The following is a 164,988-nucleotide window of genomic DNA, read 5'->3' on the forward strand; positions in this document are numbered from 1 at the left end:
AGCCGCCGAGGCTGATGTTGGCGAACAGCAACTTGGAGGAGGTCGCGCCTCCATCATTCCACTCCCAGCGGAAGATAGTGTTGGTCTTCAGCGGACCGTATTCGGTGTCGGTCGCCGTATCGACATTGAGCTCCACCCGCTCGTGCCAGAGGGTGCCAACCCTGCTGCGCGGATTATAGGCGTCATACCACTCGCCTTCGGTGCGAACCTTGCCACCGATCTTCAGGCATGTTTCGGTACCGGGAATATAGAAATAGCCTGTGCCGTATCCATCGCAGATGCGGACATATTCAAGCGGTTCGGGTTGTGCGGCGACAATGGCGTCTGCGGCATGGCCAGCGCCTGCTGCGGCGACAGCAGCGGCGGAGCCAAGAAGAAGGCTCTTGATGTTCATGATATCTCCATTCGACTATTCGTCAGAGATGGAGTCTCCCGGCAGACAACAACGTGCCCCTCCATAGCCTGACTGTTCCCTCAAAACAGGGCGAAGCATCAGCTTCGCCATCAAACTGGACCTGTGATCTCCACTCATCAAGTTAATAAGGCTGCCGAACTAATTTTCACAACGCAGAAGCGTGGACCTGTGACAATAATGTCACTCAGCCGTCGCAACAACGAAACGTCCGGCTTGCGTACATCCAGTACGCGCACCAACCCTATCGCTACAGTTTTCGGCTGTTGTTTGGTACTGATGTCTTGGTCGCAATCAGCGCCGCAGGCAGCCTCATCGCACTTGGTCAAGGAGGCGTTTGCATTCCAAAAGATCGTAAAGCGTCTCCTGAAGCAAAGCGCGATCTTCCTTGCCGACGCTCGATTTGCCAATGGAGACGTCAGGCACGCCATCGTCACCGCTGACGAAATTGAAGAAACGGCGGCTGATCGGCGCCTTGGCGCGGCCGACGATCTGGTCTTCCTCAGAATTGGCAGAGGCGACACGGGGCTCGACCGCGGCGGGCTCCTGCGCAGCAGCAAGCGCTTCCACGCTGGCGAGATCGCCATGCCCGACGGCGATGACGAATTTGTTGCCATTGGTCTTCAGGAGCTTCTGGACGCCCTTGATCGTATAGCCATGATCATAGAGCAGATGCCTGATGCCATTCAGCAGGTCGACATCTTCGGGGCGATAATAGCGCCTGCCGCCGCCCCGCTTCATCGGCTTTATCTGCGGAAAGCGGGTCTCCCAGAACCGGAGGACATGCTGCGGCAGATCAAGGTCTTCCGCGACTTCGCTGATCGTGCGGAATGCATCCGGGCTCTTGTCCATCACCATACTCCCACACTGCACATGCGGTGCCATTTGGCCGGATCACACATAAGCGGATTCGGCATTCGTATCGCTCGATGATACGACTCACCATATTTCAACGGTTTGGCGGAGGAAATTCAAGTCAGATATTCAGCCGTTACACAAGCTTGCGACAAATCCGCAAGCAGACCGTCTGAAAACGACCGCATGACAAAGCACGCGGGCGGCCGAAATCGAAATCGCGACGATGGATCAGGAGGCGGGATTTGCCGGCTTGGTCTTGGCCTTGCGGCTGGTATGGGCCTTCAGGATACGGGTCTTTAGGACGTTCGACGCCTTGAAGGTCATGACACGCCGCGGAGAGATCGGCACTTCCTCGCCAGTCTTCGGATTGCGGCCAATGCGCTCATTCTTGTCACGCACCTGGAATGTCGCAAACGAGGATAGCTTTACCGTTTCTCCGCGCACGATCGCGTTGCAAATTTCATCGATCACAGTCTCGACGAGTTCCGCCGACTCCGTTCTGGAGAGACCGACTTTCCGGAATACCGACTCCGCCAGGTCTGCGCGCGTCACTGTCTTGCCCGTCATAGCTCCCCGCCCATTTTGCTGCGTAATCTTCTTCAAGTTTTGCGAGACTATTGCCGTTGCGCCGAGCGGTCAAGCTCTTGTTCGGAACGGCTTTTAGAGATGCGACGCTACCAGCGCAGCAGGACAGCGCCCCAGGTGAAGCCACCTCCCATGGCCTCTAGCATCACCAGATCGCCTTTCTTGATCCTCCCGTCACCGGCGGCGACGGCAAGCGCAAGCGGGATGGATGCGGCCGACGTGTTGCCGTGAAGGTCCACGGTGACCACAACCTTTTCGGGAGCAATTCCGAGCTTCTTGGCGGAGCCATCGATGATGCGGCGGTTGGCCTGATGCGGCACGAGCCAGTCGAGATCCTCGGGCGTGGTGCCCGTTGCATCGAATGCGGCCTGGATGACGTCGGTGATCATGCCGACGGCGTGCTTGAAGACCTCACGACCCGCCATATGCAGGACACCGACCGTTCCCGTTGTTGACGGGCCGCCATCGACATAGAGCTTGTCCTTGTGCGAACCGTCGGAGCGCAGGCTTGCCGTCAGCACGCCGCGGTCGCTATTGGCGCCACTCCCCTCACCGGCCTCCAGGATCAGCGCGCCGGCACCATCGCCAAAGAGCACGCAGGTCGTGCGGTCGGTCCAATTGAGAATGCGTGAAAATGTCTCGGCGCCGATGACGAGGACGCGCTTGGCAAGGCCGCCGCGAATATAGGCGTCGGCCGTGGTCACGGCATAGACGAAGCCGGTGCAGACGGCCTGGACATCGAAGGCGAAGCCGTGATTCATGCCAAGCCGGTTCTGGATATTCACCGCCGTTGCAGGAAAAGTGTTATCCGGCGTCGAGGTGGCAACGATGATCAGATCGAGATCATCCGGCGTCATGCCAGCATTGGCGAGAGCAGCACGCGCCGCCTGCTCGCCCAGCGAAGCCGTGGTTTCGCCTTCGCCGGCGATATAGCGCTGACGAATGCCGGAGCGCTGGACGATCCAGTCATCGCTGGTATCGACGACCTGCTCCATTTCGGCATTGGTCATGACGCGTTTTGGGAGCGCCGCCCCAAAACCGCGAACAATTGAACGGATCATTCTGCTCGTACCCCGTCTCTCATGCCGCTTCCGGCCCGATCGGGGGCAGCCGTTTGGCATGGTATCTCTTCAAATCGTTTTCGATTTTCTGTGTGAGCCCATTCTTCGCCATATCATAGCCGACATCAATGGCGGCTGCGAAGGCTTCGACATTCGCACCACCATGGCTCTTGATGACGATGCCGTTGAGGCCGAGAAAGACGCCGCCATTGACCTTACTGGGATCGAGCTTCTCGCGCAGCAGGTCGAAGGCACCCTTGGCTAATACATAGCCGATGCGCGCAAGCAGCGTGCGCGACATGGCGGCGCGCAGATAGGCGCCGATCTGTTTTGCCGTGCCTTCGGCCGCCTTCAATGCGATATTGCCGGAAAAGCCTTCCGTGACCACGACATCGACGGTACCCTTGCCGATATCGTCGCCCTCGACGAAGCCGTAATATTCAAGCGATTCGAGATTGGCTTCGCGGATCAGGCGCCCAGCGTCCTTGACCTCTTCCTGACCCTTGATTTCCTCGACGCCGACATTCAGCAGGCCGACCGTCGGCCGCTCGATCTCGAAGAGCGCGCGCGCCATGGCGCCGCCCATCAGGGCGAAATCGAGCAATTGCTGGGCATCGGCGCCGATCGTGGCGCCGACATCGAGCACAATGCTTTCGCCGCGCAGCGTCGGCCAGATCGCCGCGATTGCCGGGCGTTCGATATTGGCCATGGTGCGGAGGCAGAATTTCGCCATCGCCATCAGCGCGCCGGTGTTGCCGGCGGACACGACGACATCGGCGTCTCCCGCCTTTACCGCCTCGATCGAGCGCCACATGCTGGAGACGTAGCGGCCGCGGCGAAGCGCCTGGCTCGGCTTTTCATCCATGCTGATGGCAACGTCGCATTCGTGAAAGACCGATTTTTCGCGAAGCTTGGGATATTTGGCGAGGACCGCGTCGCAGCGCTCCTTCTGTCCGTACATGATGAATGTAATATCGGGATGCCTATCCAGCGCCTTGGCCGCGCCGGGAACAACAACCTCAGGGCCGAAGTCGCCACCCATTAGGTCAAGAGAAATTCTGATCACGCGTCCCTAGTCCTTTTTCTCCGCCGCGACGGGCGAATTTGGCGTCAAAATACCGTTTTCTCCCCCGGTTACAACTGAATTGTGCTCGAATGGCACCGGGGCCTATTCCTTTTTCCAGTCTTTCAGAACGGCAAAGGGCGAAGGCTTTCTGTCGTCTTCACCGGTATCTTCAATATGCGCTTCGAACTCGACGCCGGGCTTACGCGGATAGGGATCGATGGCAAGGGCGGCAAACTCCGCAACGACCGCACCGGCGTCGATCGTATCGCCGGTGAAGGTCTCCGGAAGATCCGGACCATCGGGATCAAGTATCATTTCTCCAGCATCAACAGACGGCGCACGCGCCAGTTTGGAATCCTCGGGCACGAATATGTGCTCGAAGTCCTCATCGATATCAGATTCGACCGGCTCAAGTGTGACAACGCAAGCCTGAACGATCTTTGCCTTCACATTGCCCTTGATGCGCACGCCGTCGCGCTTCCAGCGCGAAATCTTGAGATCGGCTTCGAGCTTGCCGACCGAGAGAACGTTCCAGAGGGCGGCGAGCCCAACGAGTTCGCGATCATCAGCCTCGATGTGCACATCCACCGGATTGGCCGAGATATGCCCTACCTTCACCGGATAGGAAAACGGCGTTTCATCGGAGTCATGTCTTTTCATTTTTATCTCCTAACCGGCCTGTTGACCGACTTTGCCTGGCGCCGGCAGCGTCGCCGAGCCCGTGGCGATCTCATCTTCCGTCACGGTCGCCAGATGCGCCTCCGCGATCATCATCCAATCGGCCAATGCACTCATGGAAGCCGCGGCCTCATTCGCCTTGGGATAGATGTTGCGCTGTAGCGCCGCGGCGAGCGCGGCGCGATCATCGGCATTCATGGCACTCGCATAGCTTTCGAGGCGTCCATAGAACATGCCGGCCAGTTTCTTCATGCGCTTTGGCACGCTATTGTCGCCTATCCCAAGCTCGCGGATCGAATAATCGATATCCTCGAAGAAAGCATCCACAATTTCCTGCGCCAGCTCCTGGCCGCTTGTCGCCGAAGACCGTGTACGGCGGAAAAACAGGATCATCATGACAGACAGCAATTCGAAACGACCCATCACCGTATCGGGCACGCCGTAATCGGTATAGAAAACCGGCTGCCGCGCCATGGATGTCAGAACCTCGTACTGCCTGACCACGATGATCTGATTGTGATTTCTTTTGCGGAAGAGCCCAAAAATCATGAAAATTCCCGGAATTGGCTCCCTCGGAGCGCGCCGATTTTGCTTGGCCTTGTTGCATCCACGCAAAAGCTGGTTTACCGAAGCAGGCGCGAATTGCAATGCCGTTTGTGCCCGCTTCGAGGCTCCAGCCCCTACCGTCGTCACGTTGTGCATGATCGGTGACGAAGAGTGCCGAACAACATGATTGTGCCTTTAGCCATCGCGGAAAGGCCACAATGATGTGCACAGCAAGGTCATACCGGCCGTCCGGCCATCGGATTGATTCATTAGGGGAGATGAGATGTCGTTGACCAGACGGTATTTCAAGTCTGACATTACTTTCAGCAGCACTGCCGCCATCGCCCTGGTGATTGCGACCATGGGCCTTTCCGGTTGCAAGACCAGCGAGGTCATGAACAACGGCTACATCTTCGATCCGCAGTCGCTGGCGCTCGCGCCAGTCGGATCGAGCCGCGAGCAGGTTCTGCTCTCGCTCGGCACGCCGTCAACCACAGCGACCTTCGATGGAGAGGTTTTCTACTACATCTCTCAGAAGCGCACCCGCGCTGCTGCCTTCATGAAGCCGAAGCTCGTCGACCAGAACATTCTGGCGATCTATTTCGACAAGGACGGCATCGTGAAGCAGGAAGCCAATTATACGCTGAAGGACGGCAGGGTCTTCGACATGATCAGCCGCACAACGCCGACCGGCGGCCGCGACATCACCTTCCTGCAACAGATCCTCCAGGGCAGCGGCAACGGCGTCAACGGCGCAAGGAACTTCCTTAACAACCTCAACCCAGGCCAATAAGCCGGGCTACTATCTCAACGAAAAACCCGCGAGGCGCAGTGCCCCGCGGGTTTTCTTTTGCACTCGGTTTGCTTAGCCGGCGAGAATGGCAAGCAGAAGCAGGGCCACGATGTTCGTGATCTTGATCGCCGGATTGACTGCCGGGCCTGCCGTATCCTTGTAGGGATCGCCGACGGTGTCACCCGTGACCGAAGCTTTGTGAGCTTCCGATCCCTTCATGTGACGCGTGCCGTCCTTGTCGACGAAACCGTCCTCGAAGCTCTTCTTGGCATTGTCCCATGCTCCACCGCCCGACGTCATCGAAATGGCGACGAAGAGGCCGTTGATGATCACGCCGAGCAGCGAGGCGCCGAGAGCGGCAAAGGCGGATGCCTTGGAGCCGGAGAGCAGCAGGACGCCGAAATAGACGACGACGGGCGCCAGAACCGGCAGTAGCGACGGGATGATCATTTCTCGAATGGCAGCCTTGGTCAGCAGATCGACAGCGCGGCCATAGTCAGGGCGTTCCGTGCCCTGCATGATGCCCGGCTTCTCGCGAAACTGCTTGCGAACCTCCTCCACGATCGCCCCTGCGGCACGGCCGACAGCAGTCATGGCGATACCGCCGAAGAGATAGGGTATAAGCCCGCCGAACAGCAGACCGGCAACGACATAGGGATTAGAAAGCTCGAACGAGATCGTGCCGATATTGGCGAAGTACGGGTATTTATCCCCGTGGGCGGCAAAATACTGCAGGTCGTTCGCATAGGCGGCAAACAAGACCAGTGCACCGAGGCCGGCCGAGCCGATGGCATAACCCTTGGTGACCGCCTTGGTGGTATTGCCGACGGCATCCAGTGCGTCAGTGGATTTGCGCACTTCCGGCGGAAGATGCGACATTTCCGCGATGCCGCCGGCATTGTCGGTGACGGGGCCGAAGGCGTCGAGGGCGACGATCATGCCGGCAAGACCGAGCATGGCGGTAACCGCAATACCCGTGCCGAACAGGCCGCCGAGCTGGTAGGTGGCGATGATGCCGCCGACGATGACGATCGCCGGCAGCGCCGTCGATTCGAGCGATACGGCAAGGCCCTGGATGACATTGGTGCCGTGACCGGTGACCGATGCCTGGGCGATGGAATTGACCGGCCGCTTGTTCGTACCGGTATAGTATTCGGTAATCACGACGATTAGTGCCGTGACGATAAGGCCGACTATGCCGCAGATGAAGAGTTTCGTGCCGGTGATGTCGAAGCCAGCGACGGTGCCGACTGACCCCCAGCCGATGGTCAGCGAAGTGGCTGCACCAAGGCCGATGATCGACAGAACACCGGTCGCGATAAGGCCCTTGTAGAGAGCCCCCATGATCGAACCATTGACACCGAGCTTGACGAAGAAGGTGCCGATGATCGAGGTAATGATGCATGCGCCGCAGATTGCCAGCGGATAGATCATGGCCGAGACGAGCAGCGGCGAGCCGGCGAAGAAGATCGCGGCGAGAACCATCGTGGCGACCACGGACACGGCATAGGTTTCGAACAGGTCGGCTGCCATGCCGGCGCAATCGCCGACATTGTCGCCGACGTTGTCGGCGATGGTAGCGGGATTGCGCGGATCGTCCTCCGGAATGCCGGCCTCGACCTTACCGACAAGATCGCCGCCGACATCCGCACCCTTGGTGAAAATGCCGCCGCCGAGACGGGCGAAGATCGAAATCAGCGAAGCTCCGAAACCAAGGGCGACGAGCGCGTCGATGACATCGCGCGAGCCAGCTTCGTGACCGAGAATACCGGTCAGGACGTAGAAGTAGATAGAGACGCCGAGCAAGGCGAGGCCCGCGACCAGCATGCCGGTAATGGCGCCTGACTTGAAAGCGATGTCGAGGCCTGCGGAAAGGCTCTGCGACGAGGCTTGCGCCGTGCGGACATTGGCGCGCACGGAGACATGCATGCCGATAAAACCTGCGGCGCCTGAGAGGATTGCGCCGATCAGGAAGCCGAAAGCGGCTTCGGACGACAAGAGAAACCAAGCCGCGATGAAAACGATGATCCCGACGATGGCGATGGTTCTATATTGGCGAGCCAGATAGGCTTGCGCTCCTTCACGAATATACCCGGCAATCTCCTGCATGCGGGCATTGCCCTGATCGGCAGCGAGCACCGACCGGGTTGCCCATACGGCATAGATAACCGAGAGCAGTCCGCATGCGATCACTCCTAAAAGAATCGACATTTCGCTTTTTCCCTCCAAAAAAGCCGGCGGTTCACTCCTCCCCCGGCCGCCTGCGACATCTGTCGATCCCCTCCTCCAGGAAGATCGACAGATGTGCAGTTGCGAGATTGATGGCGGGACAACGTCGCGTCAAGACCGTCCGCGGGTAAAACACCCGCAGAAGGTTCAAAAGAATATTCGAAGATGAATTCAGGCGCGAACGAAGGAAACGAAAATGCGTAGCGCTACGATCCGAGTGTTCGACGAAGCTTATTTCTTGGCTTCGCCGCGAACCTGCTTGGCGATTCGATCGAGGACGGCGTTGACGAGTTTCGGTTCATCCTCCTCGAAGAAGGCATGGGCGATCTCAACATATTCAGTGACGATGACAGGAACCGGCACGTCTTTGCGGTCGATTAGCTCGAAAGTGCCGGCGCGCAGGATGGCGCGCACGGTGCTATCGAGACGCGACAATGCCCAGTCATCCTGAAGCGCAGAGCCGATCAGCGGATCGAGCCGGGTCTGCTCACGCACGACACCCGATACGATCGAGCGGAACCAGGAGGCATCGGCCTTCAGATAGGTCTCGCCATCCAGCTCCTGACCCAGGCGGTGCGCCTCGTATTCAGCCACCACCTCCAGAACGCCGGTTCCGCCGATATCCATCTGATAGAGCGCCTGCACCGCCGCAAGACGCGCGGCACCCCGCTGGTTCGCGGGCTTTGCCGGTCGCTCGTTATCCTGATTGCTCATCTATTATGCACCCAACTTCTCTTTCAGCGCGATCATGGTCAGCGCCGCACGGGCGGCAAAACCGCCCTTGTCCTTATCCGAACGGCGCACACGCGCCCATGCCTGCTCATCGTTTTCAACGGTGAGGATACCATTGCCGATCGCGAGGGATTCGCTGACGGCCAGATCCATCAGCGCCCGCGAGGATTCATTGGCAACGATATCGAAATGATAGGTCTCGCCACGGATGACCATGCCGAGAGCGACGTAGCCGTCATAAACCACGTTGCCATTGTCGCCGCCATCGAGCGCCATGGCAATCGCTGCTGGGATCTCCAGTGCGCCGGGCACGGTCACGATATCGTAAGTCGCGCCAGCCTCGTCGAGAGCGGCCTTGGCGCCATCGAGCAGGGCATCGGCCATATCGTCATAGAAGCGAGCTTCGACGATAAGGATATGTGCATTGGAAGAGCTGGTCATACATCACCTGCAATTTGAGAGGGCGCGGCACCTTGTTAGGCCGGGTCAAACCACGGCGGGCCTCGCTTGGCAAGTGTTTTTCAATGGCCCGGGCCGATTCCGGGCCTATTTGGAAATGATCGGCGCTCCTTAGAAATTGTGGCTTCCGCACACGCAACCGCTTCGATAATAATTTGCATCCTGCGAAGGGGAGGCTCATGACCAAGAAATCCGCACCTGCCGTCAATGTCGGCGAGCTTGAACTGGAACATTGGCAGCAAGGCAGCTTCTTTGCCGGCAGCGACACGTCCTTCGGGGCGAAGCTCGGGCTGAAACAGCTCGGCATCAGCTACAATGAGGTGCCGCCGGGCAAATCCGGCTGCCCGTTTCACAATCATCACGTCGAGGAGGAGATGTTCGTCATTCTCGACGGCGAAGGCGAATACCGCTTCGGCGACCAGCGTATCATGGTCAGCAAGGGCGATGTTCTGGGAGCCCCGGCCGGCGGTCCGGAAACGGCGCACCAGCTGATCAATATCGGCCCCGGTGTGCTTACCTATCTCGCCATTTCTACAAAAGCTCGAACCGAGATCGTCGAATATCCCGACTCCGGCAAGTTCCTGGCGAAAACCTATAGCGACGGCAAGACGGCGTTTCGTGCCATCGGCCGAGCCGCCACCACAAATCTCGACTATTGGGACGGTGAACCCGGCGCCTCGAACGACTGATCAGCACCAAAACCCTTTTCGGCAAAGACCTGTTCGATGACCCCTATACCGACACTGACAACGGACCGGCTCCTGTTGCGCGGTCACACACTTGATGATTTCGATGAGTTCCTTGAGCTCTGGAAAAACAAAGATATCGTCCGCTTCATAGGCGGGGAAATGCCGACGCGCGAACAGGTCTGGGCCCGTCTCCTGCGCTATGCCGGCCTCTGGCATCATCTCGGCTTCGGCTTCTTTGCCGTCGAGGAACGCCAAAGCGGCCGATTGATCGGCGAGGTGGGATTCCTCGATCTGCATCGCGACATGACGCCAATGACGGAAGGCACACTGGAGGCCGGTTGGGGCATTACGCCGTCGATGCAAGGCAAGGGCTATGCGACGGAAGCCATGAACGCGGCGATCGCCTGGGCGGACAAGCAATTTGCAGGGCGGCGCATGACCTGCATCGTGGACCTCGAGAACGTGCCGTCATTGCGGGTTGCCGAAAAAATCGGCTTCCGCCGCATCGATGAGCTCATGCTCAGGGACAGATCCAACGCCATCTTCGAACGTTGGGCGCTGCAGGGGGAACCATGATGGCAACTTCGCAGAACGGGTTTTCGATCAAACGCTACGAACCAAGCGACGCCCCAGCCACGATCGAGATTTTCCTGCGGGCCATTCGTGAAGTCGCATCGAAAGACTACAGTCCCGAGCAGGTCGCCGCCTGGGCAAGGGTCGATGATGCCGAAGTCTGGTCACAATATCGAGCTAGCCGGCCGACCTGGCTTGCGATTGATGATTCAAAGCCCATCGGCTTCAGCGATCTGAAATCGGACGGCTGCCTGGATATGATGTTCGTTTCGCCCGATTATCAGGGAAAGGGCGTCGCCAGCCTGTTGCTTGAGACGGTCGAGAAAGCCGCCCGAGAACAGGGCCTCTCGCGAATTTTCACCGAGGCTAGTATGACCGCCCGCCCCTTCTTCGAGCGTAGGGGCTTTTGGGTCGTGACCACGCAGCAGGTGCAAAAGCGTGGCCAGATCTTCATCAATTTTCTAATGGAGAAGTCGCTTCGGTAGGAGAACCGAAGCGAGCCAGGGAGCAAATTCCTGGCAATTGAAGATCCTGCGACTCAAGCCTCTTCGCGCGCGACGGGGAATTCCGCCAGCCGTGCGGCGTAGCGCGCCATGGTGTCGACTTCGAAGTTGACGAAGTCGCCGGCCTTGCGTTCGCCCCAGGTCGTGACTTCAAGCGAATGCCGGATGAGCAGCACGTCGAATTCCGTACCCTCGACGGCATTGACCGTCAGCGAGGTACCGTCGAGCGCGACCGAACCCTTCGGCGCGACGAACCTGGCAAGATGTTCTGGCGCGCGCAGGCGGAAGCGCGTAGCCTCGCCCTCTGATGTCACCAACAGGATTTCCGCCTTGCCGTCGATATGGCCGGACACGATGTGGCCGCCAAGCTCGTCGCCGATCTTCAGCGAGCGTTCAAGATTGATCTTGGCGCCTGCTTCCCAGGTGCCGATAGTCGTCAGGCGGAGTGCTTCCTCCCATGCCTCGACCTCAAACCAGCGGCCGTTGCTACCCTCTTCCGGCAGCCCGGTGACTGTCAGGCAGACGCCGGCATGAGAAATCGACGCGCCCATATCGATCGTCGCAGGATCATAGTTGGTGGCAACCCGCAGCTTAATGCCTTCCTTCAAGGGAGAAATGGATTCGACCGTGCCGACGTCGGTGACAATTCCGGTAAACATCAAAAACCTCTTTCGTATTCGTCGCAGAGATCGTCGCCGAAGCGGCTCTGGCCAACATGCATAAATTCAGCTGGGATATTGGATTTCAGAACCGGCGATTCAATACCGCCCTCACCGATCTCGGCAGGACCTTGAAACAGCAGAATACGGTCGACCATTCCAGCATCGAGGAAGCGCCGCGCCGTCTTGGCTCCGCCCTCCAACAACAGCGACGAGATACCACGCGTAGCTAATGCTTCCAGTAGCTCGCCCGGTTCGCTCGAATTGGATTGCAATACCTCCACGCCGGCGTCGTTCAGCGCTGCGCGGCGCGCCAGAAGCGCTTGGTCATTCGTATCGTCGAAAGACGGCGGATAGGCGGCAACGGCGATGACCGGGTATTGGCGTGCCGTCTGCACCAGTTTGCTGCCAAGCGGAAGCTGCAGCTGCTCATCGATGATGATGCGCAGCGGCGTGCGATCCTCCAGGCCGGGAAGCCGGCAGGTTAGTTCAGGATCGTCTGATATCGCCGTGCCGATGCCGACGAGAATGGCGTCGCTTTCGGCCCGCAGCATTTGCACCTCAGCGCGTGCGGTGTCGCCGGTGATGCGAACCTGCCCCGCGCCCGTCTTGCCGATCATGCCATCGGCGGAAATCGCAAGCTTGAGAGTCACATAGGGGCGGTTTCTCGTCTGGCGCATGAGATAACCAGCAAGAGATCGCCTGCCTTCCGTCTCCAACACACCGGTATCGACCTCGATGCCGGCCTCGCGGAGCATGGCGATGCCGCGCCCGGAGACGCGCTGATCGGGATCGGTGACGCTGATGACGACGCGTGCCACGCCGTAAGCGATGAGGGCCTCGGCGCAGGGCGGCGTCTTGCCATAATGCGAGCAGGGCTCAAGCGTCACGTAGGCGGTGGCGCCTCTAGCCCCCTCACCTGCCTCAGCCAGTGCCTGCGGCTCGGCATGCGGCCGGCCGCCAAGCGCGGTCACACCGCTGCCGATAATCACGCCATCCTTGACGATAAGGCAGCCCACGGATGGATTGGTGGACGTCAGCCCCAGATGCTGGCGCGACAGACGGATGGCCGCGGCCATGAAATGCTCGTCCTCGGGCCGCAGCACCATGGTCAAGGATCCAACGGATCGCGGGCGATCTTGGCGTTGATCTCGTCGATCACGTGTTCGAAATCCTCCGCATGCGAGAAATCGCGGTAGACGGAGGCGTAGCGCACAAAGGCGACGTCATCGAGGCTCTTCAGCGCTTCCAGAACCTGCAAGCCGATCTGCTCGGAGCTGATTTCGGTCTCGCCCGAGCTTTCGAGGCGGCGAACGATGCCGGATACGGCCCGCTCGATCCGGTCTCGATCGACCGGGCGCTTGCGCAGCGCGATCTCGAAGGAACGCACCAGCTTGTCGCGATCGAACGGCACCTTGCGGCCCGTCTTCTTCATGACCATGAGTTCGCGCAGCTGTACGCGCTCGAAGGTGGTGAAGCGGCCGCCGCAATCCGGACAAATGCGCCGACGGCGGATGGACGTATTGTCCTCCGCCGGGCGCGAGTCCTTGACCTGGGTGTCTTCTGAGCCGCAGTAAGGGCAGCGCATGCGCTCTCCTTAGCCCATGTAGCCGTACATCGGGAAGCGGTCGGTGAGCTTGACCACTTTCTCGCGCACGGCAGCCTCGACGGCAGCATTACCTTCGTCGGAATTGGCGACCTTCAGGCCATCGAGCACTTCGATGATCAGATTGCCGATTTCACGGAACTCGGCTTCCTTGAAACCGCGCGTCGTGCCGGCCGGCGTGCCAAGGCGAACACCAGAGGTGACGAAGGGCTTTTCAGGGTCGAACGGAATGCCGTTCTTGTTGCAGGTGACGTAGGCACGGCCGAGCGCGGCTTCCGCACGCTTGCCGGTCGCATTCTTCTTGCGCAGGTCGACCAGCATCAGGTGGTTGTCCGTGCCGCCGGAGACGACGTCGACGCCGCCGGAGATCAGCGTTTCGGCAAGAGCCTTGGCGTTCTTGACGATCTGGGCCGCATAGTCCTTGAATTCCGGCTGCAGCGCCTCGCCGAGGGCGACGGCCTTTGCGGCGATGACGTGCATCAGCGGGCCACCCTGGAGGCCGGGGAAGACGGCCGAGTTGAACTTCTTCGCCAGATCCTCATCGTTGGTTAGGATCATGCCGCCGCGCGGGCCGCGCAGCGACTTGTGCGTGGTCGTCGTGGCAACGTGGCAATGCGGGAACGGCGACGGATGCTGGCCGCCGGCAACCAGACCGGCGATGTGGGCCATGTCGACCATCAGATAGGCGCCGACGCTGTCGGCGATCTCGCGGAAGCGCTTCCAGTCCCAGATGCGGGAATAGGCCGTGCCGCCGGCGATGATGAGCTTCGGCTTGGTTTCCTCGGCCTTGCGCTGCACTTCGTCCATGTCGAGCAGGTTGTCGCCTTCGCGCACGCCGTAAGACACGACATTGAACCACTTGCCGGACATGTTGACCGGCGAACCATGCGTCAGGTGACCGCCCGAATTCAGGTCGAGACCCATGAAGGTGTCGCCGGGCTGCAAGAGCGCCAGGAACACAGCCTGGTTCATCTGTGAACCGGAGTTCGGCTGGACGTTGGCGAAGTTGACGCCGAACAGCTTCTTGGCGCGCTCGATGGCGAGTTCCTCGGCGATATCGACATACTGGCAGCCGCCATAATAGCGCTTGCCCGGATATCCCTCGGCATATTTGTTGGTCATGATCGAGCCTTGCGCTTCCAGAACGGCGCGCGAGACGATATTTTCCGAGGCGATCAGTTCGATTTCGTGCCGTTGGCGACCAAGTTCCTTGCCGATCGCACCAAAGATTTCCGGATCGGTATCGGCAAGCGAGCGATTGAAGAAGGGTTCGGTGGACGCATTGGTCATCGTGAAAGCTCCTGAACGGGCCGGAACGGCAATGCTGACGGTATTAGCGCCCGGGTCGCCGGAGAGCAATACGACCAGCGACATTTGCTGGGCAAACTACGCTAGGTGACGCCAGCAAACGAAAAAGCCGCATCCAGAGACGCGGCTTCCATGGGGATCGGGCGCGAAAACGCCGATTATTGAACAGGCTGCTCCATCCCCTGGGTCGTATTGAGCGCCAACTGAGAATTGCCGTCGAGATTGTAGATGTCGTCGCGGAACTGGACGATGCCGTCGCGGGCGCTCCAAGCCGAGATATAGACGAAATAGACAGGCACTTCGGTCGCCAGCTTGATCGGCGTGTTGACGCGGGTGGAGATGACCTGCTCGATGTGCTGACGCGGCCAGCCCGGCGTTTCGGCCAGCAGCCAGGTCGCAAGGTCGCGCACGTTCTGGACGCGCACGCAGCCCGAGCTGTCGAAACGCATCAGCTTGTTGAACAGGCCCTGCTCGGGCGTGTCGTGCATATATTCGTTGTTCGGATTATAAAAATTGATCTTCGTGGACGCCATGGCGTTCGTCTTGCCCGGGTCCTGACGGAACATCAGGTCCGGCGCCTTGTCCGAATTCCAGTCGATCGTTTCGGGAGCGACCTCCTGGCCCTTGCCGTCGAGGAGACGGATGTTGTTTTTCGTCAGATAGGTCGGGTCCTTGCGCATCAACGGCACGATGTCCTTGACGACGATTGAGCGCGGTGCCGTCCAGTACGGGTTGAGGATGACCTCGTAGATCTTCGAATTGATGATATGCGTCGGCCGCGATTCACGGCCGACAATCGCCTGGTGGCGCAGTGCAACCTGACCATCCTCTACGGCCTCGACACGCGTCGCCGGGATGTTGACCATGACGTGACGACGGCCGAGATCGGACGGGAACGTCTGGAGACGAACAAGATTGGTGTTCAGCTGCTGCAGGCGGACATTGGCGGGAATGTTCATCGCTTTCAGCGTGAAATCACCCATGACACCATCTGCCGGCAGGCCGTGGCGGGCCTGGAAGCGCTTGACAGCGCCGTCGACATAGGAGTCGAAGGCAGAGGACATACCAGCCTCACGCGGAAGGTCGCCGGTAATCATCAAATGCTGACGCAGCGACTGTACGGCAGGATCGGTTGCACCGAGCTGCAGCGGCTGCTGGCTTGTCGGATTTACCTGCGGCCATCCGCCGTTGGCGGCAATATTCTGATATTGCGCGATCGCCTGCTGAATATTCGGTACGGAATCTGGCCCGAGGATTGGTGTGTTCGACTGGACAGCGGCGGCGGTGCGCGCCGCGGCCTTGGCGTCGAACTGGTCGTCCCAATTGCCACGGGAGCGATCGTTGATCAGCGCCTCAAGCGGAGTTGCGTTTTGCGCAAGGGCCGGAGCGGCCAGTGCGGCAGCGCCAAGAGTTGCAGCCGACCGCAGGAAAGAGCGGCGCGAAAAGGGTTCAATTCCGTTTTTCTTCGACATATCCTAACCGTTCAACGCTGCGGTCCAATCACGCGCAGCCTAGAGAGGAAGCAGTAAATAGCGCAAGCTCGCGCCAAGTAACGTGGCTCAGTATCAACCCGTTCCCTTAATGCACCACCAAAAACTTGGCCACGAACTATCACAATATCGCGAAGCCAAGACCTTCAGGTCGGAAGATCGTATTTCGAGAACGCTGCCTGCAGTCGATTTCCGCTGTCATAGCAATATGGCCAATTCGTGTCTCCCGGCATGGAACTTGCCTTGCCGCGCGAGTGCGAAAGAAAAGCCAAACTGCATTTGCTAAAATACCACAGCTGCGCGTGGTTCATAACGTGTCTTGAACCGGCGTCAATGGCTTAGCCGCCCGGGGCGTTACATGGGGCGGAAGGTGAAGCGCTGACGTGGCAAAAAGCGCACAGCGGTCAGGGCAGTAACACGTTCAAGCTGGACACGAGGGAACGTGTCCAGCTTGCTTTGACTGGAGGACCGGAGATCGATCCTGAGCCGTAGCTTACATGCGGTAAGCGATGCTGTCGTTCCAGAAGCGGTCGAGGCGCTGCAGTAACTTGTTCATCTGGGTAAATTCGTCGGTGCCGATGCCGCCGACCTTGTCGATCGAGCCGATGTGGCGCTCATAGAGCTTGGCAACGGTTTCGGCGATATCCTGGCCGGTTTCCGTCAGGCTGATGCGGACCGAGCGGCGGTCGATGCGCGAGCGCTGATGGTTGATGAAGCCGAGGTCGACCAGCTTCTTGACGTTGTAGGAAACGTTGGAGCCGAGGTAGAAACCGCGCGAGCGCAGTTCGCCGGCCGTCAGCTCGGAGTTGCCGATATTGAAAAGGAGCAGCGCCTGGACGGCGTTGACGTCGTCGCGACCCTGACGGTCGAACTCGTCCTTGATAACATCAAGCAGGCGGCGGTGCAGACGCTCGACCAGGTGAAGGGATTCCATGTAGAGAGCCCGGATGTCATCAACCTGCTGATCCCGAGCGTTTGCAACTGCCTGCGGCTTGATTTTCGTGTTCATCATGACTTGGCCTCACTCTGTTTGTTTGGCGGTGTCGTTTTCTTCCCGCCTTGAGTGAGACCCTATCGAATACACATAAAATTCTACTTAAACTGCAGGCTTAACAGCACCTTACCAGGACGTGTTGCTGTCTCAGGGTAAATCAACCATTACCTGCTGCTGACGGCGCCTGCGCTTTTCCTGCCATAGCAGGATGCGGAAAAGGCAATAAATCACGGCGACGCAGGCATGCAAGATCATGATCAGCGGATTGGATCCGAATATCTCCGGCCACACCCCATACATCAGTGCCTGCCCACCTGCCGCTACCACCCACATGACCGGCCCCCACGAGACTGTAAGCCACAATCCGAGTGCCGCGACGGGGAAGACAACGGCCAAGCCCGCGCCGGCCACCTTCCACGGCAGCGCCAGCAGATCGAAGCGGGCATGACCTTCCAGCGAGTAGCCGACCAGCATGGCCCAATATTGCAGGCCGAGCCAGAAGCAGGCGATCGCGATCAGCCGCAGGAACAGCACGAACAGGATGTCCGTCAGCGTATTCTTGGGTACGGTCGAAGAATCAGGTTCCATGCGCGAACAATACGTAGGAGGCACGTGCCTCGCCAGAATATAATGGCTGCGGCCTTTCGCCTTGTTTTGAATCCTGGGGACGGCGTGATAGGTACGCGCCCCATATAGAATGCGATAAATAGACGAAGAAGGATGGCGGCATCATGGAGAACAAGACGCATCTCGTTGACGAGATCACAGGTCATCGGCGCATGCGGCGCAACCGCAAGGCCGATTGGACGCGCCGTCTCGTACAGGAAAACCGGTTGACGGTCGACGATCTGATCTGGCCGATCTTCGTGATCCCTGGCACCGGCATCGTCGAGCCGATCCCGGCCATGCCCGGCGTCAACCGCATGACGGTGGACAAGGCCGTGGAAGCGGCCAAGGAAGCGGCCGATCTCGGCATTCCCGCGCTCGCCACATTCCCGAACATCGAAATGGAGTTGCGCGACGAGACCGGCTCCAAAAGCCTTGAGAAGAACAATCTCATCAATCTCGCCACTGCCGCAATCAAGAAGGCTGTTCCGAATATCGGCGTCATCACCGACGTCGCTCTCGACCCTTTCACCAGCCATGGCCATGACGGCATCCTACGCGGCAATGAAATCGTCAATGATGAAACGGTCGAACAGGTGGCGCGGGCGGCGGTCTACCAAGCGGATGCCGGATCAGACATCATCGCGCCTTCGGAAATGATGGACGGTCGCATCGGCGCGATCCGCCAGGCGCTCGATGCCGCGGGACACCAGAGCGTCGGCATCATGAGCTACGCGACGAAATTCAGCTCGGCCTTCTACGGCCCCTACCGCGAGGCGATTTCGACCGGCGGCCTGCTGAAGGGCGACAAGAAGACCTATTATATCGACCCGGCCAACGGCACCGAGGCCGTGCGCGACGCCACGCTCGACGTCGAGGAAGGTGCTGACATGCTGATGGTCAAGCCTGGCCTGCCGTACCTCGACATCTGCTGGCGGCTGAAAGAGGCGTTCGGCCTTCCGACCTTCGCCTATCAGGTCTCCGGCGAATACGCGATGATCAAGGCGGCCGCCGCCAACGGCTGGATCGACGGTGATCGCGTGATGCTCGAAACCCTGCTCGCCTTCAAGCGCGCCGGATGCGACGGCATTCTCACTTATTTCGCTGTTGATGTGGCGCGACATTTGGCGAAGAAATAGCTTCGGGCTGCCGGCTTATTGTATTTGCCGCACCTGATACCATATGTTCGGCAAATGTTTCCCAAGGAGGAAAGCAATGAGCCTGAACCACAGCCCGCTCTATGCAGCACCGGATGACTGGCGCGCCTATAGCGGCGTGCTGAGCCGGCGCATCTTTGCGTTCATCGTCGATTACATCATCGTCGCGCTTCTCTGCATTCCCGCGGCCGTGCTGTTGTTTTTCGTTTCGATCCTGACGTTGGGGCTCGGCTTCTTCCTCTATCCGGTGCTGTTCGTTCTCGTTGCGGGCCTCTATTTCGGCTGGACGCTCGGCGGTCCCTACCAGGCTTCGCTCGGGATGCGCGCCATGGGCCTCACCATGGTTCGTGTCGACGGCCGACGCATGGATTTCCTGACGGCGATCGTCCATCTCGCGCTGTTCTGGATCCTGAACTCCGTCCTGACGCCGCTCATCCTGCTGGTGGGACTCTTTACCGACCGCAGCCGGCTTGTGCATGACCTGCTGCTCGGCACCGTCATCGCTCGAACGGCCTAAAACCACGCATAATCTTGGGGCACCGCACGGATCTCCCGCAGAGCCACTGGCGCGCGGGAGATATTTTTGTGCATGGTCAATTAGGAAACTTCGATCTTTAGCGAAGGACGTAGTTGACGTTTTCTAAACTTGGGCCATGCTTGTAGAAAACGGATGCCGAGAGAAAGGTCAATCAACGGCAGATGAACACGCAGTCGACGCCATCTCCGCAGTTTTATCTGACGGCACCGGCTTCCTGCCCGTACTTGCCGCATGAGATGGAACGCAAGGTCTTCACGCACCTTGTGGGGCCTCGTGCGGCCGAGATGAACGATATTCTGACCCAGGGTGGCTTCAGGCGCTCGCAGAACATCGCATATCGCCCTGCCTGCGAATCGTGCAGGGCCTGCATATCGGTCCGCATTCTCGCGCAGGAATTTGAACCCAGCCGATCGATGCGGCGCGTGCTTGCCGCCAACAGCGACATCATCGCCACCGAATTCCCCGCACAGCCGTCCAGCGAGCAATATTCGCTCTTCCGCCGTTATCTCGACTATCGCCACCAGCAGGGCGGCATGTCCGACATGACCGTGCTCGACTATGCGATCATGGTAGAAGACACGCATGTGAACACGCGTATCATCGAGTATCGTCGACGCGAGGAAGGATCGGGCCTGGAGCAGCGTCCGAAGGGCGAACTGCTGGCCGCAGCCTTGACCGACGTCATGAGCGACGGGCTCTCGATGGTCTATTCCTATTTTAATCCCGATCTCGACGAGCGATCGCTCGGCACCTTCATGATTCTGGATCATATCAAGCGGACAAAGGCGCTGGGGTTGCCGCACGTCTATCTCGGCTATTGGGTCAAGGGCTCGCGCAAGATGGACTACAAGACCCGCTTTCAGCCGCAGGAACATCTGACGCCGCGCGGATGGGAACGGTTCGATCCAACAGCCGACGGCGACAAAGATACCTTCCGCTGAATGTTTTCCCATTTCTCGGACCATAAGAAGGGCCTGCTGCTGACGACGCTCGGCGGTCTGGCGCTGTCGATGGATATACCCTTGATCCGGCTTTCCAGCGGCGAGGTCTGGTCGGTGCTGTCAACCCGCAGCCTTGCTACCATCGTTGTGGCGCTGGCAACCCTCTTCGTTATCCGCCGGATCACGGGCTCGCTGCAAACTGTACTGCCGGGCTGGCTCGGAATTCCCGTGGGCTTCTTCTATGGGCTGACGACCATCGCTTTCCTGCTTGCTGTCTATTATACGAAAGCGGCGAATGTGGTCTTCATCATCGCGCTCAACCCGATGTTCACCGCGCTGCTGTCCTGGATTTTCCTGAAAGAGCGCCCTGCCCTGTCCACCTTCATTACCATGGCAGGGATGATCCTCGGTGTTGGCCTTATCGTCGGCGACGGAATGGAGGCCGGGCACCTGCTTGGCGATGCGCTTTCGGTAATCGCATCGCTTTCCATCGCCTGTGCAATCACGATCAGCCGCGCCTCGGGGCGGGATATGGGTTTTGCTGCCTTGCTGGCGGCCGTCATTCCGGCCGCCGTCGGCCTCTACCACGTTGCGCCAACGGGTTTCTCCATCGACCATCCCGGCTGGATTCTTTTCGACGGCGCCGTGCTGATGCCGCTTTCCTTTTGGTGCCTTGCGACGGGCACGCGCTTTCTCTCGGCGCCGGAAGTGGCGATGTTCTACCTTCTGGAAACGATTCTCGCGCCGATCTGGGTCTGGATGATCTTCTCCGAGGCGCCGACCAACATGACGCTGGCCGGCGGCGCCATTCTGATCTTGGCACTGGCCGCCCACTCGCTCTGGCAGGCGCGGGTCAAAGCGAGAGCAGCAATCACCGCGCAGAGCCTTGCGCATTGAAATGATCGTCAGCCAATGTTATAACCATGTTATTACATTGGAGCTAAATATGAACGTTACCATCCGCAAGATCGGCAATTCCGAAGGCGTGATTATTCCGAAGGAAGTTCTCGACCAGTTGGGACTCGGCGCTGGTGATACATTGGAGCTCAGCTTGAAGGATGGTGGATTGTTGATGCAACCGACCGACGCGGACTTTGCGCGCCAGATGGAACACGCGCAGCGTTTCATGGATCAATATAAAGTGGCACTCAAGAAGTTAGCAGAGTGATGCCCTTTATCTTCCTGACTAGGCCGCTCATCGAACAATTGCACAAAATGCAGATCAAAAGGTTCGGTGGCTCCTATGGTCTACGCGACGAAGGCTCCCTCGAATCCGCTTTGGCGCGGCCGATTAATAAAGCCCAATATGGCAGCAATGATATCATCGAACTGGCGGCCGCTTATCTATTTGGGTTGGCGAAAAACCACGCGTTCATAGATGGCAACAAACGCATCGCCATCGTAGCGGCCGCAGTCTTTCTTATGGACAACGGCTACCGTATTCAAACGACGGACGCCAATCTTTACAGTTTCGTCGTAGCAGTAGCAGCTGGTGAAATCGACGAAGAAGGAGCAATGCGCTTCCTGCGGGACGTCTGTGTTCCAGAAGCAGGTTAGAAACTAACCGCCTCCTATTCACTTCAACGTTGGGTTTCCGATGTTTGTCAGCAATCGACCCGGCGGCCGGTTGCCGTCTGTTGAGGGCAAGCAGGACCAGCCGGCCCTTCGCTAGAGCTCAAGGCATTCGTGGCGGTAATGACCCGCTAGATCGATTGCTCAAGCTTTGTCCGACCGCTCCTCACCCAGAAAACCGGCCACTTCTAGGAAAGCCCTTCGGGACGGCACGGCCGGCGCCGGCGCGGTCGCCCAGCCATTCCACCAATTCGTCCTTGTTTTTGGTGAAGGTGCGGCCGGCACTGTCTTCCCAGGTCAGGCCATCGGCGATCGCGAAGCACTTGATATCGGCAATGCCGCCATCCTTGTAACGCTGCAGGCGCACGCCCTTGCCGCGTGACATTTCCGGCACCTGCGCGAGCGGGAAGATGACCATCTTGCGGTTCTCGCCGACCACGGCAACATGGTCTCCCGAAACCGGAACCAGAAGCTTCGTTTCATCGGGATAGGAGACATTCATGATCTGCTTGCCCTTGCGGGTATTGGCGACCAGTTCCGCCTCGGCAACGATGAAGCCGTTGCCCGCCGTCGACGCGATTATCTGCTTGCGCTGCGGATCATGGACGAAGGCGGTCAGCACATCCTGATCGTTTTCCATGTCGATCATGATGCGCAGCGGCTCTCCATGGCCGCGGCCGCCCGGCAGCTTGTCGCCGCCAAGCGTATAGGCCTTGCCGCCCGTCGTGATGATGAGGATCTTGTCCGTCGTCTGCGCCGGGAATGCAACCTTGAGGCCATCGCCTTCCTTGAAGGTCAGCGAAGAGGTATCGGAGATGTGGCCCTTGAGAGCGCGAATCCACCCTTTTTCCGAAACGACGACCGTGATCGGTTCCTTCTCGATCATTGCCTGCTGGATGGCGGCATCATCCGCCTCCGGCGCTTCGGCAAATTGGGTGCGGCGGCGGCCGAGTTCGGTCGCCTTGGCGAATTTCTTCTTCACCTCGCCGATTTCCCAGGAGACCGTCTGCCACTGCTTTTCTTCCGAAGCCAGCAACGCCTCGATATCGGCCTTCTCCTTTGTCAGGCCGTCGAATTCCTTGCGGATCTCGAACTCTTCCAGCTTGCGCAAGGAGCGCAGCCGCATGTTCAGGATCGCCTCGACCTGATTGTCCGTGAGGCCGAACCGCTCCATCATGACGGGCTTCGGCTCATCCGCCTCACGGATGATGGCGATGACCTCATCGATGTTGAGATAGGCGACCAACAAGCCGCCGAGAATTTCGAGCCGCTTTTCGATGGCGGCCAGACGGAAGCGGGAGCGGCGCAGCAGGACTTCACGGCGATGATCCAGCCATTCCCTCAGCACCTCGTTCAGGGCCATGACCCTTGGGATGCGGCCCATGGACAGGACGTTCATGTTGAGGGGAAAGCGACTTTCCAGCTCCGTCAGCTTGAACATCGATTCCATCAGGATCGTCGCGTCGACCGTACGGCTCTTCGGCACGAGAACGACACGGATATCCTCGGCGGACTCGTCGCGAACATCCTCGAGCAGCGGCAACTTGCGCGCCAGCAGCAGTTCGGCGATCTTTTCGATCAGCCGCGACTTCTGCACCTGGAACGGAATTTCCGTGACAACGATCTGATAGCCGCCACGGCCAAGATCCTCGATTTCCCACTTCGATCGGACACGAAATCCGCCACGGCCGGTCTTGTAACTTTCGATAATGCTCTGACGGTCATCGATGATGATGCCGCCAGTTGGAAAGTCGGGACCTGGAATATACAGTTCCACCAGCTTCTCGACGGTCGCATCGCGATCCTTGATCAGATGCAGCGCCGCGTCGCAGATCTCGTGGACGTTATGCGGCGGAATCGAGGTCGCCATGCCGACGGCAATGCCCGAGGAACCGTTGGCGAGCAGGTTCGGGAAAGCGCCGGGCAGGACGACCGGCTCGGAATTCGACTCATCATAGGTATCGCGAAAATCGACCGCATCCTGATCGATGCCTTCGAGCAGCAGTTCGGAGACCGCCGTCATCTTGGATTCGGTGTAACGCATCGCGGCCGGGCTATCGCCGTCGATATTGCCGAAATTGCCCTGGCCGTTCACCAACGTATAGCGCTGCGAGAAATCCTGGGCGAGACGCGCCAGCGCGTCGTAGATCGACTGGTCGCCATGCGGGTGATAGTTACCCATCACCTCGCCGACGATCTTTGCACATTTGCGGAAGGCTGAGTTCGGGCGGAGCCCCATCTCGCTCATCGCATAGACGATGCGGCGATGTACGGGCTTCAACCCGTCGCGAACGTCAGGGAGCGCGCGTTGCGTAATCGTCGACAAGGCATAGGCCAGGTAGCGCTCTTCGAGCGCGGCCTTCAGATCGACCGGAAGGATATTGTCGTCGCCGTCACCGGGCGGCGGAGTCAGATTTTTTCCCATGGCTCCTGACTATAAGAGATGGCGATTCCGGGCAAGAAATCGGTGGAAAGCACCTGTGGATGAAGGCGTTTCGGCCCTCTTGCGAGATGACAACCGAGACATTTTTGCTGCACCTGCCTTCAACACTCATTGTCATTGGATTTTCAGAGAAAGATCAATATAAGTCAGCGCAGCACACGCTCAATCTGTATGCCCCCGCCTATACCACCGGCTTAAAGAGGAAACGCCATAATGACTTTCTACAGGACCACGCGGCTGATGCTTTGCAGCGCCGCCATTCTGTCTTTCGCCAGCTCCGCTTTCGCGCTCGACGGCAATGATCTGCTGAAGAAGATCAACGACGTCTACGGCCAGCAGGGCGGTTCGATTGCCGCCGCGGGCATTGATGTCGATGGCAGCACGGTGACGTTGAAGGGTGCAAGCTTCAAGACGGCCGACATGGGCGAGGCCATCCCGCTCGGTGACATCACCATGGATGGCGTCGAAGAGAGCAATGGCGGCTACACGATCGAGGAAATCGATTTTGCCGATGTCGATTTTAACAAGGATGGCGCCTCTGTTTCCGCCACCGACCTCAAGCTGACCGGCGTCGAGATCCCGGCCGACACGAGCAAGGGCGACCTAAGCTCGCTGCTCTATTACAAGAGCGCCCATGCCGGCGCCGTCTCCGTGACCAAGGACGATACCGAGGTGTTCTCGATCGAGGGCGCCGACGCCAACATGAAGAAGCGCGACGACAAGTCGGGCCTCGATTTCGACGCCAAGATCAACGGCATCAAGGCCGATCTCAGCAAGGTCGACGATGCGAAGACCAAGGAAGCCATCGAGGCGCTGAAGCTGCAGCAGATCGACGGTACCGTTTCCATGAAGGGCAGCTGGGACATGGGACCCGGCACCATCAACATCACAGAATATTCGTTCGATTTCCGAGACATCGGCAAGCTGAACCTCGCCTTCAGCATTTCGGGCTATACGCCCGCCTTCGCCAAGTCGCTGCAGGATGCGCTGAAGACGGTTCGCTCCAACCCAAATAAGCAGGAAGCGCAGCAGTCGGCCGGCCTCGCCATGCTTGGCCTGCTGCAGCAGCTCACCTTCAATAGCGCCCAGATCCGCTTCGACGACGCATCGATTACGGCACGTGCGCTCGACTTCGCTGGCAAGCAGCAGGGCGTCACGGGCAAGCAGCTCGCCGACACACTGAAGGCAATGACGCCGATCATGATGGCGCAGCTCAACGTTCCGGAGCTGCAGAATGCCGTCTCCGCAGCGGTCAGCACCTATCTCGACAATCCGAAGAGCCTGACGGTCACCGCTGCTCCCGGCAAGCCGGTGCCGGTGCCCATGATCATCGGCGCCGCCATGGGCGCGCCGACGACGATCCCGCAAGTCATCGGCCTCAAGGTTTCCTCGAACGACTAAGCAGCCGCTCGTTGCACCATCCCAAACCCGGCGATCTCGGTCGCCGGGTTTTTCTATGTCTTAACGCTCGGAAGCTGGTGGAAGTTGATATCCCCGGAGCTCATTAAGTGCATGGGAGATCAGGGCAAGCAATTCCTCCGTCGTCGCCCCATCGCGGGCTTGAACGGACATGCCCTGGACGATCGCGCCCAGAAAACGCGCGAGCGACCTGGGGTTTGCGTCAGGCCGGATGTCGCCTTCCGCAATTCCGCGCTCGATGCGGGCGGTGAAGATATCCAGCGTCTGCAGGCGCATCGATGCGACATGATGGGCGATCGGCTCGTTCTCCTCCGCACAGTTCAGGACCGCCGTCGATATCATGCAGCCCTTTGGATGCTCCGGCGCCGTGAAAATCTTGGCGGAATTCGTCAGAAAGCGCTCGAAGGCGGTCACCGTATCCACCTTGTCCTGGAAGGGATTGCCGGGTTCCGGACGGGGCATGCGCCGATATTGATCCAGCGTCTCGCGATAGAGCTCGGCCTTCGAACCAAAGGCGGCGTAGAGGCTTTGCGGCGTGATGCCCATCGCCGCCGTCAGATCAGCAATGGAGGAACCGTCGTAGCCGTGCTGCCAGAACGTATCCCGCGCGGCGGCAAGAACCGTTTCCCGATCGAAAGCCGGCGGCCGCCCACGCTTGCGTGGCGAAGAATTTTCCTTCTCTTCAACATTTTTCACAATGGTCACTCTAGAATTATTTCCCGATTTGGTTTATTCAGGAATGGTCATTGTGATTATATAAGGTTTTTCCCCATGAGTCTTCCACTGGAAAATTCCGTTCCTCTCAACGACGGCAGCCTTGCTGAAGGCGTTGATGCTGCAATCGATTCCGCACTGGCGGACAAAAGGCTGGTCGGGACCGTCGTTCTAATCGCTCAGGACGGAGAATTGATCTATACTCGCGCCGCCGGCCTGGCGGACCGCGAAAACAAAGTCGCAATGCGGGAAGATGCCATTTTCCGCCTTGCCTCCGTCACCAAGCCGATCGTCACGATTGCCGCCATGCGGCTCGTCGAACAGGGCCGCATCGGTCTCGACGATCCGATCACCAAGTGGCTGCCGGATTTCCGGCCGCGTCTGCCCGATGGCGGCGAAGCCGTGATCCGCATCCGGCACCTCCTTACGCACACCTCAGGATTGGGCTACACATTCGCCGAGGCGCAAGACGGCCCCTATCACAAAGCTGGCGTATCCGACGGGCTTGACACTCCAGGCCGATCATTGGTTGACAACCTCCAGCGCCTCGCGAGCGCACCCCTTCTCTTTGCCCCTGGTGAAAGCTGGCAGTATTCCCTGGCGATCGATGTCCTTGGCGGCATCATCGAGAAGGAGACCGGCGGCCCACTCGGCGATGCGATTGCCGATCTTGTCATGAAGCCGCTCGGCCTTTCCGACACGGGCTTCTCCGTACGCGACCACAGCCGCCTGGCAACCGCCTATGTGAATGGCTCACCAGAGCCACAGCGGATGGGCGATGAGGCGCTCGTTCCGATTTTCGACGGCACGATCCGCTTTGCACCCGACAGGATATTCGATCCCGCTTCCTACCACTCCGGCGGCGCCGGCATGGCCGGAACGGCAAGCGACATCCTTGCCATTCTGGACACGATCAGAAAGGGTGGAGCACCACTGTTGTCGGCCGATACTGTGAAGACCATGATGTCAGAACAGGCGGGCGGCCATATGCACGCGCAACAAGCCGGCTTCGGTTTCGGCTACGGCTGGTCCGTCGTCCTCGATCCCGTGGTCGCTCAGGTCCCCTTCTCGGCAGGCACGATCAAATGGGGAGGCGTCTACGGGCACAGCTGGTTCGTCGATGTCCAAAAGGGCCTGACGGTGGTCGCGCTGACCAACACGACCCTTGAGGGCATGTGGGGTCAATTCACCATCGATCTGGCGAAAGCGGTCTATGCCGCGATCTAATGGGCATCTGCACGCCAAACAAAAACCCGGCGATTTCGGTCGCCGGGTTTTGTATTTTGTCAAACCTTGTAGAACTTAGTCCTTCTTAACCGGCGGCACCGGGCGGATCGCCAGTTCACGCAGCTGCGTCGGCGTTGCGGCCGAGGGGGCACCCATCAGCAGATCCTGCGCCTGCTGGTTCATCGGGAACAGCGAGATCTCGCGCAGGTTCTTAGCGCCGACCAGCAGCATGACGATGCGGTCGATACCGAAGGCAGCGCCACCGTGCGGAGGCGCGCCATACTGGAAAGCGCGGTAGAGGCCGCCGAAGCGCTCTTCGACGTCGGTCTGGCTGAGGCCGACCTTTTCGAAGGCGGCGACCATGGTCTCCGGCGACTGGTTACGGATCGAGCCCGAAGCGATTTCGAAGCCGTTGCAGACCGCGTCGTACTGGAACGCCTTGATCGTGAGAGGATCCTGGTTCTGCAGCGCTTCAAGGCCGCCCTGCGGCATCGAGAACGGATTGTGGGCGAAGTCGATCTTCTTTTCTTCCTCGCTCCATTCGAAGAACGGGAAGTCGACGATCCAGCAGAGCTCGAAGCGGTCGCGATCGATCAGGTTCAGTTCGTCGGCAGCACGGTTACGGGCTTCGCCGGCAAACTTGTAGAACTTGGCGGGATCGCCGGCGACGAAGAAGCAGGCATCGCCGTCATCGAGACCGAGCTGGGTACGGATCGCATCCGTACGCTCTTCGCCGATGTTCTTGGCGAGCGGGCCGGCACCTTCGAGCTTTTCGCCTTCCTTGCGCCAGAAGATATAGCCGAGGCCCGGCTGACCCTGGCTCTGTGCCCAGGCGTTCATGCGGTCGCAGAATGCGCGCGAACCGCCGGTCTTGGCCGGGATGGCCCAGACTTCGACCTTCGGGTTGGAGGCGATCATGTTGGCGAAGACCTTGAACCCGGAGCCGGCAAAATGCTCGGTAACGGCTTCCATGACGATCGGGTTGCGCAGGTCCGGCTTGTCGGAGCCGTACTTGCGGATGGCGACGTCATAGGGGATGCGCGGCCACTCCTTGGTGACCGGCTTGCCTTCGGCAAACTCTTCGAACACCTGGGTCATCAGCGGACCCATGGTGTTCCAGACGTCTTCCTGGGTGACGAAGCTCATCTCGAGGTCAAGCTGGTAGAATTCGCCCGGCAGACGATCGGCGCGCGGGTCTTCGTCACGGAAGCAGGGCGCGATCTGGAAATAGCGGTCGAAGCCGGCGACCATCAGCAGCTGCTTGTACTGCTGCGGCGCCTGCGGCAACGCGTAAAAGGTGCCGGGATGGATACGGCTCGGCACGAGGAAGTCGCGCGCACCTTCCGGCGACGAGGCCGTCAGGATCGGTGTCGTGTATTCGGTGAAACCGACCTCGCCCATGTGGCGACGCATGGAGGAAATGATCTGCGTGCGCTTGACGATGTTCTTGTGCAGCGTTTCGCGGCGAAGATCGAGGAAGCGATACTTCAGGCGAACGTCTTCCGGATAGTCCGGCTCGCCGAAGACAGGCAGCGGCAGCTCCTTGGCGGCGGAGAGCACTTCAATCTCCTGGGCATAAAGCTCGATCTCGCCGGTCGGCATGTTCTTGTTGACGGTGTCTTCCGTACGGGCCTTGACCAGGCCGTCGATGCGGATGACCCACTCGCCGCGAACGGTTTCGGCGAGCTTGAAGGCCGGGGAATCAGGGTCGGCAACGACCTGGGTGATGCCGTAGTGATCGCGCAGGTCGATGAACAGCACGCCGCCATGATCTCGGACGCGATGAACCCAGCCGGCAATACGGACGGTCGAACCGACGTCGGACTTGCGCAGGGCGGCGCATGTGTGGCTGCGATAGCGATGCATAATATATATCCTGGACTTGGCGGGCGGCGGCGAAAGGACACGCAGACCCCTCGCCCGCCGACGAGAAAATCGGGCGGAAAAGCGCATGGTGCGCCCGATTTGTCAAGGCTCGAACGCCGGAAGTCAGCTTAAAGCTGTTTTCAGTCGCTACCCGAAACAGCATCCGCAAGTCGCCGCTGCGGCAGTTTGGCTATCTCGACGCCATTGCTGAATGCCCCAGTCAACTTTAAACAGACATCCATATATCTTCGCCCCCGGAGCATGACATGCCGATCCTTACTCGCCGCAATCTTCTGAAAGCTTCAGCCGTTGCCGGAGCTTATGGCGTCGGCCTCGGAATCGCCGGGAAGTTTGCGGGCAAAGCGGCGGCCGCCGAGCCACTCACGCTGAAGACGGCCAAGATCGAGGCCAACCTTACCGACGGCGGCAAAACCAAGAACGTGCTCACCTATGGGGACGCCGGCATGCCACCGGTCGTGCGGATGAAGAAAGGCGAGCCGTTCGGCGCGCGGCTCATCAACGGCATAGACGATCCGACGACTATCCACTGGCACGGCATTCGTCTGCCCAACAATATGGACGGCGTGCCCTTCCTCACCCAGCCCTATGTCTACACCGGCGACCATTTCGATTACGCCTTTACGCCGCCGGATGCCGGCACCTTCTGGTATCATCCGCATTGCAATACGCTTGAGCAGATGGGCCACGGTATGACCGGCGTCATCGTGGTCGAGAACCCTAAGGATCCAGCATTCGATTCGGAAGTGGTGCTCAATCTACGCGATTGGCGGCTCGGCAGCGACGGTCAGTTCATCGCGCAATTCCGGCCGCGCGATGCGGCGAAATCCGGCACATACGGCACGGTGCGGACTGCCAACTGGCAACAGGAGCCGCAATATGATGCGCCCTCCGGCGGGCTGGTGCGGCTACGCATTGCCATTACCGATGTCACGCGCATCTATTCCTTCCGCATGGACGGCGCCGAGGCGGTGGTGATCGCGATCGACGGCAATCCCATACCGCAGCGCTTTCCGCTCGATCTGTTGCAGCTCGGGCCCGGGCAACGGCTGGAGCTTGCGGTGCGTATGCCCGACAGCGAAGGCGCAGTCGTCAAGCTCGAGGATATCAAGGGCACCAATCCGAAGGTACTGGCGACTCTGCGCGCCGTGGGCGCATCATTGAAGCGCGATGTGCGCGATCTGGCGCCGCTCGAAGACAATCCCGTGCAGAAGGCAGACCTCGGTTCCGCCACCCATATTCCGCTGATCCTAAGCTCGACGGCGGAAAACACCGCGGACAACAGCATTTGCGGCTCGCTCGGCTACAGCTTCTGGGCGATCAACAAGGTGCCATGGCCGGGTGACACCCCCGATCCCACTGCGCCGCTTGCCGAACTCAAGCTCGGCGAGAGCTATGTCATCGACATGGAAAATGTCACCCCGCACAGCCACCCGATCCATCTGCACGGGATGAGCTTTACGGTCCTCTCCTCTTCGACGCGGCAGGTGCAGCCCTTCGTCTCCGATACCTATCTAATCCAGCCGGATGAGAAGGTGCAGCTCGCCTTCGTTGCCGACAATCCCGGCGACTGGCTGCTGCATTGCCACATCATCGAACATCAAAAGACGGGCATGACGAGTTACGTGCGGGTGGCATAGCCGGTTGCGAGCCTCTTCAATTTCCAGTGGCCTTGGTCAAAGCCATCTCAGTTTCCGGCAATTTCAGCGAAAAGCGAAATGCGGCAAGAGCTTTGTCCGCGAAAGTATTGACATATCCGGCTGAAAGGAGAAGGAAGTTAAGAAAGTATTTTACCATTGAATGTGTTGATATGATCGAAACTACCGCCCAATTGGAGGCGGCCTGCCAAGAGCTGGCCAAGTCGGAATTCATTACCATCGATACGGAATTCCTGCGAGAAACGACCTTCTGGCCGGAGCTGTGTTTGATACAGATGGCAAGCCCCACCACCGAAGTGCTGGTGGACCCGCTGGCCAAGGGGCTGGATCTGGCACCCTTCTTCGAACTGATGGCCAACCCATCGGTTTTGAAGGTGTTTCATGCTGCCCGCCAGGACATCGAAATCATCTTCCATCGCGGCAACCTCATTCCGCATCCGATCTTCGATACGCAGGTCGCGGCGATGGTCTGCGGCTTCGGCGATTCGGTTTCCTACGATCAGCTCGTCAGCCGTATCAAGAATGTCCATATCGACAAGTCCTCGCGCTTTACCGACTGGAGTCGGCGTCCGCTCTCGGAAAAACAGCTGGACTACGCGCTCGCCGACGTAACTCATCTGCGCGACGTCTATCTCTCACTCAAGGAGCAATTGCAGCGCGAAGGGCGCGCCTCCTGGCTGCAGGAGGAGATGGCGATCCTCGAAGCGCGCGAGACCTACGACCTGCATCCGGACGATGCCTGGCAGCGGCTGAAGATGCGGCTGCGCAAGCCGCAGGAACTGGCCGTCCTTAAATTCGTGGCCGCCTGGCGCGAACGCGAGGCGCGAGCACGCAACGTCCCGCGCGCCCGCGTGCTGAAGGATGACGCGATCTATGAGATTGCGCAGCAGCAGCCGAAGGATACCGAAGCGCTGGCGCGTCTGCGCACCATTCCGAAGGGTTGGGAGCGCTCGGCTGCAGGAACCGCGGTGCTTGAAGCGATCAACGCGGCGCTAGCGCTGCCGAAGGCAGAAATGCCGCATCCGCCGCGCCATCAGCAGGCTCCCGAGGGTACTGCCGCCGCTTCCGAATTGCTGAAGGTGTTGCTGAAGCTGATTGCGGAAAAGCATGGCGTTGCTCCGAAGGTGATCGCCAATAGCGAGGATCTCGATAAGATCGCCGCCGAAGGAGAGAAGGCCGATGTCGCGGCTCTGACCGGTTGGCGTCGAGATCTTTTCGGCGAGACGGCCCTGCAGCTGATCCAGGGTCAGGTGGCCCTGCGCTTCGTCGGCAAGCGGATCGAGACCGTCGCCCTCTAGCAGCGACATTCTCCTTTCCTGACGCCTTACGATTGCGTATGATTCGCACATCGAGATGCTGGCTGCCATCACGATTGCGCCGCAAATCTCGTGAAATGAACGTCTTGTGTAATCGTTCTATTCGATGACGTTCCGGTTTGCCGGCGCAATCCCGCGTCGATAACAGGCGTCGCTTCTCGGCGGAAAAGTGAATGGGCATTTTCCATTCGATGCGCAACTGGATCCTGACATCGCTATTCGTCGCTTCGACGGGCGTTATCTACGGCAAACTATTCTTCCCACAGGCGCCGATGTACATCGGTGCCGTCTTCGCGCTGTTCTGCGGCATGCCGCTGCTGGTCTTCGAACGCCGCATGATCCTGCCGCGGCTGAACGACTGGATGCATCGGCTGCCGACACCGGCCTTCATCCTTTCTGCCCTGATCGTCGATTTCCTGCTGATGAGCGCCGGCTACGCCATGGCGGGAAGTATCATGAAACTGCTGGGGCTGGTCGATGGCGCCTGGAAAGATCTCACGCTGCTGACGATAGACGTTTATCTCTATGCCGTCGTCGTAACCGCCATAGTCATTTTCATCGGCCGAGTGCGGGAATTGCTCGGGCGCGATGTCTTCTCCAGCCTGTTGACCGGCCGCTACCGCAATCCGGTGCAGGAGGAGCGCGTCTTCCTTTTCATCGATCTCGTCGGCTCGACGGCTTTTGCCGAGGAGCATGGTGACTTGAAAACACAGGCATTCCTCGGCGCGGTTTTCGGTGCCATGGCCGAGCCGGTACGGCGGCACAAGGGCGCGATCGACGACTATATCGGCGATGCCGCTATCATCACTTGGCCGCTCCAACGGGGCGTCAAAAATGCCAATTGCGTGCGCTGCGTCTTCAACATCCTCGACGATATCGAAAAGAACGCCGAGACCTGGCTGAAATCCTACGGCAGGGTACCGCGTTTGCGAGGCGCTCTGCACGGCGGCAGCGTCGTAACGGCCGAAATCGGCGTCGACCACCACAAGATCGCCTATTTCGGCGATACGGTGAATACGACCGCAAGGCTGGAGTCTCTCTGCAAAACGCTGGAGCGCCAGGTGTTGATTTCCAGCGACCTTGCCGGACGGATGGAGCTTCCGGAAGGAATCATCAAGGAAGAGCTGGGCGAACATGCCGTTCGCGGCCGCGACCAGCACCTTGGCGTCATCGCCCTTCACACGCAGGACCGGCAAGCGTTGAAGAGCGTTCGCGGTAGATCGTAAACAATACGAATTATTGGCTGTATTTCGATATTGATGCACGCCTGAGCTTCACAGCCTATGGGTTGTCCACAGTCACCAAATCTTCACCTAAGCGTTAATTCGCAGACATGGGTCGCCTGTTAAGCGGAGTTGTTTTTGCCACTCTCCACCACAAGGTGACATGATGACCCGATTCCTTTCCGCTTCCACGGCACTTCTTATCCTGCTTGCCGCCTCGGCGCAGGCAGACGAGCAGCAATTCAAGGCAAAGCTCGTCGGCCAAGCGATCCTGCCGGCCAACACCATCACTGCCGCACCCGCCGATGCGGCCGATTTCCTGAAAACGTCAGGCAAATTCACCACGCCGGATCGCAAGCGCACCGACGCTCTCGGCACCGTGCCGGGCAAGGACGGTGCCCGTGTCACCGACCTCAAGTTGCCCTTCGCCGGTCAGCCGATCCAGGGCTTTTCCGGCATCAAGACCATGCCTGACGGCACGTTCTGGACGCTCTCCGACAACGGCTTCGGCTCCAAGCAGAACTCGTCGGATGCGATGCTTTTCCTACATCAGGTGAAGTTCGACTGGGACAGCGGCAAGGTCGAGGTCGTCAAGAACCTGTTCCTGTCCGACCCGAACAAGAAGGCCCCCTTCCCGATCGTTATGGAAGGCGCCGACAAGCGTTACCTGACGGGCGCCGACTTCGACATCGAATCGATCCAGCCGGTTGCCGATGGCTTCTGGATCGGCGACGAGTTCGGTCCCTACCTGCTGAAATTCGATACGAACGGCCAGCTGACCGACGTCTTCGCAACGACGCTCGACGGCAAGCCGGTTCTGTCTCCTGACAATCCGCTGATCCAGCTGCCCGGCAACCCCACCCAGAAGATGCCGGCCTTCAACCTGAAGCGCTCCGGCGGCTTCGAGGGCCTCGCCATGTCGAAGGACGGCTCCAAGCTCTACGGTCTGTTGGAAGGTCCGATCTACAAGGATGACGGCCAGATGGAGAGCGTCGACGGCAAGACGGCCATCCGTGTCATCGAATTCGACGTTGCCTCGAAGAGCTGGACTGGCCGCAGCTGGCTCTATCCCTTTGCTGACAAGGGCGTTTCGATCGGCGATTTCAACATGCTTGATGAAACGACGGCCCTGGTCATCGAACGTGACAATGGCGCCGGCACGAAGGACAAGGCCTGCGCCGATCCCAAGCAGCCGAAACCGGATTGCTTCGAAGCTCCGGCCGAACTGAAGCGCGTCTATAAGATCGAGTTCAGCGACGCCAATGTCGGCAAGTCCGTTCGCAAGATCGGCTATATCGACCTGCTGCACATCGAAGATCCCGATCACAAGCGCCGCCAGGGCGGCGGCGAAGGCTTTTACGACATGCCCTTCGTCACCATCGAGAATGTCGATCGCGTCGATGCCACGCATATCGTCATAGGCAATGATAACAACCTGCCCTTCTCGGCAGGGCGCGCCGTCGACAAGGCTGACGACAACGAGTTCAGCCTTCTTGAGGTGGGTGATTTCCTGAACGCGAAATAAGTCGCGGCGAAACGGCCTCTCCCCAATTGATGGGGAGAGGCTTCAAAACTTTATTCGAAGCGGAAGGCCAGCCGGCGGTTGGTGAGCTTGCCGAGCTGCTGCAGCCGCCCATCCAGTCGCTCGCCGGCAAAATCGTGATATTCGGCGGGAACGACGAATTCGAGATCCACATCCGGGTTTGTCGAACGGCGGAACGACAGGTTGCGCACGATACCGGGCATCGACGCCGAGAAGAGATAAACGACACGCAACAGGCCGCCTAGCAGCTTGGCGCGTTCGATGTAGAGAGGTGTTGCGATCGTTGCCAGCGGTTCGGTCGCTCCGTCGTCGTTCAAACCCTCGAAACGATAGTAATTGGCAAGTGCGATGAAGGCGCGGCCTGCATGGGTAATGCCGACAAAGGAGGTATGGGCGATGATGTTTAGCGCCTGCAAGCCGCGATAATCAGGATGGGCTCGCCAGCTGATATCGGCAAGCAGGCAGGCTGCCTGGCGATAGCGGCTCTCTTCTTCGGTCTCGGTGATGCCGAAAAAGGGCATCATCCGCCCGGTCCAATCGGCCAGTTCACGGGCATGTTCCGGGGAACGCGCACGCAGAATGGCAAGCTCGCCGGCTGCAGTGAGCAGCGGATCGCTGTTACGCTCCGCTTCCGTTAGCAGCGAATAGAGATAGCCTTCGCGAACGCCCTGAGCGGAAAATGAGATGATGGACGGCTTCATGGCGGTCAGCACTTCCCGCATCGCGACTGCGCCGAAAGGGAGCAACGAGCGGCGATGCTTGGACACCGCCTGAAATGCTGGATCCTTCGAATCCTTCGATTCGACGATCTGATCGAGGAAGCGCAGCATCTCGTCGAGCTGCACCTCATAGCCCTGCATCATGTGCAGAGGATATTTGCGGATTTCCATATGCAGCTTGGCTACGCTTCGCCATGTGCCGCCGACCGCATAGAAAGTGCGGCCCTCGCCCTTGCTCAAGAGCTTCGCGGTCTTGACGTGCTTGCGCGCGAAGCTGCGCGCCTTATCGATTGAGCCGCCGGCATATTCCGACAGGCGCAGACCACCGAGCGGCAGCGTGATGCCCTTGCCGATTTCCCGATCCTTGATGTCGATCAGCTCCAGCGAGCCGCCACCAAGATCTCCGGCAATGCCATCGGGGTGGTAAAAACCGCTGATAATGCCAAGCGCGGAAAAGCGTGCCTCTTCTTCGCCCGAAAGCACCCGCACTTTGCGCTGGAGGATGGCTTCTGCCTGATGGATGAACTGCGGACTATTGCTGGCCTCGCGTGCTGCGGCTGTCGCTAACACGTAGATGGTGGATGCGCGCGCCTGATCGGAGAGCGCCTTGAAGCGATGCAGCGCGGCCAATGCCCGCGCTACGCTTTCCTCATCCATCTTTCCCGTCAGTGCTATGCCCTTGCCCAGGCCGCATAGCACTTTTTCGTTGAAGAGGATGGTCGGCGATCTCGAATGGCCTTCATAAACGACAAGACGGACCGAATTCGACCCGATATCGACAACGGAGACAGGGGCGATGCCCGGAAGACGCCCCTGGGCTTCTGATTCAACCATGCAGGTCCAATTTATTTGTTGCGGCCCGACAGCAGCCCAGCGATGAGTTTCGGTGCGCTGGATTTCAAGGCTTCACCACGGCCGGACAGGCTGGGATTGGTCATGAAATACTGCTGTGCATTGAATGGCTCTTTTCCCTGACGCACTTCCATGCGCCGTGAAGTCCCGTCCGGCAATATCTCGTAGCTTTGCTGATTGTCAATGATATTGCCCAGCATGATCTGTGAAAGCACCTGTTCATGCACGGTCTTGTTGGTGAGCGGCACGAGGGTTTCGACGCGGCGATCGAGGTTGCGCGGCATCATGTCGGCGGAGCCGATATAGACCAGCGCCTTGTCGGACGGCAGGCCATGGCCATCGCCGAAGCAGAAGATACGGCTGTGCTCTAGGAAGCGGCCTACGATAGACTTGACGCGGATCCTTTCAGAAAGCCCGGGAATCTGCGGACGCAGGCAGCAAATGCCTCGCACCACAAGCTCGATATCGACGCCAGCGTTGCTGGCGCGATACAGAGCGTCGATGATATCGGGATCGACGAGAGAATTCATCTTCATCCAGATCGCACCCGGACGGCCGTTCTTGGCATGTTCGATCTCGCCTTCGATATGCTGAAGGATGCGAGGACGCAGCGTATAAGGCGAAACGGCGATCTTCATGCCCTGTTCCGGCTCACCGTAACCGGTGATGAAGTTGAAGATGTTCGCCATGTCATGGGCGATCGTCGGATCGCAGGTGAAATAGGAAAGGTCGGTGTAAATCTTGGCAGTGACCGGATGGTAGTTGCCGGTACCGAGATGGCAATAGGTGCGGAGCTTGCCGTCTTCGCGGCGCACGACCATGGACATTTTCGAATGGGTCTTGAGTTCGATGAAGCCGAAGACGACCTGCACGCCGGCGCGCTCCAGATCGCGCGCCCAGCGGATATTGGCTTCCTCGTCGAAGCGGGCCTTCAGTTCCACCAGCGCCGTAACCGATTTGCCGAGATCGGCTGCATCGATCAGCGCGCGCACGATCGGGCTATCGTTCGAGGTACGGTAAAGCGTCTGTTTTATCGCCAGAACATCAGGATCCCTAGCAGCCTGGAGAAGAAACTGGACCACCACGTCGAAGGATTCATAGGGGTGGTGGACGACCATGTCCTTTTCGCGGATTGCGGCGAAGCAATCACCGGCATGTTCGCGGACGCGCTCAGGAAATCGGGCGTTGTAGGGCTCGAAACGCAGATCGTCGCGCGGCGCCTTGCAGATTTCGGAGAGCGTATTGAGCGCCAGCAGGCCGGGCAGAACCGCGATGCGGTTTCCCGGAACGTTCAGCGATTCCACCACGAACTGGCGAAGCTCGAGGGGCATTTCGGAGTCCGTCTCGATGCGGATCACCGAGCCGCGGCGGCGCCGCTTCAGCGCGGTTTCGAAGAAGCGCACCAAATCCTCGGCCTCTTCCTCGACTTCGATATCGCTGTCTCGAATGATGCGGAAGGTACCCGAGCCCTGCACCTCGTAGCCGGGATAGAGCCGGTGGATGAAGATGTTCACCACATCCTCAAGCGTGATATAGCGGATGACGTTGCTCGCATCCGGCAGGCGCACGAAGCGGTCGAGCGCCGGCGGCAGGCGCAACAGCGCCGTCATCGGCTCGCGGCCGTTCATGCTCTTCAGCTGCAGCGCGATCGAGAAGCCGAGATTCGGAATGAACGGGAACGGATGGGCTGGGTCGATGGAAAGCGGCGTCAGGACCGGGAAGATCGCCTGTTCGAACTCGGTGTGGAGCCACTGGCGGTCGGCATCGGAAAGCGCAGCCGGACGGACGATCAGAATATCTTCCTTGGCGAGGTACTGCTGCAGGACAGCAAGCGAAGCCTGCTGCTCCATCTGAAGATTGTCGATCTCGCGCAGGATATCGTCGAGCTGCTCGGCGGGCGTCTTGCCGTCCGGAGTGCGCACCAGGATCTTCTGGCGCACCTGGCCTTCAAGGCCGGCAACACGCACCATGAAAAATTCATCGAGGTTGGCGGCGGAGATAGAGAGGAAGCGAACGCGCTCTAGCAGCGGATGCGCGGTGTTCAGCGTTTCTTCAAGGACGCGGCGGTTGAACTGCAGCCAGGAGAATTCGCGGTTGATGAAGCGCTCGGGGCTGGTCAGCAATTCGCTGACCGCAGGTGCGGCCTCTGGATTTTCCTGGTTGGCGTCCTGATGTTCCGTGAGTGCCGAGTCCATGTTCCACCTACCCTCTTTCCAATCCTGTGCCACGTATATCAGTTTGACGACGGAACTGTGACAGCCGATATCAAGTCAATCCGGCTGACCAGAGCCACCCAGTTCGTTCAAGACCTCGGCGGCCAAGAGGCGCGTGATCCTTGTCCCTCGCGCCAATGCCAGCCGGTCCAGCCTGTCGACGATCAGCTGTGCTGCATTCAGGGAACGCTCCATCCGATTGACGATATAGAGGACGAGTTTGTCATCGATATAAAGCTGGCGGTCGGCGAAGAGCTTGACGATCACCTGCGACAGCAATTCCTCGTCCGGCTCGCCGATCTCGACCACCGTCGCTGCCTTCAAGCGCGAGCGCAGGTCAGGCAGCGTCACCGGCCAGGACATCGGCCAAAGCCTACTCGTCATCAAAAGACTAGTGCCGTTTTCACGCACGCTGTTGATGACATGGAAGAGCTCGGTGTCGTCAAAACCAAGGCGATCCACGTCTTCGAAGATGACGGGGCCGTTCGCCGCTGCGACTGCGGCATCGGAGCCGCCCACCGGGTGAATGTGGACTGCCCCGCATCGCTCTGCCCAGATGCTGGCAAGATGCGATTTGCCGGAGCCGACGGGACCGGCCAGGATGACGACCGGCGACGGCCAGTGCGGCCAGGAATCGACGATCTTCACCGCCGCGCTCAAGGGATCGGCGACGAGCAGATCGTCGCGCCCGTTTGCGGGATCATGCGTAAAGGCCAAGGGCAGCTGCTCGGCGGCCTTGCGCCTTAGATCAGCGTTCTTTGCGTCGGTCATGTCTAGCTATTCTCGGTCTTGCCGGCCTTGGCTCTGCGCGCCTTGCCCGCTTCCGAGCGTCCATAATAGAGATCGCTCTGAAGGTAGCGCGAAAGGGCAAAGCGGACAAGAACGCCGCAGGCGGCGGCGGCAGGAACGGCTATCAGCAGCCCAACGAAGCCGAAAAGCGCGCCGAAGGCAAAAAGGGCGAACATCAACCAGACCGGATGCAGGCCCACGCTTTCGCCGACGAGCTTCGGCTGGAGCACATTACCTTCCAGAAATTGGCCTGTGAAGAAGACGACGAGCGTCAGGCCGACCCAGAGATAGTCCGGCCAGAACTGAACCAGTGCGACGCCGACGGCCAGAACGAGGCCGACCATCGAACCGACATATGGAATGAAACTGATCATGCCAGCAAAGAGGCCGATCAGCAGGCCAAAGTTTAGACCGACCAGCGAGAGACCGACGCCATAGTAGACGCCGAGAATAATGCAGAGCGAACCCTGCCCTCGAATAAAGCCGGCGATCGCCTGATCGATCTCGCGAGCAATCTGGCGAACGGTGGCAACGTGATCGCGCGGGATCCAGTCGTCTACCTTGGCGACCATCCGATCCCAGTCGAGCAGCATATAGAAGGCAACAACCGGGGTCACGACCATCAGCGAGATGATGTTGACCAGCGCCTTGCCGGAACTCCAGAGCTGCGCGAACAGACCGCCGACGAAGCTCAGACCTTCGGACATGATGCTGGAGAAGTTGTCCTTGATCGCGCCGAGCTGGTTGCGGATCCAGTCGGGCAGCACCATGGTCTGCGCCTTGGCGATGAGCTGTTGTATCTGCTGTACATAGGTCGGAATATGCTGGAGGAAATCGTTGAACTGATTGACGATGATCGGGATGAAGATCGTCAGCGCCAGCGCGAAGATCAGTATGAAGGAAACGAGGATTACCACTGTCGCCATCAGGCGGCTGAGGCCGATCCGCTCCAGCCGATCGGCGACCGGATCGAGGAAATAGGCTACCGCCATGCCAGCGATGAATGGCAGCAGGATCGTGCTGAAGATATAGATAAAGGCGATGAAGACGACGAGCACGATCACCCAGAAGGTGACTTGACGCTTGAGGCTCGCCCCGCTGACCTTTTGCTCCATCGTCTTCCCCGTTGTTTCGCGCCCGTTTGCCGTGTGCTTAGGACATAGGATGATGCCGCAATTATGGTCAAGTCTGCGGCCGGAAATCTGCCTTGAGCAATGGGAAGCGGGGAAAATCGGAGGGTTTGCGGCGCTTGCGCCTTGCATAACGGCCCCTATCATGCAATGGCGAGCCGATCAAAGCCCTGTCATAATGGACGGGCGGCCATCGGAGGCGGAAGCATGAGCCAGTCTGGGAAAAACGGTCTGACCTATAGCGACGCGGGCGTCGATATCGATGCCGGCAACCTGCTGGTCGAAAAGATCAAGCCTGCCGTCCGTTCGACACGCCGGCCGGGCGCGGATGGCGAGATCGGCGGCTTCGGCGGCCTCTTCGACCTCAAGGCCGCCGGCTTCACTGATCCGGTGCTTGTCGCCGCCAATGACGGCGTCGGCACCAAGCTGAAGATCGCGATCGACGCCAACTATCACGACACTGTCGGCATCGACCTCGTCGCCATGTGCGTGAACGATCTGGTCGTCCAGGGCGCCGAGCCGCTCTTTTTCCTGGATTACTTTGCCACCGGCAAGCTCGACCCAGACCAGGGCGCCGCAATCGTCGGCGGCATCGCGGCCGGCTGCCGTGATGCAGGCTGTGCGCTGATCGGCGGCGAGACGGCGGAAATGCCAGGCATGTATTCCCACGGCGATTACGATCTGGCGGGCTTTGCCGTCGGAGCGGCCGAGCGCGGCCAGCTCCTGCCCTCGGGTGACATTGCCGAGGGCGACATCATTCTCGGCCTCGCCTCGTCGGGCGTTCATTCCAACGGCTTCTCGCTGGTACGCAAGATTGTCGAGCTTTCCGGCCTTGGCTGGGATGCGCCCGCGCCATTCGCAGAAGGCAAGGCGCTGGGCGAAGCGCTGCTGACGCCGACGCGCATCTATGTGAAGCCGCTGCTGAAAGCTATCCGCGAAACCCACGCCCTCAAGGCGCTTGCCCACATCACCGGCGGCGGCTTTCCGGAGAACATTCCGCGCGTGCTGCCGAAGCACCTGGCCGCCGAAATCGATCTGGCCGCGGTCAAGGTGCCGCCGGTCTTCTCCTGGCTTGCCAAGACAGGCGGCGTCGAAGCGAAGGAAATGCTGCGCACATTCAACTGCGGCATCGGCATGATCGTGGTCGTCGCTCAAGAGAATGTCGATGCCGTGAAGGCCGTGCTTGAGGCTGAAGGCGAAGCCGTCGTTACGCTCGGCCGCATGGTCGCCCGCGAAGAAGGCGCTCCCGGCACCGTCTATAAGGGCACGCTCGCTCTATGACCACGCAGCGCAAACGCGTCGTCGTCTTCATCTCGGGCGGCGGCTCCAACATGCTGGCTCTTCTGAAGGCCACAAAGGCAGCGGACTACCCGGCCGAGATCGTTGGCGTCATCTCCGACAAGGCCGATGCGGGTGGTCTCGCCAAAGCTGCGGCGGAAGGCATTGCGACCTTCGCCTTCATGCGCAAGGAATTTGCCAGCAAGGAAGCCCATGAAGAGGCGATCCTTGCGCAGCTTGAAGCCCTCTCGCCCGATATCATCTGCCTTGCCGGCTATATGCGGCTGCTCTCCGGCCGCTTCATCCAGGCCTACAAAGGCCGGATCATCAACATTCATCCCTCTCTGCTGCCGCTTTTCCCCGGCCTGCACACGCATCAGCGCGCCATCGACGCCGGCATGCGCATTGCCGGCTGCACCGTGCATTTCGTCACCGAAGGCATGGACGAAGGTCCTGTCGTCGGCCAAGCGGCCGTGCCTGTGCTGACCAACGACACCGCTGACAGCCTTGCCGCCCGCGTGCTCACGGTCGAGCATCAACTCTATCCGCAATCGCTGCGGCTGCTGGCGGAAGGCAAGGTCAGGATGGAAGACGGCAAGGCCGTGAGCCTTGCGGGGACGTCTGCCGCCCGCGATCGGCAGATCTTGTCACTGCTCGGTGACGCAAGCTAACTTTCAAGCAGCAATTGCCATCAGCGGATGCAGCGTGCCGTCGCTATAGACGATGCGGCCGCCGCGGAAGGTGGCACGGATGCGGTGAACCGAACCGGGCTCGACAGCCACCAGATCGGCAAGCTGGCCGACGGCGATTTCGCCGCGATCCGTCAGACCGGCGGAACGGGCGGCGTTGGAGGTTGCCGTCGCAACGGCCGCCGGCAGACCACCGGAAACCACGTCCGCAATCTTGAAGATCGCCGGCACGAAGGCGGCCGGGTGATAATCGGCCGCGATGATGCCGAGCAGACCGGAGCGCGCGGCATCCACAGCGCTGAGATTGCCGGACATGGACTGGCCGCGCAGTGCGTTCGGCGCCCCCATCAGAGTCCAGAGACCGCGACGGCAGGCTTCTTCCGCAGCCGGTCCCGTCACCGGAAACTCGCTGATCGTCACGCCGAGATCGTGCATCGCCGCCACCTTCTCGGGGCTATCGTCATCATGCGAGGCGAGCGACAGCTTGTGCTTCAGCGCAAGTTCGACCACGTCATGGAGCTTGCGTTCGATCTCAGGGTCTTCGCGTTGCGCGATGCGCTTTGCCACGACTTCCTCGGCCGCCTCGCGCGACATGGACCGGCGCTCGGACATGCTGCGTATGTAGCTTTCGATGTCGTTATACTGCCCCTGCCCCGGTGTATGGTCGGTGAGCGAAACCATATCGACGGAGCCTTCTTCCAGGAGCCGCTCCAGGGTCGAAGCCGCGCCAAGATTGGTGATTTCGTAGCGTGCATGAACGCGATGATCGATCAGAAGTTCGTCGCGCAGGCTGCCGATCCCTCGAATGACCGCCGACGTGGTTTCGAGCGAGCGGACGTGGCCATAGACGCTTTCGGTCGCAAAGGAGAGCGCCGCAAAGGCGGTGGTGACGCCGGCTGCCGCCAGCTTCTTGTCCAGTTCATGAATGCCGAAATCGATCGGCATCATCGCATTCGGCCGTGGCGCGATCTCGCGCTCCACCATGTCGCAGTGCAGATCGACGAAGCCCGGCATCAGCAAGCGGCCACCGCCGTCGAACGTCGGCTGCGCCACCGGCTCCGAGCGGATTTCAGCAATCACGCCGCCCTCGATGCGCACCGCGCCCTTCTCGACGACTTCATGAGGAAGAACGAGCGTGAAATTGCTGAGCCACATCGGCTTTCTCCTGAAACAGCGTCCATAAGCGAAGGAGGGGCGGAAACATTCGCGTGTCTTCGGCCGCACGCCCCGGTAAGCTCGATTCGTGACAATGTGATGAATGGGAGAGCAAGCTCCCATCCATGCAGCCTCCTATTTCAGGCTGGCAACATTCAAGGCCGCCCATTGCAGCAGCATGATCGTCTTAGCGTCGCAGATATCACCCTTCTGGATCATCGCCATCGCGTCGGACAGGCGAACTTCCAGCACCTCTATATCCTCATGCTCTTCTTCAAGACCGCCGCCATCTGCGATGCGGTCGGTCGTGTCGATCACGGCAGCGAAGAAATGAATAACCTCCGTCGAGGAGCCGGGCGAGGTCATCGCCTTGAACAGGAAGCGGACGTCGCGCACGCGAAAGCCGGTCTCCTCCATTGCCTCGCGGCGGATGGCCGCTTCCGGATGGTCGCCGTCGAGCAATCCGGCGGGCACTTCGATCATCCAGGCCGGCTCGCCGACCAGCTGGACCGGCAATCGGTATTGCCGAACGAGCACCACGGTTTCTTGCTTGGGATCATAGAGGAGGATGCAGGCTGCCGGGGTGCGATGATAGACCTCGCGCTTCAGGCGATGCTTTTCGCCGCGCGAATCCGTGTAGTCGACCTCAAATGTGCTCAGCCGCGTCCATTGGTCCGCCAGCGTCTTTTCACTGGCGATCTCGGACTTCGCCTTTTCAAATTTACTCATCCCACGTCCTTGCGAAGCCATACCTTGTTATCGTGGACAGCCGCGCCGCCGTAAGGAGCAACCGGATCCGCGCCGGTGAGCACATTGATGCCCTCGCCGTCGACATGAGCCTTGTTCGGCCACAGTCCCTCCGCGATCAGCACACCGGGCTTCACTTCTGGGGTCACACGCGCATGCAGGCGGATATCGCCGCGCGAATTGCCGATGCGGACCAGCTCGCCATGGGCAATATCAAGCCGCTCGGCATCGGCCGGATTGACCATCACCTCGGGACGCCCTTCCTTCTGGCGCGACGTCTTCGTTTCCGCGAAACTCGAATTCAGGAAGTTGCGCGATGGCGAGGTCGCGAGCCGGAACGGATGCTCGGGATCGGCCACCTCGATAACGTCGACCTGATCCGGAAACTCGGGCAGCTCGACATGCGGCCCGAGCAATCCGACCGATGCTGGCGGACGGTTCGGCGCCGGCTGGTTGGTCCAATCAGGGCGGAAGCGGAACTTGCCGTCGGGATGGGCAAAACCCTTGATGAAATGTGCCTCCTCGAAATCCGGCTGGCGGTCGAACCATTTGTGCTCGAGAAAATAATCGTAGTCCGGCAGGCCGCTTCTGGACAGAACCCGGTCGATCATCTCACGGGCGGAGAAGCCAAAACCGGGGCGATCCGCAATGCCGAGGCGCTTGGCAAGCTCCTCGATCACGAAGAGATTGCTGCGAACGGTCGGCGGCGGCTCGACAAGCTTGGGACCGAGAAGAATGTGGTTCTGGCCACCGGCCCGGTAGATATCGTCATGCTCGACGAACATGGTGGCGGGGATGACGATATCGGCCATGTCGGCCGTATCGGTCATGAACTGCTCGTGCACAGCGACGAAGAGGTCGGAGCGGGCGAAACCGCGCTTCACCAGCCGCTGTTCCGGCGCGATATTCACCGGATTGGTGTTCTGGATCAGCATAGCCGTGACCGGACCGCGATGACGTAGCGCCACGGCATCACCGGTCAAGGCCCGGCCGATCTGCGACTGGTCGATCATGCGGACATCCATGTCCTTCATGGCGCGGCCGGTTAGTTCGCTCGCATCCATGCGGAAGATATCGCTGTTCGAATGAAAGGCGCCGCCGCCCTCATATTGCCAGGAGCCGAGCACCGTCGCGATCGAGGCTGCCGCGTGCATGGCGATCGCGCCGTTGCGCTGGCGGGTAAAGCCGTAGCCGAGGCGGAAATAGGTCTTCTTCGTCGTCCCCACGAGCTTGGCGAAAGCTTCGATCTCGTCGACCGAAAGGCCGGTGATTTCTGCGGCCCATGCCGGGGTCTTCGATTTCAAATGCTCTTCCAGGCCGGCGGGATCGTCGGCATATCTGGCCATGTAGTCGCGGTCGGCGTAGCCGTCGCGGAAGGCGATGTGCATGACGGCGCAGGCAAGGGCCGCATCCGTGCCCGGCTTCACGATCAAGGCCATGTCGGCCTGCTTCATCGTCGGATTGTCGTATATATCGACGACGACGATCTTGGCGCCGCGTTCCTTACGGGACTTGACCGCATGGGTCATGACGTTGACCTGGGTGGCAACCGCATTCGTACCCCAGATGACGACGCAATCGGTGCGGCCCATCTCGCGCGGATCGGGACCACGCAGCACTCCCGTCGCCATGGTGAAGCCCGTCCAGGCCGGATTGGTGCAGATCGATGAGAAGAAGCCGGAATAACGCTTGGCATGGCGCAGCCGCTCGATGGAATCACGCTGCACCCAGCCCATCGTTCCCGCATAGAAATAGGGCCAGATCGCCTCGCTGCCGTCCTTCGCTTCGGCCTTGATGAAGGCTTCGGCGATTTCGTCCAGCGCATCGTCCCAGGAGAGCTCCTGCCAGCGCCCCTCACCTTTGGCGCCGGCACGGCGCAGCGGTTTCATCAGACGATTGGGGTGATAAAGCCGCTCGGCATAGCGGGCGACCTTGGCGCAGATGACGCCGGCGGTATAGGAATGATCGTTGGCACCGCGAACCCGGCCGATCTTGCCGTCCTCAGTCAGATCGACCTCCAGCGCACAGGTGGAGGGACAGTCATGCGGACAGGCTGTGTGGCCGATGCGCGATTTGGCTTGGATAGGGGTCGCAATGTTCATGAGGTTTGTATATTTCAAGCGGAGACCGGCCACTAGAGACAATCCGGCCCATCTCAACAATTCATGCGGACTTCACCGACAATGAACTATCGGCACATCTACCACGCGGGCAATTTTGCCGATGTCTTGAAACATGCTGTTCTCGCGCGCCTCGTCCGCTACATGCAGAACAAGGACAAGGCCTTTCGCGTTCTCGATACCCATGCCGGCATCGGGCTTTACGATCTGTCGTCCGAGGAAGCTCAGAAGACCGGCGAGTGGCGTGACGGCATCGGCAGGGTGTTGGAGGCGGAACTCGTGCCGCAGGTCGCCGATCTGCTGGAGCCCTATCTCGCCGCCATAAGAGAATTGAACCCTGAAGGCGGCGTCAGGCTCTATCCCGGCTCGCCGAAACTCGCCCGCATGCTGTTTCGCCCGCAGGACCGGCTTTCGGCGATGGAACTGCATCCCGACGATTTCCAGCGACTGCACCGGCTGTTCGAGGGGGATCATCATGCCCGCGTTACGGAACTCGACGGCTGGTTGGCGCTCGGCGCGCATCTGCCGCCGAAGGAGAAACGCGGCATCGTGCTCGTCGATCCACCTTTCGAAGAGGAAGGTGAATATGAGCGGCTGATCGATGGGCTCGCAAAGGCCTGGCGCCGCTTTCCGGGCGGCACCTATTGCCTCTGGTATCCGATCAAGAAGGATGCGCCAATCAAGCAATTTCATGAAGCGCTACAGGCACTGGAAATTCCGAAATTGCTATGCGCCGAGCTGATCGTCAAAAGCGATCGCGGCTTCACTGGGCTTACCGGCTCCGGCCTTATCATCGTCAACCCGCCCTTCACGCTGAAGGACGAGTTGCATGCGCTGCTGCCGGCCTTGAAGGATATTCTGGCGCAGGATCGCTTCGCCTCGCAGCGCGCCTTCTGGCTGCGTGGCGAACATTGAGACTTTTCACATCCATATCACGCGGGTGATTTCATGAGACTTCTTTGCTCGTCCACTTCCCCCTTCTCCAGCAAGGTGCGCATGGCGGCCCGCCATCTCGGTATCGAGCTTGAGGAGATCCATGTCGACACGAATGCCGGTCCGACACTGCTGATCGACAACAATCCGCTCGGCAAGATCCCGACATTGCTGACTGCGGATGGCGAGGCCATTTTCGACAGCCGCGCCATCATGCATTATTTCGATCGTCGCGAGGGCGGGCTCTACCCATCGAAGAAGGGCAAACGCACCGAAATCGAGGTTCTGGAAGCGTTGATCGACGGCACCAACGAATGCCTGCTGTCGATCGTTTACGAGCGCCGCCTTCGCGAGCCTGAGAAGCAGCACCAGCCCTGGATCGACCGGCAGTGGACTAAGGTCAGCCGCGCCCTCACCCATCTTGACGCCGAGCTGCCGAAGATCGGCAAGAAGCTGCATGCAGGTCATTTCGCGCTTGCCTCCCTTGTCGGCTATCTGCAACTCCGCTTCGAAGGGCAGTGGGAAGCTGACTATGCGGGATTGACGGACTGGGCGCGCAAGTTCGAGAAGCGTTTCCCGGATTTTCCGAAGATGAAACCGCAAGTCTGAAGCGGTTCTGTGACGTCACGCGTCAGCAAGTGATATTGGGCAAACAAAAAAGCCGAGGTTTTCACCCCGGCTTTTCCTTCATTCCATGCGATCAAGTGATTAGAACTTGACGCCGATACCGACCTTGACGCTCTGCTCGTCGTAACCGCGAGAGAAGCGACCGGAGTCGAGGTCGAAGTTCTTCTTGCCGTAATCCGTGTAGCGGTACTCGAGGCGGGCGGTGATGTTGTTGGTGATGAAGGTTTCAGCACCTGCGCCGACCGTGTAGCCAACAGCCGTCTTGCTGTCGGACGAGGTAGCGTCTTCGAGCTTGTTCTGAGCGAGTGCCAGACCCGCCGTGCCGTACAGCATGAACGGGTTGAAGTCGTAGCCGATACGGCCGCGAACCGAGCCGTTGACACCGTTCTTGGCAGTCAGGCCGTTGCGGGTGCTGTCAATGCCAGCGTAGCCGAGGTCTGCTTCAACGCCGTATACGATCTGGCCCTGCTGCCAGTTGTAGCCGGTGAAGGCCTGGCCGCCGAAGCCATAGCCATTGCCGTTGTGGCTGAAATGACCTTTGCTCCAGTCGCCTGCACCACCGATGTAGAAGCCGGACCAGTTGTTGACGGCCGGAGCTGCTTCCTGAGCGACGGGCGGCTGCGGAATCTGCTCGACAGCGTCAGCGGCGTGAGCTGCGGTGTAGCCACCGAGGGCAAGGGTGGAGACCATGAGGGTCTTGATAAGAGTACGCATACTTTTCTCCTTTCAGGCCCGTGTGCCTCGCTTACTGTCCTTGACTGTGAAGCGCCACGAGCAATTAAACATATCCCTCCCGGATCGATGCTGAAATTGGATGGCAAATGAGGAATTGGAAGAGCCAAAATATGATATCATTGTGGCACAGACGTGGCTGAATTTCGATGTTGCTTCATCGCAACAGAGGAATTGTTAACCATAATCATTGGTTAAACCATGTATACTTATTTTAGACTAAATAAAACTCAAGTTTTACATAAGAAACCCAAGGGACATCATTTGCCCGCACATCTTTTCATATGGTGTATCGACGCCCTATATGAACGTCGATCGGGTAACGACGAGCAGAAGGCGATCTCTTGAGCCAGGAAAAACTACGCACGGCGCTGATAACCGGCGCGTCCAAAAGAATAGGTCTGGCAATTGCCGAGGATTTATCGGCTCATGGCTTCGCGGTGGCGTTGCACGCCAACCAATCCATCGGCGAAGCGGAGGAAATTGCGGCGAAACTGCGGCAAACGGGCCGTAGAGCCATGGCGATCAAGGCGGATCTGCAGAATTTGGAGGAGACATCAACCCTTGTCGAAAGGGTCGCGGATGAGCTCGGCCCGCTCAATCTTCTGGTCAACAACGCCTCGGCTTTTCTTGGCGATTCCGCCGATCATTTCGACGCTGAAGCCTTTGAGGCACATTTCGCCGTCCATGTGCGAGCGCCCTCGATTCTAGCCGCAGATTTCGTGCGGCAGCTTCCCGAGCCCTATCCGGGCTTGATCGTCAACATGGTCGATCAGCGGGTCTGGGCGCTCAATCCACGTTTCTATTCCTATACGCTGTCGAAAGCCGCTCTCTGGACCGCGACCCAGACGATGGCGCAGAGCTTTGCGCCGCGCATCCGCGTCAATGCGATTGGCCCAGGTCCGACGGTGCGCAGCGTGCGGCAGAGCGAGGAGGACTTTCAAGCGCAGATCGAGGGCCTCATATTGAAGGCGGCGCCGGGGCTCGAAGAATTCGGCCGGACCATCCGCTTTCTTTTTGACACGCCCTCGATCACGGGCCAAATGATAGCGCTCGATGGCGGCCAGCACCTTGCCTGGGAAACGCCAGACGTCTCGGAGAGTGCGGAATGAACGGAAGAAAGCTGCCCGACGGCGGCGTTCTCTATGACGAATCAGAGGATATCGAAGACGACATCGAGGTGGAGGGCGATGCCGTCGCCTCCCCTGTCGTGCCTGTTGACTGGAACGAAGGCGGAAAGAACGAAACCGGGCTTCGTGGCGCCGAACTGATCGCCGAATTCGTCAAGCGGCTGCCGAACAATCCCGGCGTCTATCGCATGTTCAACGAAGCTGGCGACGTGCTCTATGTCGGCAAGGCGCGAAACCTGAAAAAGCGCGTTTCCAATTATGCGCTAGGCAAGGTGCACTCCAACCGCATCGCCCGCATGGTACGCGAAACCGCCAATATGGAATTCGTCACCACGCGCACGGAAACAGAAGCGCTGCTGCTGGAAGCGAATCTCATCAAGCGTTTGCGCCCGCGCTTTAACGTGCTGCTGCGCGACGACAAATCCTTCCCTTATATTCTGATCACGGGCGACCATCGCGCGCCGGCGATCTTCAAGCATCGCGGCGCCCGCGCGCGAAAGGGCGATTATTTCGGGCCCTTCGCTTCGGCTGGAGCGGTCGGGCGTACCATCAATTCGCTGCAGCGGGCCTTTCTGATCCGCACCTGCACAGACAGCGTTTTCGAGACGCGCACGCGGCCCTGTCTGCTCTATCAGATCAAGCGCTGTTCCGGCCCCTGCACGCATGAGATCAGCGATGCAGGCTATGCTGAACTGGTACAGGAGGCGAAGGACTTCCTTTCCGGCAAGAGCCAGAACGTCAAGGCGCATATGGCCGAAGCGATGAACGCCGCCGCCGAAGATCTGGATTTCGAGCGCGCCGCGATCTTTCGCGATCGGCTTGCTGCGCTCTCGCATGTGCAGAGCCATCAGGGTATCAATCCGGCCGGCGTCGAGGAAGCGGACGTCTTCGCCATCCATCACGAAGGCGGCATTTCCTGCATCCAGGTCTTTTTCTTCCGCACCGGGCAGAACTGGGGCAACCGCGCCTATTTCCCTAAGGCCGATCCGTCGCTTTCCGGCGCCGAAGTACTGAATGCCTTCCTCGCGCAATTCTATGACGACAAGCCCGTGCCTCGGCAGATCCTGCTGTCGGAGACCATCGAGGAAATGGAACTGCTGGCGGCAGCGCTCAGCGAGAAAGCCGGGCACAAGGTCGCGATCCTCGTGCCGCAACGCGGCGAAAAGCGCGATCTCGTCGAGCATGTTATCGCCAATGCACGCGAGGCGCATGGCCGCAAGCTGGCGGAAACCGCCTCTCAATCGCGGTTGCTCGAAGGCTTCAAGGAAACATTCAAGCTTCCCTACACGCCGCAGCGCATCGAGATCTACGACAACTCCCATATCATGGGCACGAATGCGGTAGGCGGGATGGTTGTGGCAGGGCCGGAAGGCTTCGTCAAAAACCAGTACCGCAAGTTCAACATCAAATCGACCGACATCACGCCGGGCGACGACTTCGGCATGATGCGCGAGGTGATGACCCGCCGCTTCTCGCGACTGCTAAAGGAAGAGGGAAAGCCCGATCGGACGGCTGCCGTGGAAGCATCCGGCTCCGATGCGGCCGACCAACCCTTCCCCGCCTGGCCCGATGTCATCCTTATCGACGGCGGCCAGGGGCAGATGACAGCCGTGCGCGCCATCCTCGATGAGCTCGGGATCACCGACAGTGTCATTGCCATCGGTGTCGCCAAGGGCGTCGACCGCGAAGCCGGGCGTGAGCGCTTCTTCCCGCCATCACACGAGAGTTTCACCCTGCCGCCGCGCGATCCCGTGCTCTATTTCATACAGCGCCTACGCGATGAAGCACACCGCTTCGCCATCGGCTCGCACCGCGCTCGGCGCAAGAAGGAGATGGTCAAAAACCCGCTCGACGAGATCGGCGGCATCGGGCCTTCGCGCAAGCGCGCGCTGCTGCAGCATTTCGGCACCGCCAAAGCCGTATCGCGCGCTGCCCTATCGGATCTGATGGCGGTGGAGGGCATATCGGAAACCGTGGCGCGGCAGGTTTACAACCATTTCCACGAGGACGCCGCGAAATAAGCAATGCTGGTCGCAAATTCCACGCAATGACCGTGAAAAAACAGAAACAATATTGACGATAAGGTCGCCAAACCATCATCTAGGATTTGATCCCAAAAAGTGCGAAGCGGTTTTTGGAGAAGATCAAGAAAATCAAATGCCCGGAGCACGATGAAACCCGAAATCGAGGCTCATCGCGATCCGCCAAAACAACCGAAACGAAACGATTTCCATGGCTTCGCGCGCTTACAGCATCCCCAATCTGCTCACCTACGGCCGCATCCTCTGCGTACCCCTGATCGTTCTTTGCTTCTTCGTCGAAGGTAAGCTGGAGGGGTCCGATTTCGCACGCTGGGTCGCGCTCTGGATCTTCGTCATCGCTTCGATCACCGATTTCCTCGATGGCTATCTTGCGCGCATCTGGAACCAGACCTCGAATATCGGCCGCATGCTCGATCCGATTGCCGACAAGCTGCTGGTCTCCGCGATCCTGCTCCTGGTCGCCGCCGACGGTACCATCGCCGGCTGGTCTCTCTGGGCCGCCATCATCATCCTTTGCCGCGAAATCCTGGTTTCGGGCCTGCGTGAATATCTGGCGGCGCTGAAGGTCAGCGTTCCCGTAACCCGCATCGCAAAATGGAAGACGACCGCCCAACTCGTCGCCATCGCCTTTCTTCTGGCTGGGCCGGCGGGCGACAAGGTGATACCCTATACGACGGAGATGGGCATCGTCCTGCTCTGGGTCGCTGCGCTTTTGACCATCTATACCGGCTACGATTATTTCCGAGCCGGACTGAAGCATGTCGTGGATGAGGAATGATGACGAAACTCGTCTATTTCGCCTGGGTGCGCGAGCGGATCGGCAAAGCGGAAGAGGAGATCTCTCTTCCCGCCGATGTCGTCACCGTTGGGGATCTCCTGAGTCATTTGAAGGGTTTGGGCGAGGAATACGAGGCAGCACTTCAATTCCCTCAGGCGATCCGTGTTGCCATCAACATGGAGCATGCGGAGCACGATGAGCCTATCGCCGGAGCGCGGGAGATCGGGCTCTTCCCGCCGATGACCGGGGGGTGAACTGATGGCCGTCGAACCGCTAGTCCGCGTCCAGCGCGAGGATTTCGATCTCCAGGCGGAGATCGACCAACTAACCTCCAGGCGGCACGATATCGGTGCAGTCGTCAGCTTCTCGGGCCTCTGCCGCGACGAAGGCGGCTCTTTGGGTGCGCTGGAACTCGAACATTATCCGGGTATGGCGGAAGCAGAGATCACCCGCATCGCCAAGCTTGCTACCGAACGTTTCGAGCTTCTTGGTCTCACCGCCATCCATCGCTATGGCAAGATCGCGCCCGGCGAGAACATCGTTCTCGTCATTGCCGCCGCACCGCATCGGCAGGCGGCTTTCGACGGCGCCAATTTCGTCATGGATTTTCTGAAGACCTCCGCGCCCTTCTGGAAGAAGGAGCATGGCAAGGATGGTACCGAAGGCGGCTGGGTTTCCGCCAGGGATGCCGACGATGCGGCTCGCGCCAAGTGGAGTGGCAATCAATAGGTTTATGGCACGACGCGCTCGCGACGGCTCAGGACCAGCAGCAGCACGAGCAGCGAGAAGATGACGAAATCGCGCCACAGGAAAGGGCCATAGGCGCCCCACATGGTCTCGGTAAGACCGAGGAGTGCGGCACCACCGGCCGATTTCAGCGGATCGGAATAGCCGCCGACCGCCGCAACCATCAACACCTTCAGCCCGAACATCAGTCCCGCCCCGAAATCCATCGTTCCGTAATAGGACGTGGCGAGCAGACCGCAGATGGTCGCGACCAGGGCGGAGGCGACATAGGCCAGCAAGAAGACGCGGTTGGCGCTGGCGCCGCACAGTTCGGCGGCAAGGGAATCGTCCGTCACCGCCCGCCAGATGCGCCCCCAGCCGGTGCATTTCAGAACATAGGCGCCCGCGAGGATGACAAGGATCATCAGAGCCGTGTTGAGCAGCTGGATTTCCGTCAGCGTCACTCGGAAATCGCCGCTATCCCAGAAGACGATGGCATCGTTCAGGAAAGGTGGCAGCCAGATGCCGCGCGTATTTGAGGCCAGCCGTGCCGTTTCCATCAGGATGATCATCATGCCGAGTGCTGCGACGATGACCGTATTCGGCGATTTGCGCGATAGCGGCAGCATGATCGCGCGGCCGACGAGGAAGCTGGTACCAATCGTATAGCCAAGAGCGATGACGGCGCCGAAAGCAAAGGCAGCCGGCAGGATGAGATACATCTTGGTGTAGCCGACGTCGGTGAAGAGCAGGAGCATCTGGCCGGCAAAGGCGAAGAGCGCGCCATAGGTGATATCCGCCCGCTTCATGACCCCGAAGGCAATGGAATAGCCGAATGCCAGCGTCGCATAGAGCGCAGCGAGCGGAACGGCATTCGCCAGTTGCTGCAAAAGATAAGCCATTCCACCTCTCCGAAGAACCAGCAAATAGTAACTGGCAAAATTCATTTTACCAGTTATAATTTTCGCCATGAGTTTTTCCTGGACCCCACATCGCTTCTCCGGCGGCGCGCTCGCGCTCGATGTCGCCAACAGCGTGATCCTGCGCCATGACGATGAACGCCGGCTCGACCGCTTCGAGGCAGTGGGACAGATGGATAGCTTCCCGAAGGCCGCTGCCAATTTCTGCGCGGAACGGGCGCTCTTCGGCGATATTCTGCCGGTGAAGCGGGAGAATCGTGTCGATTTCATCGCCCTCCGTGAGTTGATCGACCGCTATTTCCGGGCACGCGTTCTTGGAGAGGCTGCAGATCTGCTGCTTGCGGACCTGCTTACGGCATTGGGAAGGGTCCTGAAGCGTGCCTCATCCGATGGGCTCGATGCCGCGACGGTACATTCGACGCTGCGTCTCATCGCCATGCCAGATCCGGAACGAATGAAAATATGCCGCAACTGCGGCTGGCTTTTTATCGACCGCAGCAAGAACAAAAGCCGCGCCTGGTGCGACATGGCGGTTTGCGGCAACCGAGCCAAAGCCAGCCGGCACTACCGGCGCAAGAAGGAGGAGACTGCACCATGACGATCAGAAGGATTATGCTGACAACGATAAGTGCCGGGATCGTCACCGGCCTGGCGCTGGCCGGCTGCCAACGGAAAGACGATGAGGGCCCGACGCAGCTCACCGGTCGCTTGTTCATCTTCAACTACCGGGTGGCGAGCGCGAGCTACATGATCACGTTGAAGAAGATCGCTCCAATCCCCGAGGGAACAAAGGCTATCGCGGAATTTGAAAACCCCGCCGGCGGCGATCCGCTAGTCGTCAACCAGAAGATCTATACATTCTGGGACAAGATCACGCTGGAAAGCCCGGACCTGCACTGCGTGCGCAAGGACCGCCCCTACTCCGTCTCGATCAAGCTGGTGGATGCCAGCGACAAGACGATCCAGACGATCAAGACCGAGGTCAAATCCGATCTGGACCAGACCGTGCTGCCGACAAAACCGTTGGTCGTCGGCCCGGTCTATACCGCCAATCCAGATGTCTTCAAAGGTGACGGCAGTGCTGATTACGGGCGTGATGCCGCCTGTCCGGCATGAAAAAAGCCGGGATGCGAGATCCCGGCTTTCATGAGTCAATTCAAATCGCTCAGCGCAGAAGCTCAAAGGCTGATTCAGCCGACGATTTCGGTTTCGGAGAACCAGTAGGCGATTTCGACGGCAGCCGTTTCCGGAGCGTCCGAGCCGTGAACGGAGTTTTCGCCGATCGAAAGGGCGAAGGTCTTGCGGATCGTGCCTTCGGCGGCGTTTGCCGGGTTGGTCGCGCCCATGATTTCGCGGTTCTTCAGAATGGCGTTTTCGCCTTCCAGGACCTGGACGATGGTCGGGCCGGAGGTCATGCCTTCAACGAGTTCGCCGAAGAACGGACGTTCCTTGTGAACGGCGTAGAAGCCTTCAGCTTCGCGCTTGCTCATCCAGACGCGCTTGGAGGCGATGACGCGCAGGCCATTGTCTTCAAAAACCTTGGTGATGGCGCCGGTCAGGTTGCGCTTCGTCGCATCCGGCTTGATCATCGAGAAAGTACGTTCAATCGCCATGGGTCCATTCCTTGTAATCAGAGAAAAGTGGGCGGTCTTTACCTGCCCCAAGGCCCGAAAACAAGGGGGATCGCCCAATTTCACGCCGCTGTCACAGTCCGGGCATCCGATTCGCAATCGGTCGATGGCATTGCGACGGTCTATTGCAAACTCGGCGGCAACATCGCCGCCTCATTGAGGAGAGGTCACATGCTCAAACATTTCAGGATGCTTGCCGACTATAATCGTTGGGCCAATGTTCAGCTCTACAATGCCGCAGCCGAACTCAGCGCTGCCGAATTCCATGAGGATCGCGGCGCTTTCTTCGGCTCGCTCCACGGAACGCTGAACCATCTGCTTGTCACGGATAGGCTGTGGATGCACCGTTTCAACGGCATCGGCGGGGTACCGGCGTCACTCGAGACCGTCCTGCATGACACGCTTGAAGGACTCCACAGCCTACGTGAGGCGGAAGACCGAAATATCATCACCTGGCTGGAAACGCTCGATGCCGACGCGCTTGCCGTCGACATTACCTACACCTCGATCCTGCGACCGGGCGCGATTACCGTTCCCCTCCATGCGGCGGTATCCCATATGTTCAACCATCACACCCATCACCGCGGCCAGTGCCATACCATCGTCACATCCATGGGCAAGCCGTCGCTGGTGCTGGACCTGCTGAACTTCCTGCGCGGTGAGGGAACACGCTGGATGTGAGCGAGAAGCGAATTGCTGTTTTTCGCTTTCGCCAAAGCGTTGAGCACCTGCCTCATTTTGTTGCGACGCAACGTGAATAAGGCATTTTGTTCATGTTCCCTTAACCTGCCGACCTGCAGATTGATAAGATATATCAGCTCACGGTCCAAGGCAGGCATGAAGAACTCGCAGACAAGCGTTTCGGCATATTCCATCGATGACGATGAAACGGAAACCGAGCTCGAGGTTATCGGCCGCTTCATGACGCGGCTGAAGGTGAGAAACCTGCCGCGCAACTATCAGCTCTTTTATGAAGCACTCTATGGTCAGGACCGCCGTCTTGCCGAAGAAATCGAGGCACTTGGCCCCCTTCCCCCGCAAAGCGGGCTCGACGAGATCGGCCTGAAGCATCGCCTTGTCAGCCATTGCGGGCTGGTGGCGCGTAAATCCGAGAGCGACGCTGCCGAGATGCTGCGCGAAGTGGCCGATCAGCTCGCCAAGGGGCTGGTGAAAAAGCAGCATTTTGCCCGCGAGATCGACACGACTCCGCATGCCAATGCTGCACTCGACAGCCTCAATGCCTCGCTGAGCAATCTCATGCTCTATGAAACGGAGCTGACCGAGCGTCTGCGTAACTGCGCCAATCTCTCGAAATCCTCGCAAAAGGCCGGCGCCTAAGCGCCTTCCCGCTCTTGCCTTCAGCGTTGAGTTCGGCCAAAACCGCGCCATGATTTCGATTTCAGACCTTTCCGCCCGCATTGCCGGCCGCCTTCTCATCGACCATGCCAGCGTGACGCTTCCGACGGGCACGAAGGCAGGCCTCGTCGGCAAGAACGGTGCTGGCAAATCCACCCTGTTCAGGATCATCACCGGCGATCTCGCCGCCGAAAGCGGCTCGGTCTCGATCCCCCGCAATGCCCGCATCGGCCAGGTGGCGCAGGAGGCCCCCGGCACCGAGGAGCCTTTGATCGAAATCGTCCTGGCAGCGGACAAGGAGCGCTCCGCACTGCTCGCGGAAGCCGAGACCGCGACCGATCCGCACCGCATCGCCGATATCCAGACGCGGCTTGCCGATATCGATGCGCATTCGGCTGAAGCGCGCGCCGCCAGTATCCTTGCCGGCCTCGGCTTCGACCACGAGGCGCAGAAGCGCCCCGCCTCTTCCTTCTCCGGTGGCTGGCGCATGCGCGTGGCTCTCGCGGCCGTCTTGTTTTCCGAGCCGGATCTCCTGCTGCTCGACGAACCGACGAACTATCTCGACCTTGAAGGCACGCTCTGGCTGGAGGACTACATCCGCCGCTATCCGCACACGGTCATCATCATCTCGCACGACCGCGATCTGCTGAACACGGCGGTCAATTCCATCGTGCATCTCGACCAGAAGAAGCTCACCTTCTATCGCGGCTCCTACGACCAATTCGAGCGGCAGAAGGCTGAGGCCGACGAGTTGCAGATGAAGGCGAAGGCGAAGAACGACGCGGCGCGCAAGCACCTGCAAAGCTTCATCGACCGCTTCAAGGCCAAGGCCTCGAAGGCGCGGCAGGCGCAATCGCGCATCAAGGCACTGGAGCGCATGGGCACCGTCGCCGCCGTTATCGAAGACCATGTGATGGGCTTCAGCTTTCCGGAGCCGGAGAAACAACCTGCCTCTCCGATCATCGCGATCAGCGGCGGTGCCGTCGGCTACGAGCCCGGCAAGCCGATCCTGAAACGGCTGAACCTGCGCATCGATGCCGATGACCGCATAGCCCTGCTCGGCTCCAACGGCAACGGAAAATCGACCTTCGCGAAGTTCATTTCCGGACGGCTCAGCGCGGAGAGCGGCGAAGTCAGGTTGGCGCCGAACCTGAAGATCGGCTTCTTCGCCCAGCATCAGCTCGACGATCTCATCCCGAACCAGACGGCCGTCGAGCATGTTCGCCGCCGCATGCCCGAAACGCCGGAGGCAAAGGTGCGTGCCCGCGTTGCGCAGATGGGGCTTGCGACGGAGAAGATGGACACACAGGTCAAGGATCTCTCCGGCGGTGAGAAGGCACGCCTTCTCATGGGCCTTGCCGCCTTCGACGCGCCGAACCTCCTGATCCTCGACGAACCGACGAACCATCTCGATATCGACAGCCGCAACGCGCTGATCCAGGCGCTAAACGATTATTCCGGCGCCGTCATCCTAATCTCGCACGACCGCCATCTGATCGAAGCCACCGTCGACCGGCTATGGCTGGTGCGCGACGGCACTGTCTCGACCTTCGACGGCGATCTCGAAGAATATCGCAGCCTCGTTGTTGCCAGCCCGAAAGCCAAGGACGACAAGGCCAAGGCAAATACCAGTGACGATTCCGTTTCCAAAGCGGATCAGCGCAAGCTCAATGCCGATCGGCGCGCCTCGCTGGCGCCGCTCAAGAAGAAGATCAACGAAATCGAATCCTTGACCGGCAAGCTTGAGAAACTGATTCAGGCCCTTGACGCAGAACTTGCGGACCCCGCCCTCTATGAGAAGGCACCGGCCAAGGCTGCGGAAAAGGCAAAACAGCGTGCCGATGCGGCAGAAAAGCTTGCGGCAGCCGAAGAGCAATGGCTGGAACTTTCATCGGAATATGAGAGCGGCATGGCCGGCTGAAGCTGACCGCTTGTTAAGGAATTCGCGGGAGCTCCTAACCGATCATTAACCATAACTGCAGAATATGCGCTCAACTTTCATAGACATAGTGTTGAGCGATTCTGATGAACTACCGTGTGTTGCTGGCTGGTCTCGCCGTGTCTCTGGCTCTCGGAGGATGCGCCACGAAGCCAGGTAATGAAGCGTCGCTCAAGAGCAGCTATGCCGCCGAGGAGCCGCGTCACAAGCCGCTGAAGGCCAACGATCCCATCGAGATGGAGCCGAAGAAATGGCTCGTCGCCGATCTCGAAACCCGCGCGGCAGTGGACGCCGGCGGACCGCATAGTCTCGCCGGCCGTACGCTGGAAGTCTCCTCGCTCAAGGATATCAGGCTTGCCGACAAGGAAGTCATCCTGACCTTCGATGATGGCCCGGCTCCCGGCAAGACGGAACGCATTCTCGCCACCCTCGACAGGTTCGGCGTCAAGGCCGCCTTCATGATGGTCGGGGAAATGGCGCAGGCGCATCCGGCGACGGCGCGCGAGGTTCTCGCCCATGGTGACGCGATCGGCAGCCACACCTTCCGCCATCCCGATCTCGACAAGATGACTTTCGACGCGGCGATGACCGAGATCGCCCGCGGCAAGGATGCCGTCACCAAGGCGATCGGCACAGACGTTCCCTTCTTCCGCTTTCCCTATCTTGCCGACTCCAAACGCCTGCGCACGGCGATTGCCGCCCGCGACATGATCGTCATGGATGTCGATATCGACAGCAAAGATTACTTCACTTCGACGCCCGCCTCGGTGGTCGATCGCACCATGAAGCAGCTCCACCAGCGCGGCCGCGGCATCGTTCTGATGCACGACATCCACCAGCGCACGGTTAGGATGCTCCCCGTTCTCCTCAGCCGACTGGAGAATGAAGGCTACAAGGTCGTCACACTGAAATACAAGCCCGGACCGGTTCCGGCCACTAATCTGGTTGCGCAGGCCGAGACCAAGATGGTTCGCTGAAGCGCCGCTGCAAGAAGTACGGTCCAATGCCTAATCAATGGTTGCACCAGCTTCCGATACGCTTGAAACGCGCCCAGGGGCGTGATTAGCTGCAGCCGTGATCACGAAGAGCGGGCGAACCCGCCCGCTCGTATCCGGGGGGAGTAATAGATGGATCGTCGTTCTTTTCTGAGGAAAGCCGGCGTCGCTGGCGCCGGGTCGGTGGCAGCGGCTGCAACGCTTGCAGCACCGGCCATTGCGCAGAGCAATCCGAAAATCAACTGGCGCCTTACATCGTCGTTTCCGAAGTCACTCGACACGATCTATGGCGGCGGCGAAGTGCTGTCGAAATATGTGTCTGAAGCCACAGACGGCAATTTCACCATCCAGGTGTTTGCGGCCGGCGAAATCGTGCCGGGCCTGCAGGCTGCAGATGCAACTTCAGCCGGAACCGTCGAGGCCTGCCACTCGGTCGCCTATTATTATTGGGGCAAGGACCCGGTCTGGGCCTTGGGAGCTGCCGTTCCTTTCGCGCTCAACGCCCGCGGCATGAACGCCTGGCAGTATCACGGCGGCGGCATCGATCTCTTCAACGAATTCCTGGCGACGCAGGGGTTGATCGGCTTCCCCGCCGGCAATACCGGCGTGCAGATGGGTGGCTGGTTCCGCAAGGAAATCAACACGGTTGCCGATCTCAAGGGTCTGAAGATGCGCATCGGCGGCTTTGCCGGCAAGGTGGTCGAACGCCTCGGCGTCGTGCCGCAGCAGCTCGCCGGCGGCGATATCTATCCGGCGCTCGAGAAAGGCACGATCGATGCGGCCGAATGGGTCGGCCCTTATGACGACGAGAAGCTCGGCTTCTACAAGGTCGCGCCCTACTACTACTATCCCGGCTGGTGGGAAGGCGGCCCAACCGTGCATGTCATGTTCAACAAGGCCGCCTATGAAGGCTTGCCAAAGGCCTATCAATCGCTGCTGCGCACGGCCGCCCAGGCAACGGATGCGAACATGCTGCAGAAGTATGACTATCTGAACCCGGCCGCGATCAAGCGCGTCGTTGCCGAAGGCGCAAAGCTCAGGCCGTTCAGCACCGAGATCATGAATGCCTGCTTCGACAAGGCCAATGAGGTTTATGCCGAGATGGAAGCCAACAACCCGACCTTCAAGAAGATCTGGGAATCGATCAAGGGCTTCCGCGGCCAGCACTACCTCTATACCCAGGTCGCCGAATACAGCTACGATGTCTACATGATGACGCTACAGCGTTCCGGGAAGATTTGAGCGACCGGTAGATCCAAAAAAGAGAAAACCCCGGGGCGATGCCCCGGGGTTTTCGTTGCGTAAAATCGACGAGCATGCCGATACGGACCGTATGCCTCAATTAAACGACGGAGGCTGGCTGAGATCGTTAGCTGGCGGCTTCGGCTGATCGCCGCCGCCCTGATCCGCCGGCTTGCCGTCAAGCGGATTACCGTCTGGAACCTGCAGGCCCGGCAAGCCGAGGCCGCCGCCATTGTCCTGACCGGGCGCGCTGAAGCCGGGGACTTCGATCCTGATCGTGTTGGGATCGACACCCGTACCCGCTCCCTTATAGTGCATGACCATCTGCGGGAACATGATCGTCAATGCCACCATCAGGATCTGGATACCGACGAAAGGCACCGATCCCCAGTAGATCTGCCCAGTCGTGACGGGAGCTATTTGCTTGCCCGTTACCCTGTCGAGATAGGGCACGCGCGCGGCGACCGAGCGTAGATAGAACAGCGCGAAACCGAAGGGCGGGTGCATGAAGCTCGTCTGCATGTTGACGCCGAGCAGCACGCCGAACCAGATGAGATCGATGCCGAGCTTGTCTGCCGCAGGTGCCAGCAACGGCACGATGATGAAGGCAAGCTCGAAGAAATCGAGAAAGAAGGCGAGCACGAAAACGAGAATGTTGACGGCGATCAGGAAGCCGACCTCGCCGCCGGGCAGCGATACCAGCAGGTGCTCGACCCAGAGATGGCCGTTGACGCCGTAGAAGGTCAGCGAAAAGACGCGCGAGCCGATCAGGATGAACAGCACGAAAGCCGAAAGCCTCGTTGTCGAGGTCAGTGCCGAGCGGATGACCTCCACGTTCAGCCGGCCTTTGGCAGCTGCCATTATAAGCGCCCCCACCGCGCCCATGGCGCCGCCTTCCGTCGGCGTCGCGATGCCGAGGAAGATGGTGCCTAACACGAGGAAGATCAGCGCCAAGGGCGGAATGAGGACGATGATGACCTGCTGGGCCAGCCGCGACATTACGTTGAGCTTCATCCCCTTATCGAGCATGGCGATCGCATAGATGAAGGCGACACCAACTGTTGCGCCGAGAATATCGGCGTTTTCGCCATAGGCGGGGGTCAGGTAAACATGTGCGGCATAGGCCACGCCGGCGCATATGAGCAACGCGATCAGCAAGGACGTGACGCCGGAGCCAAGCGAGCGAGCCTCCTTCGGCAATGCCGGCATGGAGTCCGGCTTCACGATCGACATGATCAATACATAGAGCATGTAGAGACCGGTCAGCACCAGGCCAGGAATCAAGGCGCCGGCATACATGTCACCGACCGAACGGCCGAGCTGGTCGGCAAGAACGATCAGGACGAGCGATGGCGGAATGATCTGCGCCAGCGTGCCGGAAGCGGCGATGACGCCGGAGGCGACACGCCGGTCATAACCATAGCGCAGCATGATCGGCAGCGAGATCAGACCCATGGCGATTACCGAAGCCGCGACGACGCCGGTGGTGGCCGCCAGCAGCGCTCCGACGAAAATCACCGCATAGGCAAGACCACCGCGGATTGGTCCGAAAAGCTGGCCGATCGTGTCGAGCAGATCTTCGGCCATGCCCGATCGCTCCAACACGATGCCCATGAAGGTAAAGAACGGGATGGCCAGCAGCGTGTCGTTCGACATCACGCCCCAGAAGCGATCCGGAAGGGCATTGAGGAGCGGCCATGATAGATTGATGGTGCCGCCCGAATAGGGTGCGAGCTCGACGCCGATCCAGAAGAACAGCAACCCGTTGGCAGCAAGCGCGAAGGCGACGGGATAGCCCAGAAGCAGGAAAATGATCAGCGAGGCGAACATGATCGGCGCCATGTTCACGGCGATGAATTCGAGCATCAGCGCGCCTCCCCGGCCGGGGTTTCGATATCGAGCGGCGCATGCGTCGGCACATAGGGGGTCGGATCATCCATATCGCCGCGCATGACGGCGATCTTCTTGATGATCTCGGAAAGCCCCTGCAACGCCAGCAGAAAGAAGCCCGCCAGCAGCAATGCCTTGCCCGGCCAGATGATCAGACCGCCGGCGCTGGAAGACACCTCCCCCGACAGAAAGGATGTGCGGACATAGGGCACTAGATCATAGACCATCAGGAGCATGAAAGGCATGAGGAACAGGCAATGGCCGAGCAGATCGATCCAGTGCTGCACTCGGCGCGACAATGAGCCATAAACGATGTCGATACGGATATGTTCGTTCTGACGCAACGTGTATGCGGCGGCGAGCATGAAGGCTGCGCCGAACAGATACCATTGCGCTTCCAGCCAGGCATTGGACGAGGTGTTGAAGACCTTACGGACGATCGCATTTCCGGCGCTGACCAAGACAGCGACCAGAATAAGCCATGAGACTGATTTTCCAATGATTTCAGTGACATAGTCGACGATTCGGCTGAAGCCGATCAATGTTTTCATGATTTCCCCCCGCAGCGATTCTTCCCGGATCTTTTGTCTGCACAGAGGAAGAGTGCCGATTTCAGGCTGTGAATCAAGAGCCGGCACCCGTTTTCCAAGCATCACGATTTGGACCTGACTCCTGCATTTGCGATTTGCTGCCCTTGCCCACATGCGGCATTCTGATAAAGATCGCATCAATAATCATACTAATCGAGAGACATCCATGTCCCCCATCAACCTCGCCATCGTCGGTGTCGGCAAGATCGTCCGCGACCAGCATCTTCCGTCCATCGCGAACAATGCGGATTTCAAACTGATCGCCACGGCAAGCCGTCACGGCACTGTCGAGGGCATTCCCGCCTTCACAACGATCGAAGCCATGCTCGATGCCGCGCCGGAGATCGACGCCGTTTCTCTCTGCATGCCGCCGCAATACCGCTATGAAGCCGCCTACAAGGCACTTTCGGCCGGCAAGCATGTTTTCATGGAAAAGCCGCCGGGCGCGACGCTGAGCGAAGTGGCCGATCTCGAGAACCTTGCAAAAGCCAAGGGCGTATCTCTCTTCGCTAGCTGGCACTCGCGTTATGCTCCGGCAGTGGAGGCTGCAAAGAGCTTCCTCGCCAGCACCAATATCCGTAGCGCTCACGTAATCTGGAAGGAAGACGTGCGCCACTGGCATCCGAACCAGGAATGGATCTGGCAGGCCGGCGGGCTCGGCGTCTTCGATCCGGGCATCAATGCGCTGTCGATCGTCACCCACATCCTGCCGCCGCTTTTCCTGACCGGCGCGACACTCGAATTCCCGGAAAATCGAGATTCGCCGATCGCGGCCGACCTGCATTTCAAGAGCGGAACCGGCCTTCCGGTCCACGCCGAATTCGACTGGCGCCAGACCGGCAAGCAGAGCTGGGATATCGTCGCCGAGACGGATGCGGGCCAGATGGTTCTGGCCGAAGGCGGCTCCAAGCTTTCCGTCAATGGCGAGCTCACATTCTCGGCGCCCGAGGCCGAATATCCCTCGCTCTATCGCCGTTTTGCGGAGATCGTCAAAGCCGGCACCTCCGACGTCGATCTTTCGCCGCTGCGCCACGTCGCCGATGCCTTCATGCTCGGCAAGCGCAAGTTCGTCGAAGCATTTTACGATTGATGAGGCTTTCCCGGTGAAGACAATGCCGCCCGCGGCGTGCTAGCGTGGCGCATCGTCTTCACTGGAGAGATGCCTATGGCATCGGAGCATGAACAATCTTTTGGCCTCGGCGTTGGCAACAAGTCCGTCAAACTCGCCGACCCGAACCAGAGCTGGCACGAAGCCTATTTGCTGGAGGAGGCTGCTATTCGCAAGGCTCTCGGCGACCTTGCAGTCGATGTCCAGCATTTCGGCAGCACCTCGATCCCAACGATAAAAGCCAAGCCGATCATCGATATTGCCGTCGGTGTGCGGCGCTTCGAGGATGGACTGGCCTGTATCGAGCCGATGGCCTCCATCGGCTACGTTTATGCCGGCAGTCATATCGTACCGGATGACCATATTTTCGGTCGCGACATAGAAGGGGATACGCGCACTCATCTCGTGCATGTGGTCGAGTATAACGGCCCGACTTGGTGCAACTTTCTCATCTTTCGCGACCGATTGCGCAGGGAGCCGGATCTGGCGCATGCCTACGAAGCGCTGAAGATCGAACTCGCGGCAAAATATGCCAATGATCGCGCGTCCTATACGGCGGCGAAGAAGGAATTCATCCAGAAGATCTTGGCGGAAGGCGCGTAAAGCAGCTCTTCGCGATGGAGAAAGGTCAAGCCTTCTTCTCCCAGCGGCCATCCTGCGTCTGCTGCCAATAGGTGAGGTTATGCCCTTCGCCCTTCAGGCGTTTCCATTGGGCGCGCGCGCTTTCCAGCTGTTCCTGATCGTAGCCGTCGAACATTAGCACGACGCGCTGATAGGCTCCGACATCCGTAACCTCGGCGCCGTCGATGAAGAAACGCACGGTGGCATCATTTATATTGCCGGGCGAAATCGTCAGCAGCACGGGCTGGCGGCTTGCCATTTCGTCTTCATCAGTGCCGTGCGGCAAAAAGCTATCCTCGCGATAGGTCCAGAGATGGCTATCGAGAAAATCGCGACGGGCCGGCTCGCGCATCTGCACGGCTACCTGCCAGCCGCGTTCGACACTCTTGTCGATCAACGGCGGCAGGGCGTCTTCGAGCTTCGATTCCGTCAGGTGATAGAAGAGAACGTCGGTCATGGCGCTTCTTCTAAAGCAATTCCAGGAAAAGTGCGAAGCGGTTTTCCGTTCGGAATTGCGTCGGAAAAGGATAGAGCGTTTTCGCGATTCGAAGAAAAGCGGAAAGGCTCTATCTTACAAAATCCGGCTGGTCACGATTCGTAGTTGGCGCGGACCAGTTCATCGAGCAGGCGCACGCCGAAGCCGGAACCCCAGGACTGATTGATCTCGTCCTGTACCGAGCCCATCGCCGTACCGGCGATATCAAGATGCGCCCACGGCGTGTCGCCGACAAAACGCTTCAGGAACTGGGCAGCGGTGATCGAACCTGCGTGGCGTCCGCCGGTATTTTTCATATCGGCGAACTTGCTGTCGATCATCTTGTCGTAATCCTTGCCGAGCGGCATGCGCCACAGACGCTCGTCGGTCACAAGGCCTGCCGCCGTCAGCTCACCCGCCAGCTTGTCGTCGTTGCAGAACAGGCCGGCCTGCAGGTTACCGAGCGCGACAAGGATCGCACCGGTCAGCGTCGCCAGGTTGATCATGAATTGCGGCTTGAAACGGTCATTCGTGTACCAGAGTGCATCGCAGAGAACGAGCCGCCCCTCGGCATCCGTGTTGATGATCTCGATAGTCTGGCCGGACATGGAGGTGACGATATCGCCCGGGCGCTGTGCATTGCCGTCGGGCATGTTTTCCACAAGACCGATGACGCCGATGGCGTTGACCTTGGCTCCGCGCGCGGCAAGCGTATGCATGAGCCCGGTCACGGCCGCCGCCCCACCCATGTCCCCCTTCATCTCCTCCATGCCGGCAGCCGGCTTGATGGAGATACCGCCGGTGTCGAAGACGACGCCCTTGCCGATAAAGGCGACCGGTTTGTCCTTCGCCTTGCCGCCTTTCCATTGCATGACCACCAGCCGCGGCGGCCGGGCCGAACCTTGCGCGACGCCCAGCAGGGCCGCCATGCCGAGCCGGCGCATTTCTCGCTCCGTCAGGATCTCGATCTCGACGCCGAGCTTTTCCAATTCCTTAGCCTTGGCAGCAAATTCGACGGGACCAAGAACATTCGGCGGCTCGTTGACGAGGTCGCGCGCGAGAAGGACGCCACCGGCCACGGCTTCGGAGGTCGCATAGAGCTTCTTGGCCGCGGCCGCCTCCTGGGTGACGATGGTCACCTTGACCGCTTTGCGGGAGGCACCCTTCTCGTCGTCATCGCCCTTCTTGGTTTTGTAGGTATCGAAGCTGTAGGCGCGCAGAAGCATACCCAGGGCAAAATCGGCGGCTTCCTTGGGACCGACCTGGACGTTGGGCGCATCCAGGAAGATCGTGACCTTCTCCGTATTGCGGATTTTCGCTGCTGCAGTGCCGCCCAGTTTCAGCCAATCATGCGCGGTCAGGTTCTTGGCCTTGCCGGCCCCGATGACAATGATTCGGTCGACGGGCGAAGCCTCAGGCGCAATGATATCCAGACTGCCCAGCGCTTTGCCCTTGAAGCCGGATACGGGCGCCGCTTTGGCGAAAACATTCGCCGGATCGGCGCTCTCCGCCCCCGCCGGCAGCTCGCTGTCCGTGTCTTTCAGGAGAATGGCCAGACCGCCGCTGAGACGAGCCGACTTGGCGAAGGAAATCTCGAATTTCACAGACATTTCTGCTCCGATAAATATGCGTCGTAGTGAGAGACTTTACACAACCATCATTCAAGGTCTCCCCAAGGAATACAAGCTTTCGGCACGGTATTCTCTCCATAAGGGATGTCCGGCCGCTTCAAATCCCTGTCATTCAGCCGGATTAGGCTAAGGGCGATGGTGATTTAACGCCTCGGCTGTTCAATTCTCGCGGGAAGCCGCCTTGATCATAGATTTCAACAGCATCAACCGCGAAGATCGGTTTCCAGAGGTTCTGCGTCCACGCACGGCAGGCGATGCCTTCATTGTCCTGTTCTGTCTCTGGTGGGCTTTGCTGGGCCTGTTTTCGCTTTTTCCACAAATCGATCTCGGCGTCGCGAACACGTTCTTCCAACGGCAGCCTTGCATTGGAAGCACCAGGCCTGACCAGATCTGACCAGATCTGTGGCATTTTTCCTTATAGCAGCGATCAGCACATGCGCCTGCTGAGAGAGATCTTCTTTCAATTGCCCTATGTTGTCGCCTTCGCGCTGCTCTGGATGCTGCTCCGATGCTGGCAGGATCATGGCGCGACCTTCAATGCGCGCAGAGCACGCAATCTCAAGGTGGCGCTCGGCTCCCTGCTCATCGGTCCTGTGCTGATCGTCAATCTGTGGCTGAAGGCATTTTCGGGACGCCCGCGGCCACGGCAGACCGATCTTTTCGGCGGCACGCTCGATTTCGTGCATGCCGGGTCCTTCGCCGGCAAATGTGTTAGCAACTGCTCGTTCATTTCAGGCGAGGCCGCGGCGGCCGGGTGGCTATTTTGCCTGATCCTCATCATACCGCAGCCGTTCCGATCGGCCGCGGCTCTGCCGATCGCGGCGGTTTCGCTGCTGATTCCCGCGCTCAGGATAGCTTTTGGCGCGCATTATCTCTCCGATGCCGTCCTCGGCTGGCTTTCTTCGCCTGTCATATTCGCCGCCCTGCTGGCATTATCTCAAACGACACACGACAGAAAAAACTCGGAAAATTAACGAATTTTTTTCGAGTTGGTTGTCGCCAAAAAAACGCAAACAGCGTAGAGGAGGGTGAATCTCTGTCGGCTCGCCCGGCAGCTGTTGCGTTTAAGGGCCGGCATGAAGTTATTCGAGACATATATCGTACGGCGTGTCGGTATGATGTTCCTGGTAGCACTGCTGCCGGTGCTCGCCATTATATGGACTACCCAGGTTCTGCAGCGCATCAACCTTGTGACCGACAGCGGTCAGTCCATGGGCTCCTTCGCAAAGCTTGCGACGCTCATCCTGCCGACAATCATTCCCATCGTTCTGCCCTTTGCCCTTGTCATCGGCATCACCCAGACCTTGACGGCGATGAACAGCGACTCCGAACTCACCGTCATGGAGGCCGCCGGCGCAAAACGCAGCATCATCATCCGACCGATCATGATTCTTGCGATTGTGATCAGCGTGTTTTCGTTCTTCGTGGATAACGTTGTTGAGCCCAGGGCCCGCGTTGCCGCCCGTCAGATGGTGGCCGAAGCCTATGCGGACCTTCTATCCACAGTGATCGAGGAGAAGAACTTCCGGCGCATCGAGGATGGGCTTTACGTCCAGATTTCGCAGCGTCTGTCGGGACGTATCCTCAAGGGATTGTTCGTGGTCGATTCGCGCGATCCCGCCTTCGATCTCATCTACTATGCGAAGGAAGGGGCGGTCGACCCAAGCGGTACGTCGCTCCTCATGAAGGACGGCGAAGTTCACCGTAAAACACCCGACGGCAGCGTCTCGGTCATCAACTTCGATTCCTATTCCTTCGACCTGTCGGACATGACACAAAGCCGTGGCCAGCCAAATGCGCGAGCCAGCGATCGCAGCCTCGGCTTCCTCTTCAATCCGGACACGAACGATCCGGACTACAAGCAAAGACCTGGCGATTACCGGGCCGAATTGCATCGCCGGCTCAACGATTGGGCGCTGCCGGCAATCTTCGCGCTGATATCTCTGGTGATTGCGGGTGATGCGCGGTCACATCGCGAGGCGCGGCTGCATCCGATGGTATCGGCGCTGGGCATATCCTTCGCGCTGCGCTGGGCCGATTTTTACGCCGCCAATCAGATCGACCATTCAACCAAATTCATCGGCGTTCTCTACGCCATCAATATCATCGCAGCGCTCATTGCGATTGTCCTCTTGCTGCGAAGCAGGAAGATGAAGGTGCCCGTCTCTATCCGCAACCGCTTCAACAGCTGGCGGCAAAAAGTTCAGGACCGCATGCCGACCGCGCCGGGTAGCTCGAACGGGGGCGGCGCATGATTTTCGGCACGCTCGGACGCTATTTTTTCATGCGTTACATCGTAACGACGTTCTGGTTCTTCCTCGGCGTCATCTCGATCGTCTATCTCGTGGACTTCAGCGAGAACGCCGGGCGTCTTGCCGGACTGCCCGGATACACCGTCTCCATCGGTTTGCTGATGACGGCGGTCAGACTGCCGTTCATCCTGCAGCAGACGGTTCCATTTATCGCGCTCTTTGTCGGCATGACGGTGCTGATCGCCCTCAACCGCCGCCGTGAACTGGTTATCGCGCGCGCGGCCGGCATCTCCGTGTGGCAATTCATGACCCCCTTTGTGATGGGCGCTTTCTGCGTCGGTCTCATGACCATGCTCGCGCTTAATCCGGTTGCGGCATGGGGTCAGCGACATGCTGAAACAATCGAAGCCGACCTGCGCGGAGACCCCTCTTATCGCAATACGCTCTCCGTTCCATGGTTGCGCCAGTCCAGCGGAAAAGACGACACCATCATCGGCGCCAAGGCCATTCTGAACAACGGAACGACGCTGACGGGCGTGGTGTTTATCCACTTTGATTCACAGGGAAATATCGTCCTGCGGCAGGACGCCGACTCGGCTAAGTTGCAAGATGGTTACTGGCTTCTTAACAACGTCGTCGAGCGGCGGCCTGGTGAAATTCCTGACCATAAGAGTTCGGTACAGGTTCGTACGAATCTGAAACAGGATTTCGTTTCTCAACGCTTGGCTCAACCGGAAACCATTGCTTTTTATGATCTTTCTAATCGAATAAAGGTCGCACGCTCCTTCGGCATATCGACCAACGCACTTGAGACACAGTTTTACTCGCTTCTGTCACAGCCATTCCTTCTGGTGGCAATGACGCTGATCGCGGCAACCGTGTCCCTAAAATTCAGTAGATTCAATCAATCGCGCTCTGTGATTCTGGGTGGAATCCTCTCCGGCTTCGTGCTTTATGTTGTCACCGTGCTTGTAAAGGCATTCGGGAGCAGCGGAGTGGTTCCTCCCTATGTGGCGACATGGATACCCGTGATCGTCGCATTGGCATTCGGGGCAACGATCCTGCTTCATCAGGAGGACGGCTAAGTGGCGGCAGGCAACCGCAAGAGTATCAGAAAGTTTGTGGCTGCCCTGGTTACGGGCACGGCCGCATGTGCATATATTTTGAGCCCGGTCGTCGCTTACGCCCAGGTCAACAATAATAATGCCAGCAATAACAATGGCGGTGCCGGCACTGCGGCCTCCCCTATTAAGGTGAAGGTGCCGGAAGGCGCAAAGCTAGTCCTTTCGTCCAACGAACTGGTCTATAATAAGGATACGCAGATCGTCACGGCGACGGGTGCGGTCCAGATCAACTATGGCGGCTATAGAATGGTCGCCCAGAAGGTCGAATATAATCAGAAATCCGGGCGGATGACGGCGCTCGGCAATGTCGAGTTGATCACTCCGGACGGCAATCGCATGTACGGTGACAAGATGGACGTCACCGACAGCTTTTCCGACGGGTTCGTGAATGCCCTGCGTATCGAAATGCCTGACAACACCCGCATGGTCGCCGAAAAAGGCGAGCGTGTTGGCGGCAATCAGTTAATTCTTACCAAGGGCGTTTACACCGCCTGCATGGCCTGTTCGGAACAGGGGCGTGCGCCGCTGTGGCAGGTTAAGGCCCAGCGCGTCGTCCAGAACGGCGTGACGCACACGATCCGTCTGGAACATGCCCGCTTCGAGCTGTTCGGCCTGCCGATCGCCTATGTTCCTTGGGTCACGGTCCCCGACAATACGGTCAAGCGCAAGTCCGGCTTCCTGTTCCCGTCGGTGAGCGTTTCGCAGCGTCTCGGCGTTGGCGTAAGAGTTCCTTACTATTACGTCATTTCGCCGAGTATGGATGCGACAGTCACTGCCACAGGCTTCAGCAACCAGGGGCTGTTGCTCGAGGGTGAGTTCCGCCAGCGTTTCGAGAACGGCACGCATGTCTTGCGGGTTGCCGGCATCAATCAGATGAAGCCGGACGCCTTTACGGCCGGGACGACTGATGCCGAGAACAAGACTCGCGGCATGATCAATTCCAAGGCCGATTTCAGGATCAATCCTCGCTGGACTTTCGGCTGGGACGTCATGGTGCAGAGCGATAATAATTTCTCGCGCACCTATGGACTGGACGGGCTGAACCAGAGCACACATACGAACCAAGCCTATCTGACCGGCATCGGAAAGCGCAATTTCTTCGATATGCGCGCCTTCTACTATAACGTGCAGGATACAGACAATAATGCCACGGCACAAAAGCAGCAGGCATATGTCTATCCGAGCATCGATTATCACTATGTAGACCCGAAGTCGGTTTACGGCGGCGAGCTGTCGGCAACGATGAACTTCACGCACCTGTCGCGCGAGAAGACATCCGCGCTCGACAATGTCGTCAATCTTGGCGACGCCAACTTGAACGACCGCTTCCTCGGCCTCTCCGGCGACTATACACGCCTGAGCACCGAGGTGCAGTGGCAGCGTACCTTTACGACCGATGAAGGCCTTGTGCTAACGCCATTGGCGGCGGCGCGCGGCGACGTCTATGGTCTGGATATGAACTCGCCCAACTCTTTCGGCGCATCGTTCAGCTATCCCGGCAATTACGATACCAGCGACTATGCCACCCGCGGCATGGTCACGGCGGGGCTCGAAGCCAAGTACCCATTCCTGATCACGACAAGCAACAGCACGCACGTCTTCGAACCGATTGCGCAGATTTATGTGCGGCCGGACGAGCAGCTTGCCGGCCGGTTGCCCAACGAAGATGCACAGAGCTTCGTTTTCGACGCCACCAATCTCTTCGATCGTGACAAGTTCTCGGGCTTCGATCGCATCGAGGGTGGCACGCGCGCGAATGTCGGGTGGCGTTATACGGCCAGCTTCGACAGCGGTTACAAGCTTCAGCATATCTTCGGACAGTCCTATCAGCTTGCGGGACGCAACTCGTTTGCGACAAACGATCTGGCCGGCGTCGGCTCGGATTCGGGGCTTGAAACGACCCGTTCCGACTACGTCACCATGTTCGGCCTGACGACACCGCAGGGTATCTCGCTCGCGACATCCTATCGCTTCGACCAGAAGGATTTCGCCTTCAAGCGTGGCGATACATCCGTCGGCTTCTCGAACGATGTGTTCCAGACATCCTTGATCTACACGCACATTGCGGCCCAGCCGCAATATGGTTTCACCAGCAATCAGGATGAAATCCAATCGCGCGCGCAGATCAAGTTCAAGGAATATTGGTCCGTCTTCGGCACGATCAGCTATGATCTCAATAACAATGAGATTACTCGCCAGGGCGTTGGTCTTTCCTACGAGGACGAATGCACGATCTTCACCGTGTCATTCCTCGACAAGAAGGATTCGACCGCCAGCTCAGCCAGCAATTGGTCGATCGGCGCTCGCCTGACCTTCCGTACGCTTGGGGATGTCAACCTTGGCAGCGTCCAGGACGCAACATTCTAATATGAACCGAAACTACAACGAGCCGGCCTCACCGCCGGCTCTTTTGTATGGATGCGGTTTGCCGTTTCCGGCGTCATTGTTTCGCCGCAAGGATTTTGCAATTCATCGCGCTTGATGTAGACATGTGGCGCAAAGTTGCCGTATTGCGCGATGGGCGTACCAAAACGGCGCAATGCTGGCGGGAAATGCCTTTGGGAAGGGGTAATTGATGTTTTCTGGAAAGACACCGATGCGCGCTCTGGTGTTTGGAGCAGCGGCCTTGATTATGGCGAGCTTCGCCGTGCCGAGCAGCGATGTAGCTTTCGCAGCGAGCGAAGTGAAGGTCCTCGTCAATAGCCAGGTGATCACATCCGGCGATATTGCCAAACGCGTCGCCTTCCTCAAGTTGCAGCGCCAGAAGGGCGACCTGAACAAGCTCGCCAAGGAGCAGCTTGTCGACGAAACGTTGAAGCGCGCGGAGATCTCCCGCCTGCGCATGTCCGTTTCAACGACGGACGTCGATGCCGCTTTCGGACGCTTCGCTTCCAGCAATAAGATGACACCGGCGCAGCTTGGCCAAATTCTCGAAAAAGCGGGCGTCGGCGTCGAACATTTTAAATCCTATATCGCCGTTTCCATGAGTTGGCCGCGCGTTGTCAATGCACGCTTCGGCGCAAGAAGCCGCATGTCGAACGACGATCTCGTGACGCGCATGACGGAAAACAAGACGAAGCCGGTCACGACGGAGTATTTTCTGAAGCAGATCGTCTTCGTCGTCCCGGCGGCAAAGCGGAATGCCATCCTAAATGCGCGCAAGGCAGAAGCCGAAGCATCGCGATCGAAGTTCCCGGGCTGCGACCAGGCGAAAGTTTTTGCCGCGACCATGCGCGATGTCTCCGTCCAGGATCTCGGCCGCGTGCTTGCACCGGAGGTTCCGGAAATGTGGAAGCCGCTGCTTGAAAAGGCATCCGGCAACACCACCGCGCCTATCGTGACCGATCGTGGCGTAGAATATGTTGCCATCTGCTCGCAGCGCCAGGTGAATGATGACGTTGCCGCGGCTGCCGTCTTCCGCGCTGAGGATATCGGCAAAGATAAGGCCGCAGGCGTCAGCGCCAACGACAAGAAGTACATGGACGAACTGCGCTCCAAGGCGCAGATCGTCTATCGCTGATTTGACGATGCCATCGCGCTCCTCCCTCCCCCTTGCCCTCACGCAGGGGGATCCGGCCGGCATAGGTCCCGATATTACACTCGCCGCCTGGCTTCGCCGCAGTGAGCTGAATCTGCCGCCTTTCCTGTTTCTCGGCGATGCCGCCGTGCTTGCAGCGCGGGCTTCACTGCTCGGACTGACTGTGCCGTTTTCAGTCGCCGATCCGGCGAATGCCTGCGATATCTTCCATAATGCATTACCGGTGCTGCCGATCGAAGCTGGAATGGATGTTGTCGCCGGTAAACCGCATGTAGCAACCGCCAAGGGCACGATTGCCGCCATCGAAACCGCCGTCTCTCTCAGCATGAGCGGCCAGACATCAGCAGTCGTCACCAACCCGATCGCCAAATCGGTGCTCTATGACGCTGGCTTCGGCTTTCCCGGCCATACGGAATTCCTGGCGGATCTCGCAACGCGTGCGACCGGAAAGCCGGTCATGCCGGTCATGCTTCTTGCCGGTCCGAAGCTTCGCGCCATTCCAGTTACCATTCATATCCCGCTGAAAGAGGTCCCTGAAGCGCTGACCACCGACTTGATCGCCGAGACATGCCGGATCACCGATCACGATCTGCGCAGCCGCTTCGGCATCTCCAAGCCGCGCCTTGCCGTTGCCGGCCTCAATCCACATGCCGGAGAGAATGGCGCGCTCGGCAAGGAGGACGACGAGATCGTCCGGCCTGCAATCGACATGCTTCGCAACGAGGGCATCGACGCATTTGGCCCCCTGCCCGCCGACACCATGTTCCATGACGATGCCCGTCGACGTTACGACGTCGCCATTTGCATGTATCACGATCAAGCCTTGATTCCGGCCAAGGCACTCGGCTTTGACGATTCCGTCAATGTCACGCTCGGCCTGCCTTTTGTCCGTACCTCCCCCGATCACGGCACGGCCTTCGCGATCGCCGGCAAGGGCATTGCCAAGGAAGACAGCTTTGTCGCCGCTCTGAAGCTGGCGAGCGAGATCAGCAGCAAGACCGGAAACAATAACTGATGGCCGCTCTCGATGGCTTACCGCCCCTCCGCGATGTCATTCAGCGCCATGGTCTCGACGCGCGCAAGGCGCTTGGGCAGAACTTCCTCCTCGACCTCAATCTAACCCAGAAGGTCGCGCGCACAGCCGGATCACTTGAGGGCGTCACCGTTTTCGAGGTCGGGCCTGGACCGGGCGGTCTGACGCGCGCCATCCTGGCGCTCGGCGCGGCCAAGGTCATCGCCGTCGAACGCGATGCACGCTGTCTACCGGCACTAGCCGAAATCGCCGATCACTATCCGGGCCGGCTCGAGGTAATCGAAGGCGATGCGCTGAAGACGGATTTTGCCGCCCTTTCACAACAAGGGCCGGTGAAGATCATCGCCAACCTACCCTATAATGTCGGAACGCAGCTTTTGGTGAACTGGCTACTGCCGGCGCAATGGCCGCCTTTCTGGCAGTCCCTGACGCTGATGTTCCAGAAGGAAGTCGGCCAGCGGATCGTGGCGCAGGAGGATGACGACCATTACGGCCGGCTGGGCGTACTCTGCGGCTGGCGAACATCGGCGCACATGGCGTTCGACATATCTCCGCAGGCCTTCACGCCGCCGCCGAAGGTGACCTCGACGGTTGTACACCTGACACCAAGGGAAAACCCGATTCCTTGCTCAGTCGACAAGCTGGAGAAGGTGACACAGGCCGCGTTCGGCCAGCGCCGCAAGATGCTACGCCAGAGCCTGAAGCCGCTCGGCGGGGAAGCCCTGCTGCTAAAGGCCGATATCGACCCGCAACGCCGCGCCGAAACGCTTTCGGTGGAAGAATTCTGCCGGCTGGCAAACTGCCTGTAATCGACTTTACAGCTTCGGCGTTTCTTCCAGCAGATCCCGAACGAAATCGAACATGCCATGCCGGCGGTCGCGGCGCAGGCGCTCGGCCTTGACGATCGACTGAACGGCATCGAAAGCAATGTTCAGATCGTCATTGACGATGACATAGTCGTATTCGCGCCAGTGAGCGATCTCGGCCCGGGAATTGGCAAGGCGCATGGCGATGACCTCTTCGGAATCCTCGGCGCGGCGATGCAGGCGCGACTGTAGCTCCGTCATGGTCGGCGGCAGCACGAAAATGGAGACGACATCGGCCGGCATCTTCTCCTGCAACTGCTGGGCGCCTTGCCAGTCGATGTCGAAGAGCATGTCGCGGCCTTCTGCCATGGCCGTCTCCACGGGCTCGCGCGGGGTGCCATAGAAATTGCCGTGCACCTCGGCCCACTCCAGTAGGGAGTCGGAATCGCGAAGGCGCTCGAACTCGCGCTGCGAGACGAAATGGTAGTGCACGCCTTCGATTTCGCTCGGCCTGCGCTGCCGCGTCGTGACGCTGACGGAGAGGCTCACCTGCTTGTCCTTATCGAGCAATGTGCGCGCGATCGTCGACTTGCCGGCACCTGACGGCGAGGAGATGGCTAGCATCAGCCCCCGGCGCGCTATCGGAATGGATGTGGATGTCGCCGGCTTCATGGCCTACTCCAAGTTCTGGACCTGTTCGCGGAACTGGTCGATTACCACCTTCAGCTCGATTCCGGCGGCTGTCACGGCCGCCGCGTTCGACTTCGAACAGATAGTATTCGATTCCCGGTTAAATTCCTGTGCAAGAAAATCGAGCTTGCGTCCGACAGGGCCGCCCTTTGACATGAGATCGCGCGCGGCCGCGACATGCGCCTTCAGACGATCGATCTCTTCGCGCAAATCCGCCTTGGTGGCAAGCAGGGCAGCTTCGACATGCAGCCGGTCACGATCGAGGCCCGATGAAGCATCGAGAAGCATTGAAACCTGCGTTGCCAGCCTCGCGGCAATTTCCTGCGGCGAGCGGGAGGGATCGCGCTCGACCGCTGATGTCAGTGCCTCGATCGTTGCCACATGGCCGAGCAGGATCCTGCCAAGCGCGCCGCCTTCCTGCCGGCGCATATCGCCGAGATCACCAAGCGCGGCCTCAAGACCAGCCATAATGTCGGCATCGCGCGCGGCAACCGCCTCTTCGTCTTCCTCAGCTTCCTTGAACTCGACCAGCCCGCGCACGGTCATCAAGCTTTCCAGTCGCAGCGGTGAGGGATCAACGATACCGACCAGCTGATCGCGCAGTGCCAGGACCGCCGCCAACGCATCCTGATTTACGACGACCTCGACGCGGCTCTCTTCAATCGAAAGGGACAGGCTGACCTGCAGGTTGCCGCGTGTAAGCCGGTCTGCAATCGCCATGCGAACATCGGCCTCAAGGCGCTCCAGGCCTGGCGGCAAGCGCAGGCGGATATCCAACCCCTTGCCGTTTACCGAGCGCAGCTCCCATGCCCAACGGCCGCGACCGCTCGTTCCCTCACGCCGGGCAAAGCCGGTCATGGACTGCAATGCCATGCAAGCCTCCAATAGTTCTATCCCCATCCAACGAAAATCTTCGCAATAGGGATCAATGTAAAGTGAATCCACGCCGCGCTTCCTATGCAAGCCGCGGCGCAGTAAGGATCAGTTGGTTTTCTTCTTCTGCTGCGTGCCCGAACCGGGGGCTACGGCACCATCATCTGGCTGACCGTCAACGGCAATGGCGCTCGGGTCTTCACCCTTCTCGGCAACCAGCTTACGCCAGCGCCGGACGTTGGCATTATGCTCGTCCAGCGTTGCGGCAAAGACATGCCCGCCCGAGCCGTCTGCGACGAAATAAAGGTCCTGCGTCTTCCACGGATTGGCAACAGCCTCCAGCGCGTCCTTCCCAGGATTTGCGATCGGCGTCGGCGGCAAGCCCTTGATGAGATAGGTATTATAAGGCGTGTCCTTCTTCAGGTCGGACTGATAGATCGGACGATCGGACGGCTTCCCCTCGCCGCCGAACAGGCCATAAATGACCGTGGGGTCGGACTGCAAACGCATAGCCTTGCCGAGGCGGTTCAAGAAGACGGATGCGACGTGCGCGCGCTCATCGGCAAGACCGGTTTCCTTTTCCACGATCGAGGCCAGCGTGATGAAATCCTGCTTGTTCGCCAGCTGCACGCTGGAGTCGCGCTTTTCCCAGATCTGTTCGACCAGTTTTGTCTGCGCCGCCTCCATCTGCTGAATGATTTCCGTGCGTTTGGTGCCGCGCGTGAACTTATAGGTATCGGGCCTCAGACTTCCTTCCGGCGGCAGCGCCGACGGCAGATCACCTTCCAGCACGGTATCGGCCTGCAGCTTGTTGAACATCTGCCGAACCGTCAACCCTTCCGGCAGAGTAACCGAATACAGGATCGATTTGCCTGACTTCAGCAGTTCCATGATATCCTTCATGGAGGCGCCGGCCTTGATCTCATATTCGCCGGCCCGAAGAGTTTCGCCGTCACGGAGGTAGGTGGCCGTCAGCCAACGGAAAATGCGCTGATCGGTGATGATATTATTGGATTCGAGGCGATTGGCGATTTCGCCGAGACCGGCACCATTGCGAACGATGAAATTCGTATTGGTCGTCAGCGGACCGGGGCCTTGATAGATCGAAAACGCGTAATAAGCGCCACCGATCGCAGCAACAGCAACAAAAACCGCCAGCGTCATCAAGAAATTCAGGAAGATGACCATCTGGCTGCGGGCTTTGCGTGAACGCTTCGGCGGGTCCGGAACACGCTCCGGGCGCAGAGCTTCATTGGCCGACTTCGGGATGATCGGCCCTTTCTGCCCGTTCGGAGTTCCGTTGCTCTGGTTCGTATCGCTCACCGGCAATCCCTTCCCTTTTATGATTGCCTGCTCTTTGGCCAAGCAATGCGGCAAAAAACAGGTTCAGAAGATAAGGCGGAACCGGAGGCCCCGACTTCGACCGATCAGGCGTTCCCGCACCGCATTCGCGAAAAGACGGAGGCGCAGCAACAATCAAGGATGCGGGCGAGGTTGCCGAACGGCATCCTCGCTCTTACAGTTACGCGTTGTTATTAAGCCTCATAGCGACGCAGAACAAGCGACGCGTTCGTGCCGCCGAAACCGAAAGAGTTCGACAGCGCGACGTTGATTTCGCGCTTGCGGGCCTTATGCGGAACAAGATCGATAGCGGTCTCGCGTTCCGGATTGTCCAGATTGAGTGTCGGCGGGGCGATATTGTCTCGAATGGCGAGCGCTGAGAAGATCGCCTCGATGGCGCCGGCAGCTCCGAGGAGGTGGCCAGTTGCCGACTTGGTCGAGGACATGGAAATCTTCGACGCGGCATTGCCGACCAGCCGTTCGACGGCCCCGAGCTCGATCGTATCGGCCATGGTCGAGGTGCCGTGGGCATTGATGTAATCGATATCGGCCGGCGTCAGGCCTGCGCGCTTTAGAGCCGATGTCATGCAGCGTAATGCGCCTTCGCCGTCCTCGGATGGAGCAGTGATATGGTGCGCATCGCCCGAGAGGCCGTATCCTACAACTTCGGCATAGATCTTGGCGCCGCGTGCCTTGGCATGTTCCAGCTCTTCGAGCACGACGATACCCGCGCCCTCGCCCATGACGAAGCCGTCGCGGTCGCGATCATAGGGGCGCGAAGCCCTCTGCGGCGTATCGTTGAAGTCCGTCGACAGCGCCTTGCAGGCAGCAAAGCCGGCGAGCGAGATGCGGCAGACAGGGGCCTCGGCGCCGCCGGCAACCATCACATCGGCATCGCCGAACATGATAAGACGGGCGGCATCGCCGATCGCATGCGCACCGGTCGAACATGCCGTGACCACGGCATGGTTCGGTCCACGCAGCTTGTGGCGGATCGAGACCTGGCCCGAAACGAGATTGATGAGACGCCCGGGAATGAAGAAGGGCGAGATGCGGCGCGGGCCCTTGTCGCGAAGCGTATAGCCGGCTTCGACGATACCTTCGAGGCCGCCGATGCCCGAGCCGATCATGACGCCGGTTGCAATCTGATCCTCGTCCGTTTCCGGGTGCCAGCCGGCGTCGGCGAGTGCCATGTCGGCAGCGGCCATGCCATAGATGATGAAGGGATCGACCTTGCGCTGCTCCTTCGGCTCCATCCAATCGTCGGCGTTGAAGGTGCCGTCGGTGCCGTCGCCGACAGGAATGCGGCAGGCAATCTTTGCCGCGAGGTCCTCGACCTCGAATTCGGTCACGAGGCGGGCGCCGTTGTGTCCAGCGAGCAAACGCGTCCAGGACACCTCAGTGCCACAGCCCAAAGGTGATACCATGCCGGTACCCGTGATAACGACACGTCTCATCGCCCGCAGACCCCCGTCTTTTTATGATGATATGCGTATAAATGGGTTTCGGCCGGCCTCGCCGGACGAAATAGGGCGGACTCTTCAGCCCGCCCCGTCAAAAAGCACGAAAGATTAGGCCTGGGCCTTCTCAATGAACTTTACCGCGTCGCCAACTGTCAGGATCGAGTCGGCAGCGTCGTCCGGAATTTCGACGCCGAATTCTTCTTCGAAGGCCATGACCAGTTCGACGGTGTCGAGCGAGTCCGCACCCAGATCGTCGATGAAGCTTGCGCTTTCAACAACCTTGTCGGCGTCAACGCCAAGATGATCAACAACAATTTTCTTTACGCGTTCTGCGATATCGCTCATGTCGGTTTCCTCGACCTTATATCCTGATGAGAATGCCTTGTGACATCCCTACCCTAATTCAAACCTGCAGCATCTGTTCCGACGCCGCTGGCAAACCCGTTCAACCCGGCATTGAGATCCGGCCCAGCGCCTTGAATATGGCCCAGTCCGCCTGAATTTTCCGGACGACTGTTCACAGTCATGGCCCGCTTAACACGGTTTAAGTCTGTCGCAAAGCCAGAAAATAGCCGGCTCCGGGTTGCTCAACATGCTATTGGCGGGAAAGCACCCTCCAACAGCAATTCCTTTAGATCATCGCCATGCCGCCATTGACGTGGATCGTCTGACCCGTGACGTAGCTTGCTTCCGAAGATGCAAGATAGGCGACGGCGGAAGCGACTTCCGCGCCAGTGCCCATGCGCTTCATGGGGATGGCACCCATGATGGCTTCCTTCTGCTTGTCGTTCAGCTTGCCCGTCATCGCGCTTTCGATAAAGCCGGGGGCAACGCAGTTGACCGTGACGTTACGCGTTGCGATTTCCTGCGCCAGCGACTTGGTAAAGCCGATCATGCCGGCCTTGGAGGCGCAATAGTTCGCCTGGCCCGGATTACCTGTCACGCCGACGACCGAAGTGATGTTGATGATGCGGCCATAACGACGGCGCATCATCGGATGCGTGAGCTCCCGCGTTAGGCGGAAGACGGCGGTCAGATTGACTTCCAGCACGGCATCCCAGTCCTCGTCGCTCATGCGGACGAACAGGCCGTCCTTGGTAATGCCGGCATTGTTGACAAGAATATCGACGCCGCCGAGTTCCTCTTCCGCCTTGGCTCCGAGCGCCTTGACTTCGTCGCGATCCGACAGGTTGGCCGGGAAGATCTTGACGCGATCGCCGAGTTCAGAGGCCAGTGTCTCGAGCTTTTCGACGCGCGTGCCGTGCAGGCCGACGATGGCGCCCTGCTTGTGCAGGAGCCGGGCAATTTCTTCGCCGATGCCACCGGATGCACCGGTTACCAGGGCCTTGCGGCCGGTCAAATCAAGCATGTGTGTCCCTCGTTCCTTGAATGTATCAGGCAAGCAATGCGGCAAGCGCCGTGTCTATATCGGCAGCATTGTTGACGGCGATGCCGTTGACCGATTTGTCGATGCGGCGGGCGAGACCCGTCAGCACCTTGCCGGCGCCGATTTCATACAATGTCGTCACATTGTTGGCGGCAAACCATTCCACCGTCTCGCGCCAGCGCACCTGGCCGGTAACCTGCTCGACCAGCAACTGCGCAATCTCATCGGCGTCGGTAACCGGAGCCGTCTTCACATTAGCGATAACAGGCACGACCGGGTTGGTCTTGGCAACGCCGGCGAGCGCCTCGCGCATGGCATCGGCAGCCGGCGCCATCAGCGCAGAATGGAACGGCGCGGAGACGGGCAAGAGGATAGCGCGCTTGGCGCCCTTGCCGGTCGCAAGTTCCGCTGCCTTTTCGACCGGGGCTTTCTCGCCGGAGATAACGATCTGGCCGCCACCATTGTCATTGGCGATCTGGCAGGCACCGAGCGCGGAGGCTTCTTCGCAAACCGCAACGACATCGGCATGCTCAAGGCCAATGATCGCCGCCATGGCGCCAACGCCGACGGGCACTGCCGCCTGCATGGCATTGCCGCGGATCCGCAGCAGCCGCGCCGTATCGGCAAGCGAGAAGGTACCGGCGGCACAGAGCGCGGAATATTCGCCGAGCGAGTGGCCTGCGACATAGGCGACCTTGCTCTTCAGATCCAGACCGCGCGCTTGCAGTACACCGATAACCGCCATAGACACCGCCATCAGCGCAGGCTGCGCATTAGCCGTCAACGTCAGCTTGTCTTCAGGACCGTTAAAGATGACGTCGGAGAGCTTTTCACCGAGCGCTTCATCGACTTCCTCGAACACGGCACGCGCCTCGGCGAAATTGTCGGCAAGATCCTTGCCCATGCCGACGGCTTGGCTGCCTTGGCCGGGAAATGTGAAAGCAACAGTCATTATAAAGCGTCCTTTTGGGGGTCGTTTTGCTTCCCAATGACATTGTTTACAGCGGAGTCAATAGTGCAAGCCCTGCGGCCACAGGCTTTTGCGCCTGCGAAGCGCAATGATTTTTTTCTTGCGCTCGCTCAGATCGAGCCTAAATTTGCGCGACCCCATTCATTTTGACCTTCTCCCATCCCCAAGGTTTTCCCATGAAATATAAGAGATTAGGCCGCACCGATATTTCCGTTTCGCAGATTTGCCTGGGCACGATGACCTGGGGAACTCAGAATAGCGAAGCCGAAGCGCATGAGCAGATGGACTATGCTGTCCAGAAGGGCATCAATTTCTTCGACACCGCCGAAATGTATCCAACGACGCCTGTGGGGCCAGAGACGCAAGGCCGCACTGAAGAATATATCGGCACATGGTTCGAGAAGAGCGGCAAGCGTAGGGATGTCGTGCTCGCCACCAAGGTCGCCGGTCCGGGCCGCGAATATCTGCGCGGCGGACAAGGCCCGGATGCCGCCAATATCAATGCAGCTGTTGATGCCAGCCTGAAGCGATTGAAGACCGATTACATCGACCTCTATCAGGTTCACTGGCCGAACCGCGGCCATTTCCATTTCCGTCAGAACTGGCGTTATAACCCGTTCAACCAGGATCGCGAGAAAGTCATAGCCGAGATCACCGAGATACTGGAAACGATGGGCGAACTGGTGAAGGCCGGCAAGATCCGCGCCGTCGGCCTGTCGAACGAGACGACCTGGGGCATCCAGAAATATCTGACGATTGCAGAACAGAAGGGTCTGCCCCGCGTCGCCACCACGCAGAACGAATACAACCTGCTCTATCGCCATTTCGACCTCGATCTGGCCGAACTGTCGCATCACGAAGATGTGGGCCTGCTCGCCTATTCGCCGCTCGCCGGCGGCATCCTCAGTGGCAAATATGTCGGTGGTGCCCGTCCGGCAGGCTCGCGCGGCTCGATCAATCTCGATATCGGCGGCCGCCTGCAGCCGCTGCAGGAACCACCGGTCAAGGCCTATCTCGAAATCGCCGCCAAATACGGTATCGACCCGTCGAAGCTGGCGCTGGCCTACTGTCTCACCAAGCCCTTCATGACTTCCGTCATCATCGGCGCGACAACGATGGCGCAGCTCGAGACCGACGTGGCTGCCGCTTACGTGACGCTACCCGAGGAGGCATTGGCCGAAATCGAGCAGGTGCATCGAAAATATCCGATGCCGATGTGAGAAGCGGCCCGGTCGGATTCAAAACGGATAAGCGGGCGAGTTTGCCCGTTTATTCGGCCGACATGGTTGGAGCGCTGCAGCAGATTTCGCGAACGTAGTTATTGCCGTGGGTGATAACGGCGCTCGAAGGGATTTTTTTACTCCCAACGAGGTGTCGATACACCAGCGGAGCAATATTTTTATCGTACGTGTCCTTAATGGTAATCGCATACCTGTCCTGTACGGTCAGATGTACCGCCATGGGAGGGTTTGCCCCTTTGGCCGACTGTATAGCCGTCTGCAACGACGGATCGACGATTATTTGGATATATTGTTTGCCAAAGCGATTTTCTTCGAACTCGCGCACCCACACCGACGTCTGAAGCATATAGCCGGATTTCTTGCCGATCGACACGCGATACCAGTCGCCGATGCTCTTCTTGATCGTCAATTCGCTCCCATTCGGGAGAGCCGCAATCGTCTTGGCGCTCATGTTCCGGCTTGTCTTCAGCAGGGCCGCTCCTGTGTCATCTTGAACAATGCCGCTTCTTGGGATCGGAACTTGCAGAAGCGGCGATTCCTCGCTCGTTGACTGAGCCGCCTTACGCGCTTCAGCGCTCGCCGCAGCAACCTTGTTAGACGACGACTTTGCTGCGAACTCCTGAATCTCCTGGTATGACACGGTCGTTACCCGAAACTGTGTCATTTCGCTCGATGACAGATAACGAATATCGTTGCTGTCATATTTGAGCGTAAGCTGCAGCAAGCCCGGGTCGATGCCCATTTCGTTCATATAGGCAATCACGTCAGCAGTCTGCCGTTGGACGGCTGCTACGGCAGTCTCGACATCCATTCCTTTTGTATCGCTGAACGAAGACTTGTGAACGCCGATCGAGCCCGGGTGGGCAAAACGGCCCACTCCGCCAAGAAATGACAGGGAACAAGCCGAGGAGCATTCGGCGCTTCTTACCGCGAGTGTGCTGAGCCCCAGAGATCTAATCAGCCGGCCGAGTTCCAATGCTTTGTAGACATTTCCACCGCCGCTGTCGAAGCCGACGTAGTCAGCGTGGCTGGAAACAGCCTTATCGCGGAATAAGCTCAAATCATCGTCCGCTTCGAAGCTGCCAATTACGGTAATATAGGTAATTCCATTATCCGCAGTCCGAACGTCGTAGCTCAACCGAGCCGCAGCATCTTGCGCAAGAAGGGCGAAGCCCAGAGCAAAACCCAGCAAAGCAAAGCTTTTCTTCACAGCCCACCCCCATTGCAGCCAAGCCATGAATTCCACAGCTCCGGCCGTTTCACAAGCCATGATTGCAAACACACATTCGAAAGATGCGGCCTTGCCGAGGAAATCAAAGCAGGTTCATATGGCAGCGGGAAAAAGTCGTGCTTACGGCAAGCGGCCTATTGCTTTGTCTTCGGCGCAATCGCCAATTCGGAACCATAAGCCGCCTTCAGTTCCTGCTGCCCTTTCATGCGGTCCGTCGACTTGTGAAGCAGGATCGACCGATAGCCTTCCGAACTCCGCCCCTCGATCAAGGTGACATCGGCATTTCCCGGATTGTCCGAGCGCTCGAACCAATCGACCGGGTGGTGCAGGAAGTTCATCTCGAAAGCGCGATTGGTGACGCCGTGGCCGACGATGATGACATTGCTCTTTCCGTTTTCGGCGTCGTGCATGACGGTCTGCAGGAACATACGGACGCGCTGAGCGACATCGGCGCGGCTCTCGCCATCCGGCGGACGCGCATAGAACTTGCCGTTATTGTTGCGCAGCCTTGCCCATTTCTCGAACTCGTCGGGAAATTTCCGCTTCTGTTCGGCATGGTCGTAGATTTCGGTGAAGAGCCCGAAATCCTGCTCACGCAGGAGATAATCCTCTCTGATATCTCCGATGAGTTCGGCGGGCAGAACCTCCAGCAGGGCATCCTTGCTCTGCCGCGTCCTCAGGAAGGGCGAATACCAGACGCTCAGCTTGCGCAATTCTGCTGATGGCAGCCCTTTCAGATAGGCTGATATCGCCCCACCCGCCTCCAGTATCTGTCGATAGCCCCATTCCGTCAGGGGCACATTATGATCGCCGAACTGTCGATAGGCCTGGTCATCGATATTGCCGAGGGATTCGCCGTGCCGAACGAGAAAGATGCGCATGAACCGTCCCTGTTGCTGCAATTCGCATTCCATCATATGGGAGTGCACGGCGGGTGCAACGCTGCGGCGGATGGGAGCTCGCGATTTGGCCCGAGTATCGCGCCGCTCACGGGCAAGGTGGCATAATTTCACCCCTACTCTTGCCTTTCGAAGAAAAATCCGTATAAGCCGCCCTGTTCGCAACCCGGTCTTCTGGCTGGTGGCTGAACGGAGGGCCGGTTTCCGATAAGGGAATCGTTCGGAACGGAAGCGTTCCAGCCTCCCGTGTCTCCGCTCTCGACCGTCTCGGAAACGCTTTTCTTGCTTGGGTTTACCCTCTCAGGAGCAGTCGTTGAGGCTTAGCCGCCGAATATCGGGTTCAGACCAACGCAAGAAAGGCAAAGCTATCCATGGCTCTTTACGAACATGTATTCCTTGCCCGGCAGGATATTTCCGCTCAGCAGGTCGACGCCCTCGTAGAACAGTACAAGGGTGTCATCGAAGCTCACGGCGGTAAAGTCGGGCGTATCGAGAACTGGGGCCTCAAGTCCCTCACCTACCGCATCAAGAAGAACCGCAAGGCTCACTACGCCCTGATGGACATCGATGCTCCGGCCGCTGCGATCCAGGAAATGGAACGCCAGATGCGCATCAGCGAAGACGTCCTGCGTTACATGACGATTGCCGTCGAGCAGCACGAAGACGGCCCGTCGGCCATGATGCAGAAGCGCGACCGTGACGACCGTCCGCGCCGCGATGGCGACCGCCCGGAGCGCAGCTTCGGCGATCGTGGTCCGCGCCCGGACCGTGGTGACCGCGAAGACCGTCCGCGCCGTCCGCGCGAAGACCGCGTATAAGGAGATTTGAGAGATGTCTGAAGTTTCTTCCGCACCGGTCCGCCGTCCGTTCCATCGCCGCCGCAAGACCTGCCCGTTCTCGGGCGCCAATGCGCCGCGCATCGACTACAAGGACGTTCGTCTCCTGCAGCGCTACATTTCCGAGCGCGGCAAGATCGTTCCCTCCCGCATCACGGCCGTTTCCCAGAAGAAGCAGCGCGAACTCGCCCAGGCGATCAAGCGCGCCCGTTTCCTCGGCCTGCTGCCCTACGTCGTCGCTTAATAGCGACCGATGCAGAACGAATAAGGGAAGGCAGCGATGCCTTCCCTACTCCCTTTCGCGATGGGCGCGGATCGGAACCTCTTGAAACCCCATGTTGGGGATAAGCTTTTAGGCCCGCGTGGCGAAGGCATCCTCTAACTGCTCGATACGAAGCAGGACAGCGACGTGAAAAAGTTGAACGCAAAAGAGCTTGGCATCGGCGCGCTCGCCGGTCTGACCGCCGCCCTACTCGTGTATGGCGCGACCGTACAGCCATTACTGTTCATCCTGTTCGGCGCACTTTCCGCTCTCCCGATTCTGATCGTCGGCCTCGGCTGGGGCAATATGGCCGTCATCGTTGCAGTCGTGGTCGCCGGCATCGTCGGAACCGTTACGCAGTCGGTCTATTTCGGGCTCTTCGTCGTTCTCCTGACGCTGATCCCCGCATGGCTCAGCCATCTCGCCAATCTAGCGCGTCCCGCCTCCGAACTTGGCGGGCCGGATAATCTGATGGCCTGGTATCCGCTCTCCGACATCATGCTGCATCTGTGCGGTCTTGCAGCTGTCGTCATCATCGTCGCCGGAGCGGTCATGGGCTACGGTGCCGATCTGGTCGGCCAGGTCGTCGACGCCTACATCGCCGCGGTGAACCAGCAGTCTCCCGATCTTCAGCTCAATCCGGCTGCGATCGCGAAGATGAAGTCGCTGATGCTTTACATGATCCCGATCGCCTGGGGCATGATCTGGGTCATAATGCTGCTGGCCGCCTATTATGTGGCGACCCGTATCGTCGCAGCCTCGAACCACAATCTGCGCCCGCGCGACGATATCCCCTCGTCGCTGCGTATGAATCGCAATGCGATCTTCGTCTTTCTGGTGGCAATCGTCGCTATCTTCTTTGGCGGCGTCCTGGCTCTCATCGCCGCCGCCGTGCTCGGCGCCTTCGGCGCCGGCTTCATAGTTTCCGGCTTTGCCTCGCTGCACTACCGGACGCGGGGCAAGGACTGGCGCCTGCCGGTTCTGATCCTCTGCTACCTGGTATGCTTCTTCGTGACGCTGCCGCTCTTCATCGTTCTCGTTCTCGGTCTTTACGATACCCGCAAGGCGATATCGCTGACCCCGAACAGGAATGCCGACACACCCAAACAAGACACGAAAATCTGACATCGAAAGGAACAAGAAAATGGAAGTCATTCTCCTCGAACGCATCTCCAAGCTGGGCCAGATGGGCGAAACCGTCAAGGTTCGCGACGGCTTTGCCCGTAACTACCTGCTGCCGCTTGGCAAGGCGCTGCGCGCCAATGCCGCCAACAAGGCTCGTTTCGAAGCCGAGCGCGCAACGCTCGAAGCTCGTAACCTCGAGCGCAAGAGCGAAGCCCAGAAGGTTGCCGACGTTCTCGGCGGCAAGTCCTTCATCGTCGTTCGCTCGGCTGGCGAAACCGGCCAGCTCTACGGTTCGGTCGCAGCCCGTGACGTCGTTGAAATTCTCGCCGCAGAAGGCTTCAACATCGGCCGCAGCCAGGTTCACCTGAACACGCCGATCAAGTCCATCGGCCTCCACGACGTCGCCATCGCACTTCACGCTGAAGTCGAAATTCACGTTCAGCTCAACGTTGCTCGTTCCGCTGAAGAAGCCGAGCGTCAGGCCAAGGGTGAAACCCTCACCTCCGCCGACGCCATCTACGGCGTTGACGAAGACGCCCTGCGTCCGGAAGACTTCTTCGATCCGGAAGCTGACCGCGACGGCGACGAAGAAGCTTGATCTTCAAGCCTTCTCCGAGATTACGAATGAAAAAGCCTGGGTCCTCGACCCAGGCTTTTTTGTTAGTTGGAACGACGAGCCATCTTCGCCCGTCCCGGCTCAGCGCCTCAAAGGTAAGGATGGAGCGCGTTATTGTATAAAGCTCGGCGCAATATCCTGCCTTGCACAGGACAAAGCCCGATTTTCAGTCACCAGTCCTGGGCTCTGGCAACGGAGCCGAATCCTTGTCGATCGAAACGACGACGGACATGCCGGGCGCCAGCTGATCCGCCAGAGGCTGTCCATCTTCTATCTTGATCCTGACTCCGATACGCTGGGCGACCTTGGTGAAATTGCCCGTGGCATTATCGGGTTTGATAACGGCAAATTCCGAACCTGCCGCCGGGGAGAAGCGCTGGATGCGGCCCTTGATCTCGCGATGCCCGAGCGCATCGACGGAGATCGTGGCGGGCTGATCGAGCTTCATACCATCGAGTTGCGTTTCCTTGAAATTGGCGATAACCCAGACATCCTTCGGCACCAGGTTCATCAGCTGCGTGCCAGGCGTCACATATTGGCCGAGGCGGACGCCGACCTCGCCGACGCGGCCGTCCTGCGGCGCCCTGATTGTCGTATTGTCGAGATCGATATCGGCAAGCTGTACGGCAGCTTCCGCACCGCTGACGCCGGCCTCGAGCGAGGCGCGGTTGACGATGATCGTCGTCAGGTTCTGTTGGGAGACGTCCAAGGCAGCTTTCGCCTGGTTGACCGAGGCCTGAGCCTGCTGCAGCGTCGCCTGTGCCTGTTCGGAATCACTCGTGGTCGAGACACCTCTGGAAACCAGTGTCGTCACGCGATCGAAGGCGAGCTGGGCACGCTTCAAGGCCGCATTGGCGCTATCGATCTGCGCCTGGCTGGAGGCAATGCCGGCCTTGGCGGCCTGCTCCTGCTGCTGCGAATTGGCGAGCGCCGCCTTCTGTCCGTCCAGCGTCGCGTGGGCCTGGGCCACCTTCTGCTTATAGATGCGGTTATCGATCTGGGCGAGCACATCGCCTTCCTTGACGAGCTTGTAGTCCTTGATCGGCACGTCGGTGATATAGCCGCTGACCTGCGGGCTGATGGTCGTGACATAGCCTTTGACATAGGCGTCGTCCGTCGTCTCGACCGAGGTTTTGAACGGCGGCAGATGCCAAGCATAGAGCACCAGCATGACACCGCCGATGCCGGCGAGAACGGCGATGACTTCGATGGGGGAGCGAACGAGCCTCGACATGGAGCTATTTCATATCCTCATGGGTTGGATGTCGCGATCTCTACCCGATCGCCGGCCAGGCGAGCCCTGACGAAACGGAAGAGAACATGGATTGAGAGGCCGGCGAGCGACAGGAAGGCGATTACGGCGGCAGTGAAGAAGGCATCTCCATAGGCAAGCATATTGGCCTCGCGGCTGACCTGCGCGCCGAGCAACGCTACCCCCTCTCCCTTCAGAAGCATGCTGTCACCGATGACTTTGCCATAGGAGGATGAAAGCTGGCCGACCCGTGTGGCCACATGCGGATCCGTCAGCAGCACGCGCTCGGTCAGGACGGCAGAATGGAACTTCTCGCGAATGGTGATCAGCGTGCCGTAGAAGGCCGAGCCGATCAGACCGCCGATGCTTTGCGTGAAGGTGAAGACGACGAAGAACGTCACCAGATAGGGCGGGCCTTTGGATATAGCCTCCTTGAAGCCTTGCGACATGGAGGGCGGCAAGAAGAGGGCCGCACCGGCCGCCACCAATGCCTGGCTAAAATACATCTGCTCTGGCCGGGTCAGGTTTGTCACCTGCGAGTCCATCAGAGAACCCACGCCCATCAGAATGAGCGCGACGAACTGGATCTGCCAGCTGAAGCCGTAGCTCATGAATACAGTGCAGATGAGGCCCCCGATGATGGAGAAGGCCAGGATGATCCAGTAAAGCACGGAAAGCTGATCATAGAGCAGGCCGACAGCGTTCTGATAGAAGGTCATGATGACGGAGGTCTGCTCGGCGGCAATGATGCGGAAGACCAGAAGGATCGCCGTCAGATGCAGAATTTCTGGACGCAGCAGCCAGCGAACGTCGATCAAAGGCGTCGACCGCCTCAGTTCGACGACAATAGCGACGGTCAGGGATGTGATAGCAATCACCAGGACGACCCCGAGCCATGGCACCTCGAGCCACCAGTAGAGGCGCCCGACCGATAGGGCGACGGCAAGACAGCCGAAACCGATCGCCACAAGAAGATAGCTGAAGATATCGCCCAGCACGATAACCTTGACGCGCGGCGGCGGCGTCAGCGGCAGCAGATAGATGATCGGCATGACGAGCAGAGCCAATGCCATTTCAAGCGTATAGAGACCGCGCCATTCGCCATAATCGAGTAGCGAGGGCGACACGAGGCGGGTGATGGGAGCGGCAAGCAGCGTGTTCATCATCGCCAGACTGACGCCGATCGTCATCTTCTTCGCCGGCTCGAAGGCCTCCAGCATATAAAGGAAGCCGAGCGTCGAGAGCGGCGCGCCGGCAATCCCACTCAGAAAGCGGACGACGATCGCAGAATGCAGGTCGGAAACGAAAAGATTGAGCAGCGAGGCAAGCACGAAGCCGAGAATGCTGACCTCGGCGAAATTGCGCACACCATATTGAAGGCGGATCTTTACGAGCGCGATGGCGAGGCTGACATTGGGCGCCATATAGGCAGCAGAGAGCCATGCGGATTCGGTGGTCGTTGCCGCGATGGTTCCCTGAATCTGGGTCAGATTGGCGAAGGCGAGATTGAGACCCAGGCCCTGCGTCAGAAAGAACATGACGGATGCCGCAATATAGAGCGGCACCTTCCAGCCCGGCATAGGCGGTGGAGCGGGCGGGACGGCGTTGGCTTGCGCATTGGCGACCGGGCCCGGATCCCCGCTCATTCATTACCTCATGATTTGCCGATATTCTGGAGATTGGCAGTCATGGCACGGATAACCTTCAGCGCCATCCCGACATCCTCGTCCGAAATCCCCTCCAAGATATCCGCACGCACACTGGTGGCAAGAGCCTCGACCTCGGCGGCAACGACTTTTCCAGATTCCGTCATGAAGATCTGCTTGGCGCGGCGATCGGATACGGCGGCGCGGCGCTCGATGAAATTCTGCGCCTCCATGGCATCGAGGATGCGCACGAGCGTCGGCGTTTCCAGCTCCAGCTCGTCGGCAAGTTCCCTCTGGTTTATTCCGTCCCGGCGGGAGAGCTTGCGAAAAACCCTCGCGCGGGAAAGGGTCATGCCGTGCTCTCGAACGAGAGCGTCGAAAGCCGCCCTCAGCTTGCGATTGAACGCGGAGAGGTCGTCGAAGAGTTCTTGTCTTGATGGCGCACCTGGCATTATTGCAACTTTATACTATTAGCATCCTACCCTAACTCAAGGGAATACCTGGACTTTCCCAGCTTTTCAAGCAGGATAGCCGCAAGAGTTGATGCGTGCAGCGAAAGACCCGGCTAAAATATTCCCCACGGATAATTTGCATAAGTGATTCGTGTGTCGATCTTTGCGTTGCGAAGTGGCCACAAGGGATTTTTTATGTGGCGGAAGCTTGTCCCTGTGGACGAGTGGAACAACGTTGATAGGTCGGTATGGCCACCCGTTTGCACGGTTGACCATGACACAGGATCATCGCAAACCAGACGACACCCTAAAGTACGAAGAGATGGAAAATGAACGAAGCTGCGCGCAAGCTCGCCGCCATTGCTCCCGCCGACCAGCACTATCGCGAAGCGCCCAATAACATTGAGGCGGAACAGGCTCTGCTCGGCGCCATCCTCGTCAATAACGATGCCTATTACCGCGTCTCGGACTTCCTGAAGCCGATCCATCTTTACGAACCGCTACACCGCAAGATCTTCGAGGTTGCCGGCGATATCATCCGCATGGGCAAGACCGCCAACCCGGTGACGATCAAGAGCTTCGTGCCGGCGGACGAGAAGGTCGGCGACATGACGGTCGCGCAATATCTCGCGCGCCTCGCCGTCGAAGCCGTGTCGATCATCAATGCGGAAGATTACGGCCGCGCCATCTACGACCTGGCACTGCGCCGCGCGCTGATCACCATCGGCGAAGACATGGTCAACATCGCCTATGACGCGCCGCTCGACATGCCGCCGCAGACGCAGATCGAGGATACGGAGCGCCGGCTGTTCGAGCTTGCCGAGAATGGCCGCTATGACGGCGGTTTCCAATCCTTCAACGACGCTGTGGCGCTGGCGATCGACATGGCCGCCGTTGCCAAGGAGCGTGACGGCGGCCTCTCCGGCATCTCCACGGGCATCCACTCGCTTGATAGCAAGATGGGCGGCCTGCAGCGCTCCGACTTGATCATCCTTGCCGGCCGCCCCGGCATGGGCAAGACCTCGCTTGCCACCAACATCGCCTATAATATCGCCGCCGCCTACGAGGGCGAAGTTCAGCCTGATGGCTCGATGAAAGCGAAGAATGGCGGCGTCGTCGGCTTCTACTCGCTGGAAATGTCATCGGAACAGCTTGCCACGCGTATCATCTCCGAGCAGACGGAAGTCTCCTCATCGAAGATCCGTCGCGGCGATATCAACGATGCCGATTTCGAAAAGCTGGTGGCCTGCTCGATGATGATGCAGAAGGTGCCGCTCTATATCGACCAGACGGGTGGTATCTCCATCGCCCAGCTCGCGGCCCGCGCGCGCCGCCTGAAACGCCAGCGCGGCCTCGACGTTCTGGTCGTCGACTACGTACAGCTCATGACCGGTTCGAAGAAGTCGGGCGAGAACCGCGTTCAGGAAATCACCGAAATCACCACCGGCCTGAAGGCGCTCGGCAAGGAGCTTAACGTTCCGATCGTGGCGCTCTCCCAGCTCTCGCGTGCGGTCGAAAGCCGTGACGACAAACGGCCGCAGCTTTCGGACCTGCGTGAATCCGGCTCGATCGAGCAGGACGCCGACGTGGTGCTCTTCGTGTTCCGAGAGGAATATTACGTGAAGAACCAGGAGCCGCGCGATCCGAACGATCCGAAATATGCGGAATGGGAAGCCCTGTTCGATCGCGTGAAGGGCACGGCCGATGTCATCATCGCCAAGCAGCGTCACGGGCCGACGGGCACGGTGAAGCTGGCCTTCCAGTCGGAATTCACCCGCTTTGCCGACCTCGCCGACCCGTCTTTCACCCAGTACGAAGAACATTGACGCCTGCCGCGTCAATGTTCCGCTGGGATGAGAACCGCTTCGCACGTTTCCCGGATAGGCTTCAGAGTCCCGCAGCCCGCAGCAAAGCCACCGTCGCAACACCGACAACAACGCTTGCCAGCATGGGCAAACGGCGGGAGGCGATTGCGGTGACCGCGCAGGCCATCGTCTCCGCCCAGCCGGTAGCAAAAGCAGCCGGGGAAATGACAGCCATCAGCACGGCCGGAGGAATGGCCTCGATTGCAGTGCGCCCGCGCTCGTCAATCTTCACGTAGTGAATCAAGACGAGGCCGCCAACACGGGTGAAGATCGTTGCGGCAGCCATGGCGAGGATGGCAAGCAGAGTGTTGAGATCGAGCGTCATGCCGCATGCTCCCGCGCCCTGCCTTTCCAAAAGGCCATTGCCAGCCCTGCCAGCGCGCCGGCTGCAATATGCCAGACACCAGGCACGAACTGGTGGACTGTAACGGCTGCAATTCCGCTTGCGGCAAGCACCGCGCCGGTTTCCGATCCTTTCCAGAAGCCCATGACCAGCACGATGAAGACGGCCGGAAAGGCAAAGTCGAGACCGATGACGGCGGGATCGCCGAGAAAGGCGCCAAGCAAGGCGCCCGCAAGCGACGAGCCGATCCATGCCAAGTAGAAGGGCGTGGCGATGCCCGCATACCAGGCGGGCGTGAGCCGCATCGTGCCGGCCCGGAATTCCGCCATGGCCCAAATCTCATCAGCGAGAAACAGCATGGCTAGATAGCGTTTGATGCCGGTGAAAGACTGCATCTTCGTGCCGATCGAAGCGCTCATCAGCAGGTGCCTGACATTGACGAGCAAGGCCGCAAAGCCGGCGCCAATCCAGCTTGCGGGATGTGTCCAGATATCCATCGCCACGAATTGCGAACCGCCGGCGAAGACGAGCGCGCTCATCAGCGTGGTCTCCAGCGGTGAAAGCCCCTTGGTCGCCGAAACCGCGCCGAACACGAGGCCGATCGGCACCACCGCGACGATCAGCGGAAAAATGGCATGCATCCCGGCTTTGAATTCGCCGCCCGGCCGGCTTTGCTGCAACATTGGCAACCTCCACTTCAACAATGACGGAGAGGTAGCCGACGGCAGCCGGCGCTGTATTGAACAAAAGTGATCTGACGCATTCCGGACGAAAACCGCTGCGCACTTTTCCTGGAATACGCTAGCCGACGCGGAACTGGCCCGGCGTGACGCCGGTGCGCGATTTGAAGTGGCGCGTGAAATGCGCCTGATCGGCGAAACCGCATTCCATGGCAACATCGGCGGGCATGCGGCCTTCCCTGAGCAATCGGCGGGCAACGATGATACGCCTGTCGGTCAGAAAGGCATGGGGCGTGATATGATACTCTCTGCGGAAAGCGCGGATCAGGTGCGCGCGGCTCAGCCCCGCGACCTTGGCCAACTCCTCCAATTCGATATCGCTGTCGAAATTCTCAGTGAGATAATCGCGGGCGCGCGCGACGGCGCTGCGCTCCTTGGTATCGACGGGAAGGACGATCGTGCTGCCGTAGCGCGCAAAGAGCGCCGCCAGCACCGAGAACATGCCTTCATCGGATTCCAGCGCGCCGGCGCCGCTTTCGAGTGTGCGGTGCGCCTTGTGGAAGGCGCTGGCGAGCTGCGGATCGCGCAACAATGAAGGGGAGAAAGATGGCGTCGTGTTGAAGGCTTTGCCCGTGACGTCTTCCAGAATGTCGACGAAGAGCTTCGTGTCCGGATAGATCATGCGGTAGCGATAGCCTTCGCCGCCCGGAACGCCGTCATGCACTACTCCAGGATTGATCATATAGAGATCGCCCGGTCCAGCTTCTTCCCGACTGCCGAGCAGCGTGGTGATCTGGCTGCCTCTTTCAATCGTTCCGATGCTGAAGGTGTCGTGCGCATGCGGCGCATATTCATGCGTCACGAAGCTTGCGCTCAGGCATTCCATGCCGCGAAAGCGACTGTCTCGCCAGAAGCGGGTCGACTCTACCTTGGCAAGCGGCATGGCGTCAGCCGCCTCTTTCTGCGAAACGTTCTGCATCCCCGAAGATTAGCGCGCCGGCTCCCGCGCGTCTTGAACAAAAGTGATCGCATACGGGAAGGCTAGGATCTGCCTGTCCGCGCTTTCTCACAACGCTCCCTTCTGAAAGGGTCTTTTCTTTCGGCACACTTGGCCACCGATCCCGCATGTCGCAAAGCGTCTTAGCGAACGCCAGCTGACGTACGCACGATGGGTCACATCTCAGCCGTCCAACCATGCTGCGAGGCCATCCAGCGTCTGGAGCCCGTATTCGACCGCGCCGAAGCCGATGACAATCCGGCGTCGCTCGGGGCTGGGGTGGAGCTGGCGCAGGGTAAGAACCGTCTTGCCGTCGGCTTGCTCATCGAAGGTTACCGTGACGCGGAAACGATCGGGGTCATTGGGATCGGGCGTGCCATGGTCCATCACAATCCGCTCGTTCGGGACGATCTCCAGAAAGCGCATGAGGTTCGCAAAGCGCTGCGCCCGGCCCTCGAACACACCCACCATGTCGAATCGCCAAATCCCGCCCTCGCGGATGTCAGCCTCGTGGTTTTCGATGCTGAATCCGGCCGGACCGTACCATTCGGCGAGTGCCTTCGGGTCCATCCAAGCTGCAAAGACCTTGTCGCGCGGATGATTCAGCAGTTTCACCAGCACGATCTCCCTATCGAGCGCCCAAGTGCCGAACGGGTTCGCCATGTTCTCAATCATCCTCTTCCCTCTTATCCAAGTAAACTTCCAGGCGATCCAATCGCTCGGTCCAGCGCCTGCGCTCCGCTTCCATCCAGTTCGCCGCTTCGTCGAAGCGCGCCTGCACCAATCGGCACCAGCGACTGCGCCCCCGCTTCTCACTGGTGATCAATCCGCAATCTTCCAGCACCTTGAGATGCTGGGCGAAGGAGGGCAGCGCCATGTCGAAAGGTTCGGCAAGGATGCTGACAGGCACCTCGCCCTCAGCCAGCCGCGATACCACCGCGCGCCGGGTCGGGTCGCTGAGCGCATGAAAAGCGAGATCGAGGGGAGTCGAATGGTAAGGCATGGAACTCACTAAAACGAGTTTGGGCTTCAGTCAACAACAATAAGGCACTTGCCTTAGTATTGGCATCCTATATAAAGGCATTTACCTTAGTATTGAGCTCCGGACTGCCGGAACAGCTATGGTGCAACCACTCGCAAGGAGAGCTCCAGTGGCAATACGTGTCGATCTCATGATCTCGCTCGATGGTTTCGCAACCACAACAGACCAGACACCCGAAATCCCGTTCGGCGAGGACTGGCCGCGTCTCGTCGGCGCATACACTGCAACACGAACGTTCCGTGAGCGCGTCCTCAAGGACACCAGCGGGGCTGGGGCCACCGGTGTCGATGATGATTACGCTCGAGAATACTTCGAGAATGTGGGTGCCGAGATCATGGGCGCAGGCATGTTCGGCCTCCACAACTTTCCCGACGATCCGAATTGGCGTGGCTGGTGGGGCGACGAGCCGCCGTTTCGGGTACCCGTCTTCGTTCTGACCCATATCCCTAGGCCTTCCCTGAAGATGGCTGGCGGCACCACCTTCCATTTCCTCAGCGCCGCTCCGGCTGATGTGCTCCAGCAGGCTGTCAGGACGGCGGGCGATAAAGATGTACGGATTGGCGGCGGCCCAACGGTCGTTCGCGAGTTTTTGAAGGCGGGTCTTGTCGACCGTCTTCATGTTGCGATCACACCGATTCTGCTCGGGCGCGGCATACGCCTGTGGGACGATCTGCGCGGCCTGGAAGCTGGCTATACAGTCAAATCGGAAACCGCCTCGAGCGGCACCATCCATCTCACCTTTCAACGCTAGCCGCCTATAATATGGGGCCTTCATGGGCCGCCCATCCAGGTGGGCCTCGAATTGCGGGGCCAGGTGCTGACAATCTGCTTTCGCGCAGATGCTGTCGAAAAAGTTTATGTCGCTGCAGGTGCGAAAACAGCCGCCGGAAATGTGGTGGCAGTTTTGCCAGTTCCCGCATACATGCCTCGCAGCACTTTTTCTTTTCATCGACGACCGGTATCCTGGCTCAAGCCAAATCACCTCCGGCCACTTCCTTATTCAGGGCGCCCCATGACAGATAATTTCAATGACGATGATGCTTTCGCTTCCGCCGGACTGCGACTGACGGTGGATCTAGGCGCCCTCGTCGAAAACTGGCGCGACCTCGCGCGCCGCTCGGGGAAGGCCCGCACGTCAGCCGTTGTCAAAGCCGATGCCTACGGGCTGGGGATCGAGGATGTCGGTGAAACGCTTTACGCTGCCGGAGCCCGCGATTTCTTCGTCGCCACTGCGGATGAAGGCGCGACCTTGCGGCTCTATGCGCCTGAGGCCCGCATCTTCGTGCTCAGCGGCATCTGGCCGGGTATGGAGCGCCGGTTCTTCGAAAACGATCTCGTGCCGGTCATCGCGTCGGAGGAGCAGCTGACCTTCTGGATGTCCGTTCTGTCGGACTACGGTGATTATCCCTGCGCGCTGCAGGTCGACACCGGCTTCAACCGGCTCGGCCTGCCGATGGACGATGCGATCGCGCTCGCCGATGACGTCTCTCGTCCGGCAAGCTTTGCGCCGGTTCTCGTGATGAGCCATCTCGCCTGCGCCGACGATCCATCCAATGCGATGAACAAGCAGCAGCTTGAGGCCTTTCGCAAGGTCAGTGCTGCCTTCGAAGGCATCGAGGCGAGCCTTGCCAATTCGGCCGGTATCTTTCTCGGGCCGGACTACCATTTCGATCTCACCCGCCCCGGCATCGCCACCTATGGCGGCGAGGCGGTTCCCGGCATGGTCAATCCGATGCGCTCGGTGGCAACGGCTGAAGCACGGATCATCCAGACCCGCGCGGTCAAGGCAGGCGAGACGGTGGGGTATGGCCGCGCGCTTCAATTGACCCGCGACAGCCGGTTGGCGATTGTCTCCGCCGGCTATGCCGACGGCTATATGCGCAGCCAGTCGAGCGCCGGCGTGCCATTGCGCCAGACTGGCATTGCCGGCGGTCATGGCTTCATTGCCGGCCATAAGGTGCCCGTCGCCGGCCGCATCACCATGGATCTGACCATCTTCGATGTCACCGACCTGCCGGACAACCTGGCGCGCGCCGGCGACTATATCGAACTCTTCGGCAGCAACATCTCGGTCGATGACGCCGCAAGGGCGGCGGGCACCATCGGCTACGAGATGCTGACCAGCTTGGGACTGCGGCACGAACGCCGGTATATCTCGGAAGAGACTGAGGAATAGCCCGGTTATTCCTCAGAGTATTTAGCGGGCACTGATCGCCAGCCGGACGCCAAGGGCGACGAACAGCGTGCCGAGACCGCGATCGAGCCATAGGCCGAGGCTGCGATTGCGCCTCAAGGCTTCGCTCAGGCGGCCACCGAGCATGATGAGCGGCGGCTCGATGAAGGCGGCGACGACGATAATCAAGCTTCCGTGCAGCAAGAGCTGCGCCCAAACCGGGCCGGCACCCTCGACGACGAATTGCGGCAGAAAGGCCAAGAAGAAGATGGCGACCTTCGGATTGAGCAGCGAAACCATAATGCCCTGTCGATAGATGCGGCCCCAGGAGAGCATCTTGCCTGCCTCCTTGATCCATGCCCCCTCGCCTTTCGAGCGCAGCGCCTGAATGCCGAGCCAAATCAGATAGGCCGCGCCGATCCATTTGACCGTCGAGAAGGCCAATGCCGAAGCGGCCAGAATCGCCGAAAGGCCGGCGGCCGCCATCAGCACATGCAGGCACGCGCCGCTCCAGATGCCGAACAGCGCTGCAAAGCCGGAGCGCATGCCGCTTCTGATCGTGTGACCGAGAATGAAGGCGATATCCGGCCCCGGCGACAGATTAAGGAGAATCGCAGCGGTCAGAAAGCCCATCCAGTGCGCAAGCGAATAGTCAAACATCGGTCATCACCCATAAAATCCGGCATAAAGGCTGACACGATCGCCATTGATACGGAAATCATTAGTTTTGATAGGCCGGGAAAGCCATTATCTGACAGCTCAAGCGATTCGTCGCGAAAAGCGAAGCATTTGAACTTGAGAACAGCATCCGATGGCTAAGGCCCGTACACAATTCATCTGCCAGAACTGCGGCACGGTCCACAATCGCTGGGCCGGCAAATGCGACAGTTGCGGCGCATGGAACACCATCGTCGAAGAAGATCCGATGGGCGGGATCGGCGGCGGCCCCGCCAAGACTCCGCGCAAGGGCAAGCCCGTCACTCTGACGACGCTTTCGGGTGAAATCGAGGAAGCGCCGCGCATCCATACCGGCATATCCGAGCTCGATCGCGCCACCGGCGGCGGCTTCGTGCGGGGATCGGCCGTTCTCGTCGGCGGCGATCCGGGCATCGGCAAGTCGACGCTGCTGATGCAGGCGGCAGCAGCCCTCGCCCGGCAAGGACACAAGATCGTCTATGTCTCCGGCGAAGAGGCCGTGGCGCAGGTGCGCCTGCGAGCCCAACGGCTGAAGGCGGCCGACACGGAAGTGTTGCTCGCCGCCGAGACCAATGTCGAGGACATTCTCGCGACACTCGCGGAAGGCAAGCGGCCGGATCTCGTCATCATCGACTCCATCCAGACGCTGTGGAGCGAGCTTGCCGAATCCGCGCCGGGCACGGTTACGCAGGTGCGTACCGGTGTGCAGGCGATGATCCGTTTCGCCAAGCAGACCGGCACGGCGATGGTGCTGGTCGGCCATGTCACCAAGGACGGCCAGATCGCAGGGCCGCGCGTCGTCGAGCATATGGTCGATGCCGTTCTCTACTTCGAGGGTGACCGCGGCCATCATTACCGCATCCTGCGCACCGTGAAGAACCGCTTCGGTCCTACCGATGAAATCGGCGTCTTCGAAATGTCCGACGCCGGGCTTCGCGATGTGCCCAATCCATCCGAGCTCTTCCTCGGCGAGCGCAACGAAAAGTCGCCCGGAGCGGCCGTCTTTGCCGGAATCGAGGGCACGCGCCCGGTGCTGGTCGAGGTGCAGGCCCTTGTCGCGCCGACATCGCTCGGCACGCCGCGCCGCGCCATCGTCGGCTGGGATTCGGCGCGGCTATCGATGATTCTCGCCGTCCTGGAAGCGCATTGCGGCGTACGGCTCGGTCAGCACGATGTTTACCTCAATATCGCCGGCGGCTATCGCATTTCCGAACCGGCTGCGGACCTTGCAGTCGCTTCTGCACTGGTTTCCTCTTTGGCCGGTCTTGCCCTGCCCGCCGATTGCGTCTATTTCGGCGAAGTCAGCCTGTCGGGCGCCGTTCGGCCGGTTGCGCACACCGCCCAGCGCCTCAAGGAAGCCGAGAAGCTGGGATTTTCAGGGGCTGTGTTGCCTGCCGCTTCCGCCGATCTGCCGAAGGTCAACGGCGGACGCTGGAGCGAGATCGACAGCCTGCCGGATCTGGTGGCGCGCATTGCCGGATCGAAGGGCGCGCTGAAGCGCGTGGAAGATGAAGATTGAGCCTTACTTCAGCCGCTCTTGGCGAAGAAGAGGCTCCTGATTGAGGCCGATGCCGACCAAAAGGTCTGCAAGTCTTGAAGTGGATTATAAATGCCCATTACGATTTTCGACGGTATTGTTATCGGCGTTATTCTCTTCTCCGCCGTGCTGGCCATGGTTCGCGGCTTCTCGCGCGAAATTCTTTCGATCGTCAGCTGGGGCGGCTCGGCAGTCGCCGCTTATTATCTCTATCCGCTGCTCGTTCCTTATGCCCTGCAATACAAGGCCGACACCAAGATCGCGACGATCGCGTCCGCCGCCGTCATCTTCCTGCTGGCGCTGATCATCATTTCCTTCATCACCATCCGGATTGCCGATTTCATCATCGACAGCCGCATCGGCGCGCTCGACCGCACGCTTGGCTTCCTCTTCGGTGCGGCCCGCGGCCTGCTACTGATGGTCGTCGTCGTGGCCTTCTGGAACTGGCTGGTGGCACCGGCCGCCCGTCCGAACTGGGTCAACAACGCCAAATCGAAGCCATTCCTCGATTCGATGGTCGAGAAGCTGACGGCTGCACTGCCACAGGATATACAGGCAAGGCTGCCGGCTGAGATCCTCAACAAGATCGCGCCGAAGCAGCAAGGAAGCGGCGAGAACGCCACGCCGAACGATACCGCACCGTCGGATGATGCACCGGCGCCGCAGACAAACAATTGACGGTGCGTTTACAGGCTTGACCTGCCGCCCGAGAATCGCCATTTGAGCGGCGTGACAATAGAAGATCCGGCCCGATATTTTTTCCGGCCGGATTTTAGGCTATTTTAATGGTTACTCGTGACGCCGCCCCGATCCGCCCACGTTGAGAGCAAAGGCCTGCAGCCATGAATCATTCCCTTTCCCTCGAGGACGATATCGACGGCGACACGCTGCATGAAGAATGCGGCGTTTTCGGCATTCTGGGACACCCGGACGCCGCGGCGCTGACGGCGCTCGGCCTGCACGCCCTGCAGCATCGCGGCCAGGAGGCGGCCGGCATCGTTTCATTCGACGGTCAGCGCTTCCATTCCGAGCGACGGATGGGTCTCGTCGGCGATCACTACACCGATCCCGCGACGCTTGCCCGCCTGCCCGGCGACCGCTCCATGGGCCATGTGCGTTATTCGACGACGGGCGACGCCGTGCTTCGCAACGTGCAGCCACTCTTCGCCGAACTGGAAGTCGGCGGCATCGCCATCGCTCACAACGGCAATTTCACCAACGGCCTGACCATGCGGCGGCAGCTGATCGCCGATGGCGCCATCTGTCAGTCGAATTCTGATACCGAAGTCGTTCTTCACCTCATTGCCCGTTCCAAGCAGGCTTCCTCTTCCGACCGGTTCATCGATGCCATCAGGCAGATGGAAGGAGGCTATTCGATGCTCGCCATGACGCGCACGAAGCTGATCGCGGCGCGTGACCCGATCGGCATCCGGCCGCTGGTTATGGGCGAACTCGACGGCAAGCCGATCTTCTGCTCGGAAACCTGCGCGCTCGACATCATCGGCGCAAAATACGTCCGGGACGTTGAAAACGGCGAAGTCATCATCTGCGAGATCCAGCCCGATGGCTCGATCACCATCGATGCCCGCAAGCCCGACGCTCCGAAGCCAGAGCGGCTCTGCCTGTTCGAATACGTCTATTTCGCCCGCCCCGATTCCATCGTCGGCGGCCGCAACGTCTATGTCGCCCGCAAGAACATGGGCATCAACCTCGCCAAGGAAGCGCCTGTTGCGGCCGATGTTGTCGTTCCGGTGCCGGACGGCGGCACGCCTGCTGCCATCGGCTATGCCCAGGCGAGCGGCATTCCCTTCGAACTCGGCATCATCCGCAACCATTATGTCGGCCGTACGTTCATCGAGCCGACGCAGCAGATTCGCGCCTTCGGCGTAAAGCTCAAGCATTCCGCCAACCGCGCCATCATCGAGGGCAAGCGCGTCGTGCTGGTCGACGATTCCATCGTGCGCGGTACGACGTCCGTGAAGATCGTGCAGATGATCCGCGATGCCGGCGCCAGCGAAGTGCATATCCGCGTCGCCAGCCCGATGATCTTCCATCCCGATTTCTACGGCATCGACACGCCGGACGCCGACAAGCTGCTCGCCAACCAGTACAGCAGCCTGAAGGCCATGTGCGATTTCATCGGCGCGGATTCGCTGGAATTCCTGTCGATCGACGGTCTTTATCGTGCCGTCGGCGGTGAGCCCCGCAACAATGCGCAGCCGCAGTTCACCGACCATTATTTCACCGGGGATTACCCGACCCGCCTGCTCGACAAGGAAAGCACCAGCAACGTGCGCAAGCTTTCCGTTCTCGCCAGCAATGGTTGATCTTACAAGCGGTTGACTCCAGAAGGGACGGGGCGCCCTGCCCCTATTCCTTCGCAACATATCCGGATCAAGGCAGCATGAGCGTCAATCTCAAGGACAAGATCGCCCTCGTCACCGGCGCATCGCGCGGTATCGGCTATTTCACGGCACTGGAACTGGCCAAGGCCGGCGCGCATGTCATCGCCTGCGCCCGCACGGTCGGGGGCCTTGAGGAGCTTGACGATGCCATCAAAGCCGCCGGCGGCTCGGCGACACTCGTTCCTTTCGACCTCGCCGACATGAATGCCATCGACGCGCTCGGCGCCTCCATCTTCGAACGCTGGGGCAAACTCGATATTCTCGTTGCCAATGCCGGTGTCCTCGGCGTGATCTCGCCGATCGGCCATGTCGAGGCCAAGGTCTTCGAAAAGGTGATGACGATCAATGTCACCGCCACCTGGCGGCTGATCCGCTCCGTCGAGCCCCTATTGACGCGCGCCGAGGCGGGCCGCGCCGTCATCCTCTCCTCGGCCGCCGCCCATCGCTGCCGGCCCTTCTGGGGTCCCTATTCCGCCTCCAAGGCAGCTGTCGAAGCTTTGGCCCGCACTTGGGCTGGGGAAACGCAGAGCACGCCGCTGCGCATCACCAGCGTCGATCCGGGCGCTACCCGCACCGCCATGCGCGCCCAGGCCATGCCCGGCGAAGATCCGGATACGCTCCCGCATCCGCGAGAGGTCGCCCAGGCGATCCTGCCTCTGGTCGGCTCCGACGTCACTGAAACCGGCAAGCTTTTCGTCGTACGCGAGAACAGGCTCGTCGACTATCGGATGCCGGAATAAAAACATCTCAGCCCTTACGCGAGACGCCTTATCCCTACTTGACCAAATTCATCCGGCGCGCGATAAAGCCGCCCATGAAAACGGTTATCTGCATTATCTGCCGGAAGATTATTCGCTAGCGTTTCGCTGGCCTGGCCGTTTTCGTCTCCCAAAATCCAAGATGACAAACGTCCGGCCTGCCGGTGACGGTATTTTTCGGATTTATGCCTTGGGAGAGTGACATGGGCGTTAAGCCGCAACTGAAGTTCTACAACACGTTGACGCGCGAAAAGGTCGATTTCGAGCCGATCGACCGCAACAATGTGCGCATGTATGTATGCGGCCCCACGGTCTATGATTTCGCCCATATCGGCAATGCCCGCCCGGCCATCGTCTTCGACGTGCTGTTCCGGCTGCTGCGGCACGTCTATGGCAAAAACCACGTTACCTATGTTCGCAACATCACCGATCTCGACGATAAGATCAACGCGCGCGCCTTACGCGACCATCCCGGCCTGCCGCTGAACGCGGCGATCCGGCTGGTAACGGAGAAGACCGAGCAGCAGTATCGCAAGGATACGACCGATCTCGGCTGCCTGGAGCCAACGGTACAGCCGCGCGCAACCGATAGCATCGAGCAGATGATCACAATCATCGAGACGCTGATTGCCAAGGGTCATGCCTACCGAGCGGCGGGCGAAGTGCTGTTCGACACCAAATCGATGGCCGATTACGGTCAGCTTTCGAAGCGCAATCTCGATGAGCAGCAGGCGGGCGCGCGCGTAGCGGTCGACGAGCACAAAAAGAGCCCAGGCGATTTCGTGTTGTGGAAGCTCTCCGACGAGAACGAGCCCGGTTGGGAAAGCCCTTGGGGTCGCGGTCGTCCGGGCTGGCATATCGAGTGCTCGGCCATGAGCGGGCGCTATCTCGGCGACGTCTTCGATATTCATGGCGGCGGTCTGGACCTGATCTTCCCGCATCATGAAAATGAACTTGCCCAGTCGCGTTGCGCCAATGGCACACATGCCATGGCAAACGTCTGGATGCATAACGGCTTCGTGCAGCTCGAAGGCCGCAAGATGTCGAAATCGGAAGGCAATTTCGTCACCATTTACGAGCTGCTGCAGACAGACAAGCTCGGTGGCCGGACATGGCCCGGCGAGGTCCTCAGGCTTGCCATGCTGATGACGCATTATCGCGAGCCGATCGACTTTTCCGTCAAGCGCCTTGAGGAAGCCGAACGGCTGATCGCCAAATGGCCGGCTGCTGACCTAAGTGGAGCGGCTCCGGATGAAACGGTGCTTGCCGCACTCGGCGACGATCTCAACACCGTCGCCGCCATCCAGGCGTTGCATGCCCTGGCACAGGCCGCCAATGCCGATGCCAGCCTCCTGCCCGTCTTCGCGGCCAGCGCCGATCTTCTCGGCCTGCTGCCTAAGAAGGCGGAGGTGGACGAAGCTGTAGTCGCAAAGATCGATGCCAAGGTGCGCCAGCGTCTCGAGCTGCTGAAGGCAAAGAACTTCGCCGAAGCCGATAAGCTTCGCGAGGAGCTGACGGCCATGGGTATCCAGCTCAAGGATGGGAAAGATGCGGTGACGGGTGAGCGGACCACGAGCTGGGAGATCAAGCGGTGAGCATGATCTACACCGGCGGCTGTCAGTGTGGCGCGGTTCGCTTCCGGGTGCGGGGTGAGCTGAAGGATGCTTCCATCTGTCACTGCCGCATGTGCCAGAAGGCTTTTGGCGCCTATTATGCGCCGCTGGTCTCGACGCGCGGCGCCGAGCTTATATGGACGCGCGGCGAGCGGAAGCTGTTTCAGTCGTCCAACTATGTGAAACGCGGCTTCTGCGGGGATTGCGGCACGCCGCTGACCTATGAGGCGCCCGATGGCATCGCGGTCGCGGCCGGCGCCTTCGACGACCCCTCAAGGCTGCTGCCTGTCGTGCAATATGGCACGGAAGCCAAGATCGGCTTCGTCGATCGGCTGCATCTGTTGCCCGGACACCGGACGGAAGAGGACGCCGAGCAGGCGCCTTTCGTGCTGGAGATCGTCTCGTACCAACATCCCGATCACGATACCTCAAGCTGGCCAGAGGAGAAGGACCATGACTGACGCTACCAGAAGCGGAGGATGCCAATGCGGTGCGGTGCGCTTTCGCATTCGCGGAGAGCTCGGTCGTCCGTCGATCTGCCATTGCCGCATGTGCCAGAAGCAATTCGGTAATTTCTTCTCCGCGCTCGTCACCGCCCCTGAAGACGGCCTGGAATGGACGCGCGGCGAGCCGAGCTACTTCCAGTCTTCCGTCAATATCGACCGCGGCTTCTGCAAGAACTGCGGCACGCCGCTAACCTACCGTCATCCCGGCGGCGTTGAAATCGCCATCGGCGCCTTCGACGAGCGCGACGATCTCGCCCCGCAGATCCAGGTCAACCACGCCTATCGCCTGCCTTGGGTAGAGACGATTTTTGAAAAGCCGATTCATCAGGATCCGGATTTCTATTCGCGGCAGGAGCAGATCATCTCCTTCCAGCATCCCGATCACGATACCGATGTCTGGCCGGCCGAAGGGTTGAAAATATGACCGAAGTCCTGCGCACATTCTATCCGGACATCGAACCCTATGCCTCCGGTCACCTCGACGTCGGCGACGGTCATGTGATCTACTGGGAACGGGTGGGGACGCCAGGCGCCAAGCCTGCCGTCTTCCTGCATGGTGGGCCGGGCGGCGGTATCTCGCCGAGCCACCGCCGCGTGCTCGATCCAGCCCTTTATGACGTAACCCTGTTCGACCAGCGGGGCTGCGGGCGCTCAACGCCGCATGCCGGTCTGGAAGCCAACACGACTTGGCATCTGGTCGACGATATCGAACGGCTGCGCAAAATGGCCGGTGTCGAAAAATGGCTTGTTTTCGGCGGCTCCTGGGGCTCGACGCTGGCGCTCGCCTACTCCGAAACGCATCCGGATCGCGTTTCGGAATTGGTCGTGCGCGGCATCTATACACTGACGAGAGCCGAGCTCGACTGGTATTATCAGTTCGGCGTCTCCGAAATGTTCCCCGACAAATGGGAGCGTTTCATCGCCCCTATCCCGCCGGAACAGCGCCATGAGATGATGGCCGCTTACCATCGGCTATTGACGCATCCCGACAAGGCTGCCCGATTGGAAGCCGCCAAGGCATGGTCGATCTGGGAAGGCGAGACGATTACGCTGCTGCCGGAACCTGCCGTCAGCGCCCAGTTCGAGGATGCGGAGTATGCGCACGCCTTCGCCCGTATTGAGAACCATTTCTTCGTAAATGCCGGCTGGCTTGAGGAAGGGCAGCTGCTGCGCGATGCCTACAAGCTGAAAGACATTCCCGGCGTCATCGTCCATGGCCGCTACGACATGCCCTGCCCGGCACGCTATGCCTGGGCGCTGCACAAGGCCTGGCCGAAAGCGGAATTTCACCTGATCGAGGGCGCCGGCCATGCTTCGTCCGAACCTGGCATTCTGGATCGGCTCATCCGCGCCACCGACAAGTTTGCAGGCAAAGCATAGGCCGGGCACCCAATATCAATAACCGGTTCGCCGGAGGAAACAGTATGACACGCGAAAAAATCTATCTCTTCGACACGACGCTCCGCGATGGCCAGCAAACGCCCGGCATCGATTTTTCGGTCGAGGACAAGATTGCCATTGCGACCATGCTGGATGAATTCGGCCTGGATTATGTCGAAGGCGGTTACCCCGGCGCCAACCCGACCGATACCGCTTTCTTCAACGAGAAGCGCACGACATCGGCCGCCTTTGTCGCCTTCGGCATGACGAAGCGCGCCGGTATCTCCGCCTCCAACGACCCAGGCCTTGTGAGCCTGCTGCAGGCGAAATCCGACGCGATCTGCTTCGTCGCAAAGAGCTGGGACTATCACGTCAAGGTGGCGCTCGGCTGTACCAACGAGGAGAACCTCGAAAGCATCGCGGAAAGCGTCAAGGCAGCCATTGGCGCCGGCAAGGAAGCTCTCGTTGATTGCGAACACTTCTTCGACGGCTACAAGGCCAATCCGACCTATGCGCTTGCCTGCGCCAAGACGGCCTATGATGCAGGAGCACGCTGGGTGGTGCTCTGCGACACCAATGGCGGCACGCAGCCGCCGGAGGTCCGCGCCATCGTCGAAGCCGTCATCGCCTGCGGCGTTCCCGGGCACTGTCTTGGCATCCATGCCCATAACGACACCGGACAAGCGGTCGCCAATTCGCTTGCCGCGGTCGAGGCCGGCGTGCGGCAGATCCAGGGCACGCTGAACGGCATCGGCGAGCGCTGCGGCAACGCCAACCTGATCACGCTGATCCCGACGCTGGCGCTCAAAAGAGCTTATAGCGAACGTTTCGAAACGACGATCGATGCCGAGCGGCTCGTGGGCCTGACCGGCCTTTCGCATGCCTTCGACGAGCTGCTCAATCGCTCTCCGGACCATCAGGCACCCTATGTCGGGGCATCAGCTTTTGCCACGAAGGCCGGCATCCATGCCTCTGCGCTGCTGAAGGACCCGCGCACGTACGAGCATGTGCCGCCAGAAAGCGTGGGCAATTTCCGCAAGGTCATGGTCTCCGACCAAGGCGGCAAGTCGAACTTCATCAACGCCCTGAAGCGGCGTGGCATCGAGGTCGGCAAGGACGACCCGAAGCTCGACCAGCTGATCCAGATCGTCAAGGAACGCGAAGCGACAGGCTATGCTTACGAGGGCGCGGATGCGAGCTTCGAACTTTTGGCGCGTCGCACGCTCGGCACCACACCGGAATTCTTCGCGATCGACGGTTTCCGCGTCATGGTCGAGCGCCGCTTCGATTCCCACGGCCGGGTAAAAATCGTCTCGGAAGCCGTGGTGAAGATCATCATCGACGGCGAAACCATCATGTCAGTTGCCGAGGGCGACGGTCCGGTCAATGCGCTCGACCTGGCGCTGCGCAAGAATTTCGGCAAATACCAGCACGAGATCGACGATCTGGAACTGGCCGACTTCAAGGTGCGTATCCTCAATGGCGGCACGGAAGCCATCACCCGCGTTCTGATCGAATCCACGGATAGCGACGGCGTACGTTGGTGGACGGTCGGTGTCTCCGAAAACATCATCGACGCATCGTTCCAGGCCCTGATGGATTCCGTCATCTACAAGCTGATGAAAAACCGCCATATGGCAGGCAAGATCGCGGCGGAGTGATCCGCCGCCCATCAAAAAGCTTGACGATGCCGTCAATGAAATGAATTAGCCATCCCGCATGCATTGGAGTAATCCCGTCTCAAATAACAGAGAATGACGGGAAAATTCATGGCCACGGACGCGGTCCAACCGGAAATCAAGAACAACGATGCTATCCGGGGCTTCGGCTTCGCGCTGACCGCCTATCTCTTCTGGGGCGTTCTGCCGATCTATATGAAGGCGCTCGCGCATATCTCGGCTTTCGAGGTTATAGCGCATCGCATTGTCTGGTCGGTTCCTGTCGCTGGCATCGTGCTGCTGGCGCTTGGCCGTCTCGGCGACATCAAGGCGGCGTTTCGCAATCCGCGCACCATCGCCATGGCGTCGCTGACAGCAGCGCTCGTCACCATCAACTGGGGAACCTATGTGTGGGCGATCGGCGCCGGCCATTCGCTCGACGCCGCCCTCGGTTACTTCATCAACCCGCTATTCAGCATCGCGCTCGGCGCGATCCTGCTCAAGGAAAAGCTGGCGCCGACGCAGATCGTTGCCATATGCCTTGCAGCCATCGCAGTCATCATCCTGACGGTGAAAGCCGGCACCGTACCCTGGGTGGCGCTGACACTGACCTTGTCCTGGGGCTTCTATGCCTTTTTCCGCAAGACGCTGCCTGTTGGCGCCAATCAGGGCTTCTTCATCGAGGTGTTGCTGCTCTGCATTCCGGCAGCGCTTTACATTCTCTATCTGGAGGCGCGCGGCGAAGGCCACTTCTACCAGACCGGTCTTTCCGATACCGGACTTCTGCTCGGCTGCGGGCTGGTAACGGCGCTGCCGCTGATGATCTTCGCCAACGGTGCGAAGCTTCTTAGAATGTCAACCATCGGCATCATGCAGTATATCGCGCCGACGATGGTCTTCCTGATTGCCGTTTTTTTGTTCAAGGAGCCGTTCGACATGCCGCGGCTCATCGCATTCTCGCTGATCTGGGCCGCTCTCGTGCTCTACAGCTGGTCGATGCTGCGTCAGAGCAGAGGAGGTTAACCAGTAGGCTTGGTCAGCCGATCCTTACTCAAAGTTTGGAAATGACGGCCTCTTCGCCGCCGCGGTCGCCGCGTGTCTCGGCGGCGTGTTTGCGGATCGCCGGAACGATATCGGCGATCTTGTCGATGACGAGCGGCTGGACCCGGTGAGCGGTATGGATGAAGCCCTCTTCCGTCATATGGCGGATAAGCTCCATCATAGGGTTCCAGAAACCGTTGATATTGGCAAAGACCATCGGCTTTTCGTGTCGGCCGAGCTGACCCCAGGTCATGATCTCGACGATCTCTTCCAAAGTGCCGATACCGCCCGGCAATGCCACGAAAGCGTCGGCGCGCTCGAACATGCCATGTTTGCGCGCATGCATATCAGGCGTTATGATGAGCTCGTCGAGTTGCCCGAGCGAATGGCGCGTCGCTTCCATATCGACCAGAAATTCCGGAATGATGCCGGTAACCTGACCGCCGTGCGACAGCACGCCGCTCGCGACAGCGCCCATGATGCCCTTCGTTCCGCCGCCATAGATCAGGCGCAGGCCGTTTTCGGCAATGCTTTTGCCCAGTTCGCGGCCGGCAGCCATGTAGGAAGGGTCGCGCCCCGGCCTTGAGCCGCAATAGACGCAAATGGATCGAATTGGCGTGGAATCGTCGGTCATGGATGCAAACAACTATGCTGCGGATGCTCAGTCAAGATTTTTCAAAGGAAAACTTGTGCCGGGACATGCGAAAATGGCTGAGAAAGCTTGTAAAAGCAGGCGAAATCGCTAGCAATTTCAGGAGTTGCGACCACTTCGCCGCGTGGAGATGAATGATGATGAAGAACCGTGCCGGGTGGCTGGCTCTGTTGGTGTTGGCAATTGCGACCCTGTTGATGGTCTTCTTCGTGATGCCGCGCATCAACGGTGACAAGACCCCGATCGGCAATGTGGTCAATCAAGCCAGCAATGCGGTGAAGAATACAATCGACGAGAACGCGCAGAAGGCTGGCGAGGCCGCTGATAACGCGACGAAAGCCACGCAGCATGCCGTGTCGACCGCCACCAACACGGCAAACCTCACCAAGAAGCTGACCGAGCTTACGAGTGCGGCAACCACCTCGCTTACCGATTTGAAGGCGCTGTTCAAGGACGGCAACAAACCGCCTCAGGATGCCTTCACGGCTGCGAAGACGAAGGCAACCAACGCCCTGCAATCGATCGTCGGTTTCGCGCTTCCCGAGGGGATCGACGCAACGACCACGGGGCTTGTGAAGAAAGTACAGGACGGCGCTGGTAAGGCGCTCACCATCATCCAAACTCTCCCAGACAACGCCGCCGAAGCCAGTGCGGCGATCGACGGGGCTTTTGCAGCGCTGACCGGTCAGCCGGCACCTGAAACGACTGCCGCAGCCGCTCCGCGCGTGCCATCATTCGACGTATTGCGTGTCGAGCCGGATGGCTCCACCGTTGTCGCAGGCTCAGCCGAGCCGAATGCCAAGCTGGAAATCGTCGACGGCGAAAAGGTAGTCACGACGACCAATGTCGGCCCGAGCGGCGATTTTGCAGCCGTACTCGACAAGCCGTTGCCACCCGGCGATCACGAGTTGGTGTTGCGTGCCACCGGCAAGGACGGCAAGGCCGTCAATTCCGAGGAAGTCGCCACCGTCTCCGTGCCGAAGGACAATTCCACCCAGGTCCTCGCGATGGTGTCCAAGCCAGGCGCCGCAAGCCGCATCATTACCGCACCCTCGGCCAAGCAAGGCCGCGTAGCAGCGGGCGAACAGGAGGCCTCGGCGGCGAATGCACAGGCCAATGCAACGGATAAGCCGACGGCGACGGACGCCAAGCCGCAGCAGGATGGTTCCGTAGTTGCATCCGCCAATCCGGCAGCAGGCGCGACCACGCCGCCGGCAGCAAAGACGGAAGCGGATCAGGACGTCATGGTCAATGCGGTAGAGATCGAAAACGATCATATCTTCGTTGCCGGCACTGCGAAGCCGAATGCCAAGGTCCGCGCCTATGCCGATGACAAGCTCATCGGTGAGAATGTCGCGGGTGCGGACGGTCATTTCGTTGTGGACGGCCCCATGCCTCTTGCCGTCGGCGATCACAAGATTCGCGTTGACGTGCTCGATGGAGTGGGCAAGGTCGTCGTGCGCACCAGCGTCAACTTCACGCGCCCCGAAGGCAATCAGGTGACGGTTGCGGCGCAGGCTCCGACGGCCGCCAATGGTCAGGCGCAAGCCACCACGGCAAACATGGTGCCGCTCGACGAAGGCGAGCTTGCTAAGCTCAAGGAAGGCGCGGGCAAGGCTTTCACACTGCTCAAGGGCCTCTTTGCCGACGGCAAGCAGCCGAATACGGAGCAGCTGGCGGCCGCCCGCTCAGGTACGGAAATCGCGCTCAAGTCGCTGTCGGAATTCCGCCCGACCATCAACGCCAGTGCTGCGCTGAAGAAGGCAGCCGCCGATGCTTCCAGCGCGGCCTCCAAGGCGCTCGCCACCTTGCTGGCCTTGCCGAAGGACCCGAAGTCGGTCGCCGCCGCCCTGCCAGGCCTGGAACAGATGATCGCCGTCATCACCGCGCCGGTGCAGACGGCACCAGCGCAGCCGAATGCTGAAGTCTCGTCCAGCGACAACGGCCCAAAGACGATCGAGCAGGCGCCGCTCTCGCAGGATAGCAATGCCGTCATCATTCGCCGTGGCGATACGCTGTGGCAGATCTCACGCCGCATCTACGGAGCGGGCGTGCGCTATACGACGATCTATCTGGCCAACGAAGACAAGATCAACAATCCGGACCGTATCCTGCCGGGTCAGGTCTTCGGCCTGCCGAAGGACGCATTGCCGAACGCCGAGGAACTTCATCGCAAGCGGCTTTCGGGCGAGCATCTCTAGCCGCAACTATAGTGCATTGAGGACATTGGTAGCGGCCAGGCGCATCTACGCCTGGCCGCTGCTTTTACATGGCATGAAAATAGTATAAGCGTCGCCCGACCCCATAGCCTTCCCACAACGGCCATGTCTTGGCTATGAAGGCTTGCCAGTCGGCTGTGCAAACACCGCCACATCCGGCTGCCCAATCACTCGCCGGAGACGGACATGGCAGGCCAGAAGAAAACCATTTCGGCGGATTCCAGCAATCCATTGAACACGATCGTCAATCTCTGGCCCTATATGTGGCCGAGCGGGCGTATGGATCTGAAAATGCGGGTGGTCTGGGCGACCGTCTTCCTGCTGGTCTCGAAATTCTTCCTGCTGCTGGTCCCCTACTTCTTCAAATGGTCCGTCGATGCGCTGAACGGCAAGCTCGACATGCAAGGCATTCTGCCGGCCTTCCTGGTCGGCGCCATCGCCTTGATCATCGCCACGAACGCGACGCGCCTGATCCAGCTCGGCCTTAACCAGCTGCGCGACGCTCTGTTTGCGAGCGTCGGCCAATATGCGGTGCGCCAGCTCGCCTACAAGACCTTCGTGCACATGCACGAACTCTCGCTGCGTTTCCATCTGGAGCGCAAGACGGGCGGCCTCTCGCGCATCATCGAGCGCGGCACAAAGGGCATCGAGACGATCGTCCGCTTCACGATCCTCAACACGTTTCCGACCTTTATCGAATTCCTGCTGACCGCCATCATCTTCTGGCGCGGCTATGGCTTTTCCTATCTCGCCGTCACGGCCATCACGGTCTGGCTCTACATATGGTTCACCGTCAAGGCGAGCGACTGGCGCATCTCCATCCGCCGGACAATGAACAACAGCGATACCGACGCCAACACCAAGGCGATCGATTCGCTGCTGAACTTCGAGACGGTCAAATATTTCGGCAACGAGGAGATGGAAGCCAAACGCTTCGATCAATCGATGGAGCGATATGAAAAGGCAGCCACCAGCGTCTGGACGTCGCTTGGCTGGCTGAACTTCGGTCAAGGCTTGATCTTCGGCCTTGGCACGACGGTGATGTTGGTTATGTCCGGCTTGTCGGTCCTGAACGGCCATCAAACAGTTGGCGACTTCGTCTTCATCAACGCGATGCTGCTGCAGCTCTCCGTGCCGCTCAACTTCATCGGCTTCGTCTATCGCGAAATACGCCAGGGCCTGACCGATATCGAAGAGATGTTCGACCTGCTCGAGGTCAAGCCCGAGGTGGTCGACGCGCCTGACGCCAAAGAGCTCATCATCGGCAATGGCGCAATCGCGTTCAAGGACGTGCATTTCGCCTATGATCCGGCGCGGCCGATCTTGAAGGGCATCTCCTTCGAGGTGCCGGCTGGCAAGACGGTCGCCGTGGTCGGGCCTTCGGGCGCAGGTAAATCGACGCTGTCGCGCTTGCTCTATCGGTTCTACGACGTGCAGAGCGGTACGATCACCATCGACGGTCAGGATCTGCGGACCGTCACACAGAAGAGCCTTCGCAAGGTCATCGGCATGGTGCCGCAGGATACCGTGCTCTTCAACGACACCATCGCCTACAACATCCGCTATGGCCGGCCGGGCGCCAGCGAAGCGGAAGTTACCGCGGCCGCGGAGATCGCGCAGATCGGCGAGTTCATCCGCAATCTTCCGGAAGGCTTCGAGACCAAGGTCGGCGAGCGTGGTCTCAAATTGTCCGGCGGTGAGAAGCAGCGTGTGGCGATCGCGCGCACCGTTCTCAAATCGCCGCCGGTTCTGATCCTAGACGAGGCGACCTCGGCGCTCGACACGACGACCGAGCGCGAAATACAGGCTGCCCTGGACGTTGTCTCCAAGAACCGTACGACGCTTGTTATCGCACATCGCCTGTCGACTGTTATCGGCGCGGACGAGATCATCGTGCTCAAAAGCGGCGTGATTGCTGAGCGCGGCACCCATGCCGATCTGCTGGCTCGAAACGGGCTCTACGCCTCCATGTGGAACCGCCAGCGCGAGGCGACGCAGGCTGAGGAGCATCTGAAGCAGGTGCGCGAGAGCGACGATCTGGGCGTTATCGACCGGCTGGCGCCGGCAAGGTGAAAACCCGCGGAACCTTTGAATTCTGCACCCATGGCAGCACCCCGTCGCAGCAGTTATGCACCGATTGCTGTCACGAGACTGAGATGACAGCTTGCTAGGTACGAGGGTCTTTTTGAACGGAGCCCCCAATGCGTACTTTTGCCAAAGCTTTAAGCCTGTTGCTCGTCGTCGGCCTGGCCTCGCCGGTTTTCGCCGAGGATGCCAAGCCTTTCGCCGATGCCAAGGAGATCAACCTCCTCGATCTGCTGCCGCCGCCGCCCGCCAATGATTCCGCACAGATGAAGGCGGAGCTTGGCGAAATCCTGACGATTCAGGTGACCCGCACGCCGGAAATGGCAGCTCGCGCCGTAGCGGATGCCGAAGAGAACGTCTGGCGCTTCTCCGACGTTATCGACAATCCGAAATTCACCAAGGAAAACCTACCGAAGTTTTCGGCCTTCTTCGATCGCGTCGTCGAGACGGAGGGTGCCGTTGTCGATCCGGCCAAGGATGTCTGGAAGCGCCCGCGTCCACATCTCTACAGCGATCTCGTCAAGCCGATCGTACCGCTCTCCAAGTCCGGCTCGTATCCATCCGGCCATGCCACCGTCGGCACACTGATGGGCATCGTGCTTGCGAACATGGTTCCGGAGAAGCGCGCCGCCATCATGGCGCGTGCCTGGGAATACGGCCATAACCGCATCGTTGGCGGCATCCACTATGCCTCCGATATCGAAGCCGCCCGTATTGCAGGCACCGTCATCGCCGAAACCATCATGACGCATGACGACTACAAGACCGAGTACGAAGGCGCCAAGGCTGAGTTGCGCGCTGCGCTCGGGCTTTAATTTCCAACCTGCAGCGAATACACGAGCCGCCGGATAGTGTCCGGCGGCTTCCCTTTGCTCGTTTCCCGAACTTTCCGGAATCCGCACTTCACATCGCACCCGCAGAAGACACCATGTGGTTTGCGGTTGCACGATTCCCGGCTATACGCGGGAAGCGATATGACCAAGGAGATTGAACGATGGCAGCTGGGTTAATTCAAACGAAAGCCGAGCTTGGCCAGCGCATCGCCGAAGTGGCGATGTTGCAGGGCGAATTCGAACTCCGCTCGGGCCAGATCTCCAGCCCTTATTTCGACAAGTACCGCTTTGAAGGCATGCCTTCCCTGCTGAAGCCGCTTGCCAGGGCCATGGCTGAGCTCATTCCGGCCGAAACCGAAATCATTGCCGGCCTGGAATTGGGAGGCATCCCTCTCGTCACAGCAATGTCGCTGGAGACCGGCCTTCCTGCCGCGTTCGTCCGCAAGCAGGCAAAGACTTACGGCACCTGTCAAGCAATCGAGGGACAAGATGTTTCCGGCCGCCGCGTAACCTTCGTCGAAGATGTAATTTCGACAGGTGGCGCGGTGAAAGATGCTTATCACTTGGCAATCGGCTCGCAGGCGCAGATTCTTGCTGTTGTCTGCGCGATCTGGCGTGGAGATGGCACGCCTGCTATCCGGGGCCTTCCCAACCTTCCCGTCTTGCCTGTCTTTACGAGAGCAAATCTGGAGGAGGCCCTGTAGGTATCCGCATCGGCGGAGGAACAGGATTGCATTGGGGGCGAGCATGCGAAAGCATTGCTCATGACAGAGTTTGCCTGTAGTCACGCTCGACTGGTAATCAGAGCAAGACCGCTTATCTTGTTCTCATTCTTTTGACTGGCATGATCTTGCCGAGGACCGAGGCTCGGTTCCTGGCAGGGAATGCCCTAACGGAGTAGGCCGTAGATGAGCTTGATGAACAGCGTACGCAATGTCATCGTTCCCGTGCACAAGGAGGGCTATCCCTTCGTTGCAGGTTTCTTCGTCGCGTCGCTGGTGCTCGGTTGGATCTTCAAGCCGCTCTTCTGGATCGGCCTGATCCTGACGCTGTGGTGCGCCTATTTCTTCCGCGATCCCGAACGCATGACGCCTCAGGACGATGATCTGGCGATATCGCCCGCCGACGGCAAGGTTTCGAGCGTGCAGATGGTGACGCCGCCGGCTGAGCTCAATCTCGGTAGCCAGCCGATGCTGCGCATCTCGATCTTCATGAACGTCTTCGATTGCCACGTGAACCGTTCGCCGATGCGCGGCCGTATCACCAACGTCGCCTATCGCCAGGGCAGCTTCCTCAATGCCGAACTCGACAAGGCCAGCGAACAGAACGAGCGCAACGGCCTTGTGATCGAAACGAAACATGGCGAGATCGGCGTCGTGCAGATTGCCGGCCTCGTTGCCCGCCGTATTCTTTGCTTCGTCCATCCGAACGAGCCGCTGGATGCCGGCGAACGCATCGGCCTCATCCGCTTCGGCTCGCGCCTCGATGTCTTCCTGCCGGAAGGCGCTTCGTCGCGCGTTGCCGTCGGCCAGCGGGCAATCGCCGGCGAAACCGTCATTGCCGAATTCGGCTCGGCCAAGGGCACAACCATTAGCCGCCGCAGCTGAAGTGTAGGAACACGAGCGAGATGAAAACGCCTTTTCCGCCTTTCGAGCCGCACGGGCCCAATGACGAAGCGCGTGGACCGCGTCTCCGGGAAATTCCGTTGCGGCTGATCGTGCCGAACATGATCACCGTGCTGGCGATCTGCTCGGGCCTGACGGGCATTCGCCTTGCTTTCGAAAACCGTTACGAGCTCGCCGTCGTGGCCGTGCTGGTCGCAGCCTTCCTCGACGGCATCGACGGGCGCGTCGCGCGGCTGATGAAGGCCACCTCGAAATTCGGCGCGCAGATGGATTCGCTCGCCGATATCGTCAATTTCGGCGTTGCCCCGGCGCTCGTCGTCTATGTGTTCCTGCTGGATCAAGCCCGCTCGCTCGGGTGGATCGCGGCGCTGATCTATACGATCGCCGCCGGCCTGCGGCTTGCGCGCTTCAATGTCATGGCGGAACGCGAGCATAAGGCCTCCTGGCAATCGGAATATTTTGTCGGCGTGCCCGCGCCTGCTGGCGCCATGCTGGTGCTGCTGCCTGTTTATCTCGGCTTTCTCGGCGTCACGCCGGACCGCACCTTCGCCTTATGGGGTGCCGCCTACACCGTCCTCATCGGCTTCCTGCTGGTCAGCCGCCTGCCCGTATGGTCCGGTAAATCGGAAGGCAACGGCGTAAGGCGCGATCTTGTCCTACCGATCATGCTCGGCCTCGTCGTCTACGTCGCGCTGCTCATGAGCTATACGTGGCATGTCATGGTCGTGACCGTCGTCATCTATCTGCTGTCCCTGCCCTTCGGCGCACGCTCCTGGGCGAAGAAATACGGTACCTACACCATCAACGGCCCCGCCGATCTTAATGTCGACGATTCCAATGACGATATCGGCCGGCATATCTAGCGCCGGCATATCAAATCGCTATCCAACGGCCCTGGCGGCATCGCCGCATGCAACCACAAGTCTGCAGGTCTTCCTTATCAATCAGTAACATGACGGTGGGTTGTCGGCGCGGCGGAAAGCCCGTACGGCGCGATATTTCCGCAGATTCAAACATTGCGGCAGTGCGGATTCTACACGAGGTTTCGGCGCTAATCTCTCGAAATATGGTCGTTGTTTACAAAAGCTGATTGGAAAACGCCTTCGATTTGTCATGATTTACGACAAAAAGCACCACTCGACTATGAATCGAAAAATGCTCCGGGGGAGCATGGTGAGGAGTGAAACATGACGCAGAAGAAAGACCAGCCGGCACAACCGCAGGCAAAGATCGATCCCAGCAAGCACTATCGCCCGCTGGGCCTGAAAGCCGTTCTTGCAGCCCATCTGATGCTGAAGACGAAGCCTCTCAAGAAGAAGATCGCCTGAGACTATAGTTCTGCCCGTCGCCGACCAATGCCGGTAGGCGGCGCTTCCGGTCACTGGCCGCCGAATGGCGGCCGCTCAGAGAAGGCTTAGCTGGCCATCGTCCGGTTCCGCCTTCTTCGGCGGTTTTCTGACCGGATTAAGCACCACGGGTGTCTGTACATCCGGCCCCATATTGGCAACTTTGTTGACGCGATCCGAAACCGGGATCGCCTCGAAAAAATCCTCCTGGACCGGCTTCATCAGATCAAGGACATCGCGAGGCTCCTGCGTCTTGCAATCCAGCCAGCGGGCGAAATCCTCGGGCTTGATGACAACGGGCATGCGGTCATGGATGGATCGGATAGCGCTGTTTGCTGCTGTTGTCAGGATCGCACCCGTATCGACTTCCGAACCGTCGGCCGACGACCAGGTTTCCATCAGCCCGGCAAAAGCGATGACGCCGCCACTGCGGGGCCGGATCCAATAGGCTTGCGGCTTCTCGCCGCTTTCCTTCGACGGTCGATGCCATTCATAGAAGCCGGATGCTGGGATGAGGATGCGGCGATGGCGCATGGCCGCGCGGAAGGAAGCCTTGCCTATCGCCGTTTCCGCCCGCGCATTGATCAGCAGCGGGAATTCCTTGGGGTCCTTCACCCAGTCGGGCATGAAGCCCCAGCGCACGAGAAGCGCGCGACGATCCGGAAGGTTGCTGCCCGGCCGCTGCCTGTCGCCGGAAATGACCACGAGGATCGGCTGCGTGGGCGCGATATTATAGCGCGCGGGAAAAGCCTCGGTCAGCAGGACGCCGAGCGCTTCCCCCACGTGATCTGCCGTCGATGTCAAAGCGAAACGTCCGCACATGGGGTTTGTTTTGCACCCGAGAAGCGGCGGGTCAAGCCTAAGGTCAGCCGCGCGGACCGAAGAGAATGATCCCCGCGCCGGCAAGGCAGATGGCTGCTCCAGAAATATCCCATCGGTCCGGCAGCCGCCCTTCGGCGAGCCAGAGCCATAGAATGGAGGCAATGATATAGACACCGCCATAAGCAGCGAAGGTGCGCCCCGCCGCCTCGCTCGGCACCAGCGCCAACAGCCAGGCGAAGAGTGCCAGCGATATCAGGCCAGGTGCCAGCCACCAGACGGGCTTCGATAGACGCAGCCACGCCCAGAAGGTGAAGCAGCCTGCAATTTCGGCAATAGCCGCCAAAGCATATAGCCCGTAGATCATCCCCGATCGTTCCCATATTCAGCGCATTCAGAATCGCGGCTCCCGTCGGAAGCGAGTTAAGGGGGTTTCCTGCGGGACAGCAAGCGCCGTTTCCTGTAGAAATTGGCTGCAGATGGCTCGTTGCCATCGCGCATCGATCTTTCCATCCGAATGCAAAGCGATCCATGATCTCCAATCCTCGCCCGGCCTCCTCCGCCATTCTCGAACGCAACGGTCGCTTCCTGCTTGTCTTGCGCAGCAATCCACCGTCTGCCGATATGTATGCCTTTCCGGGAGGTCGCGCCGAAGATGGAGAGACGCCGGCTGACGCGGCGCTGCGCGAGTTCAAGGAGGAGACCGGCATCTCAGCACGCAATCCCCGGCTGTTCGAAACTTATGATCTGCGCTCTCACGCGGCAGACGGAACGCTGACGAGCCACTTCCTGCTCTCGGTCTTCCTCGTAGACGCCGATGAGGATACGGTCGCCGAAGCAGCCGACGATGCGGCTGCCATCGGCTGGTACACACTGGAGGAGGTGCGCGCCTTGCCCGTTCCCGCCAGCGTGCTCGAATGCGTAGAACGACTTGCTGCAGAAAACGCATAGCTCGGCCCCGAAATTAACGATGCTGAGCAATATCGGCGTGGAAACCACCTCACACGCCTTGTTCCCGTCATGCTTGTCCGGTCAACATGGTTACATGATTCATAACAGCCTTGGCCGACCGCTTCTGATCTGCATCGCGCTTGCCGCCGCCTTTCCGGCTGCCGCACAGCCGGCAGCAAGCGCGCCGCCGGCACAAGCGACCGATAGCGGGAGCGCGGAGCAGCCGGTACCCTACGACGAACAGCTGTTGCGGCTCTCCGAAATTCTCGGCTCGATCGACTATCTGCGCAATCTCTGCAGCCGGACGCGGGAGGATGGCTGGCGGGGCGACATGCAGCAATTGCTCGATACGGAAACCAAGAGCGAGCCGAAACGAAGAGAAAGACTGACGGCGGCTTTCAACCGTGGGTATCGGTCCTTTGCATCGGTTTACACGAATTGCACGCCGCAGGCCCGCACCGCGGAAGAGCGATACCGTAACGAAGGTGCAACACTGGCGACAGAAATCACCGCACGCTTTGGAAATTGACGATTTATTAACCTCTTTTGACAGCGAGCCGTGTCGTTTTGAGAAAAGGCTGATAAAGTTATTAAGCAAGTGGTAAGGACATGAACGTCTCGAGGAAAGAAACAATGGAAGCCAGCCTGAACGAAATCGACGACATGATCGTTCATGAAAAGATGCAGGCAGCGCTGGAATACCAGAACGAAGCTTGGGCGGACGGTATGGCTGACGGCATCGAACCCGAAATCATCGCCGATGCAGCCATTGCCCATGCAATTCGTGAGACGATCCGGATTCAAGGGGAACAGGGCGCCGAAGCCTTGCTCGAATCGCTGCGTGAACGCATGCTCGCTGGCGAATTCTCTCCGAACCGAACCCTGCAATAACAACCAGAGATTGCTTATGCGTATCTTTCCAGGCAATGCGCTCACCTGTTCCATTGCCTCCTTCGCTGCCGTAACCCTGTTTTTGGGCAGCACCGTTTTGCCGCTACCGGCGAGCGCCTTTTCTCAGCTCAATCCGCCGGCCTCCCAAGCGAAAGATACAGTAAATTCTGCACAGCAGAAGAACGAGAAACCGATCGAGCAGGCGCTGGAAGCGCCGGCCAACAATGCGCTGCCGACGCCCGACCCCTTGATCAACAAGCAGGCTGCACAGAGCAGCGGTAGCGCTTCCAGTACCGGCAAATCGGTCGAATTCCTCTTCGATATCGATAAGGCACCCGAGGCGGTAAAGAAGCTCCGTACGGCCATTGTGGAGGCTGCCGCTTCCGGCGATCTCGAGCGTCTGCGTCCGCTGATGAATGTCGGTGGCGGCCTTAAACAGACGCAGGTCAACGCCGACGATTCCAGTGAAGATCCGATTAAGACACTGCACGATCTTTCAGGTGATCCCGACGGCATCGAGATCCTGTCTATCCTTCTTGACATAATGTCGACGGGCTTCGCTCATGTCGGCCAGGGAACACCCGACGAAGTTTATGTCTGGCCCTATTTCGCCGAGAAGGACATCAAATCGCTCTCCACTCCGGAGAAGGTTGATTTGATGCGTATCGTGACGGCCGGTGACTATGCAGATATGCTGGAATTCGGCGGCTATAATTTCTATCGCGTCGGCATCACGCCGGACGGCCGCTGGAAATTCTTCACCTCGGGCGAATGATCCGGCCGGGGAACTTGCGGTTCCCCGCCGAAGGCCCTACCTCTGCGTGATAGGCAAATCAGCGGAACCATCATGCCAGCCGTATTCCTCAAAGAGCGCTCCTTTATCCGCATCACTGGCGCGGAAGCAGAAGCGTTTCTGCACAATCTCATCACCACCGATCTCGTCTCGCTTGGCACCGATGAGGCTCGCCCCGGCGCGTTGCTGACGCCGCAAGGCAAGATCCTGTTCGACTTCATGATCTGGCGGGATGGCGCAGGGTTTCTGCTCGAAACGGACACGGTGCAGCGGGAGGGCCTGCTCAAGCGGCTCACCATGTATCGCTTGCGTGCCAAGGTCGATTTCATCGCGGAGGACATACAGGGGGTTACGGTCGCCTGGGGAGACGCCGCAGCGGAAGGTCCTAAGGATAGCCGCTTCGCGAAGGCGGGCATTGTGCTGACGCGGACGGTCGGCGAGCACGGCAGCGATTCCGAGACGCTCTATGATTCGCTGCGGATCACCAACGGCATTGCCGTTTCTGGCCTCGATTTCGCGCTACAAGATGCGTTCCCGCATGATGTGCTGATGGATCTGAACGGCGGTCTCGGCTTCCGCAAAGGCTGCTATATCGGCCAGGAAGTGGTTTCCCGCATGCACCATCGCGGAACGGCGCGCAGGCGTGTCGTTATCGTCAGCGGCGGCACCGAATTGCCGCCCTCCGGCACGGAGCTGACCGTCGGCAGCAAGCCGATCGGAACTCTCGGCTCGACCGTCGGCAATATGGGCCTTGCCATCGTCCGCATTGACCGGGCCGGCGAAGCCATTGCCGAAGAGGCTCCGATAAGGGCTGGCGATATCGACGTCACCGTGTCTCTGCCGGCCTGGTCCGGCCTCTCCTTCCCCGCTCGCGCCGACGAGGCGTCGGCATGACATCGGCGACGACTGCGCGCGCCTGGCAGCGCATGTTATCTGGACGAAGGCTCGACCTGCTGGACCCGTCGCCGCTCGATGTCGAGATCAGTGACATTGCGCATGGGCTTGCCCGTGTCGCGCGTTGGAATGGCCAGACCTCCGGCGATCACGCCTTTTCGGTTGCGCAGCATAGCCTTGTGGTGGAGGCGATCTTTCGTCATCTCAATCCAGCAACGCCGGACGAACTACTTGCGGCCTTGCTGCATGACGCACCGGAATATGTGATCGGCGACATGATCTCACCGTTCAAGTCCGTCGTCGGCGGCGATTACAAGGTCGTGGAGAAGCGGCTCGAGGCGGCGATCTACCGGCGCTTCGCCCTCCCCCCGCATTGCGCGCCGAAGCTCAAGGAAAAGATCAAGAAGGCCGACACGATCTCTGCCTATTTCGAGGCGACGCTGCTTGCGGGCTTTACGCCCGACGAGGCGCGCAAGTTTTTCGGTCAGCCGCGCGACATCACGCGCGAGATGCTGCCGATCGACCCGATGCCGGCAATCGAGGCACAGCGGCTGTTCCTCAGGCGCTTCGAGGCGATCGAAGCGGAACGTGCCACCATGAGGATCGGCGCGTGACCAGGATCGTCGTATCGCCGCTTGCGCGCATTGCCGAAATGGCCGTTCACCACGGCGCACGCGAAATGATCAGCCTGATGGCCAAGGAGCACAGCTTCCACCGCCCCGCAGTCATCCAGGCGGATCGGCATCTGCTGCTCCATATGAATGACATCAGCTTTGCCGGAACGGGAGATCTCGTTGCCCCGCAGGAGGCACATGTTCGCGCCATCATTGATTTCGCTACCGGCTGGGATCGAAGCGCGCCATTGCTCATCCATTGCTGGATGGGCGTCTCCCGCTCGCCGGCGGCAGCACTGATCGCGGCATTGGCCGTTCACCCCCAGCAAGACGATCTGGCGCTGGTGCGCCGGCTGCGAGCAAGCTCGCCATTCGTGACGCCGAATGCCCGGCTGGTTGCCATCGGCGATGAGCTGCTGGGGCGCCAGGGGTGCCTGGTCGCGGCAGTCAAACAGATCGGCCGCGGCGCGGATGCCGACGGCAATGCGCCTTTCACATTGTCCTTGGACAGTTAGCACGTCGACGGCCATCAAATCATCGCCGGCAGGCACGCCAACAACAGAGCCATCGCTGCCGAACACTGACCGCTTCAATAACTGGACTCACTTTCGCTTTTCTGGCCGCCGGGCCCCTATTGAATGACGGCACATGCGAGACGCTTGCCGGCGCCGCCGACGGGCTGGCTGCGGTAATCGTCGGACTCCGCGTGAATCATCAAGGTGCGGCCGCGAATGCCGTCTTTGCCATTCAGCGATACCATGCCGTTGAAGACCTGGGCGCGCAGCTTGCCATCCTGATCGACATACTGGTTGGGCATATCGCCGGCGTGCGGCCCGCTGGCGGCCAGAAAGCCATGTTCCGCCTTGGTGGGGTTGAAATGACCACCAGCGGACTCGAAGCCGTGCGTATGCTCACACCGGCTATTTTCATGAATATGGAAGGCGACCCAGCGATTGGCAGGCATGCCTGACACTTCCATCTCGATCAGCACACCCTTCTTACCTTCGGTCAACGTCGCCCGACCGGCTGGCTTGCCGTCAAGGCCGACAAAATCGGCTGTTGCGGTATTTTGACTTTGGGTTTGTGCTGCTACCGGCGAAGCTGCGGCAAGAGCAAGAATTGCAACGATCATTGTCCGTTTCATGGAACACCCTCCCTGTTCTGCGGGGCTATTGCCCAACGCATGGCAGGCATGACGGTTCCGGCGACCGAGGAAAAGACCGTGCATCAAAATGATAAGGCAACCTGCCGGCGTTCCGGCAAGTTGCCTCTCGTTGGATAAAAGTGCCTGTCAGGCCGCCACGCTATCGGCCTCATATTGGCCGTAGGTGCTATTGTAGGCATCCATCGGCGACAGCAGATCAAGATCGTAGAGGACATTCGATTCTGGCGACTTTGCTGTGGAGGCAGCGTCGGCGCTGGGCAACTGCATGAGCTTGGCGATCAGGTTGCCTAACGCGCTGCTCGAACCATTGGCAGCGGCACCGGTATCGTCGGTTTCGAGAATGCCGGGGCGCTCGGCCGCCGCGCGCTCCCCTTCGCTCAAAAGACCATCGCCATTCGAATCAAGGCGCGAGAGCGTGCCTCGATACGGATAGGAGCTGTTGGATATGGAAGAAACATGGGACATACAAACCTCCTAGGGTAGGAGCCGCCTCATGCGACGTCGTTTGTACACAGTACATTCAGAGCTAAACTAAGAATTGCTATTAAGCTGCTTCGCGCTGCCGGTAAAGACAAATTGTTAATGAGTATTAACCATAGTTCTCAAGCGGTAAATCCAGGCTTCCTAATATTCACTTTATGGTTCCTTGTCAGGCAATCCGGCATAATCCACTGGAATCATAGGCAAATCCGGCTATCCAGCCTTACTCGATGAGCCGTTTCGTATATGGTGTGACGGATTGCCCATGGAGGGGACATGATGGAATTATTGCCGCTCGTCATCCTGATTGTCGGTATCGTGGTGTTGCGAGGCCACAACCTGAGGATAAAGCAGCTGGAGGCGCGCGTTCAGGAGCTGCAAAACGCTCTCGCGGGCAAGGTGCTGGCAGCGGATGTGGACGAATCGATTCCGACGATCGATTCGGGGACTCACGCCATCGAGCTGCCTCTCGAAGACGAACCAGAAGTTGCGACCGAAGGTAGTTCCATGCCAGATATCGGGAAACCTGCCCTCGCCGCACGCGACACGGCTAGTGACGAGGCTACTCCTCTGGCGAGCCGTACCTCCACCGCACCGAAGGAAAACCTGGAGAGTACGATCGGCGCACGCTGGGCCGTCTGGGTCGGTGGTATCGCGCTGGCACTCGGCGGCATCTTCATGGTCAAATATTCGATCGAGAGCGGCCTTCTTAGCCCCGGCGTGCGGCTGGCTCTTGCGGCACTCTTCGGCCTTGTCCTGATTGTTGCGGGCGAAGTGATCCGCCGTCGGGCCGCGCCGGTGCTCAACAATGCCTTCCAGGATGCGATGATCCCCGGCGTCCTAACGGCGGCCGGTGTCGTCGCTTTGTTCGGTTCGACCTATGCGGCGCATGCCATCTACGAATTCATCGGCCCCGCGACCGCCTTCATCCTTCTCGCGCTGATCTCGCTTGCTACGCTCGGGCTATCGCTGCTGCATGGGCAAGCGCTTGCGGGCCTCGGCCTGCTGGCATCGATGGCGACCCCTGCCCTGATCGCTTCGACTGCGCCACGTCCCTGGATACTCTTCGGCTATCTCGTTCTGACCTGGCTTGCAACTCTGCTGGCGTCGCGCTTGCGCCACTGGCTGATCGCGCCATCCCTAGCAAACGGGCTGCTGAGCCTCTGGCCGCTTCTCTACATTACCTTCAGCCCGGTCGTCGATCTGACGCCGGTGACGTTCAGCATGCTGGCGCTGATCGGCGGCACTATCTTCCTCTGGCCGGGACGCTATTCAGCCTCGGAAGCGGTTAAAGAAGACACGGCAATAACACCGCCCGGAGATATGCCGCAACAAGTGAGCGCCGGCATGGAATGGGCGGCGTTTCTCGCCCGACAGCCCCTCGGCATGACGCTGACGGCTGCGATCGGCGCCCTCACAGTAGCGCTCTGCATCGTTAGCCACAGTCTTCGATATGGTTATCCCATTGTCGATGCGACATTCATGTTTGCGGCGATCGTTGCAGCGGTTGCAGCCTTCGGTGCCGGGCGGCTGCATGCGGCGTGGGCAACGATCCTGTCGGCCATCGTCGCTGTCATTGGCACATCGGGCATTCTGACTAACTGGATCGCCGGGATCGAATCCACAGGTGCGGATGGAACCGTCAACCTGCAAAGCACGGTGATCTATGAAGTACTCGGCCTGGGCGCCCTCTTCGTACTGATCGGCGCCTTCTTCCTCCGGCGCTTCGCCCAGGCGGAGAAACCCTATGCCGCACTTTGGAGCCTCGTCATGGCCGCCACGCCGCTGGCGATCGCGACGATCAGCTTCGTCAACTTCGGCAACTGGACGCTCGACTGGCTGCATGGGCTTTACGGCATCGGGCTGGCGCTAGTTCTCGCCGGGCTTGCAGAGTGGCAGGATCGCCGTGACGGAGAAGCGTTGAAGCTGCCGACGAATATCCTGGCGGCCGGCTCTTTTGCAGCCGCAGTCTTCGCCCTGCATACGCTTGCGCATCATGCCACCGCGACCATCCTGCTGCCGGTTCTCGGCATCGCCTATCTTTTGGCGGGACGCCTGCGCAATTGGCCGGCTCTGCCATGGACCATGGTTGCCGCTCTGGTCCTCGCCATGGGTCGCATCGCCTGGCAGCCGACGATCGTCGATCCCACGGAGCTCGGCACGACACCGGTCTTCAATATGCTGCTTGCCGGCTATGGTATTCCGGCGGCTCTTGCCGTCCTAGCTGCCTTCATTACATGGCATTCGCCGAGCCTGCGGCTGCGCAATGCATTGCAGGCGCTCGCCTGCTTCCTCGTATTGCTGACGATCGCCATTCTCGTGCGCCATGCCATGAATGGCGGCGTCCTGAACGATGCAGCTCCGACACTTGGGGAGCAGTCGATCTACACGCTGCTGGCAATCGGTGCCTCTGCGACGCTGATGGCGCTCGATCTCAGCGCGGCGAGCCCTGTCTTCCGTTACGGCGGCATGACGCTCGGTGTCATTTCGGTCGCCATGATCCTAACCATGCATCTACTAGGACTGAACCCGTTCATGACGGGTGAGAGCACGGGGCGCATCCCGCTCTTCAACCTGCTGCTGCTCGCCTATCTTCTGCCTGCCGCCGCCTATGGCGGATTGGCGCTCTTTGCCCGCAACCGACGCCCCGTGCCTTATGTCATCATGTTGGCTTTGGCTGCGGCCGTCATGGCTTTCGCTTGGGCCACGTTGTCGGTGCGCCGCTTCTGGCAGGGCGAATATATCCCGTTCTGGAACGGCTTCGTCCAGGGCGAGCTTTATTCCTATTCCGTCGTCTGGCTGCTGATCGGCATCGCGCTACTCGGGCTCGGGACCCGCTTCGAGGCACGGAGCCTGCGCATTGCCTCGGCGGTGCTGGTCTTCATCGCCGTCGTGAAGGCCTTCCTGATCGACATGGCAAACCTCGAAGGTTTCCTGCGAGCGCTGTCCTTCATCGGCCTCGGCGCTGTGCTGATCGGCATCGGCCTCTTCTACCAAAAGATCCTGACGCGTAAGAAGGCCAAAGCCGCGGAGTGATTGCGGCTGATACATTGACCCGGTAGGACATGAAACCTGCCGACTGATCATTCCGGAGCGAGTGCGACAATGGATACCGACAAGATGGCGCAAGCCTTCGCCCCGTTCGAAGCTCTGGCGGCGGATCTCATTCCGCACGCCGCGGATGGCGATGACGGTTCGCACGATATTGCCCATATCCTGCGCGTCTTTCGCAACGCCATGGCCATCAAGGCCGAGGAAGGCGGCAATGCACTGATTCTCGCCGCCGCCGTGCTGCTGCATGATTGCGTCGCCGTGGAAAAGAATTCGCCGCATCGCGCGCAAGCGTCGCGGCTTGCGGCCGAGAAGGCTTCACACATCCTGCGACAACTTAACTGGGCGGATGAGGACATTGCGGCTGTCGCGCATGCGATCACCACGCATAGTTTCTCCGCCAACCTGCCGCCGGAAACACTGGAAGCGAAGATCCTGCAAGATGCCGACCGGTTGGATGCCATCGGCATGGTCGGCGCTGCCCGCTGTTTCTACATTGCAGGCCGTCTCGGTTCTGGCCTTTACGATCCGTTCGATCCCCTTGCGACGGAGCGGCCGCTTGATGACAAGCGCTTCGCCATTGACCATTTCGAGACAAAACTGTTCAAACTTGCGGATGGATTCCAGACCGAGACCGGAGCCAGATTTGCCGGAGCACGGCATGACCGGCTGAAGACCGTGCTGGCAATGTTCATCGACGAAATCTGAGGGCCAATCATGCGCATCAGCGATCTTTTCATCTATCCCCTCAAGAGCGCCCGCGGCATCGCCATTCCGTCCGCGGCCATCGACGCCTTCGGTCTTGCGGGTGATCGTCGTGCCATGCTGGTCGACCCCTCGGGCAACTTCATCACCCAGCGCGAATTGCAGGCACTGGCTCGAATCGACATCCAGCCAGCGCCTTCCCATCTGCGTCTGAAGATGGAGGGTAAGGCCGACATCATCGTGCCCCCGCCGCACCCGGACAACCGCATGGACATCGTCGTCTGGAAATCAGCCGTCAACGCCTCCGTTGCCGACGAGGAAACCAATAAGGCTCTGTCGACCTGGCTTGATCGCGAGGTCAGGATGGTGTTCTTCGACAGGCTCGCGAAGCGCATCGCCAACCCGGAATGGGCGGGCGGGGATACGCCTGTTACGTTTTCCGATGGCTACCAGATTCTGATCACCACCACCGGCTCGCTGAAGGCGCTCAACGCCGACCTTGCCGCTCATGGCGAAGGCGCCGTCGGAATGGAACGGTTCCGCCCGAATATCGTCATCGATATCGACGAGGAATGGCCGGAGGATCGCTGGGCTGCCATCGAGATCGGCGGCATCCGCCTCGACCTCGTTAAGCCGTGCTCGCGCTGCATCATGACGACGCAGGACCAGCAGACCGGATCGCGAGATGTGCCGAACCCGATGCCCGCCATGGGCCGCATCCGCATGTCGGCCGACCGGCGCGTGCCCGGGCCGCTCTTCGGCTGGAATGCCGTACCGCGTGGCGAAGGTACGGTGAAGATCGGCGACACGGTGACGGTGCTTGAGAAACGGCCGGAGGGTTGGGCCATCAAGCGGCGCTAAGAATACCCCATACCGCTTTCTGCTCAGTTTTTGGCAACAAGGCTTGGCGATACCGTGGCATCATCAGGCAAAGCGGCGGCAACCGCCTTCAAAGCCGCCTGCATAAAGCCATCGCGGGCGGCGGCGATCTCGATGCCCCGCGGTTCGTAGACATGGCGATGCAGGAAGAAGCCGGTCAGGCGGAAGGCGGCGGAAAGGCTTTCCCGATCTGCGGCGATCATGGCCCCGGTCGTCAAAAACGGCGGCAATGCCAGCATCTTGTCTGCCCAGGGCATACCGGCTGCCCGGCAAACGGCACGCCCGGATTTCGGCGAGACGAAAGCCAAATCTTCACGCACACCCGTTGCCGCGCATTCGGTCAAATCGAGGCCGAAGCCGAGGTCGTTCAGCACGGCAAGTTCGAAGCGTACAAAGAGTTCGCCTGCATCAGCGGGGTTTTGCAGGTTTTCCAGAATGACATCGAGCGCATCGTAGAGATGCGGATGCGGATCGCGCTCCGGCAGCAGCCGCAGCAATGCGGCCATCGCCTGCACGCCATAGACGGCGGTCGCGGTCTCCATCAAACGTGCGGCCCTGAGCGTCACCGGCTCCATACGAAACTCGCCGAGATGTTCATGCAGCCTGGCCCGCCAGGTGACCTCGACGAGATTGCCGGCCTGCAGCACCGGTTGCATGGCACGCGAGCGGCCGGACCGAACCAGTCCCATATGGCGACCGCGGGCACGCGTCATCACCTCGGCGACGACGCTCGTCTCGCCGAGACGTTTGACACCCAGAATGATCGCATGGTCCTGCCATTGCATCGGCCGGCTGCCCCGAAAGATTCCTGCGATTCGAGTTTAGGACAAATGGCTGCGGCTGTCACATGGCGCGAGAGGAGCCGCCAGCCAGCGCCTCGACAAAGAGACGCATGGCTTGCTCGTCGAAGGGCTTGTTCAAAAGCGGCACATGCCGCAGATCGGCCGGAAAATCGAGCGTATCGGAATAACCGCTGACGAAGCCGAAGGAAATGCCGCGCTCCATCAGCAGTCTGGCAAAGCCGAAGCTTGTCGACTCCCCAAGATTCACATCAAGCATCGCAAAATCATAATGTTCGGAATGGATCGCGTTGACCGCCTGTTCCAAATTCGAAGCAATCTCAATCTGTTGGATGCCTACAAGACGGAGGATTTCCTCAGTCTCCATTGCGATAATGAGATTGTCTTCCAGTATAAGCACGCGCTGAAACGTCATATCAGCGCCATCCCTGCACGTATACGCCAGCTGGCGCCGCCCGTAAAAAGTCCCGCATCGATCCCTCCGGCGCCAATCATCGGCCCGTATTGAATGGATGGTTTGCTCCATCCGTCTCGGCTCAGTCTCTTGTGACATGACTTGCCTCCAACCCGCTTCGCACTTTTTGCACTGCGGTACTATGGGCTCGTCACCATGCTCCAATCGCTTTTGTCGCCGGGGTTAGTAAAAGGTGAAACTGGTAGAAAAGTGACGATAATAATACTCTATGCTGATACAGTTATTGCCGGCATTTAAAAAAGACATGCCGTTTGCTAAAAAGGCCGCGCCTAAATGAAAGGGCGCCTGCCCGAATCAAAGCCGTCCCAGCCTGCAAGTTTTGCAAGGCCGTCCCCATCCAGAACCTCGCAGCCCTTCTCCTGCCAAAGGAGCAACCCTCGAGCCGCCAGCTTTTTCAAAGTCTTATTGGTATGGACGACCGAAAGGCCAAGTGTGTCGGCGACATGCTGTTGCGTGATGGGGATGACCTTACTGCCGTTGAAAAGGCGCAGCGTGCTGGCGCGCTGGTGCAGATATGCAATGAGATAGGCTGCCCGCTCCATTGCCGAGCGGCGACCAACGCTCAGAAGATGTTCATCCAGAATTCGCTCCTCTCGCGAGGCAATCCAGGTCAGATCATAGGCCAGCGAGGCATGGGAATTATAGAGCGTCATCAGCTCCGTGCGCTCGAAAACGCAGAGCGATACTGGCGAGAGCGCTTCCGTGGAATGCTGCATCTCGCCCATGATCGACCCCTGCAATCCGATCAGATCGCCGGGCATCACGTAATTCAGGATTTGGCGGCGGCCATCCTCCAGCGTCTTGTATCGAAAACCCCAGCCGGAGAGGATGGTGAAAAGGTGAGCACTATGCGCGCCTTCGAGGAAAATCGTGGCGCCGGCATCGACAAGGAGCTCACCCTTCTTGAAGCCGCTGACGAAATTTAGCTCGTCGCGCTCGAATTCTCGGAAATGCGGCAGCGATCTTAGTGGACATTGCTGGCAGGGCGTGCGTCGCCCATGCACCGTCGCTGCTGCCTTCGCCATGAAACACCCCTCAAATTACAGCGACAAACACAATATGCCCAATAAGCCACTGTAATATTAAGCGTTGCAGGAACGCAAACTCTCGTCAATGCGGGAAGTCGAGGCCCATTTCTCGGAAGCGCTCGGGATCATCCCCCCAGTTTTCACGGACCTTCACGAAGAGGAAGAGGTGCACGGGCTGCTCCAGGATCGCGGAGAGTTCCTTGCGTGATGCGGTCGAGATCGATTTGATCGCTTCGCCGCCCTTGCCGAGAGCGATCTTCTTCTGGCTTTCGCGCTCGACATAGATCACTTGTTCGATGCGCACGGAGCCGTCCTTGCGCTCTTCCCACTTTTCCGTTTCGACATGCGAGGAATAGGGAAGCTCCTGATGCAGGCGCAGAAACAGCTTTTCACGGGTGATTTCGGCGGCAAGCTGGCGCATCGGTAGGTCGGAAATCTGATCTTCGGGATAATACCAAGGACCTTCCGGCAGGGTCTTTGCCAGATAATCCATGACGTCGTCGCAGCCGGAGCCGTTTTCCGCCGAGATCATGAAGGTCTGCTCGAAGGCGATCTTCTCGTTGGCGGCGGCGGCAAGCGCCAGCAGGTCTTCGCGGCGAACGCGGTCAATCTTGTTCAAAACGAGGATCTTCGGCTGGGGAACATCCTTCAGCCCTTCCAGGATAGCCTCGGCATCGCCGCGCAGACCGCGTTCGCTGTCGATCAGCAGCATAATGAGATCGGCGTCCTTGGCGCCGCCCCAGGCGGACGTCACCATGGCGCGATCAAGACGGCGGCGCGGCTTGAAGATGCCGGGCGTGTCCATGAAGACGATCTGCGCGTTGTTGTGAATGGCGATGCCGCGCACTATGGCACGCGTCGTCTGCACCTTGTGGCTGACGATCGAGACCTTTGCGCCGACGAGCCGATTGACGAGCGTCGACTTTCCGGCATTGGTGGGGCCGATAAGGGCAACAAAGCCCGAATGCGTCGGGCCGATATGTTCAACCGCGCCGGCTTCGGCTGAGGTGTCCTGCTGATTGGTCATTTGCTACTATTCCCCGGCAGTCACTTCTCAGTCAACTGAGGCTGCCATATACCTTCGCGCTCCAGGATCCGCGTCGCCGCCATCTGTTCGGCTGCACGCTTGGAGCGTTCTATTCCTGTTTCAGGCGCTGTTCCCTTGATTTCCACAGTTACGGTAAAGCGGGGATCATGATCCGGTCCGCTGCGATCATCAACCCTGTAGACCGGTGTGACGCCGAATTTCGCATGCGCCCACTCCTGCAGCTCCGTCTTGGCGTCGCGCCTTGCGCCTTCAGGCCGGATGGCGCGACGCTCCCAGAAACGCAGGATGAACGCACGGGCGACTTCAAGTCCGCCATCCAGATAGAGTGCGGCAATCAAGCTTTCGACGACATCGGCGCGCACGTTGAGCATCCGCTTGCCGGTCAGCTTCTTCACATCGGCGCCGGTGCGGATGTAGAGATGCAGCTCCATCTCATCGGCAACCTCGGCGCAGGTCTCGGCACTCACAAGCTGGTTGAGGCGAACAGATAGCTCGCCTTCCGTCGCCGCGCCAAAGGTCTTGAAAAGCAATTCTGCGATGCAAAGGCCGAGCACACGGTCGCCGAGAAATTCCAGCCGCTCGTAATTGCCCGTCTTGTGCGTGCGTGCGCTGGCATGGGTCAGCGCACGGTCGAGACGCTCCTTTTCGGCGAATTCGTGGCCTATAACGACCTCAAGCCTGGCACGATCCGCCTGGGAGAGCGTCTGCGCCTTCGTCATTCGACAACCTTGAAAATACGGTCCCAACGCATGTTGGTCGGCCATTTCCAGATTTCACGGAACGAGGTGTCGTGCCCCAGCGAGAAGAAAATGATGCTGGCGCGGCCGATCAGGTTCTCAGCGGGGACATAGCCGACATCGAAACGGCTGTCGTCGGAGTTATCGCGATTGTCGCCCATCATGAAGTAATGGCCCGGCGGAACGACATATTCCTGGGTATTGTCGCCACGCGAATTCGGCGACAGATCCAGCGTGTCAAAAACCTTGCCGGTATCTGGCAGACGTTCGCTGTAGACGGCGATGTGGTCGCCCGGCTCCTGGCTGTAGTCCGACGAGAAGGTGCCATGCGGCTCGCGCGGCACGGCCTGGCCGTTGATATAGAGAATGTCGTTCTTGACCTGGATGCGGTCACCGGGCAGACCGATCACGCGCTTGATATAGTCGACATCCGGGTTGGGCGGGAAGCGGAAGACCACAACATCGCCTCGCTTCGGCTCACTGCCCAAAATGCGGCCGCTGAACAGGTCGGGCGAGAACGGCAGAGAGTACTTCGAGTACCCGTAGGCGAACTTGTTGACGAAGATATAGTCCCCGACAAGAAGCGTCGGCATCATCGAGCCGGACGGAATGGTGAATGGCTGGAAGAGAACCGTGCGGATGATCATGGCCAGGACGAGCGCCTGAACGATGACCTTGATGTTCTCCCACAGGGCGTTCTGCTGTTTTACGGCTTTCTCGGACACGCAGTCTTATTCCTTTTTCGCACCCCACCGGCGCACTTATATTCAGGCCCTGTCTACTCGCTTCACATCATCGCGGCAATGGCGCGGATATCAAAAGCGACATATGGCTGTGATTCAGCGATCCATTGGCAGCGCTTCGATGATGACAAAAGCCTGAGCAAGAGGAAAATCATCCGTTATCGTCAAATGAATGGCGGCGCGGTGATTTGCCGGCAGCATGGAAACCAGCCTTTCTGCGGCACCGCCGGTCAATTGCATCGTCGGCTTTCCGCTTGGCAGATTGACGACGCCCATGTCGCGCCAGAAGACGCCCTGGGCCAATCCTGTGCCTAAAGCCTTGGAGCAGGCTTCCTTCGCAGCAAAACGCTTGGCATAGGAGGCCGCCTTGTTTTTGCGGCGCTCGGACTTGGCGCGCTCGATATCGGTAAAGCAGCGCTCGGTGAACCGGTCGCCGAAACGCTCGATCGTCTTTTCCACTCGGCGGATGTCGATGAGATCACTGCCTATGCCGATGATCATGAAAAAGGCCCTCCTGGCGGCCCGGAGAAGGTCAGGCGCCGTCAGACGCTCGACGCGTTCTCGGCAAGCGCCAGCCGCTCGCGGGCGCGCTCCATAAGGCGTTCCTTGCGGCGGGTTTTGAAGGTCTTAACACCATAATAGGTGAGTGCGTAGACGATCACGCCTGTGACAATGGCAGGCGGAATGCCGCCGATCAGCATCGGCTTCAACACCGGGTCCCATATTTGCGAGAGATCGCCCTTGTGCCAAAGCGCGGGCAGATCGATGCTGCCGCCCTGGCCGCCGCTATCGCGTGACAGGATCAGATGGCCGATCTCCCAAGTCAGGGCCCAGATGAAGGGATAGGTGAGCGGATTACCCGCGGCCAGACAGCCCAGCGCAGACGCGATGACATTGCCGCGGATCAGATATGCGATGATGATCGCCATGACGAAATGCACGCCAATGAACGGCGTCCAGGACACGATAATCCCCGCGGCAAAGCCGGCCGCAACCGAATGCGGCGATGCGGCAAGGCGAACGAGGCGCTTGCCGAAATATTGGAACGAGCGGACAAAACCCTTTCGGGGCCAAAGGTGCTCCCGGAGTTTTTCCTTGAATGTCAGTGGTTTTCGGCGGCGAAACAGCATGCGGCTTATCTAGTGCAACGAGGGCCGTCATGACAAGAGCGGCCGAATGTATCATGCACCGATTAAGAACCGGAAGTGCGGCTCTTTTGGGAACGTCACCTGCTGTCGACGCAGAAAATGGACGTCCTCTTCATTTACAGGAAGCAATCCCGCAAGTCCGGGATGCTCCAAGGGCGCAACAACGACGCGCCCCTCCTGGTCTTTTAAGTATTAACAGCTATTAACGCGAACGGAACAGACCGCGATCGACCTGACGCTGACGATATTCAAGGTCAAATCGGTCATGCGAGCCATTCAGGTAAGCCATTTCGCGTTCTTCAACACTCGGAACACGGAGGGCACGGGCGATTTTCTTGATCGGGCTAAACATTGTCTTCTCTCATCTCAGTTTCGTTTCTTCGATGACCAGAAGATAGGCTCGATGGAGATCAATTACCACCGCTCGAAAATACACGCAGCCATGCACAGAATGCATATCGATCCGGAAAGGCGCTCGAATTTGGTCATAAAATGATCACAAAATATGCAGGCTGCCTGGACATCGGACGACCTCATTCGTAGAGGCGCTTTACCGTCGCAATGCAATCAAGTTCCTTGAGCTGCACAAGAAGCTGATTGAGCTGGCGCAGATCCCAGACTTCGACGTCGAGGGCCATCTCGGTGAAATCGGCTGCGACGCGAACGGTGTTGAGCACGCGGATGTTGACGTCGACGTCTGCCACGGTCTGCGCCACCTTGGCCAGCGTGCCCGGCTCGTTGAGAGCATTGATCAGGATGCGCGCCGCGAAGCGGGACTTGTTGGCCTCGTCCAGATCCCAGCGCACATCGATCCAGCGCTCGGGCTCATCGTCGAACCGCTGCAGGACCGGCGACTGAATCGGATATATGGTGATGCCCTTGCCCTTTTCCATGATGCCGACGATGCGGTCACCCGGGACTGCGCCAGTCGGCGCGAAATGCACCTCGACGTTCGAGGAAATGCCGCGGATCGGCGGCGCATCGATGTCGGCGCCGTCGGAAACCTCGGCCTTGTTCTTGCCGGGGATCTTGAAAATCATGCCGGAGGCGCTGCGAACGTTGAACCAGCCCTCGTCGCCGGCAGGCTTCACGGTCACGCGTTCGTCCTGATGATCCGGGTAGACGGCGCGCAGGACATCAAGCGACGACATCTCCCCTCGCCCGACTGCGGCGATCGCATCCTCGACATCCTTCTGGCCGAGGCGGTGCAGGGCCGGCTTCAGGGCATCGCGCGAGAAGACCTTGCCGGCGCGCTCGAAGGTGCGCTCCAGAATGCGGTGGCCGAGGCCGGCATATTGCTTGCGGATGGCAAGGCGGGTTGCGCGGCGAATGGCGGCGCGCGCCTTGCCGGTGACCACGATCTCTTCCCAGGCAGCCGGCGGCACCTGCACGCCCGAGCGGATGATCTCGACCTCATCGCCGTTGTTCAGACGCGTCACCAACGGCATGATGCGGCCGTTGATCTTGGCGCCGACCGTGGTGTCGCCGATATTGGTGTGAACGGCATAAGCGAAGTCGATCGGCGTTGCGCCGCGCGGCAAGGCGATCAGCTTGCCCTTGGGCGTGAAGCAGAAGACCTGGTCCTGGAACAGCTCGAGCTTCGTATGCTCGAGGAATTCTTCCGGACTGTCGCCCTCGGCCAACGCCTCGATCGTATGGCGCAGCCAGGAATAGGCGTTGCTTTCTCTCGACAGGAGCTCGCCGTCGCCATTGCTGTTAGCGCCATCCTTGTAGAGCGTGTGGGCGGCAATGCCGAATTCGGCGATCTCATGCATGCGCTTGGTGCGGATCTGCAGTTCGATACGCTGGCTGGAAGGGCCGACGATGGTCGTGTGCAGCGAGCGATAGTCGTTCTGCTTTGGCGTTGAGATATAATCCTTGAAGCGGCCGGGAACGACGCGCCAGCGGGTATGGACGATGCCGAGCGCCCGATAGCAGGACGGGATATCGTCGACGAGAAGACGGAAACCGTAGATATCGGAAAGCTGCTCGAAAGAGAGCGACTTCGACTGCATCTTACGGAAGACCGAATAGGGCTTCTTCAGCCGGCCCTTGACCATGGCGTTGGCCAAGCCGTTGGCAACAAGCAGATCGCGCAGTTCGGTCTCGATCTTCTTGACTAGACCCTCGTTGCGGCGCGACAGCTCCTCCAGGCGTTTGGTGACGGTATCATGCGCTTCCGGATTGATATGCCGGAAGGAGAGCTCCTCCAGTTCCTCACGCATGTCCTGCATACCCATGCGACCGGCGAGCGGCGCATAGATTTCCATCGTCTCTTCGGAAATGCGGGCGCGCTTTTCCGGCGACATGTGATCGAGCGTGCGCATATTGTGCAAGCGGTCTGCCAGCTTGACCAGAAGCACACGCACGTCGTCAGAAATGGCGAGCAGCAGCTTGCGCAGGTTTTCGGCCTGCTTGGCCTTCTTGGTGACGAGGTCGAGCTTCTTGATCTTCGTCAGACCTTCGACCAGGCGGCCGATGTCCTCGCCGAACATCTCGTCGATCTCAGCACGCGTTGCCGTCGTGTCCTCGATCGTGTCGTGGAGTAGAGCGACCGCGATGGTCGATTCATCCAGGCGCATATCCGTCAGGATCGCAGCAACTTCGAGAGGATGAGAAATATAGGGGTCGCCGCTGGCACGTTTCTGCTGGCCATGCTTCTGCATCGCATAAACATAGGCTTTATTGAGGAGAGCTTCGTTGGCATCGGGCTTGTATTTCTGCACGCGCTCGACAAGCTCGTATTGCCGCATCATTCCAAAGCTACTCCAGCAAAAACAAAAGCGCGCCAGTCATATGACCGGCGCACGCATCTTGCCATCATATCGCTCCTGCCCGGAGCATCAAGCTCGACGATCAGTAATCGTCGCTTTTTTCCGGCGGAACCAGGCCTTCGATACCGGCGAGCAGTTCCTCTTCCGACATCTGGTCGAAAGTAACGGTTTCCGGCAGATCTTCTTCCTCTTCGCTGGTGGCGGAAGCGCCAGCCGCCAGGAGGCTTGCCGGATCGGGCTCGGGCTCATCCACTTCAACATGCTTCTGCAGCGAATGGATCAGGTCTTCCTTGAGATCGTCGGGCGACAGCGTCTCGTCGGCGATTTCGCGCAGAGCAACAACCGGGTTCTTGTCGTTGTCGCGGTCGATGGTGATCGACGAGCCCTGCGAGATCAGGCGGGCGCGGTGGCTGGCGAGCAGCACGAGCTCGAACCGGTTCTCAACTTTATCAATGCAATCTTCTACTGTGACACGGGCCATTGCCTGTCCTTTGCGGTCGTGATGTCGTCATCATGTCTCGGAGTAGCACGCCGATACAAGCAAACGATGGCAAATTCAAGTTTTTCCTGTTTCAGCGCCTTTGCAGCCCCCGGGAAAGTGCTAAAATTACCCTAGACAAACGGTGATTTCCACCGGAAGTTGCTTGGAATATCTGATTGCGTGCCCTAAATCTCGGTTATATGAATAATTCATAAAGTAATACGAATTATTCTGCAACACCTTGCAAGGCATTGTTTTAGCTAGCCTTTGAATCAAGTGATTACGTTTTTATAACAGTGGATAAGTAAGCGATGTTTGACCCACGCGAAAAAATTGCACTCTTTATAGACGGCGCCAATCTCTACGCTGCGTCCAAGAGCCTCGGCTTCGATATCGATTACCGCAAGCTCCTCAAGGCATTTCAGAAACGCGGCTACCTGCTGCGGGCCTATTATTACACCGCCCTCATCGAAGATCAGGAATATTCCTCCATCCGCCCGCTGATCGACTGGCTCGACTACAACGGCTACAAGGTCATCACCAAGCCCGCCAAGGAATTCACGGATTCCATGGGTCGCCGCAAGATCAAGGGCAACATGGACATCGAGCTGGCAATCGACGCCATGGAACAATCCGAGACCGTCGATCATCTGGTGATATTTTCCGGCGACGGCGACTTCACCACCCTTGTCGAGGCGCTCCAGCGCCGCGGACGCAAGGTTTCGGTCATTTCGACCATGGCGACCCAGCCGCCAATGATCGCCGACGATCTGCGCCGCCAAGCCGACCATTTCATCGACCTTGTCTCGCTGAAGGCCGAGATCGGCCGTGAAGCCTCGGAACGGCCTGCACGTGCTCCCGAGGGAGGTCATAGCGTCGCGGACTCCGAGGAATAACTTGCGGCTGCATTATCGAGATACCCCGTGCGGCGGGAGCGTTTTGCATTTGCCGAAACAGCCGGCCCTTCGCTAGGGCTCAGGGCGTTCGTCGCTGCAATCGATTCACTGGATCGATTGCTCGGGCTCTCTGCCCGATCGCTCCTCACCCTCACCCGTTGTCCTTGAGCAGCCGGCTCTTCTGCCTGTTCCAATCGCGCTCCTTCTCGGACTCGCGCTTGTCATGCAGCTTCTTGCCCTTGGCGAGGGCCAATTCAAGCTTGGCGCGGCCGCTGTCGTTGAAATAGATCTTCAGCGGCACCAGGGTCATGCCTTCACGATTGATCGCCGAACGAAGCCGGCCGATTTCTCGGCTGGAAAGCAGCAGCTTGCGCCGGCGGCGCGGCTCGTGATTGAAGCGGTTCGCCTGCAGATATTCCGGCAGATAGGAGTTGATCAGCCAGATCTCGCCATCCTCGTCAGAAGCGTAGGACTCCGCGATATTCGCCTTGCCTTCGCGCAGCGACTTGACCTCCGTGCCTTTCAGCACAAGACCCGCTTCATAGGTATCGATGATCTCGTAGTTGAAGCGCGCCTTGCGGTTTTCGGCCACAATCTTCTTCACCACGCGCTGGCTGCCTTTAGGTGCCATGATTCTTCTTCTTTTCTTGCGTCATTCCGGCAGCGGCCAGAGGCACGCCAAGTTCCTGCCCTCTAAATAAGCGAGACCGCCCTCCTTGTGAAGAGAGCGGTCCGCAGAGTTTGGCAAATGCTCGAGGGCCGTCAGTTCAGGAGGCCGGCATGGCGCAGGGCCGCGTCTATCGCCGCCTCCGTGCCTGGCTCCAGGGTCGGCAGCAGCGGCGAGCGCACATTGCGGCTCATGCGGCCAAGCCGGGAGAGACCGTATTTGGCGCCGCAAAGGCCAGGCTCAAGGAAGATCGCCTTGTGCAGCGGCATTAGGCGATCCTGATAGTCCAGAGCTTTCGCATAGTCACCGGCGAGCGTTGCCGCCTGGAATTCGGCGCACAGGCGCGGCGCGACGTTGGCGGTGACCGAGATGCAGCCGACGCCGCCATGGGCGTTGAAGCCAAGCGCCGTGGCATCCTCGCCGGAAAGCTGGCGGAAATCGCGGCCGCAGCTGATGCGCTGTTCGGAGACGCGTTCGATCTTGCCGGTCGCATCCTTCACACCGACGATATTGGAATAGGACTTGGCAAGCGCACCCATCGTCTCAGGCGTCATGTCGACAACCGAGCGGCCGGGAATATTGTAGATATAGATGGGCAGCTTCACCGCTTCCGCGATTGCAGCGAAATGCGCGTAGAGTCCCTTCTGGGTCGGCTTGTTGTAATAGGGTGTCACAACCAGAACCGCATCGGCGCCGACCTTTTCGGCATGCTGCGCCAGCTCGATCGCCTCGCGCGTGTTGTTCGAGCCAGCGCCCGCCATGACAGGGACCCGCTTATTCGCAATCTCGATGCAGAGTTCGACGACGCGCTTGTGTTCGTCATGCGAAAGGGTGGGAGATTCACCCGTCGTTCCAACGGGCACCAATCCCTTGCTGCCCTCTTTTATCTGCCAATCGACATGCGAGGCGAAAGAAGCCTCATCCACCTTGCCGGCGTCAGTAAAGGGCGTAACGAGAGCGGGAATGGATCCCTGGAACATGCAAGTCTCCTAGCGGCGCGGCATTCATGCTTCAGCCGCAATCCATGGTTATGAATCCGCGCACCATAAAGCGCCGGCTTGGCCGCGACAAGCACGCTTTGGATGGTAAAGGGCAGTTTCCGATATCATAATTGATGGAAATTCGGACCACCGGTAAGGTTTCGTTAATATTGCATTTGGCAAATGGAAGGGGCCTTTTGTTTTGTGAGTAGCCGGATGAAGAGACCTGTCATGATCTGGGCCGCCGTGGGCTTGGCGGTCGCCTGGGGCGCCGTTGCCTCGCAAATTCCCGGCCAGCAGATACCGACGAGCGCCAATGCCTATGTCGCCATGGCGCCGGATCCGATGAGCACGGCCGCGATCCCGCGCGGGGGAACCATCGCCCCCGTCAGCGGCGACCTGAAGGCAGGACTCGACGCGCTTTCCAACAAGAACCCGATGCAAGCGCTCGCCATCCGCAATGGCATGGACGAAGGTACACTCGACCGCCATATCTTGACCTGGGCGATTGCCACTTCGGGGCAACCCGGCATTCCCTCCGGCGAAATTGCCGCCGCCGCCCGCGAATTGGTCGGCTGGCCGGGACTTGGCAGCTTGCGCGCCAATTCCGAGCGGGCGCTCTACACTGAGAATCCGGCAACGGACCAGGTCTTGGCCGCTTTCGGCAACTCGCAGCCGGAGACCGTGGAGGGCACGATCATCCTCTCGCGCGCGCTCATGGCACGCGGCGCAACCGCACAGGCGGGTAAGCTGATCCGCAAGATCTGGCGCAAGGAACCGCTGGACAAGTCTTTCGAGGACAAGATCCTTGCGGAATTCCCCAACCTGCTTTCGCCCGCCGATCACAAGGCACGCATGGATTATCTGCTTTACCGCGATCGGACCGCGCAGGCCAAACGCTTCGGCGATCTCGGAAAGGCGCAATCGCTCTACAAGGCATGGGCGGCGGTCAATGATCGCTCGCCGAAGGCCGACGCGCTGATCGCAGCCATCGACACGCAATGGCGCAAGGACCCCGCCTATCTCTTCATGCGGATCGAGAACCTGCGCCGCCAGAACAAATATGACGATGCCGCCAATCTTCTGGCGCAGATGCCGCGCGACCCGAATGTGCTCGTTAGCCCCGGCGCATGGTGGAGCGAGCAGCGCATCGTCAGCCGCGGCCTGGTGGATAAAGGTGAATTCAAAGCCGCCTATCGCATCGTCGACGCCAGCGTCGCGGAAAGCCCGCAGGATGTCGGCGAGGCTGAATTCCATGCCGGCTGGTACGCTCTGCGCGGTCTGCAGGACGGGGCCGATGCGGCGATCCATTTTCGCAAGATTCTGCAAGTATCGAATGGACCGATCTCGCAATCACGCGGCTGGTATTGGCTCGGCCGCGCGGCCGAAGCGGGCGGCCCGGGCAAGGCTGCCGATTTCTACGCGAAGGCCGCATCCTATCCGAGCACCTTCTACGGCCAACTCGCCGCCGAGAAGCTTGGCAGCCGCACCCTAAACGTCACCTATCCTTCGCCCTCGGCTTCGGATCGCCAGCGCTTCCAGGGACGCGAGGCAATACAGGCGATTTCGCGGCTTGAAGCTGCAGGACACGGATGGCGTGCCGATGCGCTCTATCGCGCTCTCGCAAAACAGCTGGATAGCCCCGGCGAAGTTGCCCTGCTTGCTGCCCGGGCCGAACGCTCCGGCAATCACCAGCTTTCGCTGCAGATCGGCAAGATCGCCTATGGACGCGGCATCGACGTGGCGGCACTCGCCTTCCCGATCGGCGTCATTCCGGACAATGCCAATATTTCGGGCTCGGGCAAGGCGCTTGCCTATGCCATCGCCCGGCAGGAGAGCGCCTTCAATCCGGCCGCCGTTTCCTCCGCCAATGCCCGCGGCCTGCTGCAGCTGCTGCCGAAGACGGCAAAGGCGGTTGCCAGTCGGCATGGCATGGCCTATTCCGCCGATAAGCTGACGCAAGATGCCGGCTATAACGCCACGCTCGGCGCCCATTATCTCGGCGAACAGATCGATACCTTCGGCGGGTCCTACATCCTGACCTTCATCGCCTACAATGCCGGGCCCAACAAGGTGCCGGAATGGATCAGCCGCTATGGCGATCCGCGCGGTAAGTCGCTCGACGACGTGATCGACTGGATCGAGCGCATCCCCTTCCCGGAGACCCGCAACTACGTGCAGCGCGTAATGGAAAACTATCAGGTCTATAAGGCGCGGCTGGGACAGAAGACCGACATCGTACACGATCTGGTTAACGGCCGCGGCTAGCCAAGAAGCTCAGTTGTGCACCCTGCGAAAATGCCGTTACATCCCTCGCTATATCCAAAAGCCGAGGGAATGATGCATGCGCAGCGACGATGAAAGCGGCTTCCTTGCCAGAACAATTCAGGCCGGCGACGGTTTGAAGCTTTATGTGCGGGATTACGCCGTTACTGAGCCAGCAGCACGTAACCTACCGCCTGTCTTCTGCTTGCCAGGTCTAACACGCAACTCGCGCGATTTTCACCAATTAGCCCTGCTTCTGTCACGGGATTCCCTGCATCCGCACCGGGTGATCACACTCGATGCTCGCGGACGCGGCCGATCCGAACGGGACCCCGACAAATCTCATTATAATCTCGCCATTGAAGCGCAGGACGTCCTGACCGTTTGCGCCGCTCTCGATATTTCGCAGGCCATCTTCATCGGCACCTCGCGCGGCGGCCTGGTGCTGCATATCCTCGCGACCAATCGGCCGGATGTCCTAAAAGCGGTCATCCTCAACGATATCGGTCCTGCCCTGGAAAAGGTCGGGCTGGCGGATATTCGCGACTATCTCAACCGCGCCAAGAAGCCCAGCAATTGGAGTGAGGCGGTCGAAATCCTGCGGGAGAATCACGGCAATGCCTTTACCGCGCTTGGCGAAGAGGACTGGCAGGACATGGCACGCGCGATCTACGCGGTTGCTGACGACAAACCGGTCGCCGATTACGATCCCGCCATCGCGCTGCAGATGCAGGCACTCGATTTGGAAGCGTCGATTCCCGACCTATGGGCACAGTTCCAAGGGTTTCAGGACATTCCGCTGATGGTGATTCGCGGCGAGAATTCGAAGCTGCTGACGCAATCCACGATCAATGAAATGGCAAAACGCCACCCAGGCATGGTCATCAAGATCGCCGATGGACAAGGACACGCACCCATCCTGCATCTCGGCGACATTCCACAGGCAATCGGCGCTTTCATCTCGGATCTTTGAGAATGAAGATTAAGATCGTTCAGTCCTTAGAAAACAAGAAAGCCCGGTGGGAAACCGGGCCTTCCCTCTTCCGATCGGAGGTCTGATCGGAAGATCTTTCGAATTCGATTCGGCGAACCGAATTAGAACGTACGCTGGAAGCGGAGGATACCGGCCCAGGTGTCCTTGTTGACGGCGTCGTAGTTGACGTAGGTGACTTCCGGCTCGATCAGCAGATCCTTCACCGGGTTCCACTTGACGTTCGTCGTTGCGGCGAAAGTCTTCAGGTCGTCGTAGGAAAGCTGGAGGTTCCACTTCAGCTTGTCGTTGACCGGAACGCCAACACCGCCCCAGACAGCCCAATCGCCCCAACCGAGGCCAGCACCGCCGGCACCGGCATACTTGTTGAGCTTGTCGCCATCGGTGTTCCAGCCGCCCATAACGAAAGCCGTGAGGACGCCGAAGTCGGCATCGATACGGGCCTTGACAGCGCCTTCTTCGACGATCGAGTCATAACCACCGACGACGCGGAACTGCCAGGCGCCGGCCTTGTAACCAACACCGGCGACAACGTCAGGCAGGTAGTGGTTCGTGCTATCTTCACCGTTTGCGCCGGTCGCGCCCGTACCGGAATTGGAATCTTCCAGCGAGATCACAGCCGTGAAGCCGTTGCCGGCATCATACTTGTAGGTGAGCTGGTTCAGCTCATCGGTGCCGTTGATGCCGTATTCGATCACGTCGTCGTTGATGACGTCGCCGGCATAGCCGGTGAAGGTCGAGTAGACCGAATCAGCCTTACCGACGAGGAAACCGCCGAGGCTGATGTTGGCCCAAAGCAGCTTGGTCGTGGTCGCGTTGCCGTCATTCCAATCCCAACGAACAACGGTATTGGTCTTCAGCGGGCCGTATTCGGTATCGGTCGCTGTATCGAGAGAGAGTTCAGCGCGGGTATGCCAATAGGTACCACGGCCACCTGCGTCCTGGCCAGCCTTGTAGGCGTTGTACCAGCCGCCTTCCGTACGGACGCGGCCGCCGATCTTAAGGCAGGTTTCGGTGCCCGGGATGAAGAAGTAGCCTGCACCGTAAGCGTCACAGATGCGAACGTATTCCAGCGGCTCGGGCTCAGCAGCGACGATCGCGTCAGCCGCGTGAGCACCGGATACTGCTGCCAGCGCAGCAGCGGAGCCGAGAAGAAGGCTCTTGATGTTCATAGTAACTCCAGTTTCAATATCAATTAGGTATGAGAAATCACATCGAAAAATCGACGCGCCCTACCCCACCTAGTTTTAAAAGTTGACCCCTGATCTGGGAGAACCAAGACAGTAAGTCTTGCTTCCGATTTGGAACCTACAGATCGTTTTTTTTTGAGCAATATCAGAGACAAACTATGAACAATTGTGACAGCTGTTTCAAAAGAGTGCGTTGCACAAAAATCACGTCGCAAAACTGTCATATTGCCGACACACCAGAGCGGGCTCTCCTTAAAATTACCTGAAAAGAACTTTCGCCCCATAGCAATATGAGCGGCGAGCGTGCCGTACCAAGGCGGTCGTTTTTCTTTCAATATCGGAGCTATAGGCAAAGCAAAAAGCCCGGTCTTTCGACCGGGCTTTTCCTCACCAAAGTGAGAAATCTCAAATGACCGAGGTCAGATCAGATTAGAACGAGCGCTCGAAGCGGAGGATACCAGCCCACTGGTCCTTGTTGATGGAGTCCCAGTTGGTGTAGGAAACTTCCGGCTCGACGAGCAGGTTCTTGACCGGGTTCCACTTGACGTTCGTGGTAGCAGCGAAGACCTTGGAGTCAGTGTAGGCGAGCTGGAGGTTCCACTTCAGCTTTTCATTGACCGGTACGCCAACGCCGCCCCAGACAGCCCAGTCGCCCCAGCCGATGCCTTCACTGCCTGCACCAGCGTACTTGTTGAGCTTGTCGCCATCGGTGTTCCAGCCGCCCATCAAGAAGGCCGAGAATACGCCGAAGTCAGCGTCTACACGAGCCTTGATAGCACCTTCTTCGACGATCGAGTCATAACCGCCGACGACCTTGAAGGACCATGCGCCGGCCTTGTAACCAGCACCGGCAACAACGTCAGGCAGGTAATGGTTCGTGCTGTCTTCGCCGTTGGCGCCGGTTGCACCCTTACCAGAGTTCGAGTCTTCAACCGAGATCACAGCCGTGAAGCCGTTGCCGGCGTCGTAGTTGTAGGTGATCTGGTTCAGTTCGTACGGGCCGTCATAGACCACGTCGTCGTTGATAACGTCGCCAGCGTAGCCGGTGAAGACGTTGAACTGCGAGTCTTCCTTACCAACGGTGAAGCCGCCGAGGCTGATGCTGGCGTGCAGCAGGTTGGTCGACGTTGCATTGCCGTCGTTCCAGTCCCAACGAATTTCGGTGTTGGTCTTCAGCGGGCCGTATTCGGTGTCGGTTGCCGTCTGCAGCTGCAGCTCAGCACGAGTGTGCCAGAGAGTGCCATTGTGGCTGTCTGCATCATAAGCATCGTACCACTTGCCTTCGGTACGAACCTTACCACCGATCTTGAGGCAGGTTTCGGTGCCCGGGATGAAGAAGTAACCAGCACCGTAAGCGTCGCAGATGCGAACGTATTCCAGCGGCTCGGGCTCAGCAGCGACGATTGCGTCGGCTGCATGAGCGCCAGAAACTGCTGCCAGAGCAGCAGCGGAGCCGAGAAGAAGGCTCTTGATGTTCATATTGACCTCCAGTCAAAGTTTTATCTCGAGAATGAGAACTACCCGAAGGTATTCCCTGTCCCATCCTCGTGTTTCAAGAAGTGGACGATCAATCGCCCTCGCTTCCGAGAGTGAAAATACAAGACGCGGCTTGTCACGCAATCGACATCTTCTCCGAAAGGGGGATTTGCGTAACCCTTCCGCAAGTCCTGTTGCTGAAAGGACACAAGTCGGCGACACGGTGGCCGCATTTCTTTAGACTTCGTTAAGAAACGTCTTAATCTACGGGTACTTACGCCAACCTCCAAAATGGCTTCGGCTGAGTGGAAAATGGCAAGCAAATGGCCATTCCGTGGCTGACAGGCGGGTTTTCATGTGATTTGGCGAGCCTTTTGCGACGCTAGCCTCGCTTTGTCGCCAGACGAGTAGCCGCGCGCGAGTTCCACCTGCGTTCCAAAATGATGCAAGGCGCGGCTGAGTCCGGCATGAGCGATTCGGAAAGCGTCGAGCGGCCATTGGATAAGGACTGGCCGCCAAGGGACAAACGCGGTCCTGAATCGTCATTCCTTTCGATAGAGGATCATTCCCGCATGATGGAGCACTCCATCGATAAAGTCACCGTCGGCAGTGAAACCGGTATCGTCCCAATAGTCGATATGATCATTCGTCACCACGTAGCGCCCCTGATAGGCACGTTCACGGCTGCCGCGTGCCTCGATATAACGGTCGTTCGGCAGGAGCTCATGGCGAATATGACCGTCCGCGGTCACCCACATGCCGACGTAAGCGTGTGTCGATTTCTTCATTTCGATTCGATCCTCGGAAAATGCCGGCGGAGCAAATACGGCGCCGGCCAGAGTGAGAGCAAAGAGACCGAGTATCAATAGGCCGCCCGCGTCGGCCGCACGACGATCTCATTGACATCGACATCATCGGGCTGCTCAACGGCGAAGCGCACCGCCCGACCGATGGCATCGGGTGTCAGTGCAACGGCTCGATAGGATTTCATTGCTTCGGCGGCGACCGGGTCCGTGATCGTATCGGCCAGCTCGCTCTCGACGACGCCTGGATGAATACAGGTGACCCGGATATCACGGCATTCCTGGCGCAGCCCGTCGGAGATCGCCCGAACGGCGTACTTGGTCGCGCAATAGACGGCGGCGGTTGGAGAGACAGCCAGTGCCCCGATTGAAGCGATATTGATGATGTGACCGGTGCCGCGCGCCGTCATTTGCGGCAGAACCGCCGCAATGCCGTGAAGCACGCCCTTGACATTGACGTCGACCATTCTGTCCCATTCCTCGACCTTCATCGACGTCATCAGGGAAAGCGGCATGATGCCGGCATTGTTGACGATCACATCGACGCGTCCCCAGGCCAGGCGTGCCGCCTCAGCAAAGGCTGCAACGTCTGCCCTGTCGGTGACATCGAGCCGGCGGGTCATCACTGTGCCGCCCTTCTCCCGGATCTCTGCCGCCAATGCTTCCAATCTGTCGACCCGCCTGGCGCCCAGCATGACCCTTGCGCCGGCGGAAGCGAGTTCGCGGGCGATGCCCGCGCCGATACCGCTGGAGGCACCGGTAATGAGGATGACTTTATCAATAGGCATGCGATCACTCCTTGCTATGTGAACGGTTCTCTTCCGGAACCGGATACGAGGAGGATACAGAGCTTCATTGTCGTGATAAGACATCCATTCAGTAACAGCTTGGAAAGCAATACTTACCAATGTGGCCCGATCTCAATGCTCTCTCCGTCTTCATTCTAGTCGCTCGGGAGCGCAATTTTCGTGCCGCTGCCGATAGGCTCGGTGTCACCCGCTCGGCAGTCAGCCAGACGATCCGGCGCTTGGAAGAGAGCATGGGCATCGCGCTGGTGCAGCGTACAACCCGCAGCGTCAGCCTGACCGAAGCCGGCGAACGGCTCTATGCGGAGGTGGAGCCGGCAATCTCGGACATACGCACCGCGATGGAAAAGACGGAGACTTTGCGCACCCGACCTCGCGGTCAATTGCGGCTTGCCGTTTCTTCGATCGCGGAGCGTTTTCTCGCCGGTGACTTTCTCGGTGGCTTTGCGGACGCCAATCCCGAGATCCAACTCGATATCACCGTGACCGACGAGGAATTCGACATCGTAGCGGAAGGCTATGACGCGGGTGTTCGGCTTGGCGAAGTCATCGAGCAGGACATGATTGCCGTACCCGTCGCTGGCAACGAGCGGCAATTGGCCGTCTGTTCGCCTGCCTATCGCGATCGATTCGGCATCCCCAAGCATCCGAAAGAACTCTCCATGCATCGATGCATAGGCTGGCGCCCCGCGCCAAAGGCTGTCCCCTATCGCTGGGAGTTTGCAGAGGAAGGCAAGGGATTCCGAGTGGAGGTCGCGCCGGAGGTGACGACGAATGATATGAGCGTGATGATAAAGCTGGCTGTCGCCGGCGCGGGAATCACATTCGGGATGGAGGAAAGTTTTCGCGCCTTCATCGGCAGAAACGAACTGGTGCCGATTCTCGAGGAATATTGCCCCTATTTCCCCGGCTTCTACCTCTACTATCCCAATCGACGAAACATGGCTCCGAAGCTTAGGGCGCTGATAGCATATCTGAAGCGCTACGAAGGCTTTGCGGGCCGGAATTCCCGATAATAATTGGCCTTGATCGGTTTGGCAGCGCCAAGATCGCGAGCCGTCGTCTGTAGGGTAGGATAATCGGGAAAATGGCGGAGAAGATGGGATTCGAACCCACGATACCATTTCTGGTATACTCCCTTAGCAGGGGAGCGCCTTCGACCACTCGGCCACCTCTCCGGTGCGGCCCTGATAGGGCCATTCATTTATCGACGCAAGCGCTTTTTCGCGCTCGTGTACGTTCTTTCCATGATTCACCAACAGGCGATTGCCGGCCGAACCATGCTCCGGCCGATCTGAATTTACATTAAGCCAGCAGCTGCTTCAAATCAGCGGCCGGGTCGGCAAGGACCTCCCTCGACGGATTGGCGCCGGTTTCCAGCAGCTTCTTGCCGGTCACATAGGCCTTTGCGTCGTTTATCGCGTCGACGGCGATGAAACGACCCTGCTTGAAATACCAGACGGAAGCAGCGCCCTCGCGCGCACCGGGACGCAGAAAGGTCTCGTCGTAACCCAGGTTGAAGCCGGCGATCTGCAGTTTCACATCATATTGATCCGACCAGAACCAGGGCTTCGGATCATAGGCCTTTTCGTTGCCGGCTATGATTCCCGCTGCTGCTTCTGCCTGATCGACGGCGTTCTGAACGGATTCGAGCCGGATTCGCCCACCTTCCCAGGGCAATTCCACACAATCGCCCATGGCGAAGATGGAGGGATCGGATGTACGAGCGAACGAATCGACGACGATGCCGTTGCCAACCTCGAGGCCGGCCTCCTTGGCGAGCCTGTCATTAGGGGCGACGCCGATGCCGACGACGACGAAATCGACATCGATGGTAGACCCGTCGGACAATTCGGCGGCGGCGACATGGCCGTTGCGGCCGATGAGCTGCTTAAGCCCGGTCTTCTCCCGAATGACCACATCGTGCTTCTGGTGGATGGCTCTGAAAATATCGGCCGTTTCCTTTGCCGCCACACGCTGCAATATCCGGTCGCCCATCTCGATGAGCGTGACCTCAAGGCCGCGATGGCGCGCGACGGCAGCGGCCTCAAGTCCGATATAGCCGCCGCCGATGATGAGCACCCGGCGGCCGGGGCGCATTTCGCCGGCAAGAAGATCGGCGTCTCGCTTGTCACGGGCGAGATAGACGCCTTCTAGCGCGCCGCCGACGGAGGGCGGCAGACGGCGTGGCGTCGAGCCCGTCGCAAGCGCCAGCGTCTCGTAATCGAGCCTGGAGCCATCCTGCATGACGATCTGCTTTGCGCCACGATCGATCTGCTCAACCCAGGTGGACAAGCGGATCTCGACATTATTATCGGCATACCAATGTTCGGGCCGGAACAGCAGGCGATCGAAAGCCATCTCGCCGAGCAGATACTTCTTGGTCAGTGGCGGTCGCTGATAGGGAAGGCTCTCTTCGGCACCGACGATGGTGATCGGCCGCGAATCACCCAGCCCGCGCAATTTGGCTGCGAGCGCGAAACCCGCCTGCCCGGCCCCGATAATGACCAATCTGCCCGTCACGATCCGTACTCCATTGTTACCATGGTACCTTCCGCGTTGCGCGGAAGGCTGCCTATGGACTTCAGGGGTAACGCCTGCATCCGCAAGCGTCAATCATGGCTGACCCTGCGCCCCGGATCGGGAGAAAATTAGGCCAAACGCTCAGCTTGATATTTCGACCCAGCGGCGTTCGTGGAAGGATTGGGCCATGGCGTGCACCGATTTCTCGATTCGCAGGCCGTCTTTGAAAGCGACGACTGACGCAGCCTCGCCTCCTATGGCGCGGATCAGCTCTCGGCACTCGATTATCTTGAGATCGTTGAAGCCGAGACCATGACCGGGCGCTGGGATGAAGCGGTCATAAGGTTTGTGCGCGGGTGCGGCCAACACCTTGCGGAAGCCCTGTTCGCTGCCCCTGCCCTCGGCTTGATAGAGCTCGAATTCGTTCATGCGCTCCTGGTCATAGGAGATCGAGCCCCCGGAACCGAAGATCTGCAGGGCAATACGGCCCTTGCGGCCCCAAGCCGAGCGATTGGCCATGAGAACGGCGGAAATGCCGCCGCCAAGGCGCATCAGCACATTGGCGAGATCGTGATTTTCGACAGCGCGGCTACCGCCATCCTTCAAAGGCCGTTCGGCATAGGGCTTTACCATGTCGGCAATCACAGCTTCGACATGGCCGAACAGGAACCAAAGCAGCGAAAGCGGATGCACGGCGAAATCATCCAAAGCGCCGTAACCGGAAGCAAGTTCGCTCTTCCAATAGAAGAGCCCGTTCGGATCGGCCATGAAATCCTCGTCCATCTCGACGCGGATGTGGTTCACCGCTCCAATCGCGCCTTCCGCGATCAGCGCCTTGATGTGACGCATCACCGGGTTCTGGATATAATTGTAACCGAGGATGGCGACCTTGCCGGAGGCCTTGGCTGCGGCCAGCATGCGTTCGGCATCGCCATAAGATGGCGCCATCGGCTTTTCGCACCAAACGTGCTTGCCAGCTTCAAGGGCTGCGATTGCCATTTCCGGATGGAACTGGTTGGGTGTCGTGACGGAGACAACGTCGACATCGGGATCGGCGATGAGATCGCGCCAGTCGGCCGTTGCCTTTTCGAAGCCGAACTCGTCGCTCCGCGCCTTCGCCAGCTCGGCATTGGCTTCGGCAAGATGCGCCAGGCGCGGCCGCGCGACGTCACCGAATACTGTTTTGACCGCATTCCAGGCCAGCGCATGGCATTTGCCCATGTAACCGGTGCCGATCAACCCAACGCCCAAAGGCTTCATTTGCCCTTCCTCCTCACATCTTCTCCCGAAGTAAGTGATTTTTGGAATATTTAGACCGTTTTGACAAGCGCGCCCATAACGTCGACATCGATCCGAAATAACGAAATGCCGTATTATGTATGCAAATACATGAGCTTAAAAATATTCGTGCCGAACGAATCAAAATCCGGTATCGTTGCAAATATGGAATGTTTGTTTCATAGCAGGTATTGGGGGAGCTAAAGGACGGCGTATGGACAACAATGTCGAGACGCAAACCAGGGTGCCACGCGATTTCGAAAGCCTGCGGAGCATCATCATCGAGCGCAAGAACGCCATGCCAAAGCGCCTCGCACAGGTTGCCGCCTTCGCACTCAGCAATCCGGATGAAATCGCCTTCGGCACAACGGCCAGCATTGCGGCGTCTGCCGAGGTCCAGCCTTCGACACTGGTGCGCCTTGCCCATCACCTCGGCTACGAGGGCTTTTCCGATCTGCAGAGCATTTTCCGGGAAAGACTGCGCGACCGAACACTGACCTACGAAGAACGGCTGGTAACGCTCGAACGCTCCGGCATAGAGAACGAAGAGGCCAGCATTCTCTCGGGCTTCCTCTCTGCGGCGAGCCAATCCGTCAACAAGCTTGCCGCAACCATAGAGACCGACACCTTCGCCAAGGCCATCGACGTGCTTGCAGCGGCCGAGACGATCTATCTGATCGCCAAGCGCCGCTCCTATCCGCTGACGGCACATATGACCTATGCCTTCTCCAAGCTCAACATACGTCACCAGATCGTCGCCTCGCCGAATGGCATCGACGGCGAGATCACCCGTTTCGCCACTGAGAAGGACGCCGCGATCGCCGCCAGTTTTTCGCCCTATGCCGCCGATAGCCTGGCGCAGGCACAGGATCTTGCCTCGCGCAACGTGCCCGTCATTGCCATTACCGATTCGGCCTTCTCGCCGCTTACCGCCTGCGCGGATTACTGGTTTGAAGTGGCGGAAGCCGATTTTGCCGGTTTCCGCTCGCTGTCGGCATCGATGGCGCTGATCATGGCCTTTCCGGTTGCCATTGCCGAGCGCCGGCGAAAAGCTGCGCCAAAAGTCGACAAAACGAAAATGGAATAAATATTCCGAATTGACAAAATCTCGGAACCAATGTTTCACTACAACCAAGATCAGGGGCGCGGGAGATGCCGCCAGATCCATAGCAACCGGGACGAAACAGACACCGGCACGTTCAATAACGCATGATCTCGGCGCAGGCTGAAGAGCAAAAGAGGTCATGCCCGACGGGAGGACATCATGGCACACGACAATTCTGGCGCTGGGCCGGACGCAAAACTCGATGTGATCACCATCGGCCGCTCCTCCGTCGACCTTTATGGTCAGCAGATCGGCTCGAAGCTCGAAGACATCGCCTCTTTCGCCAAGTCGGTCGGGGGCTGCCCGGCCAATATCGCCATCGGCACCGCACGGCTCGGCTTGAAATCCGGTCTGATCACCCGTGTCGGCGACGAGCAGATGGGCCGCTTTATCCGAGAACAGGCGGCGCGCGAAGGTGTGGCGGTCGACGGGATCGCGACGGACAAGGAGCGCCTGACGGCGCTGGTATTGCTCGCGGTCGAGGCCGAAGGCGTCTCGCCGATGATCTTCTATCGGTCCGACTGCGCCGACATGGCGCTGAATGAAGACGATATCGACGAAGGCTTCATCAAGTCCTCGGGCGCCGTTCTGGTCTCCGGCACGCATTTCTCCAAGCCCAATACCGAGGCGGCACAGCGCAAGGCGATCCGCATCGCCAAGGCACACGGCCGCAAGGTGATCTTCGATATCGATTATCGGCCGAACCTCTGGGGCCTCGCCGGCCATGCCGAAGGTTTCGAGCGTTATGTGAAGTCGGAGCGCGTTTCCTCCAAGATGAAGGAGACGCTGCCGGATTGCGACCTGATCGTCGGTACCGAAGAAGAGATCATGATCGCCTCGGGCGCCGACGACGTGCTCGGCGCGCTCAAGGAAATCCGCCGTCTCTCATCCGCCGTTATCGTGCTCAAGCGCGGCGCCATGGGCTGCATCGTTTATGACGGCCCGATCTCCGACGATCTCGAAGCCGGCATCGTCGGCCAGGGTTTCCCGATCGAGGTCTTCAACGTTCTCGGCGCCGGCGATGCCTTCATGTCCGGCTTCCTGCGTGGCTATCTGCGCGGCGAGCCCTTGAAGACCTGTGCTACCTGGGCGAATGCCTGCGGCGCCTTTGCCGTTTCCCGTCTACTCTGCTCGCCGGAATATCCGACCTGGACGGAGCTCGATTTCTTCCTGAAGACGGGCAGCAAGCACAGGGCACTGCGCAAGGACGAGGCGATCAACCACATCCATTGGGCGACGACCCGCCGCGGCGATGAAATCCCGCTGCTGATGGCGCTTGCGATCGACCATCGTTCGCAGCTCGTCAGCGTCTGCGATGAACTGGGCATCGCTCATGACAAGATCGTCGCCTTCAAGCGGCTTGCGGTCGAGGCGGCAGCGCGGGTGGCGGATGGCCGCCCCGGCTACGGCATGCTGATCGATGAGCGCTTTGGGCGCGACGCCTTCTTCGATGCCGCCACCAATAATTTCTCCTGGATCGGCCGCCCTGTCGAGCTGCCGGGATCGAAGCCGCTGAAATTCGAATTCAGTCAGGATATTGGCTCGCAACTCGTTGAATGGCCGCTCAACCACTGCATCAAATGCCTGTGCTTCTACCATCCGGACGATCCGAAGGAGCTGAAAGCGGAACAGCAGGAAAAGCTACGCACGCTGTTCGAAGCCGCGCGCAAGGTCGGCCGCGAACTGCTGGTGGAAATCATCGCCAGCAAGAACGGTCCTTTGACCGACGACACTATCCCGACTGCCATGGAAGAGCTCTACGCTCTCGGCATCAAGCCGGACTGGTGGAAGCTGGAGCCACAGGAATCGACGGCTGCCTGGAAAAAAATCGATGCCGTGATCGCCAAAAATGATCCATGGTGCCGCGGTATCGTACTGCTTGGCCTGGAGGCACCGGCGGAGGAACTGATCCGCAGTTTTGAGGCGACGCTGGCGGCCCCTTCGGTCAAGGGTTTCGCCGTCGGGCGGACCATCTTCTCCGATGCGGCTCGCGCGTGGCTCTCGGGCGGCATGAACGACGAGGAAGCGATTGCAGATATGGCCGGCCGCTTCCGGCAACTGACACAAGCTTGGCTTAAAACCCGCGGCCTGTAAGAAACAAGCATTTGGGAGGCGCCCGATGGGCAAGACGATCCGATTGACGATGGCACAGGCCGTCACGCATTTCCTCAAGAAGCAGATGACCATCATCGACGGGCAGAAGCAGCCGATTTTCGGCGGCGTCTGGGCGATCTTTGGTCACGGCAATGTCGCCGGCATCGGCGAGGCGCTTTATCAGGTACGCGAGGAGCTGCCGACCTTCCGTGCCCACAATGAGCAGGGCATGGCACATGCCGCGGTCGCCTATGCCAAGGCGAGCTTCCGTCAGCGCTTCATGGCCTGCACGACCTCCATCGGCCCCGGCGCGCTGAATATGGTGACGGCCGCCGGCGTCGCGCATGTCAATCGTATTCCGGTTCTCTTTCTGCCCGGCGACGTCTTTGCCAATCGCGCGCCCGATCCGGTGCTGCAGCAGATCGAGGATTTCGGCGACGGCACCGTTTCAGCCAATGATGCATTCCGTCCAGTATCGCGCTATTTCGATCGCATCACCCGCCCGGAACAAATCATATCGGCGCTGAAGCGCGCCATGCAGGTGCTGACCGATCCCCTCGATTGCGGCCCTGTGACGCTTTCGCTTTGCCAGGACGTACAGGCAGAAGCCTATGATTATCCCGAGAGCTTCTTCGAGGAGCACATCTGGACGCAGCGCCGCCCGCAGCCGGATGTCGACGAACTTGCCAATGCCATCTCGCTGATCCGTCGTTCGGAAAAGCCGGTCATTCTGGCCGGTGGCGGCGTGCTCTATTCACAGGCGACGAGGGAACTCGCCGCTTTCGCCGAAGCGCATGACATTCCCGTCGTTGTCACGCAGGCGGGCAAATCGGCGATCGACGAGACGCATCCCCTCGCACTCGGCTCCGTCGGCGTGACGGGCACATCGGCGGCTAATGCTATTGCCGAGGAGACCGATCTGGTGATCGCCGTCGGCACACGCTGCCAGGATTTCACCACCGGCTCCTGGGCGCTGTTCAAGAACGAAAAGCTGGCCATGATCGGCCTCAACATCGCGGCCTACGACGCTCTCAAGCACAACAGCCACCCCCTGGTGACAGATGCGCGCGAGGGACTGAAGGCGCTTTCCGCCGGCCTGACGGGCTGGCGCGCGCCGGCGTCGCTCGCCGAGAAGGCGACGAAAGAAAAGCAGGTCTGGATGGAGGCCGCCGCCAAGGCGATGGCAACCACCAATGCCGCCCTGCCCTCCGACGCCCAGGTCATCGGCGCCGTCACCCGCACGCTCGGCGGCAAGGACAGCATTCTCGTTTGTGCAGCGGGTGGCCTGCCTGGCGAGTTGCACAAGCTCTGGCCTGCGACGGCGCCGGGCAGCTACCACATGGAATACGGCTTCTCCTGTATGGGCTATGAGATTGCCGGCGGGCTCGGCGTCAAGATGGCGCGGCCGGAGAAGGATGTCGTCGTCATGGTCGGCGACGGCTCTTACATGATGATGAATTCCGAACTGGCGACCTCTGTCATGCTCGGCCTGAAGATCACCGTCGTCCTGCTCGACAACCGCGGCTATGGCTGCATCAACCGCCTGCAGATGGCGACCGGGGGCGCGAACTTCAACAATCTCCTGAAGGATGCGCGCTTCGAGGTGATGCCGGAGATCGACTTCCGGGCGCATGCGGCCAGCATGGGCGCGATAGCCGTGAAGGTTTCGTCCATCACCGAGCTGGAGCAGGCCATAGAAGCATCGAAGAAGAACGACCGCAGCTCGGTCATCGTCATCGACACCGACCCGTTGATCACCACGAATGAAGGCGGCCACTGGTGGGATGTCGCCGTTCCCGAGGTCAGCCCGCGCGCCGAGGTCAACAAGGCCCGCGCCGCCTACGAGAAAGCACGCGCCGCCCAGCGCATCGGCTGATCCATTTCCGTCATTTTTCTGGAGGAGCTTTCGGCTCCTCCAATTAGCTTTTCAAGGAGACCATTAATGAAGGCCAAACTCGGCATGTCGCCCATCGCCTGGTGGAACGACGATCTTCCGGAGCTCAGCGACGACGTATCTCTGGAAGAATGCCTACGCCAGTCGCGCGGAGCCGGCTTCACCGGCATGGAACAGGGCCGGCGCTTCCCCAGCAATCCCGATGAGATGCTGCCGATCCTGCGCGCCGCCGACGTGACGCTCTGCGGTGGCTGGTTCTCGGGCACGCTCGTCAATGAGGAGCTCGCCGCCAACAAGGATCGCATCGCGCCGATGATCGAGCTGTTCAAGGCCGTCAACGCCCCTTGCATCGTCTATGGCGAAGTCGGCCGCTCGATCCAGGGTGATCGCTCCAAGCCGCTGGCCACCAAGCCGCGTCTTTCGGATGACGAGATGAAGGCCTATGCCCGTCGCGTTACCGAGTTCGGCGAATGGTGCGCCGACCAAGGCATGCCGCTCTCCTACCACCATCATATGGCCGCCGTCGTCGAAACCGAGCCGGAACTCGACGCCTTCATGCGCAATTCCGGCGAAGGCATTCCGCTGCTACTCGATGCCGGTCACCTGGCCTTTGCCGGCGGCGACGTGCTGCGCGCCATCGACAACCATCACGCCCGCATCAACCACGTCCACGTCAAGGATATCCGCAAGTCTGTCGTCGACGGGCTGGATCGCAGCCGTCAATCCTTCCTCGATGCCGTCGCGCTCGGCGCGTTCACGGTGCCGGGCGACGGCTCGCTCGATTTCGGCGCCATCGTCAAGCGCTTCGCCGACTACGGCTATGAAGGCTGGTTCGTCGTCGAAGCCGAACAGGATCCGCGCAAGGCGCCGCCGCAGAGGATGGCCGAGATCGGCCATGCCGAGCTGATGCGCGTCATGACGGCCGCAGGCTACACGGTGGAAACCGAAGGTTTTCCCAAGTAAGGGAGGAGAACGCCCATGCCCAATCTCAAGGTGAAATCCGACGGCTCCCATGGCCGCGTCACCCATGTCACGCCCGAAAGCGCCGGCTGGACCTATGTCGGCTTCGATCTACACCGCCTGAAGCCGGGCGAAACCGCTTCGGCCGAGACCGGTGATCGCGAGGTCTGCCTTGTCTGGGTCAGCGGCAAGGGCAGCGCCAAGGCGGGTACGAAGGATTTCGGCTCGCTCGGTGGTCGCATGAGCCCGTTTGAAGGCGCGCCCCACGCGCTCTATATTCCCTCGGGCTCAAGCTGGTCGGTAACCGCCGAGACCGATCTGGAACTGGCCGTCTGCTCGGCACCGGGCGGCGGCTCCTATGAGGCTCGCGCCATTCCGCCGGGCACCCATCCGGCACTGACGCGCGGCAAAGGCACGAATGTCCGCTATGTCAACAACATCATGCCGGAAGACGATGGCGCGGCGCATTCGCTGCTCGTGGTGGAAGTGATCACACCCGGCGGACACACCTCGTCCTATCCTCCCCACAAGCACGATCAGGACAATCTCCCGAACGAGAGCTTCCTGGAGGAGACCTATTATCACCGCCTCAACCCGCCGCAGGGGTTCGGCTTCCAGCGCGTCTATACGGACGACCGGTCGCTCGATGAAGTCATGGTGCTGGAAGATGGTGACGTGACGCTGGTGCCGAAGGGTTATCACCCTTGCGCCGCGTGCCACGGCTACGATCTCTACTATCTCAACGTTATGGCCGGCCCGAAGCGCATCTGGAAATTCCACAATGCCGTCGAGCACGAGTGGCTGCTCAAATCCTGAATGGCGCCTGATATAGGCTCGCTACAAAAAAGGCCGCGCCTGAAAGCGCGGCCTTTCATTTCATGCCGGCAACAAGCCGTAGCGCCATTTCCGATCCCTGGCATTGCGTGACAGTACCAGCCAGGTCAGCAAGATCATCCCCATTTCTGCAAAGATCGGCGTCATCCAGATCCCGCGTTCGCCAAAGACGAGCGGCAGGAGGAATGTCAGCGGCAGGGTGAAGATGTAGGACCGTGACAGGCCGAAGATCGCGCCGCGTTTCGCATCGCCGATCGACTGGAAATAGGACGACAGGATGATCGCCTGGCCGAAGAGGAAATAGGCGCCGATCGTCCAGGGCAGGATGCGGCCTACTTCCGCGACGATCAGGGGGTCGGCCACGAAGATCGAGCCCAGATGCCGCGCCAACAGTTCGACGACGAGTTCAACCGCCGCGCAATAGACCAGAGCCGAGATCAGGGCGATCAGGACGCTATGACCGACGCGCGCCGGAAGCGCTGCGCCGTGGTTGTGGCCCGATATGGTCTGCAGCGCGATGCTCAAGCCCAGCAGCGGCAGATAGGCGAAGGTCATGACGCGGGTGACGATGCCGTAGGCGCCGACGGTCGCGACATAATCCCCCTGATGCCAGATCGAGACGTTGAAGAGGATCGCCGTCGAGCTTAGCGAAATGCCGATGAAGCCGAGGCTCATCGGCGCGCCGAAGGCAAAGATGCCGCGCCACTCACGAACATGCAGCGCCATGTCGACCCGGAGCCCGTTCGGCCGACGCAAGCGATAGATGACGACGATGGTAAGGCAAATGAATTGCGCCAGGATCGAGCCGCCGGCGGAGCCGACCACGCCCCAATGAAGGACGGCCATCAGCAACCAGTTCGCCAGGATGTTCAGCAGTGTCGAGGCAAGCGTCACCAGTGTCATGAAGCCGAGCTTTCCTTCGCAGCGCAGCCCATCGAGATGCAGTGACAGGAAGAAGCTGATCGGCGCGAAGGCGACCATGACGCCCATGAAGGCCTCGGCGTTGCGGGCGACATCGACATTTCCTGCCGCGGCCACGGCAATGAATTGCCGGCCTGCGAGCCAGTAGATGAGATTGATCGCGACCACGACGGCAAGTGCCAGCGTATGGGCGCCGGCGAATACCGACTTTGCCCCATCGCGATTTCCGCCCCCGAGGCGACGGGCGAGAATGCTCGCCATACCATTGGAAACCAGCGTCTGCAGCGCAATCAGCAGCATGAGCGCGGGAAAGATGAGGCTGACGGCGGACAGCGCGTCGGCGCCGACATAGACGCCGAGAAAATAGGCGTCGACGACGGCGAAGAGGCCGCTGACCGTGGTGATGATGATAATCGGCGCGGCCGTCCTGGCAAAGACGCCAGGCAACCAGCCGGTGAGGAACATGTTGTTTTCGAGTGTGTGTGTCATGGTGGCATCCGGACGGAATCGCTCGCAGGCGGCGAAGATAGCGGTCTGATAATGACGAATGAAGTCAGATATCGAGAACCAGATGCGGCAGACCGTTCGATGTTCTGCGCGGCGAAATGCCGTCAGCATCGACCTGGGCATTGATGCGCTGGCGAAACGCCGAGAAGCTCTCGAACTCCACCACATCGACCGGTTCGTCGAAATGGATCGTTATCCTGTAGAGCCCGCCAGACTTCGCCGACATCGCCAGAACCTTGCCCGTGAAAGGCTTGTTCAGATAGCGTCCGCGCACGGCGGAGCCGACATCAAATGGCGCGTCCGGGCCATCGTTGGGTTTTGGGGCAAGCGCCGACAGCGTGTTCCAATCGCGCAGCCCATGCTGCTTGGCGATCAGCTCCAGTGCGGTGCTGTGGCTCATCTCGTTGCCGCGCTCGGCCATGGCCTGACGCAGACGCCGGGCCTGAGCCTTCAATTCATCTATAGACGGATACGTCGTCATAGGATCAGCCTTTGCTAAGGCACGCACTTACGACCGTGAAACGGGGCTCGCATTACCGCCAGTCAGCATGCCCTGAATGGCTGTGACCTAAAACAGAGAGGACTTCACCTTGGATTTTCATCCGCGAGCGGCAGGCGCCTCGAACCGCTCGTTCGTATGATCGAAGCCGATGCGGCTGTCAAGATGCGTCCAAATCGGCACAAAAGACGAACCCGTTAAAATTCTACCAATGCAATTGACGCTTCCGCAAAATCTCCGTGCAAGGTTCATGGTGTAACCGAGATGAATTCGGTCTGTTCTTCAACAGGGAATGACAATGCTTCGCGCAACCCATCTGGCGAAAGTCAAATCCGAAGTCTATGAGCGTAGCTGGGAACGGTTCTACGTCCAGCGGCCGGCGCGGCTCGTAGCTGTCCGTCCCTGCCTGACAGGCATTTCGGTGCGCAGCGCCGAAATTACCGATATTTCGCGCGGCGGCGCGAGCTTCACCGTCGCCACGACGGTCGGCCTGCCGACCCACTACTATCTGAACATTCTCGGTCTCGCCTACCGCATCGCCTGCGCCGAGGTCAGCCGCATCGACAACCGTGTCCATGTCCGCTTCATCAACCTGATCGAACCGGAGACGCTGCGCCGCGTCGTGCGCGCAGATTTCATGATCGGCAATGTCGAAGCGCTGGCTGCGCGCGGCAGGCGGCGGCCGGTATAAATTCGGCTTCACGTCCTCAATCGCTTCGCACGTCCCCGCGGGCATATCGTGCAGGCGGCATGCCTGCGTATCGAGCAAAGGCGACGCTGAAAGTACTTGCC

General features: G+C 59.5%; 163 protein-coding genes, 1 tRNA gene and 1 pseudogene (1 of these 165 running past the window's edge). 86 read left to right on the forward strand and 79 right to left on the reverse strand.

All coding sequences use genetic code 11. The features are described from left to right. From ACYJRZ_RS13145 to ACYJRZ_RS13175, 7 genes are all read right to left on the reverse strand, one after another. Nucleotides 1–394 carry the 5' end (the start) of a porin gene (locus ACYJRZ_RS13145; protein WP_459459323.1) on the reverse strand. The gene continues 713 nt to the left of window position 1, outside the view, so the window shows 394 of its 1,107 coding nt (coding positions 1–394); its start codon is at nucleotides 392–394; its stop codon lies beyond the left edge, outside the window. A 330-nt stretch (nucleotides 395–724) separates the two neighbouring features. After that, a complete protein-coding gene (locus ACYJRZ_RS13150) occupies nucleotides 725–1,270 on the reverse strand; it encodes a MerR family transcriptional regulator (RefSeq protein ID WP_459459608.1) in 546 nt (181 codons plus the stop codon). Nucleotides 1,271–1,498: 228 nt separating this feature from the next. Beyond that, nucleotides 1,499–1,837: an integration host factor subunit alpha gene (locus ACYJRZ_RS13155; protein ID WP_041677339.1), complete on the reverse strand. Its 339-nt coding sequence runs from the start codon at nucleotides 1,835–1,837 to the stop codon at nucleotides 1,499–1,501. Between the two features lie 107 nt (nucleotides 1,838–1,944). Further along, nucleotides 1,945–2,916, reverse strand: coding sequence for a beta-ketoacyl-ACP synthase III (locus ACYJRZ_RS13160; RefSeq protein ID WP_459459325.1), 972 nt, complete (start codon nucleotides 2,914–2,916; stop codon nucleotides 1,945–1,947). A gap of 19 nt (nucleotides 2,917–2,935) precedes the next feature. Next, nucleotides 2,936–3,982 carry a phosphate acyltransferase PlsX gene (gene plsX, locus ACYJRZ_RS13165; protein ID WP_459459327.1) on the reverse strand — a complete coding sequence of 349 codons (1,047 nt, stop codon included), beginning with the start codon at nucleotides 3,980–3,982 and terminating at the stop codon, nucleotides 2,936–2,938. 102 nt (nucleotides 3,983–4,084) lie between these two features. Then, entirely contained in the window at nucleotides 4,085–4,642 is a 558-nt protein-coding gene (locus ACYJRZ_RS13170; RefSeq protein ID WP_459459329.1) for a YceD family protein, read from the reverse strand. A gap of 9 nt (nucleotides 4,643–4,651) precedes the next feature. Next, nucleotides 4,652–5,209, reverse strand: a complete 558-nt coding sequence (locus ACYJRZ_RS13175) for a ubiquinol-cytochrome C chaperone family protein (protein ID WP_459459331.1) — start codon at nucleotides 5,207–5,209, stop codon at nucleotides 4,652–4,654. A 280-nt stretch (nucleotides 5,210–5,489) separates the two neighbouring features. Between ACYJRZ_RS13175 and ACYJRZ_RS13180 the strand changes: the two genes are divergently transcribed. Beyond that, nucleotides 5,490–5,999 carry an outer membrane protein assembly factor BamE gene (locus tag ACYJRZ_RS13180; protein WP_459459333.1) on the forward strand — a complete coding sequence of 170 codons (510 nt, stop codon included), beginning with the start codon at nucleotides 5,490–5,492 and terminating at the stop codon, nucleotides 5,997–5,999. Between the two features lie 72 nt (nucleotides 6,000–6,071). Here ACYJRZ_RS13180 and ACYJRZ_RS13185 read toward each other — a convergent pair whose 3' ends face one another. From ACYJRZ_RS13185 to ribH, 3 genes are all read right to left on the reverse strand, one after another. Further along, a complete protein-coding gene (locus ACYJRZ_RS13185) occupies nucleotides 6,072–8,210 on the reverse strand; it encodes a sodium-translocating pyrophosphatase (protein WP_459459335.1) in 2,139 nt (712 codons plus the stop codon). A gap of 249 nt (nucleotides 8,211–8,459) precedes the next feature. Further along, complete coding sequence (gene nusB, locus ACYJRZ_RS13190; protein WP_047627120.1) at nucleotides 8,460–8,942, reverse strand: transcription antitermination factor NusB; 483 nt, start codon at nucleotides 8,940–8,942, stop codon at nucleotides 8,460–8,462. A gap of 3 nt (nucleotides 8,943–8,945) precedes the next feature. Next, nucleotides 8,946–9,401: a 6,7-dimethyl-8-ribityllumazine synthase gene (ribH, locus tag ACYJRZ_RS13195; protein WP_015339431.1), complete on the reverse strand. Its 456-nt coding sequence runs from the start codon at nucleotides 9,399–9,401 to the stop codon at nucleotides 8,946–8,948. A gap of 197 nt (nucleotides 9,402–9,598) precedes the next feature. Between ribH and ACYJRZ_RS13200 the strand changes: the two genes are divergently transcribed. Genes ACYJRZ_RS13200 through ACYJRZ_RS13210 form a run of 3 tightly spaced genes read left to right on the forward strand, consistent with a single transcriptional unit; the run spans nucleotide 9,599 to nucleotide 11,166 of the window. Further along, the gene (locus tag ACYJRZ_RS13200; RefSeq protein ID WP_459459337.1) at nucleotides 9,599–10,108 is read left to right on the forward strand and encodes a cupin domain-containing protein; all 510 of its coding nucleotides are present in this window, start codon (nucleotides 9,599–9,601) and stop codon (nucleotides 10,106–10,108) included. Nucleotides 10,109–10,144: 36 nt separating this feature from the next. Further along, a complete protein-coding gene (locus ACYJRZ_RS13205) occupies nucleotides 10,145–10,684 on the forward strand; it encodes a GNAT family N-acetyltransferase (RefSeq protein ID WP_459459339.1) in 540 nt (179 codons plus the stop codon). Beyond that, nucleotides 10,684–11,166: a GNAT family N-acetyltransferase gene (locus ACYJRZ_RS13210; RefSeq protein ID WP_459459610.1), complete on the forward strand. Its 483-nt coding sequence runs from the start codon at nucleotides 10,684–10,686 to the stop codon at nucleotides 11,164–11,166. Before ACYJRZ_RS13205 ends, ACYJRZ_RS13210 begins: the two co-directional genes overlap by 1 nt. A gap of 53 nt (nucleotides 11,167–11,219) precedes the next feature. Here ACYJRZ_RS13210 and ACYJRZ_RS13215 read toward each other — a convergent pair whose 3' ends face one another. The 7 genes from ACYJRZ_RS13215 to ACYJRZ_RS13245 all read right to left on the reverse strand — a co-directional run bounded on the left by ACYJRZ_RS13215 (nucleotide 11,220) and on the right by ACYJRZ_RS13245 (nucleotide 17,829). Further along, the gene (locus ACYJRZ_RS13215) at nucleotides 11,220–11,843 is read right to left on the reverse strand and encodes a riboflavin synthase (protein WP_459459341.1); all 624 of its coding nucleotides are present in this window, start codon (nucleotides 11,841–11,843) and stop codon (nucleotides 11,220–11,222) included. Next, the gene (ribD, locus tag ACYJRZ_RS13220) at nucleotides 11,843–12,952 is read right to left on the reverse strand and encodes a bifunctional diaminohydroxyphosphoribosylaminopyrimidine deaminase/5-amino-6-(5-phosphoribosylamino)uracil reductase RibD (RefSeq protein WP_459459343.1); all 1,110 of its coding nucleotides are present in this window, start codon (nucleotides 12,950–12,952) and stop codon (nucleotides 11,843–11,845) included. Before ribD ends, ACYJRZ_RS13215 begins: the two co-directional genes overlap by 1 nt. 2 nt (nucleotides 12,953–12,954) lie before the next feature. Continuing rightward, a complete protein-coding gene (gene nrdR, locus ACYJRZ_RS13225; RefSeq protein WP_459459345.1) occupies nucleotides 12,955–13,431 on the reverse strand; it encodes a transcriptional regulator NrdR in 477 nt (158 codons plus the stop codon). Nucleotides 13,432–13,440: 9 nt separating this feature from the next. Continuing rightward, nucleotides 13,441–14,739 (reverse strand): serine hydroxymethyltransferase, encoded by a 1,299-nt coding sequence (glyA, locus tag ACYJRZ_RS13230; RefSeq protein WP_015339424.1) that lies wholly within the window; start codon nucleotides 14,737–14,739, stop codon nucleotides 13,441–13,443. Nucleotides 14,740–14,915: 176 nt separating this feature from the next. Further along, a complete protein-coding gene (locus tag ACYJRZ_RS13235; protein WP_459459348.1) occupies nucleotides 14,916–16,229 on the reverse strand; it encodes a L,D-transpeptidase family protein in 1,314 nt (437 codons plus the stop codon). Nucleotides 16,230–16,740: 511 nt separating this feature from the next. Continuing rightward, the gene (ldtR, locus tag ACYJRZ_RS13240) at nucleotides 16,741–17,256 is read right to left on the reverse strand and encodes a transcriptional regulator LdtR (RefSeq protein ID WP_041677845.1); all 516 of its coding nucleotides are present in this window, start codon (nucleotides 17,254–17,256) and stop codon (nucleotides 16,741–16,743) included. Nucleotides 17,257–17,388: 132 nt separating this feature from the next. Continuing rightward, entirely contained in the window at nucleotides 17,389–17,829 is a 441-nt protein-coding gene (locus tag ACYJRZ_RS13245) for a DUF6163 family protein (protein WP_113229599.1), read from the reverse strand. 143 nt (nucleotides 17,830–17,972) lie between these two features. Between ACYJRZ_RS13245 and hemB the strand changes: the two genes are divergently transcribed. From hemB to ACYJRZ_RS13275, 6 genes are all read left to right on the forward strand, one after another. Then, nucleotides 17,973–18,986, forward strand: a complete 1,014-nt coding sequence (gene hemB / locus ACYJRZ_RS13250; RefSeq protein ID WP_459459350.1) for a porphobilinogen synthase — start codon at nucleotides 17,973–17,975, stop codon at nucleotides 18,984–18,986. A gap of 76 nt (nucleotides 18,987–19,062) precedes the next feature. Then, a complete protein-coding gene (locus tag ACYJRZ_RS13255; protein ID WP_113229597.1) occupies nucleotides 19,063–19,521 on the forward strand; it encodes an RDD family protein in 459 nt (152 codons plus the stop codon). 182 nt (nucleotides 19,522–19,703) lie between these two features. After that, entirely contained in the window at nucleotides 19,704–20,483 is a 780-nt protein-coding gene (locus tag ACYJRZ_RS13260; protein ID WP_459459352.1) for an arginyltransferase, read from the forward strand. After that, nucleotides 20,484–21,380 carry a DMT family transporter gene (locus ACYJRZ_RS13265; protein WP_459459354.1) on the forward strand — a complete coding sequence of 299 codons (897 nt, stop codon included), beginning with the start codon at nucleotides 20,484–20,486 and terminating at the stop codon, nucleotides 21,378–21,380. It begins immediately after the preceding gene. Nucleotides 21,381–21,429: 49 nt separating this feature from the next. After that, a complete protein-coding gene (locus tag ACYJRZ_RS13270) occupies nucleotides 21,430–21,651 on the forward strand; it encodes an AbrB/MazE/SpoVT family DNA-binding domain-containing protein (RefSeq protein WP_069616332.1) in 222 nt (73 codons plus the stop codon). Continuing rightward, the gene (locus ACYJRZ_RS13275; protein ID WP_459459612.1) at nucleotides 21,651–22,040 is read left to right on the forward strand and encodes a type II toxin-antitoxin system death-on-curing family toxin; all 390 of its coding nucleotides are present in this window, start codon (nucleotides 21,651–21,653) and stop codon (nucleotides 22,038–22,040) included. Before ACYJRZ_RS13270 ends, ACYJRZ_RS13275 begins: the two co-directional genes overlap by 1 nt. A 181-nt stretch (nucleotides 22,041–22,221) precedes the next feature. Here the strand turns inward: ACYJRZ_RS13275 and parC are convergent, their stop codons facing one another. After that, nucleotides 22,222–24,480 (reverse strand): DNA topoisomerase IV subunit A, encoded by a 2,259-nt coding sequence (gene parC, locus ACYJRZ_RS13280; protein WP_459459356.1) that lies wholly within the window; start codon nucleotides 24,478–24,480, stop codon nucleotides 22,222–22,224. Nucleotides 24,481–24,711: 231 nt separating this feature from the next. Between parC and ACYJRZ_RS13285 the strand changes: the two genes are divergently transcribed. Continuing rightward, nucleotides 24,712–25,899, forward strand: a complete 1,188-nt coding sequence (locus tag ACYJRZ_RS13285) for a YdgA family protein (RefSeq protein WP_459459358.1) — start codon at nucleotides 24,712–24,714, stop codon at nucleotides 25,897–25,899. Nucleotides 25,900–25,959: 60 nt separating this feature from the next. On the opposite strand, the gene ACYJRZ_RS13290 is transcribed toward ACYJRZ_RS13285, so the two are convergent. Then, nucleotides 25,960–26,622: a TetR/AcrR family transcriptional regulator gene (locus tag ACYJRZ_RS13290; RefSeq protein WP_459459360.1), complete on the reverse strand. Its 663-nt coding sequence runs from the start codon at nucleotides 26,620–26,622 to the stop codon at nucleotides 25,960–25,962. A gap of 66 nt (nucleotides 26,623–26,688) precedes the next feature. Here ACYJRZ_RS13290 and ACYJRZ_RS13295 point away from each other — a divergent pair, with 66 nt between their 5' ends. Beyond that, nucleotides 26,689–27,858 carry a serine hydrolase domain-containing protein gene (locus tag ACYJRZ_RS13295; protein ID WP_459459362.1) on the forward strand — a complete coding sequence of 390 codons (1,170 nt, stop codon included), beginning with the start codon at nucleotides 26,689–26,691 and terminating at the stop codon, nucleotides 27,856–27,858. A gap of 75 nt (nucleotides 27,859–27,933) precedes the next feature. On the opposite strand, the gene aspS is transcribed toward ACYJRZ_RS13295, so the two are convergent. Further along, entirely contained in the window at nucleotides 27,934–29,724 is a 1,791-nt protein-coding gene (gene aspS, locus ACYJRZ_RS13300) for an aspartate--tRNA ligase (protein ID WP_112723071.1), read from the reverse strand. A gap of 266 nt (nucleotides 29,725–29,990) precedes the next feature. Between aspS and ACYJRZ_RS13305 the strand changes: the two genes are divergently transcribed. The 4 genes from ACYJRZ_RS13305 to ACYJRZ_RS13320 all read left to right on the forward strand — a co-directional run bounded on the left by ACYJRZ_RS13305 (nucleotide 29,991) and on the right by ACYJRZ_RS13320 (nucleotide 35,464). After that, the gene (locus ACYJRZ_RS13305) at nucleotides 29,991–31,382 is read left to right on the forward strand and encodes a multicopper oxidase family protein (RefSeq protein WP_459459364.1); all 1,392 of its coding nucleotides are present in this window, start codon (nucleotides 29,991–29,993) and stop codon (nucleotides 31,380–31,382) included. 170 nt (nucleotides 31,383–31,552) lie between these two features. Continuing rightward, nucleotides 31,553–32,698, forward strand: a complete 1,146-nt coding sequence (gene rnd / locus ACYJRZ_RS13310) for a ribonuclease D (RefSeq protein ID WP_459459366.1) — start codon at nucleotides 31,553–31,555, stop codon at nucleotides 32,696–32,698. Between the two features lie 191 nt (nucleotides 32,699–32,889). Beyond that, nucleotides 32,890–33,942 (forward strand): adenylate/guanylate cyclase domain-containing protein, encoded by a 1,053-nt coding sequence (locus tag ACYJRZ_RS13315; protein ID WP_459459368.1) that lies wholly within the window; start codon nucleotides 32,890–32,892, stop codon nucleotides 33,940–33,942. Between the two features lie 163 nt (nucleotides 33,943–34,105). After that, complete coding sequence (locus ACYJRZ_RS13320) at nucleotides 34,106–35,464, forward strand: esterase-like activity of phytase family protein (RefSeq protein WP_459459614.1); 1,359 nt, start codon at nucleotides 34,106–34,108, stop codon at nucleotides 35,462–35,464. Between the two features lie 50 nt (nucleotides 35,465–35,514). On the opposite strand, the gene ppx is transcribed toward ACYJRZ_RS13320, so the two are convergent. From ppx to ACYJRZ_RS13340, 4 genes are all read right to left on the reverse strand, one after another. Continuing rightward, entirely contained in the window at nucleotides 35,515–37,035 is a 1,521-nt protein-coding gene (gene ppx, locus ACYJRZ_RS13325) for an exopolyphosphatase (protein WP_459459370.1), read from the reverse strand. A gap of 11 nt (nucleotides 37,036–37,046) precedes the next feature. Further along, nucleotides 37,047–39,248, reverse strand: a complete 2,202-nt coding sequence (locus ACYJRZ_RS13330; RefSeq protein ID WP_459459372.1) for an RNA degradosome polyphosphate kinase — start codon at nucleotides 39,246–39,248, stop codon at nucleotides 37,047–37,049. Between the two features lie 75 nt (nucleotides 39,249–39,323). Beyond that, entirely contained in the window at nucleotides 39,324–40,037 is a 714-nt protein-coding gene (gene hdaA / locus ACYJRZ_RS13335) for a DnaA regulatory inactivator HdaA (RefSeq protein ID WP_459459374.1), read from the reverse strand. A 2-nt stretch (nucleotides 40,038–40,039) separates the two neighbouring features. Next, entirely contained in the window at nucleotides 40,040–41,170 is a 1,131-nt protein-coding gene (locus ACYJRZ_RS13340) for an AI-2E family transporter (RefSeq protein WP_459459376.1), read from the reverse strand. Nucleotides 41,171–41,392: 222 nt separating this feature from the next. On the opposite strand from ACYJRZ_RS13340, the gene purM reads away from it, so the two are divergent. Continuing rightward, nucleotides 41,393–42,466, forward strand: a complete 1,074-nt coding sequence (purM, locus tag ACYJRZ_RS13345; RefSeq protein ID WP_112344125.1) for a phosphoribosylformylglycinamidine cyclo-ligase — start codon at nucleotides 41,393–41,395, stop codon at nucleotides 42,464–42,466. After that, entirely contained in the window at nucleotides 42,463–43,134 is a 672-nt protein-coding gene (gene purN / locus ACYJRZ_RS13350; protein ID WP_459459378.1) for a phosphoribosylglycinamide formyltransferase, read from the forward strand. Before purM ends, purN begins: the two co-directional genes overlap by 4 nt. Nucleotides 43,135–43,137: 3 nt before the next feature. On the opposite strand, the gene ACYJRZ_RS13355 is transcribed toward purN, so the two are convergent. The 3 genes from ACYJRZ_RS13355 to ACYJRZ_RS13365 form a co-directional block, all read right to left on the reverse strand. After that, complete coding sequence (locus tag ACYJRZ_RS13355; protein ID WP_459459380.1) at nucleotides 43,138–44,307, reverse strand: alpha-D-ribose 1-methylphosphonate 5-triphosphate diphosphatase; 1,170 nt, start codon at nucleotides 44,305–44,307, stop codon at nucleotides 43,138–43,140. A gap of 135 nt (nucleotides 44,308–44,442) precedes the next feature. Then, the gene (locus tag ACYJRZ_RS13360) at nucleotides 44,443–45,036 is read right to left on the reverse strand and encodes an NUDIX domain-containing protein (protein WP_459459382.1); all 594 of its coding nucleotides are present in this window, start codon (nucleotides 45,034–45,036) and stop codon (nucleotides 44,443–44,445) included. Then, nucleotides 45,033–47,156, reverse strand: coding sequence for a molybdopterin-containing oxidoreductase family protein (locus tag ACYJRZ_RS13365; RefSeq protein WP_459459384.1), 2,124 nt, complete (start codon nucleotides 47,154–47,156; stop codon nucleotides 45,033–45,035). The genes ACYJRZ_RS13360 and ACYJRZ_RS13365 overlap by 4 nt, the downstream gene beginning before the upstream one ends. Nucleotides 47,157–47,237: 81 nt before the next feature. Here ACYJRZ_RS13365 and ACYJRZ_RS13370 point away from each other — a divergent pair, with 81 nt between their 5' ends. Next, nucleotides 47,238–48,089, forward strand: coding sequence for a 23S rRNA (adenine(2030)-N(6))-methyltransferase RlmJ (locus ACYJRZ_RS13370; protein ID WP_459459386.1), 852 nt, complete (start codon nucleotides 47,238–47,240; stop codon nucleotides 48,087–48,089). Nucleotides 48,090–48,122: 33 nt separating this feature from the next. Continuing rightward, complete coding sequence (locus tag ACYJRZ_RS13375) at nucleotides 48,123–48,716, forward strand: glutathione S-transferase (protein WP_459459388.1); 594 nt, start codon at nucleotides 48,123–48,125, stop codon at nucleotides 48,714–48,716. Between the two features lie 99 nt (nucleotides 48,717–48,815). On the opposite strand, the gene ACYJRZ_RS13380 is transcribed toward ACYJRZ_RS13375, so the two are convergent. Further along, entirely contained in the window at nucleotides 48,816–49,448 is a 633-nt protein-coding gene (locus ACYJRZ_RS13380) for an outer membrane protein (protein WP_015339392.1), read from the reverse strand. Nucleotides 49,449–49,810: 362 nt separating this feature from the next. Between ACYJRZ_RS13380 and ACYJRZ_RS13385 the strand changes: the two genes are divergently transcribed. From ACYJRZ_RS13385 to ACYJRZ_RS13405, 5 genes are all read left to right on the forward strand, one after another. Beyond that, a complete protein-coding gene (locus tag ACYJRZ_RS13385) occupies nucleotides 49,811–50,578 on the forward strand; it encodes an SDR family oxidoreductase (RefSeq protein ID WP_459459390.1) in 768 nt (255 codons plus the stop codon). After that, nucleotides 50,575–52,617 carry an excinuclease ABC subunit UvrC gene (gene uvrC, locus ACYJRZ_RS13390; RefSeq protein WP_459459392.1) on the forward strand — a complete coding sequence of 681 codons (2,043 nt, stop codon included), beginning with the start codon at nucleotides 50,575–50,577 and terminating at the stop codon, nucleotides 52,615–52,617. The genes ACYJRZ_RS13385 and uvrC overlap by 4 nt, the downstream gene beginning before the upstream one ends. Before the next feature lie 211 nt (nucleotides 52,618–52,828). Continuing rightward, complete coding sequence (gene pgsA / locus ACYJRZ_RS13395) at nucleotides 52,829–53,416, forward strand: CDP-diacylglycerol--glycerol-3-phosphate 3-phosphatidyltransferase (RefSeq protein ID WP_459459394.1); 588 nt, start codon at nucleotides 52,829–52,831, stop codon at nucleotides 53,414–53,416. Then, nucleotides 53,416–53,670, forward strand: a complete 255-nt coding sequence (gene moaD / locus ACYJRZ_RS13400) for a molybdopterin converting factor subunit 1 (protein ID WP_069616328.1) — start codon at nucleotides 53,416–53,418, stop codon at nucleotides 53,668–53,670. Before pgsA ends, moaD begins: the two co-directional genes overlap by 1 nt. A 4-nt stretch (nucleotides 53,671–53,674) precedes the next feature. Further along, complete coding sequence (locus ACYJRZ_RS13405; protein WP_459459396.1) at nucleotides 53,675–54,145, forward strand: molybdenum cofactor biosynthesis protein MoaE; 471 nt, start codon at nucleotides 53,675–53,677, stop codon at nucleotides 54,143–54,145. Between the two features lie 2 nt (nucleotides 54,146–54,147). On the opposite strand, the gene ACYJRZ_RS13410 is transcribed toward ACYJRZ_RS13405, so the two are convergent. After that, the gene (locus ACYJRZ_RS13410; RefSeq protein WP_459459398.1) at nucleotides 54,148–55,044 is read right to left on the reverse strand and encodes a branched-chain amino acid ABC transporter permease; all 897 of its coding nucleotides are present in this window, start codon (nucleotides 55,042–55,044) and stop codon (nucleotides 54,148–54,150) included. Between the two features lie 67 nt (nucleotides 55,045–55,111). Here ACYJRZ_RS13410 and ACYJRZ_RS13415 point away from each other — a divergent pair, with 67 nt between their 5' ends. Both ACYJRZ_RS13415 and ACYJRZ_RS13420 read left to right on the forward strand, forming a co-directional pair. After that, nucleotides 55,112–55,660, forward strand: a complete 549-nt coding sequence (locus ACYJRZ_RS13415; RefSeq protein ID WP_459459400.1) for a CGNR zinc finger domain-containing protein — start codon at nucleotides 55,112–55,114, stop codon at nucleotides 55,658–55,660. Continuing rightward, nucleotides 55,657–56,178 (forward strand): hypothetical protein, encoded by a 522-nt coding sequence (locus tag ACYJRZ_RS13420; RefSeq protein ID WP_459459402.1) that lies wholly within the window; start codon nucleotides 55,657–55,659, stop codon nucleotides 56,176–56,178. The genes ACYJRZ_RS13415 and ACYJRZ_RS13420 overlap by 4 nt, the downstream gene beginning before the upstream one ends. A gap of 74 nt (nucleotides 56,179–56,252) precedes the next feature. Here ACYJRZ_RS13420 and ndk read toward each other — a convergent pair whose 3' ends face one another. Beyond that, nucleotides 56,253–56,675: a nucleoside-diphosphate kinase gene (gene ndk, locus ACYJRZ_RS13425; protein ID WP_113229569.1), complete on the reverse strand. Its 423-nt coding sequence runs from the start codon at nucleotides 56,673–56,675 to the stop codon at nucleotides 56,253–56,255. Nucleotides 56,676–56,864: 189 nt separating this feature from the next. Between ndk and ACYJRZ_RS13430 the strand changes: the two genes are divergently transcribed. From ACYJRZ_RS13430 to ACYJRZ_RS13450, 5 genes are all read left to right on the forward strand, one after another. Further along, nucleotides 56,865–57,374 (forward strand): DinB family protein, encoded by a 510-nt coding sequence (locus ACYJRZ_RS13430; RefSeq protein ID WP_459459404.1) that lies wholly within the window; start codon nucleotides 56,865–56,867, stop codon nucleotides 57,372–57,374. A gap of 156 nt (nucleotides 57,375–57,530) precedes the next feature. After that, nucleotides 57,531–58,031, forward strand: coding sequence for a hypothetical protein (locus ACYJRZ_RS13435; protein ID WP_459459406.1), 501 nt, complete (start codon nucleotides 57,531–57,533; stop codon nucleotides 58,029–58,031). Between the two features lie 49 nt (nucleotides 58,032–58,080). Beyond that, on the forward strand, nucleotides 58,081–59,970 hold the full coding sequence (abc-f, locus tag ACYJRZ_RS13440) for a ribosomal protection-like ABC-F family protein (RefSeq protein ID WP_459459408.1): 1,890 nt from the start codon (nucleotides 58,081–58,083) through the stop codon (nucleotides 59,968–59,970). A gap of 104 nt (nucleotides 59,971–60,074) precedes the next feature. Continuing rightward, on the forward strand, nucleotides 60,075–60,965 hold the full coding sequence (locus tag ACYJRZ_RS13445) for a polysaccharide deacetylase family protein (protein ID WP_459459410.1): 891 nt from the start codon (nucleotides 60,075–60,077) through the stop codon (nucleotides 60,963–60,965). 150 nt (nucleotides 60,966–61,115) lie between these two features. Then, a complete protein-coding gene (locus ACYJRZ_RS13450) occupies nucleotides 61,116–62,225 on the forward strand; it encodes a TRAP transporter substrate-binding protein (RefSeq protein WP_459459412.1) in 1,110 nt (369 codons plus the stop codon). A 96-nt stretch (nucleotides 62,226–62,321) separates the two neighbouring features. Here the strand turns inward: ACYJRZ_RS13450 and ACYJRZ_RS13455 are convergent, their stop codons facing one another. Both ACYJRZ_RS13455 and ACYJRZ_RS13460 read right to left on the reverse strand, forming a co-directional pair. After that, nucleotides 62,322–64,091, reverse strand: a complete 1,770-nt coding sequence (locus tag ACYJRZ_RS13455; protein ID WP_459459414.1) for a TRAP transporter large permease — start codon at nucleotides 64,089–64,091, stop codon at nucleotides 62,322–62,324. Continuing rightward, nucleotides 64,091–64,666 (reverse strand): TRAP transporter small permease subunit, encoded by a 576-nt coding sequence (locus ACYJRZ_RS13460; RefSeq protein ID WP_459459416.1) that lies wholly within the window; start codon nucleotides 64,664–64,666, stop codon nucleotides 64,091–64,093. The genes ACYJRZ_RS13455 and ACYJRZ_RS13460 overlap by 1 nt, the downstream gene beginning before the upstream one ends. 205 nt (nucleotides 64,667–64,871) lie before the next feature. Here ACYJRZ_RS13460 and ACYJRZ_RS13465 point away from each other — a divergent pair, with 205 nt between their 5' ends. After that, nucleotides 64,872–65,795, forward strand: a complete 924-nt coding sequence (locus ACYJRZ_RS13465) for a Gfo/Idh/MocA family protein (protein ID WP_459459418.1) — start codon at nucleotides 64,872–64,874, stop codon at nucleotides 65,793–65,795. 75 nt (nucleotides 65,796–65,870) lie between these two features. Continuing rightward, nucleotides 65,871–66,416, forward strand: a complete 546-nt coding sequence (locus ACYJRZ_RS13470) for a GrpB family protein (RefSeq protein WP_459459420.1) — start codon at nucleotides 65,871–65,873, stop codon at nucleotides 66,414–66,416. Between the two features lie 25 nt (nucleotides 66,417–66,441). Here ACYJRZ_RS13470 and ACYJRZ_RS13475 read toward each other — a convergent pair whose 3' ends face one another. Then, on the reverse strand, nucleotides 66,442–66,891 hold the full coding sequence (locus ACYJRZ_RS13475; protein ID WP_459459422.1) for a DNA polymerase III subunit chi: 450 nt from the start codon (nucleotides 66,889–66,891) through the stop codon (nucleotides 66,442–66,444). A gap of 131 nt (nucleotides 66,892–67,022) precedes the next feature. Beyond that, nucleotides 67,023–68,519 carry a leucyl aminopeptidase gene (locus ACYJRZ_RS13480; RefSeq protein WP_459459424.1) on the reverse strand — a complete coding sequence of 499 codons (1,497 nt, stop codon included), beginning with the start codon at nucleotides 68,517–68,519 and terminating at the stop codon, nucleotides 67,023–67,025. A gap of 202 nt (nucleotides 68,520–68,721) precedes the next feature. On the opposite strand from ACYJRZ_RS13480, the pseudogene ACYJRZ_RS13485 reads away from it, so the two are divergent. From ACYJRZ_RS13485 to rsmA, 7 genes and pseudogenes are all read left to right on the forward strand, one after another. Next, nucleotides 68,722–69,514, forward strand: a pseudogene (locus tag ACYJRZ_RS13485) (phosphatase PAP2 family protein). A 102-nt stretch (nucleotides 69,515–69,616) separates the two neighbouring features. Beyond that, nucleotides 69,617–70,795 (forward strand): LPS export ABC transporter permease LptF, encoded by a 1,179-nt coding sequence (lptF, locus tag ACYJRZ_RS13490; RefSeq protein WP_459459426.1) that lies wholly within the window; start codon nucleotides 69,617–69,619, stop codon nucleotides 70,793–70,795. Beyond that, nucleotides 70,792–71,877 carry an LPS export ABC transporter permease LptG gene (lptG, locus tag ACYJRZ_RS13495; RefSeq protein WP_459459428.1) on the forward strand — a complete coding sequence of 362 codons (1,086 nt, stop codon included), beginning with the start codon at nucleotides 70,792–70,794 and terminating at the stop codon, nucleotides 71,875–71,877. The genes lptF and lptG overlap by 4 nt, the downstream gene beginning before the upstream one ends. After that, entirely contained in the window at nucleotides 71,878–74,283 is a 2,406-nt protein-coding gene (locus ACYJRZ_RS13500; RefSeq protein ID WP_459459430.1) for an LPS-assembly protein LptD, read from the forward strand. 265 nt (nucleotides 74,284–74,548) lie between these two features. Continuing rightward, the gene (locus tag ACYJRZ_RS13505; RefSeq protein WP_459459617.1) at nucleotides 74,549–75,436 is read left to right on the forward strand and encodes a SurA N-terminal domain-containing protein; all 888 of its coding nucleotides are present in this window, start codon (nucleotides 74,549–74,551) and stop codon (nucleotides 75,434–75,436) included. 7 nt (nucleotides 75,437–75,443) lie between these two features. Further along, nucleotides 75,444–76,469 (forward strand): 4-hydroxythreonine-4-phosphate dehydrogenase PdxA, encoded by a 1,026-nt coding sequence (pdxA, locus tag ACYJRZ_RS13510; protein WP_459459432.1) that lies wholly within the window; start codon nucleotides 75,444–75,446, stop codon nucleotides 76,467–76,469. Further along, a complete protein-coding gene (rsmA, locus tag ACYJRZ_RS13515) occupies nucleotides 76,469–77,296 on the forward strand; it encodes a 16S rRNA (adenine(1518)-N(6)/adenine(1519)-N(6))-dimethyltransferase RsmA (RefSeq protein WP_459459434.1) in 828 nt (275 codons plus the stop codon). Before pdxA ends, rsmA begins: the two co-directional genes overlap by 1 nt. A 6-nt stretch (nucleotides 77,297–77,302) precedes the next feature. Here the strand turns inward: rsmA and gmk are convergent, their stop codons facing one another. The 7 genes from gmk to fabD form a co-directional block, all read right to left on the reverse strand. Beyond that, nucleotides 77,303–77,965 carry a guanylate kinase gene (gmk, locus tag ACYJRZ_RS13520; protein ID WP_092710558.1) on the reverse strand — a complete coding sequence of 221 codons (663 nt, stop codon included), beginning with the start codon at nucleotides 77,963–77,965 and terminating at the stop codon, nucleotides 77,303–77,305. A gap of 3 nt (nucleotides 77,966–77,968) precedes the next feature. Continuing rightward, complete coding sequence (locus ACYJRZ_RS13525; protein ID WP_459459436.1) at nucleotides 77,969–78,856, reverse strand: YicC/YloC family endoribonuclease; 888 nt, start codon at nucleotides 78,854–78,856, stop codon at nucleotides 77,969–77,971. A gap of 108 nt (nucleotides 78,857–78,964) precedes the next feature. Then, complete coding sequence (mltG, locus tag ACYJRZ_RS13530; protein WP_459459438.1) at nucleotides 78,965–80,179, reverse strand: endolytic transglycosylase MltG; 1,215 nt, start codon at nucleotides 80,177–80,179, stop codon at nucleotides 78,965–78,967. Nucleotides 80,180–80,391: 212 nt separating this feature from the next. Beyond that, on the reverse strand, nucleotides 80,392–81,654 hold the full coding sequence (fabF, locus tag ACYJRZ_RS13535) for a beta-ketoacyl-ACP synthase II (protein WP_459459440.1): 1,263 nt from the start codon (nucleotides 81,652–81,654) through the stop codon (nucleotides 80,392–80,394). Nucleotides 81,655–81,768: 114 nt separating this feature from the next. Continuing rightward, the gene (locus ACYJRZ_RS13540; protein WP_004122114.1) at nucleotides 81,769–82,005 is read right to left on the reverse strand and encodes an acyl carrier protein; all 237 of its coding nucleotides are present in this window, start codon (nucleotides 82,003–82,005) and stop codon (nucleotides 81,769–81,771) included. A gap of 286 nt (nucleotides 82,006–82,291) precedes the next feature. Beyond that, the gene (gene fabG, locus ACYJRZ_RS13545; protein ID WP_015339359.1) at nucleotides 82,292–83,029 is read right to left on the reverse strand and encodes a 3-oxoacyl-[acyl-carrier-protein] reductase; all 738 of its coding nucleotides are present in this window, start codon (nucleotides 83,027–83,029) and stop codon (nucleotides 82,292–82,294) included. A 25-nt stretch (nucleotides 83,030–83,054) separates the two neighbouring features. Further along, nucleotides 83,055–83,999, reverse strand: coding sequence for an ACP S-malonyltransferase (gene fabD, locus ACYJRZ_RS13550; RefSeq protein ID WP_459459443.1), 945 nt, complete (start codon nucleotides 83,997–83,999; stop codon nucleotides 83,055–83,057). Between the two features lie 194 nt (nucleotides 84,000–84,193). Here fabD and ACYJRZ_RS13555 point away from each other — a divergent pair, with 194 nt between their 5' ends. After that, nucleotides 84,194–85,237, forward strand: a complete 1,044-nt coding sequence (locus ACYJRZ_RS13555; RefSeq protein WP_459459445.1) for an aldo/keto reductase — start codon at nucleotides 84,194–84,196, stop codon at nucleotides 85,235–85,237. A 49-nt stretch (nucleotides 85,238–85,286) separates the two neighbouring features. Here the strand turns inward: ACYJRZ_RS13555 and ACYJRZ_RS13560 are convergent, their stop codons facing one another. Together ACYJRZ_RS13560 and ACYJRZ_RS13565 are read right to left on the reverse strand one after the other, a co-directional pair. Beyond that, nucleotides 85,287–86,495, reverse strand: coding sequence for a hypothetical protein (locus ACYJRZ_RS13560; protein WP_459459447.1), 1,209 nt, complete (start codon nucleotides 86,493–86,495; stop codon nucleotides 85,287–85,289). A 128-nt stretch (nucleotides 86,496–86,623) separates the two neighbouring features. Beyond that, nucleotides 86,624–87,370 (reverse strand): histidine phosphatase family protein, encoded by a 747-nt coding sequence (locus tag ACYJRZ_RS13565; RefSeq protein WP_459459449.1) that lies wholly within the window; start codon nucleotides 87,368–87,370, stop codon nucleotides 86,624–86,626. A gap of 389 nt (nucleotides 87,371–87,759) precedes the next feature. Here ACYJRZ_RS13565 and rpsF point away from each other — a divergent pair, with 389 nt between their 5' ends. From rpsF to rplI, 4 genes are all read left to right on the forward strand, one after another. Then, a complete protein-coding gene (rpsF, locus tag ACYJRZ_RS13570) occupies nucleotides 87,760–88,206 on the forward strand; it encodes a 30S ribosomal protein S6 (RefSeq protein WP_069616186.1) in 447 nt (148 codons plus the stop codon). 13 nt (nucleotides 88,207–88,219) lie between these two features. Then, nucleotides 88,220–88,468 carry a 30S ribosomal protein S18 gene (gene rpsR, locus ACYJRZ_RS13575; protein WP_004122103.1) on the forward strand — a complete coding sequence of 83 codons (249 nt, stop codon included), beginning with the start codon at nucleotides 88,220–88,222 and terminating at the stop codon, nucleotides 88,466–88,468. A gap of 165 nt (nucleotides 88,469–88,633) precedes the next feature. Then, nucleotides 88,634–89,611, forward strand: a complete 978-nt coding sequence (locus ACYJRZ_RS13580; RefSeq protein WP_459459452.1) for a DUF2232 domain-containing protein — start codon at nucleotides 88,634–88,636, stop codon at nucleotides 89,609–89,611. Nucleotides 89,612–89,630: 19 nt separating this feature from the next. After that, on the forward strand, nucleotides 89,631–90,209 hold the full coding sequence (gene rplI / locus ACYJRZ_RS13585) for a 50S ribosomal protein L9 (protein ID WP_092710531.1): 579 nt from the start codon (nucleotides 89,631–89,633) through the stop codon (nucleotides 90,207–90,209). Nucleotides 90,210–90,393: 184 nt separating this feature from the next. On the opposite strand, the gene ACYJRZ_RS13590 is transcribed toward rplI, so the two are convergent. The 3 genes from ACYJRZ_RS13590 to ACYJRZ_RS13600 are packed head-to-tail and all read right to left on the reverse strand — an operon-like array spanning nucleotide 90,394 to nucleotide 93,577. After that, entirely contained in the window at nucleotides 90,394–91,461 is a 1,068-nt protein-coding gene (locus ACYJRZ_RS13590; protein WP_459459454.1) for an HlyD family secretion protein, read from the reverse strand. A 17-nt stretch (nucleotides 91,462–91,478) separates the two neighbouring features. Then, complete coding sequence (locus tag ACYJRZ_RS13595; RefSeq protein WP_459459456.1) at nucleotides 91,479–93,125, reverse strand: MFS transporter; 1,647 nt, start codon at nucleotides 93,123–93,125, stop codon at nucleotides 91,479–91,481. An 8-nt stretch (nucleotides 93,126–93,133) separates the two neighbouring features. Then, nucleotides 93,134–93,577: a MarR family winged helix-turn-helix transcriptional regulator gene (locus tag ACYJRZ_RS13600; protein WP_069616181.1), complete on the reverse strand. Its 444-nt coding sequence runs from the start codon at nucleotides 93,575–93,577 to the stop codon at nucleotides 93,134–93,136. Nucleotides 93,578–93,906: 329 nt separating this feature from the next. Here ACYJRZ_RS13600 and ACYJRZ_RS13605 point away from each other — a divergent pair, with 329 nt between their 5' ends. After that, nucleotides 93,907–95,403 carry a replicative DNA helicase gene (locus tag ACYJRZ_RS13605; RefSeq protein ID WP_069616180.1) on the forward strand — a complete coding sequence of 499 codons (1,497 nt, stop codon included), beginning with the start codon at nucleotides 93,907–93,909 and terminating at the stop codon, nucleotides 95,401–95,403. 61 nt (nucleotides 95,404–95,464) lie between these two features. Here the strand turns inward: ACYJRZ_RS13605 and ACYJRZ_RS13610 are convergent, their stop codons facing one another. The 5 genes from ACYJRZ_RS13610 to ACYJRZ_RS13630 all read right to left on the reverse strand — a co-directional run bounded on the left by ACYJRZ_RS13610 (nucleotide 95,465) and on the right by ACYJRZ_RS13630 (nucleotide 98,465). After that, complete coding sequence (locus ACYJRZ_RS13610; RefSeq protein ID WP_459459458.1) at nucleotides 95,465–95,767, reverse strand: AzlD family protein; 303 nt, start codon at nucleotides 95,765–95,767, stop codon at nucleotides 95,465–95,467. Next, nucleotides 95,764–96,468: an AzlC family ABC transporter permease gene (locus tag ACYJRZ_RS13615; RefSeq protein WP_459459460.1), complete on the reverse strand. Its 705-nt coding sequence runs from the start codon at nucleotides 96,466–96,468 to the stop codon at nucleotides 95,764–95,766. The genes ACYJRZ_RS13610 and ACYJRZ_RS13615 overlap by 4 nt, the downstream gene beginning before the upstream one ends. A gap of 118 nt (nucleotides 96,469–96,586) precedes the next feature. Then, entirely contained in the window at nucleotides 96,587–97,408 is an 822-nt protein-coding gene (locus ACYJRZ_RS13620) for an AraC family transcriptional regulator (protein ID WP_459459619.1), read from the reverse strand. A gap of 237 nt (nucleotides 97,409–97,645) precedes the next feature. Continuing rightward, entirely contained in the window at nucleotides 97,646–98,125 is a 480-nt protein-coding gene (locus ACYJRZ_RS13625; protein WP_459459621.1) for an SRPBCC family protein, read from the reverse strand. 4 nt (nucleotides 98,126–98,129) lie between these two features. Continuing rightward, nucleotides 98,130–98,465 carry an ArsR/SmtB family transcription factor gene (locus tag ACYJRZ_RS13630; protein WP_459459462.1) on the reverse strand — a complete coding sequence of 112 codons (336 nt, stop codon included), beginning with the start codon at nucleotides 98,463–98,465 and terminating at the stop codon, nucleotides 98,130–98,132. 148 nt (nucleotides 98,466–98,613) lie between these two features. Here ACYJRZ_RS13630 and ACYJRZ_RS13635 point away from each other — a divergent pair, with 148 nt between their 5' ends. Further along, nucleotides 98,614–99,255 (forward strand): dihydrofolate reductase family protein, encoded by a 642-nt coding sequence (locus tag ACYJRZ_RS13635; protein WP_459459464.1) that lies wholly within the window; start codon nucleotides 98,614–98,616, stop codon nucleotides 99,253–99,255. Nucleotides 99,256–99,516: 261 nt separating this feature from the next. After that, nucleotides 99,517–100,680 carry an alanine racemase gene (alr, locus tag ACYJRZ_RS13640; protein ID WP_459459466.1) on the forward strand — a complete coding sequence of 388 codons (1,164 nt, stop codon included), beginning with the start codon at nucleotides 99,517–99,519 and terminating at the stop codon, nucleotides 100,678–100,680. Nucleotides 100,681–100,701: 21 nt separating this feature from the next. Here the strand turns inward: alr and ACYJRZ_RS13645 are convergent, their stop codons facing one another. Beyond that, nucleotides 100,702–101,337: a LysE family translocator gene (locus ACYJRZ_RS13645; RefSeq protein ID WP_459459468.1), complete on the reverse strand. Its 636-nt coding sequence runs from the start codon at nucleotides 101,335–101,337 to the stop codon at nucleotides 100,702–100,704. A gap of 151 nt (nucleotides 101,338–101,488) precedes the next feature. Between ACYJRZ_RS13645 and radA the strand changes: the two genes are divergently transcribed. The 10 genes from radA (at nucleotide 101,489) to rarD (ending at nucleotide 112,253) form a co-directional block, all read left to right on the forward strand. After that, complete coding sequence (gene radA, locus ACYJRZ_RS13650; RefSeq protein WP_459459470.1) at nucleotides 101,489–102,892, forward strand: DNA repair protein RadA; 1,404 nt, start codon at nucleotides 101,489–101,491, stop codon at nucleotides 102,890–102,892. Between the two features lie 90 nt (nucleotides 102,893–102,982). Continuing rightward, nucleotides 102,983–103,588 (forward strand): CvpA family protein, encoded by a 606-nt coding sequence (locus tag ACYJRZ_RS13655; RefSeq protein WP_459459472.1) that lies wholly within the window; start codon nucleotides 102,983–102,985, stop codon nucleotides 103,586–103,588. Between the two features lie 164 nt (nucleotides 103,589–103,752). After that, nucleotides 103,753–105,237: an amidophosphoribosyltransferase gene (gene purF / locus ACYJRZ_RS13660; RefSeq protein WP_459459474.1), complete on the forward strand. Its 1,485-nt coding sequence runs from the start codon at nucleotides 103,753–103,755 to the stop codon at nucleotides 105,235–105,237. Nucleotides 105,238–105,314: 77 nt separating this feature from the next. Next, nucleotides 105,315–106,055, forward strand: coding sequence for an SDR family NAD(P)-dependent oxidoreductase (locus ACYJRZ_RS13665; RefSeq protein WP_459459476.1), 741 nt, complete (start codon nucleotides 105,315–105,317; stop codon nucleotides 106,053–106,055). A gap of 221 nt (nucleotides 106,056–106,276) precedes the next feature. Beyond that, entirely contained in the window at nucleotides 106,277–107,668 is a 1,392-nt protein-coding gene (gene cysS / locus ACYJRZ_RS13670; protein WP_459459478.1) for a cysteine--tRNA ligase, read from the forward strand. Nucleotides 107,669–107,670: 2 nt separating this feature from the next. Next, the gene (locus tag ACYJRZ_RS13675) at nucleotides 107,671–108,147 is read left to right on the forward strand and encodes a GFA family protein (protein WP_459459623.1); all 477 of its coding nucleotides are present in this window, start codon (nucleotides 107,671–107,673) and stop codon (nucleotides 108,145–108,147) included. Then, nucleotides 108,140–108,616, forward strand: coding sequence for a GFA family protein (locus ACYJRZ_RS13680; protein ID WP_459459480.1), 477 nt, complete (start codon nucleotides 108,140–108,142; stop codon nucleotides 108,614–108,616). The genes ACYJRZ_RS13675 and ACYJRZ_RS13680 overlap by 8 nt, the downstream gene beginning before the upstream one ends. Then, complete coding sequence (gene pip / locus ACYJRZ_RS13685; protein WP_459459482.1) at nucleotides 108,613–109,572, forward strand: prolyl aminopeptidase; 960 nt, start codon at nucleotides 108,613–108,615, stop codon at nucleotides 109,570–109,572. Before ACYJRZ_RS13680 ends, pip begins: the two co-directional genes overlap by 4 nt. Nucleotides 109,573–109,616: 44 nt before the next feature. After that, entirely contained in the window at nucleotides 109,617–111,233 is a 1,617-nt protein-coding gene (gene cimA, locus ACYJRZ_RS13690) for a citramalate synthase (protein WP_459459484.1), read from the forward strand. Nucleotides 111,234–111,341: 108 nt separating this feature from the next. Next, entirely contained in the window at nucleotides 111,342–112,253 is a 912-nt protein-coding gene (gene rarD / locus ACYJRZ_RS13695) for an EamA family transporter RarD (protein WP_459459486.1), read from the forward strand. A gap of 28 nt (nucleotides 112,254–112,281) precedes the next feature. On the opposite strand, the gene ACYJRZ_RS13700 is transcribed toward rarD, so the two are convergent. Then, the gene (locus tag ACYJRZ_RS13700) at nucleotides 112,282–112,905 is read right to left on the reverse strand and encodes an LOG family protein (RefSeq protein WP_459459488.1); all 624 of its coding nucleotides are present in this window, start codon (nucleotides 112,903–112,905) and stop codon (nucleotides 112,282–112,284) included. 155 nt (nucleotides 112,906–113,060) lie between these two features. Between ACYJRZ_RS13700 and ACYJRZ_RS13705 the strand changes: the two genes are divergently transcribed. From ACYJRZ_RS13705 to ACYJRZ_RS13735, 7 genes are all read left to right on the forward strand, one after another. Continuing rightward, complete coding sequence (locus ACYJRZ_RS13705; RefSeq protein WP_459459625.1) at nucleotides 113,061–115,124, forward strand: LysM peptidoglycan-binding domain-containing protein; 2,064 nt, start codon at nucleotides 113,061–113,063, stop codon at nucleotides 115,122–115,124. A 204-nt stretch (nucleotides 115,125–115,328) separates the two neighbouring features. Beyond that, nucleotides 115,329–117,215 (forward strand): ABCB family ABC transporter ATP-binding protein/permease, encoded by a 1,887-nt coding sequence (locus tag ACYJRZ_RS13710; RefSeq protein ID WP_459459490.1) that lies wholly within the window; start codon nucleotides 115,329–115,331, stop codon nucleotides 117,213–117,215. A gap of 128 nt (nucleotides 117,216–117,343) precedes the next feature. Continuing rightward, nucleotides 117,344–118,042 (forward strand): acid phosphatase, encoded by a 699-nt coding sequence (locus ACYJRZ_RS13715; protein WP_459459492.1) that lies wholly within the window; start codon nucleotides 117,344–117,346, stop codon nucleotides 118,040–118,042. Nucleotides 118,043–118,221: 179 nt separating this feature from the next. After that, nucleotides 118,222–118,764 (forward strand): orotate phosphoribosyltransferase, encoded by a 543-nt coding sequence (pyrE, locus tag ACYJRZ_RS13720; protein WP_459459494.1) that lies wholly within the window; start codon nucleotides 118,222–118,224, stop codon nucleotides 118,762–118,764. A gap of 204 nt (nucleotides 118,765–118,968) precedes the next feature. Beyond that, nucleotides 118,969–119,667 carry a phosphatidylserine decarboxylase gene (locus ACYJRZ_RS13725; RefSeq protein ID WP_459459496.1) on the forward strand — a complete coding sequence of 233 codons (699 nt, stop codon included), beginning with the start codon at nucleotides 118,969–118,971 and terminating at the stop codon, nucleotides 119,665–119,667. A 20-nt stretch (nucleotides 119,668–119,687) separates the two neighbouring features. Then, the gene (gene pssA / locus ACYJRZ_RS13730) at nucleotides 119,688–120,548 is read left to right on the forward strand and encodes a CDP-diacylglycerol--serine O-phosphatidyltransferase (RefSeq protein WP_459459498.1); all 861 of its coding nucleotides are present in this window, start codon (nucleotides 119,688–119,690) and stop codon (nucleotides 120,546–120,548) included. Between the two features lie 324 nt (nucleotides 120,549–120,872). Next, nucleotides 120,873–121,013: a hypothetical protein gene (locus tag ACYJRZ_RS13735; RefSeq protein ID WP_015339320.1), complete on the forward strand. Its 141-nt coding sequence runs from the start codon at nucleotides 120,873–120,875 to the stop codon at nucleotides 121,011–121,013. A gap of 75 nt (nucleotides 121,014–121,088) precedes the next feature. Here ACYJRZ_RS13735 and ACYJRZ_RS13740 read toward each other — a convergent pair whose 3' ends face one another. Continuing rightward, nucleotides 121,089–121,853, reverse strand: a complete 765-nt coding sequence (locus tag ACYJRZ_RS13740; protein ID WP_459459500.1) for an SOS response-associated peptidase — start codon at nucleotides 121,851–121,853, stop codon at nucleotides 121,089–121,091. Between the two features lie 43 nt (nucleotides 121,854–121,896). Then, a complete protein-coding gene (locus ACYJRZ_RS13745; RefSeq protein WP_459459502.1) occupies nucleotides 121,897–122,217 on the reverse strand; it encodes a YnfA family protein in 321 nt (106 codons plus the stop codon). Between the two features lie 164 nt (nucleotides 122,218–122,381). Here ACYJRZ_RS13745 and ACYJRZ_RS13750 point away from each other — a divergent pair, with 164 nt between their 5' ends. The 7 genes from ACYJRZ_RS13750 to ACYJRZ_RS13780 all read left to right on the forward strand — a co-directional run bounded on the left by ACYJRZ_RS13750 (nucleotide 122,382) and on the right by ACYJRZ_RS13780 (nucleotide 126,508). Further along, the gene (locus ACYJRZ_RS13750) at nucleotides 122,382–122,801 is read left to right on the forward strand and encodes an NUDIX hydrolase (RefSeq protein ID WP_459459504.1); all 420 of its coding nucleotides are present in this window, start codon (nucleotides 122,382–122,384) and stop codon (nucleotides 122,799–122,801) included. Nucleotides 122,802–122,895: 94 nt separating this feature from the next. Continuing rightward, a complete protein-coding gene (locus tag ACYJRZ_RS13755) occupies nucleotides 122,896–123,330 on the forward strand; it encodes a TIGR02301 family protein (protein ID WP_459459627.1) in 435 nt (144 codons plus the stop codon). Between the two features lie 104 nt (nucleotides 123,331–123,434). Next, entirely contained in the window at nucleotides 123,435–123,692 is a 258-nt protein-coding gene (locus ACYJRZ_RS13760) for a hypothetical protein (protein ID WP_015339315.1), read from the forward strand. 16 nt (nucleotides 123,693–123,708) lie between these two features. Beyond that, nucleotides 123,709–124,467, forward strand: a complete 759-nt coding sequence (locus ACYJRZ_RS13765) for a hypothetical protein (RefSeq protein ID WP_459459506.1) — start codon at nucleotides 123,709–123,711, stop codon at nucleotides 124,465–124,467. A 72-nt stretch (nucleotides 124,468–124,539) separates the two neighbouring features. After that, a complete protein-coding gene (gene ygfZ / locus ACYJRZ_RS13770; RefSeq protein ID WP_459459508.1) occupies nucleotides 124,540–125,379 on the forward strand; it encodes a CAF17-like 4Fe-4S cluster assembly/insertion protein YgfZ in 840 nt (279 codons plus the stop codon). Further along, nucleotides 125,376–125,993 carry a YfbR-like 5'-deoxynucleotidase gene (locus ACYJRZ_RS13775; RefSeq protein ID WP_459459510.1) on the forward strand — a complete coding sequence of 206 codons (618 nt, stop codon included), beginning with the start codon at nucleotides 125,376–125,378 and terminating at the stop codon, nucleotides 125,991–125,993. The genes ygfZ and ACYJRZ_RS13775 overlap by 4 nt, the downstream gene beginning before the upstream one ends. Next, a complete protein-coding gene (locus ACYJRZ_RS13780) occupies nucleotides 125,990–126,508 on the forward strand; it encodes a tyrosine phosphatase family protein (RefSeq protein WP_459459512.1) in 519 nt (172 codons plus the stop codon). The genes ACYJRZ_RS13775 and ACYJRZ_RS13780 overlap by 4 nt, the downstream gene beginning before the upstream one ends. A gap of 116 nt (nucleotides 126,509–126,624) precedes the next feature. On the opposite strand, the gene ACYJRZ_RS13785 is transcribed toward ACYJRZ_RS13780, so the two are convergent. Continuing rightward, on the reverse strand, nucleotides 126,625–127,137 hold the full coding sequence (locus ACYJRZ_RS13785) for a superoxide dismutase family protein (RefSeq protein ID WP_459459514.1): 513 nt from the start codon (nucleotides 127,135–127,137) through the stop codon (nucleotides 126,625–126,627). A gap of 147 nt (nucleotides 127,138–127,284) precedes the next feature. Beyond that, nucleotides 127,285–127,623, reverse strand: a complete 339-nt coding sequence (locus tag ACYJRZ_RS13790) for a hypothetical protein (RefSeq protein ID WP_459459516.1) — start codon at nucleotides 127,621–127,623, stop codon at nucleotides 127,285–127,287. Between the two features lie 294 nt (nucleotides 127,624–127,917). Between ACYJRZ_RS13790 and ACYJRZ_RS13795 the strand changes: the two genes are divergently transcribed. From ACYJRZ_RS13795 to ACYJRZ_RS13805, 3 genes are all read left to right on the forward strand, one after another. Continuing rightward, entirely contained in the window at nucleotides 127,918–130,674 is a 2,757-nt protein-coding gene (locus ACYJRZ_RS13795) for a DUF2339 domain-containing protein (RefSeq protein WP_459459629.1), read from the forward strand. Between the two features lie 69 nt (nucleotides 130,675–130,743). Then, nucleotides 130,744–131,397: an HD domain-containing protein gene (locus ACYJRZ_RS13800; protein ID WP_459459518.1), complete on the forward strand. Its 654-nt coding sequence runs from the start codon at nucleotides 130,744–130,746 to the stop codon at nucleotides 131,395–131,397. Between the two features lie 9 nt (nucleotides 131,398–131,406). Next, entirely contained in the window at nucleotides 131,407–132,255 is an 849-nt protein-coding gene (locus ACYJRZ_RS13805) for an MOSC domain-containing protein (protein ID WP_459459520.1), read from the forward strand. A gap of 23 nt (nucleotides 132,256–132,278) precedes the next feature. On the opposite strand, the gene recO is transcribed toward ACYJRZ_RS13805, so the two are convergent. From recO to rpoZ, 11 genes are all read right to left on the reverse strand, one after another. Further along, nucleotides 132,279–133,058 (reverse strand): DNA repair protein RecO, encoded by a 780-nt coding sequence (recO, locus tag ACYJRZ_RS13810; protein WP_459459522.1) that lies wholly within the window; start codon nucleotides 133,056–133,058, stop codon nucleotides 132,279–132,281. Between the two features lie 58 nt (nucleotides 133,059–133,116). Continuing rightward, the gene (locus ACYJRZ_RS13815; protein ID WP_459459524.1) at nucleotides 133,117–133,488 is read right to left on the reverse strand and encodes a response regulator; all 372 of its coding nucleotides are present in this window, start codon (nucleotides 133,486–133,488) and stop codon (nucleotides 133,117–133,119) included. A gap of 329 nt (nucleotides 133,489–133,817) precedes the next feature. Further along, entirely contained in the window at nucleotides 133,818–134,573 is a 756-nt protein-coding gene (locus tag ACYJRZ_RS13820) for a Crp/Fnr family transcriptional regulator (protein WP_459459526.1), read from the reverse strand. Between the two features lie 85 nt (nucleotides 134,574–134,658). Next, on the reverse strand, nucleotides 134,659–135,603 hold the full coding sequence (gene era / locus ACYJRZ_RS13825; RefSeq protein WP_459459528.1) for a GTPase Era: 945 nt from the start codon (nucleotides 135,601–135,603) through the stop codon (nucleotides 134,659–134,661). A gap of 20 nt (nucleotides 135,604–135,623) precedes the next feature. Continuing rightward, on the reverse strand, nucleotides 135,624–136,343 hold the full coding sequence (gene rnc, locus ACYJRZ_RS13830; RefSeq protein WP_459459530.1) for a ribonuclease III: 720 nt from the start codon (nucleotides 136,341–136,343) through the stop codon (nucleotides 135,624–135,626). Further along, nucleotides 136,340–137,086, reverse strand: coding sequence for a signal peptidase I (gene lepB / locus ACYJRZ_RS13835; protein WP_459459532.1), 747 nt, complete (start codon nucleotides 137,084–137,086; stop codon nucleotides 136,340–136,342). The genes rnc and lepB overlap by 4 nt, the downstream gene beginning before the upstream one ends. Before the next feature lie 114 nt (nucleotides 137,087–137,200). Further along, nucleotides 137,201–137,605 carry a holo-ACP synthase gene (gene acpS, locus ACYJRZ_RS13840; protein ID WP_459459534.1) on the reverse strand — a complete coding sequence of 135 codons (405 nt, stop codon included), beginning with the start codon at nucleotides 137,603–137,605 and terminating at the stop codon, nucleotides 137,201–137,203. Between the two features lie 41 nt (nucleotides 137,606–137,646). Then, nucleotides 137,647–138,234, reverse strand: coding sequence for a DUF2062 domain-containing protein (locus tag ACYJRZ_RS13845; protein ID WP_459459536.1), 588 nt, complete (start codon nucleotides 138,232–138,234; stop codon nucleotides 137,647–137,649). Nucleotides 138,235–138,454: 220 nt separating this feature from the next. After that, nucleotides 138,455–138,604: a DUF3563 family protein gene (locus ACYJRZ_RS13850; RefSeq protein ID WP_459459538.1), complete on the reverse strand. Its 150-nt coding sequence runs from the start codon at nucleotides 138,602–138,604 to the stop codon at nucleotides 138,455–138,457. Between the two features lie 181 nt (nucleotides 138,605–138,785). Further along, nucleotides 138,786–141,008: a RelA/SpoT family protein gene (locus ACYJRZ_RS13855; RefSeq protein ID WP_459459540.1), complete on the reverse strand. Its 2,223-nt coding sequence runs from the start codon at nucleotides 141,006–141,008 to the stop codon at nucleotides 138,786–138,788. Between the two features lie 100 nt (nucleotides 141,009–141,108). Continuing rightward, nucleotides 141,109–141,507 carry a DNA-directed RNA polymerase subunit omega gene (gene rpoZ, locus ACYJRZ_RS13860; protein ID WP_075852112.1) on the reverse strand — a complete coding sequence of 133 codons (399 nt, stop codon included), beginning with the start codon at nucleotides 141,505–141,507 and terminating at the stop codon, nucleotides 141,109–141,111. A gap of 311 nt (nucleotides 141,508–141,818) precedes the next feature. On the opposite strand from rpoZ, the gene ACYJRZ_RS13865 reads away from it, so the two are divergent. Then, nucleotides 141,819–142,403, forward strand: a complete 585-nt coding sequence (locus ACYJRZ_RS13865; protein ID WP_459459543.1) for a LabA-like NYN domain-containing protein — start codon at nucleotides 141,819–141,821, stop codon at nucleotides 142,401–142,403. A gap of 151 nt (nucleotides 142,404–142,554) precedes the next feature. Here the strand turns inward: ACYJRZ_RS13865 and smpB are convergent, their stop codons facing one another. Together smpB and dapA are read right to left on the reverse strand one after the other, a co-directional pair. Further along, nucleotides 142,555–143,034, reverse strand: coding sequence for an SsrA-binding protein SmpB (gene smpB, locus ACYJRZ_RS13870; RefSeq protein WP_069616140.1), 480 nt, complete (start codon nucleotides 143,032–143,034; stop codon nucleotides 142,555–142,557). A 131-nt stretch (nucleotides 143,035–143,165) separates the two neighbouring features. Continuing rightward, the gene (dapA, locus tag ACYJRZ_RS13875) at nucleotides 143,166–144,050 is read right to left on the reverse strand and encodes a 4-hydroxy-tetrahydrodipicolinate synthase (protein ID WP_459459545.1); all 885 of its coding nucleotides are present in this window, start codon (nucleotides 144,048–144,050) and stop codon (nucleotides 143,166–143,168) included. Nucleotides 144,051–144,266: 216 nt separating this feature from the next. On the opposite strand from dapA, the gene ACYJRZ_RS13880 reads away from it, so the two are divergent. Further along, complete coding sequence (locus tag ACYJRZ_RS13880) at nucleotides 144,267–146,318, forward strand: lytic transglycosylase domain-containing protein (RefSeq protein WP_459459547.1); 2,052 nt, start codon at nucleotides 144,267–144,269, stop codon at nucleotides 146,316–146,318. A 76-nt stretch (nucleotides 146,319–146,394) separates the two neighbouring features. After that, nucleotides 146,395–147,288: an alpha/beta fold hydrolase gene (locus ACYJRZ_RS13885; RefSeq protein WP_459459549.1), complete on the forward strand. Its 894-nt coding sequence runs from the start codon at nucleotides 146,395–146,397 to the stop codon at nucleotides 147,286–147,288. A gap of 122 nt (nucleotides 147,289–147,410) precedes the next feature. Here the strand turns inward: ACYJRZ_RS13885 and ACYJRZ_RS13890 are convergent, their stop codons facing one another. The 4 genes from ACYJRZ_RS13890 to ACYJRZ_RS13905 all read right to left on the reverse strand — a co-directional run bounded on the left by ACYJRZ_RS13890 (nucleotide 147,411) and on the right by ACYJRZ_RS13905 (nucleotide 151,563). Beyond that, nucleotides 147,411–148,478: a porin gene (locus ACYJRZ_RS13890; protein WP_459459551.1), complete on the reverse strand. Its 1,068-nt coding sequence runs from the start codon at nucleotides 148,476–148,478 to the stop codon at nucleotides 147,411–147,413. A 447-nt stretch (nucleotides 148,479–148,925) separates the two neighbouring features. Beyond that, nucleotides 148,926–149,975, reverse strand: a complete 1,050-nt coding sequence (locus tag ACYJRZ_RS13895; RefSeq protein WP_459459553.1) for a porin — start codon at nucleotides 149,973–149,975, stop codon at nucleotides 148,926–148,928. Nucleotides 149,976–150,514: 539 nt separating this feature from the next. Next, on the reverse strand, nucleotides 150,515–150,811 hold the full coding sequence (locus ACYJRZ_RS13900) for an Atu4866 domain-containing protein (protein ID WP_459459631.1): 297 nt from the start codon (nucleotides 150,809–150,811) through the stop codon (nucleotides 150,515–150,517). Nucleotides 150,812–150,834: 23 nt separating this feature from the next. Then, entirely contained in the window at nucleotides 150,835–151,563 is a 729-nt protein-coding gene (locus ACYJRZ_RS13905; RefSeq protein ID WP_459459555.1) for an SDR family oxidoreductase, read from the reverse strand. A 119-nt stretch (nucleotides 151,564–151,682) separates the two neighbouring features. On the opposite strand from ACYJRZ_RS13905, the gene ACYJRZ_RS13910 reads away from it, so the two are divergent. Then, nucleotides 151,683–152,597, forward strand: a complete 915-nt coding sequence (locus ACYJRZ_RS13910) for a LysR family transcriptional regulator (protein WP_459459557.1) — start codon at nucleotides 151,683–151,685, stop codon at nucleotides 152,595–152,597. Nucleotides 152,598–152,669: 72 nt separating this feature from the next. On the opposite strand, the gene ACYJRZ_RS13915 is transcribed toward ACYJRZ_RS13910, so the two are convergent. The 3 genes from ACYJRZ_RS13915 to ACYJRZ_RS13925 all read right to left on the reverse strand — a co-directional run bounded on the left by ACYJRZ_RS13915 (nucleotide 152,670) and on the right by ACYJRZ_RS13925 (nucleotide 155,364). Continuing rightward, a tRNA-Ser gene (locus tag ACYJRZ_RS13915) sits at nucleotides 152,670–152,759 on the reverse strand. 127 nt (nucleotides 152,760–152,886) lie between these two features. Next, a complete protein-coding gene (locus ACYJRZ_RS13920) occupies nucleotides 152,887–154,104 on the reverse strand; it encodes an NAD(P)/FAD-dependent oxidoreductase (protein WP_459459559.1) in 1,218 nt (405 codons plus the stop codon). Nucleotides 154,105–154,245: 141 nt separating this feature from the next. After that, complete coding sequence (locus ACYJRZ_RS13925) at nucleotides 154,246–155,364, reverse strand: Gfo/Idh/MocA family protein (RefSeq protein ID WP_459459561.1); 1,119 nt, start codon at nucleotides 155,362–155,364, stop codon at nucleotides 154,246–154,248. 232 nt (nucleotides 155,365–155,596) lie between these two features. Here ACYJRZ_RS13925 and ACYJRZ_RS13930 point away from each other — a divergent pair, with 232 nt between their 5' ends. The 5 genes from ACYJRZ_RS13930 (at nucleotide 155,597) to iolB (ending at nucleotide 162,251) form a co-directional block, all read left to right on the forward strand. Then, a complete protein-coding gene (locus tag ACYJRZ_RS13930) occupies nucleotides 155,597–156,469 on the forward strand; it encodes a MurR/RpiR family transcriptional regulator (RefSeq protein WP_459459563.1) in 873 nt (290 codons plus the stop codon). 177 nt (nucleotides 156,470–156,646) lie between these two features. Next, the gene (locus ACYJRZ_RS13935; protein WP_459459565.1) at nucleotides 156,647–158,581 is read left to right on the forward strand and encodes a bifunctional 5-dehydro-2-deoxygluconokinase/5-dehydro-2-deoxyphosphogluconate aldolase; all 1,935 of its coding nucleotides are present in this window, start codon (nucleotides 156,647–156,649) and stop codon (nucleotides 158,579–158,581) included. A gap of 25 nt (nucleotides 158,582–158,606) precedes the next feature. Beyond that, nucleotides 158,607–160,457, forward strand: coding sequence for a 3D-(3,5/4)-trihydroxycyclohexane-1,2-dione acylhydrolase (decyclizing) (gene iolD / locus ACYJRZ_RS13940; protein ID WP_459459567.1), 1,851 nt, complete (start codon nucleotides 158,607–158,609; stop codon nucleotides 160,455–160,457). A 66-nt stretch (nucleotides 160,458–160,523) separates the two neighbouring features. Further along, nucleotides 160,524–161,438, forward strand: a complete 915-nt coding sequence (gene iolE, locus ACYJRZ_RS13945) for a myo-inosose-2 dehydratase (RefSeq protein WP_459459569.1) — start codon at nucleotides 160,524–160,526, stop codon at nucleotides 161,436–161,438. Between the two features lie 15 nt (nucleotides 161,439–161,453). After that, complete coding sequence (gene iolB / locus ACYJRZ_RS13950) at nucleotides 161,454–162,251, forward strand: 5-deoxy-glucuronate isomerase (RefSeq protein WP_459459571.1); 798 nt, start codon at nucleotides 161,454–161,456, stop codon at nucleotides 162,249–162,251. 60 nt (nucleotides 162,252–162,311) lie between these two features. Here iolB and ACYJRZ_RS13955 read toward each other — a convergent pair whose 3' ends face one another. Then, entirely contained in the window at nucleotides 162,312–163,679 is a 1,368-nt protein-coding gene (locus tag ACYJRZ_RS13955; protein WP_459459573.1) for an MATE family efflux transporter, read from the reverse strand. 64 nt (nucleotides 163,680–163,743) lie between these two features. Next, nucleotides 163,744–164,178: a glyoxalase superfamily protein gene (locus ACYJRZ_RS13960; RefSeq protein WP_459459575.1), complete on the reverse strand. Its 435-nt coding sequence runs from the start codon at nucleotides 164,176–164,178 to the stop codon at nucleotides 163,744–163,746. Nucleotides 164,179–164,488: 310 nt separating this feature from the next. On the opposite strand from ACYJRZ_RS13960, the gene ACYJRZ_RS13965 reads away from it, so the two are divergent. Further along, on the forward strand, nucleotides 164,489–164,887 hold the full coding sequence (locus ACYJRZ_RS13965; RefSeq protein ID WP_207899585.1) for a PilZ domain-containing protein: 399 nt from the start codon (nucleotides 164,489–164,491) through the stop codon (nucleotides 164,885–164,887). Nucleotides 164,888–164,988 lie beyond the last annotated feature (101 nt).

The sequence above is a fragment of the Rhizobium sp. No.120 genome (assembly GCF_054558365.1).

Excerpts from the sequence above, each read along its gene's own strand:
- ACYJRZ_RS13150 (WP_459459608.1), bottom strand. The coding sequence starts at position 1,270 with ATGGTGATGGACAAGAGCCCGGATGCATTCCGCACGATCAGCGAAGTC.
- ACYJRZ_RS13155 (WP_041677339.1), bottom strand. The coding sequence starts at position 1,837 with ATGACGGGCAAGACAGTGACGCGCGCAGACCTGGCGGAGTCGGTATTC.
- ACYJRZ_RS13160 (WP_459459325.1), bottom strand. The coding sequence starts at position 2,916 with ATGATCCGTTCAATTGTTCGCGGTTTTGGGGCGGCGCTCCCAAAACGC.
- ACYJRZ_RS13170 (WP_459459329.1), bottom strand. The coding sequence starts at position 4,642 with ATGAAAAGACATGACTCCGATGAAACGCCGTTTTCCTATCCGGTGAAG.
- ACYJRZ_RS13175 (WP_459459331.1), bottom strand. The coding sequence starts at position 5,209 with ATGATTTTTGGGCTCTTCCGCAAAAGAAATCACAATCAGATCATCGTG.
- ACYJRZ_RS13180 (WP_459459333.1), top strand. The coding sequence starts at position 5,490 with ATGTCGTTGACCAGACGGTATTTCAAGTCTGACATTACTTTCAGCAGC.
- ACYJRZ_RS13185 (WP_459459335.1), bottom strand. The coding sequence starts at position 8,210 with ATGTCGATTCTTTTAGGAGTGATCGCATGCGGACTGCTCTCGGTTATC.
- nusB (WP_047627120.1), bottom strand. The coding sequence starts at position 8,942 with ATGAGCAATCAGGATAACGAGCGACCGGCAAAGCCCGCGAACCAGCGG.
- ribH (WP_015339431.1), bottom strand. The coding sequence starts at position 9,401 with ATGACCAGCTCTTCCAATGCACATATCCTTATCGTCGAAGCTCGCTTC.
- ACYJRZ_RS13200 (WP_459459337.1), top strand. The coding sequence starts at position 9,599 with ATGACCAAGAAATCCGCACCTGCCGTCAATGTCGGCGAGCTTGAACTG.
- ACYJRZ_RS13205 (WP_459459339.1), top strand. The coding sequence starts at position 10,145 with ATGACCCCTATACCGACACTGACAACGGACCGGCTCCTGTTGCGCGGT.
- ACYJRZ_RS13210 (WP_459459610.1), top strand. The coding sequence starts at position 10,684 with ATGGCAACTTCGCAGAACGGGTTTTCGATCAAACGCTACGAACCAAGC.
- ACYJRZ_RS13215 (WP_459459341.1), bottom strand. The coding sequence starts at position 11,843 with ATGTTTACCGGAATTGTCACCGACGTCGGCACGGTCGAATCCATTTCT.
- ribD (WP_459459343.1), bottom strand. The coding sequence starts at position 12,952 with ATGGTGCTGCGGCCCGAGGACGAGCATTTCATGGCCGCGGCCATCCGT.
- nrdR (WP_459459345.1), bottom strand. The coding sequence starts at position 13,431 with ATGCGCTGCCCTTACTGCGGCTCAGAAGACACCCAGGTCAAGGACTCG.
- glyA (WP_015339424.1), bottom strand. The coding sequence starts at position 14,739 with ATGACCAATGCGTCCACCGAACCCTTCTTCAATCGCTCGCTTGCCGAT.
- ACYJRZ_RS13235 (WP_459459348.1), bottom strand. The coding sequence starts at position 16,229 with ATGTCGAAGAAAAACGGAATTGAACCCTTTTCGCGCCGCTCTTTCCTG.
- ldtR (WP_041677845.1), bottom strand. The coding sequence starts at position 17,256 with ATGAACACGAAAATCAAGCCGCAGGCAGTTGCAAACGCTCGGGATCAG.
- ACYJRZ_RS13245 (WP_113229599.1), bottom strand. The coding sequence starts at position 17,829 with ATGGAACCTGATTCTTCGACCGTACCCAAGAATACGCTGACGGACATC.
- hemB (WP_459459350.1), top strand. The coding sequence starts at position 17,973 with ATGGAGAACAAGACGCATCTCGTTGACGAGATCACAGGTCATCGGCGC.
- ACYJRZ_RS13255 (WP_113229597.1), top strand. The coding sequence starts at position 19,063 with ATGAGCCTGAACCACAGCCCGCTCTATGCAGCACCGGATGACTGGCGC.
- ACYJRZ_RS13260 (WP_459459352.1), top strand. The coding sequence starts at position 19,704 with ATGAACACGCAGTCGACGCCATCTCCGCAGTTTTATCTGACGGCACCG.
- ACYJRZ_RS13265 (WP_459459354.1), top strand. The coding sequence starts at position 20,484 with ATGTTTTCCCATTTCTCGGACCATAAGAAGGGCCTGCTGCTGACGACG.
- ACYJRZ_RS13270 (WP_069616332.1), top strand. The coding sequence starts at position 21,430 with ATGAACGTTACCATCCGCAAGATCGGCAATTCCGAAGGCGTGATTATT.
- ACYJRZ_RS13275 (WP_459459612.1), top strand. The coding sequence starts at position 21,651 with ATGCCCTTTATCTTCCTGACTAGGCCGCTCATCGAACAATTGCACAAA.
- parC (WP_459459356.1), bottom strand. The coding sequence starts at position 24,480 with ATGGGAAAAAATCTGACTCCGCCGCCCGGTGACGGCGACGACAATATC.
- ACYJRZ_RS13285 (WP_459459358.1), top strand. The coding sequence starts at position 24,712 with ATGACTTTCTACAGGACCACGCGGCTGATGCTTTGCAGCGCCGCCATT.
- ACYJRZ_RS13295 (WP_459459362.1), top strand. The coding sequence starts at position 26,689 with ATGAGTCTTCCACTGGAAAATTCCGTTCCTCTCAACGACGGCAGCCTT.
- aspS (WP_112723071.1), bottom strand. The coding sequence starts at position 29,724 with ATGCATCGCTATCGCAGCCACACATGCGCCGCCCTGCGCAAGTCCGAC.
- ACYJRZ_RS13305 (WP_459459364.1), top strand. The coding sequence starts at position 29,991 with ATGCCGATCCTTACTCGCCGCAATCTTCTGAAAGCTTCAGCCGTTGCC.
- rnd (WP_459459366.1), top strand. The coding sequence starts at position 31,553 with ATGATCGAAACTACCGCCCAATTGGAGGCGGCCTGCCAAGAGCTGGCC.
- ACYJRZ_RS13315 (WP_459459368.1), top strand. The coding sequence starts at position 32,890 with ATGGGCATTTTCCATTCGATGCGCAACTGGATCCTGACATCGCTATTC.
- ACYJRZ_RS13320 (WP_459459614.1), top strand. The coding sequence starts at position 34,106 with ATGACCCGATTCCTTTCCGCTTCCACGGCACTTCTTATCCTGCTTGCC.
- ppx (WP_459459370.1), bottom strand. The coding sequence starts at position 37,035 with ATGGTTGAATCAGAAGCCCAGGGGCGTCTTCCGGGCATCGCCCCTGTC.
- ACYJRZ_RS13330 (WP_459459372.1), bottom strand. The coding sequence starts at position 39,248 with ATGGACTCGGCACTCACGGAACATCAGGACGCCAACCAGGAAAATCCA.
- hdaA (WP_459459374.1), bottom strand. The coding sequence starts at position 40,037 with ATGACCGACGCAAAGAACGCTGATCTAAGGCGCAAGGCCGCCGAGCAG.
- ACYJRZ_RS13340 (WP_459459376.1), bottom strand. The coding sequence starts at position 41,170 with ATGGAGCAAAAGGTCAGCGGGGCGAGCCTCAAGCGTCAAGTCACCTTC.
- purM (WP_112344125.1), top strand. The coding sequence starts at position 41,393 with ATGAGCCAGTCTGGGAAAAACGGTCTGACCTATAGCGACGCGGGCGTC.
- purN (WP_459459378.1), top strand. The coding sequence starts at position 42,463 with ATGACCACGCAGCGCAAACGCGTCGTCGTCTTCATCTCGGGCGGCGGC.
- ACYJRZ_RS13355 (WP_459459380.1), bottom strand. The coding sequence starts at position 44,307 with ATGTGGCTCAGCAATTTCACGCTCGTTCTTCCTCATGAAGTCGTCGAG.
- ACYJRZ_RS13360 (WP_459459382.1), bottom strand. The coding sequence starts at position 45,036 with ATGAGTAAATTTGAAAAGGCGAAGTCCGAGATCGCCAGTGAAAAGACG.
- ACYJRZ_RS13365 (WP_459459384.1), bottom strand. The coding sequence starts at position 47,156 with ATGAACATTGCGACCCCTATCCAAGCCAAATCGCGCATCGGCCACACA.
- ACYJRZ_RS13370 (WP_459459386.1), top strand. The coding sequence starts at position 47,238 with ATGAACTATCGGCACATCTACCACGCGGGCAATTTTGCCGATGTCTTG.
- ACYJRZ_RS13375 (WP_459459388.1), top strand. The coding sequence starts at position 48,123 with ATGAGACTTCTTTGCTCGTCCACTTCCCCCTTCTCCAGCAAGGTGCGC.
- ACYJRZ_RS13380 (WP_015339392.1), bottom strand. The coding sequence starts at position 49,448 with ATGCGTACTCTTATCAAGACCCTCATGGTCTCCACCCTTGCCCTCGGT.
- uvrC (WP_459459392.1), top strand. The coding sequence starts at position 50,575 with ATGAACGGAAGAAAGCTGCCCGACGGCGGCGTTCTCTATGACGAATCA.
- pgsA (WP_459459394.1), top strand. The coding sequence starts at position 52,829 with ATGGCTTCGCGCGCTTACAGCATCCCCAATCTGCTCACCTACGGCCGC.
- moaD (WP_069616328.1), top strand. The coding sequence starts at position 53,416 with ATGACGAAACTCGTCTATTTCGCCTGGGTGCGCGAGCGGATCGGCAAA.
- ACYJRZ_RS13405 (WP_459459396.1), top strand. The coding sequence starts at position 53,675 with ATGGCCGTCGAACCGCTAGTCCGCGTCCAGCGCGAGGATTTCGATCTC.
- ACYJRZ_RS13410 (WP_459459398.1), bottom strand. The coding sequence starts at position 55,044 with ATGGCTTATCTTTTGCAGCAACTGGCGAATGCCGTTCCGCTCGCTGCG.
- ACYJRZ_RS13415 (WP_459459400.1), top strand. The coding sequence starts at position 55,112 with ATGAGTTTTTCCTGGACCCCACATCGCTTCTCCGGCGGCGCGCTCGCG.
- ACYJRZ_RS13420 (WP_459459402.1), top strand. The coding sequence starts at position 55,657 with ATGACGATCAGAAGGATTATGCTGACAACGATAAGTGCCGGGATCGTC.
- ndk (WP_113229569.1), bottom strand. The coding sequence starts at position 56,675 with ATGGCGATTGAACGTACTTTCTCGATGATCAAGCCGGATGCGACGAAG.
- ACYJRZ_RS13430 (WP_459459404.1), top strand. The coding sequence starts at position 56,865 with ATGCTCAAACATTTCAGGATGCTTGCCGACTATAATCGTTGGGCCAAT.
- ACYJRZ_RS13435 (WP_459459406.1), top strand. The coding sequence starts at position 57,531 with ATGAAGAACTCGCAGACAAGCGTTTCGGCATATTCCATCGATGACGAT.
- abc-f (WP_459459408.1), top strand. The coding sequence starts at position 58,081 with ATGATTTCGATTTCAGACCTTTCCGCCCGCATTGCCGGCCGCCTTCTC.
- ACYJRZ_RS13445 (WP_459459410.1), top strand. The coding sequence starts at position 60,075 with ATGAACTACCGTGTGTTGCTGGCTGGTCTCGCCGTGTCTCTGGCTCTC.
- ACYJRZ_RS13450 (WP_459459412.1), top strand. The coding sequence starts at position 61,116 with ATGGATCGTCGTTCTTTTCTGAGGAAAGCCGGCGTCGCTGGCGCCGGG.
- ACYJRZ_RS13455 (WP_459459414.1), bottom strand. The coding sequence starts at position 64,091 with ATGCTCGAATTCATCGCCGTGAACATGGCGCCGATCATGTTCGCCTCG.
- ACYJRZ_RS13460 (WP_459459416.1), bottom strand. The coding sequence starts at position 64,666 with ATGAAAACATTGATCGGCTTCAGCCGAATCGTCGACTATGTCACTGAA.
- ACYJRZ_RS13465 (WP_459459418.1), top strand. The coding sequence starts at position 64,872 with ATGTCCCCCATCAACCTCGCCATCGTCGGTGTCGGCAAGATCGTCCGC.
- ACYJRZ_RS13470 (WP_459459420.1), top strand. The coding sequence starts at position 65,871 with ATGGCATCGGAGCATGAACAATCTTTTGGCCTCGGCGTTGGCAACAAG.
- ACYJRZ_RS13475 (WP_459459422.1), bottom strand. The coding sequence starts at position 66,891 with ATGACCGACGTTCTCTTCTATCACCTGACGGAATCGAAGCTCGAAGAC.
- ACYJRZ_RS13480 (WP_459459424.1), bottom strand. The coding sequence starts at position 68,519 with ATGTCTGTGAAATTCGAGATTTCCTTCGCCAAGTCGGCTCGTCTCAGC.
- lptF (WP_459459426.1), top strand. The coding sequence starts at position 69,617 with ATGAAGTTATTCGAGACATATATCGTACGGCGTGTCGGTATGATGTTC.
- lptG (WP_459459428.1), top strand. The coding sequence starts at position 70,792 with ATGATTTTCGGCACGCTCGGACGCTATTTTTTCATGCGTTACATCGTA.
- ACYJRZ_RS13505 (WP_459459617.1), top strand. The coding sequence starts at position 74,549 with ATGGCGAGCTTCGCCGTGCCGAGCAGCGATGTAGCTTTCGCAGCGAGC.
- pdxA (WP_459459432.1), top strand. The coding sequence starts at position 75,444 with ATGCCATCGCGCTCCTCCCTCCCCCTTGCCCTCACGCAGGGGGATCCG.
- rsmA (WP_459459434.1), top strand. The coding sequence starts at position 76,469 with ATGGCCGCTCTCGATGGCTTACCGCCCCTCCGCGATGTCATTCAGCGC.
- gmk (WP_092710558.1), bottom strand. The coding sequence starts at position 77,965 with ATGAAGCCGGCGACATCCACATCCATTCCGATAGCGCGCCGGGGGCTG.
- ACYJRZ_RS13525 (WP_459459436.1), bottom strand. The coding sequence starts at position 78,856 with ATGGCATTGCAGTCCATGACCGGCTTTGCCCGGCGTGAGGGAACGAGC.
- fabF (WP_459459440.1), bottom strand. The coding sequence starts at position 81,654 with ATGAGACGTGTCGTTATCACGGGTACCGGCATGGTATCACCTTTGGGC.
- ACYJRZ_RS13540 (WP_004122114.1), bottom strand. The coding sequence starts at position 82,005 with ATGAGCGATATCGCAGAACGCGTAAAGAAAATTGTTGTTGATCATCTT.
- fabG (WP_015339359.1), bottom strand. The coding sequence starts at position 83,029 with ATGCTTGATTTGACCGGCCGCAAGGCCCTGGTAACCGGTGCATCCGGT.
- fabD (WP_459459443.1), bottom strand. The coding sequence starts at position 83,999 with ATGACTGTTGCTTTCACATTTCCCGGCCAAGGCAGCCAAGCCGTCGGC.
- ACYJRZ_RS13555 (WP_459459445.1), top strand. The coding sequence starts at position 84,194 with ATGAAATATAAGAGATTAGGCCGCACCGATATTTCCGTTTCGCAGATT.
- ACYJRZ_RS13560 (WP_459459447.1), bottom strand. The coding sequence starts at position 86,495 with ATGGCTTGGCTGCAATGGGGGTGGGCTGTGAAGAAAAGCTTTGCTTTG.
- ACYJRZ_RS13565 (WP_459459449.1), bottom strand. The coding sequence starts at position 87,370 with ATGCGCATCTTTCTCGTTCGGCACGGCGAATCCCTCGGCAATATCGAT.
- rpsF (WP_069616186.1), top strand. The coding sequence starts at position 87,760 with ATGGCTCTTTACGAACATGTATTCCTTGCCCGGCAGGATATTTCCGCT.
- rpsR (WP_004122103.1), top strand. The coding sequence starts at position 88,220 with ATGTCTGAAGTTTCTTCCGCACCGGTCCGCCGTCCGTTCCATCGCCGC.
- rplI (WP_092710531.1), top strand. The coding sequence starts at position 89,631 with ATGGAAGTCATTCTCCTCGAACGCATCTCCAAGCTGGGCCAGATGGGC.
- ACYJRZ_RS13590 (WP_459459454.1), bottom strand. The coding sequence starts at position 91,461 with ATGTCGAGGCTCGTTCGCTCCCCCATCGAAGTCATCGCCGTTCTCGCC.
- ACYJRZ_RS13595 (WP_459459456.1), bottom strand. The coding sequence starts at position 93,125 with ATGAGCGGGGATCCGGGCCCGGTCGCCAATGCGCAAGCCAACGCCGTC.
- ACYJRZ_RS13600 (WP_069616181.1), bottom strand. The coding sequence starts at position 93,577 with ATGCCAGGTGCGCCATCAAGACAAGAACTCTTCGACGACCTCTCCGCG.
- ACYJRZ_RS13605 (WP_069616180.1), top strand. The coding sequence starts at position 93,907 with ATGAACGAAGCTGCGCGCAAGCTCGCCGCCATTGCTCCCGCCGACCAG.
- ACYJRZ_RS13610 (WP_459459458.1), bottom strand. The coding sequence starts at position 95,767 with ATGACGCTCGATCTCAACACTCTGCTTGCCATCCTCGCCATGGCTGCC.
- ACYJRZ_RS13615 (WP_459459460.1), bottom strand. The coding sequence starts at position 96,468 with ATGTTGCAGCAAAGCCGGCCGGGCGGCGAATTCAAAGCCGGGATGCAT.
- ACYJRZ_RS13620 (WP_459459619.1), bottom strand. The coding sequence starts at position 97,408 with ATGCCGCTTGCCAAGGTAGAGTCGACCCGCTTCTGGCGAGACAGTCGC.
- ACYJRZ_RS13625 (WP_459459621.1), bottom strand. The coding sequence starts at position 98,125 with ATGGCGAACCCGTTCGGCACTTGGGCGCTCGATAGGGAGATCGTGCTG.
- ACYJRZ_RS13630 (WP_459459462.1), bottom strand. The coding sequence starts at position 98,465 with ATGCCTTACCATTCGACTCCCCTCGATCTCGCTTTTCATGCGCTCAGC.
- alr (WP_459459466.1), top strand. The coding sequence starts at position 99,517 with ATGACAGATAATTTCAATGACGATGATGCTTTCGCTTCCGCCGGACTG.
- ACYJRZ_RS13645 (WP_459459468.1), bottom strand. The coding sequence starts at position 101,337 with ATGTTTGACTATTCGCTTGCGCACTGGATGGGCTTTCTGACCGCTGCG.
- radA (WP_459459470.1), top strand. The coding sequence starts at position 101,489 with ATGGCTAAGGCCCGTACACAATTCATCTGCCAGAACTGCGGCACGGTC.
- ACYJRZ_RS13655 (WP_459459472.1), top strand. The coding sequence starts at position 102,983 with ATGCCCATTACGATTTTCGACGGTATTGTTATCGGCGTTATTCTCTTC.
- purF (WP_459459474.1), top strand. The coding sequence starts at position 103,753 with ATGAATCATTCCCTTTCCCTCGAGGACGATATCGACGGCGACACGCTG.
- ACYJRZ_RS13665 (WP_459459476.1), top strand. The coding sequence starts at position 105,315 with ATGAGCGTCAATCTCAAGGACAAGATCGCCCTCGTCACCGGCGCATCG.
- cysS (WP_459459478.1), top strand. The coding sequence starts at position 106,277 with ATGGGCGTTAAGCCGCAACTGAAGTTCTACAACACGTTGACGCGCGAA.
- ACYJRZ_RS13675 (WP_459459623.1), top strand. The coding sequence starts at position 107,671 with ATGATCTACACCGGCGGCTGTCAGTGTGGCGCGGTTCGCTTCCGGGTG.
- ACYJRZ_RS13680 (WP_459459480.1), top strand. The coding sequence starts at position 108,140 with ATGACTGACGCTACCAGAAGCGGAGGATGCCAATGCGGTGCGGTGCGC.
- pip (WP_459459482.1), top strand. The coding sequence starts at position 108,613 with ATGACCGAAGTCCTGCGCACATTCTATCCGGACATCGAACCCTATGCC.
- cimA (WP_459459484.1), top strand. The coding sequence starts at position 109,617 with ATGACACGCGAAAAAATCTATCTCTTCGACACGACGCTCCGCGATGGC.
- rarD (WP_459459486.1), top strand. The coding sequence starts at position 111,342 with ATGGCCACGGACGCGGTCCAACCGGAAATCAAGAACAACGATGCTATC.
- ACYJRZ_RS13700 (WP_459459488.1), bottom strand. The coding sequence starts at position 112,905 with ATGACCGACGATTCCACGCCAATTCGATCCATTTGCGTCTATTGCGGC.
- ACYJRZ_RS13705 (WP_459459625.1), top strand. The coding sequence starts at position 113,061 with ATGATGAAGAACCGTGCCGGGTGGCTGGCTCTGTTGGTGTTGGCAATT.
- ACYJRZ_RS13710 (WP_459459490.1), top strand. The coding sequence starts at position 115,329 with ATGGCAGGCCAGAAGAAAACCATTTCGGCGGATTCCAGCAATCCATTG.
- ACYJRZ_RS13715 (WP_459459492.1), top strand. The coding sequence starts at position 117,344 with ATGCGTACTTTTGCCAAAGCTTTAAGCCTGTTGCTCGTCGTCGGCCTG.
- pyrE (WP_459459494.1), top strand. The coding sequence starts at position 118,222 with ATGGCAGCTGGGTTAATTCAAACGAAAGCCGAGCTTGGCCAGCGCATC.
- ACYJRZ_RS13725 (WP_459459496.1), top strand. The coding sequence starts at position 118,969 with ATGAGCTTGATGAACAGCGTACGCAATGTCATCGTTCCCGTGCACAAG.
- pssA (WP_459459498.1), top strand. The coding sequence starts at position 119,688 with ATGAAAACGCCTTTTCCGCCTTTCGAGCCGCACGGGCCCAATGACGAA.
- ACYJRZ_RS13735 (WP_015339320.1), top strand. The coding sequence starts at position 120,873 with ATGACGCAGAAGAAAGACCAGCCGGCACAACCGCAGGCAAAGATCGAT.
- ACYJRZ_RS13740 (WP_459459500.1), bottom strand. The coding sequence starts at position 121,853 with ATGTGCGGACGTTTCGCTTTGACATCGACGGCAGATCACGTGGGGGAA.
- ACYJRZ_RS13745 (WP_459459502.1), bottom strand. The coding sequence starts at position 122,217 with ATGATCTACGGGCTATATGCTTTGGCGGCTATTGCCGAAATTGCAGGC.
- ACYJRZ_RS13750 (WP_459459504.1), top strand. The coding sequence starts at position 122,382 with ATGATCTCCAATCCTCGCCCGGCCTCCTCCGCCATTCTCGAACGCAAC.
- ACYJRZ_RS13755 (WP_459459627.1), top strand. The coding sequence starts at position 122,896 with ATGATTCATAACAGCCTTGGCCGACCGCTTCTGATCTGCATCGCGCTT.
- ACYJRZ_RS13760 (WP_015339315.1), top strand. The coding sequence starts at position 123,435 with ATGGAAGCCAGCCTGAACGAAATCGACGACATGATCGTTCATGAAAAG.
- ACYJRZ_RS13765 (WP_459459506.1), top strand. The coding sequence starts at position 123,709 with ATGCGTATCTTTCCAGGCAATGCGCTCACCTGTTCCATTGCCTCCTTC.
- ygfZ (WP_459459508.1), top strand. The coding sequence starts at position 124,540 with ATGCCAGCCGTATTCCTCAAAGAGCGCTCCTTTATCCGCATCACTGGC.
- ACYJRZ_RS13775 (WP_459459510.1), top strand. The coding sequence starts at position 125,376 with ATGACATCGGCGACGACTGCGCGCGCCTGGCAGCGCATGTTATCTGGA.
- ACYJRZ_RS13785 (WP_459459514.1), bottom strand. The coding sequence starts at position 127,137 with ATGAAACGGACAATGATCGTTGCAATTCTTGCTCTTGCCGCAGCTTCG.
- ACYJRZ_RS13790 (WP_459459516.1), bottom strand. The coding sequence starts at position 127,623 with ATGTCCCATGTTTCTTCCATATCCAACAGCTCCTATCCGTATCGAGGC.
- ACYJRZ_RS13795 (WP_459459629.1), top strand. The coding sequence starts at position 127,918 with ATGGAATTATTGCCGCTCGTCATCCTGATTGTCGGTATCGTGGTGTTG.
- ACYJRZ_RS13800 (WP_459459518.1), top strand. The coding sequence starts at position 130,744 with ATGGATACCGACAAGATGGCGCAAGCCTTCGCCCCGTTCGAAGCTCTG.
- ACYJRZ_RS13805 (WP_459459520.1), top strand. The coding sequence starts at position 131,407 with ATGCGCATCAGCGATCTTTTCATCTATCCCCTCAAGAGCGCCCGCGGC.
- recO (WP_459459522.1), bottom strand. The coding sequence starts at position 133,058 with ATGCAATGGCAGGACCATGCGATCATTCTGGGTGTCAAACGTCTCGGC.
- ACYJRZ_RS13815 (WP_459459524.1), bottom strand. The coding sequence starts at position 133,488 with ATGACGTTTCAGCGCGTGCTTATACTGGAAGACAATCTCATTATCGCA.
- ACYJRZ_RS13820 (WP_459459526.1), bottom strand. The coding sequence starts at position 134,573 with ATGGCGAAGGCAGCAGCGACGGTGCATGGGCGACGCACGCCCTGCCAG.
- era (WP_459459528.1), bottom strand. The coding sequence starts at position 135,603 with ATGACCAATCAGCAGGACACCTCAGCCGAAGCCGGCGCGGTTGAACAT.
- rnc (WP_459459530.1), bottom strand. The coding sequence starts at position 136,343 with ATGACGAAGGCGCAGACGCTCTCCCAGGCGGATCGTGCCAGGCTTGAG.
- acpS (WP_459459534.1), bottom strand. The coding sequence starts at position 137,605 with ATGATCATCGGCATAGGCAGTGATCTCATCGACATCCGCCGAGTGGAA.
- ACYJRZ_RS13845 (WP_459459536.1), bottom strand. The coding sequence starts at position 138,234 with ATGCTGTTTCGCCGCCGAAAACCACTGACATTCAAGGAAAAACTCCGG.
- ACYJRZ_RS13850 (WP_459459538.1), bottom strand. The coding sequence starts at position 138,604 with ATGTTTAGCCCGATCAAGAAAATCGCCCGTGCCCTCCGTGTTCCGAGT.
- ACYJRZ_RS13855 (WP_459459540.1), bottom strand. The coding sequence starts at position 141,008 with ATGATGCGGCAATACGAGCTTGTCGAGCGCGTGCAGAAATACAAGCCC.
- rpoZ (WP_075852112.1), bottom strand. The coding sequence starts at position 141,507 with ATGGCCCGTGTCACAGTAGAAGATTGCATTGATAAAGTTGAGAACCGG.
- ACYJRZ_RS13865 (WP_459459543.1), top strand. The coding sequence starts at position 141,819 with ATGTTTGACCCACGCGAAAAAATTGCACTCTTTATAGACGGCGCCAAT.
- smpB (WP_069616140.1), bottom strand. The coding sequence starts at position 143,034 with ATGGCACCTAAAGGCAGCCAGCGCGTGGTGAAGAAGATTGTGGCCGAA.
- dapA (WP_459459545.1), bottom strand. The coding sequence starts at position 144,050 with ATGTTCCAGGGATCCATTCCCGCTCTCGTTACGCCCTTTACTGACGCC.
- ACYJRZ_RS13880 (WP_459459547.1), top strand. The coding sequence starts at position 144,267 with ATGAAGAGACCTGTCATGATCTGGGCCGCCGTGGGCTTGGCGGTCGCC.
- ACYJRZ_RS13885 (WP_459459549.1), top strand. The coding sequence starts at position 146,395 with ATGCGCAGCGACGATGAAAGCGGCTTCCTTGCCAGAACAATTCAGGCC.
- ACYJRZ_RS13890 (WP_459459551.1), bottom strand. The coding sequence starts at position 148,478 with ATGAACATCAAGAGCCTTCTTCTCGGCTCCGCTGCTGCGCTGGCAGCA.
- ACYJRZ_RS13895 (WP_459459553.1), bottom strand. The coding sequence starts at position 149,975 with ATGAACATCAAGAGCCTTCTTCTCGGCTCCGCTGCTGCTCTGGCAGCA.
- ACYJRZ_RS13905 (WP_459459555.1), bottom strand. The coding sequence starts at position 151,563 with ATGCCTATTGATAAAGTCATCCTCATTACCGGTGCCTCCAGCGGTATC.
- ACYJRZ_RS13910 (WP_459459557.1), top strand. The coding sequence starts at position 151,683 with ATGTGGCCCGATCTCAATGCTCTCTCCGTCTTCATTCTAGTCGCTCGG.
- ACYJRZ_RS13925 (WP_459459561.1), bottom strand. The coding sequence starts at position 155,364 with ATGAAGCCTTTGGGCGTTGGGTTGATCGGCACCGGTTACATGGGCAAA.
- ACYJRZ_RS13930 (WP_459459563.1), top strand. The coding sequence starts at position 155,597 with ATGGACAACAATGTCGAGACGCAAACCAGGGTGCCACGCGATTTCGAA.
- ACYJRZ_RS13935 (WP_459459565.1), top strand. The coding sequence starts at position 156,647 with ATGGCACACGACAATTCTGGCGCTGGGCCGGACGCAAAACTCGATGTG.
- iolD (WP_459459567.1), top strand. The coding sequence starts at position 158,607 with ATGGGCAAGACGATCCGATTGACGATGGCACAGGCCGTCACGCATTTC.
- iolE (WP_459459569.1), top strand. The coding sequence starts at position 160,524 with ATGAAGGCCAAACTCGGCATGTCGCCCATCGCCTGGTGGAACGACGAT.
- iolB (WP_459459571.1), top strand. The coding sequence starts at position 161,454 with ATGCCCAATCTCAAGGTGAAATCCGACGGCTCCCATGGCCGCGTCACC.
- ACYJRZ_RS13955 (WP_459459573.1), bottom strand. The coding sequence starts at position 163,679 with ATGACACACACACTCGAAAACAACATGTTCCTCACCGGCTGGTTGCCT.
- ACYJRZ_RS13960 (WP_459459575.1), bottom strand. The coding sequence starts at position 164,178 with ATGACGACGTATCCGTCTATAGATGAATTGAAGGCTCAGGCCCGGCGT.
- ACYJRZ_RS13965 (WP_207899585.1), top strand. The coding sequence starts at position 164,489 with ATGACAATGCTTCGCGCAACCCATCTGGCGAAAGTCAAATCCGAAGTC.